The sequence below is a fragment of the Streptomyces sp. NBC_00344 genome, assembly GCF_036088315.1.
Taxonomy (GTDB): domain Bacteria; phylum Actinomycetota; class Actinomycetes; order Streptomycetales; family Streptomycetaceae; genus Streptomyces.
This window is the reverse complement of sequence record NZ_CP107996.1, coordinates 3,163,187-3,393,132: the sequence shown is the minus strand read 5'-3', so window position 1 is coordinate 3,393,132 and position 229,946 is coordinate 3,163,187. Positions and strand designations below refer to the sequence as shown.

The 229,946-nt window shown below is 70.0% G+C and carries 198 protein-coding genes, 1 tRNA gene and 2 pseudogenes (1 of these 201 cut by a window edge); 141 read left to right on the top strand and 60 right to left on the bottom strand.

The features are described from left to right. The 3 genes in view from pdhA to OHS16_RS15245 are tightly spaced (at most 14 nt apart) and all read left to right on the top strand, a layout consistent with a single transcriptional unit that may run on beyond the window. Positions 1-143 carry the final stretch of a pyruvate dehydrogenase (acetyl-transferring) E1 component subunit alpha gene (gene pdhA, locus OHS16_RS15255; protein ID WP_328537756.1) on the top strand. The gene continues 1,006 nt to the left of window position 1, outside the view, so the window shows 143 of its 1,149 coding nt (coding positions 1,007-1,149); its start codon lies off the left edge, out of view; the stop codon is at positions 141-143. Between the two features lie 2 nt (positions 144-145). Continuing rightward, positions 146-1,126, top strand: a complete 981-nt coding sequence (locus OHS16_RS15250) for an alpha-ketoacid dehydrogenase subunit beta (protein WP_328537755.1) — start codon at positions 146-148, stop codon at positions 1,124-1,126. A 14-nt stretch (positions 1,127-1,140) separates the two neighbouring features. Then, a complete protein-coding gene (locus OHS16_RS15245) occupies positions 1,141-2,547 on the top strand; it encodes a dihydrolipoamide acetyltransferase family protein (RefSeq protein ID WP_328537754.1) in 1,407 nt (468 codons plus the stop codon). Positions 2,548-2,662: 115 nt separating this feature from the next. Here OHS16_RS15245 and OHS16_RS15240 read toward each other — a convergent pair whose 3' ends face one another. Continuing rightward, complete coding sequence (locus OHS16_RS15240) at positions 2,663-3,610, bottom strand: ScbA/BarX family gamma-butyrolactone biosynthesis protein (protein WP_328537753.1); 948 nt, start codon at positions 3,608-3,610, stop codon at positions 2,663-2,665. 320 nt (positions 3,611-3,930) lie between these two features. Here OHS16_RS15240 and OHS16_RS15235 point away from each other — a divergent pair, with 320 nt between their 5' ends. The 3 genes from OHS16_RS15235 to OHS16_RS15225 all read left to right on the top strand — a co-directional run bounded on the left by OHS16_RS15235 (position 3,931) and on the right by OHS16_RS15225 (position 6,431). After that, positions 3,931-4,608 carry a ScbR family autoregulator-binding transcription factor gene (locus OHS16_RS15235; RefSeq protein ID WP_328537752.1) on the top strand — a complete coding sequence of 226 codons (678 nt, stop codon included), beginning with the start codon at positions 3,931-3,933 and terminating at the stop codon, positions 4,606-4,608. Positions 4,609-4,770: 162 nt separating this feature from the next. Further along, positions 4,771-5,499 (top strand): HAD family hydrolase, encoded by a 729-nt coding sequence (locus OHS16_RS15230; RefSeq protein ID WP_328537751.1) that lies wholly within the window; start codon positions 4,771-4,773, stop codon positions 5,497-5,499. 158 nt (positions 5,500-5,657) lie between these two features. Beyond that, on the top strand, positions 5,658-6,431 hold the full coding sequence (locus OHS16_RS15225; protein ID WP_328537750.1) for an SDR family NAD(P)-dependent oxidoreductase: 774 nt from the start codon (positions 5,658-5,660) through the stop codon (positions 6,429-6,431). A gap of 58 nt (positions 6,432-6,489) precedes the next feature. Here OHS16_RS15225 and OHS16_RS15220 read toward each other — a convergent pair whose 3' ends face one another. Further along, positions 6,490-7,671: an IS701 family transposase gene (locus OHS16_RS15220; protein WP_328537749.1), complete on the bottom strand. Its 1,182-nt coding sequence runs from the start codon at positions 7,669-7,671 to the stop codon at positions 6,490-6,492. 309 nt (positions 7,672-7,980) lie between these two features. On the opposite strand from OHS16_RS15220, the gene OHS16_RS15215 reads away from it, so the two are divergent. From OHS16_RS15215 to OHS16_RS15100, 24 genes are all read left to right on the top strand, one after another. Further along, the gene (locus tag OHS16_RS15215; RefSeq protein ID WP_328537748.1) at positions 7,981-8,574 is read left to right on the top strand and encodes a TetR/AcrR family transcriptional regulator; all 594 of its coding nucleotides are present in this window, start codon (positions 7,981-7,983) and stop codon (positions 8,572-8,574) included. A gap of 182 nt (positions 8,575-8,756) precedes the next feature. After that, complete coding sequence (locus tag OHS16_RS15210; RefSeq protein WP_328537747.1) at positions 8,757-9,452, top strand: response regulator transcription factor; 696 nt, start codon at positions 8,757-8,759, stop codon at positions 9,450-9,452. A 131-nt stretch (positions 9,453-9,583) separates the two neighbouring features. After that, a complete protein-coding gene (locus OHS16_RS15205) occupies positions 9,584-11,029 on the top strand; it encodes an FAD-dependent monooxygenase (RefSeq protein WP_328537746.1) in 1,446 nt (481 codons plus the stop codon). Between the two features lie 46 nt (positions 11,030-11,075). Further along, a complete protein-coding gene (locus OHS16_RS15200; protein WP_328537745.1) occupies positions 11,076-11,468 on the top strand; it encodes a PPOX class F420-dependent oxidoreductase in 393 nt (130 codons plus the stop codon). A 433-nt stretch (positions 11,469-11,901) separates the two neighbouring features. Then, positions 11,902-13,107 (top strand): serine hydrolase domain-containing protein, encoded by a 1,206-nt coding sequence (locus OHS16_RS15195; protein WP_328537744.1) that lies wholly within the window; start codon positions 11,902-11,904, stop codon positions 13,105-13,107. A gap of 34 nt (positions 13,108-13,141) precedes the next feature. Next, a complete protein-coding gene (locus OHS16_RS15190; protein ID WP_328537743.1) occupies positions 13,142-13,618 on the top strand; it encodes an acyl-CoA thioesterase in 477 nt (158 codons plus the stop codon). Positions 13,619-13,702: 84 nt separating this feature from the next. Beyond that, positions 13,703-15,130 (top strand): MFS transporter, encoded by a 1,428-nt coding sequence (locus tag OHS16_RS15185; protein ID WP_328537742.1) that lies wholly within the window; start codon positions 13,703-13,705, stop codon positions 15,128-15,130. A 63-nt stretch (positions 15,131-15,193) separates the two neighbouring features. Continuing rightward, positions 15,194-16,231, top strand: a complete 1,038-nt coding sequence (locus OHS16_RS15180; RefSeq protein WP_328537741.1) for a hypothetical protein — start codon at positions 15,194-15,196, stop codon at positions 16,229-16,231. A 79-nt stretch (positions 16,232-16,310) separates the two neighbouring features. Then, entirely contained in the window at positions 16,311-16,589 is a 279-nt protein-coding gene (locus tag OHS16_RS15175; RefSeq protein ID WP_328537740.1) for an acyl carrier protein, read from the top strand. Next, a complete protein-coding gene (locus OHS16_RS15170) occupies positions 16,586-17,839 on the top strand; it encodes a beta-ketoacyl-[acyl-carrier-protein] synthase family protein (RefSeq protein ID WP_328537739.1) in 1,254 nt (417 codons plus the stop codon). Before OHS16_RS15175 ends, OHS16_RS15170 begins: the two co-directional genes overlap by 4 nt. After that, positions 17,836-18,933 carry a beta-ketoacyl synthase N-terminal-like domain-containing protein gene (locus OHS16_RS15165; RefSeq protein WP_328537738.1) on the top strand — a complete coding sequence of 366 codons (1,098 nt, stop codon included), beginning with the start codon at positions 17,836-17,838 and terminating at the stop codon, positions 18,931-18,933. The genes OHS16_RS15170 and OHS16_RS15165 overlap by 4 nt, the downstream gene beginning before the upstream one ends. Then, on the top strand, positions 18,930-19,898 hold the full coding sequence (locus tag OHS16_RS15160) for an AfsA-related hotdog domain-containing protein (RefSeq protein ID WP_328537737.1): 969 nt from the start codon (positions 18,930-18,932) through the stop codon (positions 19,896-19,898). Before OHS16_RS15165 ends, OHS16_RS15160 begins: the two co-directional genes overlap by 4 nt. Continuing rightward, on the top strand, positions 19,895-20,560 hold the full coding sequence (locus tag OHS16_RS15155) for an HAD-IA family hydrolase (RefSeq protein WP_328537736.1): 666 nt from the start codon (positions 19,895-19,897) through the stop codon (positions 20,558-20,560). The genes OHS16_RS15160 and OHS16_RS15155 overlap by 4 nt, the downstream gene beginning before the upstream one ends. After that, the gene (locus OHS16_RS15150; protein ID WP_328537735.1) at positions 20,557-21,267 is read left to right on the top strand and encodes an SDR family oxidoreductase; all 711 of its coding nucleotides are present in this window, start codon (positions 20,557-20,559) and stop codon (positions 21,265-21,267) included. Before OHS16_RS15155 ends, OHS16_RS15150 begins: the two co-directional genes overlap by 4 nt. A 150-nt stretch (positions 21,268-21,417) precedes the next feature. After that, a complete protein-coding gene (locus OHS16_RS15145) occupies positions 21,418-21,765 on the top strand; it encodes a 3-hydroxyacyl-ACP dehydratase FabZ family protein (RefSeq protein WP_328537734.1) in 348 nt (115 codons plus the stop codon). Further along, complete coding sequence (locus OHS16_RS15140) at positions 21,762-22,226, top strand: 3-hydroxyacyl-ACP dehydratase FabZ family protein (protein WP_328537733.1); 465 nt, start codon at positions 21,762-21,764, stop codon at positions 22,224-22,226. Before OHS16_RS15145 ends, OHS16_RS15140 begins: the two co-directional genes overlap by 4 nt. Positions 22,227-22,305: 79 nt before the next feature. Further along, positions 22,306-23,304, top strand: a complete 999-nt coding sequence (locus tag OHS16_RS15135; RefSeq protein ID WP_328537732.1) for an ACP S-malonyltransferase — start codon at positions 22,306-22,308, stop codon at positions 23,302-23,304. Between the two features lie 84 nt (positions 23,305-23,388). Then, entirely contained in the window at positions 23,389-24,933 is a 1,545-nt protein-coding gene (locus OHS16_RS15130) for an acyl-CoA carboxylase subunit beta (protein WP_328537731.1), read from the top strand. Positions 24,934-24,961: 28 nt separating this feature from the next. Beyond that, positions 24,962-25,207 carry an acyl-CoA carboxylase epsilon subunit gene (locus OHS16_RS15125; RefSeq protein WP_328537730.1) on the top strand — a complete coding sequence of 82 codons (246 nt, stop codon included), beginning with the start codon at positions 24,962-24,964 and terminating at the stop codon, positions 25,205-25,207. 123 nt (positions 25,208-25,330) lie between these two features. Then, complete coding sequence (locus OHS16_RS15120; protein ID WP_328537729.1) at positions 25,331-25,576, top strand: hypothetical protein; 246 nt, start codon at positions 25,331-25,333, stop codon at positions 25,574-25,576. 5 nt (positions 25,577-25,581) lie between these two features. After that, on the top strand, positions 25,582-26,400 hold the full coding sequence (locus OHS16_RS15115; RefSeq protein ID WP_328537728.1) for a 4'-phosphopantetheinyl transferase family protein: 819 nt from the start codon (positions 25,582-25,584) through the stop codon (positions 26,398-26,400). Positions 26,401-26,427: 27 nt separating this feature from the next. Next, positions 26,428-26,916, top strand: a complete 489-nt coding sequence (locus tag OHS16_RS15110) for an SRPBCC family protein (protein ID WP_328537727.1) — start codon at positions 26,428-26,430, stop codon at positions 26,914-26,916. 295 nt (positions 26,917-27,211) lie between these two features. Continuing rightward, positions 27,212-27,865, top strand: coding sequence for a GntR family transcriptional regulator (locus tag OHS16_RS15105; protein ID WP_328537726.1), 654 nt, complete (start codon positions 27,212-27,214; stop codon positions 27,863-27,865). Then, the gene (locus OHS16_RS15100; RefSeq protein ID WP_328537725.1) at positions 27,862-29,151 is read left to right on the top strand and encodes an MFS transporter; all 1,290 of its coding nucleotides are present in this window, start codon (positions 27,862-27,864) and stop codon (positions 29,149-29,151) included. Before OHS16_RS15105 ends, OHS16_RS15100 begins: the two co-directional genes overlap by 4 nt. 36 nt (positions 29,152-29,187) lie before the next feature. Here OHS16_RS15100 and OHS16_RS15095 read toward each other — a convergent pair whose 3' ends face one another. Further along, positions 29,188-30,012, bottom strand: a complete 825-nt coding sequence (locus OHS16_RS15095; RefSeq protein WP_328537724.1) for a maleylpyruvate isomerase family mycothiol-dependent enzyme — start codon at positions 30,010-30,012, stop codon at positions 29,188-29,190. Between the two features lie 174 nt (positions 30,013-30,186). Between OHS16_RS15095 and OHS16_RS15090 the strand changes: the two genes are divergently transcribed. Beyond that, positions 30,187-31,005: a carbon-nitrogen family hydrolase gene (locus OHS16_RS15090; RefSeq protein ID WP_328537723.1), complete on the top strand. Its 819-nt coding sequence runs from the start codon at positions 30,187-30,189 to the stop codon at positions 31,003-31,005. A 179-nt stretch (positions 31,006-31,184) separates the two neighbouring features. Here OHS16_RS15090 and OHS16_RS15085 read toward each other — a convergent pair whose 3' ends face one another. Continuing rightward, positions 31,185-31,688 carry an LURP-one-related/scramblase family protein gene (locus tag OHS16_RS15085; RefSeq protein WP_328537722.1) on the bottom strand — a complete coding sequence of 168 codons (504 nt, stop codon included), beginning with the start codon at positions 31,686-31,688 and terminating at the stop codon, positions 31,185-31,187. Positions 31,689-31,819: 131 nt separating this feature from the next. On the opposite strand from OHS16_RS15085, the gene OHS16_RS15080 reads away from it, so the two are divergent. Continuing rightward, positions 31,820-33,610 carry an NHL domain-containing thioredoxin family protein gene (locus OHS16_RS15080; protein WP_328537721.1) on the top strand — a complete coding sequence of 597 codons (1,791 nt, stop codon included), beginning with the start codon at positions 31,820-31,822 and terminating at the stop codon, positions 33,608-33,610. 186 nt (positions 33,611-33,796) lie between these two features. Here the strand turns inward: OHS16_RS15080 and OHS16_RS15075 are convergent, their stop codons facing one another. Together OHS16_RS15075 and OHS16_RS15070 are read right to left on the bottom strand one after the other, a co-directional pair. After that, positions 33,797-34,015, bottom strand: coding sequence for a DUF6458 family protein (locus OHS16_RS15075; protein WP_328537720.1), 219 nt, complete (start codon positions 34,013-34,015; stop codon positions 33,797-33,799). Positions 34,016-34,102: 87 nt separating this feature from the next. After that, on the bottom strand, positions 34,103-35,398 hold the full coding sequence (locus tag OHS16_RS15070) for a M18 family aminopeptidase (RefSeq protein WP_328537719.1): 1,296 nt from the start codon (positions 35,396-35,398) through the stop codon (positions 34,103-34,105). Positions 35,399-35,586: 188 nt separating this feature from the next. Between OHS16_RS15070 and OHS16_RS15065 the strand changes: the two genes are divergently transcribed. Then, a complete protein-coding gene (locus OHS16_RS15065; RefSeq protein WP_328537718.1) occupies positions 35,587-35,994 on the top strand; it encodes a DUF6083 domain-containing protein in 408 nt (135 codons plus the stop codon). Between the two features lie 131 nt (positions 35,995-36,125). On the opposite strand, the gene OHS16_RS15060 is transcribed toward OHS16_RS15065, so the two are convergent. Beyond that, entirely contained in the window at positions 36,126-37,952 is a 1,827-nt protein-coding gene (locus tag OHS16_RS15060) for an acyl-CoA dehydrogenase (protein WP_328540852.1), read from the bottom strand. A 152-nt stretch (positions 37,953-38,104) separates the two neighbouring features. Here OHS16_RS15060 and OHS16_RS15055 point away from each other — a divergent pair, with 152 nt between their 5' ends. The 3 genes from OHS16_RS15055 to OHS16_RS15045 all read left to right on the top strand — a co-directional run bounded on the left by OHS16_RS15055 (position 38,105) and on the right by OHS16_RS15045 (position 40,874). Then, positions 38,105-38,554: an SseB family protein gene (locus OHS16_RS15055; RefSeq protein ID WP_328537717.1), complete on the top strand. Its 450-nt coding sequence runs from the start codon at positions 38,105-38,107 to the stop codon at positions 38,552-38,554. Positions 38,555-38,685: 131 nt separating this feature from the next. Beyond that, complete coding sequence (locus OHS16_RS15050) at positions 38,686-39,642, top strand: pirin family protein (protein ID WP_328537716.1); 957 nt, start codon at positions 38,686-38,688, stop codon at positions 39,640-39,642. A 134-nt stretch (positions 39,643-39,776) separates the two neighbouring features. Then, positions 39,777-40,874, top strand: a complete 1,098-nt coding sequence (locus OHS16_RS15045) for an AI-2E family transporter (RefSeq protein WP_328537715.1) — start codon at positions 39,777-39,779, stop codon at positions 40,872-40,874. Here OHS16_RS15045 and OHS16_RS15040 read toward each other — a convergent pair. Further along, complete coding sequence (locus OHS16_RS15040) at positions 40,808-42,943, bottom strand: ATP-binding SpoIIE family protein phosphatase (RefSeq protein WP_328537714.1); 2,136 nt, start codon at positions 42,941-42,943, stop codon at positions 40,808-40,810. The two genes, OHS16_RS15045 and OHS16_RS15040, sit on opposite strands and share 67 nt — an antisense overlap. Before the next feature lie 115 nt (positions 42,944-43,058). On the opposite strand from OHS16_RS15040, the gene aspS reads away from it, so the two are divergent. Both aspS and OHS16_RS15030 read left to right on the top strand, forming a co-directional pair. Next, positions 43,059-44,822 carry an aspartate--tRNA ligase gene (gene aspS, locus OHS16_RS15035; RefSeq protein ID WP_328540851.1) on the top strand — a complete coding sequence of 588 codons (1,764 nt, stop codon included), beginning with the start codon at positions 43,059-43,061 and terminating at the stop codon, positions 44,820-44,822. Positions 44,823-45,282: 460 nt separating this feature from the next. Next, positions 45,283-46,077 carry a L,D-transpeptidase family protein gene (locus tag OHS16_RS15030; RefSeq protein ID WP_328537713.1) on the top strand — a complete coding sequence of 265 codons (795 nt, stop codon included), beginning with the start codon at positions 45,283-45,285 and terminating at the stop codon, positions 46,075-46,077. Between the two features lie 395 nt (positions 46,078-46,472). Here the strand turns inward: OHS16_RS15030 and metG are convergent, their stop codons facing one another. From metG to OHS16_RS15015, 3 genes are all read right to left on the bottom strand, one after another. Continuing rightward, positions 46,473-48,077, bottom strand: a complete 1,605-nt coding sequence (gene metG / locus OHS16_RS15025) for a methionine--tRNA ligase (protein WP_328537712.1) — start codon at positions 48,075-48,077, stop codon at positions 46,473-46,475. A gap of 110 nt (positions 48,078-48,187) precedes the next feature. Beyond that, positions 48,188-49,786 carry a VWA domain-containing protein gene (locus OHS16_RS15020; protein ID WP_328537711.1) on the bottom strand — a complete coding sequence of 533 codons (1,599 nt, stop codon included), beginning with the start codon at positions 49,784-49,786 and terminating at the stop codon, positions 48,188-48,190. A gap of 118 nt (positions 49,787-49,904) precedes the next feature. After that, positions 49,905-50,207 (bottom strand): barstar family protein, encoded by a 303-nt coding sequence (locus OHS16_RS15015; RefSeq protein ID WP_328537710.1) that lies wholly within the window; start codon positions 50,205-50,207, stop codon positions 49,905-49,907. A 130-nt stretch (positions 50,208-50,337) separates the two neighbouring features. Here OHS16_RS15015 and OHS16_RS15010 point away from each other — a divergent pair, with 130 nt between their 5' ends. Next, complete coding sequence (locus OHS16_RS15010) at positions 50,338-52,809, top strand: ABC transporter permease (RefSeq protein ID WP_328537709.1); 2,472 nt, start codon at positions 50,338-50,340, stop codon at positions 52,807-52,809. 16 nt (positions 52,810-52,825) lie between these two features. Here the strand turns inward: OHS16_RS15010 and OHS16_RS15005 are convergent, their stop codons facing one another. Further along, a complete protein-coding gene (locus OHS16_RS15005) occupies positions 52,826-53,722 on the bottom strand; it encodes a LysR family transcriptional regulator (protein WP_328537708.1) in 897 nt (298 codons plus the stop codon). A 163-nt stretch (positions 53,723-53,885) separates the two neighbouring features. Between OHS16_RS15005 and snpA the strand changes: the two genes are divergently transcribed. Further along, positions 53,886-54,542, top strand: a complete 657-nt coding sequence (gene snpA / locus OHS16_RS15000; protein WP_328537707.1) for a snapalysin — start codon at positions 53,886-53,888, stop codon at positions 54,540-54,542. A 120-nt stretch (positions 54,543-54,662) separates the two neighbouring features. Here snpA and OHS16_RS14995 read toward each other — a convergent pair whose 3' ends face one another. The 3 genes from OHS16_RS14995 to OHS16_RS14985 are packed head-to-tail and all read right to left on the bottom strand — an operon-like array spanning position 54,663 to position 58,212. Continuing rightward, a complete protein-coding gene (locus tag OHS16_RS14995; RefSeq protein ID WP_328537706.1) occupies positions 54,663-56,627 on the bottom strand; it encodes an FUSC family protein in 1,965 nt (654 codons plus the stop codon). A 35-nt stretch (positions 56,628-56,662) separates the two neighbouring features. Further along, entirely contained in the window at positions 56,663-57,718 is a 1,056-nt protein-coding gene (locus OHS16_RS14990) for an endonuclease/exonuclease/phosphatase family protein (protein ID WP_328537705.1), read from the bottom strand. Between the two features lie 50 nt (positions 57,719-57,768). Next, positions 57,769-58,212 (bottom strand): DUF7144 family membrane protein, encoded by a 444-nt coding sequence (locus OHS16_RS14985; protein ID WP_328537704.1) that lies wholly within the window; start codon positions 58,210-58,212, stop codon positions 57,769-57,771. A 148-nt stretch (positions 58,213-58,360) separates the two neighbouring features. Here OHS16_RS14985 and OHS16_RS14980 point away from each other — a divergent pair, with 148 nt between their 5' ends. Next, positions 58,361-58,747 carry a hypothetical protein gene (locus tag OHS16_RS14980; RefSeq protein WP_328537703.1) on the top strand — a complete coding sequence of 129 codons (387 nt, stop codon included), beginning with the start codon at positions 58,361-58,363 and terminating at the stop codon, positions 58,745-58,747. 105 nt (positions 58,748-58,852) lie between these two features. Beyond that, positions 58,853-59,965 carry a MerR family transcriptional regulator gene (locus OHS16_RS14975; RefSeq protein WP_328537702.1) on the top strand — a complete coding sequence of 371 codons (1,113 nt, stop codon included), beginning with the start codon at positions 58,853-58,855 and terminating at the stop codon, positions 59,963-59,965. Between the two features lie 25 nt (positions 59,966-59,990). Here OHS16_RS14975 and OHS16_RS14970 read toward each other — a convergent pair whose 3' ends face one another. Further along, positions 59,991-61,268: a hypothetical protein gene (locus OHS16_RS14970; protein ID WP_328537701.1), complete on the bottom strand. Its 1,278-nt coding sequence runs from the start codon at positions 61,266-61,268 to the stop codon at positions 59,991-59,993. 190 nt (positions 61,269-61,458) lie between these two features. On the opposite strand from OHS16_RS14970, the gene OHS16_RS14965 reads away from it, so the two are divergent. Further along, entirely contained in the window at positions 61,459-62,016 is a 558-nt protein-coding gene (locus OHS16_RS14965; protein WP_328537700.1) for a GNAT family N-acetyltransferase, read from the top strand. Positions 62,017-62,037: 21 nt separating this feature from the next. Here OHS16_RS14965 and OHS16_RS14960 read toward each other — a convergent pair whose 3' ends face one another. From OHS16_RS14960 to OHS16_RS14945, 4 genes are all read right to left on the bottom strand, one after another. Continuing rightward, the gene (locus OHS16_RS14960; RefSeq protein ID WP_328537699.1) at positions 62,038-63,126 is read right to left on the bottom strand and encodes a magnesium and cobalt transport protein CorA; all 1,089 of its coding nucleotides are present in this window, start codon (positions 63,124-63,126) and stop codon (positions 62,038-62,040) included. A 179-nt stretch (positions 63,127-63,305) separates the two neighbouring features. Beyond that, positions 63,306-64,082 (bottom strand): uracil-DNA glycosylase, encoded by a 777-nt coding sequence (locus OHS16_RS14955; protein WP_328537698.1) that lies wholly within the window; start codon positions 64,080-64,082, stop codon positions 63,306-63,308. Positions 64,083-64,357: 275 nt separating this feature from the next. Beyond that, positions 64,358-65,674 (bottom strand): aldehyde dehydrogenase family protein, encoded by a 1,317-nt coding sequence (locus tag OHS16_RS14950; protein WP_328537697.1) that lies wholly within the window; start codon positions 65,672-65,674, stop codon positions 64,358-64,360. 149 nt (positions 65,675-65,823) lie between these two features. After that, the gene (locus OHS16_RS14945) at positions 65,824-66,792 is read right to left on the bottom strand and encodes an NADP-dependent oxidoreductase (RefSeq protein ID WP_328537696.1); all 969 of its coding nucleotides are present in this window, start codon (positions 66,790-66,792) and stop codon (positions 65,824-65,826) included. A 142-nt stretch (positions 66,793-66,934) separates the two neighbouring features. Here OHS16_RS14945 and OHS16_RS14940 point away from each other — a divergent pair, with 142 nt between their 5' ends. Next, on the top strand, positions 66,935-67,306 hold the full coding sequence (locus OHS16_RS14940; RefSeq protein WP_328537695.1) for a winged helix-turn-helix transcriptional regulator: 372 nt from the start codon (positions 66,935-66,937) through the stop codon (positions 67,304-67,306). 103 nt (positions 67,307-67,409) lie between these two features. Beyond that, positions 67,410-68,363 carry a transaldolase family protein gene (locus OHS16_RS14935; RefSeq protein ID WP_328537694.1) on the top strand — a complete coding sequence of 318 codons (954 nt, stop codon included), beginning with the start codon at positions 67,410-67,412 and terminating at the stop codon, positions 68,361-68,363. A 128-nt stretch (positions 68,364-68,491) separates the two neighbouring features. Here the strand turns inward: OHS16_RS14935 and pabB are convergent, their stop codons facing one another. Next, entirely contained in the window at positions 68,492-70,588 is a 2,097-nt protein-coding gene (gene pabB / locus OHS16_RS14930) for an aminodeoxychorismate synthase component I (protein ID WP_328537693.1), read from the bottom strand. A gap of 3 nt (positions 70,589-70,591) precedes the next feature. Further along, positions 70,592-71,272 carry a 50S ribosomal protein L11 methyltransferase gene (locus OHS16_RS14925; RefSeq protein WP_328537692.1) on the bottom strand — a complete coding sequence of 227 codons (681 nt, stop codon included), beginning with the start codon at positions 71,270-71,272 and terminating at the stop codon, positions 70,592-70,594. Positions 71,273-71,715: 443 nt separating this feature from the next. Here OHS16_RS14925 and OHS16_RS14920 point away from each other — a divergent pair, with 443 nt between their 5' ends. From OHS16_RS14920 to OHS16_RS14780, 29 genes are all read left to right on the top strand, one after another. Continuing rightward, entirely contained in the window at positions 71,716-73,524 is a 1,809-nt protein-coding gene (locus OHS16_RS14920) for a helix-turn-helix domain-containing protein (RefSeq protein ID WP_328537691.1), read from the top strand. 539 nt (positions 73,525-74,063) lie between these two features. Then, positions 74,064-75,407, top strand: coding sequence for an NDP-sugar synthase (locus OHS16_RS14915; protein ID WP_328537690.1), 1,344 nt, complete (start codon positions 74,064-74,066; stop codon positions 75,405-75,407). A gap of 8 nt (positions 75,408-75,415) precedes the next feature. After that, positions 75,416-76,132: an SDR family oxidoreductase gene (locus OHS16_RS14910; RefSeq protein ID WP_328537689.1), complete on the top strand. Its 717-nt coding sequence runs from the start codon at positions 75,416-75,418 to the stop codon at positions 76,130-76,132. A gap of 306 nt (positions 76,133-76,438) precedes the next feature. Next, on the top strand, positions 76,439-77,677 hold the full coding sequence (locus OHS16_RS14905) for an IS701 family transposase (protein WP_443042621.1): 1,239 nt from the start codon (positions 76,439-76,441) through the stop codon (positions 77,675-77,677). Continuing rightward, complete coding sequence (locus OHS16_RS14900) at positions 77,674-79,155, top strand: maltokinase N-terminal cap-like domain-containing protein (RefSeq protein ID WP_328537687.1); 1,482 nt, start codon at positions 77,674-77,676, stop codon at positions 79,153-79,155. The genes OHS16_RS14905 and OHS16_RS14900 overlap by 4 nt, the downstream gene beginning before the upstream one ends. 86 nt (positions 79,156-79,241) lie before the next feature. Continuing rightward, complete coding sequence (locus OHS16_RS14895) at positions 79,242-80,474, top strand: IS701 family transposase (protein ID WP_328537686.1); 1,233 nt, start codon at positions 79,242-79,244, stop codon at positions 80,472-80,474. A 142-nt stretch (positions 80,475-80,616) separates the two neighbouring features. Continuing rightward, complete coding sequence (locus OHS16_RS14890; protein ID WP_328537685.1) at positions 80,617-81,033, top strand: nuclear transport factor 2 family protein; 417 nt, start codon at positions 80,617-80,619, stop codon at positions 81,031-81,033. Further along, complete coding sequence (locus tag OHS16_RS14885; protein WP_328537684.1) at positions 81,033-82,610, top strand: GMC family oxidoreductase; 1,578 nt, start codon at positions 81,033-81,035, stop codon at positions 82,608-82,610. The genes OHS16_RS14890 and OHS16_RS14885 overlap by 1 nt, the downstream gene beginning before the upstream one ends. A gap of 52 nt (positions 82,611-82,662) precedes the next feature. Beyond that, the gene (locus OHS16_RS14880; RefSeq protein WP_328537683.1) at positions 82,663-83,472 is read left to right on the top strand and encodes an ester cyclase; all 810 of its coding nucleotides are present in this window, start codon (positions 82,663-82,665) and stop codon (positions 83,470-83,472) included. A gap of 34 nt (positions 83,473-83,506) precedes the next feature. After that, positions 83,507-83,878 (top strand): nuclear transport factor 2 family protein, encoded by a 372-nt coding sequence (locus OHS16_RS14875; protein WP_328537682.1) that lies wholly within the window; start codon positions 83,507-83,509, stop codon positions 83,876-83,878. 4 nt (positions 83,879-83,882) lie between these two features. After that, entirely contained in the window at positions 83,883-84,341 is a 459-nt protein-coding gene (locus OHS16_RS14870) for a VOC family protein (RefSeq protein ID WP_328537681.1), read from the top strand. Positions 84,342-84,429: 88 nt separating this feature from the next. After that, positions 84,430-85,254: an SDR family NAD(P)-dependent oxidoreductase gene (locus tag OHS16_RS14865; RefSeq protein WP_328537680.1), complete on the top strand. Its 825-nt coding sequence runs from the start codon at positions 84,430-84,432 to the stop codon at positions 85,252-85,254. Next, a complete protein-coding gene (locus OHS16_RS14860; protein WP_328537679.1) occupies positions 85,235-86,443 on the top strand; it encodes a low temperature requirement protein A in 1,209 nt (402 codons plus the stop codon). The genes OHS16_RS14865 and OHS16_RS14860 overlap by 20 nt, the downstream gene beginning before the upstream one ends. Before the next feature lie 253 nt (positions 86,444-86,696). Then, on the top strand, positions 86,697-88,160 hold the full coding sequence (locus tag OHS16_RS14855) for an aldehyde dehydrogenase family protein (protein ID WP_328537678.1): 1,464 nt from the start codon (positions 86,697-86,699) through the stop codon (positions 88,158-88,160). A gap of 7 nt (positions 88,161-88,167) precedes the next feature. Continuing rightward, positions 88,168-89,553, top strand: coding sequence for an MFS transporter (locus OHS16_RS14850; protein WP_328537677.1), 1,386 nt, complete (start codon positions 88,168-88,170; stop codon positions 89,551-89,553). Positions 89,554-89,781: 228 nt separating this feature from the next. Continuing rightward, positions 89,782-90,618: a type 1 glutamine amidotransferase domain-containing protein gene (locus tag OHS16_RS14845; protein WP_328537676.1), complete on the top strand. Its 837-nt coding sequence runs from the start codon at positions 89,782-89,784 to the stop codon at positions 90,616-90,618. Between the two features lie 49 nt (positions 90,619-90,667). Then, positions 90,668-92,314 (top strand): thiamine pyrophosphate-binding protein, encoded by a 1,647-nt coding sequence (locus OHS16_RS14840; protein WP_328537675.1) that lies wholly within the window; start codon positions 90,668-90,670, stop codon positions 92,312-92,314. Further along, positions 92,307-92,906, top strand: a complete 600-nt coding sequence (locus tag OHS16_RS14835; RefSeq protein ID WP_328537674.1) for a DJ-1/PfpI family protein — start codon at positions 92,307-92,309, stop codon at positions 92,904-92,906. The genes OHS16_RS14840 and OHS16_RS14835 overlap by 8 nt, the downstream gene beginning before the upstream one ends. Positions 92,907-92,911: 5 nt before the next feature. After that, a complete protein-coding gene (locus tag OHS16_RS14830) occupies positions 92,912-94,750 on the top strand; it encodes an AGE family epimerase/isomerase (RefSeq protein ID WP_328537673.1) in 1,839 nt (612 codons plus the stop codon). Continuing rightward, positions 94,747-95,088 carry an STAS domain-containing protein gene (locus tag OHS16_RS14825; RefSeq protein WP_328537672.1) on the top strand — a complete coding sequence of 114 codons (342 nt, stop codon included), beginning with the start codon at positions 94,747-94,749 and terminating at the stop codon, positions 95,086-95,088. The genes OHS16_RS14830 and OHS16_RS14825 overlap by 4 nt, the downstream gene beginning before the upstream one ends. Then, positions 95,085-97,253: a glycogen debranching protein GlgX gene (glgX, locus tag OHS16_RS14820; protein WP_328537671.1), complete on the top strand. Its 2,169-nt coding sequence runs from the start codon at positions 95,085-95,087 to the stop codon at positions 97,251-97,253. Before OHS16_RS14825 ends, glgX begins: the two co-directional genes overlap by 4 nt. An 83-nt stretch (positions 97,254-97,336) precedes the next feature. Next, positions 97,337-97,648, top strand: coding sequence for an anti-sigma factor antagonist (locus OHS16_RS14815; protein ID WP_328537670.1), 312 nt, complete (start codon positions 97,337-97,339; stop codon positions 97,646-97,648). Between the two features lie 14 nt (positions 97,649-97,662). Then, positions 97,663-98,178 (top strand): ATP-binding protein, encoded by a 516-nt coding sequence (locus OHS16_RS14810; RefSeq protein ID WP_328537669.1) that lies wholly within the window; start codon positions 97,663-97,665, stop codon positions 98,176-98,178. A gap of 11 nt (positions 98,179-98,189) precedes the next feature. Next, entirely contained in the window at positions 98,190-99,443 is a 1,254-nt protein-coding gene (locus OHS16_RS14805) for a PP2C family protein-serine/threonine phosphatase (RefSeq protein WP_328537668.1), read from the top strand. Positions 99,444-99,497: 54 nt separating this feature from the next. After that, the gene (locus OHS16_RS14800; protein ID WP_328537667.1) at positions 99,498-100,265 is read left to right on the top strand and encodes a MinD/ParA family ATP-binding protein; all 768 of its coding nucleotides are present in this window, start codon (positions 99,498-99,500) and stop codon (positions 100,263-100,265) included. A gap of 77 nt (positions 100,266-100,342) precedes the next feature. Beyond that, positions 100,343-102,382 (top strand): alpha-1,4-glucan--maltose-1-phosphate maltosyltransferase, encoded by a 2,040-nt coding sequence (locus OHS16_RS14795; RefSeq protein WP_328537666.1) that lies wholly within the window; start codon positions 100,343-100,345, stop codon positions 102,380-102,382. Between the two features lie 2 nt (positions 102,383-102,384). Next, positions 102,385-104,589, top strand: coding sequence for a 1,4-alpha-glucan branching protein GlgB (gene glgB, locus OHS16_RS14790; RefSeq protein WP_443042619.1), 2,205 nt, complete (start codon positions 102,385-102,387; stop codon positions 104,587-104,589). A 24-nt stretch (positions 104,590-104,613) separates the two neighbouring features. Next, positions 104,614-105,099 (top strand): cation:proton antiporter regulatory subunit, encoded by a 486-nt coding sequence (locus OHS16_RS14785; protein WP_328537665.1) that lies wholly within the window; start codon positions 104,614-104,616, stop codon positions 105,097-105,099. A 4-nt stretch (positions 105,100-105,103) separates the two neighbouring features. Continuing rightward, positions 105,104-106,333, top strand: coding sequence for a cation:proton antiporter (locus tag OHS16_RS14780; RefSeq protein ID WP_328537664.1), 1,230 nt, complete (start codon positions 105,104-105,106; stop codon positions 106,331-106,333). 203 nt (positions 106,334-106,536) lie between these two features. On the opposite strand, the gene OHS16_RS14775 is transcribed toward OHS16_RS14780, so the two are convergent. Both OHS16_RS14775 and OHS16_RS14770 read right to left on the bottom strand, forming a co-directional pair. Then, positions 106,537-107,238 carry an SDR family NAD(P)-dependent oxidoreductase gene (locus OHS16_RS14775; protein ID WP_328537663.1) on the bottom strand — a complete coding sequence of 234 codons (702 nt, stop codon included), beginning with the start codon at positions 107,236-107,238 and terminating at the stop codon, positions 106,537-106,539. Between the two features lie 157 nt (positions 107,239-107,395). Then, positions 107,396-108,538 (bottom strand): low temperature requirement protein A, encoded by a 1,143-nt coding sequence (locus OHS16_RS14770; protein ID WP_328537662.1) that lies wholly within the window; start codon positions 108,536-108,538, stop codon positions 107,396-107,398. Between the two features lie 390 nt (positions 108,539-108,928). Between OHS16_RS14770 and glgA the strand changes: the two genes are divergently transcribed. Together glgA and OHS16_RS14760 are read left to right on the top strand one after the other, a co-directional pair. After that, positions 108,929-110,158 carry a glycogen synthase gene (gene glgA / locus OHS16_RS14765; protein ID WP_328537661.1) on the top strand — a complete coding sequence of 410 codons (1,230 nt, stop codon included), beginning with the start codon at positions 108,929-108,931 and terminating at the stop codon, positions 110,156-110,158. A gap of 8 nt (positions 110,159-110,166) precedes the next feature. After that, positions 110,167-110,955, top strand: coding sequence for an aminotransferase class IV family protein (locus OHS16_RS14760; protein ID WP_328540849.1), 789 nt, complete (start codon positions 110,167-110,169; stop codon positions 110,953-110,955). Positions 110,956-111,085: 130 nt separating this feature from the next. Here OHS16_RS14760 and OHS16_RS14755 read toward each other — a convergent pair whose 3' ends face one another. Then, positions 111,086-113,347, bottom strand: coding sequence for an alpha-galactosidase (locus tag OHS16_RS14755; RefSeq protein ID WP_328537660.1), 2,262 nt, complete (start codon positions 113,345-113,347; stop codon positions 111,086-111,088). Between the two features lie 280 nt (positions 113,348-113,627). Here OHS16_RS14755 and OHS16_RS14750 point away from each other — a divergent pair, with 280 nt between their 5' ends. Next, the gene (locus tag OHS16_RS14750) at positions 113,628-114,341 is read left to right on the top strand and encodes a spermidine synthase (RefSeq protein ID WP_328537659.1); all 714 of its coding nucleotides are present in this window, start codon (positions 113,628-113,630) and stop codon (positions 114,339-114,341) included. A gap of 87 nt (positions 114,342-114,428) precedes the next feature. Here OHS16_RS14750 and OHS16_RS14745 read toward each other — a convergent pair whose 3' ends face one another. The 7 genes and pseudogenes from OHS16_RS14745 to kdpF all read right to left on the bottom strand — a co-directional run bounded on the left by OHS16_RS14745 (position 114,429) and on the right by kdpF (position 122,273). Next, the gene (locus OHS16_RS14745; protein WP_328537658.1) at positions 114,429-115,526 is read right to left on the bottom strand and encodes a polyprenyl synthetase family protein; all 1,098 of its coding nucleotides are present in this window, start codon (positions 115,524-115,526) and stop codon (positions 114,429-114,431) included. Next, positions 115,523-116,653: a tetratricopeptide repeat protein gene (locus tag OHS16_RS14740; protein WP_443042618.1), complete on the bottom strand. Its 1,131-nt coding sequence runs from the start codon at positions 116,651-116,653 to the stop codon at positions 115,523-115,525. The genes OHS16_RS14745 and OHS16_RS14740 overlap by 4 nt, the downstream gene beginning before the upstream one ends. A gap of 409 nt (positions 116,654-117,062) precedes the next feature. Next, positions 117,063-117,481, bottom strand: a pseudogene (locus tag OHS16_RS14735) (sensor histidine kinase); the annotation flags it as partial. A 192-nt stretch (positions 117,482-117,673) separates the two neighbouring features. Then, positions 117,674-118,375: a potassium-transporting ATPase subunit C gene (locus tag OHS16_RS14730; RefSeq protein ID WP_328537656.1), complete on the bottom strand. Its 702-nt coding sequence runs from the start codon at positions 118,373-118,375 to the stop codon at positions 117,674-117,676. 6 nt (positions 118,376-118,381) lie between these two features. Beyond that, positions 118,382-120,481, bottom strand: coding sequence for a potassium-transporting ATPase subunit KdpB (kdpB, locus tag OHS16_RS14725; RefSeq protein ID WP_328537655.1), 2,100 nt, complete (start codon positions 120,479-120,481; stop codon positions 118,382-118,384). A 29-nt stretch (positions 120,482-120,510) separates the two neighbouring features. Continuing rightward, positions 120,511-122,175 carry a potassium-transporting ATPase subunit KdpA gene (kdpA, locus tag OHS16_RS14720; RefSeq protein ID WP_328537654.1) on the bottom strand — a complete coding sequence of 555 codons (1,665 nt, stop codon included), beginning with the start codon at positions 122,173-122,175 and terminating at the stop codon, positions 120,511-120,513. 8 nt (positions 122,176-122,183) lie between these two features. Beyond that, complete coding sequence (kdpF, locus tag OHS16_RS14715) at positions 122,184-122,273, bottom strand: K(+)-transporting ATPase subunit F (protein WP_328537653.1); 90 nt, start codon at positions 122,271-122,273, stop codon at positions 122,184-122,186. A gap of 596 nt (positions 122,274-122,869) precedes the next feature. Between kdpF and OHS16_RS14710 the strand changes: the two are divergent. Continuing rightward, positions 122,870-124,332: pseudogene (locus OHS16_RS14710) on the top strand (hypothetical protein). Between the two features lie 28 nt (positions 124,333-124,360). Here the strand turns inward: OHS16_RS14710 and lysA are convergent. Next, a complete protein-coding gene (lysA, locus tag OHS16_RS14705) occupies positions 124,361-125,701 on the bottom strand; it encodes a diaminopimelate decarboxylase (protein ID WP_328537652.1) in 1,341 nt (446 codons plus the stop codon). Then, a complete protein-coding gene (locus OHS16_RS14700; RefSeq protein ID WP_328537651.1) occupies positions 125,695-126,069 on the bottom strand; it encodes an SAV_915 family protein in 375 nt (124 codons plus the stop codon). The genes lysA and OHS16_RS14700 overlap by 7 nt, the downstream gene beginning before the upstream one ends. 293 nt (positions 126,070-126,362) lie before the next feature. On the opposite strand from OHS16_RS14700, the gene OHS16_RS14695 reads away from it, so the two are divergent. Both OHS16_RS14695 and OHS16_RS14690 read left to right on the top strand, forming a co-directional pair. After that, positions 126,363-126,899, top strand: a complete 537-nt coding sequence (locus tag OHS16_RS14695) for a universal stress protein (protein ID WP_328537650.1) — start codon at positions 126,363-126,365, stop codon at positions 126,897-126,899. Then, positions 126,899-127,402, top strand: a complete 504-nt coding sequence (locus OHS16_RS14690; RefSeq protein ID WP_328537649.1) for a hypothetical protein — start codon at positions 126,899-126,901, stop codon at positions 127,400-127,402. The genes OHS16_RS14695 and OHS16_RS14690 overlap by 1 nt, the downstream gene beginning before the upstream one ends. A 232-nt stretch (positions 127,403-127,634) precedes the next feature. Here the strand turns inward: OHS16_RS14690 and OHS16_RS14685 are convergent. Further along, positions 127,635-127,708, bottom strand: a tRNA-Gly gene (locus OHS16_RS14685). 671 nt (positions 127,709-128,379) lie between these two features. Between OHS16_RS14685 and dcd the strand changes: the two genes are divergently transcribed. Together dcd and OHS16_RS14675 are read left to right on the top strand one after the other, a co-directional pair. After that, the gene (gene dcd / locus OHS16_RS14680; protein ID WP_328537648.1) at positions 128,380-128,955 is read left to right on the top strand and encodes a dCTP deaminase; all 576 of its coding nucleotides are present in this window, start codon (positions 128,380-128,382) and stop codon (positions 128,953-128,955) included. A 7-nt stretch (positions 128,956-128,962) separates the two neighbouring features. Beyond that, positions 128,963-129,460, top strand: coding sequence for a phosphoribosyltransferase (locus OHS16_RS14675; RefSeq protein WP_328537647.1), 498 nt, complete (start codon positions 128,963-128,965; stop codon positions 129,458-129,460). A gap of 194 nt (positions 129,461-129,654) precedes the next feature. Here the strand turns inward: OHS16_RS14675 and OHS16_RS14670 are convergent, their stop codons facing one another. Further along, positions 129,655-132,441, bottom strand: coding sequence for an AAA family ATPase (locus tag OHS16_RS14670; RefSeq protein WP_328537646.1), 2,787 nt, complete (start codon positions 132,439-132,441; stop codon positions 129,655-129,657). Positions 132,442-132,621: 180 nt separating this feature from the next. On the opposite strand from OHS16_RS14670, the gene OHS16_RS14665 reads away from it, so the two are divergent. From OHS16_RS14665 to OHS16_RS14655, 3 genes are all read left to right on the top strand, one after another. Next, positions 132,622-133,278: a helix-turn-helix transcriptional regulator gene (locus tag OHS16_RS14665; RefSeq protein WP_328537645.1), complete on the top strand. Its 657-nt coding sequence runs from the start codon at positions 132,622-132,624 to the stop codon at positions 133,276-133,278. 182 nt (positions 133,279-133,460) lie between these two features. Continuing rightward, positions 133,461-134,195, top strand: a complete 735-nt coding sequence (locus OHS16_RS14660; protein WP_328540848.1) for a DUF4255 domain-containing protein — start codon at positions 133,461-133,463, stop codon at positions 134,193-134,195. After that, complete coding sequence (locus tag OHS16_RS14655; protein WP_328537644.1) at positions 134,192-136,324, top strand: ATP-binding protein; 2,133 nt, start codon at positions 134,192-134,194, stop codon at positions 136,322-136,324. Before OHS16_RS14660 ends, OHS16_RS14655 begins: the two co-directional genes overlap by 4 nt. Before the next feature lie 402 nt (positions 136,325-136,726). Here OHS16_RS14655 and OHS16_RS14650 read toward each other — a convergent pair whose 3' ends face one another. Beyond that, entirely contained in the window at positions 136,727-138,136 is a 1,410-nt protein-coding gene (locus OHS16_RS14650) for an RICIN domain-containing protein (RefSeq protein ID WP_328537643.1), read from the bottom strand. Between the two features lie 340 nt (positions 138,137-138,476). On the opposite strand from OHS16_RS14650, the gene OHS16_RS14645 reads away from it, so the two are divergent. The 13 genes from OHS16_RS14645 (at position 138,477) to OHS16_RS14585 (ending at position 154,323) form a co-directional block, all read left to right on the top strand. Beyond that, entirely contained in the window at positions 138,477-140,609 is a 2,133-nt protein-coding gene (locus OHS16_RS14645) for an eCIS core domain-containing protein (RefSeq protein WP_328537642.1), read from the top strand. Between the two features lie 142 nt (positions 140,610-140,751). Continuing rightward, positions 140,752-142,344, top strand: a complete 1,593-nt coding sequence (locus OHS16_RS14640) for a phage tail sheath family protein (protein ID WP_328537641.1) — start codon at positions 140,752-140,754, stop codon at positions 142,342-142,344. 78 nt (positions 142,345-142,422) lie between these two features. Beyond that, positions 142,423-142,866, top strand: coding sequence for a phage tail protein (locus tag OHS16_RS14635; protein ID WP_328537640.1), 444 nt, complete (start codon positions 142,423-142,425; stop codon positions 142,864-142,866). Continuing rightward, entirely contained in the window at positions 142,866-143,330 is a 465-nt protein-coding gene (locus tag OHS16_RS14630; protein ID WP_328537639.1) for a hypothetical protein, read from the top strand. The genes OHS16_RS14635 and OHS16_RS14630 overlap by 1 nt, the downstream gene beginning before the upstream one ends. Next, complete coding sequence (locus OHS16_RS14625; protein WP_328537638.1) at positions 143,327-143,485, top strand: DUF6760 family protein; 159 nt, start codon at positions 143,327-143,329, stop codon at positions 143,483-143,485. Before OHS16_RS14630 ends, OHS16_RS14625 begins: the two co-directional genes overlap by 4 nt. Positions 143,486-146,111: 2,626 nt before the next feature. After that, entirely contained in the window at positions 146,112-146,855 is a 744-nt protein-coding gene (locus tag OHS16_RS14620; protein WP_328537637.1) for a hypothetical protein, read from the top strand. Positions 146,856-146,942: 87 nt separating this feature from the next. Further along, the gene (locus OHS16_RS14615) at positions 146,943-147,380 is read left to right on the top strand and encodes a phage tail protein (protein WP_328537636.1); all 438 of its coding nucleotides are present in this window, start codon (positions 146,943-146,945) and stop codon (positions 147,378-147,380) included. Continuing rightward, on the top strand, positions 147,381-148,130 hold the full coding sequence (locus tag OHS16_RS14610; RefSeq protein WP_328537635.1) for a CIS tube protein: 750 nt from the start codon (positions 147,381-147,383) through the stop codon (positions 148,128-148,130). It begins immediately after the preceding gene. Further along, complete coding sequence (locus OHS16_RS14605) at positions 148,130-150,037, top strand: VgrG-related protein (RefSeq protein WP_328537634.1); 1,908 nt, start codon at positions 148,130-148,132, stop codon at positions 150,035-150,037. The genes OHS16_RS14610 and OHS16_RS14605 overlap by 1 nt, the downstream gene beginning before the upstream one ends. Next, a complete protein-coding gene (locus OHS16_RS14600) occupies positions 150,037-150,474 on the top strand; it encodes a GPW/gp25 family protein (RefSeq protein WP_328537633.1) in 438 nt (145 codons plus the stop codon). The genes OHS16_RS14605 and OHS16_RS14600 overlap by 1 nt, the downstream gene beginning before the upstream one ends. After that, positions 150,474-152,432 carry a putative baseplate assembly protein gene (locus OHS16_RS14595; RefSeq protein WP_328537632.1) on the top strand — a complete coding sequence of 653 codons (1,959 nt, stop codon included), beginning with the start codon at positions 150,474-150,476 and terminating at the stop codon, positions 152,430-152,432. Before OHS16_RS14600 ends, OHS16_RS14595 begins: the two co-directional genes overlap by 1 nt. Beyond that, a complete protein-coding gene (locus tag OHS16_RS14590) occupies positions 152,429-153,004 on the top strand; it encodes a phage tail protein (RefSeq protein ID WP_328537631.1) in 576 nt (191 codons plus the stop codon). The genes OHS16_RS14595 and OHS16_RS14590 overlap by 4 nt, the downstream gene beginning before the upstream one ends. Next, a complete protein-coding gene (locus OHS16_RS14585; protein WP_328537630.1) occupies positions 153,001-154,323 on the top strand; it encodes an NADase-type glycan-binding domain-containing protein in 1,323 nt (440 codons plus the stop codon). The genes OHS16_RS14590 and OHS16_RS14585 overlap by 4 nt, the downstream gene beginning before the upstream one ends. A 111-nt stretch (positions 154,324-154,434) precedes the next feature. On the opposite strand, the gene OHS16_RS14580 is transcribed toward OHS16_RS14585, so the two are convergent. From OHS16_RS14580 to OHS16_RS14555, 6 genes are all read right to left on the bottom strand, one after another. Then, positions 154,435-155,343, bottom strand: coding sequence for a Yip1 family protein (locus tag OHS16_RS14580; RefSeq protein ID WP_328537629.1), 909 nt, complete (start codon positions 155,341-155,343; stop codon positions 154,435-154,437). 320 nt (positions 155,344-155,663) lie between these two features. After that, on the bottom strand, positions 155,664-156,509 hold the full coding sequence (locus tag OHS16_RS14575) for a serine hydrolase domain-containing protein (protein WP_328537628.1): 846 nt from the start codon (positions 156,507-156,509) through the stop codon (positions 155,664-155,666). Positions 156,510-156,746: 237 nt separating this feature from the next. Beyond that, entirely contained in the window at positions 156,747-158,192 is a 1,446-nt protein-coding gene (locus tag OHS16_RS14570) for an FG-GAP and VCBS repeat-containing protein (RefSeq protein ID WP_328537627.1), read from the bottom strand. Between the two features lie 70 nt (positions 158,193-158,262). Then, positions 158,263-158,637, bottom strand: coding sequence for a hypothetical protein (locus OHS16_RS14565; protein WP_328537626.1), 375 nt, complete (start codon positions 158,635-158,637; stop codon positions 158,263-158,265). A gap of 304 nt (positions 158,638-158,941) precedes the next feature. Then, positions 158,942-161,215 carry a (Fe-S)-binding protein gene (locus OHS16_RS14560; RefSeq protein ID WP_328537625.1) on the bottom strand — a complete coding sequence of 758 codons (2,274 nt, stop codon included), beginning with the start codon at positions 161,213-161,215 and terminating at the stop codon, positions 158,942-158,944. A gap of 253 nt (positions 161,216-161,468) precedes the next feature. Continuing rightward, positions 161,469-161,768, bottom strand: coding sequence for a hypothetical protein (locus OHS16_RS14555; protein ID WP_328537624.1), 300 nt, complete (start codon positions 161,766-161,768; stop codon positions 161,469-161,471). A 625-nt stretch (positions 161,769-162,393) separates the two neighbouring features. Here OHS16_RS14555 and OHS16_RS14550 point away from each other — a divergent pair. The 9 genes from OHS16_RS14550 (at position 162,394) to OHS16_RS14510 (ending at position 173,057) form a co-directional block, all read left to right on the top strand. Continuing rightward, complete coding sequence (locus OHS16_RS14550) at positions 162,394-163,344, top strand: DUF3344 domain-containing protein (protein WP_328537623.1); 951 nt, start codon at positions 162,394-162,396, stop codon at positions 163,342-163,344. Between the two features lie 61 nt (positions 163,345-163,405). Continuing rightward, positions 163,406-164,584 carry a glycosyltransferase gene (locus OHS16_RS14545; RefSeq protein ID WP_328537622.1) on the top strand — a complete coding sequence of 393 codons (1,179 nt, stop codon included), beginning with the start codon at positions 163,406-163,408 and terminating at the stop codon, positions 164,582-164,584. After that, a complete protein-coding gene (locus tag OHS16_RS14540) occupies positions 164,581-166,062 on the top strand; it encodes an exopolysaccharide biosynthesis polyprenyl glycosylphosphotransferase (protein ID WP_328537621.1) in 1,482 nt (493 codons plus the stop codon). Before OHS16_RS14545 ends, OHS16_RS14540 begins: the two co-directional genes overlap by 4 nt. Next, positions 166,059-167,444, top strand: coding sequence for an O-antigen ligase family protein (locus OHS16_RS14535; RefSeq protein ID WP_443042764.1), 1,386 nt, complete (start codon positions 166,059-166,061; stop codon positions 167,442-167,444). The genes OHS16_RS14540 and OHS16_RS14535 overlap by 4 nt, the downstream gene beginning before the upstream one ends. Continuing rightward, entirely contained in the window at positions 167,441-169,165 is a 1,725-nt protein-coding gene (gene murJ, locus OHS16_RS14530) for a murein biosynthesis integral membrane protein MurJ (RefSeq protein ID WP_328537620.1), read from the top strand. The genes OHS16_RS14535 and murJ overlap by 4 nt, the downstream gene beginning before the upstream one ends. Then, positions 169,155-169,928: a polysaccharide deacetylase family protein gene (locus tag OHS16_RS14525; protein WP_443042617.1), complete on the top strand. Its 774-nt coding sequence runs from the start codon at positions 169,155-169,157 to the stop codon at positions 169,926-169,928. The genes murJ and OHS16_RS14525 overlap by 11 nt, the downstream gene beginning before the upstream one ends. Continuing rightward, positions 169,925-171,187, top strand: coding sequence for a glycosyltransferase (locus OHS16_RS14520; protein WP_328537619.1), 1,263 nt, complete (start codon positions 169,925-169,927; stop codon positions 171,185-171,187). The genes OHS16_RS14525 and OHS16_RS14520 overlap by 4 nt, the downstream gene beginning before the upstream one ends. Positions 171,188-171,195: 8 nt before the next feature. Then, entirely contained in the window at positions 171,196-171,897 is a 702-nt protein-coding gene (locus OHS16_RS14515; RefSeq protein WP_328537618.1) for a lipopolysaccharide biosynthesis protein, read from the top strand. After that, the gene (locus tag OHS16_RS14510; RefSeq protein ID WP_328537617.1) at positions 171,897-173,057 is read left to right on the top strand and encodes a GNAT family N-acetyltransferase; all 1,161 of its coding nucleotides are present in this window, start codon (positions 171,897-171,899) and stop codon (positions 173,055-173,057) included. Before OHS16_RS14515 ends, OHS16_RS14510 begins: the two co-directional genes overlap by 1 nt. A gap of 71 nt (positions 173,058-173,128) precedes the next feature. Here the strand turns inward: OHS16_RS14510 and OHS16_RS14505 are convergent, their stop codons facing one another. Beyond that, complete coding sequence (locus tag OHS16_RS14505; protein ID WP_443042616.1) at positions 173,129-174,427, bottom strand: glycoside hydrolase family 26 protein; 1,299 nt, start codon at positions 174,425-174,427, stop codon at positions 173,129-173,131. Between the two features lie 151 nt (positions 174,428-174,578). Between OHS16_RS14505 and OHS16_RS14500 the strand changes: the two genes are divergently transcribed. The 4 genes from OHS16_RS14500 to OHS16_RS14485 all read left to right on the top strand — a co-directional run bounded on the left by OHS16_RS14500 (position 174,579) and on the right by OHS16_RS14485 (position 179,131). Continuing rightward, the gene (locus OHS16_RS14500) at positions 174,579-175,898 is read left to right on the top strand and encodes a carboxylate--amine ligase (protein ID WP_328537616.1); all 1,320 of its coding nucleotides are present in this window, start codon (positions 174,579-174,581) and stop codon (positions 175,896-175,898) included. 20 nt (positions 175,899-175,918) lie between these two features. Then, a complete protein-coding gene (locus OHS16_RS14495) occupies positions 175,919-177,175 on the top strand; it encodes an NAD(P)-binding domain-containing protein (protein WP_328537615.1) in 1,257 nt (418 codons plus the stop codon). Positions 177,176-177,237: 62 nt separating this feature from the next. Beyond that, the gene (locus OHS16_RS14490) at positions 177,238-177,810 is read left to right on the top strand and encodes a DUF4352 domain-containing protein (RefSeq protein WP_328537614.1); all 573 of its coding nucleotides are present in this window, start codon (positions 177,238-177,240) and stop codon (positions 177,808-177,810) included. A gap of 151 nt (positions 177,811-177,961) precedes the next feature. Next, positions 177,962-179,131, top strand: a complete 1,170-nt coding sequence (locus OHS16_RS14485) for an LCP family protein (RefSeq protein WP_328537613.1) — start codon at positions 177,962-177,964, stop codon at positions 179,129-179,131. 22 nt (positions 179,132-179,153) lie between these two features. Here OHS16_RS14485 and OHS16_RS14480 read toward each other — a convergent pair whose 3' ends face one another. Further along, complete coding sequence (locus tag OHS16_RS14480; RefSeq protein ID WP_328537612.1) at positions 179,154-180,443, bottom strand: cytochrome P450; 1,290 nt, start codon at positions 180,441-180,443, stop codon at positions 179,154-179,156. A gap of 356 nt (positions 180,444-180,799) precedes the next feature. Between OHS16_RS14480 and OHS16_RS14475 the strand changes: the two genes are divergently transcribed. After that, positions 180,800-181,207: a tyrosinase cofactor gene (locus OHS16_RS14475; RefSeq protein WP_328537611.1), complete on the top strand. Its 408-nt coding sequence runs from the start codon at positions 180,800-180,802 to the stop codon at positions 181,205-181,207. Positions 181,208-181,226: 19 nt separating this feature from the next. Further along, on the top strand, positions 181,227-182,087 hold the full coding sequence (locus OHS16_RS14470; RefSeq protein WP_328537610.1) for a tyrosinase family protein: 861 nt from the start codon (positions 181,227-181,229) through the stop codon (positions 182,085-182,087). A gap of 150 nt (positions 182,088-182,237) precedes the next feature. Here the strand turns inward: OHS16_RS14470 and OHS16_RS14465 are convergent, their stop codons facing one another. Continuing rightward, positions 182,238-182,576 carry a chaplin gene (locus OHS16_RS14465; protein WP_328537609.1) on the bottom strand — a complete coding sequence of 113 codons (339 nt, stop codon included), beginning with the start codon at positions 182,574-182,576 and terminating at the stop codon, positions 182,238-182,240. A gap of 109 nt (positions 182,577-182,685) precedes the next feature. Further along, a complete protein-coding gene (locus OHS16_RS14460; RefSeq protein ID WP_328537608.1) occupies positions 182,686-184,416 on the bottom strand; it encodes a hypothetical protein in 1,731 nt (576 codons plus the stop codon). Positions 184,417-184,682: 266 nt separating this feature from the next. Here OHS16_RS14460 and dnaK point away from each other — a divergent pair, with 266 nt between their 5' ends. From dnaK to OHS16_RS14440, 4 genes are read left to right on the top strand one after another with little or no spacing between them, the layout of a single operon-like run. Then, positions 184,683-186,551: a molecular chaperone DnaK gene (dnaK, locus tag OHS16_RS14455; RefSeq protein ID WP_328537607.1), complete on the top strand. Its 1,869-nt coding sequence runs from the start codon at positions 184,683-184,685 to the stop codon at positions 186,549-186,551. Next, the gene (gene grpE, locus OHS16_RS14450; RefSeq protein WP_328537606.1) at positions 186,548-187,216 is read left to right on the top strand and encodes a nucleotide exchange factor GrpE; all 669 of its coding nucleotides are present in this window, start codon (positions 186,548-186,550) and stop codon (positions 187,214-187,216) included. Before dnaK ends, grpE begins: the two co-directional genes overlap by 4 nt. Before the next feature lie 21 nt (positions 187,217-187,237). Beyond that, positions 187,238-188,419 (top strand): molecular chaperone DnaJ, encoded by a 1,182-nt coding sequence (dnaJ, locus tag OHS16_RS14445; RefSeq protein WP_328537605.1) that lies wholly within the window; start codon positions 187,238-187,240, stop codon positions 188,417-188,419. Position 188,420: 1 nt separating this feature from the next. Further along, entirely contained in the window at positions 188,421-188,879 is a 459-nt protein-coding gene (locus OHS16_RS14440) for a heat shock protein transcriptional repressor HspR (RefSeq protein WP_328537604.1), read from the top strand. A gap of 88 nt (positions 188,880-188,967) precedes the next feature. Here the strand turns inward: OHS16_RS14440 and OHS16_RS14435 are convergent, their stop codons facing one another. Together OHS16_RS14435 and OHS16_RS14430 are read right to left on the bottom strand one after the other, a co-directional pair. Further along, positions 188,968-190,032: a helix-turn-helix transcriptional regulator gene (locus OHS16_RS14435; protein ID WP_328537603.1), complete on the bottom strand. Its 1,065-nt coding sequence runs from the start codon at positions 190,030-190,032 to the stop codon at positions 188,968-188,970. Positions 190,033-190,208: 176 nt separating this feature from the next. Next, positions 190,209-191,192 (bottom strand): helix-turn-helix transcriptional regulator, encoded by a 984-nt coding sequence (locus OHS16_RS14430; protein ID WP_328537602.1) that lies wholly within the window; start codon positions 191,190-191,192, stop codon positions 190,209-190,211. A gap of 354 nt (positions 191,193-191,546) precedes the next feature. On the opposite strand from OHS16_RS14430, the gene OHS16_RS14425 reads away from it, so the two are divergent. Continuing rightward, a complete protein-coding gene (locus OHS16_RS14425; RefSeq protein WP_328537601.1) occupies positions 191,547-191,867 on the top strand; it encodes a (2Fe-2S)-binding protein in 321 nt (106 codons plus the stop codon). A 163-nt stretch (positions 191,868-192,030) separates the two neighbouring features. Here the strand turns inward: OHS16_RS14425 and OHS16_RS14420 are convergent, their stop codons facing one another. Further along, complete coding sequence (locus OHS16_RS14420; RefSeq protein ID WP_328537600.1) at positions 192,031-192,435, bottom strand: pyridoxamine 5'-phosphate oxidase family protein; 405 nt, start codon at positions 192,433-192,435, stop codon at positions 192,031-192,033. A 116-nt stretch (positions 192,436-192,551) separates the two neighbouring features. Here OHS16_RS14420 and clpB point away from each other — a divergent pair, with 116 nt between their 5' ends. Both clpB and OHS16_RS14410 read left to right on the top strand, forming a co-directional pair. Next, on the top strand, positions 192,552-195,146 hold the full coding sequence (clpB, locus tag OHS16_RS14415) for an ATP-dependent chaperone ClpB (RefSeq protein ID WP_328537599.1): 2,595 nt from the start codon (positions 192,552-192,554) through the stop codon (positions 195,144-195,146). 99 nt (positions 195,147-195,245) lie between these two features. After that, on the top strand, positions 195,246-195,779 hold the full coding sequence (locus tag OHS16_RS14410; protein ID WP_328537598.1) for a YbjN domain-containing protein: 534 nt from the start codon (positions 195,246-195,248) through the stop codon (positions 195,777-195,779). 414 nt (positions 195,780-196,193) lie between these two features. On the opposite strand, the gene OHS16_RS14405 is transcribed toward OHS16_RS14410, so the two are convergent. Beyond that, a complete protein-coding gene (locus tag OHS16_RS14405) occupies positions 196,194-197,405 on the bottom strand; it encodes a pyridoxal phosphate-dependent aminotransferase (protein WP_328537597.1) in 1,212 nt (403 codons plus the stop codon). A 143-nt stretch (positions 197,406-197,548) separates the two neighbouring features. Here OHS16_RS14405 and OHS16_RS14400 point away from each other — a divergent pair, with 143 nt between their 5' ends. The 15 genes from OHS16_RS14400 (at position 197,549) to OHS16_RS14330 (ending at position 212,556) form a co-directional block, all read left to right on the top strand. Further along, on the top strand, positions 197,549-197,851 hold the full coding sequence (locus tag OHS16_RS14400; protein ID WP_328537596.1) for a hypothetical protein: 303 nt from the start codon (positions 197,549-197,551) through the stop codon (positions 197,849-197,851). 316 nt (positions 197,852-198,167) lie between these two features. Continuing rightward, complete coding sequence (locus tag OHS16_RS14395; RefSeq protein WP_328537595.1) at positions 198,168-198,704, top strand: DUF2617 family protein; 537 nt, start codon at positions 198,168-198,170, stop codon at positions 198,702-198,704. Positions 198,705-198,740: 36 nt separating this feature from the next. Then, positions 198,741-200,273, top strand: a complete 1,533-nt coding sequence (locus tag OHS16_RS14390) for a polyamine aminopropyltransferase (protein WP_328537594.1) — start codon at positions 198,741-198,743, stop codon at positions 200,271-200,273. 91 nt (positions 200,274-200,364) lie between these two features. Continuing rightward, positions 200,365-201,162, top strand: a complete 798-nt coding sequence (locus OHS16_RS14385) for an SRPBCC family protein (protein ID WP_328537593.1) — start codon at positions 200,365-200,367, stop codon at positions 201,160-201,162. Between the two features lie 135 nt (positions 201,163-201,297). Beyond that, on the top strand, positions 201,298-202,089 hold the full coding sequence (locus OHS16_RS14380) for an aldose epimerase family protein (RefSeq protein ID WP_328537592.1): 792 nt from the start codon (positions 201,298-201,300) through the stop codon (positions 202,087-202,089). Positions 202,090-202,113: 24 nt separating this feature from the next. Next, entirely contained in the window at positions 202,114-202,656 is a 543-nt protein-coding gene (gene pyrE, locus OHS16_RS14375; protein ID WP_328537591.1) for an orotate phosphoribosyltransferase, read from the top strand. Between the two features lie 198 nt (positions 202,657-202,854). Next, positions 202,855-203,877: a class II fructose-bisphosphate aldolase gene (gene fbaA / locus OHS16_RS14370; protein WP_328537590.1), complete on the top strand. Its 1,023-nt coding sequence runs from the start codon at positions 202,855-202,857 to the stop codon at positions 203,875-203,877. 137 nt (positions 203,878-204,014) lie between these two features. Next, the gene (locus OHS16_RS14365) at positions 204,015-205,175 is read left to right on the top strand and encodes a MalY/PatB family protein (protein WP_328537589.1); all 1,161 of its coding nucleotides are present in this window, start codon (positions 204,015-204,017) and stop codon (positions 205,173-205,175) included. A gap of 92 nt (positions 205,176-205,267) precedes the next feature. After that, positions 205,268-206,824, top strand: coding sequence for an MFS transporter (locus tag OHS16_RS14360; RefSeq protein WP_328537588.1), 1,557 nt, complete (start codon positions 205,268-205,270; stop codon positions 206,822-206,824). Between the two features lie 82 nt (positions 206,825-206,906). After that, on the top strand, positions 206,907-207,320 hold the full coding sequence (locus tag OHS16_RS14355) for a DUF3151 domain-containing protein (RefSeq protein ID WP_328537587.1): 414 nt from the start codon (positions 206,907-206,909) through the stop codon (positions 207,318-207,320). Between the two features lie 192 nt (positions 207,321-207,512). Next, positions 207,513-208,358, top strand: coding sequence for a tryptophan 2,3-dioxygenase family protein (locus OHS16_RS14350; protein ID WP_328537586.1), 846 nt, complete (start codon positions 207,513-207,515; stop codon positions 208,356-208,358). Beyond that, on the top strand, positions 208,351-209,574 hold the full coding sequence (kynU, locus tag OHS16_RS14345; protein ID WP_443042615.1) for a kynureninase: 1,224 nt from the start codon (positions 208,351-208,353) through the stop codon (positions 209,572-209,574). Before OHS16_RS14350 ends, kynU begins: the two co-directional genes overlap by 8 nt. 55 nt (positions 209,575-209,629) lie before the next feature. Then, positions 209,630-210,460, top strand: a complete 831-nt coding sequence (locus OHS16_RS14340; RefSeq protein ID WP_328537585.1) for an alpha/beta hydrolase family protein — start codon at positions 209,630-209,632, stop codon at positions 210,458-210,460. Between the two features lie 105 nt (positions 210,461-210,565). Continuing rightward, entirely contained in the window at positions 210,566-211,867 is a 1,302-nt protein-coding gene (locus OHS16_RS14335) for a sensor histidine kinase (protein ID WP_328537584.1), read from the top strand. After that, positions 211,864-212,556, top strand: a complete 693-nt coding sequence (locus tag OHS16_RS14330; RefSeq protein WP_328537583.1) for a response regulator transcription factor — start codon at positions 211,864-211,866, stop codon at positions 212,554-212,556. Before OHS16_RS14335 ends, OHS16_RS14330 begins: the two co-directional genes overlap by 4 nt. Positions 212,557-212,621: 65 nt before the next feature. Here the strand turns inward: OHS16_RS14330 and OHS16_RS14325 are convergent, their stop codons facing one another. Both OHS16_RS14325 and OHS16_RS14320 read right to left on the bottom strand, forming a co-directional pair. Then, entirely contained in the window at positions 212,622-214,235 is a 1,614-nt protein-coding gene (locus tag OHS16_RS14325; RefSeq protein WP_328537582.1) for an ABC transporter permease, read from the bottom strand. Beyond that, positions 214,232-215,149 (bottom strand): ABC transporter ATP-binding protein, encoded by a 918-nt coding sequence (locus OHS16_RS14320; RefSeq protein ID WP_328537581.1) that lies wholly within the window; start codon positions 215,147-215,149, stop codon positions 214,232-214,234. Before OHS16_RS14320 ends, OHS16_RS14325 begins: the two co-directional genes overlap by 4 nt. Before the next feature lie 93 nt (positions 215,150-215,242). Here OHS16_RS14320 and OHS16_RS14315 point away from each other — a divergent pair, with 93 nt between their 5' ends. Continuing rightward, the gene (locus OHS16_RS14315; RefSeq protein ID WP_328537580.1) at positions 215,243-215,761 is read left to right on the top strand and encodes a GbsR/MarR family transcriptional regulator; all 519 of its coding nucleotides are present in this window, start codon (positions 215,243-215,245) and stop codon (positions 215,759-215,761) included. Between the two features lie 39 nt (positions 215,762-215,800). Here OHS16_RS14315 and OHS16_RS14310 read toward each other — a convergent pair whose 3' ends face one another. Continuing rightward, on the bottom strand, positions 215,801-216,655 hold the full coding sequence (locus OHS16_RS14310; RefSeq protein ID WP_328537579.1) for a diacylglycerol kinase: 855 nt from the start codon (positions 216,653-216,655) through the stop codon (positions 215,801-215,803). Positions 216,656-216,820: 165 nt separating this feature from the next. On the opposite strand from OHS16_RS14310, the gene OHS16_RS14305 reads away from it, so the two are divergent. Then, positions 216,821-218,104 carry an adenylosuccinate synthase gene (locus tag OHS16_RS14305; protein WP_328537578.1) on the top strand — a complete coding sequence of 428 codons (1,284 nt, stop codon included), beginning with the start codon at positions 216,821-216,823 and terminating at the stop codon, positions 218,102-218,104. A gap of 120 nt (positions 218,105-218,224) precedes the next feature. Here the strand turns inward: OHS16_RS14305 and OHS16_RS14300 are convergent, their stop codons facing one another. From OHS16_RS14300 to OHS16_RS14280, 5 genes are all read right to left on the bottom strand, one after another. Next, positions 218,225-219,394, bottom strand: coding sequence for a methyltransferase (locus OHS16_RS14300; RefSeq protein ID WP_328537577.1), 1,170 nt, complete (start codon positions 219,392-219,394; stop codon positions 218,225-218,227). A 55-nt stretch (positions 219,395-219,449) separates the two neighbouring features. Further along, positions 219,450-219,875: an SRPBCC family protein gene (locus tag OHS16_RS14295; RefSeq protein ID WP_328537576.1), complete on the bottom strand. Its 426-nt coding sequence runs from the start codon at positions 219,873-219,875 to the stop codon at positions 219,450-219,452. Positions 219,876-219,945: 70 nt separating this feature from the next. After that, positions 219,946-221,673 (bottom strand): serine/threonine-protein kinase, encoded by a 1,728-nt coding sequence (locus OHS16_RS14290; protein ID WP_328537575.1) that lies wholly within the window; start codon positions 221,671-221,673, stop codon positions 219,946-219,948. A gap of 91 nt (positions 221,674-221,764) precedes the next feature. Beyond that, the gene (locus OHS16_RS14285) at positions 221,765-222,235 is read right to left on the bottom strand and encodes a MarR family winged helix-turn-helix transcriptional regulator (protein WP_328537574.1); all 471 of its coding nucleotides are present in this window, start codon (positions 222,233-222,235) and stop codon (positions 221,765-221,767) included. After that, positions 222,232-222,825, bottom strand: a complete 594-nt coding sequence (locus OHS16_RS14280; RefSeq protein WP_328537573.1) for a DJ-1/PfpI family protein — start codon at positions 222,823-222,825, stop codon at positions 222,232-222,234. The genes OHS16_RS14285 and OHS16_RS14280 overlap by 4 nt, the downstream gene beginning before the upstream one ends. A 166-nt stretch (positions 222,826-222,991) precedes the next feature. On the opposite strand from OHS16_RS14280, the gene OHS16_RS14275 reads away from it, so the two are divergent. The 4 genes from OHS16_RS14275 (at position 222,992) to OHS16_RS14260 (ending at position 228,564) form a co-directional block, all read left to right on the top strand. Then, the gene (locus tag OHS16_RS14275; RefSeq protein WP_328537572.1) at positions 222,992-224,359 is read left to right on the top strand and encodes an aspartate aminotransferase family protein; all 1,368 of its coding nucleotides are present in this window, start codon (positions 222,992-222,994) and stop codon (positions 224,357-224,359) included. A 311-nt stretch (positions 224,360-224,670) separates the two neighbouring features. Next, positions 224,671-225,360: a GntR family transcriptional regulator gene (locus OHS16_RS14270; protein WP_328537571.1), complete on the top strand. Its 690-nt coding sequence runs from the start codon at positions 224,671-224,673 to the stop codon at positions 225,358-225,360. Positions 225,361-225,380: 20 nt separating this feature from the next. Next, entirely contained in the window at positions 225,381-227,810 is a 2,430-nt protein-coding gene (locus OHS16_RS14265) for a dolichyl-phosphate beta-glucosyltransferase (RefSeq protein ID WP_328537570.1), read from the top strand. A gap of 103 nt (positions 227,811-227,913) precedes the next feature. Further along, entirely contained in the window at positions 227,914-228,564 is a 651-nt protein-coding gene (locus OHS16_RS14260; RefSeq protein ID WP_328537569.1) for a hypothetical protein, read from the top strand. Positions 228,565-228,978: 414 nt separating this feature from the next. On the opposite strand, the gene OHS16_RS14255 is transcribed toward OHS16_RS14260, so the two are convergent. Further along, positions 228,979-229,692, bottom strand: a complete 714-nt coding sequence (locus OHS16_RS14255; RefSeq protein ID WP_328540843.1) for an SLATT domain-containing protein — start codon at positions 229,690-229,692, stop codon at positions 228,979-228,981. Positions 229,693-229,946 lie beyond the last annotated feature (254 nt).

Below are 229,946 nucleotides of genomic sequence, written 5' to 3'. Positions count from 1 at the left end.
TGCGTGAGGCCGTACGGGCCATGCCGGACCCGGACTCGATGGCCATGTTCGAGAACACCCACGCCGACGGCCATGCCCTGGTCGACGAGGAGCGCGCGCAGTTCGCCGCCTACCAGGCGTCCTTCGCAGAGGAGGACAACTGATCATGGCTGCTACCAGCATGAGCATCGCCAAGGCGCTCAACGAGTCGCTGCGCAAGGCGCTCGACACCGACCCCAAGGTCCTGATCATGGGCGAGGACGTCGGCAAGCTCGGCGGCGTCTTCCGCATCACGGACGGTCTGCACAAGGACTTCGGCGAGGGACGTGTCATCGACACCCCGCTCGCCGAGTCCGGCATCGTCGGCACAGCCATCGGTCTGGCCCTGCGCGGTTACCGGCCGGTCGTCGAGATCCAGTTCGACGGCTTCGTCTTCCCCGCCTACGACCAGATCGTCACCCAGCTCGCGAAGATGCACGCCCGCGCGCTCGGCAAGATCAAGCTTCCGGTCGTCGTGCGCATTCCGTACGGCGGCGGCATCGGCGCGGTCGAGCACCACAGCGAGTCCCCCGAGGCCCTTTTCGCGCATGTCGCGGGACTGAAGGTGGTCTCGCCCTCCAACGCGTCGGACGCGTACTGGATGATGCAGCAGGCCATCCAGAGCGACGACCCGATCATCTTCTTCGAGCCGAAGCGGCGTTACTGGGACAAGGGTGAGGTCGACGTCGACGCGATCCCGCACCCGCTGCACAAGGCCAGGATCGCCCGTGCGGGGTCGGATCTGACGCTTGCCGCGTACGGTCCGATGGTGAAGGTCTGCCTGGAGGCGGCGGCCGCGGCGGCCGAGGAGGGCAAGTCCGTCGAGGTCGTCGATCTGCGCTCGATGTCGCCGATCGACTTCGACACCGTGCAGACCTCGGTCGAGAAGACCGGACGGCTGGTCGTGGTGCACGAGGCCCCGGTGTTCCTCGGCACGGGCTCGGAGATCGCCGCCCGGATCACCGAGCGGAGCTTCTACCGCCTGGAAGCACCGGTACTGAGGGTCGGCGGGTTCCACGCGCCGTACCCGCCGGCCCGCCTGGAGGACGAGTACCTGCCGGGCCTTGACCGGGTGCTCGACGCCGTCGACCGCTCGCTTGCGTACTGAGGAGCGCCGTGACCATGACTGATACAGCCACCCGCTTCCGAGAGTTCAAGATGCCCGACGTGGGCGAGGGACTCACCGAGGCGGAGATCCTCAAGTGGTACGTCGCCCCCGGCGACACCGTGACCGACGGCCAGGTGGTGTGCGAGGTCGAGACGGCCAAGGCCGCCGTCGAGCTGCCCATCCCGTTCGACGGGGTGGTGCACGAGCTGCGCTTCCCCGAAGGCACCACGGTCGATGTCGGCCAGGTGATCATCGCGGTTGACGTGGCACCGGGGTCCGGGCCCGCCGAGGCCGTGGCGGAGCCCGCGCCCGCCGTTCCGCAGCAGGCCGAGCAGGAGGCCCGCCCGGCTGCCCGCCAGCCGGTGCTCGTGGGATACGGGGTTGCCGAGTCCTCGACCAAGCGCCGCCCCCGCAAGAGCGCGCCCGCCGAACCGCCGGCCGCCCCCGAGGCGCCCCGTGCCGTGCCGCCGGCCGAAGCGCCCCGGGAGCAGCTGAACGGGCACACCACGGCGCGTCCGCTCGCCAAGCCCCCGGTCCGCAAGCTCGCCAAGGACCTGGGGATCGATCTGGCGACGGTCACGCCGTCAGGCCCGGACGGGATCATCACCCGCGAGGACGTGCACGCGGCGTCGGCACCCGACGCGCCGGAGCCAGTGCCGGCCCCGGAACCGGCCGCCGCGGTCACCGAGGTCACCGCGGTCAGCGGCGATGCCAGGGAGACCCGTATCCCGGTCAAGGGCGTACGGAAGGCCACCGCCCAGGCGATGGTCGGCAGCGCCTTCACGGCGCCGCATGTCACCGAGTTCGTCACGCTCGACGTCACCCGCACCATGAAGCTGGTCGCCGAGCTCAAGGAGTCCCCGGAGAAGTACGGCCTTGTCGGGGTGCGGGTGAACCCGCTGCTGCTGATCGCCAAGGCGCTGCTTGTCGCGATCAAGCGCAACCCGCAGGTCAACGCGGCCTGGGACGAGGCGAACCAGGAGATCGTGCAGAAGCACTACGTCAACCTGGGCATCGCCGCGGCCACCCCGCGCGGGCTGCTCGTCCCGAACATCAAGGACGCGCACACGATGGCGCTGCCCGAGCTGGGCGGGGCACTGGGCGAACTGGTCACCACGGCCCGGGAGGGCAAGACCTCACCCGCGGCGATGCAGGGCGGCACGGTGACCATCACCAATGTCGGCGTCTTCGGCGTCGACACCGGGACGCCGATCCTCAACCCGGGTGAGTCCGCGATCCTGGCGGTCGGTGCGATCAAGCTCCAGCCGTGGGTCCACAAGGGCAAGGTCAAGCCCCGTCAGGTGACCACGCTCGCGCTGTCCTTCGACCACCGGCTGGTCGACGGCGAGCTGGGTTCCAAGGTGCTCGCGGACGTCGCGGCGATCCTGGAGCAGCCGAAGCGCCTGATCACCTGGGCGTAGCCGGGCGCAGTGGCCTGCAGCCCAACGGCCCCCGGACGCGGTGTGCGTCCGGGGGCCGCGCCATGTCCGTACCCCCGCGGCAGCGAAAAGGCTCGGCGAAAACTCGGCGAAGGGCTCAGTGGGTGGGCGGCCGGTGTTCCAGCGTGGCGACGCTGGAGTAGATGCAGGTGCCGTTCTGCAGTGCAGAGATGAGCACGCGCATGCGTCCGGCCGAGTCGCTGGGGAGCGGGTCGGCGTGGATCCAGCAGGGGGCGTCGAATTCGGCATAGCGGGAGAAGACGGCATCCATGGCCATGACGATCACCGGCCGGGGATGGGCGAGCGCGTGCGCAGCCTGGCGTGTCGCCTCCAGCAGCAGCATCCCCGGGACGTGGTCGAGGGGATGGTCGAACAGGACCGGGTGGGCGAGGTCGACCCTCAACTGCATGCGGTTGGGGCTGTCCGTGGGGGAGAGGACGACATCCTCGAACCGCTCGCGGCCCACTTCGTGCGGGTTCATCGGCGAAGCCAGCGGGATCGCCCGCGCGGCGGCCACGGACACATCCGCGTACTGCCTGCGCAGCCGCTGGTAGACCGCCGGGGGCTGGTTGACGAAACTGGTCCGGGCGGTTCCCAGCCGGATGCCCTGTCGCATGAGATCCACTTGCATGTTCATCGAGGCCAGCCGGCTGCCGCGGCGAACCACATCGGCGCAGGAGACGCGCATCCCCACCGGGGCCGGGTCCTTGGTCGCGATCATGGCTGCGGGGTTGATGGTGTAGCGGAAGTGGGTCCATGCCTGGCGGTGCCCCATGGGCACGTCGAAGGCGGTGTGGCACAGCAACGGAACGGTCTGGCGGACCGATTCGGCCACGAGGAGCGGATCGTGCAGGCCGTGGGAGGGGCTGTAGAAGCTGTGCTGGTGCGGCCAGCGGGCGCCCACGCTGTAGACGTCACTGCCGTTCGGACGCCAGGCGGTGAGGAGGACTTCGGATCCCACTACCTTGTGTACGTACTCGCGCGGAACCTTGGTGGAGGTGCCGCGCGACGGTATCTGGGCAGGGCTGGGCGCTGTGATGGACATGAAAGTTCCCCCTGGAACATCTGTTGAGATGCAGCGGTAAAGGCTGCACCGGTAAACATAAAGAGTGTTCTTTTTTTAGGGTCAACGAGAAGCAAAGGCCGTGTCATGCCTTGACCATGGGTCGAGTGGGAGTGGAGAGCGGCGCCGATCCCCCGGCAAGCGGACTCGCGCATACCTCTTGTGCGGTAAGTCTTCGGTGGACCGGTGAGGCGTTGGCGCCGTTCGGTGCCGGCCGACCACTGGACCTTGGTGGAGGGTGTGGCGGTTCCGGGCCCGTCCAGATAACATAGAGATCGTTCTATTTTTTAGGAGAAGGTGCGATGGCAAAGCCGAAGCAGGAGCGAGCCGTCCAGACCCGCGAGGTGATCCTGCACGCGGCGGCGGAGGTCTTCGACGAGTACGGCTTCTCCGGCGCGAGCATCACGAAGATCCTCAAGCGGGCCGGAGCGACCGCCGGGGCCATGTACTTCCACTTCGAGTCCAAGGAGGGCCTGGCCCGGGCGGTGATGAACGCCCAGCCGGAGACCATCGTTCCCTGGCTGGACTCGACCGGCCTGCAACGGCTGGTGGACATCACGCTGACCTGGGCCCACCAGCTCCAGGTCGACCCGATGCTGCGGGCGGGTGTGCGACTCACCGGTGAACAGGGGACGTTCGGCAGTCAGGACGCCACCCCTTACAAGGCGTGGGTCGAGATCATGAAGGAATGCCTGCAGACCGCCGACGAGAAGGGCGAACTACTGCCGGGGGTGGAGCCCCAGGCGGTCGCCGGTTTCGTCGTGGATGCCTGCACCGGCATGCAGATGGTCGCCGAGGCGGTGAGCGGCCGCCGCGACCTTTCGGAGCGTGCCGTGCGCATGTGGCGGCTGCTGCTGCCGGGAATCGCCGTACCGTCCGTCGTAGCCCACACCGCCCTCGATCCGCAACGGGTGAAGGTGACCGTCGCGGACAGGGGCACGGTCACGGACACCGACGCCTCAGGCGCCGCACCCTCCTGAGCCCGGCATGCGGCGCCGGAACCGGGCGCGCGCCCCCGACCAGTCCGCCACCTCAACTGCCGGGACCCAAGGACCAGTTGAGGCGGCTGCGGGCCGCCGCCTGTACCGTGACCGCCGAAACGACAGCGCACCGGAACCGGTGGGCCAGAACCGTATGACGACATGACACTTCACGGGGGCAACACCATGGAGCTCGATCACCTCAGACTCGCCGCGGTCAACATCGACGGCGTCATGCTCAACGACACTTTCAGCCCGGTCATCCACCACTTCATCACCAGCCGGGGCGGCACGTACACGGCCGAGAGCGAGCGAGGCATCTTCTCGCAGCCGCAGCGCATCGCCTTCCAGCGCCTTGCCGCCGCCGTCGGCTCCCGAGCCACTGTCGCGGAGATGCGCGAGGCGTACTTCCAGGAGCGCGCGGAGTACCTGGAGACCCACCCCGTCGCTCTCACCGACGGAGCGGTCGAGCTGCTCCAGCGTCTGCGTGCGCTTGGCCTGCGGACCGTCTGCTACGGGGGTCTGGAGAAGGCCCACTTCGACAGCTTCCTGGGCGAGCACGCGGCGTTGTTCGACGGCCCCGGCTACGTCTGCACCAACGACTTCCGTCCGGGCATCCACGAGATCACCACCGAGGTCTTCGGTCTGCGGTACGACCAGGCCCTGTTCATCGACGATGTGGCGCGGGTGGCCGAGACCGCCAGGACGCTCGGCGTGCCCTTCATCGGCCACCCCAGCTCGTTCCAGCACAGCTTCCAGGAGCAGCTGATGCGGGAGGCAGGAACCCGCCACCTGGTGCGTTCGTTGCCGGCCATCGACGACGAGCTGCTGCGTGCGATCGATGCGGAGGCCGCAACCGGCGCCGTGTGGAGTGACCCGGCCGCTGTGTGACGGCCCTGCCCCGATCGGCTGTGCGGCTGTCCGCCGCACAGCGGTGGCGGCGAACCCTCTGACAACGCGGCCTGCTGCGCCCTTCGCGCGGTGGGGAACCGCATTCCTTACGACGTCATGCCCGCGGGCAGGGACGTACGGCTGAAATGAGATGGGCAATGAGCAGCGAGCAGGGCATGTTGGCCGGCAAGGTCGCGATGATCACGGGTGCTTCCAGCGGGATCGGCGCAGCCGCGGCCCGGCTGTTCGCACAGGAGGGGGCAGCCGTGGTGCTGATGGCGCGGCGGGAGGACCGGATCCGGGCACTCGTCGAGGAGATACGCGCCGACGGCGGCCGGGCGATGGCCGTAGCGGGAGACGTGGCACTGTCGGACGACGTCGAGCGTGTCGTCGAAGCCGGCGTCGATACCTTCGGCCATCTGGACGCTGCGTTCAACAACGCGGGCTGGGCCTCGTCCGGGACCGCACTGCACGAGATCAGTGACGAGGTCTTCGACCGCACGATGGATACCAACGTGAGGGGCGTGTGGAACTGCCTCCGCCACCAGGTCCCCGTGATGCTGAAGTCCGGCCGGGGTGGATCGGTCGTGAACACCTCCAGTGTCGCCGGGCTGCAGGCCACCGGTGCCTCGGCCGCCTATGTGGCCGCCAAGCATGCGGTGATCGGTCTGACGAAGGCGGCCGCTGCGGACTACGGCCTGCGGGGCATCCGCGCCAACGCCCTCGTCGTGGGGAGCACCCTCACCGAGATGATGCAGACCATCCTGGAGGAGACACCGGCGCTGGAGGAGAGTTTCGTCGCCCGCTCCGTCCAGAAGCGGATGGCCGCTCCACTGGAAGTGGCGCAGGCCGCGGCGTGGTTGTGCAGCGACCGCTCCTCCTATGTCACCGGAACGTCGATGGCGGTGGACGGCGGCGTGACCGGCGCCTGACGCATCCCGCATCCCGCATCCCGGTCCGGGACATCCGGTCCGGTCACCGCACGCGGACTCAGGCGGACCGCGTGCCGGCCATGGCCTCCGTGATGCGCTGCTCCTCGTGGGCGAGCCGGCTGTAGGCGCAGGCGGCGGAGACCAGCGTCATGTGATGGTGCCAGCCCGGAAACGAACGGCCCTCGAAGTTGAGCAGGCCGATGTCCCGCAGGCTTCGCAGGGTCTCGTCGGCGAGGGCGGGCAGTGCGGTGAGACCGAGCAGTTCGTCGGGGCGGCGGCGCAGCGCGTTGCTGATCCACAGCCGTGCGGGGCGTCCCGCTTCCGTCGCCCCGGTGAACAGGCGCAGGGCGGGCCGGGCCGACCTGCCGCTCGGGGAAGGACCCGCGAGCCGGACCAGCCCTGAGCGCATGTCGACCAGGCGCGGGAGAGCCCCGGATGCGTTCACGGTGGTGTGCACAGCGAGACTCCGGTCGAGGCCGCGGAAGTGCCGGGCGCTCACCGCGAGTGGCTCCGTGCGGTGTTGACGGCCGTCCTGGGCGCAGGGCAGCAGGGGAAGCGAGTCGGGCACCTCGAAGACGAACTCCTGCTGCCGCCTGCCCAGCTCATGGATGAGCGTGGAGAGTTGCGGGTAGTCGCGCGCGTCCGCCACGAGAGGCGGAACCGCGCTGGAGGTGCGTGCGGCCAGGGCGTCGGCCATCTCAAGGATGTGGGACCCCAGCGGGCGGTGGCCGACGGAGTCGGGAATGCGGGCGCGCCGGCGCAGGTGGAGGTCGCCGGACCACTGCTCGGGCAGGTGCAGACGCCAGTCGACGGGGACGGCCGACCGTTCGGTGGCGAGGAAGAGCCCCACTCCTGCCTGGCAGTTGACGGTGCGTCCGCTCTCCGGGAGGAAGCGGCGGTGTACGCCCACGGAGTGCTGCCCCCGCTTGGGCTGTACCGACAGGCCCACCGTCCAGGCCTTCACCTTTGCCCGCTGCTCGGTCCAGCGGGCCAGCTCGGCCAGGACCGGGTCCCACTCCCAGGGGCTGGCGTTGATGAACTGCTGGAGTGACTGGGCGGCGGATTCTGGCAGGGCGAGGCGGCGTACCGATTTCCTGCCCGGTGCGCTGAGCAGGCCCTGCAGATAGGTGAGCGCCCACCGGCGCTGGTCGGCCCGCGGCAGGTGCCTGAAGAGGTCATCGGCGAACGAGGAGATCTGTTCGGGGCTCCGAGATGCCTGAAGTGTTCCGTGTGCGGACATGGTGGTTCCCTCCTGGGCTCGCCCCCGGTGGCGCACTCACCCTTGAATAATACAGAACGATCGCTTTATTTATATCCCCCGTGGCTCCGACTGCAGACTTCAGGCCATCAGGGGTGGAGTCGGTGCATCTTCGGCAAGTCGGCGTTGTGGCGCGTCCGGTCACCGGTTCACGCTTGCGGTCTCACTGACCGGGCCGGTCGGAGGGTCGACCGGGCTGCGTGGCTGACTGCGCCGACCCGACGCCGCGCTGCCGCCAGGGCGGTTGCTGTCACCCTCCGGCCGCCGGCGCTTATTCCGAGGAGGGCAACGGTGAAACAGGAGAGAGCGGCACGTACGCGCAGAGTGCTCGTCCGGGCCGCTGCTGAAGAACTCGACCGCAACGGCTACGAGGGAACCTCGCTCGTTCGGATCTGCAGGACCGCCGAGGTGTCCATGGGGGCTCTGACCTTCCACTTCTCCACCAAGAGCCAGGTGGCCGACGAGGTGCAGGCGCAGGGGCGCGCCGCCACCTGTGGGCTGGTCGCCCAGGTGGTCGCGGCCCAGGGCCCGGCGCTGCGCTCGGTGATGGAACTGACGGTCGGGCTTGCCGGGTTGCTGGACCGGGACGTCACGGTGCGCTCGGCCGCGAGGCTCTCGCGGGAGCGTCCCGGAGAGGCTGCCGACTGGGGTTCGGCCTGGCTGCCCGTGGTGCGGGAACTGCTGGAGCGGGCCGGCAGGGACGGAGAGCTTCAACCGGCCACACGGCCCCGCACCCTGGAGGCTCTCGTCGCCTATCTGATGGCAGGCGCTGAGGCGCACATTCGCGCCTGCGCCGACGGAACGGAGTCCGCGCTTCCCGACGCGGGAGCCCAGCTGGAGCAGATCTGGCAGCTGTTCCAGCAGGGCGCCGTGCCTGCCCGCTGAGCTTCCCGTTGGATCGCCGAGGTGACGGGTAGCCCCCCGGGCACTTCGCAACAGGCTCTCTCTGCCCTAGAAAACAAAGCGAACATTCTGTATTGTCTTCCGCAGGCGCAGGACCCGTAGCACTTCAGCCTGGTGCTGCACCCTGCACGCCGGAGACCGTCAGAGCTCCAGGGGGGGGACCTATGCACTATCCGGCCGCGGCGCAGTTTCTGCGCACCGCGATTCCCGACGTCATCCGCTCGTACCAGGCCGCGCTGCGCGCAGTCCACAGTCCGCTGGCCATGCGCAAGGAGGCGTGGCCGACGTGCCGCGACCAGGCGCGGGCGATCGTGGAGGACTGCATCACGGCGCTGGCGGGAGAGCAGCCGTCGGATCCGGTGGAAGCCCGGAGGTGCTCGCGTCTCGTGGGTGCCGACCACGCTCTGCAGGGAATCGCGGTGGCGGAGTCGGTCCGCGCGGTGGAAATCCTGTGGAACGCGATGCAGCCCATCCTCCGTACCGCGGTGCAGTACGAGGCGTCGGCCCGGCGGACCTCCGCGCTGCTGGAGATCAGCACCGTCTTCCGCTCCAGTACCGGAAACCGTCTCTACGCCGGGGTCCGCGGCTACGCCGACGCGGTCAACCGGGCCTCCCGCATGCCCATGAGCAACAAGGCCGGTGGGAGTGCGGCGCCTGTTCGGACGGCGGTCAGTACGGACTTGTCCGGGCGGGAGCGTGAGGTTCTCGAAAGAGTCGCAAGGGCGCTGACCAACGGTCAGATAGCCCGCGAACTCGGGATCGAGACGGCAACCGTGAAGCGCCACCTGAACAACATCTACGGGAAGTTGCAGGCGGGCTCCCGCATCGACGCCGTCAACAAGGCGTTCGGGCGGGTCTGAACCGGGTTGATCCGGACAGGGGCGGCCGCCACCGCGTGGCGGGAGGCGAACGGCCGGCCTCGGCCGATCTCCTGCGAGGTCGGCTCCAGAAGCTCAATGACCTTGTCTCAAAACTTAGTTGGGGGTGTGCCATGGCGGACGTAGTGGTGGTGGGCGGCGGCCCGGTCGGACTGTTGCTGGCGTGTGAGCTGCGACTGGCCGGGGCGGACGCGCTGGTGCTGGACAAGATGACCGAGCGGGCGCCGTACTCGAAGGCGCTCGGCATGCACGCGCGGACCCTGGAGGTGCTGGACCAGCGCGGGATCGCCGACCGGTTCCTGGCCGGCCGCAAGCGGGCACCCACCACGCACTTCGCCGGGCTGCGGCCCCTGGAACTGGCCGCGTTCGACACCCGCCACCCGTACATGGTGCTCATTCCGCAGGCGGAATCCGAGCGGTTGCTCAGCGAGCGTGCCGTCGAGCTGGGGGTGGAGATCCGGTACGGCACCGAGGTCACCGGCCTCGCGCAGGACGCCGACGGGGTGGATGTCGAGGTGTCGGGCGGCCCGCCGCTGCGGGCGAAGTACGTGGTGGGCTGCGACGGAAGCCGGAGTACGGTGCGCCGGCTGCTCGGCGTGGACTTCCCCGGCACACCGGCCACGCTCACCGCGATGATCGCCGACGTGACGCTGGCCGACCCGCCGTCCCGGCCGCAGCTGCTGGGCAGGTACCCCGGCGGGCAGGCCGGCGTGCTCGAGTTCGAGCCGGGTCTGTACCGGGCGATGACCATCGAGTTCGACAAGGTGCTCGACCGGGACGTGCCGGTGACCTTCGACGAGTTCACGACCACCTTCCGGCGGATCGCCGGAAACGACCACGGCATGGTCGAGTCGGGCCGGGTCTCCCGGTTCGGCGACGCCGCCCGGCAGGCGGCGCGCTACCGGGTGGGCCGGGCGTTCCTGGCCGGCGACGCCGCGCACATCCACAACCCGTCCGGTGGGCAGGGGCTGAACCTCGGCATGCAGGACGCGGTCAACCTCGGCTGGAAACTGGCCGCGGCGGTGCGTGGGCAAGGGTCGGCCGAGTTGCTGGACAGCTACCACGCCGAGCGTCATCCGGTCGGCAAGCGCGTGCTGGACAACACGCATGCGCAGGTCGCCCTGAGCCGCCCCGGCCATGCGGTGGACGCCCTGCGCGAGCTGGTCGCCGAGCTGATCCCCGACGCCACGGTGAATCGCTACCTCACCGGCATGGTCAGCTCGCTGGACGTCCGCTACCCCATCGCCGGCGCGCACCCGCTGACCGGAGCGCGCGTGCCGGACGTGGACATCAAGACGTCCGACGGTGATCTGACGCTGTATCAACTAATGCACTCCGCACGGGGCTTGCTGATCGATCTGTCCGATGACACCGCGCTGCGCGGCGTCGCGGAGGGCTGGGCCGACAGGGTTGACATCGTGTCGGCGCACCCATCGGACCAGCGCCTGGACGGGGTGGACGCGGTGCTCGTACGCCCCGACGGTCATGTGGCCTGGGCGTCCCCTACCGATGTGGACCTGCCCGGCGCGCTGACCGCTTGGTTCGGCCCGGCGCGCTGACTGCCTCCGCCCGACACCCGTACCGACCATCACCACAGGAGCACCCATGTCACTCATTCCCGACAGCCATATCGACCTGCTGGACCGCCCCCTGTTCGGGCACCTGGCCACCATCAGGCCCGACGGCACACCGCACGTGAACCCGGTCTGGTACGAGTGGGACGGCGAGCTGCTGTGGTTCACCACCTCCACCGACCGGTTCAAGTACCGCAACGTGACCAAGAACCCGCAGGTCTCCGTGTCCGTCAACGACCCGGACCAGCCCTACAGGTACCTCGAAGTGCGCGGTGTCGTGGACCGGGTGGAGTCCGACCCCTCGGCGGCCGGCTTCTTCCGGCTCGCCGACCGTTACGGGCTGCACCTGGACGCCCCCGTGGACGAGGAGGACCCCAGCCGCGTCATGTTCGGCGTCAAGCCGCACCACACGACCTACCAGTGACCCGCCCCGTACCACCGGACGATGCCGGAAACTGCGGTTCGCCCGGTAATCGAGGTGCGCAAAACCGCGCCGCAGCCGGATAGCGCATGGATTTACCGAGTAAGCAGTGCAATCCACTGAACGCAGAAAACAGTCGCTGCATCCTAGGGTGCAGTTCCGGCCCATGAGACCGAAAACCTGCTGGGAACGCCATAACCTTCAGGTGTGGTCGAGAGATTGGCTGAGTTCATCGGCCCGAGTCGCAGTGCAGCGACCTCTCTCCAGCCATCTCTGCTTGATCGGTAGTGGCCCCGCAGTCGGAACACTCAAGACGCACGCATTCCCGGCGGTATCGCAGTATCACCGGTCGCGGGATTCCCTGGATTGCGGCAAGGCCTGAAATTCGCCCGGATTCACTGGTCTCCAGGGCACACAGCGGAAGGAAAAAATCAGTATGGAGCTCAGGACGGATCGTCTGTCGGGTCTGGGGGACTACTTCGGCCGTTTGACGGACGAAGGAAGGATCCCCGGATGGTCCTGCATGGTTTCCCAGTACGGAGAGACCACGTACGAGTCCGCAGGCGGCATGGCGAACATCGCCGCAGGTATCCCGATGCAGGCGGACAGCATCTTCCGCACGTGGTCGCTGAGCAAGCCGATGACGTCGGTCGCCTTCATGACCCTCGTCGAGAAGGGCCTGGTCGGGCTGAACGACCCGGTGGCGGACTATCTGCCCGCCTTCGAGAACCTCCGCGTCTACCGTGCCGGCCTGCCCGCGGCCCCCATCACCGAGGGGCTCGTGGAGCCCATGCGGATCTGGCACCTGCTGACCCACACCTCGGGCCTCGGCTACGGCGCGCACCAGTCGCACGCGGTGGACACGCTCTATGTGAACGAGGGTTACACCGTGGAGGCGCCTCCCGGCGCCGACCTCGCCGAAGCCGTCGAGAAGTGGGCGTCCTTCCCGCTGCGCTTCCAGCCGGGCACCGCCTGGAACTACGGCGTGAGCACCGATGTACTCGGCCGGGTCATCGAGGTGATCTCCGGCAAGCGCCTCGATGTCTACATGAAGGAGTCGCTGTTCGAGCCGCTGGGCCTGCACGACACCGACTTCCGGGTGGACGCCAGTAAGAAGGACCGTTACGCGGAGATCTACAGCCCGACCGCCGACGGCATCGAGCACAACGCGCCGGCGAGCGTCTACAACACCGACGATCCGGTCTTCATGTCCGGCGGCGGCGGTATCTACACCACCGTCGCGGACTACATGGAGTTCCTCGGCATGCTGGCGAACAACGGCAGGATCCGGGGCACGTCCGACTACGTCCTGTCGCCCCTGACCGTCGAGTCGGTCCGCAGCAACCACCTGCCGGGGAACGTCCCGCTCGGCGCCGGTTTCGGCACCTGGCCCGTTCCCGCCGTCAACGAGCTGATGCCGGCCGCCGGCTTCGGGCTGGGCTTCATGACCGTGGTGTCGCCGCAGGAGAGCCACATGCTGACCCGCGAGGGCGAGTACTTCTGGCTCTCGATGAGCAGTTCCAACTTCTTCGTCGACCCCGCGTCGGGCGTTGCCGCGCTCATTTCTCCGCAGCTCTACCCGTCGCGCACCCTTCCGATCACGAACCGCCTTCGGCAATTCGTGTACCAGGCCTATTGCTGAGCGCGGAACAGCCGCGCTGAGACGAGGTTGATCGATGAGTATCCACTCCCCTGTGACGCTCGAAGCCCTGGAGATCCCGAGACAGGATCCCGGACGTGCCGAGCGCCATGAAGGCCCGTCATCCGTCGCAGTCTCACTCAGGTGGGGTGACGTCGATTCGTACGGGCACGTCAACAACTGCGAAATCGTGCGGATCATCGAGGAGGCCCGCATGAGATGGCTGATGCCGAGTGGCGCATTCGACGGGGAAACGGCAGTGGTCGCGTCCCACGAGATCGGTTACCTGAGACCTCTTCAGTACTCGCTCGAACCGGTTGATGTCGAGGTGTGGACGTCGAATGTCAGGCGTTCCAGCTTCGAGTTCAACTTCCGAGTTCTCGACAGCGAGAAGAAGGTGAGCGTCAAAGCGGTGAGCAGGATGGTGATGTTCGACCTGGAGAAGCAGGAGTGCTACGCCATCGGCCCCTCGCTGCGAAAGCACCTCGGCGATGCCTCCAGGGAACGCCTCTAGCCCCGCCCTTCGGTGACCCGCCCGCGCCATTCGGTTCGCGAATTCCGGCTCCATCCGACGAGAAAAAAGATTGAGGAATAGTCCATGGCGACTGTGGACGTAAAGTCTCCACCGCGCGAAATCCAATCCACGATGGGCCCGCTCGGGCTGGCCACGGTGCTGATCGCGGCCGCACTGACCATGATTGACGCGTCCATCGTCAATGTGGCGCTGCCGTCGATCCAGAAGACCCTCCACACCGGTACCTCGGTGTCGCAGTTCATTGTCAGCGGCTACGTCATCGCGTATGCGATCTTCCTGGTCCTGGGCGGCAAGCTCGGCGACCGTTACGGCCGTCGGCGCATGCTGCAGATCGGCATCGTGTCCTTCACCATCGCTTCCCTGGCCTGCGGGCTGGCTCCCAGCATCGGATTCCTCATCGGAGCCCGTGTGGTGCAGGGCGTGGCGGCGGCGATCCTGCTACCGCAGGGACTCTCCACCATCCAGACATCGCTGGCCGAAGGCGCCAAGACCCGCGCCGTCGGACTGTACGGAGCCATCGGCGGGCTCTCGGCCGCGGCCGGTCAGCTGATCGGTGGCGTACTCGTCTGGGCGGACATCGCCGGACTCGACTGGCGGCCGATCTTCCTGGTCAACGTCCCGCTCGGGATTCTGGCCATGATCGGGACGCAGGCGCAGGTACCCAACACCAAGGCTGCCGGCGGCCAGACGATGGACATCGTCGGCACCGTGCTGCTGGGCGGCGGCATCCTTTCGCTGCTGATCCCGCTCAGCCTCGGGCGGCGGGAGGGCTGGCCACTGTGGTGCTGGGCGCTGATCCTGCTCTCCGTCGTCGCCGGTGTGGTGCTGTGGCGCTACGAGCGCGGGATGGAGGGGCGCGGACGCACCCCGCTGATTCCGCCCTCGCTGGTCCGTATCCGTCCGGTCAACCGCGGTCTGCTGATTCTCGGCAGCGGATTCCTGGTCTTCAGTGGATTCTCCTTCGCCGCCCCGCTGGCGCTGCAGAACGGCAACGGCATGAGCGCGGTGGAATCGGGCCTCTCCATGGCACCGCTGGCGGTGGGAGCGTTCCTGGGCTCGATGCGGGCGCCGAAGCTGATGGGCCGGATCGGAGTGCGGACCGTGCAGGTCGGCACAGGTGTCCAGATGGTCGGACTGATCCTGCTGATCGCAGGCGTCAGGCTGTGGTGGCCGGACGTGCGGTTCTACGAGCTGATCGTGCCGATGTTCCTGATCGGCGCCGGAAACGGCCTCTTCATTCCCCCGGTCTTCCGCGCGATTCTCTCCTCGCTCCCCCCGGACCAGGCCGGAGCGGGCAGCGGGATTCTGTCCACCACGCAGCAGACCGCGATCGCCGCAGGCACCGCGGTGCTGGGGGCGGTATTCATCTCCGTCAGCGCCGGCAGCGGCATGAATCTGGGATTCGTGATCGTCACCGCTGTCTATCTGGTGGTGGGCGCACTGATCTGCCTCCTCGGCGGTGCGGCCCTGAGCCAGAAGACCAGCGACTGAACTCATCCACGCACGGCCATCGCAAGCCCGTCCTCCGTATCCCGGAAAGCAGGGAAGGCAGACATGTTCATAGGAGATCTGTTCCTCAACGGCAATGCAGTGTCCTACCCGGCCCGGCGGGTTCCGGTGGACGAGGCTCTGTCGGAAGGGCTCATCAGCGACTACGACGAGACCCTCGGGAACCCGAGCGTGCCGGTCTTCGAAGAGGAGGCTCCGGCCGCGTTCATGGCCGTCGACGCACTGCGTTCGGCACTGAAGTCCGGCGGCACCGACCCCGCCGACATCGGCTTCCTCGTGCACTGCGGCTGGTGGCACCAGGGCTTCGACATCTGGAGCGCGGCACATTACGTGGCGCACCAGAACGACGCGCTGAGTGCCGTCCCGATGAATCTGTCCCAGGGCTGCAACGCGCCCATGGCGGCACTTGAGCTCATCACCAGGTCGATGCGTGCCGACGCGTCGATCAAGGTGTCCGCGGTCACGACGGCCGACGCGATGCGGCTTCCGCAGGTGGACCGCTGGAATCTGAACTACGGCTGCGTGCACGGCGATGCCGGAACCGCCCTGCTCGTCTCCCGTGAGCCGGCCGAGCGGAATTCCTTCCGCATCCTGTCGATCGCCAGTAAGGCCGCCCCGGAGCTCGAAGAGATGAACAGGGCCGGGTTCGAACCGACTCCCGGCCCCGCTCTGCGAGAAGGCGGCACAGTAGATCTCAAGGCGGCCAAGAAGGCGTATCTCACGGAATACGGCATGGGCGGATTCATCGAGAGGTCCAGCGCGTCGCTGATCGGATGCGTCACCCAGGCCCTCGAAGAAGCCGGCCTCGACGGCAGTGAGGACCGCATCCGCGCCGTATCGGTACCACGGTTGAGCGGCAAGATCTTCGAAACCGTGTACCGCGCGCAACTGTCCCCCTTCTTCGGCAACGGAAAGCTGAAGTGGTGGGGAGACCGGACGGCCCATCTCGGCGTCGCCGATGTGGGCGCGAACATCGAGGACATGTACCACGACCCGGCGCTGGAACCCGGCGACATCTGCATCGTCGTGAATGCCGGTGGTGGCTATACGTGGTCGTGCCTCGTACTGGAGTCGGTGTCCTGAAAAACGGTCACCTCTCCGAAACGGCTCCACTCCTTTTCTCACCGATCTCGCCAATTCACTTTACGAAACGGGTAGAAACATGCTGACCGAAATCTCCGACACGGTCGTCCGCGACACCACACTCGACATCATCGTCGACGAGCTCGAACTCGACATCGAGCCGGCCGAGGTCGACGTGCACGCCGACCTGATCGACATCTACGGTGCCGACTCCCTCGGGCTGATCCAGGTGCTGGCGCGGGTGAACAAGGAAATCTCGATCCGAGTGCCCCGCGAGCTGGCCGTCGACCTGCGCACCGTCGACCTGCTGGTGCAGCAGATCATCCGCATACGTGACGCCAAGGGCGGCGACCAGTGACGCCCGCCCGCCGGGTCGTCGTGACCGGCCTAGGAAGCGTGAGCAGTATCGGGACCGGAGTCGACGACTTCATCTCGGGCATCAAGGCCGGCAAGAGCGGCATATCGGAGATCCAGTCCTTCGACAGCGGGGACTTTCCCGCCCATCTGGCGGGCGAGGTACAGGACTTCGACCCCGCGTCGATCGTTCGCGTCATCGACGTCGACGACTGGGGGCGCACGGCCCACTTCGCAGCGGCCGCGGCCCGCCTGGCGGTGCAGGACGCCGGAATCGAGTTCGACGACGACACCCGTGCGACGACGGGTGCGATCATCGGTACCACCAACGGCGAGGCCCCCTCGGTCGACACGCTGACGCACCAATGGCTCGACGGCGGTCCCCGTACGATCTCGGCCGACCTGGTCCGCAAGGTCCCTGCAGGCAACATCGCCGCGGCCGTGTCGGTGGAACTGGGCCTGCACGGGGAGACGGTGGTCATCCCGACCGCCTGCTCCGCCGCCAACTACGCCATCGGCAGCGCCGCCGACAAGATCATCGCCGGTGAGTCCGACGTGATGGTGGCGGGCGGCGCCGACAGCGTCAACCGTTTCACCCACGCGGGGTTCCTCAGCCTCGGCGCGGTGGCCGACGACGTTGCCCGGCCGTTCGACCGGGACCGCAGCGGCATCGTCACCGCCGAAGGCGGCGCGGTACTGGTCCTGGAAGAGCTCGAACACGCCCAGCGGCGCGGCGCGCACATCTACGCGGAGCTGCTCGGCTACGGGCTCAGCTGCGATGCCCACCACATCGTGCACCCGGACGCGGAGAGCATCGCCGCGTGCATCCGCAAGGCCCACGCGAACAGTGGCATCGACGCCGCTGACGTGGACTATGTCTGCGCCCACGGCACGGGCACCCCGACCAACGACATCACGGAAGTCACCGCCACCCGGCTGGTGTTCGGCGACGCACACCCGCCGATGAGCTCCATCAAGTCGATGCTCGGGCACACGATGGGCGCGGCCAGCGGGTTCGGCGCGATCGCCTGCTGCAAGGCGATCGAGGAGTCCTTCCTGCCGCCGACCATCAACTTGCGCACCGTCGACCCGGCATTCGGCGACGACATCGACTTCGTCGGCTCGGGCACACCGGCCACCGAGATCCGCGTCGCCCAGAACCACGGCTTCGCGTTCGGCGGCAACAACGCCATCACCATTTTCGGAGCGTATTTCGACCGCGAGCCGGTCGGCGCAGGGGGGAACCGACCGTGACCTCGACCCAGCAACTGCAGATCTCTGATGTGTCGGTGCTGTCCGCGGCCGGCATCGGCCTGGACGCCCTGCGCGCCCGGCTGCTCGACCCCGGCATCGGCACCGGGGCGGGCATTGAACCACCCGCCGCCGACGCCGAGTACTACGAGGGTCTCCCCGGCCGGGTGGCCGGCGTGCCCGACTTCAAGATCACCGACTTCGTTCCCAGGAAGGGTACGAAGAACCTCGACAGGACCACCGCACTCGGGCTGGCGGCCAGCACGCTGCTCAAGCGCGACCTGAGCGAGCGGGCTGCCATCACCGACGCGTCCTGGGAGTCGACCGGGATCGCGATGGGGACCGTCGTCGGCAGCCTCCGCAGCAGCGTGGACCTGGACATCGACATCATCCGGGGCAGGGGGATCGACCTGGTCAACCCGGCGGCCTTCCCCAACACCACGATGAACTGCTGCGCCAGCCAGATCGCGATCTGGCACCAGTTCCGCGGGCCGAACTCCACCCTGGCCAACGGCAGCGTCAGCGCACTGTCCGCGCTGCGCTACGCCGCACGGCTCATCCGCTGCGGTCACGCGCAGCGGATGCTCGTCGGCGGCGTCGAGGAACTGTCGCCCCACACAGCGTGGGGGACCCGGCTGAAGAAGGACGTGGACGAGTCCGTCGTCATCGGCGAGGGCGCGGCCATGGTCGCACTGGAGCCCTCGGGACCGGACGCACCGCAGGCGCTGGCCACCGTGACGGCCTGCGAGGTGATGTTCGCGCCGGACCGCACCCAGGCCGGGTACACCGCCGCGCTGCGCCGCGCGGTCACCCGAGCGCAGGAGGCCGGTGCGGCCGCGGGAGTCGACGTACGGCTGGTCCTGCCCGGTGCCGTCGGAACGGTGCAGGAGCAGAGCGAAGCGGCAGCCCTGGAGCAGATCGACGGCGAACGCGTGGACGTGCGCACGGCGGTCGGCGAGTGCGGCGGCGCCCTGGGCGCCATGCAGATCGCCGCCGCGGTGGCGCTGGGGCGGCCCGGCACCGGAGTACTGATCACCGGCATCGACGACTCGGGAGCCGTGGCCGCGGCACTCCTCACCATCGGGGGGCACGCATGACCACGGCCGTGACCATGACGAACACACGGGTACGGCGGGACCTGGTCCACCGCGCCAACGAGGCGGAGATCCTCGTGTCGCCGCCCTGGCGCGCGGCAGAGGGCGAGTACGGCAGTACGACCGTCACCACCGGCATCAGCCCGTACTACCTCGACCACGTCGGGACACGGCGGCTGGACGTACTGCTGCTCATCGAAGCCGGCCGGCAGGCCGCGCTGAGCGCGGCGCACGAGTTCGAGGGCCTCTCGAGCGACATCGCGTTCTTCTTCAACTCGATCGATGTGGCGATCACCGATCCGGCGGCCCTGGCGAGCGGCGAAGGCGAGTTGACGATCGAGACGGCCTTCGACGAGCTCAGGCTCCGCAGGGACGGCACACCGAAGCAGGTCAGGTACACCCAGCGCGGCACGGACACCTCGGGCCGGATGGTGCTGCGTACGTCGATGGCGGTGCAGGGCGTACCCAAGGGCAGCTACGAGGAGCTGCGGGCCTACCAGCGCGAGGGCTCGACCGCGCCGACGACCGCGGGACTGCGCTCCGGACTGCGCTCCGGGCCCGCCCGGCGGGCGGACCTGATCCCGGCGGGGGACGTGGCCAGAACCCAGGCCACCAACGTGGTGCTCGCCGACCTGCGGACGGAGGCGAGTGGCGTCACCGCGGCGCTGGCCCCCGACTTCGCGAATCCGGGCCTCTTCGACCACGACTACGACCACTACCCGGCGATGGTGCTCATCGAGGCCGGCCGGCAGCTGGCGCTGGCCAGTGCACAGCGGGTCACGGATCAGGTGGTGACAGGGGTGCGAGCGACCTTCGGCCACTTCGCCGAACTCGACCGGGAGACCAGGATCGTGGCGCGCCACGGCGAGCGGTGGACCGACATGGAATGCGTGCAGGACGGTGTCGCCGTGACCCGGATGTCCTTCCAGCTCGCGCCGGCCGGCCCGCACGGCGGGGACGCACCATGAGGCACGCGATCTGGACCGACTTCCGAGGTGTGCTGACCCCGCCGCTGCGGGAGGGGCTGCGTGCCTACTGCGAGGGCAAGGAGTTCACACCCGGGCAGCTCGGACAGTGTCTGCGCGCGATCGCCGACCGGTACGGCTGCCCCGACGGCATGGCCGTCCTGGATTCCGGGGTGCTCGACGAGCGGCAGTGGGCGGCGGAGATCGAGCAGGAGCTGTCTGCCCGGTTCGGGGTCGATGCCGACCTGTCCCGGCTCGGCTCCGAGTGGTGGGGCGATCGCAGGATCGACGCCGAGTGGCTCGCGGCCCTGCAGAGCTGGCGGGAGGAGGGCGCCTTCGTGGGGCTGATCTCCAACCTCCCCGCGGACTGGAAGGACCACTTCGCGTCCTTCTCGTCCTGGGCGGAGATGTTCGACGAGGTCCTGCTCTCCTGCGACCTCGGCACCCGCAAACCCGACGTCGAGATGTTCCGCCTGGCCGAGTCACGCTCCGGCCTGCCCCCTGAGTCCAACGTCCTCGTCGACGACCTGGACGACAACATCGCCGGCGCACGGCGCGCCGGCTGGTTCGCAGTGGTCGGCGGGGGCGATTCCACGCGCGCCGCAATCCAGCAGATCGATTCGATCGTGCGCGCAGGCGCACCACACCAAGGAGAAGAGCGATGACAGGTCGATCGGTGTTCGTCACCGGAGCCAGCCGGGGTATCGGCGCGGCGATCGCAAGCGAGTTGACCAACCGGGGCTATCGCGTGGTGGGCACCGCCCGCACCACGAAGCCGGACGTCGATGGAGTCTCCTTCGTCCAGTGCGACGTCCGCGACCCGGAGTCGGTGAGCACGGCCGTCGACCAGGCGCGGGACATCGTCGGCGAGATCGACATCGTCGTCAACTGCGCCGGAATCATGAATGACGGGCCACTGCTCACGCAGACCCACAACGGCATCCAGGACGTGCTCGACACCAACCTCAGCGGCTCCATCAACGTGGTCCGCGAGACCGTGTCGGACATGATGGCGAACAAGTGGGGACGCCTGGTGTTCGTCTCCTCGATCGTGGCCCTCTGGGGTTCGCCCGGCCAGGTCAACTACGCGGCCTCCAAGAGCGGTCTGATCGGAGTGGCCCGCTCGCTGTCGTGGGAGCTCGGGCGCGCCGGCATCACCTCCAATGTGGTGCTGCCCGGCCTCATCGAGACAGACATGATCGCCGACCTCTCCAAGCGCAGGCGCGACGAGATCCTCACCCAGACCGCGCTGCGCCGCACCGGCCGGCCGGAGGAAGTGGCCGCACTGGTCGCCTTCCTGGTCTCCGACGAGGCCGGATTCATCACGGGTTCGTCGATTCCCATCGGTGGCGGCGTCGGCATGGGCGTGTGAGCCATGGCTCACACGCACTATCGAGACGCCGCGCCTCACCGAGATCCCGCGCCTCACCGAGAGGCTGATGCCGCTGAGGCGCCGGACTCTTCGACGGGCAGGGCGGCGGTCACCCTTCGCGACCGCGCCCGCCGGCTGCCCCTGGTGGCCGTGGACAGCGTGGAATCCGTCGACGGGGGCTTCATCGGCCGCAAGAAGGTCGTCACCGACGACCCCTATCTGGCCGGGCACTTCCCCTCCCTGACGGTGTACCCCGGGGTGTTCCTGATCGAGAGTCTGCAGCAGATGCTCGAACTGCACACCGACGGAGCCCTCGGCGGCATCGAACTGGTGGAGATCAGCTCGGTCCGGTTCAGCCGGCCCGCGCTCGCCGACGACGAGCTGCTCTTCGAGACGGCGGTCAGCGGCGACCGCACCCGCCTTCTCACCAAGACGACCTGCAGCATCGGCGGGCAGCGCTGCGCCCGCATCACCGCGACGTGGAGGTGCCGGCCATGACCACGACGTCCTATGCCGACCCTCGTGACCTGTTGCCCTACGGCTACCCCGCGCTGCAGGTCGACAGGATCATCCGGCACACCCCGGGCACGCTGGAGGCGGTGAAGGCCGTGAGCAATCACGAGCTGGACAGCCACCTGGGGGACTCCCGGCCGGGCCGGCTGCCCGCCACGCTCATGCTGGAGTCCTTTCTGCAGGCGTGCGGACTGCTCATCGTGCACGAGTCCGCGGGCGACGATCAACAGTTGCTGATCTTCGGATCGGCGCGCGGGGTACGGGTGAGGGGCGCCGTGTCCGCCGGCGAACTGCTGTTGCACTCGGTCGAGTTGGTCGACAGGGACGACGAGACTGCCACGTTCACCGGCGTGGCGCGGGCCGGGGACGGCCGTGTCGTCCTGGAAGTCGAACGCGCCATCACGCTGCTGCGCCCCGCCGGCTCGCTCACCGGCCACCAGGGCTGAACGTCCAGGCCCGCATGCCGAGGCCGCATGTCCGAGGCCGCATGTCCGAGGCCGCATGTCCAAGAAGGAGGAACAGCTCGTGTACCACTATGTCGTGACCGCCCCGGGGCAGGGAGTCCAGCGGCCCGGGATGCTCGATCCATGGCTGGAAGGCGTCCCCGGCGCACCGGAACTGGTGGCCGACTGGTCGCAGGCTGCCGGCTTCGACCTGGTCGAAGCCGGCCGTGACCAGGCACTGCTGGCGGACACCGCCTTCGCGCAGCCGCTGATCGTCGCCGTGTCCGTACTCGCCCACCGCCTGCTGCGCAGCAGGCTCCCGCTGGCCGCAGGCGACCTGCTGTTCGCCGGGCACTCGGTCGGGGAGCTGGCCGCCGCGGCCGGCGCCGGCTACCTCAGCCCGCAAGCGGCGGTCAGCCTCGCCCGGGTGCGGGGGTCGGCGATGTCCGCGGCGTGCGCGGTGGCGGACACCGGCATGGCGGCGGTGATGCCGACCAGGCGCGACGGTGCGTCCGACGAGGACATCACAGCGGGGATCACCGCAGCCGGGTTGACCGTGGCCAACCGGAATGGAAGCCACCAGTTCGTCGCGGCGGGTCCTGCGGAGCGCATCGAGGCCCTCGCCGCCACGCCACCGCCCGGAACGCGGGTCGCCCCGTTGTCCGTCGCGGGTGCCTTCCACACCGAGGCCATGGCGCCGGCGGTGGAAGCGTTCGCCCACGCCGCCGGGCAGGCCCCCATCGAGGAGCCGAGGTCCGCGATGGTGGGCAACGAGGAAGGCGCGCTCGTGGGCGGCCCGGCCGACCTGCGGCGCCGGCTGATCACTCAGATCACCTCGCCGGTCCGGTGGGACCAGTGCGTGGAGACCACCGCCCGCCTGGCCCCGGGCGCCCTGCACATCGAGCTGGCACCGGCGGGGCCGCTCACCCGGCTGCTGCAGCGTGCCCAGCCGGATGCCCGCGCCGTCGCGATCAGCACCCCGCAGGACATCGACCGCGTCATCGCCGCGGTGGAGTCCGCCCGCGAGCCCGCACCGAAGAGCCGGCCCGCACCGAAGAGTCAGCCGGCGGTCGTCCGATGACGGCGGCCGCCCCCGCGAGCCCCGGCCGGTCACAGCCGTCCGGGAGCGCGGCACCCACGCCCAACACGATCCGGGGAGGACTGGATGCGTAACAGTGTCGAGGAACTGGCGGTCCTCAAACGCGAGATCGCCGAAGGGCCGGACGCGGCCGCCACCCAGCGGCAGCGCGACCGGGGCAAGCTGACCGTGCGCGAGCGCATCGACCAGCTGCTCGACCCGGGCACGTTCCAGGAGATCGAGCCGCTGCGCCGGCACCGTGCGCAGGGCTTCGGCCTCGAGGCGAAGAAGCCGTACACCGACGGTGTCGTCACGGGCTGGGGAACGGTCGAGGGCCGCACCGTCTTCGTCTACGCGCACGACTTCCGGATCTTCGGCGGCGCCCTGGGCGAGGCGCACGCCGCGAAGATCCACAAGATCATGGACATGGCCATCGCGGCCGGCGCCCCGCTGGTCTCGCTGAACGACGGCGCGGGCGCCCGGATCCAGGAGGGTGTCACCGCCCTCGCCGGGTACGGCGGCATCTTCACCCGGAACACCAAGGCCTCCGGCGTCATCCCGCAGATCTCGGTCATGCTCGGCCCCTGCGCAGGCGGCGCCGCGTACTCTCCCGCCCTCACCGACTTCGTCTTCATGGTCCGCGAGACGTCCCAGATGTTCATCACGGGACCGGACGTGGTGCGTGCGGTGACCGGAGAGGAGATCAGCCAGAACGGCCTGGGCGGAGCCGACGTCCACGCCGAGGTCTCCGGGGTCTCCCACTTCTCCTTCGAGGACGAGCAGACCTGCCTGGAGGAAGTCCGCTACCTGCTCTCCCTCCTCCCGCAGAACAACCGCGAGACGCCCCCGGCCGAGGCGACCGACGACCCGGCCGACCGGCGCTGCGAGGAACTCCTCGATCTCGTCCCCGCCGACGGCAACCGCCCTTACGACATGCGCGCGGTGATCAAGTCGCTCGTCGACGACGGCGAGTTCCTGGAGGTCCACGAGCGCTGGGCCACCAATGTCATCGTCGCCCTGGCCCGTATGGGCGGCCAAGTCGTGGGCATCGTCGCCAACCAGCCGCAGTCCCTCGCCGGGGTCCTGGACATCGCGGCCTCCGAGAAGGCCGCCCGCTTCGTCCAGATGTGCGACGCCTTCAACATCCCGCTGGTGACCCTGCTCGACGTCCCCGGCTTCCTGCCCGGCGTCGACCAGGAGCACGGCGGCATCATCCGGCACGGCGCCAAGTTGCTGTACGCGTACTGCAACGCCACCGTCCCCCGCATCCAGCTGATCCTGCGGAAGGCCTACGGCGGCGCGTACATCGTCATGGACTCCCGCTCCGTGGGCGCCGACCTGTCGTATGCCTGGCCCACGAACGAGATCGCGGTGATGGGCGCCGAGGGCGCGGCCAACGTCATCTTCCGTCGCCAGATCGCCGCGTCCGACGATCCCGATGCCATGCGGGCACGGATGGTCAAGGAGTACAAGGCCGAACTGATGCACCCCTACTACGCGGCCGAACGCGGTCTGATCGACGACGTCATCGACCCCGCAGCGACCCGCCAGGTGCTTATCCGCTCCCTGGACATGCTGCGCACCAAGCACGCCGATCTGCCGGAGCGCAAGCACGGCAACCCGCCCCAGTGAACCCGCCCGAGCAGAAGGAGCCGACCCCGTGACCACCGTCATCGACCCTGCCGCCGCGTCCCCGCTGATCCGCATCGAACGAGGCGGCGGCCTCCCCGACGACGAACTCGCCGCGCTGACCCTGGTGCTGCTCACCCGGGCCGGCGCCCAGGAATCCGGCGTCGTCGATGGCCGGCCTCCCGGCCGGGACATCACCCGGTGGGACCGCCCCGATCGCCACGCCCGCTACCGCGTTGCCGGCAGCTGGCGCAGGACCCCGCAGACAAGAGGCTGACCGTAAGGGAGAGGGACATGTACGGAAAGCACGGCTCCGAACCGATACCGAAGGGGGTGCAGGCGCCCCCGGACAGGCCCTGGCCGCCGCGCGCGCTGCTGGCGGGAGAGGAGGAGGGGAGCGATGAGCCGCATATTCACCGAGGCATCGACTGATCCCGCATCGACTGTTCCCGCATCGACTGATCCCGCGGCGGCTGCCGGGATGCTGAAACGACTGCTCGGCCACGCGCTGCCGGGCGGTGTGGAGGCGGCGGCGTGGTGGTTGACGCTGGCCGCCGAGGCGCCGGTACCGGACGTCGTGTGCGCCGGCCGCACCGCTGACACGGCGGTCGGCGCCGTCACCGCTGTCAGCCCTGCCGGGGGATGACAGCGGTGAGCATCATCCAGCAGGAGACCGGCCGGGGTCCCGAGCTCAGGAACCGGGGGCTGATGGCGTCCCTGCTTCCCCCGCAGGTGGTGGTCAGGGAGTCGTTCGGCCGGTGGGAGGGGGACTGGCGCAGTGCCTTGTTTCCGGCGGAGGTCCAGATCATGGAGACAGCCGGGGACAAACGCCGGCGGGAGTTCGCAGGCGTACGGGTGTGTGCCAGAAGCGCCCTGCTGTCCCTGGACATGCCCCCCGTGCCGCTGCTGCCGGGCCCGCGAGGAGAACCGGGGTGGCCGGCTGGGATCGTCGGGGCGATGACGCACTGCACGGACTACCGGGCGGCGGCCGTCGCCCGGCGTGCGGAGGGTGTCGCCTCGGTGGGCATCGACGCCGAGCCCTGTGCGCAGCTGCCGGAAGTGGCCATGGCGATGGTGGCAACCGCCCGCGAGGCCGACCATCTGGAGACTCTCGCCTGCCGGTGGCCGCAGGTGCCCTGGGGGCGCCTGCTGTTCTCCGCGAAGGAGTCGGTCTTCAAGGCGTGGTATCCGCTGGCCCGCTGCCCGCTGGACTTCCTGGAGACCGAGGTGGAGCTGTGGATGGACAGCGGCGTCCATGCCGGCACCTTCACGGCCGCCGTGCTGCGGCCGGGGCCGTTCGCGACGGTGACCGGACGGTGGCGCATCACCCGGGAAGTCATCCTGACCGCGACCACGGTGGGAGCGGTCCCGGCCACCGGCGTACGCACCGGACACACCGCATCCGGACCCACCAGCACACCCGCCCCCACCCCAACTACGCTGCTGAGCAGCCCTGTTATGAAAGGTTGAGCGATGCGTCTTGCCGATGGTCCCCACGTGGAGTGTGAGATCGAGATCGCCGTGGCGCCGGAGCGCGTGTGGGACCTGGTCTCGGACATCGCCACCTCCGCCCGGCACAGCCCTGAACTGCAGGAAGTGGAGTGGCTCGACGGAGCCGACGGCCCGGTTGTCGGCGCGTGCTTCGCGGGCCGCAACCGCAACGGCGGGCTGGGAGAGTGGCGCACCGTCAGCCGGATCGCGCAGCTCGAGGAGCATCGCACCTTCCAGTGGGAGGTCGTCCACTACAACGACCGTCGCCACGGCGCCCCGCTGGCCGTATGGACGTACTCACTGCAGCCGCTCCCGGACGGAACCGGCACCCGCCTGCAGCACGGCATGCGACTCGGCACCTCCCAGGGGCCGCTGCAGGAGTTCATCGCGCAGCACCCCGACAGAGAGGAACAGATCGTCGACGGCCGCCTCGCACTGCTGCGTACCGGCATCGAGACGACGCTGGCCGGCGTCAAGGCGGACGCGGAGGCATAGAGCCTGCTGAAAAAGGTTCCGGTACGCGGTGTGTGTCCGGGGGCCGCGCTCTGTCCGTACGGCTGCGGATGCCACGTCGGGTCCGGCCCGGCGCCTGCCCACGGTCAGGATCTGTGCGTTCCAACGGTCCCGCCGTCCAGTGGCTGGAGCGGATCACCATGGGACGCAGTACTCCAGCATCCCTTTGCGGAGCCGGCTCTCGGCCTGCTCCCGGGCCCTGGCGTGGTTTCTCCACTCGCGTCCCGCCATGCGGACGCCTCTCCCGACGCATCCCTGTTGTATCTATGCTGTGTGCATGCCCGTCGCCCCAGTGAAACAGCCCCCCGCGGCCGAACGTGTCTACGCACACGTCAAGCAGGCCGTGCTCGAACGGCACTACGAGGGCGGCACGCTCCTCACCGAGGGCGAGCTCGCCGACGCCGTGGGCGTCTCGCGCACCCCGGTGCGGGAGGCGCTGCTCAAGCTGGAGGTCGAGGGGCTCATCAAGCTGTATCCGAAGAAGGGCGCCCTGGTCCTCGCCGTCTCCGCGCAGGAGATCCACGACGTGGTCGAGACCAGGCTGCTCGTCGAGGAGTTCGCCGCCCGCAAGGCCGTCCCCGCGAGCCCCCAGCTCATCGGACGTCTCGGCGAGCTGCTCGCCCGGCAGCAGGTGCAGGTGGAGTCCGGTGATCTCGCGGGGGCCGCTGTGACCGACCGCTGCTTCCACGCCGAGATCGTCCGCAACGCCGGGAACGACATCCTCTCCCGCCTCTACGACCAGTTGCGCGACCGCCAGCTGCGGATGGGCGTTGCCGTGCTGCAGGCCCACCCCGACCGCACCGCCACGACCCTCGCCGAGCACCGCGAGATCCTTGACGCGCTGCGGGACGGGAATCCGGAAGCCGCCGTCACCGTCGTCCGCCGGCATGTCTCCCGGGTGCGGAACCTGGCCCGCGGAGAGGTCCGATGAGCGCGGTCCTGCCCGGTGATCCGCCCGGCGGCCGGCGGGCCGTCACGGTGTGGGGGATCGGTGTCGCCGTCTACTTCGTGGCGATCGTCTTCCGCACCAGCCTGGGGGTGGCGGGCCTGGACGCCGTCGACCGCTTCCATGTCAACGCGTCGGCACTGTCCACCTTCTCGATACTCCAGCTGCTGGTCTACGCCGGGATGCAGATACCCGTCGGACTGCTCGTCGACCGCCTCGGCACCAAGAGGGTGCTGACCATCGGCGTGGTGCTGTTCACCGCCGGACAGCTCGGCTTCGCCCTGTCCCCGACGTACGGCACGGCACTCGCGTCGCGTGCCCTGCTCGGCTGCGGGGACGCCATGACCTTCATCAGTGTGCTGCGTCTCGGCACCCGCTGGTTCCCGGTGCGGCGCGGACCGATGATCGCCCAGCTTGCCGGACTGGTCGGAATGGCGGGCAACCTGGTCTCCACCGTGGTCATCTCCCGCACACTGCACGGCCTCGGCTGGACCACCACCTTCGCCGGCAGCTCGCTGGCCGGCGTCCTGGTCCTGGTGGTGATGCTGCTCTTCCTGAAGGACCACCCGGAGGGCCACGAGCCGCCGCCGGCCCGGCACGCCGGCGCCGCCTACGTGCGCCGGCAGATCGCCGCGTCCTGGCGCGAGCCCGGCACCCGGCTCGGGATGTGGGTGCACTTCACCACGCAGTTCCCCGCGATGTTCTTCCTGCTGCTGTGGGGGATGCCGTTCCTGGTCGAGGCCGAGGGTCTCAGCCGCGCGACGGCGGGCGAACTGCTCACCCTGATCGTGGTTTCCAACATGGTGGTCGGCCTGGTGTACGGGCAGATCATCGCAAGGCACCAGGGGGCCAGGGCGCCCATCGCGCTCTCCACGGTGGGGGCCACCGCCCTGCTCTGGGCCTGCACCATCGGCTGCCCGGGCCACGCCCCGATGTGGCTGCTGCTGACCCTGTGCGCCGTGCTCGGAGCCTGCGGTCCCGCCTCGATGATCGGGTTCGACTTCGCCCGCCCCGCCAACCCGCCGGAGCGGCAGGGCACCGCATCCGGCATCGTCAACATGGGCGGCTTCACCGCCTCTATGACGACGCTGCTGGCGGTCGGCATCCTGCTGGACGCCACCGGCGACAACTACCGCATCGCCTTCTCGTCCGTCTTCGTGCTGCAGGCGCTGGGCGTCGCCCAGATCCTCCGGCTGCGCCGCCGCACCGCACGCCGGGAGTCGGAGCGGCTGGTGACCAGCCGGGTGGAGGCGGTGCACGTCCCCGCCTGACGGCGAACGGAGCCTGCCGAGTCGCCGCGGGCGAACCTACGGGGTCACGGCGAACGACCGGAGGATCGCAGCGGCCAGCTCCTGGTCGCCGTCGGACTTGATCTGGTCCGCCACCGAGGCGAGCCTGACCCGGCCGCAGGCCAGCCGGAAGTACGTCTCCCAGTCCATCGTGATCGTCACCGCGGGCCCCAGCGACGGCGCGCCGTCGACCGTGCCGTGTCCGTCCGCGTCCACCCGGACCGTCCGCATGAACTCGACAGCCCCGGTGACGTCGACGACCACCGCCGAACTGGCCGGAGCGCCCGCGTCCTTGGCGACCACCTTCGGCAGACCGTGCAGCAGGATGTCGCGTGCCACGTGGGCACCCGGCGAATCCAGGTTGCCCGGCTTGCCGAGTGTGGTGCGCAGATCCTGCTCGTGCACCCATACGTCGAAGGCCCGCATCCGGAGCGCCAGTTCCAGGGTCTGCTCGGCGCCGAGCGGCGCGCGCACCATGGTCTCGGGGTCACGCGTCTCGTTGCGCAGCTGCCGTGAGCGCCGGATGATCGTGTACTCCAGGTCCGCGGTCATCTCCGGCGCGGTGTGGTGGCGCCGTACGTCGACCTGCATCTCCATGTACCGCTGGTACTCGGTCTTCACATGGAAGAGGTCCCGTGGCAGCGTGTGGATGGGCCTGGGGTCGCCCAGCTGCTCGCTCTCCATGCCGATGATGTGAGAAATGATGTCGCGCACCGACCAGTTGGGGCAGGGGGTCGCACGGTTCCATTCGCCCTCGACGAGCGGCTTCACCAACTCGGATATGGCTTCTACGGAGTGGGTCCAGGCGTCGGCATAGGTCTGAAGGCTTGGATGGACAGTCACGGGACCCCTCGGAGCGGTTTTCTGCGGTACGCGGACTAGTGTCTGAGGCGCTGCCGGGGGTCTGGGGGAGTCCCCCGGAAAGGCACAGTACGCTGCCCGGTGGCACCTCGGCAGTGCTTTCGTGTGACGATCGTAGGCCCGCGTTGACGGCTCGAATGCCAGGACGGTGGTAGTGTGCGCGCCTCTCTCATCCAGATCGCCGTAAACCCGTCGGAAACGCCTGATTCGCGCAGGTTGCGGGTCGCCGCGATGGTGCGGGAACAGGCCGGCGCGGACCTGGTCGTGCTCCCCGAACTGTGGCCGGTCGGCGCGTTCGCGTACGAGTCCTTCGCGGACGAGGCGGAGCCGCTGGAGGGGCCGACGTACCGGGCGATGTCCGAAGCGGCGCGCGACGCGGGGGTATGGCTGCACGCCGGCTCGATCGTGGAAAGGGCCGCGCCGGGCGGCGGTTCCGCCCCGGACGGGACCCCGCTCTACAACACGTCACTTGTCTTCTCCCCCGACGGCGGAGCCGCTGCCGTCTACCGCAAGATCCACCGCTTCGGCTTCGACAAGGGCGAGGCGGTGCTGATGGCCGCGGGGGACGAGCTGGTGACGGTCGGCCTGCCGGATACCACGCTCGGCCTCGCGACCTGTTACGACCTGCGCTTCCCCGAACTCTTCCGGGCACTGACCGACGCGGGCGCCCAGGTCCTGGTCGTCCCGGCGGGCTGGCCGGAACGCCGTCGCTCGCACTGGACGCTGCTCGCGCAGGCCCGTGCGGTGGAGAACCAGGCCTATGTCCTGGCCTGCGGGTCCGCCGGTGCGCAAGCCGGTGTCCAGCAGGCCGGGCACAGCATCGTGGTCGACCCCTGGGGCGAGGTGCTGGCCGAAGCGGGTCCCGACGAGGAGGTCCTGACGGTGGATCTGGATCCGTCCCTGGTGGCCAGGACGCGCGACCAGTTCCCCGCGCTCAAGGACCGCCGTCTCGGCCTGGCCCCGCCCCGGAGCTGACGTCTGCCCTCCGTGCCGGGCTCCCTGACGGCTCTGCCGCTGCCTGACGGTGAACGGGTTTCCGCGGTGCGCCCCGCCCTTCCCCGGACGGGCTCTTCCGCAGACGCCCGCAGGCCGCGGTGACGGCGCTGCGGGGCCGGGAAGGCGGCTGGGGGCCGGCTCAGGCCGCCGCGCCCGTGCTACTCGTCGTGCTCGCCCTCTTTGTCCTTCTCGAGCATATGGATCACGGACACCGCGACCGCGATGAGCAGAGCCGGATCCGAGTCGTCCCGCACCACGTTCACCGCATACGCGTCGCGCACGCTGAACCACTTCTTCGAGATGTCGGCCAGCAGCTCGTTCTCGTACTCGATCGCGAACTCGCGGTCCAGGATGTTCCCGCTGACGTCCAGCTCGGTGCCGTCGGCCATCTTCACCCGGTAGTGATGGTGCAGCAGCGTGAGCCGCTTCTTCCTGATGGTCGCCAGCGGGTCCCCGTCACGCTCCAGGGTCATCGTGTCCCGGACGGAGATCAGCTTTTCCTTGATCGTGATCAGCACCCGGCCCCGGAGATCCTTGAGCTCCATGGTGTCGCGGATCCGGAGGACCTTGCCGTCGACGAGATACGCCTTGTCGCCGTTCTCGTCCTCGATCCAGTAGTCGTCGCCGATGTCGAAGATGCGGTCGCGCACGAGGAATTTCATGGGGGTGACGTTACCGCCGGGCGCTGTGCCCCAGCAGGCTCCGGCGTCCCGCCCCGGGGCGCCCCGGGCGGCTCACCCTGAGCGGTGCCCGTGCCGCAGGTCACAGCGGCCGGGGGTGGCATCCTTGAGGGATGAACGCCGAGACCCCCGTCCCCCGCCGTGCCCGTGTCCGTGCTCCCGAGCTGACCGGCAGTGGAGGCTGGCTGAACACCGGAGGCAAGGAGCTGACCCTCGCCGACCTGCGAGGTAAGTGCGTTGTTGTCGATTTCTGGACCTTCTGCTGCATCAACTGCCTGCACGTGCTCGACGAGCTGCGCGAGCTGGAGCAGAAGCACAGCGACACCGTCGTGATCATCGGCGTGCACTCCCCCAAGTTCGTGCACGAGGCCGAGCACGAGGCCGTCGTCGACGCCGTCGAGCGGTACCGGGTGCACCACCCCGTGCTCGACGATCCGGACCTGTCCACCTGGAAGCAGTACGCGGTCCGGGCCTGGCCCACACTCGTCGTGATCGATCCCGAGGGCTACGTGGTCGCGCAGCACGCCGGTGAGGGGCACGCGCACGCCATCGAGAAGCTGGTCGGAGAGCTGGAGACCGAGCACGCGGCCAAGGGCACGCTGCGGCGCGGCGACGCACCGTATGTCGCGCCCGAGCCGGTGGCCACCGATCTGCGGTTTCCCGGCAAGGTGATCACGCTGGCCGGCGGAAACCTGCTCGTCTCGGACACCACACGGCATCAGCTGGTCGAGCTGGCGCCGGACGGCGAGACCGTCGTGCGCCGGATCGGTGGGGAGGGCGTGTTCAGCGAGCCACAGGGGATGGCGCTGCTACCGGACGGGAAGGTCGCGGTCGCCGACACGGTGCATCACGCCATCCGGACGTACGACCCGCTCAGCGGTGAGATCGCGCTCGTCGCGGGGACCGGCACACAGTGGTGGCAGGGCTCCCCGACCAGCGGGCCCGCCCTCGAGGTCGATCTGTCGTCACCGTGGGACCTGGCGTGGTTCGCGGGCCGGCTGTGGATCGCCATGGCAGGTGTCCACCAGCTGTGGACGTACGACCCGGAGACCGGCACCGTCGAGGTCGCCGCAGGGACCACCAACGAGGGCCTGGTGGACGGGCCCGCCGCGGAGGCCTGGTTCGCCCAGCCGTCAGGGCTCTCGGCCGCCGGGGACCGGCTGTGGATCGCCGACTCGGAGACGTCCGCGCTGCGCTGGATCGATCCGCAGGCTGCCGTGCACACCGCGGTCGGCACCGGGCTCTTCGACTTCGGCCACCGCGACGGCGACGCGGGACAGGCGCTTTTCCAGCACCCGTTGGGAGTCACCGCGCTGCCCGACGGTTCGGTCGCGGTGGCCGACACCTACAACCACGCGCTGCGCCGCTACGACCCGGCCACCGGTGAAGTGACCACCCTGGCGACGGACTTGCGTGAGCCGAGCGATGCGGTGCTGGTCGGGGAGGACATCGTGGTCGTGGAGTCGGCGCGGCACCGGCTGACCCGCCTGCGGCTGCCCGACGAGGCCGTGCGGGTGGAGAGCGTGGCGCACCGCACGCAGCGGGCCGCCACCGACGTCGCCCCGGGGAAGCTGCGGATCGATGTGGTCTTCCAGGCGCCGGCAGGCCAGAAGCTGGACACCCGGTACGGGCCTTCCACCCGGCTGCTGGTCTCCTCGACCCCGCCCGAGCTGCTGCTGGGCGGGGACGGAGCCGGTACGGATCTCTTCCGGGAGGTGGACATCGACCCGGCGGTCACCGAGGGAGTGCTCCATGTGTCGGCGATGGCCGCGTCGTGCGACGACGACCCGGCCAATGAGTACCCCGCCTGCCATGTGCACCAGCAGGACTGGGGCGTCCCGGTCCGGGTGACCGCGGACGGGGCGGCCCGGCTGCCGCTGGTGCTCGCCGGGATGGACGGCTGACCGTCCCGCGCACGGGGGCGCAGGGAGCGGCCGGCCGAGCAGGTCGGTCGCGCTCGGGCGTGAACGGCCGGCCGTGAGGCTCCTGCCGTGGATGCTCCGTGCGGTCCCCCTTGGTTTCGAGGCCCTTTCACGAGCACCGCGGTCCCGGCCTCCGAGCGGGGCCGGACGGCGTTCACCGTGCTCGGGTCAGCCCAGGTGGTGGTCGTCCTCGACGACGGTGGTGGATGTCGGCATGGTCGGCCGACGACGGCGCAGCACGCTCGTGTAGACGGCGATGCCGATGATGCCGACCAGCATCATGATCACGCCGACCAGGTCGAGGTTGACGCTGTCCATGTGCCAGTCGGTTGCGAAGGTGAGGATGGCCCCCACCACGAGAAGGATGATGCAGCCGCCAAGGCCCATCAGTAATCGCCTCCGGCGTTGATTCGGGTGTTCCGGTCCGTAGAGGCGCGTACCCCGGCCCGGAACAGCCAATCAGGAGGCTGGAGTTCAGCCTTCCAGAAAGGCGGTCAGGGCGTTGGCCAGGAGATAGGGGTCGTCGGCGCCGCAGAGCTCGCGTGCGCTGTGCATCGAGAGGATCGCCACGCCGATGTCCACGGTCCGGATTCCGTGCCGGGCGGCGGTGATCGGGCCGATGGTGGTGCCGCAGGGCATGGCGTTGTTGGAGACGAAGTTCTGCATGGGGACGCCGGCCTTCTCGCAGGCGGCGGCGAAGACGGCACGGCCGCTGCCGTCGGTGGCGTACCGCATGTTGACGTTGACCTTCAGGATGGGTCCGCCGTTGGCGCGGGGGTGGTGGGTCGGATCGTGGCGCTCGCTGTAGTTGGGGTGCACGGCGTGCCCGGTGTCGGACGAGAGACAGATCGTGCCGGCGAAGGCTCTGGCCTTGTCCTCGTAGGTGCCGCCGCGGGCGAAGACCGAGCGTTCCAGCACCGTGCCGAGCAGCGGCCCGTCGGCTCCGGTGTCGGACTGGGAGCCGTTCTCCTCGTGGTCGAAAGCGGCCATCACCGGGATGTACGGGAGGTCGTCCCCCGAGCCGGTGACCGCGGCGAGCGCGGCGGCCGCGGCGTGCACCGAGAGCAGGTTGTCCATCCGGGGACCCGCGAGGAGTTCCTGGTCGCGGCCCAGATAGGAGGGCGCCTCGATGGCATGGACCATCAGGTCCCAGCCCGTCACGTCGTCGGCACCGACACCGGCTTCCCCGGCGGTGAAGCGGATCAGGTCGCCCTCCTGGACATCGCCCAGACCCCAGATCGGCTGCATGTGGCGCTGCTTGTCGAGCTTGAGCCCGTCGGTGTGCACGGAGCGGTCGAGGTGGATGGCCAACTGCGGGACCCGCAGCAGCGCCCGGTCGACATTGACCAGCCGGTGGCTGCCGTCCCGCAGGGTGAGCCGTCCGGCGAGGCCGAGGTCGCGGTCCAGCCAGGTGTTGAGCAGTGTCCCGCCGTAGACCTCGACGGCCACCTGGCGCCAGCCGTCGCGGCCGGTGTCCGGCAGCGGCTTCACCCGGAGGTTGGGCGAGTCGGTGTGCGCGCCGACGATACGGAACGGGGTGTGCGGCTGCGCATCCTCAGGTACGTACCAGGCGATGATCGCGCCTCCGCGCAGCACGTACTTCCCGCCCGTGGAGGAGTCCCAGGCGTCGGTCTCCGCGACCTGCCTGAAGCCTGCCTTCTCCAGGCGCTCGGCGGCGTTCGCCACGGCGTGGTACGGCGAGGGGCTGGCCGCGAGGAAGGTCATCAGGTCGTCGGTGTGGCCGCGGTCGAAGCGGGCGGATGAGCTCATGGCTGCCACCCTAACGACCGCAGTGGCGGCCCCGCCCTCCGGAATGGGGGGCGCCCCGCGGGGTGGCGGGAACGCTGCGGTGGAGGACCCCCGCGGGCTGCTTCGCCGCTCCGGCCGGGCCGGTGCGCGAGAGCCCGGAGCAGCCGGTATTCCTGCGGGATGTCAGTGCCGGGTGCGACGATCCGTGCATGGTCGATCACGCATCCGGTACGAGGGAGCCCGTGCTGCTCGGGGAGATCGTCGGGCAGGTGCTCGAAGCGGCGACATCCCGGCGCGCACAGTGCACTTCGCGGCCTGAGCAGGATGCGCCGCGGGGGGCCGCACGGTGCCGTGACTGCGGCGCGCAAGCGCTGTGGTGCCGGACGGAACGCGGCCGGTGGATGCTGATGGAGCCGGGGGAGCTCAGGACCGGGGCCGTCCCGCCGGGCAGCCGCTACCGCGTCGCAGGGGACGGCACCGCGGTCGGTCTGCGCTCGGCCGTGCCCGACGGCACCTGCCGGATCAGTCACTTCGACGTCTGCGGGGCGAAACCGGCCCCCGTCGGTTCACCGGCGCTGACCCGTGTGTGGCGCCGCAACCATGAGCCGCTCCACTGACCGGCCGTGCGGATGTCCGGCCGGTGCGCGCCGTGTCACGGACAGCACAACGGCGGCGCGGCCCCGAAGAGTTGGGGCCGCGCCGCCGTGATGAACAGGCCGGCCGAGCGGAGTTGGCCGGAACGGGTCGGCTAGAACGCCGCCTCGTCCAGCTCCATCAGCGAGTTGTCGACCGTCTCGGCCAGCGCACGCTGGACGCTCACGTCCGGCAGGATGTTCGCGGCGAAGAACTTCGCGGCCGCGATCTTGCCCTGGTAGAAGGACTTGTCCTTCGCGGAGGCGTTCGGCAGCTTCTCGGCGGCCACCGCTGCGCTCTTGAGCAGCAGGTAGGACACCACGACATCGCCGGAGGACAGCAGCAGGCGGGTGGTGTTGAGACCCACCTTGTAGATGTTCTTGACGTCCTCGCCGGTCGCGGTGAGGTCGGTGATCATCGTGCCGACGATCGCCTCGAGGTCCACAGCGGCCTTGGCCAGCTGCTCACGGGCCGCGTCCAGCTCCTCGCCGCCCGGGTCGGACGCGAGGAACTTCTTGATCTCCTCGGAGAGGGTGTTCAGCGCCGCGCCCTGGTCGCGGACGATCTTCCGGAAGAAGAAGTCCTGGCCCTGGATCGCGGTGGTGCCCTCGTAGAGGGTGTCGATCTTGGCGTCCCGGATGTACTGCTCGACCGGGTACTCCTGGAGGTAGCCGGAGCCGCCGAAGGTCTGCAGCGACTGGGCGAGCTGCTCGTAGGACCGCTCCGAGCCGTAGCCCTTCACGATCGGCAGCAGCAGGTCGTTGAGGCCGTGCAGCGCCTTGGCGTCCTCGCCCGCCGCTTCCTTCTCCTGAATGGCGTCCTGGACGGAGGCGGTGTAGAGCACCAGGGTGCGCATGCCCTCCGCGTACGCCTTCTGGGTCATCAGCGAGCGGCGCACATCGGGGTGGTGCGTGATGGTGACCTTCGGCGCGGACTTGTCCATGAACTGCGCGAGGTCGGGGCCCTGGACGCGCTCCTTGGCGTACTCCAGCGCGTTCAGGTAACCGGTCGAGAGGGCGGCGATGGCCTTGGTGCCGACCATCATCCGGGCGAACTCGATGATGCGGAACATCTGGCGGATGCCCTCGTGCTTGTCACCGATCAGCCAGCCCTTGGCGGGGTGCTGGTCGCCGAAGGTCATCTCGCAGGTGTTGGAGGCCTTCAGGCCCATCTTGTGCTCGACGTTCGTGGCGTACACGCCGTTGCGGTCGCCCAGCTCGCCGGTGGTCCAGTCGAACTCGAACTTCGGGACCATGAAGAGCGACAGGCCCTTGGTGCCGGGGCCGGCTCCCTCGGGGCGCGCCAGGACGTAGTGAATGATGTTCTCGGACATGTCGTGCTCGCCCGAGGTGATGAAGCGCTTCACGCCCTCGATGTGCCAGGAGCCGTCGTCCTGCTGTACGGCCCTGGTCCGGCCTGCGCCCACGTCCGAGCCGGCGTCCGGCTCGGTGAGGACCATCGTCGAACCCCACTGCTTCTCGACCGCTATCTCCGCGATCTTCTTCTGCTCCTCGGTGCCCTCCTCGAAGAGGATCCCGGCGAAGGCCGGGCCGGAGGAGTACATCCAGACGGCGGGGTTGGCGCCGAGCAGCAGCTCCGCGTACGCCCAGATCAGGGAGCGCGGCGAGGTGGTGCCGCCGATCTCCTCGGGCAGGCCGAGGCGCCAGTACTCGGAGTCCATGAAGGCCTGGTAGGACTTCTTGAAGGTGTCCGGCACGGGTGCGGTGTTGGTCTCCGGGTCGAAGACCGGCGGGTTGCGGTCGGCGTCGGCATAGGACTCCGCCAGTTCGTTCTCCGCGAGGCGGGCGACCTCGTCGAGGATGCTCTTCGCGGTCTCGACGTCCATCTCGGCGAACGGCCCTGTGCCGTACAGCTTGTCGCGGCCGAGGACCTCGAAGAGGTTGAACTCGATGTCGCGGAGATTCGACTTGTAGTGCCCCATGGCGACGGCCCTCTCGTAACGCGTACCTGTAACGAATACCAGCAAGTAGCTACGATGATGCTACCCGTCAGTAATAAGATGCAAGCCCTATGGGGCAAGTGTGACGAGACCGGCGCTGCGGCACTGCCCTTTTACTCAGTACCCTTGCGCGCATGTACGGCTACGACCAGAACCAGGGCGCCCAGCAGCAGTACGCCGCCCCGCAGTCCGGCTACGGCGGTCAGCCGCTGTACCCGGAGCCGTCGCCGCCCTCGCTCGCCGACGGCGTGCGGGCCTTCACCACCGGGTCGATGGCCGCCGAGGACTTCCAGCAGGTCTTCGCCACGTCGAAGGTCTACTGCCCCCGCGGCGACAACCCCGGGTTCCTGGCGCTGCACAACACCCAGCAGCCCGTCATCCCGATGTTCACCTCGCTGAAGGAACTGCGTAAGTACGCGGGCAAGGAGTCCAAGTACTTTGTGATCACCGGGGCCGAGGTGATCGATCTGCTGCCCACCGGGTACGGCTTCGTCCTCGACATGGAGGGCGAGCACCGGATGGTCTTCGACGCGAAGGCCGTGGAGCAGATGGTCGACTTCGCCATGCGCCGTATGTACGGATGAGAGCCGCCCCTCTTGTGGGCGGCTGACCAGGCCGTTCTCCCTGAGCTCCACCCCGCGGGAATCAGTACGGCTTGCTAGATGTTCACCATTCAACTACTTTATGGACGAGCATCCCTGCTAGGAGGGCCGCCATGCCTGCCGTGACCGTCGAGAATCCGCTGACCCTGAAGCGCGTCGCCGCGCCCGAGGGTGCTGTACCGCGCCCGGTGCTGGCGGTGTCCACCGCGCCCGGGGGCTTCGAGGGCGAGGGCTTCCCGGTGCGCCGTGCCTTCGCCGGCATCAACTACCAGTACCTCGACCCGTTCATCATGATGGATCAGATGGGCGAGGTGGACTACCAGCCCGGGGAGCCGAAAGGGACACCCTGGCATCCGCACCGGGGCTTCGAGACCGTCACGTACATCATCGACGGCATCTTCGACCACCAGGACTCCAACGGCGGTGGGGGCACCATCACCAACGGCGACACCCAGTGGATGACGGCCGGTTCCGGCCTGCTCCACATCGAGGCGCCGCCGGAGTCGCTGGTCATGAGCGGCGGGCTCTTCCACGGCCTCCAGCTGTGGGTGAACCTCCCGGCGAAGGACAAGATGATGCCTCCGCGCTACCAGGACATCCGTGGTGGCCAGGTCCAGCTGCTCACCTCCCCCGACGGTGGCGCACTGCTGCGGGTCATCGCCGGTGAGCTGGACGGCCACGAGGGCCCCGGCGTCACCCACACCCCGATCACGATGGTGCACGCGACGGTGCGGCCGGGGGCCGAGGTCACCCTGCCCTGGCGTGAGGACTTCAACGGTCTGGCGTATGTGCTCGCGGGCCGCGGTACGGTCGGCGCCGACCGCCGCCCGGTCCACCTCGGCCAGACCGCCGTCTTCGGCACCGGCTCCTCGCTGACCGTCCGTGCGGACGAGAACCAGGACTCGCACACGCCGGACCTGGAGGTCGTGCTGCTGGGCGGCCGGCCCATCCGGGAGCCGATGGCGCACTACGGACCGTTCGTGATGAACAGTGAGGCGGAGCTCAAGCAGGCGTTCGACGACTTCCAGCGGGGACGGCTGGGCACGGTCCCGGCGGTCCACGGGATGTAGCGTCCGGGGCCGGTCGTCGTGGCCGGTGCGGGTGGGATTCCCCCGGGTTTCCCCGCCCGCACCGGCTGACGCTACGTCACCCGCCCGGCCCCGATGAGCGCGCTGCGCTCCTGGCCGCGTGGTCCGCTGGGGACGTGCAGCCGGACAAGCCCCTCCTCCCCGAGCCGGTCAGACGGCTGGCCGCCTGGTGCGTGGTGGTCCTGCTCGTCACGGGGGTGGCCTCCATCGCGGTCTGGCTGTGCGTGACGTTCAAGTCCGCCGTCACACCGGTGCTGCTGGCCCTGCTGGGGACCGCGCTGCTGGGGCCGGTGCACCGCCGGCTGGTGCGGATGAGGCTGAACCCGTCGCTCGCGGCGGGTCTCACCTGCGCCCTGATGGTCGCGGTGGTCGGCGGCGCCGGATACATCGTGGTCACCGCGCTGCTCGACACCGGTGACGAGATCGTCGCCTCGCTCAAGGAAGCGGGACAGTGGGTCGCCGACCATTTCGGAGTGGCCACCGGAGACGGCATCACCAATATCGCCGGCAACGCCAAGAACCTGCTCGGAAAGTTCGGGGCCAGCGCGGCGGGTGGTGTGCTCGCCGGACTGAGCGTGATCGGGACGCTCATCGCGACCGGTGTACTGGCGCTGCTGCTGACGTTCTTCTTCCTCCGCGACGCGGAGCGGGCGCGGGGTATCGCGTACGCCATCGCCCCGCGAGCCGCGGTACCCGCCGTCGAGGCGATGGCCGGACGCGCCTTCGAGGCGGTCGAGGGCTTTATGCGCGGCACCACCGTCATCGCTCTCATCGACGCCCTGTGCATCACCGTCGGCCTGCTGATCCTGCGGGTGCCGGGAGCCCTGGGGCTGGGCGCGCTGGTGTTCGTCGGGGCCTACATTCCCTATCTCGGGGCGTTCATCTCGGGGGCTGTGGCCGTGCTGGTCGCGCTCGCCGACCGGGGCTTCGTCATCGCGCTCTGGGCGCTGGGCATCGTGCTGGCCGTCCAGGTGCTGGAGGGGCACGTGCTCCAGCCGGTGATCCAGAGCCGTACGGTCCAGATGCATCCGGCGATGGTGATGATCTCGCTGACCGCGGGTGCCGGTATCGCGGGGCTGCTGGGGATGCTGCTCGCCGTACCGGTGGCCGCGGCCGCGTTCGGGGTGATCGGCGAACTGCGCAAACGCTACGGGACGGACACCCCGGAGGGCCCTGGCGCGCCGACCGGGGCCACGCCCGCCCCCGATTCGTAGAGCTCGAACCAGATCGCCTTTCCCGCGCCCCGCGGATCCACCCCCCAGCGATCCGCGAGCAGTTCCGTCAGCATCAGTCCGCGCCCCGATGACGCCATCTCACCCGGCCGCCGCTTGTGCGGGAGTTCGTCGCTGGAATCAGCCACCTCCCCCCGCAGCCGGCGGCCACCGGGCTCACCGGTGACCTCCGCTGTCAGCATCGCGTCGCCGTCCGTATGGACCAGGACGTTGGTCATCATCTCGGAGACCATCAGCACCGCGGAGTCGACCTGTTCGGGGTCGGTCCAGTCGTGCAGCAGTTCCCTCAGCTGACGCCGCGACGCCGAGATCCGCTCCGGCTGGGACTGAGCCACGGTCAGGGTGATGCGCCGCGGCACGCCCCTGCGCACCGGCTCGCCCGCGCGGTGCATGAGCAGCACCGCGATGTCGTCCTCGCGGCGGTCGGAGAGCGGCCCGGTGTGCCGGCGCCCGGGCGGCGCGTGGACGGCCTGCACCAGTGCGTCGGCGAGTGTCTCCAGACTGTCGTCGGCGTGCTGTTCCAAGGTCGTCCGGATCCGTGACCAGCCTGTTTCGAGGTCGTGGCCACCGGTCTCGATCAGCCCGTCGGTGCAGATCAGCAGGGTCTCGCCGGGCTGCAGCACCAGCCGGTTCGTCGGGTAGTCGCTGTCCGGCTCGACGCCGAGAGGCAGCCCGCCGTCCACGGCCCTCACCAGGACCGTGCGGTCGACCGTTCTGATGGCCGGGTCGGGATGACCGGCCCGGGCGATGTCGAGGGTGCCGGTCGCCGGGTCGACCTCGGCATAGAGGCAGGTGGCGAAGCGGAGCCCGGCATCGTCGCCCTCCTCGTCATGGGTGTCCGTGATGCCGTAGAGGAAGCGCGAGGCGCGGGAGAGCACCGCGTCCGGCGGATGTCCCTCCGAGGCATAGGCGCGCAGCGCGATCCGCAGCTGGCCCATCAGCCCCGCGGCCCGTACGTCGTGGCCCTGCACATCACCGATGACCAGGGCGACCCGGCCGGTGCCGCCGGGCAGCGGGATCATGTCGTACCAGTCGCCGCCGACCTGCAGTCCGCCGCCGGTGGGTACGTACCGTGCGGCGACCTTCATCCCCGGGATGCCGGGACCCAGGGCCGGCATCATCGAACGCTGCAGCCCCAGCGACAGCTCGCGTTCGTTGTCGGCGGCCCCGGCGCGGGCGAGGGCCTGCGCCAGCATCCTGGCGACCGTCGTCAGCACCGAGCGCTCCTCCGGCGAGAAGCGCACCGGATAGGCGAAGGCGGCCATCCAGGCACCGATCGTCACACCCGCGTCGACGAGCGGTACGAAGGCCCAGGACTGCCGGTTGAAGAGTTTCACCTCCGGCCGGACAGCGGGGTAGCGCGACCGGTAGGAGCCGGGGGTCGGCAGATAGACGGCCCGGCCGGTCCTGGCCACCTCCGCTGCCGGATAGTCCGCGGCCGTACTCATCGGGAAGTCTCCCAGCGGCCCGTCCATACCGGGCGTCTGACCGCGGTGCCCGATCAGTGTCAGCCAGTCGCCCGTGATGCCGAACACCGCGAGGCCGTCCGGTTCGAACCCCGGCATGGAAAGCGAGGCGGCGACCCGCAGCACCTCCTCGGTGGATGCGGCCTCGGCCAGCGCGCGCCCCGCGTCCAGCAGGAACGCTTCCCGGGATCGGCGCCAGTCGCCGGTGACCGGGGTGGTGGCCGCGGCCCCCGGCGGGGGTTCCGCGACCTCCTGCAGGGTGCCGATCAGCACGTAGTCGTCCCCGTTGGCGGTGGGCTTGGAACGGCTGCGTACGGTGCGCAGCACCTGGCCCGTCCCGTCCACGATGCGCAGTCTGGCCTCGGCCAGGGTGCCCTCGGAGACCGCCAGGGTCACGATCCCGTTGACCTCGTTCCAGTCGGAGGGGTGAAACCGGGAGCGCGCGGCGGCCTCCGTGAGGGTGACGGCCTCGGGCGGCAGCCCCAGGAGCCGGGCAGCCTCGGCGTCGACGCTGGCCATCCCGGTCGCGGTGTCCCAGCGCCACAGTCCCGTGGCGAGGGCTGCCAGCACGTCCTCGGTGCGCATTGACCCACTTTAGGAAGGTTGGGCGGGCAACCGCCACCGAGGGGCCAGGTGCCCGGCGGTACCCTGGTTCCCGCTACACCCTTTCCCGCCTGTCTCGCGAAGAACTGGATGAATGATGCATCGGTACAGGTCCCACACGTGCGGTGAGCTCCGCGCCTCCGACGTCGGCTCCGACGTGCGGCTGAGCGGCTGGCTGCACAATCGCCGAGACCTGGGCGGCATTCTCTTCATCGATCTTCGTGACCACTACGGCATCACGCAGCTCGTGGCCCGCCCCGGCACCCCGGCGAACGAAGAGCTCTCCAAGGTCACCAAGGAGACCGTCGTCCGGATCGACGGCCAGGTCTCGGCACGCGGTGCCGAGAACGTCAACGCCGAGCTGCCGACCGGTGAGGTCGAGATCGAGGTCTCGGCGGTCGAGGTGCTGGGCGCCGCCGCCCCGCTCCCCTTCACCATCAACGCCGAGGACGGCGTCAACGAGGAGCGGCGCCTGGAGTACCGCTTCCTCGACCTGCGCCGTGAGCGGATGCACCGCAACATCATGCTGCGCACCGCGGTCATCTCCGCGATGCGGCACAAGATGACCGAGCTGGGCTTCAACGAGATGGCGACGCCGATCCTCACCGCGACCTCCCCCGAGGGCGCCCGTGACTTCGTGGTCCCCTCCCGTCTGCACCCCGGCAAGTTCTACGCTCTGCCGCAGGCCCCGCAGCAGTTCAAGCAGCTGCTGATGATCTCCGGGTTCGACCGCTATTTCCAGATCGCGCCCTGCTTCCGCGACGAGGACGCCCGGGCGGACCGTTCGCCGGGCGAGTTCTACCAGCTCGACGTCGAGATGAGCTTCGTCGAGCAGGAGGACGTCTTCCGGCCGATCGAGAAGCTGATGACCGAGCTCTTCGAGCAGTTCGGCAACGGCCGTCACGTCACATCGCCGTTCCCGCGCATCCCGTTCCGCGAGTCGATGCTGAAGTACGGCAACGACAAGCCCGATCTGCGCGCCAAACTGGAACTCGCCGATGTCTCGGACGTCTTCGCGGACTCCGGCTTCAAGGCCTTCGCCGGCAAGCACGTCCGTGCCCTGCCGGTCCCGGACACCGCGGGCCAGTCCCGTAAGTTCTTCGACGGCCTCGGCGCCTACGCCGTCGAGCAGGGCGCCAAGGGCCTGGCCTGGGTGCGGGTCGGTGACGACGGCGCGCTCGCGGGCCCGATCGCGAAGTTCCTCACCGACGCGGACATCGCCGCGCTCACCGAGCGCCTCGAACTCAAGCCCGGCCACGCGGTCTTCTTCGGCGCGGGTGAGTACGACGAGGTCTCCCGGATCATGTCCGCGGTGCGCGTCGAGGCGGCCAGGCGGGCCGGCCACTTCGAGGAGGGCGTCTTCCGGTTCTGCTGGATCGTCGACTTCCCGATGTACGAGAAGGACGAGGAGACCGGGAGGATCGACTTCTCGCACAACCCCTTCTCGATGCCCCAGGGCGGCCTGCGGGACCTGGAGGACAAGGACCCGCTGGACATCCTGGCCTTCCAGTACGACATCGTCTGCAACGGCATCGAGCTGTCGTCGGGAGCCATCCGCAACCACGAGCCCGAGCTGATGCTCAAGGCCTTCGAGATCGCCGGCTACGACCGCGAGACCGTCGAGCACGAGTTCGCCGGAATGCTGCGCGCCTTCCGCCTCGGCGCTCCGCCGCACGGTGGCATCGCCCCTGGTGTCGACCGCATCGTGATGCTGCTCGCCGACGAGCCGAACATCCGCGAGACCATCGCGTTCCCGCTCAACGGCAACGCCCAGGACCTGATGATGGGCGCGCCCACGGTGCTGGACGAGACCCGGCTGCGCGAGCTCAACATCCAGCTGCGCAAGCCGGTCGAGAAGTAAGCGGCAGGCACAGCCCGCAGCGACCACGACGGGGCCCGGAGCACCGGGCCCCGTCCGCGTTGTCCGGCCGCCCGCGTACGGGGTACGCGGCAACCTGTGAGCCGCTTCGCTCCTCTTTCGTGTCGCGGGCAGGCAGATCGGCTGCCCGGCGCGTTGGACAGGCGTGGACGACCGGACAGGACGGCGGGGATGAACATGCACGAGGGCGGCGGCGGTGGCGTAACCGCGCCAGGTGCCGGGGACCGCGCACACCTGCTGGTGACGCGGGCGCAGGCACGGCGCCGTACCGCACACGGACTGCCGGCTCCCCTCACATGACCGACGACGTCCGGCAGATCCGTACCAGGGGCCGTTTCCCCGCCGCCCACGACGCGACGCGGTCACCTGACGTTACGAGTAGTGACGTACCGGTGACCCCAGGTGACGTGAAGTGACTCGAAGTACAAGGAAAGGCCCGTACATGTCTCTGTCTCCGGCGGTAGCCCACCGCAGACGTCCGCTCGCGGCTGCCGCGCTGTTGTCCGCAGGGCTGCTGGTGACCGGGTGTGCGGATACGTCCGCGCCTGCGCCCGCCCCGGCGGCGGGCGCGGCCCGCGACGGCGGCAGCCACGCCGGAAAGTCCGCCCCGCAGCCGTTCGCGGCCCGGGCGGAGCGGGCGGTGCCCGACGGGATTCCCGGGCTGGGGCCCAGGACCCGGAAGCTGATTCCGGAGAGTGCACGGCAGGCCGTCGTCGTCACGGGTGAGGGGCATGACGCCAACCGGGCCGGCGTCGTCCTCTACACCCGCGGTGCCGAGGCGGGCTGGCAGCCCGCCGGTGCCTCCTGGCCCGCGCACAACGCCCTGCACGGCTGGAGCGACAACCATCAGGTGGGCGACCTCCGCTCGCCGGAGGGCGTCTTCGGCCTGACCGACGCCGGCGGCCGCAAGGCGGACCCCGGCACCCGGCTTCCTTACGACAGGGGTTCTGCCTTCGTGGCACCGGGCACCGGCTTCGACGGCGAGCCGCTGGCCGGCGCTTTCGACTATGTGGTGGCGATCAACTACAACCGCAGGCCCGGCACCAGCCCGCTCGACTGGACCCGGCCCCTGGGGGCGGGCCGGGGCGGCGGCGTCTGGTTCCACGTCGACCACGGCGGCCCGACACACGGCTGCGTCTCGCTGCCGGAACAGCGGATGAAGGAGCTGCTGCGCTGGCTGGACCCGGCGAAGAATCCGGTGGTGGTCATGGGGGACCCGTCCTGGCTCGGCCGGTGAATCCGGAAGGGTGACACGTGGTTGATCTGACGGGCGGCTGACCGGACAGGCGGCTGATCTCACTGGTGGTTACCCGACAGGCGGTTGTCCGGACAGGCAGCTGGGCGGAAAGACAGCTGATGTCACAGGTGCTTATCCGACGATGGCCACGTGTACAGCCTGGTGATCCCATGGGTGGTTACCCGACTGGTGGTTTGATCTCACCGGTGGTTACCGGACTGGCGGTTGATCTCACCGGCGGTTACCCGACGGGCGGTTGATCTCACAGATGGTTACCCAATAGCGGGTTGACCGGACAGATGGTTACCCGACAGGCCGCTGACCCGAAAGTCTCATGGTCGGACGGAGAGAGCCCGGGGCCGATCGGCCCCGGGCTCCGTCCGTGCGGACGAGACCTAAGCGGTCTTCTCCTCCAGCCGCGGGAAGAGCACCGCGCCCTTCGTCACCGTCGCACCGGCCGGGAGCTGCCCCCAGCGGCCGGCTTCCTGGACGCGCTGCGCACCGAGCGCGCCGAGGCCCGCTTCGGCGCCCAGGGACTCCCACAGGCTCTGCGAGGTCACCGGCATCACGGCGTTCAGCAGCACCGCGACACCGCGCAGCGACTCGGCGGCCGTGTAGAGGATCGTCGCGAGACGGGCCCTGCCTTCGGGCGACTCGTCCTTGGCGACCTTCCACGGCTCCTGCTCCGTGATGTAGCCGTTGACCTGCTTCACGAAGTCGAAGATCGCCAGGATGCCGGCCTGGAAGTCCAGCTCCTCGCCGATCAGCCGGTCGGCCTCGGTGACCGCGGTGGCGAGACCGACCCGGACCGCCTGCTCGGCGGCGCCGGAGGCCTCGGCCGATGGCAGCGTGCCGCCGTAGTACTTGCCCACCATGGCCGCCACCCGGGAGGCGAGGTTGCCGTAGTCGTTGGCGAGCTCGGAGGTGTAGCGGGCGGAGAAGTCCTCCCAGGAGAACGAGCCGTCACTGCCGAAGGCGATCGCCCGCAGGAAGTACCAGCGGTAGGCGTCGACGCCGAAGTGCGAGGTCAGATCCTGCGGCTTGATGCCGGTCAGGTTCGACTTGGACATCTTCTCGCCGCCGACCATCAGCCAGCCGTTGGTCGCGACCCGACCCGGCACCGGCAGCCCCTGCGCCATCAGCATGGCCGGCCAGATGACCGCGTGGAAGCGGAGGATGTCCTTGCCGATCAGATGCACGTCGGCGGGGAAGGTCTGCTCGAACTTCTCCGGGTTCTCGTTGTAGCCGACGGCCGTGGCGTAGTTGAGGAGCGCATCCACCCAGACGTAGATGACGTGCTTCTCGTCCCACGGGACCGGGACGCCCCAGTCGAAGGTCGAGCGCGAGATGGACAGGTCCTGCAGACCCTGCCTGACGAAGTTCACGACCTCGTTGCGGGCCGACTCGGGCGAGATGAAGCCGGGGTTGGCCTCGTAGAACTCGAGCAGCTTCGGGCCGTACTCGCTGAGCTTGAAGAAGTAGTTCTCCTCCTTGAGGAGCTCCACCGGCCGCTTGTGGATCGGGCACAGCTTGGTGCCTTCGGCGTCCTCGATGAGGTCACCGGGGAGTTTGTACTCCTCACAGGCGACGCAGTACGGGCCCTCGTATCCGCCCTTGTAGATCTCGTCCTTGTCGTACAGGTCCTGCACGAACTCCTGCACACGGTCCGTGTGCCGCTTCTCCGTGGTCCGGATGAAGTCGTCGTTCGCGATGTCGAGGTGCTCCCAGAGGGGCTTCCAGGACTCCTCGACGAGCTTGTCGCACCACTCCTGCGGTGTGACGTTGTTCGCCTCGGCCGTGCGCATGATCTTCTGACCGTGCTCGTCCGTGCCGGTGAGGTACCACACCTTCTCGCCGCGCTGACGGTGCCAGCGCGAGAGCACGTCCCCTGCAACGGTCGTGTAGGCGTGGCCCAGGTGAGGAGCGTCGTTGACGTAGTAAATGGGGGTCGAGACGTAGTACGCCTTCGTCCCCTGCTTCTCGGATCCAGTGGCCGCCATGGTCGAAATCCTAACGGCCCGCGGAAGATCCCTTCACATCGGCGAACCCCGGAGCCCCCGTCCCGCGGGACGGGGGCTCCGGGGTTCGCCGGGCGTACAGCGGGCTCGGCTCAGCCCTTACGGGCGGCCAGCCAGCCCGGGAAGGCGGCGAGCAGCTGCTCGTACACCTCGGAGTCGGCGAGCTCGCGGGGTGCGGGTCCCGCGTGGAAGAAGGCGGCGTGCGGGACGTCCAGCTTCCGCAGGAAGTCGAACGCCTTGGAGTCGTGCTCCCCGAAGGCGACGAACTGCCAGAAGAGCGGCTTGTCCGCGACGTCGGTGATCGCCTGCTTGGCGGCCAGTTTGGCATCGGGGGCGCCGTCCGTCTGGAAGATCACCAGCGCGGGGGCGGCCGGGTCGGCCGACTTCGCGTGCAGCGCCACGACCTCCTCGACGGCCCGGTGGTAACTGGTGCGGCCCAGCCGCCCCATACCGGCGTGCAGTTCGTCGACCCGTCCCTCGTACGTGTCGAGGTTCAGCTCGCCGGTGCCGTCGATGTCGGTCGAGAAGAAGACGACCCGGACGACCGCCTGCTCGTCGAGATGCGCGGCCAGGGCGAGGGTCTGCTCGCCGAGGGCCTGCGCGCTGCCGTCCTTGTAGTAGGGCCGCATGGAGCCCGACCGGTCGAGCACCAGATAGACCGAAGCGCGCGCTGCGCCGAGCCCGGCCTTCGCCAGCTCGGCGCCGGCGGCCTGGTGCGGGGCGACCAGCTGCGGGGCGCGTGCCTTGAGGTCCGCGGGGGCGGCGGCGGGCGCATCCTTGCCGGCCGGCCCGGCATCGGCCGCGACGGCTCCGGCCTTCGTCCCGGCAGGCTCGGCCTCGGTCTTCGCCTTCGCCTCGGTCTTCGGCTTGGCCTTGGCCTTCGCGGCGGTGGCCTTCGTGGCACTGGTCTTCGGCTTGGCGGTGGCGGCCTTGCGCTTGGCGGCCGGCTTGGCCTCGGCGGCCGGTTCGGCCGCGGGCTTCGTCTCCGCCGCGGGCTTCGTTACGGCAGCGGCCGGTTCCACCTCGTCGACAGGGGCGGGCTTGGCCTCGGTGGCCGGCTTCGCGGCTTCGGCCTCCACCGTCCCGTCCTTGCCCGGCTTCGCCTCGGCGGCTGCCGGCTCGGGTGCCACAGCCTTGTCGGCGGGGGCCTCGACCGCTGCGGCGACGGGCTCCGGTTCGGCGGGAACCGCTTCCGCCTCGGAGACCGCCGCATCCGTGGCCGCGGGGGCCGCCTCCTGTTCCGTCTCCGGGGCGACGGACTCCTCCGGAGTCCTGGCCGCCTCCTTCTCGGCGCCGGCGGCCTTCCCAACGCCCTTCTCCGGTACGGCGACCGCGTTGCGGGATGCCGCCGAAGCCTGCGCCGGAACCGTCGGCTCGGCCGGTCCCCGCTTGGGGGTGGGGTTGTCGAAAGCGGCGGCCACCAGGTCCGATGCCACCCCGGTGCCGGACTTGCCGGACTTCTTGGCGGACGCCTTCTTGTCGGCCTGGGCCGGCACGGATGCCGTTCCCGCCGATGCTGATCCCGACGACGACGACGCCGATCCGGACGACGACGCCGGCGCGGACTCCGCCGGCTTCTCGGACGGCGACGTGCGCTCGCCCTGAGCCGGCACGGACGGGGTCGCCGACGGCTCCGCGTACTCCGCGCGGTCGCGTCCAAACACCTTGCGCAGCAAGCTCCGAATGCCCATGGGCGAGACCTTTCGCATGAGTCGAGTGCGAGATATGTCCGCGCCGACGGGAGTTGATCCCTGGCCAGGGCGGACACGTAAGGTTAGCGACCGCGCTGGGCGATCTTTGGGAGGGTCGTCACGACGCCGGTTCAGCTGCCAGATCCAGTCGGGCGTGACTCGCCTCGGCGAACATCACCGAGAGCCGCGCGCCGTCCGGATCACCGGGTGTGAACAGCCCCGCCGCCGTCGCCCGCACGACCAGCAGTTCGTGCGCGTCCACGGTATCCGAGACCCCGCGCCCCTCGATCGTGTCCCACCACGCGTCCAGATTCCGCCCGAACCAGTCGGGCAGCCCGCACGGCCCGGACACCGCGTCCCAGAAGTCATCGAGCGTGACCAGTGGCAACGTACGCAAGTCCACGACAAGTTCGGAGCTCATGGCTGCGGATGGTACGCGGTGCCTGCGTGACAGCCGTGACGCCGGGACAGCCGTTGCGGGGGAAAACCCCACCCCAAGTGTCCGGGCGGTCCCATGGGCGGACGGGCTCACCCTCCGTAGCGTCGGAGACATGTGGACTCTGGCTCTGCGCACCCTGCGCTTCCGCAAGGGCGGCTTCGTCGCCACCTTCGTCGCGCTCTTCTTCGGCACGGCGATCGTGCTGGCCTGCGGCGGGATGCTGGAGACCGGTATCCGCAACAACGTCCCGCCCGAACGGCTGGCGGGCGCCACGGCCGTGGTCATGGGCGATCGCGGCTACGAACTGCACCCCGGGGACCCGGAGGACAGCGAGAAGGCGGTCTCGGCCGAACAGGTCCCGCTGAACGGCGCGCTGGCCGCGAGGCTGCGCGGGACGCCCGGGGTGACCAGGGTCGTCGAGGACGTCACCGTCCCATCGACGTTGCTGGTGGGCGGTGGGATCCGGGCCGGCGGCCACACCTGGACCTCCGCCTCACTCGGCCCCGGAACCCTGCGCAGTGGCCGGCCGCCGGCCGGTCCTGGCCAGGTGGTGCTGGATGCCGGCACAGCCGGAGCAGCGGACGCCGGTGTGGGGGACACCGTCCGGATCGCCGCACACGGCGGCACCGCGCCGTACCGGATCAGCGGCATCACCGAGCCGGGGGGCCGCGCCGAGCTGTTCTTCAGTGACCGCGAAGCGGTGCGGCTCGCCGGCGGCCCGCGGAAACTCGCTGCCCTCGCGGTGATCGCCGAACCCGGCACCGACCTGAGGCCCGCCGTCGCCGGGGCCGGGGCCCGGATTCTCACCGGCGACGACCGCGGCTTCGCCGAGCACCCGGAAGTGCTGGCGGGCAAGAGCGATCTGATCTCGCTGTCCGCGGTCTTCGGCGGGATGGCCGTGCTGGTCGCGCTGTTCGTCACCGCGTCCACCATGGCGCTCTCCGCCTCCCAGCGGCAGCGTGAGACGGCCCTGCTGCGCGCCGTCGGAGCGACGCCCCGCCAGCTGCGCCGGATGCTGGTGGCGGAGACCCTGATGATCGCCGTCCCGGCCGCGCTGCTCGCCTGGATCCCGGGGCGGCTGCTCGGCCGTGAGCTCTTCGGCAGGCTGGCATCAGCGGGGATCACGTCGGACGCCGTTGAGTTCACCCAGGGATGGATCCCGATGGCCGCGGCGGGCGGGGCCGTGCTGATCACGGCGGTCGGCGGGGGGCTGGTCGCCGGCCGTCGCGCGGTGCGGAGCCGGCCCACCGAGGCGCTGGCCGAAGCGGCGGTCCAGCAGCGCTGGTTCAGCTGGATCCGGCTGGTCTTCGCGGTCCTCTTCCTGTCCGGCACGGCCGCGCTCTCGATCGTCACCTGGACGGTCATGGACGGCCCGGCCGCGGCCAGTACGGCCGGACCGACCGTGCTCTGCGCCGCAATCGGACTGGCACTGATCGCACCCGGCCTCACCAAGGTGTGTGCCGTCGTGCTCGACCGGCCGGTCCGGCTGCTCACCGGGGCGGGCGGCTATCTGGCGATGCTCAACTCCCGTGCGCGCACGGTCGCGATGGCGGCAGCGGTCACACCGATCCTGCTGGCCAGCGGGGTCGCCACCGGCAATCTCTACCTCCAGACCACCCAGTCCGATGTCAACAACAGGGCGTTCACCGAGAACCTGCACGCGGACGCGGTGCTGGCCTCGGTGTCAGGCACCGTCGCGCCGTCCACCGCGGAGCGGGCGGCGAAGCTTCCCGGGGTGGCGGCGGCCAGTGCGTACGTCACCAGTACCGGTTTCATCGAGAAGCCCGCAGGGGGCGGAGCCGAGACGGGGGACGACGGGCTGCCCCTCCAGGGGGTCGGACCGGACGCCGCCGCACTGACCGGCGTGGACACATCGGGCCTGCGGGGCAAGGCCGTGGTGCTCCCGCGCGGGGCCGGCCACCGTACGGGGGAGACCATCACCCTGAGGCTGGGCGACAACAGTGCGGTGCGGCTCCGGGTGGTGGGGACGTATGCGGGCGGAGCGGCACTCCTGCCGGTGGGGCTGCTCGCCCCCCATACGACCGGCGGCCTGCCCACCGAGGTACTGGTGAAGGCCGGGCCCGGCGGGGATGTCAGGACCGCGCTGCGCGGACTGGCCGGCCCGGCGGACGGGCTGCGGGTGGAGGGACGTGCCGAACTCGTCGCGGACCACGTCGAGGACACGGCGACCCAGGCGTGGATCAACTACCTGATGGTCTCCATGATCGTCGCGTACACGGCCATCGCCGTGGTGAACAGCCTGGTGATGGCGGCGCGTGCACGGCGCAGGGAGTTCGGCCTGCAGCGGCTCACGGGCGCCACCACGGGCCAGATCCTGCGCATGGTCACGATCGAGTCCCTGCTGGTGGCGGTGATCGGCCTGCTCCTCGGCACCGTGGCAGCGGCCACGACCCTGGTGCCCTTCGCCCATGTGGCAACGGGTTCGGTGCTGCCGTCAGGGCCGCTCTCGATCTACGGGGCGGTGGCCGGCGGGGCGGTGGTCCTGGCCCTGGGATCGAGTCTGGTGCCGGCCTGGGCGGCGCTGCGGGTGCGGCCCGCGGTGGCGGTGGGCGCGGCGCCGTAAACGGGCGCGCCCGCGGTCACTTCCCCAGCTCCTCGTATGCGCCCGCCAGTTCCTCGTACGCCACATCCAGATCCGGCTCGCATACGCCGGCCCGCCCGGCCAGGAACAGGCGGACTCCTATCGGGTCCCCCGCCAGCGGTCTTATCACCGTGTCGGGGCGGGGCCGGCTGGTCGGCTGGCAGACCGTGACGACCTCGCCGGACGCGACCAGGGAGAAGGCGGTGAGGTAGTCGCCGTGCAGCACCCTCGGGTTGAGCCCGGCGGCCTGCAGCATGCGGCGCATACCGTCCCATTCGCCGTCCACCGTGGGGTCGACCATCCACTGGTCGTCGGCGAGATCGGCGAGCTTCACCACCGGGTTGGCGGCCGCCGGATGGTCGGCGGCGAGCGTCACCGACTGCGCTTCGCGCTCGACGAGGACGCGTACCGCGAGACCTTCGGGTACCCGAAGCGGGCACCCGTCGACCTCATGGACGAAGGCGACGTCCAGTTGCCCCGAAGCCACCAGACGCAGCAGCGCGTTGGCGGAGACGTCCATATGGAGCGAGGTCTCGGTGCCGGGCAGCCGGGACCGCAGCCTGCGCAGCCAGCCGGGCAGCGCGCGGCTGGCCGTGGAGCCGATACGCAGCCGTGGCCCGGCGGCGCGGGCGGCAGCGGCCTTGGCGTCGGTCACCAGTTCCCGCATCTCGGTGATCAGCGGCCGTGCCCGGCTGAGTACGGTCCGTCCGAGCGGGGTGGGGCGGCAGCCGGTGCGCTCCCGGATGAACAGCTGCCCGCCGAGGGAGTTCTCGATCCGGCGGAGCTGGGTGGTGAGCGAGGGCTGGCTCATGCCCAGCTCACGGGCCGCCCGGTGCAGGCTGCCGCTGTCGGCGATGGCGCACAGAGCGCGGAGGTGCCTCACCTCGAGGTCCATGTACCAGAGAGTAAGGCGGTCCCGCCAGCCGCACCAGACCATCAAAACACCACTGATAGCCCGAAGTTATCGCCAATTGCCATCATCCCCCGGGGCCCTCCGCACAGCACACTCTGCGGTACCACCCGTTCACCCCCACACCGGACGAGTAGGAGCCCCCCACATGAAGCACCGTAATACAGCTGTATCCGCGGTACTGGGCCTCGGCATCGCCGCGGCACTCGGCACCGCGGGCCCCGTGCAGGCCGTCACCCCCACGGCGCCTCACGCCCAGCAGTCCGTCTCGCACTATGCCGGCTCGAAGCAGGAGTCGGACAACAAGGCCTTCTTCGACGCCGTCCTGAAGTCGGTGGCGAAGAAGCGGGCTGCGCACCCCGATGCGGCATCCGTGACCGTCGTCTACGACGCCTCAGCCGCGCCGAGTTACCAGAGCCAGATAGCGGCCAGCGCGCAGATATGGAACGCGGCCGAATCCAACGTCACCCTCCAGGAGGGCTCAGGCGCCGACTTCACCTACCGCGAGGGCGACGATCCGCAGGGATCGTACGCATCGACCGACGGCCACGGCAGAGGCTATGTGTTCCTCGACCACGCGCAGACCCAGGAGTACGACTCGATCCGGGTCACCGCGCACGAGACGGGGCATGTTCTCGGCCTTCCGGACACCTACGACGGGCCGTGCAGCGAGCTGATGTCCGGTGGCGGACCCGGCCCGTCCTGCACCAACCGGCAGCCGGACGCGCAGGAGCGCGCCCAGGTCGACGCCCTGTGGGCGAACGGCCTCGCCAAGGCCCTGGCCAAGGTGAACAAGAGCTCCTGACGCCGGGTCCGCTCGGCGAGAGGGTCCACTGACGCCTCCTTCCCCGGCGTCACGCCCCACCCCCCACCCCCCGCACCCGGCGTCACTGACCACGCCGGGTGCGGGTGACCTGCTCCGGGTTCACGGATGCGGCGAAGTGATTCCCCGCGCCGCGACGACCTCCTGGCGCAGCGGGGCGAGTACGCCGCTCTCGTCGCCCGCGAGCACCGTCCGCACCTCCACCAGCGTGGCGCTGGAGCGCAGCCCCTGCGCCAGCTCCGTCAACTGCTGTGACACATCGAGGACTTCCTCCCTCGCCGGCGGTGGCGCCCCGTGATTGACGCGGACCCGCGCCGCCGTGGTGGCGTCGACGATCCGCTCGATCGCGACCACCACGGGCCACCAGGCGGCGGCCCGTCTGCCGGTCGGCGGCGGTTCGGTCAGGGCCCGCTGGAATTCCGACCGCATGGTGGACAGATCCCGGTAGAGCCGGCGCCGCAGTCTGATCCGGTCGGCCTGGTCGCCGCCGGTACCGTCGCCTCCGAAGGCGCACTCCAGGTAGCGCACGGTGTCCTCCACGGCGTCCGCGAGACCGTCGCCGATCCGGGTGTGCCAGCTCTCCGGCCAGAGCAGGTAGCCGACCACCAGCGCGATGCCGCAGCCGATGAGGCTGTCGACCAGCCGCGGCATGATCAGCTGGAAGCCCAGATGGTTCAGCTGGTCGGAGATCAGCAGGATCACCGGGGTGATGGCCGCGGTCTGGAAGGCGTACCCCTTGGCGGAGAAGGCCGGGACGAGCGCCCCGAGCACCACTATCACCGGCACGTCCCACCAGCCGCGCGGCACCATCCCCAGGGCCAGGGCCGCGGTGAGCACCCCGCCGGCCGTGCCGAGGGCGCGCAGCACCGCTCGGGAGAAGACCGAACCGAAGTCCGGCTTCATCACGAAGGTGACGGTGAGCGCCACCCAGTACGAGCGCTCCACCTCGATCACCGAGACCAGCGTCTGGGCGAGGCCGATGCACAGGGCGAGCCGCAGTCCGTAGCGCCAGGCGGTGGCGGTGAGCGCGACGCTGCGGGCGGCCCGGCGGGTCCGTACCCCCAGGGCCGCCGGGCGGCCGAGCCGGTCGTCGGCGATGTGCCGGTCGGGTTCGGGGTGCGCGACGACGGCCGCCGCATACCGCAGTGCGGCGTTCATGGCGCGGTCGGCGGGTCCGTACGGCTCCGGGAGCACGAGATCGGGGGCGGCCCCCGGGCGGCCCGCCGCGATCACATCCGCCATGTCCCTTACGGCGGCGGCGATTTCCGGACGGCGGGAGGCCCGGCCGTGCAGATGGGTGGCCGCGGCCGCCTCCACCAGCGGGATCACCGCGTTGAGCTGGGCGAGCAGCCGGACCAGCGGGGTGCTCCGGCCGTGATCGCGAGCCCGCTGGGCGAGGATCAGATCGTAGGCGGTGTTCAGCGACTCGGTGACGCCCTGGCGTCTGCCGTCGTATGTGGAGGTGCCTGCGGCCGCCAGCAGTTCGGCCACCGCGCGATAGCTCGTGGCGACCGCGCTCCGCTCGGGGGCGCCGGCCCGCAGCGGCCAGCCCAGCAGGGCGAGCACCAGGACCAGGAGCCCCCCTACCGAGAGCAGCAACGGGGCCTTCCACCAGGGGCCCGGCAGCGGAAGACCCGCACCGACCACCGATTCCAGGAGCAGCAGCAGCCCCGAGACGGAGGCCACGGCGCCGATGGTGGAGATCATCCCGGAGACCAGCGCGACCAGGGTCAGCGCCCCGACCGCGAACCAGCCCTCGCCGTAGACCAGTGTGCCGAGCATGATGCCGATCGCGCCGAAGCACTGAGGTACGGCGATGTTGAGGATCCGCAGCCGGTAGGCGTCGGCGGTGTCACTGATGACCCCGGTCAGGGCGCCCATCGACACGAGCGCCCCGTACGCCGGCCGGCCGGTGGCGAGTCCGGCCGCGATCGGAGCGGCCATCGCGACACCCGCGCGGACCACGGCGGCCCAGGGGACCGGCGCAGCCTGCGGCCGCAGCCCCCTGATCAGCCACTCCGGAGGTGACAGCCGTGGCTGCTGCCGTTTCGGGCCGGTCTCAGCCATACCGGCGGTGATCCATGTCAGTCATGGACCATAAATTACGTGCCTGCGTGCATCCCGAGTCGCACCACGAGTCCCCGGTGGTCGGAACCGCGCAGCGGGAAGAAGCGGGCCGAGGCCACCGTGAAGCCGCCGGAGACCAGCACGTGGTCGATCTGGGGGCCGGCCGGCCAGGCTCCGGCCGGCCAGGATGGGGTGCGGTAGTGCCCCGCGAGGCGGGCGCTGTCGTGCAGATGGCCGTCCTCGAGGATGCGGCGGAACGCGGCGTGGTCCTGGGAGGCGTTGAAGTCCCCGGCCAGAATGGTCGGGGCGCGGCCGGCGGCGGCGAAGGACCGCACCCGCCCGAGTTCGCGCTTCCAGAGCCCCACCTGACGGGGCAGCGGAGGCATCGGATGCGCCAGCTGCACGCGGACCGGCACTCCGTGGATCCGTGCGGTGGCGCCGGGCATCGCCATGGTGCCCGCCACGGCGGGCGCGGACCTCAGCGGGAACACGCTGAGGATCGCTGATCCCTTCGAGCCGGCCTTCCTGACGACAACGCGGTACGGGTACACGCTCCGCGGCAGCCCGGTCCTGAGCGCGTCGGCGCAGACGAAGGAGCACTCCTCGACATACACCAGGTCGGGTTTCTCCCGCCGGACCGCGGCGAACAGACCCGGGGTCGCCCTTCCGAACTGCAGATTGGCGGTCATCACCTTCACCGTCGCGATGACCGGCCCATCGCCGCCGCCCGGGCCAGGTCCGTAGGGCCGCAGCCACCAGCCCAGCGCGCCGAGCAGCAGAAGCGCCCAGACCAGACCGGTCCGCCAGCGGGCGAGCCCGGCCAGCAGCAGCGCGACGCCGGCCGGGACGAGCAGCCACGGCAGGAAGGCGAGCACCTGGGGCACGGGGGTGACAGCGTCGACCCCGGCCGCCCGGCAGCCGACGACGCCGCTGGTGGCGAGAAGCACGAGGGCCGCGAGCCAGGCCCCGGACTGCCGCAGCCGCGAACGCCGGCCGGGCCGTCCGGCGCGGTCCGCCGGGCTGTCCACGGTGTTCAGGGGGCAGCCTCCGACGGTCGCACCGGGGCGGGACGTGGCGCCCGGACTCTCCATCGAGGACGCCCTCACGGGCCCGCGGGTTGCGGCCTGCGCACCGTCCTGATTCAGAGTGCCGGGTTCGCGGTGTGGTGCCGGTCCGTTGCCAGCGCCCAGATCACGAAGAGGCCGATCGCGATCGAGACCACGCCCCAGATCGGCTGGTACGGCAGGAACATGAATTGCAGCAGCACGCTCAGCGACGCCAGCACGATGCCGGTGATCCGGGCCCACACGGCGCCGGAGAGGATGCCGTAGCCGGTGACGGCGATGAGGATGCCGAGGGCCAGGTGGATCCAGCCCCAGGTGGTGAGGGAGAAGGCGTAGGTGTAGTCGCCGATCCGGGTGTAGACGTCGTCCCTGGCGATGGCGACGATCCCCTGGAGGATGCCCATCACGCCCTCGACCACCAGCAGCACGCCGGCGAACACGGTGCCGCCCGAGGCCCAGCCCGAGGTGTTCCCGGCGCCGGGGCCTGTGGCATGGGGCTGCTGCGCTGTGTGATGGCTCATGGCGGGCCTTCTTCCGTGGTGGGTTGCGCTCCTTGCAGCATGAGTCCGAAACGGGCGGACATGAGCGAGTTATTGGGCCGTTCGAGTTGCTTCCGGGCTTCCGCGGGTGTGCGCTGGTGGAAGGGGCGAGCGGAAGGAGCTCTCTGCGATGGCCACACATGCGGCAGTCCCGGCACCCAGGCGTCAGCACCTCTCGACGGCGGCCTGGGCGCTGCCCGTCGGTCTCGGCGTCGCCTACGGCTTCTATGCCGCCTACATCCAGAGCTCGGGCCACGGTCTCTCCACCGCGCAGCTCGTGGTCAGCCTGGTCTCGGGCATCGCCCTGGCCGCGCTGGCCTTCGGGCTCGGCCGGATCCAGCACCGCATGTCGCGTGAGCTGCGCTCGGCCGCCTACGGCGTGCTGTTCGGCGGAGCGATGGGCTTTCTGTACTCGATGACCGGGGAGAGCGTCCTGCTGTCCTCGTTCATCGGCGCCGGGCTGGGTGCCGGCATGCTGATCACTGTCTTCTACCTCCTCTACACGCACGAGGCGTGACCGGGCGGCGACCGAGGACCGGGACGGTAGGTGTTGACCTTCTCCCCGGGGGAAGCCCCAGCATCGGTGGGGCCGGGCCGACCGCCCGGTGGAGGAGGGGAAACCATGGCTCTGCTGACCATCGGCGCGTTCGCCCGGCTCTCGCGGCTCTCCGCGAAGGCACTGCGGCGTTACGACGATCTCGGTCTGCTGCCCCCGGCGCGGGTCGACCCGCTGAACGGCTACCGCTACTACGACGAGGCGCAGCTCGGACGCGCCCGGCTGGTTGCCTGGCTGCGGCGTATCGGGATGCCGCCGTCCGGCATCCGCGAGGTGTGCGAGTCACCGGTGCCCGCTGACCGTGTGCGGGCGTACTGGGCACGCGTGGAGGCCGAGACATCGGCCAGGCGAGATCTGGCGGCCTTCCTCATCGACCAGTTGTCCCGGAAGGACGCCATGACACACCACACTGACAACGGCTCCGCGCTGCCCGCAGGCCGGACCCTCAAGATCCGCTACGCCGCGCTGTCCGACGCCGGGCTGGTCCGCGCGGCCAATCAGGACGCCGCACACGCGGGCGCCAGGCTGCTGGCCGTCGCCGATGGCTACGGCGACGCCGGCGCCGCGGCCAGCAGCGCGGCCATCGACGCCCTCAGGGTGCTGGAAGCGGACGGGGCCAGGGTCATCAGGGCCGGCGATCTGCTGAACGCCCTGGGCGACGCGGCCGACCGGGTGCACCGGGCCGCCGGCGGGGGCGAGTCCGGCGGGGACGGCCCTGACCAGGAGTCCGGTACGACACTCACCGCGATGCTCTGGACCGGTTCGCAGCTGGCACTCGTGCACATCGGCGACAGCCGGGCGTATCTGCTGCGCGGAGGTGAGCTCTTCCGCATCACCCACGACCACACGATGGTCCGGTCGATGGTGGACGAGGGGAGGCTGAGCGAGGCGGAGGCGGCCAGCCATCCGCAGCGTGCGCTGCTGCTCAGGGCACTGGGGAGGGGCGAGCCGGACATCGGGCTCCGGGAGGCGCGGTCCGGCGACCGGTATCTGCTCTGTTCGGACGGGCTGTCATCGGTGGTGCCCGACGACGAGCTGCGGCGGACCCTGCTGGCGACGGCGGCCGATCCCGAAGGCGCCGTACGGGAGCTGCTGGCCCTCGTCCAGGCCGCCGGGGCACCGGACAACGTGGCCTGTGCGGTGGGGGACGTGGTCGAGAGCCGCGGGCCGGCCGGCTGATGGCGCAGCCCGCCCTCGTGGAGCCTCATCCCGCCGCCGTTCCGTCCGGGCGATCACGTGCCGGGGCAGCTCCGGTCCGAGGGTCCGCGCCGTCGTCCGCGAGCAGTTCGATCACCGCCATGACGGCCGGCGCGCACAGCGCGATGCCCACCACCACCGCTGCGGTGGGCCGGTCCCACACCAGATAGACGGCGAGCGCGCAGGCCACCACCGCCCAGTTCAGGGCGGTCCTGGCCCGGCTGAACCAGCGCCCCACCGGTCCGGTGCGCATGCCTGCCGCGTTGCGTACGGCGCCGATACCGCCCGTCCACATGGCCCTGGCCCGGACCGGCCACCGGCCGGGGCCGCTCAGCCAGGCGCTGAGCGCCACCACGGCCCCGAGCGCGACCACCATCCGGACCGTCGTGCGCAGGAAGCCGACCAGGGCGTCGAAGACCGCGACGGCGGCCGGCTGCGGGACGATCTCCGGCAGCCGGTCGAGATAGAGACTCCGGAAGACCGCGATTCCGGCACCGAGCAGTAGCGCACCGGCAGCGACGGCCAGTGCCGCGGTGATCAGGGCGCGCCGTCTGCGGACGGCGATGAGCACCCCGGACACGGCGAGCAGCACCGTCACCACCGGCAGCCAGACCCCGGCGAGTCCCAGCAGCCGGAAGGCCGTCCTGGCCCGGCCGACGGCATCGGACTCCAGAACGGTGAACCGGGTGTGCACCTCCGGGATCCTCGACGCGATGGACAGACCGGTGTCGTCGAGCCGTTCCTTGGCGGACTTCACGACGGGCGCCAGATCGACGGTGACCTTGTTGCCCTTTCCACTGGTCAGGGCGTGTACCACCGAGGCGTGCGCGGTCCGGTTGAGCTGGATCCAGACAGTGCTGAAGGCCGGGCTCGAGACCAGGCTTCCCACCGCGCGCTGTACGAGGTTCCTGAGCCCCGAGTTGATCGGACCGTTCAGCGGGCCGAGGGCCTCGCGCAGGCCCGCCCTGTCGTCGGGCGCCACCGATTCGACCAGCGCGTCCACGCTGACGTACCGCATCACCGCATCGGTGACCCGGTCGGTGACGGCGTGCTGGACGGCCGGGTCGGAGGCCAGCGGCGCCACCGCGTCGACATAGCGGCCGGTGTCGCCGATCTCGTCGTGCGCCCAGACGGCGACGGCCGCGACGGGGGTGAGAAGCGCGGCGATGACGATCAGCAGGGCGGCGAAGAACGAGCGCACCCGGTGGCGCGGGGCCGGCCTTCCCTCCAGTGCGGCAACCCTGGCGCGCAGCCCGTCGATCTCCTCCTGTGCCTCGTCGCTCACCACTCCAGGGGAAGTCACCGGAGGGAGGCCCGCACCCCGGACGGCGCCATTCGGCCAATTCCGGCGTCGCCCGCCGGGCTCTGCGGCCCGCCCTGTCACCACGGAACGTCCGCGGTGAGGCTGGATCTTGCAGTTTCCGTTTCCTTGGTCGCGAACCGCTGAGACGATGTACCGGAACGGGGAGGAACCCATGACTGAGGTCTTCATGCGCCGCCTGACCAGATGGCAGGCCGAACAGCAGCGGGAGGCCATCGCGGACACCTATGTCGAGGCGTACCGGGGGCCCCGCGGGGAGGAGTTCCATGACCGGCAGCACTTCCTGGAGCGCTTCGCCGAGGACATGCAGCGGCCCGGCTTCGACATGATGGTGGCCGACGGTGCTTCGCTGGCAGGGTGTGCCTACGGCTACGAACTGGGGCGCGAAGGCGGACTCTGGCGGGGATTTCGCGGCGGACTCCCGGAGGACGTCGAGGAGTTGACGGCGGCCGGGCATGTCTTCGTGCTGGCCGAGCTGATGGTGATGCCGGAGTACCGCCGCCGCCGGATCGCCACCGGGCTCGTCGACCAGTTGCTGATCCGCTCACGGGCCAGGCTGGCCGCCACTCTGGTGGCGCCGGCGAACGCGACGGCCGGAAGTGTGCTGCGGGACTGGGGCTGGGCGCGTTTCGGTGAGGTGCAGCAGGAGCCGCACGGTCCGCTGTTCGACGCCTGGAGCCGCGGCATCCAGCACGCGGGAAGCGCGGGGTAGCGGCCGGGGCCTGTCACGGCGTCACAGCCAGCCGTTGCGGCGGAATCCCCGGTACAGCAGCAGACACGCCGTCGCGATCACCAGGACGGTCAGTTCATAGCCGTACTGCCAGTGCGTCTCCGGCATGTGGTCGAAGTTCATGCCGTAGACCCCGCACACCATGGTCGGTACGGCGACGATCGACGCCCACGCGGTGATCCTGCGCATGTCCTCGTTCTGCGCGACGGTCACCTGTGCCAGATGTGCCTGGAGTATGGAGTCGAGCAGCGCGTCGTACGAGGCGATCTGCTCGGTCACCCTGGCGAGCCGGCCCGCCACATCCCGGAAGTACGCCTGGATGGTGTGGTCGGCCCGCGAAACCGGGCGGGAGGTCAGTTTCTCCAGTGGACGGGCCAGCGGGGCCACGGCCCGCTTGAATTCCAGCAGCTCACGCTTGAGCTGGTAGATCCGGCCGGCGTCGCCGCTGCCCGCCTGCGGGGAGAAGACCGCCGTCTCCACGTCGTCGATGTCCTCCTGCACGGCGTCCGCGACCGCGGAGTACTCCTCGACCACGTGGTCGGCTATCGCGTGCAGCACTGCCGCCGGGCCCTTGGCCAGCTGCTCCGGTGCGGCCTCCAGATCCTCGCGCAGCGGGCCGAGCGAGCCGTACCTGCCGCGCCGGACCGTGAGGACGAATTCGGGTCCGGTGAAGACGAGCAGCTCACCGGTGTCGACCACCTCGCTGGTGGTGGTGAGCGCCTCGTGCTCGACGTAGCCGACGGTCTTGAACACGGCGAAGAGCGTGTCGTCATAGGTGTCGATCTTGGGCCGTGGGTGCGGACGCAGCGCGTCCTCCACGGAGAGCGGGTGCAGCCCGAACAGCGTGCCCAGTTCGTGGAGCTCCGCCGGGTCCGGATCGTGCAGCCCGATCCAGACGAAGCCCGTGCCCGCAGCGCGGACTCTTTTCAGCGCGTCGGCGGCCGGGCAGTCGCCGGGCTGGCGTATGCCGTCCTGGTAGACCACACAGTTGACCACCGCGCTGCCGAGCGGTGAGCGGACGGGGTGACTGAGATCGACCGGGCGGCGGTAGGTCCGCCGTACGGCTCGGCGGATGGTGTGCAGCATCGGCATGGCGGGGCGCTCCTCCTTCGGCGGGCCGCTGGTCAGTGTGCCATCGCACGGGTGCGGGCCGGCGGGGGAGTGCCTGCGGCACCGAGGCGGGCGGGCCTGCGGCATGCGGCGGCCCGGGTGTGCCGGGCGCCGGCGATGCCACGTGGCCCGGTGACGTACCGCAGCTCGTTGACGTCCGCCTACAGGCCGGCCGCCGCTGCGGCGTCCCGGAACACCTCTTCGAGCATGGGGAGGGTGAGCCGTCCGGTGTTCACATTGCGCTGGCTGGGATGGAAGCAGCCGAAGAGCCGCAGCTCCGCGAGATCTCCGCCGCCGGCCAGCACCACCTGGGCGCCATGGCCGAACTTCGGCCGGGGGCGGGGAACCTCCCAGCCGGCGTCGCGCAGCACCGGAAGCAGCGCCTGCCAGCCGAAGGCGCCCAGCACGACCACCGCACGCAACCGGGGACCGAGCAGGGCCAGCTCCGCCGCGAGCCAGGGCCGGCAGGTGTCGCGTTCCCCAGGGGTCGGTTTGTTCTGCGGCGGGGCGCAGCGCACCGGAGCCGCCATCCGTACGCCCCGCAGGGTGAGCCCGTCGTCCGCGCCGGTGGCCGTCGGCTGGGAGGCGAGGCCGACCGCGTGCAGCCCCCTGACCAGGAAGTCGCCCGAGGGGTCGCCGGTGAACATCCGGCCGGTCCTGTTGCCGCCGTGCGCGGCGGGCGCGATTCCCACGACGGCCAGCGCCGCGTCCGCGGGACCGAATCCGGGGACCGGCCGCCCCCAGTAGTCCCAGTCCCGGAAGGCGGCCCGCTTCTCCGCCGCCACCTGCTCCCGCCAGTTCACCAGGCGGGGGCACGCGCGGCACCGGATCACCTCGGCGTCCAGGGCTTCGAGGCCGGCGCAGCGGGGTGCGCGGTGCGCGGGGAACAGCGGGTCGTCGGGGGACGGTGGTGGATCCGTCGCGGCAGAGGTGGCCATGTCTGCACGCTAAGGGCTGCCCCGTCACCCGTCGTGGATCAGCGCGCGGCGCCGGGGCTGCGTCGCATGGCGCAGAACCGGCCAGATGCGCTCAGCGCCGTCGTCGGATGCCTCGGCACTCTGGGCGCGGACACCACCGGACCCGAGGAGTCGGGGCCATCCTCCTGGCTCAGCGCAGTCTCGGTGGCGCAGCGGCCCCGGGCGGACGCGGCTGACACCCGGGGCGGGACCCGCCCCCGCGCATCCGGCCGGGGCGGGACCCGCCGAGCGGCGCGTCAGCCGAGCGGCTTGTCCAGGACGGCCTTGCGGTGGCTGAACGTCTCCAGCGAATAGCGGCCGTGATAGCGGCCCATGCCGCTCTCGCCGACTCCGCCGAACGGCAGGTCGGACACGGTGAGATGGGCCACCGGCAGACCGAAGCCCAGGCCGCCCGACGACGTCTCCGACGAGAGCCGGTCACGGGTGGTCCCGGACTCGGTGAACGCGTACAGCGCCAGCGGCTTGTCCCGGTCGTTGATGAACGCGATGGCTGCGTCGAGGTTCTCGATCTCGACGATCGGCAGGATCGGGCCGAAGATCTCCTCACCCATCACCGGCGAATCAGGTGCCACCCCGGCCAGCACGGTCGGAGCGATGTACCGGCCGGCACGGTCGTGCTCGCCGCCGACGACGATCCGGCCCGAGTCGAGCAGCCCGGTCAGACGGTCGAAGTGGCGTTCATTGACGATCCGGCCGTAGTCGGGGGAGGCGGCCGGATCGCTGCCGTACGTCTCGCGTACCGCCTGCGCCAGCGCGGGTTCGAGTTCACGCGCCGTCGCCGGGTCGGTCAGGACGTAGTCCGGGGCGACACAGGTCTGGCCCGCGTTGAGGAACTTGGTGGAGACCAGCCGGGTGGCCACCGCGGCCAGGTCGGTGCCACCCTCGACGTACGCGGGCGACTTGCCGCCCAGTTCCAGGGCCACCGGTGTGAGGTGTTCGGCGGCGGCGCGCATCACGATGCGGCCGACGGTGCCGTTGCCCGTGTAGAAGATGTGGTCGAAGTGCTGCTCGAGCAGCGCGGTGGTCTCCGGTACGGCCCCCTCCACCACAGCCACCGCATCGCGGTCGACGAACCGCGGCAGCAGCTCGGAGATCACCCGTGAGGTGGCCGGAGCCAGCTCACTCGGCTTGGCCACCACACAGTTGCCTGCCGCGAGCGCTCCGGCCACCGGGGCGAGCAGCAGCTGCGCCGGGTAGTTCCACGGCGCGATGACGAGGACGACACCGAGCGGGTCCTGGACCGTCCAGGCCGTCGCCGAGCCCAGATGCCCGGGGACGTCGACGGGCTGCGGGCGCAGCCACTCCGTCAGCCGCTCCAGGGTGTGATCGATCTCGCGCACGGTGAAGTCGATCTCGGTACGGAACGCCTCACGCTCGCTCTTGCCCAGGTCGGCGCGGAGCGCGGCGGCCAGGTCCTGGCCGTGTTCGGTCAGCATGGCGCGCAGCCCCCGCAGCTGCTCGGTGCGCCAGGCCGTGGGCTTGGTGCGCCCGGTACGGAAAGTGGTGCGCAGCCTGCTGACGACTTCGGCCGGGGTTTCGACGATGGACTGCACCAGGACTCCTCGATGGGTGGGGGCGGAACTTCATGAGCCTTATAGATGTATTTACCAACAACAAGGTCCGGTCAGTTCTTCCCGCGCCTGTGCGATGCCCACAGCCCGTCGGCGCCGGGCTTACGGGCGCCGGGCGTTCGCGCCGGGCCTCAGGTGGTGACGCTCAGCACCAGTTTGCCGCGGGTGCGGCCGGCCTCGCCGCGGGTGTGGGCCTGGGCCGCCTGTTCCAGTGCGAAGACCTCTTCGACATCCACCCGCACCTCGCCCGCTTCGATGAGCCGGGCGATACGGGTCAGCGCGTGGCCGTCGGGCTCCACCAGGAAGGCGCTCGCCCGCAGCCCCCGGGAGCCGGCCGCCGTCAGGAGTTCCGGTGAGACACCGGACGGGACAGCCACCAGCAGCCCGCCGGGGCGCAGTACGTTCAGCGAGCGGGTACTGGTGCGGTCCAGGCCGTCGCCCACCAGGTCGACGACCACGTCGATGTCCTTGACCTCGTCCTCGAAGCGGACGGCGGTGTAGTCGATGAGCTCGTCGGCGCCGAGCCCGGTGAGCCAGTCGTGCCGCCCGCCGCTCGCCGTGCCGATGACATGGGCGCCCAGGTGCCTGGCGAACTGGACGGCGAAGTGCCCGACACCGCCGGCGGCCGCGTGGATCAGTACCCGCTGTCCCGGCCGGACCCCGGCGGTGTCCACCAGAACCTGCCAGGCGGTGAGGGCTGCCAGCGGCGCCGCTGCCGCTTCGGCGTGGCCGATGCCCGCGGGCTTGCGGGCGAACTGCCTGGCCGGGGCGGTGACGTACTCGGCGTAGCCGCCCGCCGCCCGGGGGAACCACGGCATTCCGTAGACCTCGTCGCCGGGCTTGAGAGTGGTCACCCCGAAGCCGGTCTCCTCCACCACGCCGGACACGTCCCAGCCCAGGGTGAAGGGCGGCTCGCCCAGTACTCCGGCCATGCCCGAGCCCGCCCGGGTCTTCCAGTCGACCGGATTGACGCCGGCGGCGTGCACCCGCACCAGCACCTCGGTGGGCAGTGGCTCGGGGCGCGGCACCTCCTCCACGCGAAGGACGTCGGAACCGCCGAAACCGTGCTGCACCACCGCGCGCATCGAGGATGCGGACATGAGTCATCTCCCTGGGATCAGATGCTCCGGAAGGCCGCTCCGTGGCCTTCCGCCGAGCTGTGGCGACGGTAGACCCAGGGTGGTGGTTACCATCAAGGGCGATTACTTCCCATCGGGAAGCTTCCAGGTGAGAGGCAATTTCATGACCATTCCATGCGCCACTGGCCAGCATGTCCACCACGATGTCTACGCGGCGCAGTGCCCCTGCCGCGCCATGCTGGACCTGCTGGCGAACAAGTGGTCTGCGCTGGCCATCGGCGCCATGGAGGACGGTCCGCAGCGCTTCGGCGAGCTGCAGCGGGCACTGCAGGGCGTCAGCCCCAAGGTCCTCACCCAGACCCTGCGCAGGCTGGAGGGGGCAGGGCTCGTCGACCGGACGGTCTATCCCGCGGTCCCGCTGCATGTCGAGTACGAGCTCACCGGCCTGGGCCGCGGCGCCGCGGTCCCGCTGAGTCTGCTGCGCGACTGGGTCGAGGAGAACCTCGACGGCACGGTGGCCGCGGACGTCGTCTGACGCTCGCGCTGATCCGTGTGGAGCGCCCTGCTCGTAATGGACTTGACATAGTCGCTGAACGAACGTTAACGAATGCGGCCCATCCCACTTATCCTTGAACATTATGATCAGTCAGGCGGCTGCCGCGGTGCTCAAACAGCTGGTCAACGAGGGCGTATCGCCCTGGTTGTCCGAATGGGCCTGTACGGACAACGATTGGGACGCGGCCCGGTGTCTGGCCGAACGGCAGGGATTCCTGGGGCACTTCGCCCCCGCGGGGGTCCCCCATCCGGCCCTGCGGGCAGCCTGTGACTCCCTCAGCCCGGCGTTCGAGGAGAGTGGCGGACGGCACGGTCAGGTCTCGGCGAGTCTCAGCCCGGCGAGCGCGCACGACGCGTTCGCGTTCGTCGTCGAGGCCGCAGCCCTCCAGCGGGCCGTGCAACGCCCGAACATGCTGGTCCGGATACCCGCGACGCAGGCCGGACTTGCCGCCGTTTCCGCCTGTGTCGCACGGGGCATCGGCGTGGATGCCACCTTGATCTTCTCCGTCGGGCACTACGGCCGGGTGCTGAGCGCCTATATGGACGGCCTGGACCTGGCCCTCGCCAACGGGCTGCCGCTGGAGCGGATCACGCTCCTCGCTTCCTTCCCGATCGGCCTGATCGACGAAGAGGTGAACTCCCGCCTGGAGAGCGTCCCGGCCGACGTGGCGGACCAGCTCCGCGACACCGCGGGCGTGGCCGTCGCCCAGCTGATCTACCGTGCACGCGAGGAGCGCCTCAACAGCACCTGGTGGCGGGTGTTGCGCAGCGCGGGTGCCGCCGCGCCCCGGCTGGCCTGGATCGGCGCCGGACCCGGACACGTCGGCGCCCTCGTGGGTTCGAACTCGGTGCTCTCGCTGGCCGTCGACATCCTGGAGAACGTCGTGACGGACAACGTGTTGCACGGTGACACCCTGCTGAACGCCCATGCGCAGGGCCGGAGCACGCTGGAACTGCTCGGGAGCCATGGCATCGACATGGACGTAGTGGCCGAAGCGCTGGGGAAGCGGACCTGCCCCGTGGAGCAGCCGCTCTGACAACGGCAGTTGTGCGGGCCTGTGGCCGTACGGTGATCCGGGCCGGCCGGCGCCCGGACGCGCCGGTTCGGGCGTACGGCACCTCGGGTCTCCGGACCGGCACCGCCGTTCCGGAGACCCGCCGTGCTTCACACCGCGGTCGTCGCCTCTTCCCGGCCGGGGAAACGCCCCCCGGCCAGTGCCAGCAACGGCGCCGACTTGACCGCTGTCTCCTCGAACTCCGCGGCGGGTTCGGACAGGGCGGTGATCGCGCCCCCCACCCCGTAGCGCAGCCGGTCCGGGGTGATCACCGCGGTGCGGATCACCATGCTGAGGTCGGCCGCGCCGGACAGTGAGAGATAGCCGATGCCTCCCGAGTAGACGCCCCGCGGGCCCGCTTCGAGGCGGTCGATGATCTGCATGGTGCGGATCTTGGGAGCGCCGGTCATCGAGCCACCGGGAAACGACGAGCGGATGCAGTCGACGGCGCTGCGGCCGGACCGCAGCTTCGCCCTGACCACACTGACGAGCTGATGGACCGTGGCGTAACTCTCGACGATGAAGAGCGGGTCGGCGACGACACTGCCCGTCTCGGCGCAGCGCCCGAGATCGTTGCGGACCACGTCGACGATCATGAGGTTCTCGGCGTGGTCCTTCTCGTCCGAGAGAAGGTCCGCCACCAGGGCGGCGTCCTGCTGCGGGGTGTCCCCCCTCGGCCGGGTCCCCTTGATCGGCTTGGATTCGGCCTCACCGTCGGCCGAAATCCGGACAAAGCGCTCGGGAGAGGTGCTGAGAACCGAGAGGCTGCCGAACTGGAGCAGCGCGGCGAACGGAGCCGGACTGGTGCGCCGCAGCAGCCGGTAGCCCTCCCACGGATCGATACGGGCGTTCACCTCGGCCATGTTGGTGAGGCAGACCTCGTAGGTCTCGCCGGCCGCGATCTCGTCCTGGCAGGTGGCGATCAGCTTCAGATAGTCATCACGTTCATGGCGCAGCCGGATGCCGGCGACGGGGGCGACCCGGTCGGCGGGCGGCTCGCAGCTCACGCCGGCGAGTGCCGCCAGCCGCCCGGCGGCGGCGGTGAGCCATTCGCGGGCCTCGCGCTCCGTCCCGCGCCCGGCGCCCGGCTCCGCGAGTGCGAGCAGGTAGCTGGTACCCGTCGCATGGTCGAGGACCAGGGCGCGGTCGGCGAACACCATGGTGGCGTCCGGATCCTCCGACCGGTGACGCAGGTCCCCACCGCACTCGGCCTTCAGCTCGTATCCGAGATAGCCCACCCAGCCGAGTGTGAAGCCGAAGGGCAGCTCGGGGATCTCGGTGCGGGTCCCGCGCAGGTCACGGTCGAGCCAGTCCAGGAACTCCCCGGCGACGACCTGAGTCGAGTCGTGCGACTCCACGGTCACCGTGCTGCTCCAGACGTCGGCCTTGACCACCCGGGCGAGCGGGCCCGACGCGGCACCCATCATCGAGAATCTGCCCGGGCCGTCGTCGGGGCGGCTGCTGTCGAGCCAGAAGGCATGCTCGCTTCCGCGGAAGAGCCGGTCGTACGCCACCTCCTCGTCCCACCGGGTGGGGAGCCGCTCGACCAGGACGCGCAGATCGCGTACGGGTTCCGGTGCTGCCGGCACCGGAACCGGTGGCTCGAGCGGCCGGGCGGTGCGGGCAGGGCGGTGCTCGCGAGTCAGCTCGGCGAAGTTGGCGAGCAGCTCCCGGCCGTACTGGGTGCAGATCGACTCGGGGTGGAACTGGACGCCCCACATGGGGCGTTCCCGGTGCCGGAGCCCCATCAGGATGCCATCGGGTGTCCAGGCGGTGGGTTCCAGCTCCGCCGGTAGCCCGGTCACCGCGAGGGAGTGGTAGCGCACCACCTCGAGCGGGGAGGGCAATCCGGCGAAGAGTCCCTCGCCTCCGTGCAGTAGCGGGGAGATGCGCCCGTGCCTGGGCTCAGGGGCACGCGAGACCGTGCCGCCGTGCTGCAGCCCGATGCCCTGGTGTCCCAGGCAGATGCCGAGCAGCGGAAGTTCGGTCCGCTCGATGATCTCGCGGCAGATCCCGAAGTCCTCGGCCCGGCCAGGAGTTCCGGGCCCCGGGGAGATGACCACGTTGTCGAAATCCTGCAGCCGGACGGCCGGCCAGTGCGGGTCGTCATGCGTGATGACCACGGGCTCCTGGCGGTTCACCTGGGCGAGCAGGTGAAACAGGTTGGACGTGAACGAATCATAGTTGTCGACGAGCAGTGTGCGCACGGTTCACTCCGCCCCGACGGCGGCGGGCGTTATCTCGAGCAGGAGGTGCTCGACCACGTCGTCGCCGTATTCGCCCTCATGAACCTCCATGCTCCGTATGGTGCGCAGTTCCCGGCCGTACTCCTCGGCGATCCGGTGCAGTTCGGGCAGGTCACCCCGGCTGCTGAAGTGCAGAAGTGCCGATCCGCCCTCCGCCACACGGCGGGGCGCCTCGGCGATATAGGCACGGTGCGCCCGGTAGCCGATGTCCACGTAGGCGGCCTCGTGGAGTGTCTTGTACTCGTAACCCTCGGGCCCACGCACGTAGTTGGAGCTCCAGAAGACGGTGTCGAAGCGTTCGCCCGCGTCGATGCCGGAGAACATGTCGCCGTGCACGGTCCGCACCCGTCCACGCATCCCGTGCCGGCCGGCGTTCACCGCCGCGTTCTCCACCGCCCACGGGTTGATGTCCGACGCGACCACCCGCTCGCAGCCCGACAGCGCGGCCATCACCGCGATGACCCCGGCGCCGCACCCGATTTCCAGGAATGAGTCCCTCCGGTAACGCCCTTGTTTCTCGCCGAGGTCCAGGAATTCGAGGGCGACGTTGGTCGACGGTGAGTACACCGGCGCGAACACCTCTGCCAGCAGGTCCCACTCGCGTCCACATGCCGAGAAGACTCGCGGACGGTCTGCCCGTGTCATCGAAAGGATGCTTCGTTGCAGCGAGCGTTCATAGCTTTGGACCTGCGACATCTTGTAGCCCCCTGGTGTGTGACGCGGTCACCATCGGTGAACCGGCAAACACACCATTGCTTGCGCGACCGCAGCAAGGAAGGTTGCCAGGCAACAACTTGAGCAGCACCTACGGTGCTCCGATCACAGGGCACCGGGCTTGACCAGCGCTTTCCGCCTCGGGGTCCTGTTGACTGGTTATCACGGGCGGCCTAACGTCCCTCAGGGCAGGATGGTGGGGGCCGGACTGATCACGTTTCGTTCAAGGGGAGACGAGCAACATGCCGTTGGGGGACTCCGCATCGGGGGACGAGCAATTCCACTTTCTCGAACTGCTGGCGAGAGAGGCTTCCCTGGATGAATTCGAAGACTGTGTTCACCGGGCGCGCCGGTCCGGAGCCTCTCAGGAGGAATTGGAACGACTGAACAGGGCCAAAGAGCTTGCCATTAAGGTCCATGGACTGTTCGGCCGTCGGAAACAGCGGGAAGCAGGTCTTTCCGCTCTGGTCGACACGGCACGCGAGCTCACGCTGCCCTATGAACTGGATACGCTACTCAAGGTCATCACCCGACGTGCCCGCCGACTGCTCAACCTCGACATGTCCTGGGTGAGCTTCCGCGATCCCGCGGACGGGTCCCTGTATGTGCGGGCCGCCGACGGTCATGCTTCTTCGATCACGGTCGGGCTCCGTATCCCGGAATCCGGCGGTCTCGGCAATGAGGCCACCGACGTTTCCGCACCCCTCTGGTCCCCCGACTATCTCTCCGACAACCGATTTCCGCATGCCGGCCTCACCGACGAGGTCACCAGGGCCGAGGGGCTGCGTGCGGTCATGGTGATTCCCCTGCAGGACGGGAAGACCTCGGTGGGCGTGCTGTACATCTCCGGGCGCAATGTCCGGCATTTCACGCCGGAGGAAGTCACACTGATGACCTCCCTGGGAGACCTGGCCACCATCGCCATCGAGAAGGCGCGGCTGCTCGACCAGGTCAGAGCCGAGGTCTCCGAGCTGGAACTGAGCGCCGCCCGGGCGATGGGTTCCTCGTCCGATGCCGAGCATCTGCGTGACGTCCACACCCGGCTGATCGACCTGGTGCTGGAAGGCAGGGGCCTGCGCGCGCTGGCGGCCACGGCGGCCGAGGAACTCGGCGGTGCGCTGTTGATCAGGGACCCGGTGGAGAAGGAGATCATCTCCGTCGGGCAGATGCCGCCCTGCGATGAGGCGGAACTTCTGACGGCCTCGCTGGATGCTCACGCCCGAGGGGAATCCGTCCGGACATCCGTCGGCGTGTGGGTGCATCCGATCACCGCGGCGAAGGAGATCCTCGGAACCGTTCTGCTGCACACCGGCTCCGCGCCGAGTGAGTACCAGGTAGGTCTGCTGCGGCCGGTGGCGCAGGCGGTCGCAGCACTTCTGGTGATGCAGCGCAGTACGGCCGCGGCCGAGGGGCAGGTGCGGGACGAGCTCTTCAACGATCTGCTCAATGCCACCCGGCCGAACCCGCAGATCGAGGAGCGGGCCCATCGACTCGGGATGGATCTGGACGAGCCGCACGTCATCGTGATCGCCCGCCCCGAGGGCGGTATCCAGGGCAGAGCGGTGGTGTGGGCTTCCTCGTACGCCAACCGGCTCTCCGGTCTGAAGCGGGTGGACAGCGGCTGCATCGTCCTGCTGATTCCCGGCGACGACGCGGATTCGGCTGCGGAGGCCGTCGCCAAGGAACTGACCTCGGTGCTCGGCCAGCCGGTCACCGCGGGCGCCGCCGGGCCTGCCTCGTCCCTCGCGTCCGTACTGCTCACCTATCAGGAGGCCGAGCGCTGCCTGGACGCGCTGACCGTGCTCGGCGGCACCGGCACATCGGCTTCGCCCCAAAGACTCGGGTTTCTCGGCCTGCTGCTCTCGGACAACCGTGATGTCGCGGGCTTCGTACGGTCCACCATCGGGCCCGTGCTGGACTACGACACCCAGCAGAGCACCGATCTGCTCCGTACCCTGCAGGCCTATTTCGCCGCGGGCAACAGCCCGACCAGGGCAGCCGAGGAGCTGCACGTGCACCCGAACACCGTGTCGCGGCGACTGGAACGCATCACCGAACTGCTCGGTTCCCAATGGCAGGAACCGGCGCGGGCGCTGGAGATCCAGCTTTCGCTGCGCCTTCAGCTCGCCCGGCACACTCTGGGCCTCCAGCGGAACGCGGGGCGTAAGAGGGCGCGGAACTAGGCGTGTTCCAGAAGTCCCGGATCAGAGGCACTCCGAGGCCGGCGGGCAGCTCCTCGCCGGCCCTGGCCAGGGGCTTCCTTCCCGTCGGGCTCGGCCCGATCCAGGTCCCCACGGCTCAGCCCGGGGCTCCGGCGCTGTAGGACACGCTCCCGGGTGGCGTCACCGGCGCACCCCCGCAACCGGTCGCAGCACCGGGCGGGTCGGGGGTCCAGGGGCTGCTGAGCGCCCCGCCCATCGGGTCTACGTGGTGGCGGGCCCACCTTGTCCTGCCGAAAAGCGCAGGCCGAAGGGTGCAAGCCACCCATGCATGGTGGCCGGACCACCATGTGCCCGCCGAACGATGGGCTTGCGTCACCTCCTCGTGTGGCATGTGCACGGGTCACTGTTGTTCTGTCTCAGGCAGAGGACGCGGAGGGGACATGAGTGGCGTCGCGCAACAGTGGAGTGACGTGCTCGGCGAGATTCGCACCCCCCAGAGATGAGTGCGCCGATCCACTGGCGCTCTTTCCGCCAGCGGAATCGACTCGAAGGGGGGCGTGATGGGCGTACGCCGAAAAGAGACGGTCGGCATCCTTCTCGCGGGAGGCCGGGGGGAGCGTGCCAAACCGATCACGTTGAAATCAGCGGACTACATCCGCAGTAAGGCACTCATTCCCTTTGTGGGGCGACGCCTGGTCGAATGGGTTGTCGACGCCTGCAGGGAACAGGGCATCCGCCGGTTCTATGTGGTCGCCCAGGGGCTCGAGAACCGTAACCAGATCAAGCTGTTGCTCGGGCACGGTGAACGCTACGGCGTGGAAATCAGGTATTCGCGCTCTCGCTTCGACCGTTACAACGTCGGCTCGGCCGGTGCCACGCTGCACAACATGGAGCAGTGGGACCTGAAGGGCCGGGCTCTGGTGCTCCCGGTCGACTCACTCTTCGACTTCGACCTCCGGGAGATGGAGCGCACCCACGCGGAGCGGGACGCCCTGGTGACGGTGGCCGGAGTTGCCAGGACGCCTGAGGCGATCGCCGCCAAGTACGGCGTCATGCAGACCGATTCGCGCGGCATGGTCAAGGGATTCGTGGAGAAGCCGGGCCTGTCCCGTATCCGCGAGCTGTTCCCCCGGTCGGCGGCCGATCCGAGGGCCACTCTGCCCACGAACGCCGGGATGTACCTCGTGGACTGCGATCAGTTGCGGCTCCTCGCCCGGGACCCCGCGCTGTTCAGACAGTCCCATCAGCAACTCGACTGGGGCGGCGATCTGCTGCCCTGGCTGGTGCGCAGGGGCCTACCGGTGGCCGGCCATACGATCGGCCGCCTCGGAGATCTCGGAAGTGTGCCGGACTATCTGGACACCCTGCAGCAGGTGCTGGACGGCAGCTATGAGCAGATGAACCGGCTGATGGATGCCCCCGACGAAGCGCCGCATCGCCGGTGGATCCATGAGAGCAGTCTGCGGACCAAGGACGACGTCGCGGGAACCACCCTCGCCCAGAAGATCGAGGACGGCTCCGTGGTGATCGGGCCCGGGGTCCGGATAGGCCGCGAGGTGGAGATCGGACCCGGTGTGCGTCTGGAGCACACGGACATCGGTGACGGCGCCGATGTCCGTGAGTGCGCCACGCTGACCAGGGTGGCCTGTGGGGAATCCGCGGTCATCGGGCCTTTCGCGGACATCTCTGATTCCTATATAGGGCCCATGGCGGAGATCGCATCGGACAGATACCGGCCGTTGCGCCTCGATGAATTCTCGGCCATAGGAGACGGGGCGGCGCTGTGGCCCGGTTCCCGTTTCTCCGGGGTGACCGTTTATCCGAAGCTGCGGTTACCGCAGCTCACCGGGATCCCTTCCGAGACCGAACTCAGAAGTGCTGACGACATTCTGCGATGGGTGTGATGGTGAGCATGCCGAAGAATCCAATACGCGGACCGGTCGCGGTCATCGGTGGTGCGGGCCGCGTCGGTGGTCTGGTCACCCAGCGGCTGGTGGAAGAGGGCATCGGGGTCAGAGTGGTGAGCCGGGACCCGGGCCGCACCCCGCACGCGCATCTTCCCGGGGTCGAGGTGCACAGCGCCGATGTCCGTTACACGGCCACCCTTCCCGGCGCGCTGAGAGGCTGCGGTGGTGTCATCTACGCGGTGGAGCCGGGCACCGCGGACTCCGGTCCCGACTGCCCGGAAACGACGATGTACGACGGAGTGCGCAATGTTCTCACCGCAGCCATGGGACGCGGCGAACGCCCGCACTTCGTACTGATCAGCCAGATCTTCGTGACACGGCGCGAGCATCCGATGAACGCTTACGGAAGGCTGCTGGACTGGCGTTTCCGGGGCGAGGAAGCGGTACGCGACTCACGGCTGCCCTACACCGTCGTACGGCCCAGCTGGCTCACCGATGACGGTGTGACAGGTGATCACGTCCGGCTCGAGCAGGACGACCGCGGCGATGGATGGGTGTCCAGGGCGACGGTCGCCGAGGCATGCGTCCAGGCACTGCGCAGCCCGGGAGCGGTCAACAGGACGTTCGAGCTCTACAACGAACCGGGCACAGCGCCCGCCGACTGGCCCAGGCTCTTCCACCGGCTCATACCCGACCGGGTGCTCGAGCAGCCCCGGGTCTAGGCCGTGTCCGAGAAGTAGCGGCGTCGCCCACGGGGCAACCGGGACTTCTCACACACGGCCCGGTCCGGGAGCGCCGGGCCGGAGGACCGGGACCGCGCGTCCCTCCTCCTTTCCGAGACTCCCGCCGGTTCACCATCCCCCGTTGTCCGGCGGGACACCGGGACCGGGGCCGGCACCGAGAGCGGTACTGCCGCAGATCTCGGTCCGCCCCGGTGCTCGGGTCGTTCGACATGCGCCGAATCGGTTGACGGCTGCCCGCTCGCGGTCGGAAGAAAACAGTTCAGAATTCCAGGGAGAGGCTGGGTAATGGCCGTCGTACGCGATCAGGATCGGCCTGATGGAATGCCGACCGAGTTCGTCACCGAATTCATCGCAGATGCGCTTGCTTCTGTTCCGCGAAGCGATCAGCGCCGGTGGGGCGACTTGTATGTGAAAGGTCTGCTCTCAGCGGCCGGCCGGAAGACCATGCGGGCTCTCGCCCAGCAGGTCGGAGGCGGCAACGAGCAGAATCTGCATCAGTTCATCAGCAAGTCACCCTGGAACGCGGTGCCGGTAAGGCAGCAGCTGGCGAGAAGCTTCCAGCAACGGGCCGAGCCGCGCGCCTGGGTGGTTCATCCGCTGGTCATCACCAAGGTGGGAAGGCACTCCGTCGGGGTGGGCCGCCAGTTCGTGCCTCAGCTCGGCAGGGTGGTCAACTGCCAGCAGGGTATGGGTGTCTGGCTGGCGTCGGATCAACTCAGCTGCCCGGTGGACTGGCAGCTGTCCCTCCCGGAGCGCTGGACGGACGAGCCCGACGTACGCAGAAGGGCCGCGATCCCGGAGCATGTCGGACCCTGCGCCCCTGAGCAGTGCGCGCTGGCTGCTGTCACCAGGATGGCGTCCGGGTGGGGCCTGCGGCAGAAGCCGGTGGTGATGGATCTGCGGGCGACCGACCCCCGTCGGATCTGTGCCGAGCTGATCGAGCGCCGCATCCCCTTCGTGGTCAGAATCAGCTCATCGGCTTCGTTCGAGATCGTGGATCCGAGTCCGCTGTGGCGGCTCCGGGAGGTCGGATCGGACCGTTCCGAACCGCGGAGCGTCCTGGTGTCAGCGCTGCGCCGGCATGTACTGCCGGTCGAGTGGTTCGATCACTCGACGGGGACGATGCGGGCCACCGCGGTCGGCTCGACCCGGGTCCGGCTGCAAGGACAGAGCCGGCCGGCATACCGCCAGTCACTCGTGCTGCTGGGCTCGGGGACGGACCCGGGCGACCCTCAGCAGGGCGAACTCTGGCTCTCCAACCTTCCTCAGGCACAGGCCGGAACCCTCTACAGGACCGCCATGCTGAGCCGTCGCGTCGAGCGGGACCAGAACGAGGTGAGCGACCGGCTGGGCCTCCGGGACTTCGAGGGACGCTCATTCCGGGGCTGGCACCACCACATGACCCTCGTCTCACTGGCGCACGCCATCACCGCGCTCCGCACGGATCCGCACCCGGTCGTGCCGCCCGTCCCGCATTCGCTGTCCGTCACCGGCTCGCGATCCCTGGAGGCTCCGGCAGCATGATGACGTCATCGGACACCACTGCCGCGACAGCGGCCGCAGGCCCCGTCCTGACCGATCGGATCGCCGGAGATCTGCGCAGGCTGCTCCCCGGGTGGCTGGGCGGGCAGCGATGGTTTGCCGGGAAGGGCCACGGCGCCCCCGAGCTGGACCTCGGCCCGGTCACCGTGCTGTCGCCGGGCGACCCGGCGCTGCTGCAGACCGTGGTCCGCACAGGCGACGGCGAGAGGTACCACCTGCTGCTCGGCATGCGGGAGTTGATGCCGGCCGGTCTCGAAGCCGCCGTGCTGGGGCGTGGCGGTGACGGCGGCGCGGGCACACCGATCTACTACGAGGCCACCCAGGACGCCGAGCTGATGGCCCGGCTTCTCGACCGCTTCGCCGCCGGGCACACCGGCGGACCGGTGGAGTTCCACCGGACACGCGGGGCGGACATCCCCCGGGGGATGTCCGCGAAACCGAGTACGGCCGAACAGAGCAACACATCCGTCATGTTCGCCGACCGGATGATGCTCAAGATCGTGCGCCGCCCGGTCGTCGGCACCCACCCCGAACTCGAACTGCTCACCGTCCTGGGACAGGCCCCCGCCGTGCCGGGAGCGGCTCCACTCGCCTGGATGGAGACCGCACCGGACGTCAGGGACGGGCCGATGACGCTCGCCATACTGCAGGAGTTCGTCCCGTCCCGCGGGGACGGCTGGGCCCTCGCGGTCGAAGAGGCCACCGATTGCCTCACGGGGGACTGCGAGACGGTCACCCCGCTGGGCGGCTTCACCGCGGAGGCACACCGGCTGGGGCGCGCCACCGCCGAGGTTCATCTGGCACTGGCGGACCGGCTGCCGACCCGGTCGCTCACCGCCGCCGAGGCCGACGCGCTGGTCGGTTCGGTGACGGCCCGGCTGGAAGCGGCACTGGACGAGGTGCCCGCTCTGCAGCCTTACGCCGGTCAACTGCGCGCCCTGCACCGGGACCTCGGCGAGTCGGTCGGGCGCGGCAATCCGCTGCTCACCCAGCGGATACACGGTGATCTCCACCTCGGTCAGGCCCTGCGCGCCGAGAGCGGCTGGGTCCTCATCGACTTCGAGGGTGAGCCAGGGAAGCCGCCCGAGGTCCGCCGCGGTCTGCAGCCCGCGCTGCGCGACGTGGCCGCGATGCTGCGCTCCTTCGACTACGCGGCCCATCACGCCCTGGCCGAGGTGCTCGGAACGCCGCCCACCGGTCAATTGCCGGGAACCCCGCGGGAAGGCGGACTGCAGCGCAGAGCCTCGGCCTGGGCCGTGCACAACCGGCGGGCCTTCAGCGCCGGATATGCGGCCGCCGGCGGCCTCGACCCGAGGAACCGCCCCCTGCTGCTCCGCGCCTTCGAGGCCGACAAGGCCGTCTACGAGGCGGTCTACGAGGCCCGCAACCGTCCCGAGTGGCTGCCCATACCCATGGCCGCGGTGCGCCGACTCGCCCGGAGCAGACGGCCCGTGCTCTGAGCCGACGGCGCCCCACCGGCCCGCCCGGCAACGGTCGCGGCCGGCCGAAGCCACTTCCCCGAACAGCCGCTCAGCAGAGGACCCCAATGTCTTCCATCAGCTACCTTTCCAAGGCCCGCAGGGAAACGGCCACGCCGGACCCGAACGGGCTGTCCACCTACTGCCGGGGCCTGTTCTCCGTGCTCCCGCGTTCGGACCAGCGCCGCTGGGGCGAGGTATATCTGCGCGGTCTGCTGGACGCCCCCGGCCGCAAGACCCCCACCTGCATTTCGGAGCATGTGCTCGGCAGGCCCGCGGTGCAGCAGCTTCAGCAGTTCATCGGGCAGAGCCCGTGGGAGTGCGGACCTGTGCGCCGCTATGTCGCGGGCCGTTTCAGCGAGCTGCGGATGCCGGAGGCCTGGAGCGTCGACGAGGCTGTCATCGCGAAGAACGGCGATCGCTCGGTGGGTGTCGCCCGGCAGTTCGCGCCGAGCCGGCAGCGGACGGTCAACTGCCAGGTCGCGGTGGCGGTCTCACTCGTCGGGGGCGGTGTGAGCCTGCCGGTGAGCTGGCGGCTGATGCTTCCTCAGCGCTGGGACAGCGACGAGCGGCTGCGCAGGCAGGCGCACGTCCCCGAGCAGGAGCGCTCCCGGCCACGCTGGCAGTACGTGCTGGAAGCGCTGGACGAGATGCTGGATGAGTGGGAGCTCGATCCCGCTCCGGTCCTCGCGGACTGGCGGCACGACACCGATCCCGAACCGCTGCTGCTGGGACTCGAGGCCCGCGGGCTCGGCTACCTGATCGATGTGTCGGACCGGCTCGGTGTCACCCTGCCCGGCCGCCGGCACGGAACGCTGGGTGAACTGGCCCGGTACGCGGCACGGGGAGGCGAGCGCACACCGCTGGCCTGGCAGGACGCCGCCACGGGCCGGATGCGGCGTTCGCAGTTCCTCACCGTGCCCGTGCACCTTGGCGCAGGCCCGGGCTCTCCCGGCCCGTCCGCGGAGCGCTTCCGGTCCCAGCAGCGGCATCTCGTCGTGGACTGGCCTTTCGGCAGGCCGGCACCACGCTCGTACCACCTGACGAATCTGTCGCCGCGCAGGCTCGGAGAGACCGCTTCGCTCATCCGGCTGCGCGGGCTCTCCCGCGACAGCCTCGGCGGAATGCAGGAGTTGTACGGCCTCGGCGACTTCGAAGGACGGTCGTTCCGGGGCTGGCACCACCACGCCACGCTCGTGACGGCGGCGTTCGGATTCCGCACCCTGCGGGCCCTGCGCACGCTGCCCGCAGACATCGAGGACGTGGAGGAGGCAATGGACGTGATGTACGGCGGGGCGTAGGGCCGGCGGCAGTTGCCGTAGTCCCGTGGCGGACTTCCGGCAGTGTGCCTCCCCCTCCGGGGTGCACTGCGCGGTGGCGCCCGCAACTGGCTTCATCGAACAAGGCAAGCGCTGATCCATCGAGGCAGAGCAGGAGAGAATCATGGCTGGTGACCGACCCCTGGGTGAGAAGGAACTCGCCGACTTCGTACAGGAATGGTTCGACCGGATGAGCCGGCATGATCCGGTCGGGGAGATGCTGCCGTTCGTAGCTGATTCCGATCTGGAAATGGCTTTCCCCGAACGCACTCTGCGCAGCCATGACGACTTCCGCGACTGGTACGCCGTGGTCGGTGAGGCGTTCGCGGACCAGACCCATGTCGTCGAGAAGGCCGTGGGCCGTGCCGAGGGAGACGGCGTGGCGGTGGACGTCACGGTGGTGTGGACGGCCAAGAGCGTGGCGGACGGCACGGTGTCGTCCTTCCGCGTCCAGCAGAAGTGGCGGCTCGCGTACCCGTCGGACACCGGACGGCCCGTGATCGTCAGCTATCTGGTCGGCGACCTCACCCCCATCGTGTGATGGCGGCCGACCGATCAGTCGACTACGTCGTCGTCGGGGCGGGCTCGGCCGGCAGCGCGGTGGCGGCGCGGCTCAGCGAGGACGGCGAGCGGAGCGTACTGCTGCTGGAGGCCGGAGGCTGGGATGAGCGCCCGGAGATCCATCGCACCGACTCCGGTGCGGTCCTCGCCCTTCTGACGTCGTCATGGAGCCCCCTGATCGACTGGGGGTACGCCACCGAGCCCGAGAGCGGCCTCGGCGGACGCAGCGTGCCCATCGCCCGCGGAAAGGTCGCCGGCGGTTGCAGCTCGGTCAACGCGCTGATGTGGGTCCGCGGCAGCCGGCACGACTACGACGGCTGGCGGGACCGCGGGAACCCCGGATGGGGATACGACGACGTACTGCCGTATTTCCGCCGGAGCGAGGACTACCAGGGCGCCGGCAGCGGCGGACTGCGTGGCAAAGCGGGCCCGGTGTCCGTCAGGGACCATGATTCCCCCACCCCGCTGGCGGAGGCGTTCGTCGCCGCGACGCGTGAACTCGGCTACGGGGCTGACGACGCCGCGGCCGACGGGACGGACTACAACGGAGCGAGTCAGAGCGGGTACGGATTCCTCTACCAGACCACCCGCACGGCCGACGGCGAGCGCTGCAGCACCGCCACCGGCTACCTCCACCCCGCCCGTGGACGCGGCAACCTCACTGTCGAGGTGGGCGCGCAGGCCACCCGCATCCTGCTGGAGGGCAAGCGCGCCGCAGGGGTCGAATTCGTGGTCGACGGCCGGCTGCAGCGGGTTCGTGCCCGGGGCGAGGTCATCGTGTGCGCGGGCGCCTTCGAGACGCCCAAGCTGCTCATGCTCTCGGGTATCGGGCCCGCCGCGCAGCTGCGTGCGCACGGGATCGGCTGTGTGCAGGACCTGCCCGGCGTGGGCGAGAACCTCCAGGACCATCTCTTCGCTCCGGTGAGCTACCAGTCCCGTCAGGAGTTGCCCGCGGAGGCGCTGCTGTCCGAGGCGGGTCTGTTCACCCACACAGGCGACGCTGATCCCGCGGGTGCGCCGGACCTCCAATTCACCTTCGGCCCCATCACGTTCCTCTCCCCCGACGCGACCGATGAGGAGCGCCGCGGACCCGGCTTCACCTTCGCGCCGATCGCCCTTCTGCCGGGCAGCCGCGGCCAGGTCAGGCTGCGCGACGCCGACCCCGCGTCGACCGCGGTCGTACGCGCCGACTACCTCGCCGACCCGGCGGACATGAACGTGCTGGTCGAGGGGGTCGAGCTGGCCAGGGAGCTCGCCCGCACCCGGGCGCTGGCCCCCTTCCGCGGCGCCGAACTCGGCCTCGGGGACGGCGTCACCAGCAGGGAGGCCCTGCGCGCCTATGTCGCGGCCCGCGCCACGACGCTCTGGCATCCGGTCGGCACCTGCCGGATGGGCCAGGACCCGGACGCGGTCACCGACCACGAGCTGCGGGTGCACGGCATCGAAGGCCTGCGCGTCGCCGACGCCTCGGTGATGCCGGACATCGTTGCCGGTAACACCAACGCACCCAGCGTCATGATCGGCGAAAAGGCCGCCGATCTCATCAGCCATTCCTGATCACCCGCACCACCACCTGCACGTTCCCGTCACGCATCTGAGGAGGGGCATCATGCCCGCATCTGCCGTCCAGCCAGGAGTCGAGCTCTACAAGCGTTTCCTCACGGCGTTCAACGACGCCGACTACGAGACCGTCTCCGCGGTCATCGGCCAGGACTTCCAGGACCACCACCCCGGTTTCGAGATAGAGGGGCTGGAGGCCTACCTGGACGCCCTGCGTGGCGCCCACAAGTCCCTGGAGGTCCACGCGGAACTGGACGAGGCCCTCGTCTCGGGCGACAAGGTCATCACCCGGGTCACCCTCACCGGAACCCACCAGGGACCGGCTCTCGACCTGCCCGCCACCGGTCGCGAGGTGCGCTGGAGCACCACCGAGATCTGGCGGGTCGAGGACGGCGAGCTGGTCGAGCGCTGGGCACAGGACGACCTCCTGGGCCTGCGGGCGCAGCTCTCGTCCGACGCCGAGAACGTCGCTGTCGTGCAGCGGGTCAGTGACGCGGTGAACGAGCGGCGCTACGACGATCTGGACGAGCTCTTCGGCCCCACCTTCCGCGACAACAACCCCGCCTGGAGCGTGGAGAGTCTCACCGAGCTCAAGGAGATCATCCGGGCCGCGCACGAGGGTCTCGACTTCACCGTCCACCTGGACGCGCTGTACGCGGCTGCTCCGGACCGGGTGATCATGCACATCACCTTCCGCGGCCGGCACATCGCACCGTTCTTCGGCCAGGAGCCCACGGGCAAGGAGGTGCAGTGGACCAGCCTCGAGGTCTACCGCCTGGAGAACGCCAAGGTCGTGGAGCGCTGGGTGCAGGCCGACACCACCGGCCTGATGCGCCAGCTCGACGTCCCGCTGCCCTGACCCGCCCCCACCGATACCCGTACAAGGAGTGCCCATGGACACCAAGGACCTCGTGCACCGCTACTACGAACTGGCCAACGCCGGTTACTGGGACGACTGGTGCGATCTCTTCGCCGCCGATCAGGTCATGGATGAGCAGCTCGCCGGCCATGTGGAGGGGCGGGAGACGCTGCGCGCGATGATGAAGGGCTTCCCCGAGATGTACGTCTCCTTCGCGAACCGGCCGCAGCACTTCGTCATCGACGGTGAGCAGGCCGCTGTGATCTCGCACATCTCCGGTCGCACCAAGGGCGGGGACAGCATCGAGGCGCAGGTGTGCAACTACTTCAGGGTCACCGACGGGAAGATCGTCTACTTCGCGAACTTCCACGACAGTGTGCCCTTCGCCCCTGTGACCGGAGGCTGAGACCATGACGGAGACGACAGCCGGGACCCGAGCGCCCGTGCGCTGGGCGCATGTCGGCCTCAACTGCCGCGACCAGAAGGAGACCGAGGACTTCTACACCAGATGGTTCGGCTTCGAGCGGGCCCGTGTGGTGGAGGCCGAGGGCGACCGGGTGATATTCCTGCGCAGCGGGGACGCCTATCTGGAACTCTTCGCCACTGAGGCGGACGCGCTCGTCCCGCCGGAAAAGGACGGCCCGCCCAACCCGGGCACCGCGCGGCACCTGGCCTTCCAGGTCGACGACGTGGACGTCTTCCTCGGGCGCGCCGAAGGTCAGCTGCCCGTGACTCTGGGACCGCTTTCCTTCGACGAGTTCATCCCGGGCTGGCGGACCGTCTGGGTGTCCGATCCGGACGGTGTCGTGATCGAGGTCAGCCAGGGTTACACCGATCAGAGTCCCCAGGAACTCGGGCAGTACAGCTAGCAGCCACCGCGCTCCGACCCCCAGGCCGCCGGTCCCCGCTCGCGGGCCCGGCGTTCTGCGTTGCGGCGCCACCTCAGGAGGAACCCGCATGACACCGATCACTGAGCAGAACGTCCTCATCACCGGCGCGACCGACGGGCTCGGACGCGCCCTGGCGCATGAACTCGCCGCACAGGGCGCTACGTTGATTCTTCATGGCCGCAGTGCCGCGAAGGGCGAGGAGCTCATCGAGGAGCTGCGATCGGCCACCGGCAACGACCGGCTCAGCTACGAACTCGCCGACTTCTCCTCGCTCGAGGAGATCCGGGGACTCGCCGACCGGATCGTCGCGACCTACCCGCGGCTGGACGTGCTGGTCAACAACGCGGGGCTGGGTGTCGAGCTGGAGCGCCAGGTGAGCAAGGACGGTCATGAACTCACCTTCCAGGTCGACTACCTGGCGCCGTACATCCTCAGCTGCCGGCTCGCCGGTCTGCTGGCCGAGTCCGCTCCGGCCCGCATCGTCAACGTCACATCGGCGGGCCAGGCTCCGCTGGACTTCGACGATGTGATGCTCGAACGCGACTGGGACGGAGGCCAGGCGTACTGCCAGGCCAAGCTCGCCGAGATCATGCTGACGATCGACCTCGCCGAACAACTGGAGGGCACCGGGGTCACGGTGAACGCCCTGCATCCCTCGTCGTACATGCCGACCAAGATCGTGGTGCACCTGTTCTCCCCTCAGAGCACGGTGGCCGAGGGGGTCGAGCACACCCTTCGCCTGGTCACCGGCACGGAGCTGAGCGACGTCACCGGCGCGTACTTCAACCGTTCGACGCGGGCCAGGGCCCATGCCCAGGCGTACGACCCGGCCGCCAGGGCGCGGCTGCGGGAGATCAGTGAAGATCTGACCGGTGTCGTCTTCTCCGGCTGAGCGGACAGCCGTCGAGGCCGGCGCGGACGAGGCGGCGGGGGCCAGGGACAATGAAAGAGCCCGGCGGGCCTCCTGGTTCGAGCTGTTCTGCGACCTGGTGTTCGTCGCCGCCGTCCAGCAGGTCACCCACCGGCTGGAGGCGGTGCCCGACGCCGGCTCGGTACTGGGGGTGGTCGCGCTGTTCATCCCGGTGTGGTGGACCTGGGTGCTGTACACGGACCGGGCGAACCGGCTGGACCGGGACGACGCGCTCAACCGGCTGCTGACGATCGCCGGTATGGCGGGTGTCTGCGGTATGGCGGTGTTCGTCGGGCAGGTCGGGCACGGGACGGCGGGGGACGCCGGATTCGTGCTGTCCTATCTGGCCGCCCGCTGGATGGTCACGGTGCTGCACGGATGGGCGGGGCGCGGTGACGCCCGGTTCAGGGCTCTGGCCCGGTCCTTCGCGGCGGGTGCGACGGTGTCGTCGCTGCTTTGGCTGGGCGGCCTGCTGGTACGGGAGGGGCCGGAGCGGTGGGCGCTGTGGGCCGCGGGGATGGCGGTGGAGCTGGCGCTTCCGTTCCTGGTGGGCAGGACGACCGAAGCGCTGTCGAGTGACGCCGATCATCTGGCCGAGCGCTTCGGACTGTTCACCATCATCGTGCTGGGTGAGGCCGTCATGGGGTTCGTCGGCGGGCTGACCCACACACGGACCGAACCGACGGGAACCCTCGCGGGGCTGCTGGCCTTCGCGCTGTGCGCGTGCCTGTGGTGGGCCTACTTCAGCGTCAGCAGCAGCAGCCCGGGCAGCCATGCGCGGCTGGCGTCACATCCCTGGCTGAGGCACGCGTTCGTGTACGGGCATCTGCCGATGCAGGGCGGCCTCGCCGTGGTCGGGGGAACTCTCGGAGCAGTGGTCTCGGAACACGTGGCGCATCTGTCGCTGTCGGCAGCCGCATGTCTGGCGGGCGGCATCGCGGTGTTCCATGCGGTGGGCGCCCTGGTGCGGGCGGCGTTCACCGGGCTGAGCGAGGCGGTCGTACTCATCCGTCTGACGCTCACCGCGGCGGTGCTCGCGGTGATCCCCTTCGCGCCGGGTCTGCCCGTGACGGTGGTGCTCGCGGTGCTGGTCGTGATCCTCGCGATCGCGGTGCTCGCGGAGCAGCCCGGCCACCGGCGACGGATGGCGACACTCGAGGGCGGCGACTGAGCGCCACGGGGATCACGGCTGTCCGGAACGGCGAACCGGCGGACCGCGCCGGGCGGGGGATGGCCCGGCGGGCATCCCCCGCCCGGCGCCCGGACCCGCCTGAGCGGGCCGGATCCGCCCGTACTCGCGGAGGTCCGGGTACCGACCTGACGCAGTGTCCCGCCCGCGCCCTTCCCACCCTCCGGCACGGTGTGCCACTGCCTACATTCCGATGGCGTGCCGATCCCCGGCATTCTTCGAGAGGAGTGGACTGATGACGAACCAGCCCGCCCGGGCCGTCGGTGACGGTCAGTTGTTCATCGACGGGAAGTTCGGCCCGTCCGATTCCGGCAAGACCGTCGAAGACATAAACCCGGCGACCGAGCTCCCCATCTGCCAGGTGGCCTGGGGCGGGGAGAGCGACCTCGACCGCGCGGTGCAGTCGGCCAGGCGGGCGTTCGACGTCGGGCCCTGGCCGACGATGCCCGGCAAGGAGCGTGCCGGGGTGCTGTACCGGATCGCCGACGGCATCGAGGCCGCGGCCGAGGACCTGGCACTGCGCGAGACGCTGGATGTCGGCAAGCCGATCACCTTCACCCGCGGGTTCGACGTGCGCGCCGCAGCCGAGATCTTCCGGTACTACGCGGGCATGGTCGAGCAGCTGGAGGGGGCGGCGCGGCCGGCCGGAGCGCGCTCACTGCAGTACACCCGGCGTGAGCCCCTCGGCGTGGTCGGCGCCATCACGCCCTTCAACTTCCCGCTCAACCTGGCGGTCAACAAGATCGCTCCGGCGCTCGCGGCCGGCAACACCGTCGTCCACAAGCCGGCCGAGCAGACTCCGCTGACCGCGCTGAAGCTGGCCGAGATCATGGCCGAGGCGGGTCTGCCCGAAGGCGTGCACAACGTGGTCACCGGCGACGGCGCCACCGTCGGTGCCGCGTTCTCCGTGCACCCGGGGATCGACAAGATCTCCTTCACCGGCTCGACGGCGACCGGCAAGCGCCTGATCGCGGCCGCGGCCGGAACACTGAAGCGGGTCACCGTCGAACTGGGCGGCAAGGGCGCCAACCTCATATTCGACGACGCGGACCTCGAAGCCGCCGTGCAGTCGGCCTTCCAGGCCGCCTTCTTCAACACCGGTCAGTTCTGCATGAGCGGCTCCCGGCTTCTCGTGCACCGCTCCGTGCACGACGAGGTGGTGGACCGGCTGGCGGCGGTGGCCGAGTCGGTCCCGATCGGTGACCCGCTGGACGAGGCCACGGTGCTGGGCCCGTTGGCCCACCGGGCCCAGCTGGACAAGGTGATCGAGTACGTCGGTATCGGTCTGGCGGAGGGTGCGGAACTGCGCTCCGGCGGATCCACCGGTCACGAGGGCCCCGGCTTCTACCACCAGCCCACCATCTTCACCGGTGTGACACCGGAGATGCGCGTCGCCCAGGAGGAGATCTTCGGTCCGATCCTGACGGTGCTGCCCTTCGACACCGACGAGGAGGCGGTCGAGATCGCCAACGGAACCCCGTACGGCCTGGCCTCGGGCCTGCACACGCAGAACATCCGCCGCGCTCACAACGTGGCCGCTCAACTGCAGTCGGGAATCGTGTGGGTCAACACCTGGGCGCAGTTCGAGAACAGCACCTCCTTCGGTGGTTACAAGTCCTCCGGGTACGGGCGTGAGCTGGGGCCCGAGGGCATCGAGGAGTACCTGCAGTACAAGACGGTCTACATCAACGTCGATTGAGAACACCATGCCGAATCAGACTCGTCCCAACGCTCTGTCCGCCGGACTCGTACTCGGGTCCTTCCTCGCCCCCAGCGCCCTCGGAATGTCCGCGACCCCCATCGCTCTGCCCGCACTCGGGCAGAGCCTCTCGGTGGCCTCGGGTGCCACCGCATGGGTGCTGGCCGCCTACACCCTGACCCTGTCCGTCTCCTCCGCACTCGCCGGCCGCCTCGCGGACATCCGCGGACTGCGGGTACCGATCATCGGAGGCATGATCCTGCTGATCGCCGGCACCGTAATGGTGGCAGCTGTGCCGTGGTACCCGGCGGTCATTGCCGGCCGGCTGCTGCAGGGCTGCGGCGCGGGTGTCGCGGCCGTGCTGTCCTTCGGCGTCGCCAACCGCCTCTTCCCGGATGCCCAGGACCGCGGACGCGCGGTGGGCACGATGGGCGCCCTGGTGGGCATTGTCTCCGGTGGCGGTGCGCTGCTCGGCGGTGCGCTGACCGACCTGGTGGGCTGGCAGGCGGCGCTCGCGCTGCCCGGTCTGTCCGCGGTGGCCGCCGTCTGGGTGCTGCGGATGGCACCCGCCCAAGAGCCGCGCGAAGAGCGGCTGGACGCCCGCGGCGCGGTGCTCTGCCTGGCACTCGCCGGGGCTCTCGCTCTGCTGCTCCAGGCGCCGTCGACCCATGTGGGCTGGGCCGTCGTGGTCGCGCTCGGCGCCGTGGTCCTCATCCTGGCCGCTGCCGCGGTCCGGCACGTCCGTCGGGTGCCCGAAGGCTTCGTGCCCCGGCTCGTGGTGGGCAACGCCCGCTTCGTACTCGCCGCCGCGGCGGGGTTCACGCTCTTCGCGGGATACCTCATCATCCAGTTCGCGGCTCCTCGGCTCATCCTGGCCGATCACGATCTGAGCGTGACCCAGATCGGACTCATCCTGCTGCCGACCGGGCTGTGCAGTGCTGTTCTCTCGCGCATGGCGGGTGGTCTTGCCCACCGGGTGGGGGCACTGCGGCTGGTGGCGGCCCTGGCGGTGCTGAGTGCGGCGGGCCTGCTGCTGGCAGCGCTCGCAGGGCGGTCGCCCGTCGTGCTCGTGGTGGCTGTCGCAGCCTGCGTATCGGGCTTCAGCGCGGGCCAGGTGGCGTTGATGGCGTCGGTTCCCCATCTGGTCGGCAGCTCGATGCATGGTGTGGCGGTCGGTGTGTTCCAGCTCGTCTTCATCACCGGCGGATCGCTCGGCTCGGCGGCGGTCGGTGGTATGGCCGGCGCGATGAGCCTTTCCACGGCGGTCGCGCTGCTCGCGGTCGTACCGGTGCTCGGCGCGGTTGCGGCGGTGGTCGCACTGCGGCTGTTGCGGCAGCAGCAGGAGTCGCCGGCGGGTAGTACGGGCGCGAAGGCATCGATTCCGGCCGTGTAAGCGGTAGATGGACACGGAAAGACGTGGGGCGAACGGTTTCCGTTCGCCCCGCTTTCCGTTGTGCAGCCACTCGCCGCGGAAATGCCGCGACACAGGAAGCCCTTATGTCAGGAAGTCGGGGAGGAGTTCATTGTCCGCGCTGATTACTGCTGCTGATAATGAACGGGTTCGACGGGATCGCAGCGTACGAATCGCGGGCGTCCCTGACCGCATACTGAAGGAGCAGGCATGGCCAGAAGGAATGCCAAGAAGATCCTCGTGATCCTGTCGGAATACGGCTACTGGGGCGAAGAGCTGATCGGCCCCCTGCATCATTTCGACCAGCGCGGTTACGACGTGGAATTTGCCACTCCGAATGGAAAGCAGCCGCACGCGCTGCCGCCCTCCATGGACCCCGGCTACGTGGACCCCCCGCTGGGCCGCTCCGTGACCTCCGATGCGGTGGCGAAGCTGACCCGGGAGACCGAGGAGTCGGACCGACTCGCCGACCCGATCGACATCTCCCGCTGGCTCCCGGAGCGCCCGTACACCGCGGACGACAACTACCTGCGCAAGCTCGAGGCGTACCACCACGCCGTCGATGTGGTGGCCCAGGAGCTCGATGAGTACGACGCGCTGCTGATCGTCGGCGGCAGCGGCCCGGTGGTGGACATCGCGAACAACGAGCGGGTGCACCAGATCATTCTGGCCTTCGTACGGGCCGACAAGCCGGTCGCCGCCGAATGCTACGGAGTGGCGCCGCTGGCTTTCGCCCGCGAATGGGAGGACCGCAGATCGATCATCTGGGGAAAGCACGTCACCGGTCATTGCAAGGAGTACGACTACAAGGACGGAACCGGGTTCCTGGGTACCGATTTCGTGATCGGCCCCCCGCCGTATCCGCTCGAGTACATCCTGCGTGACGCCACCGGCCCTGACGGCCGCTACCACGGCAACTTCGGCAAGGAAACCTCGGTGATCGTGGACTACCCGTTCATCACCGGACGTTCCACTCCGGATTCCTACCTCACCGGGGAAAAGGTGGTCGAGGTCCTTGAGGAGGGCCTTCGCCGCTTCGGCTGGTAGGCCGCAGCAGTCTCCGTAAGAGGGTCCAAAGGATCGAGAGAAGGAAGACATGGCCAGGCAGGGCAATGCGGCGATAATCGAGCAGTTTCTCGCTGACGGAATTCCCTATATGTTCGGTAATCCGGGGACGGTCGAGCAGGGGTTCCTGGATGCGCTGGAGGACTATGACGATCTTCAGTACATCCTGACTCTTCAGGAGACAGTCGCCGCAGGCATCGCGGACGGTTACGCCCGTGCCACCGGCCGTCCGGCTCTTCTGCAGCTGCACAGCGGGGTCGGCCTCGGCAACGCCATCGGCATGCTCTACCAGGCCAAGCGCGGTCACTCGCCGCTCGTGGTGATCGCCGGCGAGTCCGGTGTGAAGTACGAGGCGATGGACGCCCAGATGGCCGCCGATCTGGTCGCCATGGCCGAGCCGGTGACCAAGTACGCGACCCGGGTCACCGATCCGAACTCGGTGCTGAGGGTGCTTCGCCGGGCCATGAAGATGGCGATGACGCCGCCTTGTGGCCCGGTCTTCGTCTCCCTTCCCCTCGATGTGCTCGACGCGCCGAACGACGAGCCCGTCATCCCGAGCACCTTTCTGCGTACCCGGACCGCGCCGGTCCGCCCGCTCGTGCATCAGGCGGCCGAGCTGCTGGCCGGCGCGGAGAGGCCGATCGTCCTGGTGGGTGACGGCGTCTCGGCGTCGGGAGCGCAGGACGAACTCGTGCGGGTCGCCGAGCAACTCGGCGCGGATATCTGGGGAGCCGACTTCTCCGAGGTCAACCTGGATGCCACCCATCCGCTCTACCGGGGGCAGCTCGGGCATATGTTCGGCGAGGTCAGTGCGGCGGCCGTGAAGGACGCGGACGCCGTCCTGATCGTCGGCACCTATGTGTTCCCCGAGGTGTTCCCCGTACTGTCCGATCCGTTCAAGGACGGCGCCAGGATCGTCCACATCGACCTGGACGGCTACGAGATCGCCAAGAACCATCCGGTGACCCTCGGCCTGGTGGCCGATCCCAAGGCGACCCTCGAGGTGCTCGCCGACGAGCTCGACGGGCGGCTGTCCGAAGAGGACCGGGTGAACGCCTTCGAGCGACTGGTCGCCCGGCGCGGGGAGCAGCCGGGACAGCCCGCCGACGACGGCTCGCTGCTCGGGCACTTCCTGCGCGAACTTGCCGCCCACGTGCCGGACGACGTGATGGTCTTCGACGAGGCACTGACATCGGCGGGACCGCTCAACGCCCACCTGCCCGGCCGGCTGCCGGGGCACTGGTTCTCCACCCGCGGCGGATCGCTCGGCGTCGGTATTCCCGGCGCCATCGGCATCAAGCTCGCCCACCCGGACAAGACGGTGATCGGCTTCACCGGCGACGGCGGCTCGATGTACACCTTCCAGGCGCTCTACACCGCGGTGCGGCACAACATCGGCGCCAAGTTCGTCATCTGCAACAACCGCAGCTACAAGCTGCTCGACCTCAACATCGAGCAGTACTGGCGGGAGCGTGGCGTCCCCGAGCACGCGCACCCCTCACCGTTCGACCTGTCCGATCCGGACCTCGGCTTCTCCGACATCGCCCGTGGATTCGGCGTCGACGCGCTGCGTGTCGACGAGCCCGGTCAGGTGGCGGAGGCGGTCAAGCGGATGCTCGCCGACGACAAGCCGTTCCTCATCGACCTGCGGATCACCGAAGGAGGGGACCGTGGCTGACGTACCCGCACGGGACGGAGTGCTCACCGGGAAGAAGATCGCGATCTTCGCGGAGAGCGACTTCTACGAGCCGGAGATCGCCTACTACCAGCGCCGGTTCGCCGAGGAGGGAGCGCGTGTCGACTTCATCACCCGCCTCTGGGGGAACCGGTCGATCACCTTCAGCGGCCATGAGTACCGGGCACCCCTCACCGTGAACCGCAGTCTCGAGGACGTGAACGACCGCCGGCTGCGTGAGTACAGCGCGCTGCTGGTCCCCTCCGGGATGGTCGCCGACCGGCTGCGCTACACCGAGGACATCGAGCAGCTGGCACCCGCCACCGACCTGCTGCGCAGAGCCTTCGCCCGATCGGGTGTGGTCAAGGGGATCATCTGCCACGGGATGTGGCTCGCCTCCTCGATCCCGTACGTCGTCCAGGGACGCAAGGTCGTCTGCCACAACAACCTGATCGGCGACGTGCGCAACATGGGCGCCAGCTACGTCGACCAGGACGTCGTCGTCGACGGTGACCTGGTCACCGCCAGGACGGGCGACCACTGCCATCTGTTCGCCAGGACCATCATCGACGAGCTCGTGCTCCGAGGGGCGTGACAAGCATGTCCGACACTCTGAACTTCACGTTCTCCGACACCATTGCGGGCCATGTCACCGGCTTCGACCGCGCCGCCCGCGTCTTCTCCGTGGTCACTGCCGACGGCCGCGACTTCGACATCGCTCTGGACGGCGGCGCCGTCGCGGAGCTGCTGCACAACCTGGGCGAGCCGTACCAGGACGCGTCGGGCCATGTGGACGAGCTGCTCGAGGAGGGCACTTTCGTCCTGGCCTACGGCATCTTCTATCCGCACGCCGGAGGCACCCGCTTCGAGGCCAAGCGGCTGATCTTCGTGGGCCGGCGGGTCGACGACTACCGGTTCGAAGAGGCGGGCTGGTGGGTCAAGCAGATCGAGGAGATCGCCGCCTTCTACCGCAAGGCCCAGTTCGGCGACGGGCCGATCGACTTCGCCGGTTACCGGACGAACATCAGGCTGGGCGGCGAGAAGACCTCGAGCCATGTGCAGGAGACCGACACCATCTCGCGACTTGTCTACGGCATGGCTTCGGCGTTCCTGCTGACCGGTGATGACGAGTATCTGGAGATCGCCGAGCGGGGTACGGAGTACCTGCGTGAGCACATGCGGTTCGTCGACACCGACGAGAACGTCGTGTACTGGTATCACGGCCTCAGCATCGACGGTGACACCGAGAAGAAGCTCTTCACGTCGGAGTTCGACGACGACTACGACGCGCTGCCGGCCTACGAGCAGATCTACGCGCTCGCCGGTCCGGTCCAGACCTACCGGATCACCGGTGACCCGCGGATCAGGAGTGACGCCGACGCCACCATCCGGCTCTTCGACCGCTTCTACCTCGACCCCGAGGACGGCGGGTACTTCTCGCACATCGACCCCATCCTGCTCAGCCCGGACCATGACTCCCTCGGCCCCAACCGGTCGCGCAAGAACTGGAACTCGGTCGGTGACCACGCCCCCGCATACCTGATCAACCTGTACCTGGCGACCGGCGAGAAGAAGTACGCCGACATGCTGGAGTACACCTTCGACACCATCGTCGACCACTTCCCCGACACCAAGACCAGCCCCTTCGTGCAGGAACGTTTCCACAAGGACTGGTCCCACGACGCCGAACACGGCTGGCAGCAGAATCGCGCGGTGATCGGCCACAACCTGAAGATCGCCTGGAATCTGATGCGGATGCACTCGCTGCGTCCCAAGGACGGCTATCTGCAGACCGCGGCCTCCATCGGCGAGACCATGCCCGAGGTCGGCGGAGACCGTCAGCGAGCCGGCTGGTACGACGTGGTCGAGCGGCTGAAGGTGGACGGCGAGGAGAGGTTCCGCTTCGCCTGGCACGACCGCAAGGCCTGGTGGCAGCAGGAGCAGGCGATCCTTGCCTATCTGATCCTGCACGGCACCACCGGGCGCGAGGAGTTCCGCTCCGAGGCCCGCGACGCCCAGTCCTTCTACAACGCCTTCTTCCTCGACCACGACGAGGGAGCCGTCTACTTCAACACCCTGGCGAGCGGGCTGCCGTACCTGCTGGGTGTGGAGCGGCTCAAGGGCAGCCACTCGATGAGCATGTACCACTCGGCCGAGCTCTGCTATCTGGCGGCGGTCTACAACAACCTGCTGATCAACGGCAAGCCGATGGACTTCTACTTCAAGCCGGATCCGGCGATCGTCGACGACCGCATCCTGCGGGTTGCTCCCGACCTGCTGCCGCCCGGATCGGTGCGCATCGAGGCCGTGGAGATCGAGGGCGAACCGCACCTCGACTTCGACGCCGATTCCCTCACCGTACGGCTCCCTGAGACCTCGGGCCGCGTGAAGGTCAAGGTCCGCATCGCCCCCAACAGCAGGACGGAGATAACAGAATGACTGTCAAGGTCAACCCGCGCTCCGAGGGTGACGTCACGGTGATCGTCCTCGACGGAGAGATCAACAGCACCACTTCCGGCGGTCTGCAGGCCCAACTGCTGCCGTTCATACAGCAGGGCGCAGAGGTACTGATCGACCTCACCGGGGTTTCCTACGTGTCCAGCGCCGGACTGCGCACGCTGCTGATACTGCACCGTCGCGCCCAGCAGCTCGACGCGACGATCATCCTGGTCGGTCTGTCGGACGAGGTCAGATTCGTCATGAGCGCCACCGGCTTTCTGGACTTCTTCCGGATCGGTGACGACGTGGACTCCGAACTCGAACGCGCCGGCCGATGAGTGCCGGGGGCGCCCAGGAGGCCCTGGAGGTGAGGGAGAGGGTCGACGCGTACCCCACGCACCGGATCGGTGCCTACCCGGTGCGGGCGGGCCGGCCGTTCCCGTACGGGGCCGTGCCGGTACCCGGCGGAGTCAACTTCTCCGTCTACTCCGACCGCGCCACTTCGATGAGCCTGGTGCTCTTCGACCGCGGCGCCGAGGAGCCGGCCGCGGAGCTGGAGTTCCCCGCCGAGTTCCGGATCGGCAGCGTGTACGCGATGACGGTCTTCGGGCTCGACCTGGAGAACCTGGAGTACGGCTTCCGGGCCGGCGGCCCCTTCGACCCCGCGTCAGGGGACCGCTTCGATGACAGCAAGGTGCTGAGCGACCCCTACGCACGGTTGATCTCCGGCCGGGACGTCTGGGGTGCGGAGCCGGACTGGGACAACATCTACCCCTACCGCGCGCAGGCGGTGAACGACGACTTCGACTGGGGCGACGACACTCCTCTGCGTACCGCGACAGAAGACCTCGTCATCTACGAGACCCATGTGCGTGGCTTCACCCGCCACCCCTCGTCCGGCGTGCAGGCGCCCGGCACGTACGCAGGACTGCGGGAGAAGATCCCGTACCTCAAGGAGCTGGGGATCAACTGCGTCGAGCTGCTTCCGGTCTTCGAGTTCGACGAACTGGACAATCCGCGGAGCGACCCGGTCACCGGTGAGAGGCTGCACAACTACTGGGGCTACAACACCGTTTCCTTCTTCGCGCCCAAGGCCGGCTACGCCGCCACCGGACGGTTCGGAATGCAGGCGGACGAATTCAAGTCCCTGGTCAGGGAACTGCACAGGGCGGGCATCGAGGTCATACTCGATGTGGTCTTCAACCACACCGCGGAAGGCAACGAGCAGGGACCGACGATCTCGTTCCGCGGGCTCGACAACGCGACGTACTACATGCTCACGCCGCAGGGCGAGTACTACAACTTCAGCGGCACCGGGAACACGGTCAACTGCAACCATCCAGTGGTCCGCGACTTCGTGCTCGGCTGTCTGCGCTATTGGGTCGCCGAATATCATATCGACGGATTCCGCTTCGATCTGGCTGCCATCCTGGACCGCGCCCCGGACGGCACGCCCCTGCCCAACCCGCCGCTGCTCGAGCAGCTCGCCCACGACCCGATCCTGCGCCACACCAAGCTGATCGCCGAGGCCTGGGACGCGGCCGGCCTCTACCAGGTGGGGCACTTCCCCAACTACGGCCGCTGGTCGGAGTGGAACGGCAAATTCCGTGATTCCGTACGGAAGTTCGTCAAGGGCGAGCCCGGACTCGTCGGTGAACTGGCCACCCGGATGGCCGGCTCACCCGACCTCTACCAGGGGCGGACGACGTCGGCGTCGGTCAACTTCGTCACCGCACACGACGGCTTCACCCTGAACGACCTGGTCTCGTACAACGACAAGCACAACGAGGCCAACGGCGAGGGCAACAACGACGGAGGGAACGACAACCACAGCTGGAACTGCGGTGAGGAGGGCCCCAGCGCCTCTCCGCACGTCAGGGATCTCAGACAGCGCCAGATGAAGAACCTGCTGGCCATCCTGCTGATAAGCCAGGGCGTGCCGATGATCCTCGCCGGCGACGAGGTCGGCCGCACCCAGCTCGGCAACAACAACACCTACTGCCAGGACAACGAGTTCTCCTGGTTCGACTGGGGACTCGTAGAGGCGAACGCGGAGCTGCTGGAGTTCACCCGTGGTCTGATCGCCTTCCGGCACGCCCATCCCGTACTGCGCGGAACCGAGCACCCCAGCGGGACGGACTCGGCCGGCAGCGGGTTCCCCGATGTCAGCTGGCACGGAGTGGAGGCCTGGCGCCCCGACTGGGCAGATCACGGCCGGGTGCTCGCGATGATGCGCTGCGGATGGCACGCCAAGGGCGGGGCGGTCCGTGACGACTCCATCTACGTCGCGGTCAACGCCCACTGGGAAGCGCACGACCTGGAGCTCCCCCGGCTGTCCGACGGCGAGGTCTGGCACCTGTTCGCCGACACCGGCGCTCCGACGCCGCACGGCATGCACACCGTCGGCGGCGAGCCGGCGCTGGAACACCCCGGCCGCTACCACCTGGGACCGCATTCCGTGGTGGTCCTGGTCGGCCGCTCCACCCGCCCGTCGGAGCGCTGAACAGACCGACGCCGAACGGACCGAGGCGCTGAGCGCGCCGGAGCGCCGAGCCAACCCACGTACGAGCAGAAGGAGAGTCCATCGTGTCTTTCGATGTCAGGTTGAGGGTCAACGACCGCGTCGCCACCATCGAGCTCAAGGGTGAACTGGACGCCTCCACCGCGGCGCTGTTCCACCAGACCGTCGACAAGGCCTCCAAGGCCGGGTCGATCGAGCTCGTGATCAAGGCCGAAGAGCTGACCTATATGGCCAGTGCCGGTCTGCGCTCCCTGGTCTTCGCCCGCCAGAAGATGGGTGACGAGGTGCGCATCGCCATCGTCGGTGCTTCGGAGCCGGTCGCCCGCACCATCAGGATGGCCGGGTTCGACCACAGCATCGATCTGATCGACGCCTGAGGAGGTGATGAGAGATGGCATTCGACTTCGGTGCCGTATCCGCCGCGTCGGCTTCCCCCGCGGCACGCCGTGAACGGCCCTCACGCTGTGTCCGTCTTGTCCCCGATCCCCCGCCCGACACGCTGCGCATCCCCGCCACGATCGAGTCCCTCGACGAGGTGGCCGCGTTCGTTCTCGAGCTGGGGGCCGAGGCCGGCCTTCCCGAAACCGCTCTGTACCGGCTCAGGCTGGCCGCGGACGAGCTGGCGACCAACATCGTCATGCACGGGTACCAGGACAGGACCGGGGAGATCTCGGTAGCGGGAGGCATAGAGGAAGACAGGGTGTGGGTGCGCTTCGAGGATGACGCCGAGGCGTTCGACCCCCGTCAGGGGATGCGGCCGCCGGCGCTCGATGTGCCGCTCGAGGAGCGGGAGATCGGCGGGCTCGGGGTCTATCTCGCCTTCACGGCAGTCGACTCCTTCGACTACGAACTGGTGTCCGGCCGGAACGTCAGCACGCTGGTGATGAACCTGCCGGCGACGGGATAGATGAGGGTGACATGGTGCGCAACGTGCTCGTTCTGGATGAACACCGCAATGCACCCCTCGAACTGCTGAGGGCCCTGGAGAGCCTGGGAGCCGAAGTCCGGATCAACACCCCTGGCGATGTGCTGGCGACACCGCGCGGAGAACTTCCCGGGACCGACGTCCTCCTGACGTACGCCGGGCTCTCCCCGCACACGGTCAAGTCGGTGGCACGCAGGCTGAACGACGAGGGCAGATGGCCGACCGTGGTGGCGTACGCCGAGTACGACCTGCATCTGCTCGGCAACCACATACACGCCGGTTCGGACTACCTTGTGCCGCCCTTCTACCCCGACCTGGTGCGTGCCCGTCTGCGGGACTGCCATGAGCACGCGGCGTTCAGCCGGACCATGGAGGACGTGGCGGCGCACGCCGAGCTGATCAGTTACGAGCGAGAGCTGGAGATAGGGCGGGAGATCCAGATGGGTTTCCTGCCGGACTCGCTGCCCAGTCCCGACGACTGGGAGATCAACGTCCGATTCCGTCCGGCCAGGGACGTCGCCGGAGACTTCTACGATGTGTTCGAGCTGGTCAACCGGCGCAGGATCGCCCTCGTCGTGGCCGATGTCTGTGACAAGGGAGTGGGCGCTGCCCTCTTCATGGCCCTGATCCGCAGCCTGTTGCGGCACACGGCCGAGCAGAGCGGACTGCAGAGCCTGATCGCCGCCGACCTGCTGGCGGACGAGCTGACGGTCCGGGAGGAACAGAGCAGGGCGATCCCGGTGGTGGGGGCGACCCCGCTGCTGAACGCGGTGGTGGGCACCAACAACTACCTGACGAGGAACCACATCAGGCAGGGCTATTTCGCCACCATGTTCTTCGCCGTGCTGGACCCGGCGACCGGCAACCTCGTCTACATCAACGGTGGTCACAATCCGCCGGTGGTGGTGAGCGCGGACGGCGGTGAGCCGGTACTGCTCGAGCCCACCGGGCCCGCGGTCGGGGTCATTCCCGATGTCACCTTCTCGCTCGGCTATGCGCAGATCAGCCCCGGGGACACCCTCTTCATCTACACGGACGGGGTGACCGAGGCACGCTCGGTGTCGGGAGAGTTCCTCGGCGACGAGCAGATGATCAAACACCTGACCAACGGGCCCATCCGCGGCGGGGAACTGCTCGATCACATGGACGGCGCTCTCAGCGAGTTCGTCGGTCCGGCCGAGCAGTCCGACGACATCACCATGATGGCCGTCCACTGGCTGGCTCCGGATTCCGGCCGCACCGGCTGACGACCTGTTCTGCTGTCCGCCGGCGGCCCCCCTACCGAATCACCGGGTGGAAACATGTCCCAGATCATCACCCTGCACTCCTACCGAGGAGGTACGGGGAAGTCGAGTACCGCCGCCAACATCGCGCTGCTGCTGGCATCGGCCGGCCGCAGGGTCGCGCTGGTGGACACGGACATCCAGACGCCGGCACTGGACGTGATGTTCGCCGACACGATGCCTGCCGCGCACCGCTCGTTGACCGACTACCTGATCGGTCGGTGCGAGATCGAGGACGCGGCCTACCCTGCCGATGCCAAAGCCGGGCACGAGGGGTTCTTCCTGGTCCCGGCCAGGAGCCGGGCCGCCGGTATCAACGAAATCATGGGGCGCGGTTACGACGTCGGTCTGCTGCGGGAGGGCTTCGACCGGCTGATCGACTCGCTCGCGCTGGATGTGCTGCTGCTGGACACCCATGCCGGGTTCAACAACGAGACCGTGACCGCGATGGCCAGCTCGGACGCCCTGCTCGTGGTGACGCGGGCGGACCGCCTGGACCTGGCCGGCGCCCGGGAGAGCATGGCGCTGGCCAACCGGCTCGGCTGCGGTCGGCTGAGTGTGGCCGTGAACATGGTGCCGGACGGCATGGTGCACGAGCGTCTGCGTGACAACGTCGAGTCGGTCTACGGCACCCGGCTCACCGCGATCCTGCCCTACGCCTCCGAGCTGGCCTCCCTCGCGGGGGAGCGCCACTTCAGCACGGCCTACCCACAGCATCCGCTGGTGGCGGGGTATCGCCGGATCATCTCGGACGTGAGCAACGGGACCTCGGGATACCGGCATTGACGTCCGGCCGTTTCCATCTCAGCCCCTCTTCCGATGTTCCTTCCCGCGACCGCACCCCGGTGCCAGGAGGCAAGAACATGCAAGGCAACCCCACCACCAGGCGGTTCGCCCCGACCACCGGACGTATACCGATCGAGGATGTACGCCCGCGGGTGGACGGCGGCCGGCGCCCTGCCCGAGCAGTACCGGGTGAGGTCTTCGAGGTGTCGGCGACGGTCTTCAGGGAGGGGCACGACGCGGTCGCCGCGAACGTGGTGCTGACCGACCCGGACGGCGTGCCGGGCGGATGGCACCCGATGCGGCTCGTCGCCCCCGGTACGGACCGCTACGCGGCGCGGGTGTCAGCCGGCCGGGAGGGGGAGTGGACGTTCCGGGTCGAGGCATGGGCCGACCCGGTGGCGACCTGGCGGCACGCCGCCGAGATCAAGATCCCCGCCCGGGCCGATGTGGAGCTGGTCCTCACCGAGGGCGCGGCCCTGCTCGAACGGGCCCTGGCCTCCTTCACCGGCGACGCCGACGACCCGGCGGCCAGAGCGGCCCTGACCGCCGCCCGCGACCGGTTGCTGGACGGGACACGGGGTCCCGACGAGCGGCTCGCCGAGGCCGTCGCCCCCGCGGTGACCGCGCTGCTCGCCCGCCGGCCGCTGCGTGAACTGGTGACGTCTTCCGCCCAGCTGCCGCTGAGAGTGGACCGTGAGCGTGCCCTCTACGGCGCCTGGTACGAGTTCTTCCCACGCTCCGAGGGGGCGGTCCCGGCGACGGTGGACGCCGAGGGTGTGGTGGAGCCGCCGCACTCCGGCACGCTGCGCACAGCGGCCGAACGGCTGGACGCGGTCGCCGACATGGGATTCGACGTGATCTACCTTCCCCCGGTGCACCCGATCGGTACGACCCACCGCAAGGGCGCCAACAACGCCCTGACGGCGGGGCCGCACGACCCCGGTTCCCCCTGGGCGATCGGCTCGGCCGACGGTGGTCACGACGCGATCCATCCCGACCTGGGCACCCTCGATGACTTCGACCATTTCGTGGGCCGGGCCACCGGCCTCGGGATGGAGGTCGCTCTCGACTTCGCGCTGCAGTGCTCCCCCGACCACCCGTGGGTCACGGAGCACCCGGAGTGGTTCAGGCACCGCATCGACGGCTCGATCGCCTACGCGGAGAATCCTCCCAAGAAATACCAGGACATCCTCCCGATCGACTTCGACACCGATCCGGACGGGCTGCACAGGGAGTGCCTGCGGGTCCTGCGGCACTGGATGGCGCACGGCGTCCGGATCTTCCGCGTCGACAACCCGCACACCAAGCCGGTGCCGTTCTGGGAGATGCTGATCGAGGAGATCCACGAAACCGACCCGGATGTGCTGTTCCTCGCCGAGGCCTTCACCCGCCCGGCCATGATGCACTCCCTCGCGAAGATCGGCTTCCACCAGTCGTACACCTACTTCACCTGGCGCAACTCCAAGGACGAGGTGGAGTCCTATCTCTCCGAACTGGCCGGACTCGACGGCGAGGAGAGCGCCGCCTGTCTGCGCCCCAACCTCTTCGTGAACACCCCGGACATCCTCAACGCCTATCTGCAGTACGGCGGCAGGCCCGCGTTCGGTATCCGCGCCGTGCTGGCGGCGACGGCGTCCCCCGCCTGGGGTGTCTACGCCGGCTTCGAGCTGTGCGAGAACGTGGCCGCGGGCCCGGCGAGCGAGGAGTACCTGGACTCGGAGAAGTACCAGCTGCGGCCCAGGGACTGGAAGGCCGAGGAGACGGCAGGCCGGTCGCTCGCCCCGCTGCTGCGCACCCTCAACGAGGTGCGCCGGGACCACCCGGCCCTGCACCAGCTTCGCAATCTCCGCTTCCACCGCACGGACAACGACGCGGTCGTCTGTTTCTCGAAACGGCACGACGACGACTGGGTGCTCGTGGTGCTCAGCCTCGACCCGCACAGCGTGCGGGAGGCGACCGTCTCCCTCGACCTCACCGCGCTCGGCCTGGACAGGACCGATTCCCTCGACGCCCACGACGTGCTCTCCGGCGCGACCTACCAGTGGGGGCGGGAGAACTACGTGCGTCTCGATCCGCAGTGTCAGGTGGCCCACGTCATCACGAACAGGAAGCCGTAGCCATGACCATGGCACCGCACTCCCACCGCCCCGGGCCGATGCCGGCGAGCCTGCCCCCCACGGACCTGAAGCGCCTCACCACCGGTGAGGTCAGCGATCCGCATGCGCTGCTCGGCCCCCACCCGGGCCAGGACAGCGTGCTGGTACGTGTACTGCGGCCACTGGCCGACGCCGTACGGATCACCACCGCGTCCGGTGACGTGCTGACGGAGCTGACGCACGAGAGCGATGGCATCTTCACCGGGCTGCTGCCGGGCACGGATGTGCCCGACTACCGGGTGGCCGCCCGGTACGGGGACACCGTCCACACTTACGACGATCCGTACCGCTTCCTGCCGGCGCTGGGCGAACTCGATCTGCATCTGCTGGTCGAGGGGCGTCACGAGCAGCTCTGGAAGGTGCTCGGCGCCAACGTCCGCGAGCTGGACGCCGGCTGGGGGCCGGTGCGGGGCACCGCGTTCGCGGTGTGGGCACCGAACGCCCGCGCGGTGCGGCTGGTGGGGAGCTTCAATCACTGGGACGGCGCCGCCCACCCGATGCGCTCGCTCGGCGGCAGCGGCGTCTGGGAGCTCTTCGTCCCCGGCATCGCCGACGGTGCTCACTACAAGTACGAGATCCTCACCCGGGACGGCCGCTGGATCCAGAAGGCGGACCCGGTGGCCGCCTCGGCCGAGGCGGCGCCCGGCACCGCCTCGCGCGTCTTCAGCTCGGCGTACACCTGGGGCGACGGCGACTGGATGGCCGGACGGGGACGGCGCCCCGTCGAGGAGCAGCCGATGAGCATCTACGAGATGCACATCGGGTCGTGGCGTCCCGGTCTCGGTTACCGCGAGCTCGCTGATGAACTACCCGGATATCTGCGGGCGCTCGGCTTCACCCATGTGCAGTTCCTGCCGATCGCCGAGCACCCGTTCGGCGGATCCTGGGGGTACCAGGTCTCCTCCTACTACGCCCCGATGGCGAAGCTCGGCAGCCCCGACGACTTCCGCTTCCTGGTCGACGCCCTGCACCGGGCGGGCATCGGCGTCATCGTCGACTGGGTACCCGCCCACTTCCCGCGCGACGACTGGGCACTCGCCGGATTCGACGGCTCCGCGCTGTACGAGCATCCCGACCCCCGCCGCGGCGAGCACCCCGACTGGGGGACGCTGGTCTTCGACTTCGGCCGCAACGAGGTACGCAACTTCCTGGTGGCCAACGCCGTCTACTGGTGCGAGGAGTTCCATGTCGACGGGCTCCGGGTCGACGCCGTTGCCTCCATGCTCTACCTCGACTACTCGCGCAACGAGGGCGAGTGGCTGCCCAACGAGTACGGCGGCCGGGAGAACCTCGAAGCGGTGGAACTGCTCCAGGAGATGAACGCCACCGTCTACCGGCGCTGTCCCGGCGTGATGACGATAGCCGAGGAGTCCACCGCCTGGGACGGGGTCACCCGGCGTACCGACCACGGCGGTCTGGGCTTCGGACTGAAGTGGAATCTGGGCTGGATGCACGACTCCCTGTCGTACATGGCGCAGGACCCGGTCCACCGCCGCCATCACCACCACTCCATGACCTTCCCCATGGTCTACGCCTACGCCGAGAGCTATCTGCTGCCGATCAGCCACGACGAGGTGGTGCACGGAAAGGGTTCGCTGCTCACCAAGATGCCCGGCGACCGGTGGCAGCAGTTCGCCAACCTGCGTGCCTATCTCGCCTTCATGTGGGCCTTCCCCGGTAAACAACTGGTCTTCATGGGCCAGGAGTTCGCCCAGGACACCGAGTGGTCGCACGACGCGGGTCCCGACTGGTCGATGCTGCGGCACGCCTCGCACTCCGCGGTGCGCGACCTCGTCAGGGACCTGAACCTGCACTATCTCGAGATCCCCGCCCTGTGGGCCCGGGACACCAACCCCGACGGCTTCCGGTGGATCGACGCCGACGCGGCAGACGACAACGTGTACTCCTTCGTCCGGTACGACGCGGCGGGCGCCCCGCTGGTCTGCGTCTTCAACTTCCAGCCCACCCCGCGGCACGACTTCCGGGTCGGGCTGCCCGCCGCAGGCGACTGGACCGAGGTGCTCAACACCGACGCCGCGGCGTACGGCGGCAGCGGCACGGTCAATCCGTCGCGGATCCAGGCCCAGCCGGTGTCCTGGCAGGGGTTCGAGTCCAGTGCGGCCCTCGTGCTGCCGCCGCTCGGTGCCGTCTGGCTCCGACCGCAATGACGTCCATGCGTAAGGGAGACGAACGTGACCGCTCCACGGATGAGGACCACCCCGCTGCCCGGCATCGGGGTGCAGTACGAGATCACGACCCGGCGGCACGACACCCTGTCGGTCATCGCGCACCGTGACGGCACCCGCACCTTCAACGTGCACCACGACGACGACCCCGACTCGTGCGGGCTCTCCATGAGGCTGACGGCGGCCGAAGCCATGTCGCTGACCGATGCGCTGCTGCCGGACCACAACAACCCGAATCTGCTGCACACCAGCGACTACGGGCTGATCGCCGAGCGGGTCTCGGTGACCGGTGGTTCGTACTGGAACGGCCGGGTGCTCGGCGACACCAGGATGCGGACCGCCACCGGTGCCTCCATCGTGGCGGTGATGCGCCGGGCCCATGCGATCCCCTCGCCGGGCCCGGATTTCCGGCTGCGTGGCGGTGACGCGGTCATCGTCGTGGGCACGCGTGAGGGCGTCGACGCGGCCCACGGCATCCTCGAGCGGAAGTGATCCGGTGGACTCCGCAGTCTTTCTGATCGAGTTCGGCGCCGTCGTGCTGGCCCTGGGACTGCTCGGCAGGGTCGCCGTACGGATGAGGTTCTCGGCCATCCCGCTCTATCTGCTGGCCGGACTCCTCTTCGGACACGGCGGGATCGTGCCGCTGGCCGGCAGCGAGGACTTCATCGAGGTCGGCGCCGAGATTGGTGTCGTGCTGCTGTTGCTGATGCTCGGCCTGGAGTACACCGCAGGGGACCTGGTCGGCCATCTCAAGACGCACGCCCCGGCAGGCGGCGTCGACTTCGTGCTCAACGCACTTCCCGGCGCCGCCGCTGCCCTGCTGCTGGGCTGGGGCCCGGTGGCCGCGGTGGTACTCGCCGGGGTCACCTGGGTGTCCTCGTCGGGCGTGATCGCCAAGGTGCTGGGTGACCTGGGACGTCTGGGCAATCGGGAGACCCCCGCGATCCTCAGCGTGCTGGTGCTCGAGGACCTCGCGATGGCGCTGTACCTGCCCATTCTCACGGCGCTGCTCGCGGGCACCGGCTGGGCGGTCGGCGGGCTCACCCTGGCGATCGCGCTGACCGCGGTGGGCACCGTCCTGCTCATCGCGGTCCGGTACGGCCGGGTGATCTCCAGGTTCATCTCCAGCGACGATCCGGAGAAGCTGCTGCTCGTGGTGCTCGGGCTCACCCTGCTGGTGGCGGGCTTCGCGCAGAAGGTGCAGGTCTCCGCGGCGGTGGGCGCGTTCCTTGTGGGCATCGCCCTCTCGGGGGAGGTCGCGGAGCACACCCATCATCTGCTCATGCCGCTGCGGGACCTGTTCGCCGCGGTGTTCTTCGTCTTCTTCGGACTGAACACGGACCCGGAGACGATCCCGCCGGTTCTGCTGCCGGCGCTGGCGCTCGCCGTACTCACCGCGATGACGAAGATCGCCACGGGCTACTGGGCGGCGCGGCGGACCGGCATCGGTACCCGTGGGCGGTGGCGGGCCGGCGGCGCGCTGGTGGCCAGGGGTGAGTTCTCCATCGTGATCGCCGGGCTGGCGACCGCGTCGGGGATCGAACCGGCGCTCGGACCGCTGGCGACCGCGTACGTGCTGCTTCTCGTGGTGCTCGGTCCGGTCACGGCCCGCTTCACCGAACCCGTGGCGCAGCGGGTCATCGAGTGGCGGAAGCAGCGGGCGGCGGAGCCGGTCGTCATCGACGAACTGCTGGCGCACGAGGCGGTGCAGGCGGCACAGGACTGACGGCGTCCGCACCGGGGGGGAGGGGCCCACGACAGGGTGTCGTGGGCCCCTCCCCCCCGGTGCCCGTCCCCGTCCGCGGCGCCGCGGACGGAGCGCTCCGGGTACAGCCGGGCCGGGACCCGCCAGCTGCCCCAGCCACTGGAACGTGTGGGACATGAAGCCGCTCGGGCGGGCGGGCCGGCGGCCGGCGGTGCGTGCCGGGCTCACCAGTCGATCCTTCGCCGGTTGCGGAAGAAGCCGCCGGTCGGTCCCGAGTCGGGGAGCGTGGCGAGCCAGGTGACCGTGTCGGCGCCCTTCTGGACGCTGGTCGGCGCCCCGGCTCCGCCCATGTCGGTCCGCACCCAGCCGGGGCAGACCGCGTTGACCTTCACCGATGGGGAAGCGGCCGACGAGACGACCAGGGTGAGGGCGTTGAGCGCCGCCTTGGTGATGCCGTACGCCGCGGGTGACGGGATGTTGTCCGTGAGGGCGCCGAGCCCCGACGACAGATTCACCACCCGTCCGTAGCCGCGGCGGCCCATCGCAGGCACGAAGGCCTGGCAGGTCCGGAAGGCACCCATCAGATTGATGTCGATCGCGTGGCTCATGGTGTCCTCGTCGAGCGAGAAGAACGCGTCGGTCGGGTACACGCCCGCGTTGTTGACGAGTACGTCGATGTCGACACCGGCGTCGGCCAGCCGGCCGGCGCAGTCCTGGACGCTCTTGGAGCTTGTGATGTCCAGTTCCTCGAAGCGGATCCGGCTTCCCGAGCCCCGGAGTTTCTGTGCCGCTGCCCGGCCGCGCGCCGGATCGCGCGCGGCGAGCACGACGTCGAGTCCGGCTCCGGCCAGCTGACGGCAGGTCTCGAGGCCGATGCCCCTGTTCCCGCCGGTGACGAGTGCGGTGAAGGTCTGCTGCTGGCTCATGGAAACCGTCCTGTATCGGGGGCCGACCCGGGCGGGTCAGACCTTGTAACGCTTCTTGTCGTCATCGGCGAAGCCGAGATATTCGCGCAGCGGCCAGACCGTCTCGGAGTCCGGGTGTTCGCGAATGTCTCCTTCGGCAGCTGTGACGGGCCGGTGTTCAACGGCAGGTGTGCTCCGTACGCCTGGTCCATCGGTGCTCGATGAGCAGGGCGCCGATGATCAGCAGGCCGAGGACCGCCACTTCGCCGACGGCGGCCGCACAGTGGCCGACCGGAATGGCGGCGGTGGCCATGACGGCGGCCACGAGATGAAATCGCCGGGGACCAATCCTGAGAATTCCGTGGAACCACGCGAGGCCCGCGAGATAGAACGTCACACCCCCGGCGAGGGCCAGTGACGGCGCCGTGGCGAGCTCGTCGTAGGGGTGCGCGATCGTCTTCTTGATGGCCGCCGCGATCAGGATCAGCCCGAACAGCATGGGGACATGGGCGTAGAAGAAGGCGGCCAGCGCCATCCGGGAGCGGCGGACCGCGTCCTGGCGCTCCAATGCCCGCTCGGCTCGCCTGGCCTTCTCCGATTCGTCGAAGTACGCCCACCACAGACAGGCGGGGATAACGAAGATCAGGATGGCGGTGATCACCACGGAGAAGCCCGCCTGACCACCCTCGGTTCCGACGCCGAGCGCGAGGAAGGATTCCCCCAGCGCGATGATCATGAGGAGCCCGTGCCGCTCCACGAAGTGTCCCGGTTTCAGCTCGAAGCCGGAGAAGCCGGTGATGAAAGGCGCGATCACCTCCAGCAGCAGCGCCGCCGACCAGCACACATACGTCATCGGCGCATCGAGGGAGCCGGCCTGGATGATCAGCAGCGCCCCCAGCGTGTGGAACGGCGCGATGTGCATCATGTTCCGGGCCGCGCTGGGGCCGCTGAAGGCGAACAGGGCGGCGTGCACCGTGACGATCATCAGATACCCGATGCCGAACGCGACCCCGTCCCCGCTGAACGCGTGCGGCGTGGCGAGTCCGACGATCAGGAAGGACGCCATGCCGAGCAGCAGCAGCAGACGGTGGCGCTTCTTGTGCGGCGGGAGATGGTTGGTCAGCCAGGCGTATCCGCCGTACATCCACCACAGCATCCAGAAGATGAGCAGGACCTGCAGCAGTCCTCGGAGGGTCATGTCGTGACTGAGCACCTGGGCGAGCTGGGTGAAGTTGAAGACGAACGCGAGGTCGAAGAACAACTCAAGTGTGGTGACTCGCGTTTCACTCCGGCTCTGCGACGAGGATTCATCCGTGCGCATGATGGGCGGAGCCTGTGACATCACTTTTTCCGAACTCTCGAGGCGTCGTGCGGTGGCATTCGGGGACAACCGCGCGAAGGAAATGGCAAGGGTGACCGAGCACCGGACTCAATACCGCGTCGGCGAAGTTACCGCCCCGGGCGTACCCCGGGTCAAAGAGCCGGGCACGACTTCGTGATGTCGGGCCACCGGCCGGAAACCATGGGACAGCAGGGTGCCCCGGTCCGCTGGTGCACGACGCACAGATTCACCCTGAATCGATAGCGTGCAGAGGTGAATGCGCGCAGCGCGCAGCCAGTCAGCGTTCGGGGGCGTGTTTCCGCGGGAGGACGAGAGCGCCCCGGCAAGGCCGAGTCAGCTTCGGAAGCTCCTAGACCTCAGGAAGTGTCCATGAACGCACAGTCAGATCAGGGAAGCCATCCGATACGGGTCCGACTCCTCACGAGGGAGTTTCCGCCCGAGATCTACGGAGGGGCCGGAGTCCATGTCGCGGAACTGTCCAGGGAACTGCGCAAGCTCACCGATCTACGGGTGAACTGCTTCGGCGGACCACGGCAGGACAGCGCGGTGACGGCCCACGCCGAGCCGGACCTCGGCGACGACGCCAATCCCGCGCTGCGCACCCTGGGCGTGAATGTGGAGATGGCCGCCGCCTGCGCCGACGCCGATGTCGTGCACAGCCATACCTGGTACGCCAACGCGGCAGGACGGCTGGCCCAGGTGCTCCACGGCGTTCCCCACATCGTGACCATGCACAGCCTGGAGCCGCTGCGGCCCTGGAAGGCCGAGCAACTGGGCGGTGGCTACGCACTGTCGTCGCTGGTGGAGCGCACCGCCATCGAATCCGCCGATGCCGTGATCGCGGTCTCCCACGCGATGCGTGACGACATCCTGTCCGTCTACCCGCAGGTCGGCCCCGGGCGGGTCCATGTGGTGCACAACGGGATAGACACCGGTGTCCAGCGGCCGGACCACGGAACACAGGCCCTGGAGCGGTACGGAATCGACCCCGGTCGGCCGATCGTGCTCTTCGTCGGCCGGGTGACCCGGCAGAAGGGCCTGAAGCATCTGCTGGAGGCCGCTTTCGCCCTGGCGGACGACGCGCAGCTGGTGCTGTGCTGCGGGCAGCCCGACACCCCGGAGATCGCCGAGGAGACCGCCGGACTGGTCGAGGAGCTGAGCCGGGCACGCAGCGGAGTGGTCCGTATCGACGGCATGCTGGACCAGGTGTCGCTCCGTCAGCTGCTCACCCACGCCGCTGTGTTCGTCTGTCCTTCGCTGTACGAACCGATGGGCATCGTCAATCTGGAGGCGATGGCCTGCGGTACCGCGGTGGTGGCGACCGCGACCGGCGGGATCCCCGAAGTGGTCGCGGACGGCGTCACCGGGTTGCTGGTTCCGATCGAGCAGGAACAGGACGGCAGCGGTACCCCGCTGGACCCCAAGCGTTTTGCGTCCGACCTCGCTGCGGCCGTCAACCGGCTGCTGGCCGATCCGGATCTGGCCCGCACCATGGGCGCCGCGGGCCGGGTCCGCGCCACCGATCGGTTCGGCTGGGAGCAGGCCGCCCGGCGGGTGTTCACGATCTACCAGAACGCCATCCGGTCGCTGCCACAGTGACGCCTGTGATGGAACTCAACGGACAACCCGCCGATCCCGCCGCCCTGCGGGCACTCGCCCTCACCAACTACGGGCACTTCACCACGATGCGGGTCGATGACGGGCGGGTACGCGGTCTTGCCCTCCACCTGGAACGGCTCGACCGCGACTGCCGCGCCGTTTTCGGCACCGTGCTGGACACCACAAGGGTCAGGGAGCTCGTCAGGCGTGCCGTCACCGGCCCCTCCTCCCACGGGTCGGGCACCTTCCTGGTCCGGGTGAGCGTCTTCGACCCGGACCTCGACATCGTCCGCCCGTCCGCACCGGCCACCCCGCACGTCCTCATCACCACCCGCCCGGCGGGCCCGCTTCCACCGGCCCCGCTGCGGGTGAAGTCGGTCCCCCATGTGCGGGACCTGCCGGCTGTGAAGCACTTCGGTCTCTTCGGTGCGCTGCACGCCCGGCGTGCGGCGCAGCTGGACGGCTTCGACGACGCGCTCTTCCACGGCCCGGACGACAGGGTGTCCGAGGGCGGCACCTGGAACGTCGGTTTCGTCGACGGCGACGGCCGGGTCGTCTGGCCGTCCGGCGATGTGCTGCCCGGGGTCACCATGGCCCTCCTCAAGCAGCACCACCCGCACACCACGAGGCCGGTCACCGTCGAGGAGGCCCGCGGAATGCAGGCGGTCTTCGCCACCAGTACCGGGATCGGCGTACGTGCGGTCTCGGCCGTCGACACTCGTGTGCTCTCCACCGGCCACCCGGTGGCGGCCGCACTGCGCAGCACCTATCTGGCCCTGCCGGGCGAAGTGGTGTAGGAGACCCGCCGGCGTCCCGTGTCGTCCGGGTCACCGTCACAGGTGGTTTCGGGGCCGGGCCGCCGTACTGTGTGCAGCCGCCCGTCCGCCGCCGGCTTCGCAGCAGGGCGAAGCCGGCGGCCGGTGCCCGTCAGGCGTCAGGGTTTCCGGCCCCGGGGCGGGTTGCCGGTGCCGGGCGGGAGCCGTCGAGCCCCTGGGCGGGAGTGCCGTCGAGGGCGGAGACCTCGATCAGCAGTGCCTGGGCCGGCTCCAGGGTCGGCATCGGCAGGCCCGCACCGACGAGCACCGCCCCCGGGAGGGTCACCCAGCCGTCGAGTGCCGCGGTGAACCAGGCAGGTCCTGACGTCTGGTGCAGCGCGGGCAGCCCGGCATCCGTACGGATCCGGACCCGGTAGCGGCCCCGCGCGTCGAGGCCGGGCAGCCGTACCCGTCCGGACTGGGCGGCGGTGGATGTCGCAAGCCGCACCCAGCAGTAGAGCGCGGTGCTCGCGTCGCCGGCCACCACCCCGTGCAGCAGGGTCGTTTCGTCGGCGAGATCGGCGCGCACCACCCGCCCGCCGTGCAGCAGCGGACGTACCTCCTTGTACAGCGCGGCCCACCGCCTCAGCCCCGCGAGTTCCTGCGGGGTGCGTGCGGTCAGATCGTCCTCGATGCCCGCGTGCCCGAACAGTGCGGTCGCATACCGGAAGGACTCGTCGGTGACCCGCCCCGACGTGTGGCTGTGCGGTCCGCCCACATGGGTGCCGACGAGTTCGGGCGGCAGCAGTTGCCCGGTCCAGCGCTGGATGGCCTGGCGCTCCAGGGGATCGTTGCAGTCGGACGCCCACACCCGGTCGGTCCGGGCGAGGATGCCGAGGTCGACGCGGGCGCCGCCGCTGGCACAGCTCTCGATCTCCAGGCCCGGGTGGCGGGCCTTCAGTGCGTCGATCAGCCGGTACACCGCGCTGACCTGCGTGTGCACCCCCGGCCGGTCGTGGCCGCCGGCGCCCCTGCTGACCGCCTCGTGCAGTTCCCGGTTGTGGTCCCACTTGAGGTAGTCGACGGAGTACCGGGTGACGATCTCGTCCAGGGATGTCAGCAGGTACGTCCAGGCGTCCTGGTGGGCGAGGTTGACGACGTACTGGTTGCGCCAGCTCGGGCCCAGCCCCGGGGACGGTGCGAGCAGCCATTCGGGGTGTTCCCTGGCCAGCCGCGAGTCCGGATTGGCCATCTCCGGCTCCACCCACAGACCGAACTGCATCCCGTGCCCGTGCACCCGGTCGGCGAGCGGTGTCAGCCCGTCCGGCCACACCTTCGCGTCCACCGTCCAGTCGCCGAGCCCCGCGGTGTCGTCGCGCCGGCCGGTGAACCAGCCGTCGTCCAGGACCAGCCGTTCCACTCCGGTCTCCGCTGCCAGATCGGCGAGCCGCAGCAGCCGCTCGATGCGGTGATCGAAGTACACCGCTTCCCAGGTGTTCAGCGTCAGCGGCCTTGGCGACGCGGGGTGCGACGGGCGCGCCCTGAGCAGGGTGTGGAAGCGGTCGGCCAGTCCGTCGAGACCCGCGTCCGACCACACGAAGTGGCAGACCGGCGACGTGTAGCTGTCGCCGGGTGCGAGCCGTACCTCACCCGGCGCCAGGAGTTCCCCGCCGCCCAGGACCGCCCCGTGCACCCCTGCGCCCTCGGGCAGTTGCTCGGCGAGGTAGCGCTGGTTGCCGCTCCAGGCGACGTGGAAGCCCCACACCTCACCGGTACGGAATCCGAATCCCGGTACGCCCACGGTGAGCAGATACGGCGAGTCGGCCCCCGGCCGGCCGCGGCGTACCTCCCGGACATGGCTGCCGAAGCGCAGTCCGCCGCGTTGTGGAGAGAGCTCCCGGCACCACTTTCCAGTGAAGTCGAGGATCTCGCCCGCCCGGTGCGGCAGCGGAATCAGGGTGGTCACGCCGGCCAGATCATAGGGCGCCGGGTCCTGGCCGGGGCCGGTGTCCGGCCTGCTGATCTCCGTGGAGACACCCAGCACGCCGGAGGGATCGAGCCGGTAGGTGAGCACGACGCCGAGGTCTCCGACATCGTCGGTGAGCCGCAGGACCAGTTCTCCGGGTTCCTGCCGCACCCCGGTCAGCCGGACCCGCGGTGTGGTCGCGGCGCCGTCCCGGTGGCCCTGCTGGGCGGGCGTGCCGGACCAGCCGTCGGCCTCCGTCGGCCAGACGGTGAACTGCCTCGGGATGTCGAGTGCGCTGTTCAGCACTGCGCCGTCGGCCGTCAGGATCAGCGCTTCGGTGTCCTCGTCGGTCAGTTCACCGAGGTCCTCACCCCAGTGCAGAATCCGGGGCAGCGGGCCGGTGAGCTCCACCACGAAGCTCACTCCGGCCGCGCGCAGATGCGCGGTCCGCGCGGTGGTGCGGTTCATGCGGGGTCCCTCCCAGGGTGGTGCCGTTGAACTCGCGATCGTGCCACGGGTGGTGCCGTCCCGGCAGGTGTCGGCGGGGACGGATGCGGCGGGTGGTTGCCGCGGGTGGGTTGCTGCGGCCGGTTGCGGAACCCTCACGTACTGAGCGGCCGGTCCGGGAACCGGCCGGACAGAGCGGCGGTCTTGTCGCGATGGCGTCGTCGCGGCGGCGTAGGGTGCGGGGAACCGGACTCGCGGAACACCGACGACGCACCGGCACCGGTCGTGGACAGGGCAGTGGATGAGCGCACGTTTCGAGGAAATCGACTGGCGGCCGACGCCCTTGGGCGACATCAGTCTGCGCCGTCGCCGGGACCCGGCGACGGGCGACGATGTGTACGAGGTGAAGCTGGGCGACGAGTTCCTCATGTCCAGCCTCTTCACCGCGGGAGAGATCGCCCTCACCGAGCTCGGCCTCGGCGAACTGTCGGGTGACGGACTCGATGTCGCCGTGGGCGGTCTGGGACTCGGCTACACCGCCAAGGCCGCACTGGACGACCCGCGGGTCAACTCCCTGATCGTGGTCGACGCGCTCGGCGAGGTGATCGACTGGCACCGACGCGGGCTCGTGCCCCTGGGCGCCGGGCTCGCGTCGGATCCCCGCTGCCGTCTGGTGCACGGTGACTTCTTCGCGATGACCGCGGACGCCGTCGGTCTGGATCCCGAGGCGCCCGGCCGTCGTTTCGATGCGGTGCTGCTGGACGTCGACCATTCCCCCCGCCATGTGCTGCATCCGAGCCACGCGGCTCTCTACACGGCCGCGGGCCTGCGAGCACTGGCCGAACGCCTCAAGCCGGAAGGGGTGTTCGCGCTGTGGTCCAACGATCCGCCCGACGACGCGTTCAGCGCCGTTCTCGCCGGGGTCTTCTCCGGAGTACGGGCGCAGGTGGTCGACTTCGTCAACCCGCTGCAGGGAGGAACCTCGGCCAACACGGTGTATGTCGTGCGGCGGTGAACCGGCACCGGGTGCCGGGCTCGCACCGGCCCCTCCCGCCCCGCTGTGGAGCGGGAACGGGCGGGGGCCGGCCGGGGAGGCTCGCGTTCACACTCTGCGGTGCAGCAGGAACGCCAGCAGCATCTCGATCTCGTACGCCGCGCGCGGGGCGAGCGGGACACCGCTGAGACAGGCGCGGGCCGCATCGAGATGACGGCCGGCCTCTTCGAGGGTGGCGACGCGTCCGCCGGCCGCCTCGATGAGCGTGGCGGCGCGGCGGACGGCAGTGTCCTCCAGCGGGAACGGGGAATTCAGCAGCTCGGCGAGTTCGCGGGCGGTGGGGCCGTGGCCGGCGAGAGCGGCGATGACCGGATAGGTCTTCTTCTGCTGCCGCAGATCGCTGTGCACGGGTTTGCCGGTCACCGCCGGATCACCCCAGATGCCGAGCAGGTCGTCAACGGCCTGGAAGGCCACCCCGAGGTGGCGCCCGGCCTGCTCCAGAGCGGCCACCGTTCCGGCAGGCGCACCGCCGAGGAGGCCGCCGAGCGCGGCGGCGCAGCCGAGGAGAGTACCGGTCTTGAGCTCCGCCATCGCCCGGTACTCGGCCGGGCGTACCGCGCCGGGCCCCGTCCAGGGCCTGGCCGCGAAGAGCAGGTCCTCCGCCTGGCCGTGCACGAGACCGCTCAGCGTCCCGGAAAGGCACCGCACCGCCGCCGCGGTGTGCGCCCCGGGCGCCTCGGCGATGGTCTGCACCGCCAGCGCGAACAGCGCGTCGCCCGCGAGCACGGCGGGCCCGGTGCCGTAGGCCTTCCAGACCGTCTCCCGCTGCCGCCGGGTCCCGTCGCCGTCCATGATGTCGTCGTGCAGCAGGGAGAAGGTGTGGATCAACTCGACGGCCACCGCCCCGGCGACCGCGCTCTCACCGGGCGCACCGGCGGCCTCCGCACACAGCACGGCAAGTGCCTGGCGTACGCCCTTGCCCTCGGAGGCGCCGGAATCCGGTGTCCCGCCCACACCGCACCAGCCGAGCGAGAACGCCGCCATCTCACCGGTCCATGGGTGGAGCCGGTCGATGGCGGCGGCCAGCGAGGGACGTACCAGTGCGCGGCACCGGGCGAGTACGCCGGGCGCGGTGGCGGCCGCGGCCTGTTCGTGCGCGATGTCCAGGGGCGCGGTGAGCACCGGTGCGGTGATGGGGGAGGTCATCGCGGCGCCCCCGCACCGCAGACGCGGGGTGCCTCCGGCCGTCCTGGTTCCTCGGGCAGGGGGCCCACCCCCAGTTCGGCCGTCGCCTTGTCCACCATGTCCCGGGCATGCCGCAGACCTATCCGGTCCAGGATGTGCCGCAGTTCCGCCAGTTCGGCGCGGGTCTCCGCCGGGTTCCGTCCGAGCCGCGCGAGTGACTTGGCGAGCCCCAGCCGGGACAGCGCGGTTCCCCTCGGCTCGTTCATCTCCCGGAACTCCGCCAGCGCCTGCGCGTAGGTGTCGCGGGCCTGCGGATACGACCCGGCCCGGTAGTACACATTGCCGCGCATCTTGTGGTTGTAGGCGAGGGCGCTCGACAACTTCATCTCGCGGCAGACCGATTCGGCCTCGGAGAGCAGCGCAAGCGCCCGCTCCGCGTCGCCGTCGCGCACGGACACCACATCGGCTATCCCGCGCAGTGCCCAGGCCCGCCCCCGCCAGTCGTCGGCGCTGCCCGCGGTCTCGGCCGCCTCCTCGAACAGCTCGAGCGCCCTGTCGTACGACCCGGTGTTCCGGTGCATCTGCGCTATGCCCTCGAGCGCCCACACCGTGTGCCGTGCCTCGCCGCGCTTGCGCGCCTCGGCGAGCAGCTGCTCGTGCAGTTCGCCAACGGCCTTGTAGTCGCCCTGTATTCGTCCGGTCTCGGCAAGTCCCGCGAGCGAGTATCCGCGTACCACCACGTCGCCACCGCGCTCTCCCCACTCGGCCGCGAGACCGAGCAGCCGGTAGGCCAGTGGCAGTGCGCCCCGCTGCCGGGCGAGGGTGCCGCCGCTCCACAGCGCCCAGGCCATCGCCCCGACGTCCGCCGCCGCCCGCGCCGCGCGGTAGCTGGCCTTCCACGCGGCGTCGGCCTCCGCCACCCGCCCCAGCCGCCGGTACGCCTCCGCGAGAGCGAGGCCGCAGCGCGCCATCTCACCCTGGTCCCCGGCGGCTTCGGACGCCCGGAGCTCCTCGATACCTCTGGCCAGCACATCGGTCAGCGACGAGTTCACCGAAAGCGAGCCGAGGGCGCCCTGGTACTCAGGCGCGAACGCCTTGCCCCGAGCCCCTGTTTCCCGCACCGATTCCTGCTCTACCGCCTGTGTCACCTGTGCCACCTGCCCCACTGTTGCGCCTGTCGTACGGACCGTCTTCGCTCCTGCTGTCCCCGATCAAGACGGTATGAGGACGGAGGGGTTCCACGAATCCGCCTCCGTGCTCGTCATGGGTCATACCTGGGTGCCACGGGGGAGGCCCGGGATAGTCAGTGGGATGTACGGCCCGGTAGCCCTTGTGCCGGAGCGGCGGTGCTGTGCGGGAGGCGACAGGGACACGGTGCGGGTGCTTCTCAGTCCCGTCGTTTCCCGGTCGGGTGCCGGACGCGCTCGAATCGTTCGCCGCGAACGCTGCCGCCAGCTGCTGGGCAGGCGGTCAGCGTGAACCGCGCCGGACCTCTCATCCATGGAAGCCGGCGGAGTCGATTCCTGAAGGCGGCCATGCGACCCGACGTTGATGCCTCTAGGAGGTGGCGGTCGGCGGATGGCCGGCGTGGGGTGGCCGGCGGCCGAACGCGGCCGGGAGGCTGAGCACCATGGTGAGTCCGCCGCCTGGGGTGTCCTCGGCGTCGAGAGTGCCACCGATCGCCTCGGCGAAGCCCGCGCCACCGCCAGGCCCAGACCCACCCCCGCCCCGCGCGGCGTGTCCCCGTACCGCTGGAACGGCTCGAAAATACGGTCCTTGGCCTCGTCGGGCACCCCCGGGCCGCGGTCGACCACCCGGACCTCCACGCGGTCGGCGATGGCGCTGGCGGCCACCAGGACCGCCTCGCCGGGCGGACTGTACTTGAACGCGTTCTCGACCCGGTTGGCCACGGACCGCTCCAGCAGCCCGGGGTCGACGGCGACCATCGGCAGGGTCTCCGGGATGTCCAGCTCCACTCGCGTGAGCCCCAGGACGAGGCGCGGACAAGCTGAGGGTCGACCTCCACCACCAGTAACCGGGGTCATCGGTGCGCGCCTCCCCTCATGCCGTGGAGGCCCGGTCCTGTGGAACCGGTACAGCGACAGCGGGAGTTGACGAAACCGGGTGTCGCTCCGGCCGCCAACTCCCGCGTGGTGCACGTAAGACCATCAGCTGTCCGCCACGAGTTCCCTGAGCGCGATGTTGAGTTCGAGGACGTTCACGCGGGGCTCGCCGATGAAGCCGATGGTGCGGCCGTCGCTGTGCTCGTCGACGAGCTTCTGCACCTGGGCGGCGGGCAGGCCGTTCTTCTCCGCGACGCGGTGCACCTGGATGCCGGCGTACTCCGGGGAGATGTCCGGGTCCAGGCCGGAGCCCGAGGAGGTGACCGCGTCGGCGGGCACGTCCTGGACGGTGTAACCGTTCACCGAGTTGTCCTTGACGACCGCGGCCTTGGCGGCGACCACCCAGGCACAGAGGGTGTCTTCCCCGGCGTGCTTCGGGCAGCGGCCGTTCACCGCGCCGTTGTCGCCCGAGCGGTTCGTGGCGCCGGACAGGATCAGCTTGTACTGGGTGTTGACACTGTTGGTGCCGAGGCCGTTGGACGGGCGTGGCTGGAACCACTTGAGGTCGGGCTCCGGCGTCTCCTGGCCCTTCTTCAGCGGCAGGTTGTAGGACTGACCGATCAGCGAGGACCCGACGACCTTGCCGTTGGACTTGATCTCCGAACCGTTCGCCTTGTCGTGGAACAGCCCCTGGGCGACACCGGTGACGGCGAGCGGGTAGAGGATGCCCGTCACCACGGTGAGCAGGAGGAGGGCGCGCAGGCCCGCCCACAGCAACCGGGCGGTGTTCGTAACCGAGTTGTTCATAGCCGATCAGCCAATTCCGGGGATGAGGGAGATGATCAGGTCGATGATCTTGATGCCGATGAACGGGGCGACGAGCCCGCCCAGGCCGTAGATCCCCAGGTTGCGGCGGAGCAACTTGTCCGCGCTCACCGGCCGGTACCGCACACCCCGCAGGGCGAGCGGAACCAGCGCGATGATGATCAGCGCATTGAAGATGACCGCGGACAGGATCGCGGAGTCCGGCGAGGACAGATGCATGATGTTCAGCCTGTCCAGGCCCGGGTAGACCGCCGCGAACAGCGCCGGGATGATCGCGAAGTACTTCGCGACGTCGTTGGCGATCGAGAAGGTCGTCAACGCGCCCCGGGTGATCAGCAGCTGCTTGCCGATCTCCACGATCTCGATGAGCTTCGTCGGGTTCGAGTCGAGGTCGACCATGTTGCCGGCCTCCTTGGCGGCCGACGTACCCGTGTTCATCGCGACACCCACATCGGCCTGTGCGAGCGCGGGGGCGTCGTTCGTGCCGTCGCCCGTCATCGCGACGAGCTTGCCGCCCGCCTGCTCACGCCTGATGAGCGCCATCTTGTCCTCGGGAGTCGCCTCCGCGAGGAAGTCGTCGACGCCGGCCTCATCCGCGATCGCCCTTGCCGTCAGCGGGTTGTCACCCGTGATCATGACAGTCTTGATGCCCATGCGGCGCAGCTCGTCGAAGCGTTCGCGCATGCCCTCCTTGACGACGTCCTTGAGGTGGATGACGCCCAGGACGCGGGTGCTCTCCGCGTCTTCGACGGCCACGAGGAGCGGCGTGCCGCCCGCCTCGGAGATCCGGTCGGCAAGTGTCCCGGCATCCTCGGACACCTCGCCGCCCTGTTCCTGGACCCAGGCGATGACCGAACCGGCCGCGCCCTTGCGGACCTTTCGTCCGTCGACGTCCACACCCGACATGCGGGTCTGGGCGGTGAAGGCGATCCACTCGGCGCCCTTCAGCTCACCCTGACGCCGCTCGCGCAGCCCGTACTTCTCCTTCGCCAGTACGACGATGGAGCGGCCCTCGGGCGTCTCGTCGGCCAGCGAAGAGAGCTGGGCGGCGTCGGCGACCTCGGCCTCGGTGGTGCCGGTCACCGGTACGAACTCGGAGGCCTGGCGGTTTCCGAGCGTGATGGTGCCGGTCTTGTCGAGCAGCAGCGTCGACACATCGCCGGCTGCCTCAACTGCCCTGCCGGACATGGCCAGGACGTTGCGCTGGACGAGGCGGTCCATGCCCGCGATACCGATCGCGGAGAGCAGCGCACCGATCGTCGTCGGAATCAGGCAGACGAGCAGCGCGATCAGCACGACCATCGTCAGATGCGTACCCGCGTAGTCCGCGAACGGCGGAAGCGTCGCCACCGCGAGCAGGAAGACGATCGTCAGCGAGGCCAGCAGGATGTTCAGCGCGATCTCGTTGGGCGTCTTCTGCCGGGCCGCGCCTTCGACCAGCGCGATCATGCGGTCGATGAAGGTCTCGCCCGGCTTCGTCGTGATCTTGATGACGATGCGGTCGGAAAGGACCTTGGTACCGCCGGTTACCGCAGACCGGTCGCCGCCGGACTCGCGGATGACCGGGGCCGACTCACCCGTGATGGCCGACTCGTCGACCGAGGCCACACCCTCGACGACGTCACCGTCGCCGGGGATGATGTCGCCCGCCTCGCAGACGACCAGGTCGCCCACGCGCAGCTCGGTGCCGGGCACCTGCTCCTCGCGGCCATCCACCAGACGCCGGGCCACCGTGTCGGTCTTGGCCTTGCGGAGCGTGTCCGCCTGCGCCTTGCCGCGGCCCTCGGCCACCGCCTCCGCCAGGTTGGCGAAGATCACGGTCAGCCACAGCCAGGCGCTGATCGCCCAGCCGAACCAGTCGCCGGGGTCCTTGAAGGAGAAGATCGTCGTCAGGACCGAGCCGACGAGGACCACGAACATCACGGGGGACTTGACCATCACCCGCGGGTCGAGCTTGCGGAAGGCGTCCGGCAGCGACCTGAGCAGCTGCCTGGGGTCGAAAAGACCCGCCCCGACGCGTCCTTCGCCGGGCTTGTGACTGGTCGGAACATCGCTGTGCGGCGCCGACGTCGGAGTGGCTGTGGACATTGAGTCCTCTTGGTTCCCTGTACGAGTGGTCATGACGCCAGCCCCTCGGCCAGCGGCCCCAGCGCAAGGGCCGGGAAGTAGGTCAGGCCGGTGATGATCAGGATCGCGCCCACCAGCAGGCCGGTGAACAGCGGCTTATCGGTTCGCAGCGTCCCCGCGGTCTCCGGGACCGGCTTCTGCTCGGCGAGCGACCCGGCCAGCGCCAGCACGAACACCATCGGCAGGAAGCGGCCGAGCAGCATCGCGATACCGATGGTGCTGTTGAACCACTGCGTGTCCGCGTTCAGACCGGCGAAGGCCGAGCCGTTGTTGTTGGCGCCCGAGGTGTACGCGTAGAGGATCTCGGAGAAGCCGTGCGACCCGCTGTTGGTCATCGAGTTGCCCGGAGTGGGCAGAGCCATCGCCGCGGCGGTGAAGACGAGCACCAGCGCCGGGGTGATGAGGATGTAGCAGGCCGCGAACTTGATCTGGCGGGTGCCGATCTTTTTGCCCAGGTATTCGGGTGTACGGCCGACCATCAGACCGGCGATGAACACCGCGATGATCGCCATGATCAGGATGCCGTAGAGGCCGGACCCAGTACCACCCGGCGCGATCTCGCCGAGCTGCATGCTCAGCATGGTGATGCCGCCGCCGAAACCGGTGAACGAGGAGTGGAAGGAGTCCACAGCACCCGTCGAGGTCAACGTCGTGGACACCGCGAAGATCGACGAGGCGCCGACACCGAAGCGGGTCTCCTTGCCCTCCATCGCACCACCGGCAATGTCGAACGCCGGGCCGTGGTGGGCGAACTCGGTCCACCACATCAGAGCGATGAAGCCGACCCAGATCGTGGCCACGGTCGCCAGGATCGCGTAGCCCTGCTTCAGGCTTCCGACCATGCGGCCGAAGGTGCGGGTGAGCGAGAACGGGATGACCAGCAGCAGGAAGATCTCGAAGAGGTTCGACAACGGCGTGGGGTTCTCGAAGGGGTGGGCGGAGTTGGCGTTGAAGTAGCCACCGCCGTTCGTACCCACCTCCTTGATGGCCTCTTGCGAGGCGACCGCGCCGCCGTTCCATTGCTGCGAGCCGCCCATGAACTGGCCCACCTCGTGGATGCCGGCGAAGTTCTGGATGGCGCCACAGGCAACCAGGACGATCGCGGCGACGACGGAGAGCGGCAGCAGGATGCGGATGGTGCCGCGCACCAGGTCCGCCCAGAAGTTGCCCAGCTCCCCGGTGCGCGAGCGTGCGAAGCCCCGTACCAGCGCCACCGCGACCGCGATTCCTACCGCCGCAGAGACGAAGTTCTGCACCGCCAGCCCGCCGGTCTGTACGACGTGGCCCATGGCCTGCTCGCCGTAGTAGGACTGCCAGTTGGTGTTCGTCACGAAGGAAGCGGCGGTGTTGAACGCCTGGTCCGGGTCGATCGAGGAGAATCCGAGCGAGCCGGGCAGGTGGCCCTGGACGCGCTGCAGGACGTATAGGAAGAGCACGCTGACCGCGGAGAAGGCGAGGACGCCGCGCAGGTAAGCGGGCCAGCGCATCTCCGTGTTCGGGTTGGCGCCGATGCCCCTGTAGATCCACTTCTCGACGCGCAGATGCTTGTCGGAGGAATAGACCCGGGCCATGTAGTCGCCGAGGGGACGGTAGGCGAGTGCCAGTGCCGCTATGAGCGCGAGCAACTGGAGCACGCCGGCGAGGACGGGGCTCATATCAGTGCTCAGAACCTCTCCGGGAAGACCAGGGCGACTACGAGATAGCCCAGCAGGGCGACGGCCACGATCAGGCCGACAATGTTGTCGGCGTTCACAGCTTCGTCACCCCCTTGGCGACGAGGGCCACCAGCGCGAACACCGCGATCGTGGTGACGACGAAGGCCAGGTCGGCCATCGTGAGCTCCTATATGAGGTTCGGATTGAACGGATGATTAGAGGAAAGCGCCTTTCTGGCCGGATTCGACCACTGTTGATGGCTCCCTTACGGCAATCCGTCCGTCTTTGATGGAACCCTTACGGCCCACTCATCCATGTGCGCGAGCCGATCCCCCACCCGCCCGAACCCGTCCGCCGCCGCATCGGCGCGTGCGGGCCGTCGGGGCGAATGAAGGGCTGGGGCCCGGCGTGGGTATTCCGCCGAGAGCGCTGCTCACCGGCTCACCGCGCTCCAGGGTGTTGACGAGTCCCGCGGCAGCATGCCCAGCCGGACCTGTTCACGCGCCCCGGCCGTGTACGTGCCTGGGCTGCCGGCTCCCGACGCAACGCGAGACGTTCACTACGCCAACGGGCTGCGCAGCGTTAAGAAGCCATCAGAATTCTCACGAACGCGGGCATAGGTGATCAGGATGCGTACGCTGGCTCGGCTGTCGTATCGATGGCCTGATCCATGCCATACGACGGGAGCACCACGATGGCCACCCCCGCCCGCACCCATCGCCTGCGCGCATGGCTGCTGGAAGGTTTGACCGACCGGCCGGTCAAACAAACCGGCTCCCAGGCTCCGGCTTCTCCCGAGGGGCAGCGTTGGTGGCGGGTGATGTGCCTGACCGGTCTGGACTACTTCTCCACCCTGGGCTATCAGCCAGGGATTGCCGCCCTCGCTGCGGGGCTGTTGTCTCCCCTCGCGACCATCGTGCTGGTGGTGCTGACCTTGTTCGGGGCGCTGCCCTGGTGGCGTCCTATCTGGCACTGAACGTCGTCGTTGTCGCGACGGGGCTGTGGCAGGTGATTACCCACCCGCACGTCGTCACACAGTGGTCCACCGCGCTGACCACCGAACACGGAAATCCACTGATGAGCGTCTTCCTCATCACCAGTAGCTTCATCACCACGCTGCTGATCCCGGAGAAGGCGTTCAAGCCGGGCGGCGAGGCCAACGGACGCGCGCTGGCCTATCTCGCGCACGAGTACCTCGGCTCGTCCTTCGGCACGGTCTATGACACCTCGACGATCCTCATCCTGTGGTTCGCGGGCGCATCGGCCATGGCCGGCCTGCTCAACCTGATGCCGCGATATCTCCCCCGCTACGGCATGGCCCCGCACTGGGCGCGCGGGGTGCGCCCCATGGTCATCGTCTTCACCCTGGTCGCCTTCCTGGTGACGTGGATCTTCAACGCGAGCGTCGACGCTCAGGGTGGTGCGTACGCAACCGGCGTGCTCGTCCTGATCACTTCCGCCGCCGTTGCCGTCACCATCGCCGCCCGCCGGGCCGGCCAGCGCGGCTGGACCATCGCTTTCGGCGTGATCGCCGCTGTGTTCGTCTACACGAGTGCTGTGAACGTCGTCGAGCGCCCCGACGGTGTGAAGATCGGCGCCTGCTTCATTGCGGGGATCATGGGGCTCTCGCTGCTCTCTCGTCTGGCCCGCGTCTTCGAGTTGCGCGTCACCGACGTAGAGCTCGACGACACGGCCCAGCGGTTCATCCGCGACACCGCCAATCGCACGATCCGGTTCATCGCCAACGAGCCGGACAGCCGCGATGCCACCGAGTACTGCGAGAAGATCGAACAGATCCGGGACGACAACGACATCCCGCCCGGTGACGACCTCCTCTTCGTCGAGGTCACCGTCCTCGACCCGTCGGAATTCGAATCCGGACTGCGCGTGCGGGGCGAAGTGCTGCACGGCCGCTACCGCATCCTCACGCTCGAGAGTTCGACCGTGGCCAACGCACTGGCCGCGCTGCTGCTCCATGTGCGCGACATGACCGGCCGGCAGCCGCACATCTACTTCGAATGGACCGAAGGCAACCCGATGGCCAATTTCCTGCGATTCTTCCTCTTCGGCCAGGGTGAGGTCGCCCCCGTCACCCGCGAGGTACTGCGCGAGGCCGAACCCGACCGCTCGCGTCGCCCGCACGTACATGCCGCCTGACCAGTGGAGCTCGTGGCGTCAGAACTGCTCACAGACCGACATCGCGGGCGCGGTAATCGTCCAGCGTTTCCCGGCGTATGAGCAACCTGGCCCGGCCGTCGTGCACGGCCACCAGCGGTGGACGCCCCACGAGGTTGTAGCCGGAGGCCATCGACAGCTGGTAAGCCCCGGCGACCGGTACGGCGAGCAGGTCACCGGGCCGGATGTCGCCCGGCAGGTCGACGTCGGCCGCGAGGATATCGCCTGCCTCGCAGTGCCGGCCGACGACCGTGGCCGTGCAGGTCTCGGCGGTGGAGTGGCGCCCGATCAGCCGGGGCGCGTAGCGGACGCCGTACAGTGCGGGTCTGGGATTGTCGCTCATGCCACCGTCCACCGCGATGAACGTCCGCTCACCGGTGCGTTTCACTGAGAGCACACGGTAGAGCGCAACCCCCGCGGGCCCGGCCACGGCGCGGCCGGGCTCGATGATGAGACGTGGAACGGGCAGTCGTGCGGCCGCGCAGCCCTCGCTCAACTCGGCGCGCATCCTGCGGGCGAGTGCGGTGATGTCCAACGCGGCCTCTCCGGGCCGGTAGGCGATGCCGTGACCGCCACCCATATCCAGCTCGGACAGGACGACACCGTGTGTGTCCCGCACCCGGGCCATCAGCCCCACCATGCGTCGCACGGCCACGATGTACGGCTTGGCGTTGGTGACCTGCGACCCGATGTGGCAGTGCAGGCCGGTGAGTTCGAGCTGCGGCTGCCCGAGAACGCCGGCGATCGCGTGGTGGGCCTGTCCGTCGGTGAGGGAGAGGCCGAACTTCTGGTCCTCCGTTCCGGTGCGGATCTTCGAATGCCCGCCTGCGGAAACTGCTGGCACCACACGGATCATGACCTTCTGGCTGCCCTCCTGCCCCACGGCGGCGGCCAGCCGGGCGATCTCGGGCGGATTGTCGATGACGATCCGCCCTACTCCCAGCCGCAGTGCGGCCTCGAGGTCGTGAGGTGACTTGGCGTTGCCGTGCAGCACCATCCGATCGGCCGGAAACCCGGCCGTCACGGCGAGTTCGAGCTCTCCGGCCGAGCAGACGTCCAGCCCGAGCCCTTCCGCCGCTATCCAGCGCACCATCGCGCGAGAGAGGAAGGCCTTCGCCGCGTAGAGGATGTCGGCGTCAGGAAAGGCGGCCCGGTACGTCCGGCAGCGCTCGCGCACCTCGCCCTCGTCCAGGACGTATGCCGGTGTGCCGAAGCTCTCGGCGATATCGGTCAGGTCGACCCCGCCGACGGCGAGAGCACCGTGTGGGAGCCGCGTCGTTGAGCCGGGCCATATCGACAGATCGTCGCCGGCCGCAGGCACGGGGGAGAGAGCGAGGGTGGTTGTCACCATGTCAACTTCCCCTCACGCGGCGTGGGCCGGGATGTCGGCCGTCGGAGCTTCGCGACGGCGCTGTCGGGGGTGGCGGCCCGGACTGCCGGAGCGGTGAGCATCGGATCGAGCGTCATCCGTGTCACGCCGAGCGCTGCGGCCATCGCACGCAGTGCGGGCTCGGAGAGCACGATCCATGCCTGGCCCTTGCCCAACGTCGTGGTGAGCAGCGCCGGCCTGGTGAAGGCAACGGTGGTGCGAACGCCCAGCGGGGTGCGGAAGAGACGGATCGCGACGCGTGCGGGTCCCGGCCTGACCGGGACGTACAACGGCCCGGCCGGGACCTGTTCTTCGGGCTCAGGGTCGTCGTCGTAATGGTGCAGACACATGGGAACCTCCCGAAGGAACCACGAGGAGCGAGTGACGTCCCGGGTGCGGCGAGGCAGACCGGGCTATGACACCGAAGCTATGCCCGGTCAGTGCACCCGCCGACGTCTCATGATGTCCCCCTGACGCCGGCCGGCCGAGTCATGACGGTTCACTGACGGCCGGTCCGTCGCGGCATCAGGAACACGTCATGGTTCGCAGCTGCGGTGTCAGAAGGACGTCAGCAGAGTGCGTCATCCGCCGGAACGGCGATTCCATGGGATGGCCACACAGGCCAGCCAGAAAGGGAGCGCCGATGTGCGAGCCAGCGAACGAATCCCCCCGCCGTGTCGTGGTCGGCGTGAACGGCAGCCCGTGCAGTCTCGCGGCACTGCACCGGGCAGCCGAAGAAGCCCGGATGCGGGAGGCCGAGCTCTGGGCCGTGCTCGCGTGGAAGCCCGCCAACAGCCGCCTCACCGGCCGTACTTCCCCGTTGCCGTCTCCGTACACGGACTGCAGTTCCGCGGCCGTGGAACTGCTGCGTGACACCCTCGGCAAGGCATTCGGCGCCGTGCAACCTGGTGTCACCTTGGCCGGCCTGGCCGTCTGCGCTACAGCGGGCGCCGCACTCGTGGACGTCGCCTGTCACCCGCACGACCTTCTCGTGGTGGGCACCGGGAAGGGCGGCCCGGTGCGGCGCGCGCTCAGACCCTCAGTCGCCCGCTACTGCCTGTCGCACGCGCACTGCCCTGTGCTGACTGTGCCCCCTTCACCGCTCGAAGCCGAGCTCACCGCTGCACACCGCCGCAATGTCTGGCGGATCCGGCTGGATACACGAGAACTGGCGGAGTGATGGCGCGGTACGCAGCAGACGCACGAAGGGCGACTGACGCCCGTTCGGCAATCGTCATCTCCGCTCTCTTCCCTCTGTTGCTGTTCGCCGTCGACGCGGTGGCCGGCACCGCGGCGGGCTACCGAACACTGTTGTGGGCCGCTCTCGGCGTCATTCTGTTCGCCGTCCTGTGGCCCACTCACGTCACCGCCACACCAGGATTCCTCGTCTCCCGTGGACTCGTCCACCGACACCACGTCCACACGGACCAGCTCATCTCGGTCTCCTGGCTCAACGGGGTCGCGCAGCGCCTGATCCTTCGGGACACCCACGGCAACCGCCTCGAACTCGACCCTCGCGTCCTCGTCGCCAACCCACCCCTGTGGCAAATCCTGGACACGGGTGCCCGCACGAGCATCGCCCGCGGCACCCTGACCACTGGCCGGCTGCCGCTGCAGCAACTGTCGCTCCGCATCGATCGGGAACTGGCCCGAGGAGTCTTCACTGTGTCTGGCCTGCGCTGAGGTCACGCGGTGGGTTTGGCTTGACCGCCACCCCGGTCACTTGCGCTGGCTCCACGGGTGAAGGGGTGAACGGGTGAAGGGCCGCTGTTGGCCTGGACAAGAGAGTCCAGGCGGAGCGGGCAAAGCTGGTCGGCAAGCCGGCGATCAGGCATCGGGCACGGAACGGGCACGGGGCGCTTGAACTGGTCCAGACAACAAAGAAGCCCCCGGCCACTGGCCTGGGGCTTTCTCATGGAGCGAGTGACGGGAATCGAACCCGCGCTCTGAGCTTGGGAAGCTCATGTTCTACCATTAAACTACACTCGCGCAGCGGTCTTCGAAAAGGAACCGCATCAGCGCTCACTCTACCTCATGCCAGGCCCCCGGCGTCTTCGCCGCGGGGCCTTCGTGCTGTCCAGGGGGTGGGGGCCGGGGTGAGGATCGGGGTGCCGGGTGCGGAAGTTGGGGCGTAGCGTGGAGGGCCGGAGTGCCGGTTGCGACCATGTCCTGTACATCCCCTAATGTGGTGCTTTCTCTCGTCCACGCTTGATGGGGAAGGGACTTGATGGACCCGATGGAACGCACCGTTGTCCGCTGTGCCGAAGGGCATGTGTTCAGTACCGCTTCGTTCCCGATGCAGCAGCTCGGGAGCGACCGGATCGGCCCCGGCAGGCTCCTCCGGTGTCCGCGATGTGCCCGGTTGCGGCAAGCCGTCCCGGTGGGGATGGAGCGGGGTTAGGCCGTGTGTGAGGAGTCCCGGCTGCCCCGCGTGCGCCCGGCCCCCACGCTCGCTGCGTTGTCGGAGTCGCCCGAGTACGTTCCGTGCGCGGGCGACCCTCCGCCGTGCGATGGCACGCACCGGACGCCGCGGGGCCTGGCTCGGGCGGACGCCGCCACTTCGCACACACGGCCCAGTGGCGTGGCGGCGGGAGCTGTCGCTGTCGTGGGATGCGGCCACCGGTTGGGGTGGGCCCGCGCGCTCCCCGTATCCTCGGGGCGTGCTTCTCTCAGACAAGGACATCCGGGCCGAGATTGACGCCGGACGCGTGCGTATCGATCCGTACGACGAATACATGGTGCAGCCATCCAGTATCGATGTGCGGCTCGACCGCTACTTCCGGGTGTTCGAGAACCACCGGTATCCGCACATCGACCCCGCAGTCGAGCAGGCGGACCTGACCCGCAAGGTCGAGCCGGCCGGTGACGAGGCGTTCATCCTGCACCCCGGGGAGTTCGTTCTCGCCTCGACGTACGAGGTCATCTCGCTTCCGGATGATCTGGCGTCGCGGCTGGAGGGCAAGTCCAGTCTCGGGCGGCTCGGTCTGGTGACGCACTCGACCGCCGGCTTCATCGACCCCGGGTTCTCGGGGCACGTCACGCTCGAACTGTCGAATGTCGCCACCCTGCCGATAAAGCTCTGGCCGGGGATGAAGATCGGGCAGCTGTGCATGTTCCGGCTCTCCTCGCCGGCCGAGCACCCCTACGGCAGTGAACGGTACGGCTCCCGCTATCAGGGGCAGCGGGGGCCCACGGCTTCCCGGTCCTTCCTCAATTTCCACCGGACCCAGGTGTGATGCGGGCATGAGCGACGAGCGCGAGAACCTGACGTACGAGGTGTTCGGGACCGCGGTCCGCGAACTGGCGCAGACCATCGCCGACGACGGGTACGAGCCGGACATCGTGCTCAGCATCGCGCGCGGCGGGGTGTTTGTGGCCGGTGGGCTCGCCTACGCCCTGGACTGCAAGAACATCCACCTGGTGAACGTCGAGTTCTATACCGGGGTCGGGACCACCCTGGAGATGCCGGTCATGCTGGCCCCGGTGCCCAACGCCATCGATTTCTCGGACAAGAAGGTGCTCATCACCGATGATGTCGCCGACACCGGGAAGACCCTGAAGCTGGTTCACGACTTCTGCGTCGGAGCGGTCGCCGAGGTGCGCAGCGCGGTGATCTACGAGAAGCCGCAGTCGCTGGTGAAGTGTGAGTACGTGTGGAAGCGCACCGATGAGTGGATCAACTTCCCGTGGAGTGTTGAACCACCGGTGGTCCGTCATGAGGGACAGGTGCTCGACGCCTGACGGCTGCGGGTTTGCGGGCGCCTGAGTCCCCGGGGCCAGGACACCGATGTCCGCGGACCCCGGGACGGCCCCCGGTCCGCAGCTCCCATGGGAGGTCCCAGGCCGCCCCGGTCCGCAGCTCCCATGGCGGGTCCCAGGCCGCCCCCGGTCCGTAGATCCCATGGCCCCGATGCCTGCCGGCCGGGCTGCTGGTCCTACTCTCCCTCGCCGTGGCGTCCGCTGTCCGCGCCCAGTGCGGCGGGCAGGTCGGTGCGGCGCTGGATGTTGAGTTTGCGGTAGGCGCTGGTGAGATGGGTCTCGACGGTGCGCCGGGCCAGGTGGAGCAGTTCGGCGATCTGGGCGTTGGTGCTGCCCGCGGCGGCCAGGGCGGCGATCCGGGCCTCGCTCCCGGTCAGCGCCGAGGCGCCGGTGTGGCCGGTCTCGCGGGGGCGGGCGCCGCTGTCGCGCAGCGCCCGGTCGGCTTCGGAGCGAAGGCGCACGGCTCCCAGGTGCTCCGCCGTCGCTGCGGCCTCCCGGAGTGTCGCGCGGGCGCTGCGTCCGGCGGCGGTCAGCTGGCGCCCGTGGGCCAGCAGGGCGGGTATGAGTTCGGTCTCCAGTGCCGCGTCGCGCAGTATCTGGACGGCCTGCGCTGTGAGGTCGATGCCGTGCCGCCCCCCGGTGGCCTCGCCGAGGGTCCGCAGTGCGCGGCCGAGCACCCGGGGGGTGTTCCATACGGTGGCGAGCCGGTACTCCTCCTGGGCGAGGGCCAGTGCGGCGTGCGGCCGGCCGAGGGCCAGCTGGCAGTCAGCGGCCGCGGACCGCCAGGGTGTGACGACGGGGCTCAGGACCTCGCGGGCTGTCTGGCGGCGGCCGCATTCCTGGAAGTCGTCGAGCGCGGCGGCCGGATCTCCCGATGCGGCGCGCAGGATGCCCCGGGCGTAGAGGAATCGATTTGCCTCCCAGTCGGCGTGGGCGTTCCGCAGGGAGACCTTCGCAGCCAGCCGGTGGGCGTCACCTGCGCGGCCCACTTCGACGAGGGAGATCAGGGCATGGGCGTGGAAGTTGCTGGGGCCCGTGTGGTCGGGCTGGTCCGCGGGGAGGCCCTGGGCGTCGAGGCAGGTGAGGACCTGGGCATGGCGGCCGCGGGCGGCGACGGTGTCGGCCCGGGTGTTGACCAGCGCCCGCTGAACCAGGGGGAAATGCGATATCCGCTGCTGGGCCAGGCCCCGCTGGACCAGGCGGTCGGCCTCGTCCAGCTTGTCGGCCCACTGGGCCACGGCGGCGGACGTGAGGAGCAGATAGGGGAGCAGAGCGGGGTCCTCGGGCATCGCGAGCAGGCCCCGGATCCGCCGCATCGCGTGCTCGGCCGACACCCGGCCGGCGGTCGCCTCGTAGCGGATCAGCAGTGATTCCTCGGCGGGGCCGAGAAGTTCGGGGGAGTTCTCGGTGGTGAGCCGCAGCCGGGTGTAGGCGAGGTGTCTGATCTCCCGGTCGTGGTCGGAGAGCAGCAGGGCGGCGGCCCGCACGCTCCGGGTCAGTACGGGATGGTCGGACAGCCCGTCGTCCAGGTCGAGGAGCATGGCGAACGCGGCCCGGGCCTCGCCCCGGTGTGCCAGGGCGGTGCCCAGCATCACCGCGGCCTTCACCTTGTTCCTGGGCAGGTCCTGGAGCCGGAGTGCCTCGGTGAGGCGGGGGATGCCGGCCGCCCGTACGGTACTGAACTCCATGGTGGCGAGCTCGGTGAGCACGGCGGCGCGGTGCTCGCGGGTCAGCGGTTCGTCGAGTGCGCGGCGCAGGAAGTCGGCCGCCTCGGCCGGCCGGTTGTCCAGGGATGCGGTCCTCGCGGCGTCCGCGAGGGCGTCCGCAGCCCACTGCGCTCCGACCGCGGGGGCCCGCAGCAGATGACCGGCCACTGTCTCGACGCGGATTCCGCGGTGGTGGCGCAGTTCGGCGGCGGCGCGGTGCACGGCCTGCCGCTGCGGCAGGGGCCAGCCGTCGAGGACGGCTTCGCGCAGCAGCGGATGGGCGAAGCGGGGTGGCCCCTGACGGCGTTCGCGGCGCAGCAGCCCGAGCCGGACCATGGCGGTGATCCAGCCGGCCGCCCGGGCGGGGTCGGTTCCGGTGACGTCGCCCAGCAGGTCTTCTACGCGGTCGCCCTCGCCTTCGGACAGGCCTTCCAGTTCGGCGAGTGCACGGGCGACACCGGTGGTGCCGGGGCCCGCGCACTCCAGCCACCAGGTGACGGCGCCCACGTAGGCGCCCGGGTACAGCTCCGCGCAGCTGTCCGGCAGGCCGGTGGTTCCGGGGCCTTCCGGGAAGACGGCGCGCAGGTCGTCCAGCAGGGCGCGAAGCAGCAGTGGATTGCCCGCACTTGCCCGTACGCAGTCGTCGACCCATTGCTGCGGGGCGTCGGCGCCCGCGGATTCACGGACCATTTCCGCGGCGCCCTGCCGGCTCAGTGGGGCAAGCGCGTGCACCGTGACGAGGGAGGGCGACAGGGTGTGGGCGAGACCGGGCGAGGGTGTCCGGATGTCGTACTGGCCGCGCTCGGTCGCCACCAGGAGTACCGCTAATCGGTCCACCCGGCGGGCGGCGTAGGTGAGCCATCGCCTGGAGTCACGGTCGGCCAGATGGACGTCGTCCACGGCGATCAGCAGGGGCGAGTCCTCGGCGTAGGAGAGCAGCCGTTCCCACAACTGCGGAGGGTGGTTGCGGTGTGACGGGCTCTGCGGGGTGCTGTCCAGCGGCCCGAAAGCGGACGGGAGGTTCAGCAGTTGAAGTACGGCCGCGAAGGGTGTGCCGGTGTCGTCGGCCGCGCAGCGGGCGCGCAGGACCCGCATGCCCTGCTCGGCGCCGCGCTCGGCTGCCGCATCGAGAAGCGCGGTGCGTCCGGTGCCGGTGGCGCCTCTGAGTATGACCAGACCGCCGGCTCCGGCTCGGGCCCCGGTGATCTCCGTGGACAGCAGGTCCAGCGCTGCCTGGCGCTCGCGGAGAGCTGTCATCGGATCCTCCGGGGTGCATGGTCGGAGCGTGGGGCGGCCGGGTGGCCCGCCCTTCGGGGCTCTCGTGGTGCCCTCGTGGTCATCTCGTGGTGGTCCACGATTGCGGCGGCCATGGCACCCACAGGATTCTGGAGGCACTTGTAGCCGAACGTGTGTTTTACAGAAACGTAGGGAATCGGTTTGCGCACGTCTTTCGAGACGACAGAACCCCGTGTCCGGATCCCGGTTGCCATCCACGCATCGGATCCGCTGTCTCTGGCCGGGGCCACCACGCAGCTCCGCCAGCAGCCGGCGATCGAGCTGGTCGACGAGGCGAACGGCCCGCCCGGCACGGTCGCGGTCCTGCTGGCGGACTCGCTGGACGAGCCCACACTGTCCCGGTTGCGGAGACTTGTGCGGGTCGACGGCACCCGGGCGGTGCTGGTGGCAGGGCTGATCCGCGAGGCCGAACTGCTCCAGGTGATCGAAAGCGGGGTCGGAGCCATCGTCTGGCGGCACGAGGCCACCGGCCACCGGCTTCTGCAAGCGGTCATCGCTGCCTCCCGGGGCGACGGCGACCTGCCGTCGGACCTGCTGGGACGGCTGATATCCCAGGTCGGCACCCTGCAGCGGAACGCGGTCGGGAGCACGCCCGGCGCCCCGGCTTCGGGCCTGTCGCCCCGTGAACTCGATGTGCTGCACCTCGTGGCCGAGGGCATGGACACCGGGGAGATCGCCAGGAAACTGTCCTACTCCGAACGCACCGTGAAGAATGTGATGCACGGTCTGACAACCCGTTTGCAGCTCCGCAACCGGGCTCACGCCGTCGCGTATGCCTTCAGGGAAGGCTACATCTGATCTTCCGGGCCCTTGTGGTGGCCCCTGGGGGCAGCGCTTACTGCCCCTGAACTGCGGGGGAGTTGCCCCTGAGTCGTCCCGCAGTGGCTGCGGGACGAGGTCCCTCGCGAGGCAGGATGGCGGTGCGGAACCGTGACACCGGCGCCCGCCCGTTCACACCGGCAACTGCGAAGGGCACGACAGTGATCCATGAGGTGGACGAGGTCCTCAGGGGGCTGCTGTCCGGAGGGGCCCTGGCGGGGACCGGGGTCGACATCGCCTTCGACGCACCGACCCGTGACTGGGCGGCGCGGCGCAACGCGCCGACGATCGACGCCTACCTGTACGACATCCGGGAGGACGTCAAACGGCGGGAGCGGGGCGCCGTCTCGGTCAAGGACGAGCGGGGCGTGGTACTGAAGAGGCGTCAGCCACCGCGCTGGTTCCGGCTTTCGTACCTCGTCACAGCCTGGACCAAACAGCCGCAGGATGAGCACCGGATGCTCTCCGCCGTGCTGGCCACCCTGCTGCCCCGCGAGGTGCTGCCGCCCGAGGAGCTCACCGGAGCGCTGGCCGAGCTCGGACTCACCGTGCCCATGACGGTGGCGGGTCTGCAGACGGACGCGCGGTCCTTCGCCGAGATCTGGTCCGCGCTGGGCGGTGAACTCAAGCCGTCCCTCGATCTCGTGGTCACCGCGCCGTTTCCGGCGTTTCCCGAGTACGAGGCGGGGCCGCCGGTCACCGAGGGGGCCGGGGTACGGGTGCGCGGCACGGACGGCACGCTCGACGACTCTCCGCAACGGCTGCACCAGGAACGGCATTTCACCGGCGGCGGGAGGCGGCGCACGCCAGGTGCGCGCGCCGGGGTCGCGCCGTCCGCCGCCGGCCGCGGGGACGCAGCCGACGGGCCGCGGAACACGGGAGCGCAGTCCGAATGACCTCAGCAGACCTCAACCCCGCTGATCCGGGAGCCACTCCGGCAGGGGTGCTGCTCGGCAGGCTGGGGCAGCTGCGTGACCGGGTCACAGATCTTGTGGCGCGGCGCAGCGCCACCGACCCGACCGCAGCTGATCCGCTGCGCGGTCTCTATCTGTCCGATGAGGCGGTGCGGCAACTGCTCCGCCCCCATGCGGGCGGTGGCGCAGATGTCCGGCCCGGCGAGGCCGGCGTTCCCGGCATCGTCGCGGATGCGGGTCCCGCCGGGCCACCGGACGGGGACCGGCTGCGCGGGCTGTCCGGCCGCCTGGGCCTCACTCCGCTCGACACCGCGATCCTGCTGCTGGCGCTCGCTCCCGATCTCGACCGTGCCTTCGAGCCGCTGTACGGCTACCTCAACGACGATGTCAGCCGCCGCCGGACGACGATCGGTCTGGCCGTCGAGCTGTGCGGTCTGCCCTCGCACGACCCGTCGGCCCGGGCCCGTTTCCATCCGTCGGCTCCGCTGCTCGCCCTGGGCCTGGTCCGTGTCGAGGAGCCGGAACGCCCCTTCCTCAGCCGTGTGCTGAGCGTCCCCGACCGGGTCGCGGCGTATCTGCTGGGGGACGACACCCCGGACGCCGCTCTCACCGGGCACGCCAGGCTGCTTCCGGCCCGTCCGGTGCCGGCCGACGCCGCACCGCCGGATGCGCTGGTGGGGAGGCTTGCCGCGCTGCTGGCCGACGGCTCGCCGACGGTGTATCTGCGCGCGGACCGGGAGGGGGACGCCCTGGTGTGCGCCACCGCCGCGCTGAGCACGGCGGGTCTGGAGGCGCTGCACTTCACGCCGGGGAACGGGACGCAGGGGGGTGTGGCGGCGGCGGGCCCGGCGCCCGGGGGCGAGGACCGGGGCGGGGACGGCGGCGCGTGGCCGCTGCTGCCCGTACTGCTTCGGGAGGCGCGGCTGCGGGGCTGCGCGATCGTCGTGGCGCCGGTACCCGGGAAACCGGGACCGCTGCTGCGGGCGCTGGCGGGCGGTGACGTGCCGGTGCTGCTGGCGGGGGCACGGCCGTACGATCCGCACTGGTGCGACAGCGACCCGCTGGTCATCGACGCCCCCCGGCAGCGGGCCGGCGATCTCGGTGCCTGGACCGACGCTCTGGGACTGCCGGAGGGAGCCGGCTCCCTCGGCTTCGATCTGGCGCAGGTCGTCGCGCCCTACCGGCTGGACGGTGACCGTATCCGCCGCACCGCACGGGCCGGGCTGCAACTCGCCGCCTTCGACGGCGCCGAGTTGTCCGCCGCGCATCTGCGGCTGGCCGCCAGGCAGCAGTCCGCGTCGGGCCTCGAGCAGCATGCCCGCCGGATCAGGCCCGACGTCGGCTGGGCTGACCTGGTGCTGCCCGAGCGCCCGTTGGCGCAGCTGCACGAGCTTGCGCTGCGGGCCCGGCACCGCGACCGGGTGCTCGGCGACTGGCGGCTGAGCGCGGGCGGCGGGCGGGGGCGGGGCGCACTCGCGCTGTTCGCGGGCGATTCGGGTACCGGCAAGACGCTGTCCGCCGAGGTGGTCGCGGCCGAACTCGGGCTTGATCTGTACGTGGTGCAGCTCTCGTCGGTCGTCGACAAATACGTGGGCGAGACCGAGAAGAACCTGGAACGGATCTTCACCGAGGCCGACCGCACCGACGCGGTGCTGCTCTTCGACGAGGCCGACGCCGTTTTCGGCAAGCGCTCGGAGGTGACCAGTTCCAACGACCGCTACGCCAACCTGGAGAGCGCCTATCTTCTGCAGCGGCTGGAGTCCTTCGACGGCATCGTGCTGCTCACCACCAATCTGCGGGCCAATATCGACGAGGCGTTCACCCGGCGACTGGACCTGATCGTCGACTTTCCCTTTCCCGACGCCGATCAGCGGCTGGCCCTGTGGCAGCACAGCCTGGCCCATGTGCCGTGCGCCGATGACATCGACCCGGGCCGGTGCGCCAAGGAGTTCGAGCTGGCCGGCGGTTCGATCCGAAGCGCCGTGGTCACCGCCGCCTATGCGGCAGCCGGGCGCGGGTCCCCGGTCGCCACGGCGGACCTGCTGAAGGGCGCCCGGCGCGAATACCGCAAGGCCGGGCGCCTGGTGCTGGACGACAGCGGCGGCTGGTGAAGAGTGATGCCACGGTCGCCTTTCCATGACGCCGACGGTGTGGGCGGCGGTGAGCCTGCACGGATCGTTCGCGCGGATGGCGGCGAGCCGGAGCTGCGCGAACTGCACGAAGAGGTTCGGCCCGTCACCCGCCCTGAGCGGCAGCGGTCCATGGGCAGGGGCCTTCTTGCCGGCCGGGCCCGACGACGATCCTCCGCCACTGCCCGCACCGCTGTCCGTCCCGCCACTTCCGGCCGTGGAGGCCGGCTTCGGCGCCGCGGACGGCTCGATGGAGGTCCAGATGCTCACATGCCGACGCTGAGGGCTGTCCGGTAGCCGGCGCACCGGCCCGGGGTCAGCAGGCCGCCGGGCACTCCGGCTGCCCGTGGAGGCGTCCCGAACTGCCCCGGCGGCACAGCGGGGTTACGGAGTGGTCGGCTTGACGATGATCCACTCCTGGTCGTCGGTGTTGCTGCACTCATAGATGGTGAGCGGGGTGGCGTCCTTGCCGTCGCTGTATCCGGAGACATCCAGGCAGAGGTGGTTGCTGGCGTAGTTGCGGATCCAGTAGTGACCGTCCGACTGCTTGTCCAGCCACCAGAGCTGGTTGTCGGCCTGGGTGCCGTCGCAGCCCGACTCCCTGAGATGGGTCGTGGCCGGCTGGCCGCCCCGCTCCGGGAGATCCATGCAGAAGTCGTCCTTGACGTTGCGTATCTGGAAGAGGCTGTTGTCGTTCGGGCCGCCCTTGGCGTAGCGGACCTCGAAGTTCCAGAGCTGGTTGTCGTTTGCCGTGCCGTCGCAGGTCCACTCGGTCACATCGCCGCCCACCGTGCCCTTGTCGAAGCCGGGGAGGTTGGCACATTTGCCGGTGGTGGTGTTCTTGATGAGCACCCTGCTGGCACTGGCCGGATCCGGCTTCTTCCGCGTCTTCGGCTTGCCGCCGCCCGAACCGCCTCCGCTGTCACCGGGCTTGGGCGAGGGGACGGGAAGCGCGGCGGCCGATGAGCTCGGCGACGGCTGGGGCAGCGGCGCGCTCGGTGTCGGGGTGGGGAGCTTCTTGCCGGACTCGGCGAGCTGTTCCGTCGCCAGGCTGTGCACCTGCGGTTTGTAGGCGAACCAGGCGATCACGAACATCACCGTGAGAGCCAGGGCCACGGCGAGGAACGTGGCGAGCCAGCGTGGCAGGAAGCCTTTTTGTACGTAGGTGCCGTCGATGGTGAGGGGTGGGGTGCCGGAGCGCTGGACGGCGAGGCGGTAGGGGCGGTTTTCCTTTCGCCCGAACCAGGTGATGTTGCGGGGGCGCAGGGTGGTGTTGACGAAGGCTGCGCGGCCGGGCTCGATCTGGACGTTGGCGGGGTGGATCTCGTAGGAGAGCTGGTCGCCGTTTTCGCTGCCATTGACGGAGGCGGTGAGCCTGGTGTTGCCGATGTTGTCGATGGCGAGTTTGGGGCGTCCGCGGAAGCGGCCTTTGACGGTGTGGGGGACGAGTTCGGCGCGTACCTCGGTGAACGGCGTGATGGTGAGGTTGCCTTCGGGGACGGTGGTTGCCCCGGGGTGTTCGGTGGGGGTGATCTGGATGCCGTAGGGGTTGGGGCCGGCGGTCGCGTCCGGGGTGCGTGGTGGTGCGAAGGTGAGCTCGACCGTGCCCGTCGTGCCGGGATACAGCCGTATCGTCGCGGGTTCCACGGTGATGTACGGGGCGATGTCACCGACCGGTACGCACCGGTACTCGTCGACGATGTCCCCGGTGTTGCGAAGCCTCAGCCGCACGGTGGTCGTGCTGCCGGGATCCACGGTGGTGGACGCGGGCTCGATGGAGGTCCAGATGCTCACATGCCGACGCTAGACGAGGGGCTGTGGTCCGGTCGCCAGGCTGCGGGGCAGGGCCGTTGCCCGAACAGGCCGAGTCCGACGGGCGGATCCGGCGGATGGCGCGCGGCGAGCGTCGGCCTTCGCCGGTATCCGCCGGTCGTGCGGGCCCGGGTACGGCCGGCCGCCGGGGCGGGAGCCGTGGCGATGCCACGGGCCGGACGGCCGCCGCACAGCCCGCCCGGAGGCCCGGCCCGGCCGGCCGGTAGCGGTGCCCGGTGGTCTGCCCCCGTTGCCCTTTCGCGGCTTCCGCGGAACTGGTTGATTCCAGCGGTTACGGGATCGACCGGTCCAGGGAGAGCGCATGCGAGCACATCGGCCTGAAGACGGAACCGCGCGGGTCGCCCCGGGCGGCCCCGAAGCGAGGAAGGCAGCGGCGTTCCTGCTGGCCGGACACGCCGGGCGGGCGGCTGCCGGGCGCCCGGCAGCCGGGGACGTCGCGGCGCTGCAACGTGCCCTGGGCAACGCCGCTGTCAGCCGGATCCTCGGCGACGAGCGGGTGGACGGCGCTGCCGTCCAGCGTTCCGCCGTTGCCGGTGTCCTCCGGGCCCCCGGCCGGGCCCTGGACGGTGCGGTGAGAGCGGACATGGAGGCGCGGTTCGGCGAGGACTTCTCCGATGTCCGGCTGCACACCGGCACCGAGGCGCGACGCTCCGCCGCCGAGGTGGGAGCGCGTGCCTACACGTCGGGCAACCATGTGGTGGTCGGGGACGGCGGTGCCGACCGGCACACCCTGGCCCATGAGCTGACCCATGTGATCCAGCAGCGCAGGGGGCCGGTCGCCGGCACCGACAACGGTTCGGGTCTGTCGGTGTCGGATCCGTCGGACCGCTTCGAACGCGAGGCCGAGGCGACCGCCCATCAGGTTCTGAGCCACCCGGCCGGGGCAGAGCCGGTGATGGCGGGGCAGCACACGGCGGAGAGCCGGCCGCAGGCGGCGCCGGTCCAGCGTGCCGTCGTGCTGGCGGGCACGGTGTACTCCAACCAGCACGCGGGTGCGCACGAGAAGGACTCCGGGCCGCTGTGGAAGGAGATCGAGACCTTCGTCAGGAACGAGCCCCCGGAGCGCCAGAAGGAATTCCAGGAACACCAGCTGGCGATGAAGCAGCAGCTGGACAAGTGGGTGAACGACGCGGGGGCGGGTGAGAAGGACGCCACGAACAAGCACCACCCCGTGTACGGGCGCAAGGCCCGCAACCACAGCTACCCCGGGGTCGCGCAGCTCTACGCCGGGGTGCTGGGCTGGGTGCGGCAGAAGCCCGGACGCCACCGCGAGAAGGAGCTCGCCGAGCAGGTGAAGGGCAACGACGAGGTCGAGGTCAATCTCGACATCGTGCTGGCCAAGGTGCACACATGGATCACCGGTCTCGGCGGATCGCCCGGCAGCCCGGGCCACCCGGGCCTCAAGCCCGGCATGTACGACCAGATCATCAAGGAACTCGGCACCGGCCTGGTGAACGGCCGGCAGTACGGCACCTACCGCACCCACTTCGACAAGGTCGGTGCCACGAACCCCGCAGCCAGGACGGGGATCGGCTCGGACCTGCTCGCGGTGCTGGCGCACCCTGAGAAGTACGACATCCGCGACAAGATCGTGACCATGCACGATGCGATGGAGTACTTCCTGGCCGCCCGGCACGGCGCGGCCACCGCGGGCAGCGGCCTGCTCCCGCCGCCGCATCCCGACCAGATCACCGGTACGTCGGAGATCGGCTCCGACGGTCACCGTGCGAAGGCGGTGCACAGCAAGGGAATGCACGTCGACCGTGGGGTCGGCTTCATCACCCGCGACGAGGGCGACCCCACCACGACGCTGGCCCGGCAGCACAACGTGCCCGTATGGGTGGGCCAGTCGGAGACCACGGCCCGGATGATGAACCAGGGCGCGTACGCCGGTGCATCGGGCCGTCAGCTGTCCGCCGCCGCCTGGGCGTTGTTCGCCTTCTGGCGCCTCGACTACGACCACACCGTCAAGTGGGGTTACCACACCCTGCATGAGGTGCTCGACATCGCGAGCAACTTCGGCGTCCCGTACAACATGCTGGACCGGGAGGAGGGACTGCGCGGCTTCAGTCCCGGCAGCACGCTCAGCGGTATCGAGGCGTGGGCGGGCCATCTGCGCCAGGAGCACCCCAAGCTGGCGCGCGCGGTGCACGACCACGACAGCCGGTCCGCCGCGCCGGCGCCTCAGCTCAGCGGTGTTCTCGCCGATCTGGGCTCGCGTGTCGCGGGGCTCTCCACGGCGGCGGCCCAGTACCGGAAGGCGGAAACGGCCGGACAACGGCAGGAGCAGCAGGCGGCGTTGCGCCAGTACGCGCTGCTCTGCGACGACGCCATCCGGGTGTACCAGCACATCCACCAGGTGCTGGCGGCGGCGCCGCCGCCCCCGCAGATGGCGGCGGCCCCGGCTGCCGCGGGGGCGCACGGTAACCCCTGAGCCGACCGGGACCTGGTGGGCGCGGGCATGCCCTTCGGGGCAGCCGTCATGCCCCCGGAAAGGTACGGGGGGCCGTTACGCGGACGGGCATGTCGAGGAAGGCTGAGTCAGGTCCTGTCCTGTACCCCGAGGAGAGCTGAGTATGCCGTCTTACCTGTCACCAGGCGTGTACGTGGAGGAGGTGGCCAGCGGCTCGCGTCCGATCGAGGGAGTGGGCACATCGGTGGCCGCCTTCGTCGGTCTCGCGCCCGTCGGCCCGCTCAACGAGCCGACGCTGGTGACCAACTGGACGCAGTACGTGGCTTCGTTCGGGGAGTTCACCGACGGCTACTACCTCGCGCACTCGGTCTACGGCTTCTTCAACAACGGCGGTTCCGCCGCCTACGTGGTGCGCGTCGGCGGGGTGCCCGGTGGGGTTTCGGACGACGCGGGCCAGGGCCCGGCGGCCGTCACCGCGGGTACCGGAGCCCCTGCGGCGCTGCCGCCCGGTGAGCCGAAGCAGCTCGGTACCTTCGAGGTGTCGGCGATCGCGCCCGGCGAGAGCGGCGCGATCAGCGTCGAGGTCGCGGACGCCGAAGGCCCCGCCGACCGCTTCAAGCTGGTCGTCAAGGACGGCGAGAAGGTGGCCGAGGCCTTCGACGTGTCGGCGAAGAAGGGCAGTCGCAACTATGTGGTCACGCAGGTCAAGGAACGCTCGAAGCTGATCGTTCTCCAGGAGGCCGCGGCGGCCGCGCAGCTCGCCAGGCCGGAGAACCAGTCGGTGGCGCTCGCGGCGCCGCCCGCGCAGGCGGCGGCGCCCCTTCCGGTGGAGACGCCGGGCGAGCAGGTGCGGATCGGTGACTACCTGGGCGACTCCGCCGACCGGACCGGCTTCGGCGGTCTCGAAGCGGTGGACGAGATCTCGATGGTCGCGGTCCCCGACCTGATGGCCGCCTACCAGCGCGGTGCCATCGACCTGGAGTCCGTCAAGGCGGTCCAGCTCGGTCTGATCGCGCACTGCGAGCTGATGGGCGACCGGATGGCGGTCATCGACCCGCCGCCCGGCCTCAACGCCCGCCAGATCCGGGTATGGCGACAGGAGACGGCCGGCTACGACTCCAAGTACGCGGCCCTGTACTACCCGTGGATCAAGGTGTTCGACCCGGCGGGCGGCCAGACCAGGCTGGTGCCCCCCAGCGGTCACGTCTCCGGGGTGTGGGCCCGCAACGACTTCGAGCGCGGTGTGCACAAGGCCCCTGCCAACGAGGTCGTGCGCGGCGCGGTGGACCTGGAGATGCAGATCACCCGCGGTGAGCAGGATCTGCTCAACCCGATCGGCATCAACTGCATCCGCTCCTTCCCCGGCCGCGGGATCCGGATCTGGGGTGCGCGCACCCTCTCCTCCGACCCGGCCTGGCGCTACCTCAACGTGCGCCGGTACTTCAACTACCTCGAGGAGTCGATCCTCACCGGTACCCAGTGGGTCGTCTTCGAACCGAACGACCAGGCGCTGTGGGCCCGGATCAGGCGCAACATCTCCGCCTTCATGGTGACCGAGTGGCGCAACGGCGCCCTCTTCGGCAGCACGCCGGAGGACGCCTACTACGTGAAGTGCGACGCCGAGACCAACCCGCCCGAGTCCGTCGACCTCGGCCGTGTCATCTGTGAGATCGGTGTCTCCCCGGTCAAGCCCGCCGAGTTCGTGATCTTCCGGCTGGCCCAGTTCTCCAGCGGCGGCGGCGAGCTGGAGGAGTAGCAGTGCTCCGGTACCGGCCGGTCCGGCCGGTACCGCTCGCGAGTTTGACGGCCAGCCCCAGCAGAAGGAACAGAGCTCATGAGTCTCCAGCCCGGCGATTCCCTCACTTCACATAATTTCGGCCTGCAGATCGACGGCGTCATGGTCGAGTACCTCCAGGAGGTCAACGGCCTGGACATGACGCAGGACGTCATCGAATTCCAGCAGGTCTCCGCCAACGGCCAGCCCGTCACCAAGAAACTGCCCGGCGTGAAGAAGGCCGGCGAGGCCACCGTCGTACGCGGTATGACCCAGTCGACGGCCTTCAACGACTGGATCAACGCCTCGGTGCGCGGAGACATGGGATCGGCCCGCAAGAACGCCAGCATCCTGGTGATGGATTACCAGAACAACCCGGTGAAGCGCTACCACCTGCGCAACGCCTGGTGCAGCAAGGTGTCGGCCAGCACGGTGAAGGCCGGCGAGGCATCCGCGCTGACCGAGAGCGTCACCATCACCTACGAAGAAATGATCATGGAGTAATGCGCAGGGGAACGGCTGTTCAGTCTGCCGGTACGGCCGCCGCCGGACTTCCGGAGGCGTCGGTGCCGGCCGAACCCGCGCCGGTGAGGCAGCAGTTGCGCACCGAGTTCGCCTTCGAGCTGCCGCGCGGATATGTCGACGACTCCGGGACGGTGCACCGCGAAGGCGTGATGCGGCTGGCCACCGCACGCGACGAGCTGATCCCGCTCAGGGACGTACGTGTGCAGGAGAACCCGGCCTATCTGTCGGTGGTGCTGCTGGGCCGGGTCATCACCCGGCTGGGCAGCGTGCCGCACATGCACGACGGGGTGGTGGAGAACATGTTCGCCTCCGACCTCGCCTTTCTGCAGGACTTCTACCGTCAGGTCAACGCCGAGGGCCACACCAGGGCCGGAGTGACCTGTCCGCACTGCGAGCAGCCGTTCGAGGTCGAACTCGGCGGGAGCCGCCTGGGGGAATCGTGACGTACGCGACCGAACGAGTCCACGAGGAGATCGCGTACATCGCCTATCACTTCCACTGGAGCCTGGAGGACATCCTGGACCTCGAACACCGCGACCGGCGCCGGTACGCCGAGCAGATCGCCACGCTCGTGACGCGTGCCTCGGCGGAGCGGTAGGGGGCGGGGCACGGCCATGGGAATCCTCGATCGACTGCGGGGACGTACCGGTCCGGCCGCCGCCGCGCCCGCCGCCGAGCCGGCACCCGTTGCGCCCGGCGCAGCCGGTGCTCCGGACAGCGGCTGGCGCGGCCTGCCGCTGATCCAGCGTGCCGCCGCTGGCGCTTCGGCACATGCCGTTGCGACGGCCGACTTCGGGTCCCGGCTGGCGACCTGGCAGAACCCCTCCTTCGCCGGGTCGCTCTCGCATGCCGTGCTCGACGGAGCTCCGGCCGGTGTGCTCCGGGACGCCCTGACGCCGGCTGTCACTCACCCGTCGGCCGGACTCGGGCTGCCCGGGCTCTCGCTCCCGGTCGCTGTGGCCGATGACGGTACGGGCAGCGCCGGCCAGGAGCCGCCGGCTGCCTTCTCGGTCCAGCGTGTCGTCGAGGCCGCCCGCCCGGCCGGCCCCCGGGTCGCGCCGGTACGCCGCGAGCCGAACCGGCCGGCCGCTCTGACCAGGGCGCCTGCTCCGCCCGCCACGCAGCGACGGGTCCTGCCGGCCGCGGCCCGCCCGGCACCGGCGGGTGAGCCTCCCGCCCGGGAGGCAGAACCGGCCGGTCCTGCGGCCCGATCGTCACATGGCCCCTCCGCCGGTACCGGCGCAGGGGCCGCGGGTGCGACCCGTCCCGTGGCCGAGCAGCCGGCTCCCGAGGGGACGGGCCCCGGCCCGCTCCCGGTGCAGCGCTCATCCACCGCGCCGGGAGCGCCGTCGGACCGCGGTGTCGCACCCGCGGGCCGGACGGTGCCCGCACCGGAGCCTGGCCCCGCGCCACCGCTCTCCGCGAACCGTTCCACGAACCGCGCGGAGCAGCGGAGTTCGGGTGGCGCCGCCTCTGCCGCCGCGAACACGGCGGTCCGTCCTGCGGGCCGGGCCGGCGCATCCCCGGTTCCGCCACGGGCCCGGACAGCGGATCCGGCCGTGCGGGCCGAGCCGGGCGGTTCTGCGGGGCCGGAGCTCCCGATGGCTTCGCCGCGGGCTGCCCTGCCGCCGCGCCAGGCCGGTCCGGTGACCGCAGCACTCCCTGCGGGTCCTGCGGGCCGGGCCGCCGCGGGTGCCCGGAGCAGTGCGGTCCAGCGATCCGCGGCGCCGGAAGCCACGCCGCCAGGCGGTGCGAGCACGGGCGTCCCGGCCCGGCGTGCGCCGGACCGCGGCGGTGCGTCCGGCAGGAACGCGACATCCGACGGCACGGCGCCCGGTCGCGTAGACCGAGGCAGCGATGGACGGACCGCATCCCAGGGCGCGCCCGCGAGCGGCGCTCAGCAGCGGAGTGCGGCCCAGCCGGCCACCGGTGCCGCTCACGTGCAGCGGCTGGCGGCGCCCGGAGGACCCCGCAGGGCAGCCGGACTCGGCGCGCCGGTGCGTGGCGGAGCGGCCGGCCCCGGCCCTCGCACCGGATCCGCCGCCGGATCGGAATCGCGCCCGGCCGCCGGGCCCGCCGTGCCTTCAACCACCCCTGTTTCCCGCCCGGTTGTGGGGGACCCTGGGCCGGCTGCCGCTCCGGCCTCCGGTCCGGGCCCGGAGCGTGCCGTGACGGCCGGGCCCGCGGGAAGCGGCGGTGCGACCCCGCCCCCGGCCGCAGTCCCCGGTGGCACACCCGTGTCCGGACCTGCGGCCGCGCCCGTGCGGAAGGCCGCGCCCGGGCAGGGCGGGGCCGCCCCCACCATGCCCGTACAGACAAGCCGTGCAGCCCCGGCGGCAGCACCCCTGCGGCGGCCCCTTCTGGGAGCCCCGCTGGCTGGGCCGCCGCCGGGTGCGCGACCCCTCGACGGGACACCGGCGGCCGTGCGGCGCGCGGCCGCCGCAGCCGTCCCGGCCCCCGTGAACCCCCGGCCCGCCGCCGCGGGTTCGCCAGGGACGGGCGGGCCCGCCGAAAGCCCGGCCCGACCTGCGGCCGGTGACCTGCGGTCGTCGGCCGACGGCGCGGCGACGCCGTCCCGCACCACCGCGGGTGCGGGTTCGGGCACCGGCGCCGCCCCTGGCCCCGCCGTGCAACGCGCTCCCGCGCCCACCGGGCCGCTTCCGGGAGGACCGGCGGCCGCGTCGTCTCCCGCCCCGCCCGCGAACCGGCCGGGAAGCGCTCGCCCACCGGCCGGCCCCCGCTCCGAACGGGCGCCCTCAGCGAGCCCGTTGTCCTCCGCGCGCGCGGTGACGGCGCCGGCCGCAGCCGTCCCCGTGCAGCGGCGGGAGGTCCCGGACGCCGCGGCGCTTCGCCCGGCCGCATCCGGTGCCCCGGGTGTCCCTGCCGCCTCCCGTGCAACGGCAGCCCACGCAGCACCACCACCCACCGGGCCCGTCCGTCCGGCGACCATCAACACCGCCGTGGACGCCTCAGGTTCGACGGCGGGCGCACCGGTAACCGCACCCGTCACGTCCGGTGTCCCGGTCGTCCAACGGCGCTCGGCACCCGCTACCGGGCGACCGGGGCCGGACTCGGCGCCGGCGTCCGGCCGAGGGAGGCCACCGGCACCCGCACCGGCGCAGTCGTCGGCGCATTCACCTGTGCGACCGGGACCCGCCGGTCCGGTGACGGTGCGTACACCGGTCCCGGGCACCTCCCTCCTCCCTCCTCGCACCCCGGGCGCCATGTCCGCACCCGCGCCCGTGCCGCCGCCGGTTCAGCTGATGTCGGCCCGGGCGCCCGCCGTCCAGAACACCGCATCCGCCACAGCCCCCCGGGGCGGCGCCGACGCTTCCCCGGTCTCTTCGCAGGGCGGCGGCCCGGTCAGACGCGGGGTCGACGACCGGCGGTTCAGCGGTGTCGCCGAAGCCTTCCCCGCGCTGCCCGTGCAGCGGGCCGCAACCCCTCCCGTGCCGGACGGCGCACCGCCCGGCAACGCGGCGCCGGTCAGGCCCCTGAGCGGTACGGCACGGCAGGATGCTCCGGTGGTGACACCTCGCGCCGCCGCGGCTGCGCCGCCAGTGGCGCTGCCGGTGCAGCGGGCGCCGGGCACTCCGTCGTCGCATGCGCCGGCACCGCCCAGGCTGCTGAAGCCGGCCACGCCCGCCGCACCGGTGGTGTCGCCCGTCACCGTCCCGGCAGGCGGCACGGGAAGCGGTGGGAACTCCGGCGCGCCGCCCCCGTACACCGAGCGCGCCGAGAGCCCGCCCCCGTACAGCAGGCGACCGCCACCGCGGAACTCCAACGGCGGTACTCGGCACGTCCGTTCGCAGGACGGCCCGGGCGCCGGTTTCGATGCCAGGAAGCTCTCCGACGGGCAGGTGGACGAACTGACCCATCGGCTGATCGGTCCGCTGACCCGGCTGTTGCGGACGGAACTGCGGATGGACCGCGAACGGATCGGCAGACTGCGCGATCCCCGCCGCTGATCCCCGCCCCGACCGTCCGACGACGACCGACCGGCGCACCACCGAAGCACCACCCGCACAGCACCACAGGAAGGAAAGCCGCACCCGATGCCCCAGGACCTGGATCCCGGCTCCACCATCTTCTTCAACCTGTCCATCGACGGTGAGAGCCTGGGCACGTTCAACGGCTGCGAAGGGCTCTCCTCGCAGGTGGAGATCGAGCAGCACCAGGAGGGCGGCAACAACGGCTTCGTGTGGCAGCTGCCGTCACGGGTCACCTTCTCCAACATCACGCTGACCCGTCCGCTCACACCGGACACCGCGAAGGTCGCCGCCTGGATCTCCTCCATCACCACCGGCGTCACCCGCCCCACCGCGCAGATCGCGGCGCTCCGTGCCGACGGTTCGCTGGTCGCCCGCTGGGGGCTGATCGACGTGCTGCCGGTGAGCTGGCGCGGCCCTTCCCTGGACCCGTCGAGCCCGGCGGTCGCCACCGAGACCCTGGAGATCACCCACCACGGCTTCACGGACGCGGGGGCGGCGTAGATGGCGATCAAGGGTGGCGGCAAGGGCGGCAGGGGCGGCGGCAGGGGCGCGGGCAAGAGCCTGGTGCGTGCCACGCTCGCCATTCACCAGCCGCCGGTGGGATACAGCACCACGCCGGGCGGGCTGATCCGCACGTTCGACTTCGACTTCAATCCCTCCCAGCTGGCGCTGAGCCGCCGCGCGCAGTGGAAGACCACCCCCACGGCCGCGGTGCGCGACGGCGCGGTCCCGGAGTTCATGGGCCCCGAGCCCAGGGAGATGACGGTCGAGATCTTCCTGGACCGTTCCGACGATCCGGACAGCAACGATGTGCGCAAGAACGTCGAGTCGCTCTTCTCCTGCTGCGAGGTGACGGCGGCGAGCATCGCCGCGAAGCAGCCGTCCACACCCTGGGTGGTCTTCCAGTGGGGCGCGTTCTCCACCGCGCGCTTCACCGCCTATGTGAGCTCGGTCGACGCCACCTACAGCCTGTTCGGCACCACCGGGATACCGATCCGCGCCACCTGCCAGGTGCATCTGCACGAGATCCCGAGCAAGACGGCCGGACAGAACCCCACGTCCGGCGCGCTCACCGCCCGCAGGGTGCACCGCGTCGTGGCCGGTGACTCGCTGCAGTTCCTGGCCTGGCGCGAGTACGGGGACGCCACCGTGTGGCGCGCGATCGCCGAGGCCAACAGCATCGACGACCCGGCGCAGCTGAGCCCGGGCACCGAACTCATGCTTCCCGCCGCTGAAGAGGTCGGCCACTGATGACCCAGATCGGCTACTCCAACGTTCTCCATGTCACCATCGCCGGCAAACCGCTGACGCCGACCCTGGCCACCCTGCTGGTCGCGGGATGGGTCGACTTCGGTGCCGGGGTGCCGGGCGCGTTCCAGCTCACCTTCCGCGACCCGAAGAAGAAGGTGCTCGGCGAATCGGGCGCCAAGATCGGCGCGGACGTGGTCCTGGCACCGGTCGCCGACGGCAAGGGCGCCCAGTCCCCGCTGATCACCGGCGAGGTCACCGGTCTGGAGAGCGACTACGACGGCACCGGCACCTACACCGTCGTACGGGGCTACGACCTCGGGCACCGGATGCTGCGGCAGCGCCGGGTCGTCGCGTACACCAACGTCACCGCGGCGGACATCGCGAGGAAGCTGGCGGCCAAGGACAAGGTTCCGGTCGGCACCATCGACCGGACCAGGAACATCTACGACTTCATCTCGCAGGCGAACGTCACCGACTGGGACTTCCTCGGTCGGCTGGCGGACGAGAACGAGATGGTGATGTCCCTGGACTCCAAGGGCCGGTTCCGGTTCGTCAAGGCCGACCCGGCATCCGGCGCGCCCCCGGTGAGCACACCGAGCGAGAAGAGCGCGTTCGTCCTGGAGGCGGGCGTCGACATCCTGCGCTGCCGTGCCGCCGTCACCTCGGCCGACCAGGTGAGCAGGGTCGATGTGCGCGGCTGGGACGTGACGAAGAAGCGCGACCTGAAGGAGGGTTCGCCGGCCGCCGGCAACCCGGGCATCACGATCGGGACCACCCCTGCCACGGCGGTCGGCGCCTTCGGCAGCGCGGTGCTCGTGGAGACCGACATCCCGTACGACACCGCGCCCCAGGCGAAGAAGGCAGCAGCGGCGCTCGCCGACGACGTGACCGCCGCGTTCGCCGAGCTGGAGGTGACCGTACGCGGAAACCCCCAGCTGCGGCCCGGTGTCCCGGTCGCCCTCGCGGACGTGGGTGAGCCCTTCGAGGGCAAGTACACGGTGACGGCGGCCCGCCACACCTTCGGCGACGGCCGGCACTACGAGACGTTCCTCACGGTCAGCGGACGCCAGTGGCGGTCCCTGTACGGCCTGGCATCGGGCGGGTCCGGCACTTCGCCCCGGCTGCCGGGTGTGGCGAACGCACTGGTCACCGACGTCAAGGATCCGAAGCGGCAGGGCCGGGTCAAGCTGCGTTTCCCGTGGCTCGACGACGACTACGTCAGTGACTGGACCCGGACCGTGCAGTACGGCGGCGTGGGCGGTGGCGGGGTGATCGCCCCCGATGTGATGGACGAGGTGCTGGTCGGATTCGACCGGGGCGCCCTGGACCACCCGTTCGTGATCGGGGGCCTCTACAACGGCAAGGACCTGCCGGGCAAGGTCGACGTCCCGCTCTACGACCCCACCAACGGCAGGACCGTACGGCGCACACTCGCCGACCGCAGCGGCGACCGTATCGACCTGCTCGACCAGCGCACCGGCAAGCGGGGTGTGCGGCTCAGCTCGGGCGACAACCGGCTGACCGTCGAACTCGACCGGGCCAGGACGGAGATCACCGTCGACAGCAAGGGCAGCGTCACCATCCACGGCGCGCGGTCGGTGTCCGTGGAGGCGGACCGCGACCTGACCCTCAAGGCCGGCCGGAGGCTGTCCATCAGGAGCGGCGGGATCCTGGACATCCAGGCGAAGTCGATCAACGCCAAGACGCTCGGCGGCCCGTTCAACATCAACGCGGCGGGTCTGCTCGCCATCGAGGCGGAGGGCGCCATGAGCCTCAACGCGATCGGTCTCGCCAGCATTTCCAGCGAGGGCACTCTCCAGCTCAGCGCCATCGCGGAGATGGGCATCAAGGCGGTCAAGGTGGATCTCCTCGGTCTGGTCACCGCCAACGGAATGCCGGTGGTCTGATGGCAGAGCAATTCGTGGGCACCGGCTGGGCGTTCCCGCTGCGCATCGGCCCCACCGGCGGTATCGCCATGGTCAGCGGGGAGCGCGAGATCGAGGAGGCGATCCGGCTCGTCCTGGCCACCGCCCCAGGCGAACGTCCCATGCGGCCCGACTTCGGCTGCGCCATCCACGACATGGTCTTCGCCCCCGTCAACGAGGCGACGGCCGGCCGCATCCAGCACGAGGTGTACGCCAGCCTCGACCGCTGGGAGCCGCGGATCGAGGTGGAGGACGTGGAGGTGACCGCGGGGGACCAGCAGGGCGTGCTCTTCATCGATGTCCGCTACTCGGTCCGGGGCACCAACAACCCGCGCAGCCTGGTCTTCCCGTTCTATGTCATCCCCTCCCACGACGAGCCGTCCTCGGACTCCGGGCCGGCCACCGAAAGCGACCGCTGATGGCTCTGCCCTCCCCCAATCTCGACGACCGCCGTTTTCAGCAGTTCGTCGACGACGCCAAGCGCTACATCCAGCAGCGCGCCCCCGAGTGGACGGACCACAACGTGTCCGACCCCGGGGTCACTCTCGTCGAGACGGTCGCGCACATGGCCGACCAGATCGTGTACCGGCTGAACCGGGTTCCCGAGAAGAACCATCTCGCCTTCCTCGACCTGATCGGCATCACGCTCTTCCCGCCGTCCGCCGCGCGCACCGATGTCACCTTCTGGCTGTCCGCACCGCTGGACGACGCCGTGCAACTGCCCGCGGGCACGGAGGTCTCCACCGTCCGCACCGAGGCGGAGGAAGCGGTGGTCTTCGCCACCGAACGCGATCTCAGCGTGGTGTCCTGCGAGTTGGCGCATCTCGTCGTCCAGCGCAACGGCGAGGCAGCGGTCGACCGGACGTCGGACGTCGGCGAGGGCAAGGATCTGCTCTGCTTCGCCGAGTCGCCGCAGCCCGGTGACTGCATGCTGCTGGGGCTGACCGCGGCGGTCCCGCACTGCGTGGTGGTGCTGACGCTCGACAGCCAGGTCGACGGTGTCGGTGTGGACCCCCGGCAGCCGCCGCTGGTCTGGGAGGCATGGACCGAGGACGGCTGGCGCCCCTGCGAGGTGGAACGGGACGGCACCGGCGGGCTCAACCGGCCGGGCGAGGTCGTGCTGCACGTTCCCGGCGGTCACGCCCGCTCGCGCAACGTACGCCGGGAGGCCGGCTGGCTGCGCTGCCGGGTCACCGGACCGGAGGCCGGTCAGCCCTTCTACACCACATCCCCCACCGTCCGCTCCGCGGAGGCGTTCACCATCGGCGGCACCACCGGCGTCGTCCACGCCGAGACGGTGCGTGACGAGGCACTGGGGGAGTCCACCGGCCTGCCGGGCCAGCGGTTGCGGCTCGCCAACGCCCCGGTGGTGGGCGATCTGCCGCCCCTGCATCTCCAGATCGCCGAGCGCGACGCCTGGACCGACTGGGAGGTCGTCCCGCACTTCGCCGCATCGGGGCCGCTGGACCGCCATCTCACCCTGGACGCGGCCACCGGCGAGATCGCCTTCGGTCCCGCGGTACGCGAACCTGACGGCGCCCTGCGCCAGTACGGCGCTGTCCCGCCCAAGGGAGCCGTCATCCGGGCCCGCAGATACCGCACCGGCGGTGGACGCAGCGGCAATGTCGCCCGGGGCGCCGTGCAGGTGCTGCGCAACTCGGTTCCGTACGTCTCCGAAGTCGTCAACCGGGAGGCCGCCAGGGGTGGTGTGGACGGCGAGAGCGTCGCCGAGGCCAAGGCGCGCGCACCCATCACCCTGCGCGCCCAGGACCGCGCGGTGACCCTGCGCGACTATGAGGAACTGGCCCGCCGCGCTGCCCCGGAGACCGCCCGGATCACCTGCATCGAGGGCGAGGCCGACCAGCACGGCGCCCATGCGGTACGGGTTCTGGTGGTCCCGCAGGCGGTGTCCGACCCCGGGGGATGGCTGCGCTTCGAGCAACTCGTCCCCGGCGACGCGCTGCTGGAGCGGATCACCCGGTACCTCGACGACCGCCGGCTGCTCGGCACCCGGCTGGCCGTGGGCCCGCCCTACTACCAGGGCGTCACGGTCGTGGCGACGCTGCACGCATTCCGGGGCACCGACACCGACACGGTCAGAAGGCAGGCCCACGAGGCTCTGTACCGGCATCTCGACCCGCTGACCGGGGGCGCGCACGGCAAGGGCTGGCCGTTCGGGCGGCCGGTGCAGTCCGGCGAGGTCTTCGCGGTCCTCCAGCGGGTGCCCGGTGTTGAACTGGTCGACGAGGTGCTGCTGCACCCGGCGGACCCACTGACCGGCAAGAGGGGTGATCCCACTGAGCGGATCGACCTCGAACCACCGGCCCTGGTCTTCTCCTTCGACCACCGGGTCCGGGTCATCGGAGACGGCTCATGAGGGGCTCCGTGGACGGCCTCGGCTCCTCGGCCCCGCTGGGCATGATGCTTCCGGCGGTCTTCGCCGACGACGATCTGGCCCAGCGTTTCGTCGCCGGGCTCGACGAGGTCCTCGCGCCGATCCACAACGTGCTGGACTGCCTGGACGCCTACTTCACCCCGTCGCTCGCACCGGTCGACTTCACCCGCTGGCTCGGCGACTGGGTCGGCGCGGAGACCGGTGTCGCGGACCGACCCGGCCGCAAGGACAGTGAGGCCGTACTCCGTACCGCGGTGGCCGCCGCTTCTTATCTGCACCGGATCCGGGGCACCCGGCGCGGTCTCGCGGAGGCGATCCGGCTCGCCTTCGGCGCATGGCCGGAGATCACCGAGAGCGGTGCGGCCGACTGGAACGCGAAGCCGCTCGGCCCGGTCCCGGGTGAGCGCCGTCCGCGTCTGCACGTAGCCCTCGCCCTGCCCGACCCCGGCCCCACCGACCAGCACCGGCTGGAGAGCCTGGTGGCGGCCGCCCGTCCCGCCCACATGCCCTACACGGTCCAGGTGACCGCAGCCGAAAGGACCCCCGGCAGATGACCACCCAGACCCCCGGCGCCGAACCGGGCCGGAAAGCGGCGCAGGCTCCGGCCTGCGCCGAGTGCGGCACACTCGCCACGCCCGGCCACTCCTTCTGCGACGGCTGCGGTGCGGTGCTCCGCTGGAGCCCCGGAAACGCCGAGGTCCGGGCAGCCGGCGCGGGCGCCGCGCCGGCTGCGCCCGCGGAGGCCACCGCACCTGCCGCAGCGGCCGCACCTGCCGCGCCCGCGGAGCCTGCCGAACCCGCCGACCGCGGCGCTCAGCACCACGCATCGCCGCCGGTCGCCGCTTCCCAGGGGCCCGGGGCGCCCGGAGGGCCTGAAGGCTCCGGACCCGGGCCCACGCCTGCCCCCGGCGCGGCGGCCCCGGACGGAGGCGGGGAGGAGGACACCGAACCGCTCGCCGCTCTCACCGACCGGGACCGTGAACAGGACCGGGCCAGGGCACTGCTCGTCCCGGTCGCCGACCCCGAGCAGCGGGTACCGGAGGCGCACTCGGTTGCTCCGGTCCTGCCCGGCCGGCCGGCCGCTGCCCGCCCCCTCGTCTCGGCTCCGGGGCAGGAACCGGATGACGGCGGCGGCGCACTCTGCCCCTGGTGCGGCACAGGCAACCGGCCTGACCGGCACTTCTGCCGCCGTTGCGCCATGACGATGGCGGGCCGCCCGGAGGACCCCGCGCGTCGTCCCTGGTGGCGCCGGCTCGGCTTCGGCAACCGCGAGGTGCCGTGGGCCGGCGACCGCCCCCGGCTGCGGCGCGGTCTGGGCCGCGTCCTGACCTGGGTGGCGGGCGCTGCCGCGCTCACCCTTCTCGTCGTCGCCGCGTTCCAGGTGGGACCGGCCGGTCACGCGGTCCGCGATCACTTCGCGAAGCGCGCTCCCGTGGCCCCCGACTCCGTGCGGGCGTCCGCCTCCTTCTCGGGCCACGGCCCGTCGAAGGCCTTCGACAAGATCAATAACACCTGGTGGGGCCCCGGTGTCTCGCAGAGCGGCGACGGGGAGTGGATCGAGGCGCGTTTCCAGCAGCCCACCCGGCTGCTCGACGTCCTCATCACCCCGGGGATCTCCACCCAGCCCAGCGATCTCTCGAAGGCCGCGCTGCCGCATCGCATCGAAGCCAGGATCACGGCGGCCGACGGGCACACCAGCACCCGGTTCCTCACCCTCGACCAGAGCAGCGGCGCCCAGCGCCGTTCCTTCCGGGTCGGCTCCGTCACAGCGGTGCGTTTCATCCTCCGCTCCGCGTACGGCATTTCGACGAAGAAGCAGGTGTCCATCGCCGAGATCGAGCTCTTCGGCCGTTCCACGTCCGGGAACTCCTGACAGCGGGCCCATCGCACGGCGGAGGGGCCGCGGCCCATGGCATGCGCCATGCGGCTGCGGCCCCTCCGTCAGGTCAGGTGTACGGCGGTCAGGTCAGGTGTACGGCGCCTGTTACAGCGTGCCGAGCTTCAGCAGTGAGAGCAGCGCGATCAGCTGGATCGCCGAAGCCGCGAGCGCCTTCGGCCACGGCAGGTCGTGCGACTTGCTCACCATCGAGGTGAACAGCGCGCCCGCGGCCAGCCAGGTCAGCCAGCCGAGGATCTGGACGAAGCCGTTCTCGCCGCCCAGGAAGAACGCGAACACCAGCCGGGGCACGTCCGTAATGGACATGATCAGCATGGAGAGGCCCACGGTCGGCTGCCAGGCGCCGTCCCCGCCGAGCTGCCGGGCCAGGGTGTGGGTGACCGCACCGAGGATCAGGCCGGCGATGACGAAGGCGACACCGGTCGTCAGGACGTAGGGGATGGCGGTGGCCATCGTCGCGTTGACGGTGTCCTCGCGGGCCTGGTCGAAGCCGAAGAGCGCGAGCATTCCGTAGATCAGCGTGACGATCAGCGCCGGACCCCAGACCGCGTGGTCGCGCATCTGCCAGAAGGTCGGCCCCGGGCGGAGCACGATGCCGCGCAGCAGCTCCTTCCAGTGCAGCCGCGGTCCGGCCGGCGGCGTACCGGTCTGGCCCGCACGGTAGGTGTTGCCCGCGCCGTACGGATCCTCGCCGACGCTGAAGGCCTGGGTGTGCCCCGGATTGTTCGCGGTGCCGGCGTAGGGGTCCGGGCCCGTCTGCCGGCCGTAGGCACCCTGCTGCCCGGGCCGGCCCTGCTGGTACGGGTCGTCGAAATACTCCGGCTCGCCGTAAGGCTGCTGCGCCTGCGGCGGCCACTGGTGCTGCTGCGCACGCCGCTGCTGCCCAGCGCCGCCGCCGTGCTGCGGAGGCGGAGCCTGCCTGCCGTACGGCTGCTGCTGAGGTTGTTGTTGCGACGTGCGGTTTTCCCGGCCGCGTCCGATCCTGAATCCAGCCACGCTTTCGAACGTACCCGGTCCGCGGGGGTGAGGTGCCGGGCCTGCGGCAACAGGCCCGGCTTTGCTGCCGAGCTGTGACATCCCCTAGGGGAACGAGTCCGGTGGTCTCGGGGGGCGTGGGTGATCAAGGATTGTCCGATCTCGGTGCCGGTGGTCCGGTGTGGATCCGGATCGCGCTCGTGAACAGAGATCACGCGGCAGGTGCCCGCTTGCCGTAGCCGTACTGCCGGGGCACTCGCCGGAACATGCCGCCGTCGTCGCACCCCCCGATGGGCTCGCGCAGGGCTCACTCGTGTCCGACGGTCAGCGCCTCAGGGGACTCAAGAGCAGCGGGGCGGTCGGGTTCCGTTCTCCTTCAGGAGTTCGATGGCGAGGCTGTCCGTGGCCTCTGCCCGGCCGGAAAGGCGGTGGACCAGGACCCAGGTGCCGTCCGGCATCGCGCCGGCGAAGACAGAGGCGTCGCGTGTGGCACCGTTGTGCCACAGAAGGGAGCCGGCCCTCTGCCAGGACGGTGCGGGCTCGCCCAGAGTCCGGTCCACGAGCAGTGCGGTCACCAGGCGGGCGGCTTCGCGGGGGGTTGCCCACAGCCCTCCGGCGGGCAGGATGGCGCCGCCCATGGTCCAGGGGCGGCGTGGCAGTCCGAACAGCCCGCGCGCGCTCAGCCGCCTGTCCGGCGGTGGGTCCGCGGTCACGTCGCTGACGTTCAGCGGTGCGAGAACGTATTGCTTCAGCAGCTCCTCGTAAGGTTTTCCGGCCGCGGATGACAGCGCGGCGCCGAGTATGGCGTAGCCGAGGTTGGAGTACTCCTCCGTTCGGCCCGGGGCGCTGCCGGTGAGGGAATCGAGCCGCTGTACGACGGTGTCCAGAGCGTGGGTGCCGAACGATGCGTAGGGGTCGAACCGGCGAAGACGCGGCGGAAGCCGAGGGAGCCCTGAGGTGTGTTCCGCGAGGTGTCGCAGCGTGATGCCGGTCCGGGCCGGAGCACGGAGGAACTGCTCGATGGGGTCATCGAGTTGAAGCACCCCGGCTGAGGCGAGCCGGACCAGCACGGTCCCGGTGAGTGCTTTGGACAGTGAGCCGATCTGGACGAACTGGTCCAGGTCATGGCCGTGTTCGGCCCGGGGGGCGTCGAAGCTGCTGAGGACGCAGGTGGGCACCGGGGGCATTGAGGGCTTTCGGTTGGGGGAACGGGGGTCGCGCAGGCACCGCACCAGGACCCTTGCCGGAGTCCTCACCCGCACCGGCCGGCGGCTCCTCGCACTCGCCGCCCGCATCCGGCACAACGACCGGACCACCGTTACCAGGGTCGCACGATCCCTGATCGCCTGAGACCGGTGAGTACATCGGGCTCATTCATCCAGGGGAACCGGGGGGGGCCGTCCACAGGACGGCCCCCCCGCGCGTCAGCCGGTGAGGCCGGAGCCGAGCATCGGGGTCCCGGCGGCCGAGACCTTGGTGGCGGTGAGGCCGTAGCCCGCGCCGGTGGGCACCAGCTTGGTGCCGTCGGAGTTGAACGTGACGACGTAGCCGTCGCTGCTGTTCTCCCAGGGGGAGCTGACCGTGAGGTCGGCCTTGCCGTCGTTGTTGGTGTCGGAGAGGAAGACGTCGCCGCCGAAGCCGTCGCCCTTCTCGTTGTCCCCGGGGACGCCCGGGGTGTCCTGGGCGAGAGCCTGCGCGCCGGTGGTGGCGAAGCCGTCGGTGGAGCCGTAGAGGACGGTGACCATGCCGGCGCCGTCAACGCCGTTCAGGTCCTCGCCGGGGGCGCCGACGGCGAGGTCGTCCAGGCCGTCGCCGTTGATGTCGCCGAGGGAGAGTTCGTAGCCGAAGACGTCGTCCGTCTCACCCGCGCCCGGGACGCCGGGCGAGTCCTGGTTGATGGAGTCCTGTCCGCCGTCGGGGCCGTTCGCCGTCCCGTAGACGACCGTGACGACACCGCCCTTGTGCGAACCGGGAACCTCGGCGTCCCACTGGGCGCCGATGACGATGTCGCCGTATCCGTCGCCGTTGACGTCACCGATGTCGGAGATGACGCCCGCCGGGAGCTTCTGCGCACCGTCCGCCGTCACCCCTGACGCGCTGCCCGGCAGGTAGTAGTTGGAGTTCCACCCGTCCGCGCTGTCGGTCTCGAAGCCGTCGACCAGGAGGTCGGTGCGGCCGTCGTGGTTGACGTCGCCCGCGGTCAGGTTGAAGAAGTCCGAGCCGGACACCTTCTGCACCGGTGCGGTGACCGAGTAGTGGCCGCCGGTGCCGCCGGCCCTGGTGAAGCCGCCGCGGTAGACGTCCACGACGTTCTGGTCCGACGCGATGGCGAGGTCGGCCCGGCCGTCGCCGTTGTAGTCGCCCGATGCCAGCAGGTTGCCGAAGTGGTCGTGGCTCGAGGCCGAGGGGTCCTTGACGGTGTTGCCGCCCGAGAGGCCGCCACTCGCGCCCCAGAGGATGGTGACCGAGCCGCCGTCGATGTCGGAACCGACGTCCTCGCCGCTCGAACCCACGGCGAGGTCCGCATAGCCGTCGCCGTCGAAGTCCCCGGCGATGCTCATCCCGCCGAAGTAGTCGTTCTTCTCGGCGTCACCGGGGACGCCTGCGCTGTTCTGGCTGACTGTCTGGATCTTCGAGGCGCCTGCCCCCGACTTCGAGCCGTAGAGGATCGAGACGGAGCCCGCGCCGGCCTTGCCGTTCACGGTGGCGAGCGGAGCGACGACCGCGATGTCGCGGTACCCGTCCCCGTTGAAGTCGCCCTGGGCGCCCGAAGGCGCGGCGGACGCGGTGCTCGCGGTGACGATCAGCAGGCCGCCGGTGAGCGCGGCGGCCGCGGCGGTGGCGAGGGCGGTTCTGAGCTGTCTGTGCACGGAGAGTTCTCCTCTGGTCGGCAGGGGCCGATGGGGTGCGGGGGGTGGCTCGTGTGGAGGGCGGCCGGCGTCAGCCGGTGAGCCGGTCGCCGAAGTCGCCGCAGGAGGTGGGCCGGCCGGGCGAGCCGGGGCCGAAGCCGATCGACCCGGTGGCCGGGAAACCGGCGCCGGGAGCACCGCGCAGATAGGTGGCGATGACCGTGCGGCGGGAGGGATCCAGCCTCTTGGCGGCGCCGTGCACGACGATGACGCCACCTGTGTCCTGCTTGCCGCCGGCCGAGGACATCCGCGTGGCGCTCGCGAGGTCGCGGCACCCGTCCCGGTTGAAGTCGCCCTGCCGCCCGGAGGGTGCGGCGGATGCGCCGTCCGCTCCTGCGGCCAGCGGGCTGCCGGTGAGGTCAGCGGTGGCCGCTGCTGCGAGGGCGGTACGGAGACGGTGCTGCATGCGGGTCTTCTCCTGCGCCGTGCGGTGCCGGGGCACCCGCGGTGGACGGGGGCGCGGAACGCTGTGCCGGGTCTGCGGCAATGGCCGCTGGAGGCACAGGTGTTCGGCAGAGAAGAGACTTCCGGTGGGGCCGGATGGTTGTACGGGATGCGAAGGGAAAGCGGGGCAGGTGTGATCGCGTGGTGAACGAGCGCCTGGAGGGAAACGCGAGAGGGGCCAGATCGCTACGAAGGCGATCCGGCCCCTCTCGTTCGTGCGGGGACTTCGTGCAAGGACTGCCGTGCAAGGGCGCCCCTGCGGGGGACTACTGAGCGGGCTCGGGCTCCGGCTCCGGCGCGTCCTCGGCGGCAGCCTCACCGGCCGGGTCGACCGGGACCTTCACCGAGTCGAGCAGCAGCTGCGCGACATCCACGACCTGGAGCGATTCCTTCGCCTTGCCGTCGTTCTTCTTGCCGTTGACCGAGTCGGTCAGCATCACCAGGCAGAACGGGCAGGCAGTGGAGACGATGTCCGGGTTGAGGGAGAGGGCTTCGTCGACCCGCTCGTTGTTGATGCGCTTGCCGATCCGCTCCTCCATCCACATCCGGGCACCGCCGGCGCCGCAGCAGAAGCCGCGCTCCTTGTGGCGGTGCATCTCCTCGCTCCGCAGACCGGGCACCTTCGCGATGATCTCGCGCGGCGGCGTGTAGACCTTGTTGTGGCGGCCCAGGTAGCAGGGGTCGTGGTACGTGATCAGACCCTCGACCGGGGTGACGGGGATCAGCTTGCCCTCGTCGACCAGGTGCTGGAGCAGCTGGGTGTGGTGGATGACCTCGTACTCGCCGCCGAGCTGCGGGTACTCGTTCGCGATGGTGTTGAAGCAGTGCGGGCAGGTCGCGACGATCTTCTTCGACGCCTTCGGCTTCCTGGTGGCCGCGTCCTCGTCGTCCTCGCCGTACGCCATGTTCAGCATCGCCACGTTCTCCTGGCCGAGCTGCTGGAACAGCGGCTCGTTGCCCAGGCGGCGGGCGGAGTCACCGGTGCACTTCTCGTCGCCGCCCATGATCGCGAACTTGACACCCGCGATGTGCAGCAGCTCGGCGAAAGCCTTGGTGGTCTTCTTCGCCCGGTCCTCGAGGGCGCCGGCGCAGCCGACCCAGTAGAGGTAGTCGACCTCGGTGAGGTCATCGACGTCCTGGCCGACGATCGGGACCTCGAAGTCGACCTCCTTGGTCCACTCGACGCGCTGCTTCTTGGCGAGCCCCCAGGGGTTGCCCTTCTTCTCCAGGTTCTTGAGCATCGTGCCCGCCTCGGACGGGAACGCGGACTCGATCATCACCTGGTAGCGGCGCATGTCGACGATGTGGTCGATGTGCTCGATGTCGACCGGGCACTGCTCGACGCAGGCGCCGCAGGTGGTGCAGGACCACAGGACGTCCGGGTCGATGACCCCGTTCTCCTCGAGGGTGCCGATCAGCGGCCGCTCGGCCTCGGCCAGCGCCGCGGCGGGCACGTCCTTGAGCTGTTCCTCGGTCGCCTGCTCCTCGCCCTCCATGTTCTTGCCGCCGCCGGCCAGCAGATACGGGGCCTTGGCGTGCGCGTGGTCGCGCAGCGACATGATCAGGAGCTTCGGGGAGAGCGGCTTGCCGGTGTTCCACGCGGGGCACTGCGACTGGCAGCGGCCGCATTCCGTGCAGGTGGAGAAGTCCAGCAGGCCCTTCCAGGAGAACTGCTCGACCTGGGACACACCGAAGATGTCGTCCTCGCCCGGGTCCTCGAAGTCGATCTCCTTACCGCCCGATGTCATCGGCTGCAGGGCACCCAGGGCGACCGAGCCGTCCTGTTCGCGCTTGAACCAGATGTTCGGGAAGGCGAGGAAGCGGTGCCAGGCGACACCCATGTCGGTCTTGAGGCCGACCGTGATCATCCAGACGAACGACGTCCCGATCTTGATCATGGCGGTCAGGTAGACCAGGTTCTGCAGCGTGGAGACGCTGATGCCCTTGAACGCGGCGACCAGCGGGTACGACGCGAAGTAGGCGGCCTCGTAGCCGTGCACGCCTGCCAGCGCACCCTCGAGCCCGCGCAGCGTGTAGATCGCCAGGCCGATGATGAGGATGACGGCCTCGACGAAGTACGCCTGGCCGAAGTTGGAACCGGCGAAGCGGGACTTACGGCCGGCGCGGGTGGGCAGCGAGAGCTGCCGGATCACGATCAGCGTGAGGATGCCGAGCGTGGTCATCACACCGATGAACTCGACGAACATCTCGTACGGCAGCCAGTTGCCGATGACCGGCAGCGTCCAGTCGGCCTTGAAGAGCTGGCCCATGGCGTTCACGAGGGTCAGTACGAGGGAGAAGAAACCGACGGCCACGAACCAGTGCGCGAAGCCGACGATGCCCCACTGACTCATCCGGGTGTGGCCGAGGAACTCCTTGACCACCGTGACGGTGCGCTTGACCGGTTCGTCCGTGCGGGTGCCCGCGGGGACGTCCTGGCCGAGCCGCACATAGCGGTAGATCTGCGCGATGGCTCGGGCGAACAGCGCGATACCGACCACGGCGAGTACCAGCGACACAATGATCGCGGCGAGTTGCATGGGGGCTCCTCGGGCCTGCGAGGTGGGGATTCCACAATTACTAAGCAGTAACTTAATTCAGTCCGTGCTGAGAGTACCCACTTATCCGGCCGCGATGTACCGGGCGAGGCGGTGATCTGTGTCGCTCAGGTAGCCCTCAGCGGATCAACACCGCCCTCCCGGCCGGTCATCGCAAAAGGGTACATAGTCGTCAAATATGACGGAAATGGCGGTACCCGCCGGTGCGGGTACCGCCATTTCAGGGCAGGGGGACTCAGCCCTGGCCGAGCTGCACACCGCCGAGCATGGGGGTGGCGTGGGCCGCGCTGGAGAGGACCTTCTGGGGGGCGTCGTTCTTGGCCTTCACCAGGCTGCCCGCCGCACCGGTGACCGTGGACACCGGTGACTTCGAGCCACCCTGCAGCGTCTGCGCCGTACTGGCCAGGCCGCCGGAGAGCACCGTGGACGGCACGGCCGCGCTCTCCGCGGCGAACGCGGGGGCGGCGGAGGCCGCACCGGCACCCATCGCCATCACGGAACCGGCAACGACCGCAGCAACCTTCGAGTACTTCATTTCGCGTACCTTTCTCCGGCGGCGCTGTTCACAGCTGCGACTCTCGCGCCACGGCACCATCAAGGAGATGCTGATGCGCCGCCGTCGCCTTGCCTAACGACTTCTCCGCGCAACGGAAACCCCGGCCCGGCGCGTTTCTTGAGCCCGTTCGCCGAACCCGTTCACCGAGCCTGCTCACTGAGCCCTTGCACCGGGTCGCCGGTCCCGCGTACAGGACGTCCGTCACGGCCGCCGGAAGGCCCGGACGAGAGGGCGGCGGGCGCCGTCGCGACGGGCCGGCAGCCGAGCGATACACGCCATCACCCGTTCGGATCTTTCTTGGCCTCTTTTGGTGACCCGAGGCCGGTGTGGCGGAGAAATCCGTCGGTTTACTGGCAACGTCCGAACGGCGGTACGTGCGAGTCCTGCGTGATTTCCAACTGGATTTCTGACAAAGTGCACTACTGCTTGGTCGCTTTTATTGAAACGGGAGAGCCAGTCAATGAGAGAATCGACGGGTCCCGCTGTGCGGTATGCCGTGGGCGTACTGTCATGTGTAGCCCTTTCGGGCACGCTTCTTTCCGCGCCCGCAGTATCCGTTCCGCAGGAAGCGGCCCGGGTCCCTTTCGCTCAGCGCTATCACTCGGTGCAGCACGGCGGAATCGCCACTGCGGCCAACTCCGCGATCAGCTGCCGGCCCGCGGCCTCCGCCGGGACCTCCTCGTGTGCGCAGGTCCAGCACGGAGCGGGCGGCGTCAACAGCGACTTCGACATGCTGTACAGCGACGTCGACAAGGACCGCAACACCTACAACTCCACCCGCGCCCGGCTGACGCTGCCGGCCGGCTCCCGGGTCAGTTACGCGCGGCTCTACTGGGGCGGCAATCTGCGGGTCGGCGAGCAGAAGCCGCCCAAGGACGACGGACGGGTACTCATCGCCGAGCAGGGCGGTGATTACAAGGCGGTACTCGCCGACACCGCGGGAGCCCATCGCACCGCCGACGGCAGCGACGCCTTTCAGGCATCGGCCGACGTGACCCCCCTGGTCCGCAACAGCGGTGCCGGTATCTACACAGTGGCGCAGATCAATGTCGCCAGGGGGAAGTCCGCGGTCGGCGCCTGGGGCGGCTGGACACTGGTCGTCGCCTACGAGAACGAGCAGCAGCCGCTGCGCCATCTGGTGCTCTGGGACGGTTTCGAGGCGCTCGGAGCGGATCTGCCGAGGCGGTCGGTGACCCTGTCAGGGCTGGGTATCCCCGCCGGAGCCGCCGGCCGGGTGGGTGTCGTCGCCTACGACGGTGACCGCGACGTCACGGGCGACAGCCTGAGCGTCACAGCGGGCAGCCGCATGGTTTTCCCGCTGAGTAATTCGGCCAACCCGGTGAACAACGTGATGAATTCAACGATCACGGAGTTCGGCAGCGTTCTGACCGATCGGCAACCTGCTTATGTGAATACGCTCGGTTATGACTCGGACGTATTCGACCTGAAGCGGGCTCTCTCCCATGGCGGGGACAGCCTGGGCTTTCATTTCTCCGCCGAAAACCGCGGGTATTTTCTCGGGGCACTCTTCGTGCAGGCGGATTCTCAGCGCTGAGCCTCAACTTTCCGCGCTCCTCGGAGCCCGCTCGGCGGGCCAGGCACAAAGAGAGCCGCACGTGCAGTCAAAAATCAGAACCGCGAACCGCCGGCTGACGGTTTTCCATCTCCTCCAGCCGGTGGAGGGCGGAGTCGCCCGCGTGGTCACCGACCTGGTGCGGGCGCAGGTGCGCGAGGGGATCAGAGCCGTGGTGGCCTGTCCGCCGGGCACCGCGCTGTCCCGTGAGCTGGCCGGCGTGGGCGCAGAGGTCCACGGCTGGCGAGCCGGCCGTGCGCCGGGCCCCGGCCTGGCGGCCGAGACGGTTTCGGCCGCCCGGCTCATCAGTGCGAGCAGCCCCGACGTGGTGCACGCGCACAGCGCCAAGGCCGGCCTGGCGGCGAGGCTCGCCTTACGCGGGCGCGTCCCCACCGTGTTCCAGCCGCACGCCTGGTCCTTCGACGCGGTCGGTGGCGCGACCGCCCTGGCCGCACTGGCCTGGGAGCGGTATGCCGCCCGGTGGGCCGAGCGCATCCTCTGCGTCAGCGAAGCCGAGCGCAGAGCAGGGGAGAAGGCCGGAATCGCGGCCCGCTGGACGGTGATCCGCAACGGTGTGGACCTCAGTGAGTTCCGGGGCGACGCCGCGGGCCCCGAAGCGGTACGCCGGACTCTTCCGCTGCTGTCCGGCACCCCGGGCCCCGGGCCGGTCGTGGTCTGTGTGGGCCGCCTCTGCCGGCAGAAGGGGCAGGACGTACTGCTGCGAGCCTGGCCGGAGATCACCCGGGTGGCGCCCGAGGCCCGTCTGGTGCTGGTCGGTGACGGTCCCGACCGGGAACGGCTCAGCAGGATCGCGCCGTCCGGTGTGCTCTTCGCCGGTGCGGTCGACACCACCAGCAGCTGGCTCCGGGCGGCCGATGTGGTGGTACTGCCCTCCCGCTGGGAAGGCATGGCGCTGGCCCCGCTGGAAGCCATGGCCTGCGGGCGGCCCGTCGTCCTGGCCGATGTCAGCGGCGCGCGGGAGAGCCTGCCGCCGGGCCATCACCGGTACGGGCTGGTACCGCCGGACGATCCGCGGGCCCTGGCCGGCGCTGTGGCACGGCTGCTGACGGACCGGCGGCTGCGGGATTCGCTGGGCCGCCAGGCCGGAGCTCACGCCCGGGCGAACTTCGATGTGCGGCACACCGCCACCGCCGTCTCCGAGCTGTACGGGCGCCTCCTCGGCCTGTCCGAACCGATGATGAGGGAGCGCATCAGCCGATGACGATGGACAGCGCCCAAGCTCCCCACACCGGCCGGGACGCCGGCCGGGCAACGGCCGTACAGTCCCTGGCACCGGCGATCCATCCTCCACGGCGGTCGGACGCCGGGCACACCCTCACCGGGCGGGCGCTCACACGGCGCGGCCGTTCAGGAGCCCCGCTGATCGCCGCGGATGTGCTCGCGATGCTGCTCACCATCGCGGTGGTGCCAGGACTGCGCCTCCCGGCCGTGCTGATCGTGCCGCTGGCCGCGCTGCTGCTGGCCCTGCACACCCGCCGGGGCCTGCATGTACGCCGGCTCTCGCCTTCGGCGCTGTTCGAACTGCCCGCGCTGACATGCCACGCGCTGATCGTGTGGTGCACCGCCGACACGGCACTCGCGTCCTTCGGGGACCGGCAGGCGCCGGACTGGCAGGTGCTGGCCGCCGCGGTGACCGCGCAGACCGTCATCGGCTGCGCCGGCCGGGCCCTCGTCCACCGGGGCGGAAGGTGGCTCGCCGCTCGCCGCACCCGCTCCACGCTGATCATCGGTGATGGCGCCGCCGCCCAGCAGGTCGGCGCCGCGCTGTACGCGCACCCCGGCTACGGGATGCGCCCCGTGGGCATCGTCGGGACCGGCCCGGCCGCCCCGGACGATGCCGATGACCAGGAACCGCCGGTTCTGCCGGTACTGGCCACCCATGAGGACATCGGCCGGGCCGTCATCCAGACCTCGGTGCGCCACGCCCTCTTCCTCGGGCCCGGCACCGGCCCCGAGGACACCGGGCTGCTGCAACTGCTGGCCGAGCACGGCGTACGGATGTGGCTGGTCGGCCCGGCGGGCCACGAGGTGGCGGGCGCCCCCGTCGATCACCTCTGGGGTTTCGCCGTCCGGCCGTTGGGCGCGGCTCCCGCACACCGGGCACAGCACTGGGGCAAGCGCGGGCTCGACATCTCGCTGGCGCTGCCGGCCCTGCTGGTGGCCGCGCCGGTGATGGCGCTGTGCGCACTGGCCGTGCGGGTCTGCGACGGACCAGGTGTCGTCTTCCGCCAGGAGCGTGTCGGCGTCGGGGGACGCCCCTTCACCCTGCTGAAGTTCCGCACGCTGCGCCCGGCGGACGAACACGAGTCGGCGACCCGCTGGAGCGTCGCCCAGGATCACCGGATGGGCCGGATCGGCACACTGCTGCGCCGGACTTCGCTGGACGAGCTGCCCCAGCTGTGGAACGTGGTGCGGGGCGACATGAGCCTGGTCGGGCCGCGGCCCGAGCGCCCCTACTTCGTGGCGAAGTTCTCCGGTGCGCATCCCGGCTACCGGGCGAGACATCGCATGCCGGTCGGTATCACCGGCCTCGCCCAGGTCAACGGATTGCGCGGGGACACCTCCATCGAGGACCGTGCCCGATTCGACAACCTCTACATCGACACCTGGTCGCTCTGGCAGGACGTCTGCATCCTGGCCCGCACGGCGACCTCTCTCCTCCGGCTGGGGGGAAGCTGACCGTGGCCCTCCTGACCGGCCCCGCCCGGTACAGCCCCGCTCCCGACCGGCCGGCACATACCGGGACGCCCCCACGCCGCGGCCTGTCCCACTGGTGGCCGCTCGCACCGGCGGTGGCGCCCGTGCTGCTCCTGGCCGACCCGGTCGCGTACGGGAACGGGTCGAGCACCTCCACCAACATCTCCGCCGCCGACGTGGCGTCGGTGCTCCTGGTGGTGTTCTGCGCGGTGCGCCTGCTCCGCCGCAGGACCCGGCCGCTGACCCCGGCGGCAGCCGTGGTGCTCGGCGTCCCGGCGGTGGGCATCGCGGTCGCCACCGTCACGGCGGGTGACCCGGCCGCGGCGCTGCCGGGCTTCGTACGCTACGTCCAGATCTTCGTTCTGGTCCCGGCCGCGGTGGTCCTGCTGCTCAGGGACGCCCGGGACTTCCGGGTGCTCGCCGGTTCCTTCGTGGTGCTCGCCGTGATCCAGGGGGCCTTCGGCGTCGTCCAGTACGCCACCCGCACCGGCGCCTCCTACATGGGCTCCGACATCCGGGCGGTCGGCACCTTCGGACCCACCGACGTCATGGGCATGGCCACGGTCGTCGCGTACGGCCTGGTGATCACCACCGGCGTCGCCCTGCGCCCGGCCGGCGCTGCCGCACGCCGGCTGCGTCCCGCCGCGATCGCCCTGGCCCTGGCTCTGGTCGTCCCGCTGGCACTCTCCTTCAGCCGGGGGTCCTGGATCGCCACCCTGCTCGCCGGTCTGGTGATCGTGCTGTTCGCCGGTCTCCGTACGGCGAGCCGCGTGCTGTGCACCCTGGTCGCCGTCGCGGTGGTGCTGATCGGCGGGTTCGGGATCGGGACCGAGCTCATCCAGGCACGGGTCAGCAGCATCACCCGGGTCACCGACGCCCCCGACCAGTCGGTCACCGACCGGTACACCATGTGGGCCGCCGCGGTGAGCATGTGGCGCGCGGAGCCGGCGACCGGCGTGGGCCTCAAGGGCTTCCCCGCTCACCGCGACGGGGACTCGTCGCTCGGACTCTCGTCGGGCAGTGACACCGAGGGCGCGGGCCGGGCCTTTCAGCGGCAGCCGCTGCTCTCCCCGCACAACATGTATCTGCTGGTCCTCAGCGAGCAGGGCCTGACCGGAATCACCGCACTGGCCGGCAGCTGGGCCGCGCTGCTCGTGGGGTCGGTGCGCAGGCTGTTCGCCGCACGCCGGTCCCGGCACTCCGCCGAGGACTGCGGGCTGATGGCGGCCGGACTGATGATCTGGCAGACCGTCGACTTCCTGTACGCCGACATCGGCGGCCCTTCGACCGCGCTGACCGGCATTGTGTTCGGGCTCGTCGCCTGGTGGGCGCTGACCGGGCCGAAGACGTTGAGCAGCGTATGAACGAGACGACCACGGACACCGAGCAGCCCGCCGGGACCACTGCGGCCGCCGGACCGCAGGGTGCCCCCGCTCTCTTGCCGCCCACGGCGCCGCCGGTCCCGGCCCCCGAGCCGCCGCGGCTGGGGAAGGTACTGGCCAGGGCGGCCGCGGTCACGGCCGCCCTCACGGTGGCCGGATCGGCACTGGGCCTGTTCAGGGACCAGACCGTCGCGCATCTCTTCGGCGCGGGCACCGACAGCGACGCGTTCCTGATCGCCTGGACCGTGCCGGAGATGGCGTCCACGCTGCTGATCGAGGACGCGATGGCGCTGGTGCTGGTCCCGGCGTTCAGCCACGCACTCGCCCGGCGCTCGGCAGGCGACTCACCCGACCCGGTGCGCAGCCTGGTCCTCGCCACACTTCCCCGCCTGCTCGCGCTGCTCACCTGCACGACCGGGGTGCTGATGCTGGGCGCGCCGGTGGTGGTGGAGATCCTGGCGCCCGGCATCGCCGACCCCCGGCTCGCCGTCGGCTGCACCCGGTTGACCGCGGTCACCGTCCTCTGCTTCGGCCTCACCGGCTATTTCAGTGCGGCGCTGCGGGCCCATCGCAGCTACCTGCCGCCGGCCTCCATCTATCTGGCGTACAACCTGGGCATCGTCACGACGATGCTGGTGCTGCACTCGCTGTGGGGCGTTCGCGCTGCCGCGGCCGGCGTGGCGATCGGCAGCGTGCTGATGGTGCTGGTCCAACTTCCCTTCTTCATCAAGCACGTGGGCGGGGTCCGGTCGCGGGGCGCCGCTCACCTGCCGGCCGGGGATGCGCCGCCGGGTGTGCGGGGGAAGCACCGCCGGACCCCGCTGCGGTCCGCTCCGCGTCCCGCCCTGCTCGGCTTCGGGGTGCTCGCCCCGGTGGTGCTCTTCACCGTCTGCCGCCAGTCCCAGGTGCTGATCGAGCGGTTTCTCGCGGCTCCGCTGCCCGCCGGAGCCATCTCGCATCTGAACTACGCGCAGAAGGTCGCTCAGATGCCGATGGTGCTCTCGCTGATGATCTGCACGGTGACGTTCCCGGTCGTCGCGCAGGCGATGGCGGACGGGGACGAGAGCCAGGCCCGCCGCCGGGTCGAACGGGATCTGGCGCTGGCCGGGGTGGTGGTGCTGCTCGGTACGGCGCTGGTCGTCGCCTATGCGCAGCAGATCGTCGAAGTCCTCTTCCAGCGAGGCGCGTTCAGCGCCGATGACACCGCGACCACCGCATCCGTGATGCGGGTCTACGCACTCGGTCTGCTCGGGCACTGCCTGGTCGGGTCGCTGGGCAGGCCCTTCTTCTCCGCGTCGCGGCCCACCTGGTACCCGGCGGCGGCGATGGCCGCCGGGCTGCTCGTCACCGCGGCCGCCGGTGCGCTCGCCGTCGGCCCCTGGGGGGTGTACGGCATCGCCGCGGCCAACGCGGTGGGCATCACCTTCACGGCGGCCCTGCTGCTCCGCGGTCTCGGCACCCGGGTGGTCTCCATCGGCGTACGCCGGGTCGCCGTCACCCTCGGCCGGCTGGTCCTCGCCGCGGCCGCGGCCTGCGCCGCGGGCCGTTTCGCCGCCCCGATGGTCCCGGGCGCCCTGCTGAGCCTTGTTCTCGGGTGCCTGCTGGTGCCCGGAGTCTTCGCCCTGTCGGCGCTGGCTCTGCGCGCCCCTGAAGTCGCCGGTCTGCTCGACCTCTTCAAGCAAAGGTTCCGTCATGTCAGCTGACACGGCGTCGTGCGACGCCAGCCCACTCGCACCTGGGCCCCGCGGCCGGGGCACCCACCCCTGGATCCTGATGTACCACTCGGTGGGCGACCCGTCGGACGATCCCTACGGCATCACGGTCGCCCCCGAGCGGCTTGACCGTCAGCTGCGCTGGCTGAACCACAGGGGGCTCACCGGTGTCGGTGTCGGCCCGCTGCTGCGCGCCCGTGCGGCGGGGCGTGCCCACGGGCTGGTCGGACTGACCTTCGACGACGGTTACGCCGACTTCACCGAGCTCGCCCTGCCCCTGCTGAAGCGCCACGAGTGCACCGCGACGCTGTTCGTGCTGCCCGGCAGGCTCGGCGGCGAGAACGCCTGGGACCCGCTCGGTCCGCGTAAACCGCTGCTCACCGAGGCCGGTATCAGGGCGGCCGCTGCCGCGGGCATGGAGATCGGCTCGCACGGCCAGTACCACCAGGACCTGACGGCGACGAGCGACGACGTGCTGCGCGAGGAGACCCGGGGGAGCCGTGCGCTGCTCCGCGAGATGACCGGGATCGCACCGCAGGGCTTCTGCTATCCGTACGGCACGGTCGACCGGCGGACCGTCGACGCGGTACGGAACGCCGGATACACCTACGGCTGCGCCATCGACCCCGGCCCGCTCGGCAGCACACACGCGCTGCCCCGCGCCCACGTCAGTCAGGCGGACCGCGCACTGCGGCTGGGGACCAAACGCCTTCTGCACGGCTGCCGGCAGCTGACCCGGGGCGGCAACCGGTGAAGGTCCTCCAGGTCATCACGGGTCTCGGGGTCGGCGGCGCGGAGCAGCAACTGCGGCTGCTGATGCGCCGGATGCCCGTCGCCTGCGATGTGGTCACCCTCACCAACCCGGGGCCGGTGGCACACGGGCTACGGGCCGACGGGGTGTCCGTCACCCATCTGGAGATGAACGGCAACCGCGACCTCACCGTGCTGCCCAGGCTGGCCCGGCTGATCCGCCGGGGAGGGTACGACCTGGTGCACACGCATCTCTACCGGGCCTGTGTGTACGGGAGGATCGCGGCCAGGATGGCCGGAGTCCGTACCACGGTCGCCACCGAACACTCCCTCGGCGACCGGTACATCGAGGGCCGTCCGCTCACCCGGGGCACCCGTGCGCTGTATCTGCGGACCGAGCGACTGGGCACCGCGACGGTGGCCGTATCGGCGACGGTCGCCGACCGGCTGCGCGCCTGGGGTGTCCCGGCGCAGCGCATCCATGTCGTACCGAACGGCATCGACGCGGACAGCTTCCGCTACGACCCCGCGGCGCGGCGCGCGGCCAGGGCGCGGATCGGCGTCCCGGAAGACACCTTCGTGGTGGGCGGGGTAGGCAGGCTGGTACCCGGCAAGCAGTTCGATCTGCTGGTGCGGGCGGTGGCCGCCGTCCCCGGGGCGTGGCTGCTGCTGGCCGGGGACGGGCCCGAGCGTGCGGCGCTGAGCCGTCTGGCGGGGCGGCTCGGAGCGGGCGACCGGGTCCGTCTGCTCGGTGAGTGCGACGCGTTGCCCGGCGGCGCGCTCAGTGTGCCCGCCGTACTGAGTGCCATGGACGTCTTTGTCTCCGCCTCCGCCGAGGAGTCCTTCGGCCTCGCCGTGGTGGAGGCACTCGCCTCAGGTCTGCCGGTGCTGCATGTCGCCTGTCCCGCCATCGACGACCTCCCCGCGGCGTCCGCGCCCGGCGCCCTGCGCGTCGAAGGGCGGGCCGACGCGCTGCGTGAGGCGCTGTCGGCCCGGCGGGCGGCGGGGCAGGTCCGCCTGCCGCCGCCGCCCGTCGTCGGCCACTACGACATCGCTCGCAGCGCGAGCGGCCTCCTCGACGTCTATGCCCGGGTGTCCGCCCGAACCCTCCCGGCCGGACCCGCGGCCGCGACGCCCCAGAGCCCGGCGCCTCCGGGTGCCGGCCCCTTGAACTCCGTACCCCGCACGTCCCCGCCGGGGAGTTCCCTGCCCGCGAATCCGGTGCCCGTGGACTCGTCGTCCGTAAACCCAACGAAGAAGTGAGCGACACCATGTCCGACTCGCCCAGCGAAGAGCACTCCACCGACCGGCGCTCACGGCCGCGCCGGAGAAGGTTCAGCTGGTGGCCGCTGCCCGTGCTGGCTCTGACCGGTGCGGCGGCGGGGGCCGCCTACGGTGTGCTCGCGCCGCCGCAGTACGCCGCCACCACCTATGTCGTCGCGGTGCCCGCGAAGGGCTCCGACCCGGCGACCGCGCTGGGTTTCGCCCAGGCGTACGGCCGCATCGCCACCAGTACCGCCACCCTTGTCCACGCCGGGAGCGCCGCCGGTGTCCCGGCGAGGACGCTGGGCCGGCATGTGCGGACGGAGACATCACCCGACTCACCCATGATCGGTATCACCGGGACCGCGACCAGGGCGCGCACGTCCGCCGAGATCGCCAACGCGGTCGCCGACGCGATCACCCTCACCGGAAACGAGGCGGCTGCCAACACCACGGTGCGCCTTGTGCTGTTCTCGCGGGCCGTCGCCCCGTCGTCGCGCATCTCCCCATCACCCCCCATCAGCCTCGCCGTCGGCGGCTGCGCGGGTGGCCTGATCGGCGCCCTGGCGCTTCTGGTGCGGCCCCGCCGCGACCAGCAGGTCAGCGGTCCTTCCGTGCCGGCTCCCGCCCAGGCCGCCGATTCGGCCGGGACGGCCGACACCGCGGCCAAGGCGGTCGATACGGCGGTCAAGGTGAAGGAACACGTCTGATGGCCGGGGCCACCGGGACCCGGCGGGGCTTCGCCGTGACGCTCTGCCGGGACGACGGCCAGTTCGCCGACCTGGAGAAGGAGTGGACGGCTCTGCTCCGCGACTGCGCCACGGCCACTCCGTTCCAGAGCCACTCCTGGCTGCACTCATGGTGGCTCTCCTACGGCTCGCCGGGCCGGCTGCGGCTGGTGCTGGTGCGGTACGACGGGCAACTGGTCGGCGCCGCACCGCTGATGCTCGTCCACCGGCCGCTGCCGCTGCTGGTACCGCTGGGCGGCGGTATCTCCGACTTCTCCGACATCCTGGTGGCCTCGTCCCATCGGGTGACCACGCTCAACGCGCTCTCCGCTGGGCTGCGGCTGGCCGCCCGGCATGCGGTGATCGATCTGCGGGAGGTACGCCCAGGAGCGGCCGCGGAGGAGCTGTTCGATATCTGGCCGGGGGTACGGCGAAGACTCGACGACTCGGTCTGTCTCGAGCTCCCCGCCGAGCCGATCGACGAGCTGATGAAGCGGCTGGCCTCGTCCAGGGCCCAGCGGGTGCGGGCCAAGCTGCGCAAACTCGACGCGCTGAAGATCGAGGAACACGCCGTCGCCGAGCACGAGGTCCCCTCGGCGATCGGGGAGCTGCTGCGCCTGCATGAACTGCAGTGGCGTGGCCGCGGGGTCACCCCCGAACACCTCAGGCCCCGGTTCGCCGAGCATCTGACCCGCGCCACCCAGCGCATGGTCAGGGACGGTGACGCGGCACTGACCGAGTACCGGCTGAACGGCGCTGTGGTCGCGTCCAATGTGACGCTGCAGTCGTCGCAGCTCACCGGCGGCTATCTGTACGGGGCCGACCCGGAACTGCGCAGCAGGAAGGTCGATGTCGCCACGATGCTGCTGCGGCGCGATGCCCGGCACGCCGCCGAGTCGGGCCGCAGCGTGATCAGCCTGCTGCGCGGGACCGAGCCGTACAAGAGTCACTGGCGCCCGGCGACCGTCGTCAATCAGCGGCTGCTGCTCGCGCCCCTCGCGCTCGCACCGCTGCTGAACCTGCACGCGGCGCAGCTGGCCACCCGCGACAGGGGTGCCGCGGCGCTCCGCGCGCTGCTGCCCGCGGTACAGCAGTGGCGTGCGAAGCTGAACGACTGGCAGGCGGGCGGCGGTCCGCGGTGATCACCAACCCGTCACCGCGGACCGCCGCCCGCCCGGCCGGCTTCCCCGAGCGCCCTGGGCCGCCGCACGCGTCAGCCGTCCGACTCCTCCGACTGCCCGTGGCGGAGCCTGACCGGGACATGGGTGCAGATCCTCTCCGGCTTCTGCCAGTGGCCGAGCCACTCGCCCAGATCAAGGGGAACGCACCACTGGTACGAGTCGGACGGCTCGGGCTCGGGGCCGGTCGGCTCCGTGCCGGGGTCGGTGCCGGTCGAGGGCGGCGGCTCGGGCGGCCGGGACGACGGCGTCCCGCCGGTCTCCTGGGCGATCCTCCTCCGGTAGATCTCCGAGGCACCGGGGTTGTCACCGCACTGCCACACCCCGTGCGGGCAGTAGTCGGTGATGGTCTGGTAGAGCGGCCTGTGCTGGTCGAACCAGGCGAGCATGCGGCTCATGTAGTCGGTGTCGTCGCCGTTCCTGAAGAGACCCCATTCGGGGTAGGAGATCTGCTTGTTGTGCGCGGCGGCGAAGTCGACCTGCGCCTGAAGGCCGTACGGGCCCTTCACCTGCTCGTCGAACGTGGTGCCGGGGGGCTGGTCGTAGGAATCCATGCCGACGATGTCGACGGTGCTGTCGCCCGGGTAGCACCGGGTCCAGGGGATGGCGTCCTCTCCGCGGTTGGGTGTGAAGTCGAACTTGAAGCTCTGCCCGGGGACGGAGCGCATCGCCGCGACGATGCGATTCCAGTAGGTCTTCCACGCCTCGGGATCGGGGCCGCAGCGGTGGGTGTACGTGGTGCCGTTCATCTCCCACCCGAGCACGATCACCGTGTCCGGGACACCGAGCCGCACCAGCCGCCTGGCGAGATTGCGGTAGTGCTCGTCGAAATCGCCCCGGGCGCCCTGCGCGAGGAGCCCGCGGACCTCTTCGTCGGACACCCGGTCCTCGTTGTGCTCCTGCATGGGCACGTTGAGTACGAACATCCGGTCGGCCTCGGCGCGCCGCCACCGGGACCAGCTGCGCAGAAAGCCGACCCGGCCCTCGATACCGGACCAGGTGTCACCCGGCAGGTAGGTGTGGCCGACCCGCAGTTTCGCGCCGCCCAGCCAGCGCGAGAGATCGGTCATCCGCTGCACGCCGATCGTGCCGGAGTCCAGGAAGGCGCCCACCGCGGGCTGCGCGGCGGCCGCCGCTGCCTGGCCGGCGGCCGCCCCCGCGGCCGGCGCTCCGGGCACGGGCACCTGTGCGGCCGGCGACTGCGCCGAGGGAATGCCCGCGGCAGGGGAAGGGACCGGCGTGGCCGGATAGGCGATGCCCGCACCGGCCACGATGAGGCCTGCGGACACGGCACCCATGGTGGCGCCTGTCAGCCGGCGACGTCGATGAGGCATTGGCTCCTCTTTCTGAAGGCGACTGAATCGGCTAGGTCATCAGCCATTAGCCAAACAGTCCTATTAATGGGCCGCCCGGGCACGCTGCGGTAGGCCATTCGCGATTCCGTGACCCCCAGTCAGCTCCAAACAGGTGAAAGACGTGACGTGAATGCCCCCGATCGACGCCGGGACGCCGGCCCTGCTTCTCCGACTCGACCGGAACCCCCTGCACCACGGCACCCTCGGCGCCGTCAGATCCCTGGGCCGCGCCGGGGTCGAGGTCCATGCCGTCGTCGAATCCGCCGACAGCCCGGTCACCAGGTCCCGGTATCTGCACCGGTCACACATCCGGCCGGAGGGCCGCATCACACCGGACCTCTTCCACCGGACGCTGCTTCAGATCTCCGAGCAGATCGGACAGCGCGCCGTACTGATCCCGATGGATGACATCAGCGCCATCCATGTCGCGGCCATCGCCCCGCGTCTCGCGGGGCGCTATCTGCTGCCCGAACAGCCCACCGACCTGCCGGAGCGGGTGGCGGACAAGGCGGAACTCGCCGGTCTCTGCGGGCGGCTCGGCATCCCGCACCCGCCCACGGTGATCCCGGGAAGCGCCGCGGAGGCCGAGGCCGCGCCCTGGAAGCTGGGGCTGCCCATGGTGGCCAAGTGGAGCAGGCCCTGGCTGCTCCCCGGTGGTTCCGGACTGCGCAGCACCACCCTGGTGCGCACGGCGTCCGAGGCGGTGCGGCTGTACGAGCGGCGTGAGGAGGCGGGCAGCAGACTGCTGCTGCAGCGCTGCCTGCCGTACGGACCGGACAACGACTGGTTCTTCCATGGTTACTTCGCCGATCAGGACCGCTGTCTGATGGGCGGCACCGGGCGCAAGGTGCTCTCCTGGCCTGCCAGGACCGGGCTTACCGCGGTGGGCCGTTGGGAGCCGAATCCGCAGGTGCAGCAGGCTGCCCTGCGGCTGGCGGCCCATGTCGGCTACCGCGGCATCCTCGACCTCGACTTCCGCCGGGACCTGGCCACCGGCAGCTTCCACCTGCTGGACTTCAATCCGCGCCCCGGGGCGCAGTTCCGTCTCTTCACCGACCGGCAGGGCCTCGATGTCGTGAGGGCACAGCACCTGCATCTGACGGACCGTCCGGTTCCGCAGCCCTCCGGTGGCCCCGGACGGGTGTTCGTCGCGGAGAACTACGCCCTGCTCTCGGTACTGGCGTCCGGAGGCCGCCCCTGGCCCTTCGGGAAGCCCGGAGGCGGCCGGCGCGGCCCCGTCGAGCACGCGTGGTTCGCAAGGGACGACATCGCTCCCTTCCTCACCATGGCAGCGGTGTGGTGCGGCAAGGGGCTGCGCCGGGGGACCGGCCGGCTGAGCGGGCCCGGCGAACTGTCCGCGGCCGTCCCCGCCGCATCCGGCCCCTCCCCGGGCCCCCCGACCGACGATCCGTCCGCCCACCCCTTCGACAGAGCCCCGATGTCCAGATGAGAAAGAGCGAGGACCGAACCATGTACGACCTGGCAGTGATCGGTGCAGGGCCCTACGGGCTGTCCATCGCCTCGCATGCCGCGGCGGCCGGGATGAGGACCCGGGTGCTCGGCAGGCCGATGGCATCGTGGCGCGACCACATGCCGCAGGGCATGTTCCTCAAATCGGAACCCTGGTCCTCCAATCTCTCCGACCCCTCGGGACGCCACACCCTCGACACCTACTGCGCCGCCCGCGAGCTGCGGCCCAGCCACGGCAACCCGCTGGCCATCGGCACCTTCACCGAGTACGGGATGTGGTTCGCCGCGCAGGCGGCCCCTCCGGTCGACGAGCTCACCGTCACCCGGGTCGCCCCCGACCCCGCGGGGTTCTCCATCGAGACGGCGGAGGGCGAGCGGTTCCGCGCCCGTACGGTGGCCCTCGCGGTCGGCGTGATGCCCTTCATCAACCTGCCGGTGGCGCTGAAGGGGCTGCCCGCGGAGCTCTGCTCGCACAGCAGCGGTCACCAGGATCTGAGCCGCTTCAGCGGCAAGGACGTCACGGTGGTCGGCGCGGGGCAGGCCGCCCTGGAGACCGCGGTGCTGCTCGCCGAGCACGGCGCGCGGCCCCGGCTGGTCGCCCGCGCCGGCCGGCTCAACTGGAACACCCCGCCGCAGCCGCTGCGCCGGGGACTGCTGCGTTCGGTCCGCGAGCCGCACAGCGGTCTGGGCACCGGATGGACCAACTGGGTGTGGTCCGAGGCCGCGCAGCTGGTGAGGCACCTGCCGGGCAGCACCCGCGCCCGCATCGCCGCCACCGCCCTCGGCCCCGCAGGCGCCTGGTGGCTTCGTGAACGCTTCGAGCGGCAGGTGCCGGTGGACCTGGCGCACGATCTGCTGAGCGCCACCGACCTGGGGGGCCGGGTGCGGATGACCCTTACCGCGGGCGGCGCCGCGGACCCGGTCCGGACGGTCGACACGGACCATGTCATCGCGGCCACCGGCTTCCGCCCCGACCTCGGCAGGCTGGAGATGCTCGACGCCCGTCTGCGGTACTCGCTCAGCACCGTCGGCCCCAGCCGGTCCCCTGAGCTCAACGCGGGATTCGAGTCGTCGTATCCGGGACTGTTCTTCGCGGGACTGCTCGCCGCTCCTTCGTTCGGCCCTTCCATGCGCTTTGTCTACGGGGCCACTTTCACGGCGGGCCGACTGGTTCGCGGGGTACGCCGGCGACTGTCGTCCACCGCGACCATGGCGACGGCTCCGGCCGACGCGGTGGAGCCGGCCACGGTGCGATAACGCAATCGGACCAGCAGGGAAAACACATCAGATGATCGAAAGGTCGGGACCATGGAGGACAAGTGCACCGACTGAAATGGGTCGTGCTTCCGGTAATGCTGCTCGCCCTGACGTCCTGTCAGGGTGTCCATGACGATCAAGGGAAGGCGCGGCGGGCCACGTCACCCGTGGTGAACGAGAAGGGCAGGCCTGGGCCCGGAGCCGAAAGCGCCCCGTCGGGCCGGGACATGCGGCTCGGCGGCACGGCCGATCTGTACGGCGACGGATCCGGCCGGCGCGTGAGGGTCACCGCGGACGCGGTCGTCGACCCGGCGATCACGGTGCCGGCCGCGCGGCGTCCGGCAGCCGGTCTGCGCCGGCTGGGCATCGAGGTCAAGGCCGTGAATCTCGGCGGTGCCGCGTACACGGCCACCGCGGGGTCCGTCTGGCTGATCGACAGCACGGGCGTCCGGCGTCTGCCGGTCCGCAGCGGTGTACTGACGACCGGTGCGCCCTTCGTGCTGCGGACACTGGCGGCCGGGGATTCGGCGGAGGGGTGGCTGGTGTTCGAGCTCCCCTCATCGGCTCAACCGGTGTCACTGCACTACAGCGCGGCGGCGAATGCCGGAGGCCGTACGGCGGTCTGGCAGATCTGACCCGCATTCCCGTACGGCGGAGAAGAGCCGGGGACATGTGAGCCGGGAGGAGTACGGGAACGGAAGGATCGCCGAGTCGGTACCGGGACCGATGGGCATAAAAGAATACGGTTCTCCCGCTGACCGCCAGTCTTCGGGAGGTGCACGGCAGATGACTGAATTCTTCAACCCACCGAGTTCACCGAAAGCACCGGCGTCACCGAGGCCGGCCGGATCACCGGCGCAGGCCGGCCGGATGCGGCGGCTTCCCCGGGGGGCCCTGGCGACCACCGCGCTCACCGCGGTGGTCGCCCTCGGGGTGTTCGAGGCCGGTCACCGGATGTCCGTTCCCGGCACGGGCCACGGCGGCGGTGCGGCGAGCAGGAGCCAGGCCGTGATGGGTGCGGGCGGCTCCCCCGCGGGTGCCGGGATGAATGTGCTGCTCGTCGGCCTCGACACCCGGGACACCATCACCCCTCAGCAGAAGGCCCGGTATCACCTGGGGGGAAGAGCCTGCGGCTGCACGGACACCATGATGCTGGTCCATGTCGCGCAGAACCGACGCCGCGTCAGCGTGGTGAGCCTGCCACGCGATTCCCTCGCCACCATTCCCGCGTACACCGACACGAAGGGCAGGACGCACAAGAGCCGCGCGGCGAAGCTCAACGCGGCCTACGCGGAGGGCGGTGCCCCGCTCACCATGCGGACGGTGCAGAAGATGACCGGCGTCCGCATCGACCGGTTCCTGCCCGTGGACTTCGCACGGTTCATGAAGACCGTCGACGGACTGGGCGGTCTCGACGTCTGCACCGACCGCCCGCTCAAGGACACGGCCACCGCCCTGGTCCTGCCGGCCGGGACCAGCCATCTGGGCGGCGGGGAGTCGCTGCAGTACGCGCGTTCACGCCATGTGGACACTCTCGCGGACTTCGGGCGCATCCAGCGGCAGCAGAAGTACATCGTCTCGTTCGTCAAGCAGATCTCCGGCGACGGAACGCTGCGCAGCCCGGCCCGGATGGCGGTGCTGGCCGCGGCGCTGCTGCCCGCGGTCCCGGCCGAGCGCGCCTTCACGGTCAAGGACACGCTGACACTGGCCGGGGAGCTGCGGAACATCGGCCTCGACTCGCTCGAATTCGCCACCGTCCCGGTCAAGGGTTACGTCCCGCTCAAGGGCGTCGGCACGACCATCGCCTGGGACCCGGCGAAGTCCGCCGAGGTCTTCCGGGCGGTGCGAAGCGACCGGTCCCTGCTGACCGTCGTGGCGACGCCCGCGGAGCACCGGACCAGCGGGGGCCGCAACGGGTTCCTGCCCGTCAAGGGCTCCCGGCTCGCCTGCCCCTGAGCGCCCCGCCGTCAGCGCGGGGTCATGAGACCGGCGGCTCGAAGGCGAACGGCAGCGCGCGCACCCGGTTGTCGAAGTTCGAATGCGCCAGATCGGGCGGTCCCACCGCACGCAGGGCCCGTGGACGGCTCAGCAGTTCACGGAAGAGCGCTTTGATCTCCTGGCGGGCGAGATGCGCACCGAGGCAGAAGTGCGGGCCCCCGCCCCCGTATCCCAGGTGCGGGTTGGGGTTGCGCGTGATGTCGAAGACGTCCGGGTCGGTGAAGACCGACTCGTCACGATTGGCGGACGCGTAGTAGAGGACCACCTTGTCCCCGGGGAGGAAGCGGCGTCCGCCCAGTGAGTGCTCCGTCAGCACGGTCCTGCGGAACTGGATGATCGGCGTCGAGTGGCGTACCACCTCGTCGACGGCGCCGTCCGCGTACCGGTCGAAGTCCGCTTCGAGCAGGGCGCGTTGATCCGGGTTGTCGGTCAGCAGGGTCAGCGCGTGGGTGATGGCGTTGCGGGTGGTCTCCACCCCCGCGACCATCAGCAGCGAGAAGAACGCGCCGAGCTGGCGGACGTCGAGTGCCTGGCCGTCGACGTCCGCGCGTACCAGCGCGGAGATGAGGTCGTCGGTGGGCCGGCTGCGGCGTTCGCGGGCCAGCGACGCCATCATCATCTGCATCCGTGCCAGTGCCCGCAGCCCCCTGCCGGGTACCCGCAGCCGGGCACGGAGCGGGCGGTCGACACCCACGTTCTCCGAGGCGTGGTCGACCCGGCCGGCGATCTCGGGACGGTAGTGCTCGGGGATGCCCATCAGGTTGCAGATGACCTCGAACGGCATCCGGGAGGCGACCGACGCCACGAACTCACCGGGCCGCTGCTCGATCATGTCGTCCACGACGCATGAGGCGACCCGGCGGATGTCCTCCTCCGCTGCGGCCAGCAGCCGTGGTGTGAAGGCCCTGGAGACCACCCGGCGCAGCTGGGTGTGGTGCGGCGCGTCCATGTTGACCATGGAATCGCCGAACAGGAAGCGGACCCAGCCGGCCGGCTCCGGAGTGGTCACCCCGGGCGCGCTGACGAACACTTGTGACAGCCGGCTCGCCTGGACCACGTCCGCGTGCCTGACCAGTGCGTAGAAGCCCCGTTCCGGGCGGCGCCAGGTGGCCGCGCGCTCGACGAAGTACCCGGGGCGCTCCAGTGCCCGGAGGGCGGCGAACGCCTCCAGCCGTGCGGAGTGCGGGAGCTGCCAGAACGACGGATCGGCCGGGTTCGCACCCGGCGGCTGGACCGTGTGCTGCACGGCGGACTGCGCCGGGACACCCATAGGCCGACCAACTCCCCTGTATCCGGTAGCTCCGGCGGTCATCGTGGCCCATTCGCCGGGGCCCGGTCGTCGCGCCCGCACGGCCGGGACGAAGTTCCCACCCGGGGGTGAGCGCATTGGCCCGTACGGTCCAAGGGCCGGGCGCCACCCGCTGACAGCGCGTCCGGGGCGGGTGCTGCATCCGTGTGTCCCCGGGGGAACGCACGGGACCGGAGCCGGCCGGCCGCTCCGCTGCGTGGCTCTTGTCTGAAGAACTGTTTCGTTGTGCCGTCGTTGTCTCCGTCGAGGCGCGGTCGGTCGTGCACCACGTGCGACGGGAAGTGCCGCGCAGCGGGCCGAATCGGAGGGAGCCGGGCATGAAAGCGTCCACACAGAACTGGAGCAGAGCGCGGTGGCGGGGGTGCGTGCCCCGTCGTGAGGTGCTGAGGGCGCTCTTCGCGGTGGGGGTCGTGGGTGGCACGGCGGGAGCGCTCGTGCCCGTGGTGACGGCGGACGAAGGCGGCGTGCAGGCCCCGGCCCGGAGGCTGCGGAACACCTTCGACGAGATGTACCGGGGCCGGCGCATCCACGGCGGTGCCACCGCCGGGTACACCGAGATCATGGTCGACGGCAGGCCGCTGCACATGATGCGGCGGGCCGACGGCAGTTACCTCAGCATGGTGGATCACTACCGGTCGTATCCGACGCCGCTCGCCGCCGCGCGCGGCGCGGTCGACGAACTGGGCGGCGCCCAGCTCTCGCCGGCATCCATGCGACAGCTCTGACGGGGGAGATCGCTCAGCTGTGTACACCCGCAAGAATCAGAAGCATCTCACCGCGGCCGAGCGGCGGCGGTTCGTCGGCGCGGTCATCGAACTCAAGCGTTCGGGACGGTACGACGCATTCGTCCGGATGCATGGCGAGTACTACGTTCCGGACGGCTCACGAGGGCCCCGGGTCGCCCATATGGCACCCACCTTCTTCCCCTGGCACCGCCGTTTCGTCCTGGAGTTCGAGCGCGCCCTGCAGGCCGTCGCACCCGGGGTCACGGTTCCGTACTGGGACTGGACGGTGGACAACACCCCGGCTGCCTCGCTCTGGTCCGACGACTTCCTCGGCGGGAACGGCCGCCGGGAGGATCAGCAGGTGATGACCGGTCCCTTCGCGTACCGCGGCGGGCACTGGGACATCAGCGTCGGAGTGACGGACGAGCCGTTCCTCACCCGCAATTTCGGCCGCCCGGCCGACCCGGTCGCACTGCCCACCGGGGCCGATCTGGACCTCGCGCTGAAGCAGCCGGTGTACGACGCGTCCCCGTGGGACTCCACGGTGTCCGGGGGGTTCCGTAACGTCTTCGAGGGCTGGTCGGTGGGCGGCGGTCCCCGATGGCGCAACCACAACCTGGTGCACCGCTGGGTGGGAGGGCTGATGAACTCCGCCACGTCCCCCAACGACCCGGTCTTCTGGTTGCACCATTCCTTCGTCGACCTGGTCTGGGACCGCTGGCAGAAGGCCCATCCGCGGGCCGGCTTCGAGCCGAGGAGGAAGCTGCCGGCCGGGGACCGGCAGAGCGGCCGGGTGTACAGCCTCGACGAGCCGATGCCGCCGTGGAACGTCAGGCCTTCGGCGCTGATGAGCCATCAGGGGATCTACCGTTACGAGTAAGGGCCGTCCGTGATCCCGGGCGGCCGACCCGGCGGGGATCACGGGGCAGCCCTCGGGCCGTACACACACCTGCGGCCACCCCCGGAAGGGGATGGCCGCAGGGATACGGGACGGTGATCCCGCTGTTCCGAGCCGTGCCCGGTGGGGTGCTCAGCTGCCGTAGGCGCCGTTGCGGCTGTCGTCGTGGCTCTTCTTGTGCCCGCCGTTGCGGCTGTCGTCGTTGCCGTCGTGGCGCTTGTGGCCGTGGTCGTCGGCGTTGATGCAGGTGTTGCCGGCGGCCGGGTTCAGCAGGCCGATGACGTTCACGGTGTTGCCGCAGACGTTGACCGGGATGTGGATCGGGACCTGGACGACGTTGCCCGACGCCACACCGGGGGAACCGATGGCGGCACCCTGGGCACCGGAGTCGGCCATGGCAAGACCGGCGGAGCCGGCCAGCACGGCACCGGTGCCCGCGAGTACGGCGGCGGCCTTCGCGATACGCGACATTACGTTCTCCTTGGAGCTTTGGAACTGTGGAACATCGGGGTCAGCCGCAGCGAACGCGGCCTCGATGCCCCTTCAACGCCGCAGTGCGTCCGTGGGTAACGGATAACGATCAAAATCGCGGGTGTGCAGCACGTTCGGACGCCTTCTCGTCCTCGGGGTACACGTCGATGCGGTCGACTCCGAAGGCGTGCCCGGCGGCCGGACCGGCGCCGTCCGTCCGGGTGACGGTCAGGGTGTGCAGCCCTTCGGTGAAGTCACGGGTGCCGAGATGCACCGGCCGGGTCGTGGTCTCGTGGGTGCGGCCGTCGAAGCGCCCCGCCGGCCTGCCGTCGATGGCGAAGACCACCCCGCCGTACTCGGGCCGACGGGTCATCACCGCGTTCAGCGAATACGGGCCGTCCAGCGGGACGGCGAAGGTGAACTCGGCGTGGTCGCCGGGGCGGAGGGCGCGGACCAGCCGCTGGTGGCCGCCGGACCACATCGGGCCACAGCAGTTGCGCTGCACGCTGCTGCGTCCCGTCGACGCGCTGGTGACCAGTTCGGCCTCGTAACTCCCGGTCAGCGGGAACACCTTGATGAGGTCGACCCCGATCCGGTAGCGCGGTGACGGAGCCCGGCGGCCGGCGGCAGCGAAGGTCATGGTGTGCCGGCCACCGGTCAGATATCTGATGCCGAGGTCGGCGGCCCGGGTGGCGGCGGTCTTCCGGTAGGCGTCGAACGGAGTGCCCGCCGCCTCGCCGTCCACGGCGAACGACACCCTTCCGTACTGCGGTCCCGTGGACTGCTCGGTGCCCAGGGCGTACCAGCCGTCGGCGGGCGCGTCGAAGCCGAGCGCGAAGTGGTCTCCGGGCCTGCGGCCGGTGAACGCCACCTGCGCGCCGCCCGACCACAGCGCTCCCGGCTCCCGGGCGAGCGGCAGGGTGGCGGAGCGGCCGGCGGGCAGCAGATGTTCGGCCTCGTGCTGGAGCAGCGGGGTGAGTTCCAGGTAGTCCAGGCCCGCGTAGCGCCCCGACGCGGCGGGATTCCTGCCCTCGACGGTCAGCGTGAGCCAGTGGATGCCCCGGGTCAGGCCGAGTTCGCCGAGTGACACCGGGCGGGTGGAGACGGTGGGCGCGTAGCCGTCCTGGACGGTCCCGGTCCTTCTGCTGTCGATGGCGTACGAGACCGTGCCGTAGTCGGGTCCGCGGGTCTGTTTGAGCACGACGGCGTAGTCGGCCGCCGTGGTGACATCGAACGGCAGGGTGTAGGTGTCGCCGGTCCTCGTGGCCCTGAACCAGGCCTGGCTGCCTCCGGAGAACCGGTTGCCGCCGCAGCAGTTGGTCTGCCGGACGGCTGTGGTCTGCGCGGTCCCGGTGGGCAGCAGCGCCTCGGCCTCGACCCGCCGCACCTGGTAGTCGGCGCTGCCGGGGTTGCGGTTGATGAAGGAGAAGGTGCCGGTGACGGTGGTGGAGCTGTGCCCGGATGCGTCGTCGGCGCGGACCGTCACGGGCTGCCGGCCGATGTCGTCGAGGGTGGCGGGCACCGACACGGTCAGCGAACCGTCGGCCGCCGCGCCGGCCCGGTACGCCGGTGATCCGTTGCCGATGCGGTAGGTGTACGAGGCGACAGCGGTGCCGCCGCCGGGCGTGAACGTCAGCTGGTGCAGCGTGTCGTCGAGACTGATCTCCGGAGGCTTCGGCGCCGGGGCCTGCCGCCGCCCGTCCGCTCCCGCTCCGGGTGCCGCCGCGGTGACCAGGGCGACGACGACGGCGAGGGCGCCGGCGGCGCCGGCGGCCAGGACGGACCGCCCGGAAGGGGGTCTTACGGAGCGGGGTCTTCCGGCGCGGGGGGCGAACAGCATGGGACGACCGTCCTTTGACACAGTGGGCAGACGCGGGGGCGCAGCCGGGCACAGCGGTACGGGTGGTGACGGTCCGCAGTAAAACGTAAATATGTGAAACTATCGGGCATTGCGGCCACTCCGCTGCCCCGTGTTGCCCGTCCCGTGCGAGGCTGCGCATAAGACCTGGATAAAAGTTGAGTCGCCTCGACTCAGGTCATTTGACTGGACGAAATCCTTCATGCACTCTTGAGCCAGTTCCACTCAAGTCAGCTGGAGGAATCACCATGGCACGTGCGGTCGGCATCGACCTGGGCACGACTAACTCCGTCGTCAGCGTTCTCGAAGGCGGCGAGCCCACCGTCATCACCAACGCCGAAGGCGCCAGGACCACGCCGTCCGTCGTCGCCTTCGCCAAGAACGGCGAGGTGCTCGTCGGCGAGGTCGCGAAGCGCCAGGCAGTAACCAACGTCGACAGGACCATCCGGTCGGTCAAGCGCCACATGGGCACCGACTGGAAGATCGACCTGGACGGCAAGAACTTCAACCCGCAGCAGATGAGCGCCTTCATCCTGCAGAAGCTGAAGCGGGACGCCGAGTCCTACCTGGGCGAGAAGGTCACCGACGCGGTGATCACCGTCCCGGCGTACTTCAACGACTCCGAGCGTCAGGCGACGAAGGAGGCCGGCGAGATCGCGGGCCTGAACGTCCTGCGTATCGTCAACGAGCCCACCGCCGCCGCCCTGGCGTACGGCCTCGACAAGGACGACCAGACCATCCTGGTCTTCGACCTCGGTGGCGGCACCTTCGACGTGTCGCTGCTCGAGATCGGTGACGGCGTCGTCGAGGTGAAGGCCACCAACGGTGACAACCACCTCGGTGGTGACGACTGGGACCAGCGTGTCGTCGACTACCTGGTGAAGCAGTTCGCCAACGGCCACGGCGTGGACCTGGCCAAGGACAAGATGGCTCTCCAGCGTCTCCGCGAGGCCGCGGAGAAGGCGAAGATCGAGCTGTCGTCCTCGACCGAGACCACGATCAACCTGCCGTACATCACGGCGTCGGCCGAGGGTCCGCTGCACCTGGACGAGAAGCTCACCCGAGCCCAGTTCCAGCAGCTCACCGCCGATCTGCTCGAGCGCTGCAAGAACCCGTTCCACAACGTCATCAAGGACGCGGGCATCCAGCTCTCCGAGATCGACCACGTCGTTCTCGTCGGTGGCTCGACCCGTATGCCGGCCGTCGCCGAGCTCGTCAAGGAGCTCACCGGTGGCCAGGACGCCAACAAGGGTGTGAACCCGGACGAGGTCGTCGCCATCGGCGCCTCGCTCCAGGCCGGTGTCCTCAAGGGCGAGGTCAAGGACGTCCTGCTGCTCGACGTCACCCCGCTGTCCCTCGGTATCGAAACCAAGGGCGGCATCATGACGAAGCTCATCGAGCGCAACACGACCATCCCGACCAAGCGCTCCGAGATCTTCACGACGGCCGAGGACAACCAGCCGTCCGTGCAGATCCAGGTCTACCAGGGTGAGCGCGAGATCGCGGCGTACAACAAGAAGCTCGGAATGTTCGAGCTGACCGGCCTGCCGCCGGCCCCGCGCGGTGTCCCGCAGATCGAGGTCGCATTCGACATCGACGCGAACGGCATCATGCACGTCGCTGCCAAGGACCTCGGCACCGGCAAGGAGCAGAAGATGACCGTCACCGGTGGCTCCTCGCTGCCGAAGGACGAGGTCAACCGGATGCGCGAAGAGGCCGAGCAGTACGCGGACGAGGACCACAAGCGCCGCGAGGCCGCCGAGTCCCGCAACCAGGGCGAGCAGCTCGTCTACCAGACCGAGAAGTTCCTCAAGGACAACGAGGACAAGGTCCCGGGCGACGTCAAGACCGAGGTCGAGGAGGCCCTCACCGAGCTGAAGGAAAAGCTCAAGGGTGAGGACACCGCCGAGATCCGCACGGCGACCGAGAAGGTTGCCGCCGTCTCCCAGAAGCTCGGCCAGGCGATGTACGCCAACGCCGAGGGTGCTGCCGCCGCGGGCGGTGCCCCGGGTGCCGAGGGTGACCAGGCTCAGTCCGCCGACGCCGGCGACGATGTCGTCGACGCCGAGATCGTGGACGACGAGAAGGACGCCGGCCGTCAGGGAGGCGCCGCATGACGGAGGAGACTCCGGGTTTCGAGGAGAAGCCCGACGTCCCCTCCGGCGCGACCTCCGACGACGCCGCGCCGCAGGCCGCCGGGTCCGGCTCCGACAAGGAGCCGGGCCCGGCGGCCCCGGCAGGGGACGCACAGCAGAGCGATCAGGACACGGCGCTCATTGCCCAGCTGGACCAGGTACGCACGGCTCTCTCCGAGCGCACCGCGGACCTCCAGCGCCTGCAGGCCGAGTACCAGAACTACCGCCGCCGGGTGGAGCGGGACCGGGTTCAGGTCAAGGAGGTCGCCGTGGCGACTCTCCTGTCCGAACTCCTCCCGACCCTCGACGACATCGGCCGGGCCCGTGAACACGGCGAGCTGGTCGGCGGCTTCAAGTCGGTGGCCGAATCGCTGGAGACGGTCGCAGCGAAGATGGGGCTTCAGCAGTTCGGCAAGGAGGGCGAGCCCTTCGACCCGACGATCCATGAAGCGCTGATGCACTCGTATGCGCCGGACATCACCGAAGACACGTGCGTGGCGATTCTGCAGCCCGGGTACCGGTTCGGCGAGCGCACCATCCGCCCCGCGCGGGTGGCGGTGGCCGAACCCCAGCCCGGTGCCCAGGCCGCCAAGGCGGACGAGGCCTCGGACGAGGACGACGGTGGCCCGGACGAGGGTCAGCAGTAGCCGGAAGGAGGGACGTCGGGGATGAGCACCAAGGACTTCGTCGAGAAGGACTACTACAAGGTTCTCGGCGTCCCGAAGGACGCCACAGAAGCCGAGATCAAGAAGGCGTACCGGAAACTCGCCCGCGAGTTCCATCCGGACGCCAACAAGAGCGACGCCAAGGCCGAGGGGCGCTTCAAGGAGGTCTCCGAGGCGAATGACGTCCTCGGGGACCCGAAGAAGCGCAAGGAGTACGACGAAGCGCGTGCTCTCTTCGGCAACGGCGGCTTCCGGCCGGGCCCGGGTGCCGGCGGCGGCTCCTTCAACTTCGACCTGGGCGACCTCTTCGGGGGCGCCCAGGGCGGACAGCAGGGTGGCGCCGGCGGCTTCGGCGGCGGACTCGGGGACGTGTTCGGCGGTCTGTTCAACCGGGGCGGCCCCGGTACCACCCGCACCCAGCCACGCCGTGGCCAGGACATCGAGTCCGAGGTGACGCTCAGCTTCACCGAGGCGGTCGACGGGGCCACGGTCCCGCTGCGGATGTCCAGCCAGGCACCCTGCAAGGCGTGTTCGGGAACCGGCGACAAGAACGGCACCCCCAGGGTGTGCCCGACCTGTGTCGGGACCGGCCAGGTCTCGCGCGGCAGCGGTGGCGGCTTCTCGCTCACCGACCCCTGTGTGGACTGCAAGGGCCGTGGGCTCATCGCCCAGGACCCCTGTGACGTCTGCAAGGGATCGGGGCGTGCCAAGTCGTCCCGGACCATGCAGGTCCGGATCCCGGCCGGGGTGGCCGACAACCAGCGGATCCGCCTCCGCGGCAAGGGCACCCCCGGCGAACAGGGCGGCCCTGCGGGAGACCTGTACGTCGTCGTCCACGTGGACGCCCACCCGGTTTTCGGCCGCAAGGGCGACAACCTCACCATCGCGGTGCCCGTCACCTTCGCGGAGGCGGCACTCGGCGGCGAGGTGAAGGTCCCGACGCTCGGGGGACCCCCGGTCACCTTGAAACTGCCCGCGGGCACGCCCAACGGCCGTACGATGCGCGCGCGCGGCAAGGGCGCCGTACGCAAGGACGGCAGCCGCGGGGACCTGCTCGTCACCGTCGAGGTGACGGTGCCGCAGGACCTCAGCGACACGGCACGTGAGTCGCTGGAGACCTATCGTGAGGCGACCGCGGGTGAGGACCCGCGGGCGGAGCTGTTCAAGGCCGCGAAGGGAGCATGAGATGAACGGCCGGCGACACCGCGACAATCCCATGGGCTACGAACTCACCGACGAGACACCCGTGTACGTCATCTCGGTGGCCGCTCAGCTCTCGGGTCTGCACCCGCAGACCCTGCGGCAGTACGACCGGCTTGGCCTGGTCTGCCCGGGCCGCACCGCCGGCCGTGGCCGGCGGTATTCGGCCCAGGACATCCAACTGCTCCGTACGGTGCAGCAGTTGTCCCAGGACGAGGGCATCAACCTCGCCGGCATCAAGCGCATCATCGAGCTGGAACACCAGGTCGCCGCGCTCCAGGCCCGGGTCGCCGAGCTCTCGGCGGCGGTGGACGGAGCCGCGGTGGCGATGCAGCAGCGCGAGGCTCAGGTCCATGCCTCGTACCGCCGCGACCTGGTCCCGTACGAGGATGTCCGGCAGACCAGCGCGCTCGTCGTGTGGCGGCCCAAGCGGTCGTCCGACTGAGCGGCAGCGAGCGGGCTGAGTGAGGGCCGCCACCCGGCCGGGTGGCGGCCCTCAGCCATGCCGCGACGGACCGCGGCCGTCCGGCACATCAGTCCTTGCGCTCCGGGGAGATGTGCGCTCCCGGAGTCACCGCCGGGGAACCGGTGTCGGCATCGTCCCGGGCGAGTGTGAGCGGCTCCGTCCGGTGGGCTTCCGGGCTCTTGAGCATCCCGGACTGCGCGATCCGTACGCCCAACTGCACCCGGTTCGTGGTGCCGAGCACCGCTGAGAGATGTGCGATGTGCGTACGGCAGGTGCGCACGCTGATCCCGAGCCGTCTGGCCACGGCTTCGTCGGCGTGCCCCTCACCGAGCAGCCGGGCAATGGCGTACTGCCGCTCGGACACCCCTGCGGCCGGCACGGGGGGAGCCGACTCCTTCATGGGCCGGCCCTGCCGCCAGAACCGGTCGAAGACCGTCACGAGGTATCCGACCAGCGCGGGGTGCCGTAACTCCAGGGCGATGGTGCGGTCGGGACTCGCCGGGATGAACGCCACGGTGTGATCGAAGATGACCAGGCGCTCGGGGATGTCGTCCAGGGTCCGGATCTCGATGGAGTCGCCCATCTGGCGGAGATAGTTGAGAAGTCCGGGGCTGTGGAGCGACGCCCGCTGATAGAGGGTGCGGGTGTGGGCTCCCCGCTCGGACAGCAACTGGCCCCGCCTGAGAGCGTCCTGCAGTTCGCTCTCGCGGCGCGGCCCGGGTTGTATGCACCGCACCTCCGTGCGGCAGTCGTTGTTGGCACGGTTGATCGCGGTGTTGATGCGCGGGAAACCCTCGAGCACCACGACGCCGGGTGTGCTGCCGCTAATGGCCGGTGTCCCTGGTGCCGTGAATCGCTCCAGGGTCTCCGCGATCCGCACTTCCCGTGAACGGCGTGTGTGGATCTCGGCCTCGATGTCCCTGAGTATCGCGTGCAGAGCGAGTGTGGGCGGTGTGGGGAGCAGCTGGTCCAGGCTGTCGGGGTCCGGGTGAAGAAGTCCCAGGTCGATGAGGCAGGGCGCCGCACCGGCTGCCCGGCGGCTGACACCTCCCTGCTTCAGCGCCTCCGCGTATATCCGGCTGCCGGTCTTGCACAGCTCTTCCACATCGTGGGTGTGCTGCGTCTCTGCCATCTGTGCCTCCTCCCCGGATACTGGCTCGCCCGTCGCGGGCGTGCCCCCTCATCAAGTTGCAGGGCCGCAACCTGAGGGTGTTCGTACGGCCCGGGACGGACCACAATCAATGTCCGTGAAACGGTGGCATGGCGGTGCGGAAGCACCACGAGGATCTCTTCGGGCGGGGAAACGGCTCAGTTGCGCTGTTCCAGGATGCCGGACTGCGAGATCAGATAGCCGAGCTGCGCCCGGCTGTTGCTGCCGAGCGCAGCGGACAGTTTGGCGACATGGGCGCGGCAGGTCCGCACGTTCATTCCCAGACGCCGGGCGATCGCCTCGTCGACATGGCCCTCGATCAGCAGCTGGGCGATGGAGCGCTGAACGCCGGACACCCCGTCCGGTGTGGGGTTGTACGGGATCTCGTCGAGCAGCGGAGTGGCGCGGCGCCAGAGCTGCTCGAAGACCTTGATGAGGTACTCGACCAGTCCGGGGTGGCGGAGTTCCAGAGCCACTCTGCGGTCGTCCCGCGCAGGGATGAAGGCGACCGTGCGGTCGAAGATGATCAGACGCTCGATCAGCTCTTCGAGGGTACGGATCTCGGCCTTTCCCCCTGAGATCCGGTCCGCGTATGCGAGAGTTCCCCGGCTGTGTCTGACGGTGTGCTGGTAGAGCGTCCGGATGCTCAGACCGCGGTCGATCAGCGGCCTGTCCCGCTCCAGGGCCTGGCTGAGGGCGTGCTCGCTCCGGCCGCCCCCGGGCTGGACGGTCAGCATCTCGGTCCGGCACTCTGCCGTGGCGAGGTTCAGCGCCGCGTTGATCCGGTCGAAGCCCTCCAGCACGGTGATCGCGTGCGTACTCGCGGGCGCTTGGGCGCTGATGGCCAGGAACGGCTCAAAAGAGTCGGCCAGTTGAACGGAGAGGCGTCTGCGGTCCTGGATCTCACGCTCGATGGGGTGCAGTTGCTGGGCAAGTGCGACGGCAGGCGGAACTGGGCGAAGCCGGTTCCCGTCGTCGGGATCGGGGTGGAGAAGACCCAGTTCCACCAGGCACGGGGCGGATTCCACCTCGACGCGAGTGACGTGGCCGGTGCGCAATGCGCTGGCGTAAAGCCGTGCCCCGTCGTCGCACAAGTCCGTTACGGCGTGAGGGTGTGTCGGTTGTGTGACGTTATTCGGCAAATCTCCACCCCCCAGGGTCCTGAACGTGCAAGAACATGATGCATCGTCCGTGTAGCGCTGACGTGCCGGAATGAGACATCGTCTTGTGATGCGGGGGAGAAGACACCATCAAGTGAGGACGAAGCTGACTATGTACAAGATATTGCTTCGCTCGGCGCTTGCCACTGCTTTCTCCGTGGCTCTGGCTTTCGGTGCTGTGGGCGGGGCGAAGCTCGCCGGGGACCCGCACGTTCGTGCGATCGGTGCGGACAGTGGCTGGGACCTGGTCCATGCGGACAGTGGCCGGGACAGCGTTCAGGCAGCATCTCCGCCCACGGACAGCGGCTGGGACAGTGCCCCGGCCTCGGTGCCGGCATGACCGTCCCCCCCGACGACAGAGTCTTCCAGCGCGAGATGGCCGTCGCCTACCGCTCCGGGTGGCATTTCATCGACCTCGTCACGGCGATTCCGCACCGTGGTGACTCGTTGATGGTCACCCTGTTCGGTGAGCCGATCGTCGTCGTACGCGAAGAGGATGAAGACGTTCGCGCGTACCGGTGTCTTCGCAGGCCCCGGGGTGCCCCGCAGCCCGTCCGCTGTGCCATCCGTTACGGCATGGTCTTCGTCAACCTGGACCGGCGCGATCACGAACTGATCGAGGCCGACCCGAATACAGCCATCCCCCGCAGTGCCTGACGCGATTCCCCCGTCGTAAAAGATCGCTCAGGCGCTTCCCCCACACAACGGCGCCACCGTGACCTGAACACGGTGGCGCCGTTGTGCTGTTCCGGCGCCGGAACCCTGATGGGGAAACCCCGTGGGTGCCCGGTGAGGATCCCCGGCGCGAGGATGCCGGGGATCAGCCGCGGCCGAGCGCCCGGTCGACGGAGATCTCGATCAGCACCCGGTCCGGGTTGAAGGCGGGGGTGCGCTCGTAGCGCTCCGCGTAGCGGCGCACCGCGTCGGCGATGAGCTCCGGCTCCCTGCGGACCACCGCACGCCCCTCCAGCGTCGCCCAGCGGCGTGTGGCCACCTGGCAGACAGCGACCCGGGCCCCTTCCGGGCCGCCGGCCAGGATGTTGGCGACCTTCCTGGACGCCTTGTTGGTGATGATCCGGGCGATCCCGGCCGCCGGCTCCCAGGTCACCCCGACGGGCACCACATGGGGGCTGCCGTCGGCGCGGAGGGTGGTCAGGGTGCAGAGGTGGTACTCACGCCAGAAGCTCAGGTAGGTCGCATCGGGGTTTCGTGGGTCAATGGCCATGTGCGCGAACCTACCGGTGAAGCTGCCATTCTTAGGTTGAGTGGAATAGACTCAACTTTGTGTACGCTGACTGAGTCATTGCTGTCACACTGCCCTGCAAGGAGGAGAGCGCACACGTGGACGCCGAGCTGACCAACAAGAGCCGGGACGCGATCAACGCGGCGAACAGCCGGGCCGTATCCGACCAGAACCCCGATCTGACGACCGCACATCTGCTCCTGGCGCTGCTGGAGGGGCAGGACAACGAGAACATCGTCGATCTGCTGACGGCTGTCGACGCCGATCAGGCAGCTGTGCGGTCCGGCGCCGAGCGGTTGCTGGGAGCACTGCCCCGCGTCACCGGGTCCACCGTGGCACCGCCCCAGCCGAACCGTGAGGTGCTCGCGGTCATCGCCGACGCCTCGCAGCGCGCCAAGGAGCTGGGCGACGAGTTCATCTCCACCGAGCATCTGCTGATCGGGATCGCGGCCAAGGGCGGCCAGGCCGGTGAGCTGTTGACGGAGCAGGGTGCCGGAGCGAAGAAGCTGCTGGCAGCGTTCGAGACGAGCAGGGGAGGGCGACGGGTGACCACACCCGACCCCGAGGGTCAGTACAAGGCGCTGGAGAAGTTCGGTACCGACTTCACCGCCGCCGCACGCGAGGGCAAGCTCGACCCGGTCATCGGGCGGGACCAGGAGATCCGCCGGGTGGTGCAGGTGCTGTCCCGGCGCACCAAGAACAACCCGGTGCTCATCGGCGAGCCGGGCGTCGGCAAGACCGCGGTGGTGGAGGGGCTGGCCCAGCGGATCGTCAAGGGCGATGTGCCGGAGAGCCTCAAGAACAAGCGGCTGGTCTCGCTGGACCTCAGCGCCATGGTGGCCGGTGCCAAGTACCGCGGTGAGTTCGAGGAGCGGCTGAAGACCGTGCTCTCCGAGATCAAGGAGAGCGACGGCCAGGTCATCACCTTCATCGACGAGCTGCACACCGTCGTCGGCGCGGGAGCGGGCGGCGACTCCGCGATGGACGCGGGCAACATGCTCAAGCCGATGCTCGCCCGCGGTGAGCTGCGGATGGTCGGCGCGACCACCCTCGACGAATACCGCGAGCGGATCGAGAAGGACCCCGCCCTGGAGCGGCGTTTCCAGCAGGTGCTGGTGGCCGAGCCGTCGGTCGAGGACACCATCGCCATCCTGCGTGGCCTCAAGGGGCGGTACGAGGCGCACCACAAGGTGCAGATCGCGGACTCGGCGCTGGTGGCGGCCGCGACCCTCTCCGACCGCTACATCACCTCGCGCTTCCTTCCGGACAAGGCGATCGACCTGGTCGACGAGGCCGCTTCCCGGCTGCGGATGGAGATCGACTCCTCTCCGCTGGAGATCGACGAGCTGCAGCGCTCGGTGGACCGGCTCCGGATGGAGGAACTGGCCCTCAAGAACGAGTCCGATGCCGCGAGCAAGCAGCGTCTGGACAAGCTGCGCCGCGACCTCGCCGACCGTGAGGAGGAGCTGCGCGGGCTCACCGCCCGCTGGGAGAAGGAGAAGCAGGGCCTCAACCGCGTCGGTGAGCTGAAGGAGCGGCTGGACGGGCTCCACGGTCAGGCCGAGCGCGCCCAGCGCGACGGCGACTTCGACACCGCGTCCAAGCTGCTCTACGGGGAGATCCCGGGTCTGGAGCAGGAACTGGAGGAGGCCGCCGAGGCCGAACAGGAAGCCGCGAAGGACACCATGGTCAAGGAGGAGGTCGGCTCCGACGACATCGCCGATGTGGTCGGCTCCTGGACCGGGATTCCCGCCGGCCGCCTGCTGGAGGGCGAGACGCAGAAGCTGCTGCGTATGGAGGAGGAGCTCGGCAAGCGGCTGATCGGCCAGACCGAAGCCGTGCAGGCCGTCTCGCACGCCGTACGCCGTACCCGCGCCGGCATCGCCGACCCGGACCGGCCGACCGGGTCCTTCCTCTTCCTCGGCCCGACGGGTGTCGGCAAGACCGAGCTCGCCAAGGCGCTGGCCGACTTCCTCTTCGACGACGAGCGCGCCATGGTCCGTATCGACATGAGCGAGTACGGCGAGAAGCACTCGGTGTCCCGCCTGGTCGGCGCGCCTCCCGGCTACGTCGGTTACGAGGAGGGCGGCCAGCTCACCGAGGCGGTGCGCAGGCGCCCGTACAGCGTGGTGCTGCTCGACGAGGTCGAGAAGGCCCACCCCGAGGTCTTCGACGTCCTGCTCCAGGTGCTGGACGACGGGCGGCTCACCGACGGCCAGGGGCGGACGGTGGACTTCCGCAACACCATCCTGATCCTGACGTCGAACCTCGGCAGCCAGTACCTCGTCGACCCGCTGACCAAGCCCGAGGAGAAGAAACGGCAGGTGCTGGACGTCGTACGGGCGTCGTTCAAGCCCGAGTTCCTCAACCGGCTGGACGATCTCGTGGTGTTCTCCGCGCTGTCCCAGGAGGAGCTGGCCCATATCGCCGGGCTCCAGATCGACCGCCTGGCGGCGCGGCTCGCCGAGCGCAGGCTGACCCTGGACGTCACACCGGCGGCGCTGGCCTGGCTGGCCGAGGAGGGCAACGACCCGGCCTACGGAGCCCGGCCGCTCCGCCGTCTGATCCAGACCGCGATCGGCGACCGGCTGGCGAAGGAGATCCTCGCCGGAGAGGTCACCGACGGTGACACCGTGCGGGTGGACCGCGTCGACGACCGGCTGATCGTGGGCCGTGCGGACCAGTCGGAGTAAGCCGGCAGCGGATAGTCACCGATAGTGCCGGGCGGGACTTGCCATGCCCCGCCCGGCATGGGGGAGGATGGAAGGACTCGTACGAAGGGCAATTCAAAGATGACCATCGACCCGTCCTCCATTCCGAACTTCGGGGGCCAGCCCGATCCGCAGGGCGCAGGACCGGCGGGCCCCGTCGTCCCCGACCAGGATCTGGTCAAGCAGCTTCTGGACCAGATGGAGCTGAAGTACGTCACCGACGACGAGGGCGACCTCGCCGCGCCGTGGGAGGAATTCCGCACGTACTTCATGTTCCGTGGCGAGGACGACCAGCAGGTCTTCTCGGTCCGGACGTTCTACGACCGCCCGCACAAGATCGAGGAGAAGCTCCAGCTCCTCGAGCTGATCGACGACTGGAACCGCCGCACGCTGTGGCCCAAGGTCTACAGCCACACCCACGACGACGGCAGCGTCCGTCTCATCGGCGAGGCCCAGATGCTCATCGGCACCGGTGTCGCTCTGGAGCACTTCGTCTCGTCCACCGTCAGCTGGGTCCGTGCCTCGATCGAGTTCGACAAGTGGCTCGTCGACCAGCTCGGTCTTGAGCAGGACCTGGAGTCGGGCTCCGGCGACGAGCCCGGCGACGAGGCCTGAGCGCCTCCGCCTCCTGAACAAGGGGCCCGGCTCCGGCCGTGATCGCAGTGATCACGGCCGGAGCCGGGCCTTCGGCATGCGCGGGGCGGTGCTCCCGGGCCCGCAGCGGCAGTGCTGACCACAGCCATACACGCAGAGCGCAGCGAGGAGAACCTGACCGCCGCGTTCCGACTGTTCCTTGCCCTGTTGCCCTGATGCCCTGATGAAGCAGGACGGTGGTGCCAGGTCGCTTCTGCTCGCGCTGCCTGAGGTGTTCCCGTGGGTGCGCCACCCGGACGACGAGGAAGTCCGGGAATTCACCGTCGAGCTCCTGGACGCCAAGTCCGACGCCGCTGAGCTGGGCGCCAGGGAGACCGTGCACCGAGCGGTCGTCTCGTGGCGGGCAGCCGCCCGCACCAGTCGTCCGACGCGCGCTCAGGCAGCGAGCCGCTTGAGGCGGGCTACAGCCTCATCCAGAACATCGGTTCGCTTGCAGAAGGCGAAGCGGACGAAGGGTGCTCCCTCCTCGCGGTGGTCGTAGAAGACCGCGTTCGGGATGGCGACCACGCCGGCCCGTTCCGGCAGGGCCCGGCAGAAGGCGAAGCCGTCCGTTTCCCCGAGTGGGCGGATGTCGGTGGTGATGAAGTACGTACCCGAGGGGTTGAAGACCTCGAAGCCCGCCGCCTTCAGCCCCGCCGACAGCAGGTCCCTCTTGGCCAGCATGTCGGCACGGAGGGATGCGAAGTACGCGTCCGGCAGCGCCAGGGCCTGGGCGACGGCGTACTGGAAGGGCCCGGCCGACACGTACGTCAGGAACTGCTTGGCCGACCGCACGGCCGTCACCAGCTCCGGCGTCGACGTCAGCCAGCCCACTTTCCAGCCGGTGAACGAGAACGTCTTTCCCGCGCTGCCGATCGACACCGTCCGCTCACGCATCCCGGGGAGGGAGGCGAGCGGGATGTGCTCGCCGTCGAAGACCAGGTGTTCGTACACCTCGTCGGTGACCACCAGCAGATCGCGCTCCACCGCGAGCTCCGCGACAGCGGCCAGTTCCGCACGGGAGAGCACGGTGCCGGTCGGGTTGTGCGGGGTGTTGAGCAGGATCAGCCTGGTCCGGTCGGTGACCGCGTCCCGCAGTTCGTCCAGGTCCAGATGGAACGAGCCTTCCCGTGGCCGCAGGGTGACCGGCACCCGGGTCCCGCCCGCCATCGCGATGCAGGCCGCGTAGGAGTCGTAGTACGGCTCCAGCGCGATCACCTCATCGCCCGGTTCGACCAGCGCCAGCAGCGATGCGGCGATGGCCTCGGTGGCGCCCGCCGTGACCAGGACCTCGGTGTCGGGGTCGTAGCCGAGTCCGTACCACCGCCGCTGGTGGTCGGTGACCGCCGAACGCAGCTCGGGGACGCCGGGGCCCGGCGGGTACTGGTTCCCCCGTCCGTCGCGCAGCGCACGGACCGCGGCCTCCCTGACCTCGTCCGGGCCGTCGGTATCGGGGAAGCCCTGGCCCAGGTTGATCGCTCCGGTCCGCAGGGCCAGCGCGGACATCTCGGCGAAGATCGTCGTTGTGAACTCGGCCAGTCGGCGGTTGAGCAGCGGTCGCCGGGCTGCGTGTCCGGTCGAGTTTCCGGTGGAGGTCATGGCCGCCATCCTGCGCCGAACCTCTGGACTTCCTCAACTCCTGCTTGGGCGGCTGCGGGCGAGGGGATCCCCCAGTCACGCACGAAGTCCGGTGACCGGGCGAGGGACCAACGGGGGACCCCGCAGCGGCGGACGAAAGGCAGGTGGGAGCCATGGGGCTGTTCATCTTCGCAGCGGTGGGCGTGCTGTTCCTGGTGGTGCTGCTCGCGGCCAGGGCAGGCAAGGGCGGCAAGGGCCGGCGTTACGGCAGCAGCTCGGCCGGCGGGGCGGCAGGCAGCAGCTGGTGGGCGGGCGACAGCGGAGGCTCGGGCGGGCACCACTCCGGCGGGCACCACTCGGGCGGGCATTCGGGCGGTCACTCCTCCTGCGGAGGCGGTCACTCATCCTGCGGAGGCGGTTCCTCCTGTGGCGGTGGATCATCCTGCGGCGGGGGAGGCTGTGGCGGCTCCAGCTGACACGGAACCGACGGAAGCGGCTGACACGGGGCAGCTGATTCCATTCCCTGAGGCACCCGGCGGACCAACGTCCGCCGGGTGCCTTCCTCTTGAGAAGTTGAACGTATGAACAGCGAGGCCCCCGAGGGGATGGAAACCCCGTCAAGTTGGGTAAAAATGAGGTGACCGTCACGTACTTCGTGATTCCCTCCGTGTTGAGAAGAAGCAGTCCTCGGACCCGAGACCTGACCGTGGCCCATGCCGGCGTCTCTTCCCCGACACCTGCTCCGGGGGTATCCCCGTCCATCTGCCGATTGTGTGTTTGCGGAGCCCACCCATGCTCACGACCCTCAGTACTGCCTACACCGACACCCGCGCCGCCGATCTGGCCTGGACGCTGGGCCGCGAGCCGCTGCCCGCCCTCGCGGTCCTCGATCTCGAACTGGGCGGGGCCAAACTTCAGATGAGGCTCCTCGGCGCCTCCCACCAGGTGATTCTGGAGGAGGAGGGCGGTTCCTGTTCCGAAACGGTCGCCTGTATTCCGGGGAGCAGCACCCCTTTACCCCTGGGCGTCGCCGAGCGGGTCGGTGACTGGGGGTACGAGTTCGCGGCGTGCGTCGAGACGCTCTCCGCGTGCTCCTTCGCGGGGCGCGCCCAGGAACTGCTCGCCCTGGTCGCCGACCACCCGAACAGCCTTGCCGGTACGTTCCCCGGCTCGCCACACGCCTTCACCGCGATGCTGGCGCAGCGCCGTGAGGGCCAGGTCCACTGGCGCACCTGGCATGCCTATCCGCAGGAGGGACAGCTGGTGGTGACCCGCACCCGAGTAGGTGTGCGTAATCCTGTTGGAGCCTCATTGCACCCGTGTGGGTGACAAGTTGTGAGCTTTTCGTGACGTAGCGTTCCCGGCATGGTCCACCTGTCCACGTGCCGCGACAGCCCGCGGGCGCGGCTGTCCGTACGTCCGGGGACCGGCAGGGTCTTCGTTCTCGCCACGGTCTTCGTCTGCGCAGCCTGCGGGCTGGTGTACGAGCTCGAACTGGTCGCGCTCGCGTCGTACCTGATCGGCGACTCGGTCACCCAGGCCTCCGTAGTGCTGTCCGTGATGGTCTTCGCGATGGGCATCGGTTCGCTGCTCGCCAAGAGGCTGCGGCTCCGCGCAGCGGTGGGTTTCGGGCTCATCGAGGCCGCGCTGGCGCTGGTCGGCGGGTGCTCGGCGCTCGTGCTCTATGCGGCGTTCGCCTGGGGCGGCGGTTCGCGATACGCGCTGGTCGGCTTCTCGCTGATGATCGGGGTGCTGATCGGGGCCGAGATCCCGCTGCTGATGACGCTGATCCAGCGGGTGTCGCGGCAGGACCCGGGAGGCGCGGTCGCCGATCTGTTCGCCGCGGACTACGTGGGCGCCCTGGCCGGCGGACTCGCCTTCCCGTTCTTCCTGCTCCCGCTGCTCGGCCAGCTGACGGGGGCGCTGCTCACCGGGACGGTCAACGCGGTGGCGGGCGGCGCGCTGGTGCTCTGGCTGTTCCGGGAGGATCTGACCCGGCGTGGGCGGTGGTGGCTGATCGCCGTCAACGTGCTGGTGCTCGCGGTCCTGGCGACCGCGACCGCCCTGGCCGGAGACTTCGAGCTGGCGGCGAGGCGTGCGGTGTACGGACCGCATGTGCGGGTCACCGTGCGGACGGGTGTCCAGGAGATCGTCCTCACCCGGTCGCCGCGGGGCACCGTGGATCTCTTTCTGAACGGGCGGCTGCGGGTCGACGGGCGGGACGAACGCCGCTACCACAAGGCGCTGGTCGCTCCGGCGATGAGCGGACCGCACCGCCGGGTGCTGATCCTGGGGGGCGGCGACGGACTCGCCGCGGCAGAGGCCATGAAGCACCGGGGTGTGGCATCGGTGACCGTGGTCGAGCTCGACCCGGGTGTCGAACGGCTTGCCCGTACGGACCCCGGGCTCTCCGCTCTGAACGGACACGCCTACCGGGATCCCCGGCTGCATGTGATCACTGCGGATGCCTTCACCTGGCTGCGGTCGCCGCGGCAGCGATACGACGTGATCATCTCGGATCTGCCGGACCCCGGGATCACACCCAGCACCAAGTTCTACTCGGAGGAGTTCTACGGCCTGGCGGCGCGGGTGCTTGCTCCCGGCGGGCGGCTGGCCGTGCACGCGGGCCCGGTGGAGACGCGGCCGGACAGTTTCTGGACGGTGGAGGAGACCATCCGGACGGCCGGACTGAGGACTCTCCCCTACCGGGCCGCCGGCCCAGCGGCCCGCCCCGGCCCTACGCGGGCGACGCCCGGTGACTGGGGCTTCGTCCTCGCCTCTCGTGCCCGGCCGCTGTTGAGCCCGGACGGCGGGGGCGGGGGCTCCTGGGCGGAGGTGCGGGGGCGGCCGGCCGGCATTGCGCCGTCCACTCTGGTGCACCCGCGCTACCCGGGCTGACGGAGCCCGGGGGCCGCCGGCAGCCACCGGGCGGGGCCCCCGGCTGCCGAAAGGCTGACGTGTCGGCCGTGTCTGAGTAGGCTCGATGTCCATGGAGCATGAGGTGTTCGTTCCGGTTCCGGCAGAGTCCGTCCGGCAGGTCCTGGCGGACCCCGCGAGGGTGGCCCGCTGTGTGCCCGGACTCCAACAGGCGGCGGATGCGGCCGAGGGCGCGCCGGCGGGCCGTCTCAAGGTCAGGATCGGCAGCCATACGATCACCTATCGCGGAACCCTGCGTATCGCCGCACAGGACGAGGGCTTCGCCATCGAGGGCGAGGGCACGGAGGTGCGCGGCACCGGTTCGGTGAAACTCTCCCTTGTGTTGCGTCTGACGGAATCCGCCACCGGCAGCGCCCTGACCTTCACCGGTACCGCCGGCGGGGACGGCCGGCTCTCGGAGCTGCCGGCGGAGGCCGCCCTGGCGGCGGCGCACCGGCTGCTGGACCGGTTCGGCGGGCTGGTGGAGAACGAGGCAGGGTCCGCGGGCGCGGACACCACGGCGGCCGGGGAGACGACGGACGCCGAGGGCGACGGTGCGGATGACGGTTCGCCGCCGCTGTCGGATGCGGACGTGCCGCCGTCCTCGCTCGACCCGGTGGCCGAGGCCGAGTTCATCGCAGCGGTGGACCCGCCCGCCGAGCCGCCGGTCGAGGCGGCCCATGCCCGCCGCACGATGATCGGCCGCAGCGCCGAGGAGGTCGACCACGCGCCACCGCGCGGCCGCTATGCCCCGGTGCCGGCTCCGTCTTCGACCACTGCGGGCGTGGCGCTGCGCTGGGCGGCCCCCGCGGCGGCCCTCGCCCTGGCGTCGGCGGTGGTGGTGGGCCGCGCGCTCCGACGCCGTCGGTAGCGCGCGGTGTCTCGGAGCCCGGGACACGCTCCGCCGTGCGATACACCGCAGCCGATGCGATGCGATGCGATGCACCGCATTCGACGCCGTGCGTTCATCCGCCGGTGATCGCGGGACAGCCCGTAGGGTCGTTGTGTGAGTAGCGAAGAGGTCCGGCTGTCCGCCGGCGACGTCGAGTTGACCGTAAATCCCGAGAACGGCTGCCGTGTCAGCAGCCTTCGCATCGGCGGAACCGAACTCCTGCGCCAGGGCGCGAAGTTCGGGTGCTTCCCCATGGTGCCCTGGTGCGGCCGTACCGGATACGGCGAATTCAGGAACGGCGGCGATCTGCACGCGCTGCCGGTCAATTCCCCACCGCACGCCATTCATGGAACGGGCCGCACCACTGCCTGGAAGACCCTCCGCAGCACCGCGGACCAGGCGGTGTTCACCTATGAGCTGACCGATCCCTGGCCGTACAGCGGCCGTGTCACCCAGACCTTCGAACTCACCGAGAACAGTCTGGTTCTCGCCTTCGGCGTGGAGACAAGTCGCGATTCGTTCCCGGCGCAGGCCGGCTGGCACCCCTGGTTCCGTCGCAACCTCGGCACCGGCGACGACGTACGGATCGACTTCCAGCCGTCCTGGCAGGAGGAGCGCGGTGAGGACCATCTGCCCACCGGCCGGCGTATCGAGCCTCTGCCCGGTCCGTGGGACGACTGCTTCGGAATGCCGGACGGCGTGGATGTCACCCTCACCTGGCCGGGTCAGCTGGAGCTGAAGGTGCAGAGCCGCGACGAGTGGGTGGTGGTCTACGACGAGCAGCAGGAGGCCGTCTGCGTCGAGCCCCAGTCCGGTCCGCCCAACGGGCTGAACACCCTTCCCCGTCTGGTGACCCTCATCGATCCCCTGGAGATCGCGGCCACCTGGACCTGGCGCCGCCTCTGAGCCGTCGCCCTTAAGCTCGGGGATATGACTGACGTACGCGCTGATCTGCTGCAGCACATCAAGGACAAGGCCGTGGTTCACGGCAAGGTGACTCTCTCATCGGGCAGGGAGGCCGACTGGTACATCGACCTGCGGCGGATCACCCTGGACGGTGCGGCGGCGCCGCTGGTCGGTCAGGTGATGCTGGATCTCACCGCGGATCTGGACTTCGACGCGGTCGGCGGTCTGACCCTCGGCGCTGACCCCATCGCCGACGCGATGCTGCATGCCGCCGCGGCCCGCGGCGAAAGGCTGGACGCCTTCGTGGTGCGCAAGGCCGCCAAGACGCACGGGATGCAGCGCCGCATCGAGGGCCCGGACATCAAGGGCCGCCGCGTCCTGGTCGTGGAGGACACCACCACGACGGGCGGCTCCCCGATGACCGCCGTCGAGGCAGTGCGGGAGGCCGGCGCGGAGGTCGTCGCGGTCGCCACCATCGTCGACCGCAACACCGGCGCGGATGAGGTCATCGCGAAGGCCGGGGTGCCCTACATCTTTGCCTACACCCAGGACGATCTGGATCTTTGAGCTTCGAAAGGTCTCGCTGACCTGCATTGATGTCGCGGGGGGTGCGGTTTCACGTGAAACCGCACCCCCTTCGCGCTTGTCAAGCCCCCACGCCCGGTGGAGCCGCGCCAGGAGTCTGGAAAGATAGGCCGCGACGATGACGTCGCCCCCAGGTCAGGGAACCCGCAACGCAAACCGCACATCCCAAGGAGCGGACAGATGCCCATCGCAACCCCCGAGGTCTACAACGAGATGCTCGACCGGGCGAAGGCAGGCACGTTCGCCTACCCGGCGATCAACGTGACCTCGACCCAGACCTTGCACGCGGCACTGCGCGGCTTCGCCGAGGCCGAGAGCGACGGCATCATCCAGATCTCCACCGGTGGTGCGGAGTTCCTGGGCGGTCAGTACGCGAAGGACATGGTCACCGGCTCGGTCGCGCTGGCCGAGTTCGCGCACATCGTCGCCGAGAAGTACCCGGTCACGGTCGCGCTGCACACCGACCACTGCCCGAAGGACAAGCTGGACGGCTATGTGCGTCCGCTTCTCGAGGTCTCCCGCAAGCGTGTCGAGGCCGGCCGCAACCCGCTCTTCCAGTCCCACATGTGGGACGGCTCCGCCGAGACCCTCGCGGACAACCTGTCCATCGGCCAGGAACTGCTCGCGCTGGCCGCTGCCGCGAAGATCATTCTTGAGGTCGAGATCACTCCGACCGGCGGCGAGGAGGACGGCGTCAGCCACGAGATCAATGACTCGCTGTACACCACCGTCGACGACGCGCTGCGTACCGCCGAGGCCCTCGGCCTGGGCGAGAAGGGCCGCTACCTGCTGGCTGCCTCCTTCGGCAATGTGCACGGCGTCTACAAGCCGGGCAACGTCGTGCTCCGCCCCGAGCTCCTGAAGGACCTCCAGGAGGGCGTCGCGGCCAAGTACGGCAAGGCCTCCCCGTTCGACTTCGTCTTCCACGGCGGCTCCGGTTCCTCCGAGCAGGAGATCGCCACCGCGCTGGAGAACGGCGTCGTGAAGATGAACCTCGACACCGACACCCAGTACGCCTTCACCCGTCCGGTCGTGGACCACGTGTTCCGCAACTACGACGGCGTGCTGAAGGTTGACGGTGAGGTCGGCTCGAAGAAGACCTATGACCCCCGCACCTGGGGCAAGGCCGCCGAGGCGGGCATGGCCAAGCGTGTGACCGAGGCCTGCGCGAACCTGCGCTCCACCGGCACCCGCCTGAAGTAAGCACGTCCCCGCGCCGGGCCCGGCACCCCGACCAGGGGTTGCCGGGCCCGGCGTCATGCCGGGCCGGGGAAACACAGGCTGGGGACTCCGGGGCAGTCGCAGGCCGGGGCCCAGCCGGGGAAGCACAGGGAGCGCATATGGCGTACGACTTCGACACCCCCGTCGACCGCCACGGCACGTGGAGCGTCCAGTGGGACGGGATCGCGGACCGGTTCGGCGTGGACGGGCTGCTGCCCTTCACCATCTCCGACATGGATTTCCGTTCCGCACCCGAAGTGCTCGCCGCACTTCAGGAACGGCTCGCCCACGGGGTTCTCGGCTACACCGACTGGCGACTGGGCGACTTCCGGGACGCGGTCCGCCACTGGTACGCGACCCGCTTCGACACCGAGATCGACACCGGGCGGATGGTCTACGGCCCTTCCGTCCTCAGCCAGCTCTCGCAGCTGCTCCAGATGTGGACGGACGAGGGCGACGGGGTGGTCACCCACACGCCCACCTATGACGGTTTCACCAAGGCGGTGACCGGCCTCGGCAGAGATCTGCGAGGCTGCCCGCCCGACGACCTCATGGAACTCGAGCGCCAGCTCGCCCGCCGTGACAGCAAGGTGCTGTTGCTCTGCTCCCCGCACAACCCCACCGGCCGGGTCTGGACCCACGACGAGCTGAGCCGGTTCGCCGCGCTGGCCGAGCGGTACGGAACCGCGGTCATCAGCGACGAGATCCACGCCGACTTCGTCCACGAGGGACACCGCCATCTCCCCTGGACCCGTTACGGGGCCGGCCGTTGGGCGCTCATCACCTCCGGCTCCAAGGCCTTCAACTTCCCGGCGCTGACCGGCTCCTACGGCATCATCGGCGATCCGGACGACCGGGCCGGCTACCTCCGCCGGATGGAAACCGGAGAGGGTCTGGCCTCGCCGGCCGTGCTCTCCCTGACCGCCCATATCGCGGCCTACCGGCACGGCGCCGACTGGCTGGACGAGGTGCGCGCCTACACCGCGGGAAACCTGTCGATGGTCGCGGACCGGCTGAACACCGCCTTCCCGGAGCTGGCATGGGCGCCGCCGCAGGCCGGCTATCTGGCATGGATCGATCTCCGTCCACTGGCTGTGGACGACGCTGCGCTGCAGCGCGAGCTCATCGAGGTGGAGAAAGTGGCGATCATGCCGGGGGCGGTCTACGGGGCGCCGGGGTTCGTGCGGCTGAATGTGGGGTGTGCGCGCTCCAAGGCGGAGGCAGGGGTGGAGGCGCTGCAGCGAGCCGTACGGTCGGCTCGGATGCCGCTGGGCGGGTAACGGATGAGGACTGCCCCACCCGGGTGTCCGGCCCGCACAGCCGGGTGGCCGCAGGGATGGCAGTCCGCCACCGGAACGGGGATGCTGCTGACATGGCCGAATCGCCACCGGACGACGCATCCGCAACCGGATCCACCCCCCACCCCCAGAGCACGAAGGATGCCGCACAGGGCGCATCCCAGGGCGTCCTCCGGGTGGCCTCCCGCCAAGGGCGCTGGGTCCTGCTCACCACCATCCTCGGATCGAGCATGGCGCTGCTCGACTCCACCGTGGTGAATGTGGCCCTCCCGCGGATCGGCGACGACTTCGACACCGATCTGGCAGTCCTCCAGTGGACACTCACCGCGTACATGCTCAGCCTGGCCGGGCTGATCCTCCTCGGCGGCGCGCTCGGCGACCGCTTCGGGCGGCGCAGAGTCTTTGTCATCGGAACGATCTGGTTCGCCGCGGCCTCGATGCTCTGCGGGCTCGCACCGAACGCGGGGGTGCTGATCGCCGCCCGCGCGCTCCAGGGTGTCGGCGGTGCCCTGCTGACGCCGGGCTCGCTGGCGCTGATCCAGGGGTCCTTCCACACCGACGACCGGGCCCGTGCGGTCGGTCTCTGGTCGGGTTTCGGCGGTGTGGGCGCGGCTGTCGGACCGTTTCTCGGCGGCTGGCTGGTCGACGGACCCGGCTGGCGCTGGGTGTTCCTGATCAACGTGCCGCTGGCCGCCCTCTGTGTACCGGTGGCGCTCAGGCACGTGCCCGAGACCAGGGACCCCGCGGCCCACGGCCGATTCGACGTGCTGGGCGCCGCTCTCGGGGCTGCGGCGCTCGCCCTCGTCACCTATGCGCTGATCGCAGCCCCCGGCCACAGCGCGTCCCCCGTGGTGTTCGGAGCAGCCGCCGCGGGGCTGGTCCTGGCCGCCGTCTTCGTCCACACCGAGCGCACACGGCCTGATCCGATGCTGCCGCCGTCGCTCTTCGCCTCGCGGCTGTTCACCACGGTCAACCTGGTCACGCTCTGTGTGTACGCGGCGTTCGGTGGTTTCTTCTTCTTCACCGCCCTCCAGCTCCAGGTCGTGGTGGGCTACTCGGCGCTCGGCGCGGGAACCGCGCTGCTGCCGACCACTGTGCTGATGCTGTTGTTCTCCGCGAAGTCCGGCGAACTGGGGCAGCGCATCGGACCGCGCATCCCGCTCACCGCGGGCCCGCTGTTCTGCGCCGCCGCGATGCTGCTGATGCTGCGCGTCGGCCCGCACGCCTCGTATGTGCGTGATGTGCTGCCCGCTCTGCTCGTCATGGGAACCGGCATGGTCACCTTGGTGGCGCCGCTGACCGCCACGGTGCTGGCATCGGTGGATGTCAGCCGAGCGGGCCTCGCCAGCGGAATCAACAACGCCGCCGCCCGGGCCGCCGGGCTGATCGCGGTGGCCGGGCTGCCGCTGCTGGCCGGGGTCGGCCCCGAGGCGTACCGATCGGTGACGGAGTTCGACTCGGCGTTCCGGCGGGCGATGCCGTTGTGCGCGGCTGTTCTCGTGCTGGGTGCGCTGATCGCGTTCTTCGCCGTGCGCGCACCCCGGGCCGAGCGGTGCCACGCCGAGTGCAAGGTGCACTGCGGGGTAGGGGCACCCCCGCTGGAGACTGGGGCGCAGACCAGCACCGACTGAATACGGGGCGCCGGGCAGCGCGGAAAGACGGAATCGGCGCCCGCGCGAGCCGGGTGGCGCCGAGCGAGGCAGACTGGCACCCATGTCCATTCACGAGAATCTGCTCGGCGGCCCTCCTCCGACCCATCTCCCCGACGACCCCGAGCCCCGCGAGCTGCTGGCCGGCGGCGCCGCACCCGCGGATGTCGCCGCGAAGTACCCGACCTCCTCCCTCGCCTGGGCGCAGCTCGCCGATGACGCCTTCGAGCACGGGCGGGTCGTCGAGTCGTACGCCTACGCCCGTACCGGCTACCACCGCGGCCTCGACTCGCTGCGCCGGGCCGGCTGGAAGGGTCACGGCCCGGTGCCGTGGGAGCACGAGCCGAACCGCGGTTTCCTCCGTGCCCTGCACGCGCTGGCGCGCGCCGCGCAGTCGATCGGGGAGGACGCGGAGTACGAGCGCTGCTCGGCGTTCCTCCGCGACTCGTCGCCGGCCGCGGCGGACACGCTGAGCTGAGCGTGCACGGCGGCACGAAGGCATGACGGCACAGCCGGAACGAGCGGGGGCGGGACACGCAGAGATGCGGGTCCGGCCCCTGTTTGTCTTGCCGACGGGTGTGAGAGGCACCGATGATGAAGGTGGGGACCGGGGCCCACCTGTCGACGGAAGGGGCGGACCGCTACCTGGAGCTCGACCGAGGAGACAGTGATGTCGACCCCTTCGCACGACCCCGCGCCCGCGTCGGAACCCGGCCCGAATCTCGATTTCGCGGGTACCACGCCGTACGAGGACTACGTACAGGCGGATGTCCTGACCCACCTCCAGCATCTGCGCTCGGACGATCCGGGAGAGATGGTCTTCCTGGTGACGACCCAGGTGATGGAGCTGTGGTTCACGGTGATCGTGCACGAGTGGGAAACCGCGTCCCGGGCCCTGCGCGGGGACGATCTGCCGGTCGCCCTCGCGGCCCTGAAGCGTTCCTCTCACGAACTGCGGGCGCTCAATGAGTCCTGGCGCCCACTGGCCCAGCTGACCCCCGGCCAGTTCAACGCCTACCGGGGTGCGCTCGGTGAGGGCTCCGGGTTCCAGTCCGCCATGTACCGCCGGCTGGAATTCCTGCTCGGCGACAAGTCGGCATCGATGCTGGTGCCGCACCGGGGCGCGCCGCGGGTCCACGCCGAGCTGGAGAAGGCCTTGCAGGAGCCGAGCCTCTACGATGAGGTACTGCGGTTCCTCGCCCGGCACGGTCAGCCGGTTCCGGCCTCCGTGCTGGACCGTGACCTGGCGCTGAAGTACGAGCCGTCCGATGAGGTCGAGGCGGTCTGGACGGCGGTCTACACGGGGGAGCAGGACAGCGAACTGGTCCTGCTGGGCGAGGCGCTGACCGATGTCGGCGAGCTGGTCTGGCGGTGGCGCAACGACCATCTGGTGGCCACCCGCAGGGCGATGGGCTCGAAGACGGGCACCGGCGGTTCGGCCGGGGTGGCCTGGCTGGAGAAACGCGCAACGAAGAACGTCTTCCCCGAGCTCTGGACGGCCCGCAGCCATGTCTGAACCGACCACACCCGAGATCACCGTGACCGGGACGGCCGGGCCCGGTCCTGCCGTGTCCGCTCTGGCCGCGAAGGCCGCTGAGCTCGACGCCGCAGACGAACTCGCGGCGTGCCGCGACCTGTTCGCCATCGACGACACCGTCTACCTCGATGGGAACTCCCTCGGCGCCCTGCCGCGCCATGTCCCGGCCCGGATGCAGGAGGTCATCACCCGCGAATGGGGTGCGCTGCGGATCCGCTCCTGGGAGGAGTCCGGCTGGTGGACCGCTCCGGAACGGGTCGGGGACAGAATCGCGCCGCTGGTGGGAGCCGCCCCCGGCACCGTCGTGGTCGGCGACTCGACAAGCGTCAACGTCTTCAAGGCCCTTGTGGCCGCGGTCCGGACGGCCGGACCGGACCGTGACGAGGTCCTGGTGGACGCCACGACCTTCCCCACGGACGGCTACATCGCCGATTCGGCGGCCCGGATGACCGGGCGGCGGCTGGTGCCCTACACCCCCGGAGACCCGATCGGCCCGCGTGCCGCGGCGGTGCTGATCAATCATGTCGACTACCGGACGGGCCGCCTGCACGATCTGCCCGCGCTGACCGCGCAGGCGCACATGGCGGGCGCCATGACCGTCTGGGACCTCTGCCACAGCGCGGGCGCCCTTCCGGTCGGGCTCGCGGAGCACGGAGTGGACTTCGCGGTCGGCTGCACCTACAAGTATCTGAACGGCGGCCCGGGTTCACCCGCCTTCCTCTATGTGCGCCCCGGCCTCCAGCCGTCCTTCGACTCCCCGCTGCCCGGCTGGAACTCGCATGCCGACCCGTTCGGTATGACACCCGAGTACACCCCGGCCACAGGGGCGCCGCGCGGCCGGATCGGCACCCCGGACATCCTGTCGATGCTGGCTCTGGAGTCGGCGCTCGACGTGTGGGACGGCGTATCGATCAAGGCCGTCCGCGCGAAATCACTCGTCCTGACGGACTTCTTCCTGGAATGTGTGCGACACCTGCCGGTGGAGCAGGTGACTCCGCAATCCCATGCCGAGCGCGGCAGCCAGGTCTCACTGCGATGCGAGAACGCCGGTGCGGTCATGAAGGAGTTGATCTCCCGGGGAGTGGTGGGGGACTTCAGGCAGCCGGATGTGCTGCGCTTCGGATTCACCCCGCTCTACGTCGGTTTCGGCGATGCGCTGCGCGCTGCCCGCGTTCTGGGGGAGGTACTGGGCTGATAGCGTCCCCGCTGGTCAGGGCAATTCGGCTGGTGTGACGAGAGGTTGGAGCAGTATGTCGGACGACGCAGAGGCCGATGCGGTCTTCGCGCATCCCGCTGTCGAGCCCGATGCCACCGCGGCATACGGAGCTCACCCCGACCAGATCGTGGACTTCTACGCCCCGCGCGGCGGCGAGGGGACGGCCACCACCGTCCCCCTCGTCGTCGTACTGCACGGCGGAGCCTGGCGGGAGAAGATCGACCGGCAGCACATCACTCCGTTCGTGGACTTCCTGGCCCGCCGCGGCTTCGCCGTGGCCAACGTCGAGTACCGCAGGGGCGGCACCGAGCCGGGCAGCGCGGGCCGCTTCCCTGACACCCTCGACGACGTCGCCGCCGCTCTGGACCTGCTGCCCGAACTCGTGGCGGACCGTCTTCCGGGGGCGGACCTCCGCCGCACCGTCCTCACCGGTCACTCGGCCGGTGGTCATCTCGCCCTGTGGGCGGCCGCCCGGCAGGTCCTTCCGCCGGACGCGCCGTGGCACCGCTCCACCCCGCCGTTCCGCGGGGTCGTGGCGCTCGCACCGATCGCGCACTTCGCGGTCGCCCGCGAACTGGGTGCGTGCGGGGGAGCGGTCGACGAGTTCCTCGGCGGTACGGGGAACGAGGCGTGGACGGACCCCGCCGCACTGCTGCCCACCGGTATCGCGGCCACGGTGGTCCAGGGCCGCACCGACACGACGGTACCGTCCCGGGTCGCCGAGGCGTACGCGGACGCGACGGCCAAGGAGGGAGAGCCCGCCGGTCTGACGCTGCTCGACGGTGTCGGGCACTTCGCGCTGATCGATCCGGCGGCCGACGCCTGTGCGGTGGTTGCCGCGGAGATCGAGCAGCTGGCCTGGTAGTCCCAGGTCAGGGCCATTGCGTGCCCGGTAGTACCTGAGAGGGACCCGGCAGGATCCGCTTCAGTACGGACGACCACGGGGATCCGGGCGCCTACCGTGCTGTATGTGACCGAGACCAAGACTCGCAGCCCCGAGTACCGACTGGCGCAGGGCGCCCTGTCGGGACTTCGCCAGGATCTCTTCCTGGACGCCTTCGCCTACCGGCCGCTGGCTCCGATGCATACCGACGGGCCGGTCACCCGGCGGCTGTCCGGCCGGATACGGACGTACGCCGGGTGGATCCCGCACGCCGCGGTGCTCGGTGCGGCCCTGCTCACGCTGTTGCTGACGTTCGCGGCGGCGGGCATGGAGAGCGGCCCGCTGTATGCCGTGGCGGCCTTGCTGCCGGCGGCGGCCGTGGCGATGACCCTGATCAGGCCGGTCGGCGCCTGGTGGGTGTCGATGGCGATCACGCCGGTGAGCGCTGTGATCGGTGGGGTGTCCGACGGCTGGCCCTGGCCGCCCGGCGCGTTCCTGGCCCATCTCACGGTGGTGACGGTGGTCGCGGCCAGGACCCGGCCCCGTACCGCGGCCTGGATGTGGGTGGGTACGGCGGTGTACGGGGTCTTCGCCGACGCGCTTGTCGGCTCCAGTGGTTCCGACACCCTGCCGATGCTGTTCTTCATGGCAGTCGCCCTGCTGATCACCACGACCGTGCACATCCGCCACGAGGCGCAGCGCGAGGTCAAGGTCCAGCGGAACGTCACCGCCGTCGAGCGTGACAAGCGCACCCTGCTCGAGGAGCGCACGACCATCGCCCGTGAGCTGCATGACGTCGTGGCCCACCACATGTCGGTGGTCGCCATCCAGGCGGAGGCGGCGCCGTACCGAGTGACCGACCCGCCGCCGGAACTGACCAGATCCTTCGAGGTGATCAGGGAGAACGCGGTCGCCGCGCTCACCGAGCTGCGCCGGGTCCTCGGTGTCGTACGGGCCGAGGACTACGAGGCCCCCGACGCCCCGCAGCCCACCCTCGCCGAACTCGACGGGCTGCTCGCCAACGTGCGCAGCGCCGGCCTGACCGTCGACAGGACGGTGACCGGCGCGGTGCGTGAGCTGCCGCAGGGGGTCGAGCTTTCGGCGTACCGCATCGTGCAGGAGGCCCTGAGCAACGCACTGCGGCACGCGCCGGGCGCCGAAGCCCGGGTGGAGGTCAGCTATGTGCTCGGCGGGCTGGGCCTGCGCGTGGTCAACGGACCTCCCCGCGGCCTGGTCAAGCCCTCGCCGGGGGCCGGCCACGGCCTGACCGGGATGCGGGAACGGGTGACCATGCTGAACGGCGAGATGACCGCCGAGCCCACCGACGACGGCGGCTTCGAGGTCGCGGCCTTCCTCCCGGTGCAGCGCTCAGCCGAGGAGTCCGCATGACCGCGCAGCCCGAAGGGCCCGCCGCGGCCGGCACCATCAGGGTGCTGGTCGTCGATGACCAGATGATGGTCCGGGAGGGTTTCTCCGTCCTGCTCAACGCGATGCCCGGCATCGAGGTGATCGGCGAGGCCGTCGACGGCCGGCAGGCGGTGGCTCAGGTCGCCGCCCTGCGCCCGGACGTCGTCCTGATGGACATCCGGATGCCCCAGCTCAACGGCATCGAGGCGACCCGCGAGATCGTGGCGGCGGACTCGGCGGCCAAGGTGCTGGTCCTGACCACCTTCGACCTCGACGAGTACGTCTACGAGGCGCTGCGTGCGGGGGCCTCCGGTTTCCTCCTCAAGGACGCCTCGGCGCGCCAGCTGGCCGACGGCGTACGCGTGGTGGCATCCGGCGAAGCGCTGCTGGCGCCCACCGTCACCAAGCGGCTGATCTCCGAGTTCTCCCGGCTGTCGGACACCCCCCGGCAGCCCTCGCTCGCCCAGGTCGGCGACCTCACGGAGCGCGAGACCGAGGTGCTCGTACAGATCGCGCAGGGCCTGTCGAACGCCGAGATCGCGTCCCGGCTGGTCGTCGCCGAGTCCACGATCAAGACCCATGTGAGCCGGATCCTGGTGAAGCTCGGCCTGCGGGACAGGACCCAGGCGGCGGTTTTCGCCTATGAGACGGGGCTGGTCAGGCCGGGGTGATCACCCGCAGGCGGGCGGCCCGTCCGCCGGGACAGGTCCCCGTCCACCTCCGAGCGGCCGTGCCCTCAGCTGCTCATGTCCCGTCGCCGCAGCCCCGTGAGTCCCCCGGCCACCATCGCCGCCGCGATCAGCAGCAGCACCGCCACCGGTGTCCAGACCATCTCGCCGCCGGGCAGCTTCGGCAGATGTCCGTACGGCGAGAGATCCAGCACCGGCTGCGGCACGTTCAGCGCCGGGCCGAACCACCCCAGCGCCAGCACCAGACCGGCCACCCCCCACGCCGCGACGGCTGCCTTCGGCACCGCCCCGTACAGCAGAACCGCGAGCCCGCCGATCGTCCAGACCGCGGGAACCTGGACCAGTGCCGCGCCGATGACCGCAGCCGGGCGGTGTCCGTAGCCCACCGCGAGACCGGCACCGCCCGCCAGCATCACCGCCGCCGACCCGGCGAACGCGATGACCAGATGGCCCGCGGCCCAGCGCAGCCGGCCGACCGCGTTGGCCAGCACCGGTTCGGCGCGCTGCGACGTCTCCTCGGCGTGCAGACACAGCACCGATGCGACGATGTGCAGCGCCGCGACCACCCCGAGCACCCCGGTCATCGCGGCCAGGAACGCGTCGGTGAGCCCGGACTGGCCGCCCATCCGCTCGAAGATCTCCCTGGCGTCCTCGTTGTCGCCGACCAGGTCACCCGCGCTGCCGGCGATCCCGCCGAGGACGACGCCGGCTGTCAGGAACCCGGCGGTCCATCCGATGACGCTGCCCCGCTGGAGCCGCCAGGCGAGGGCGCCCGCCGTACCGATCCTGCCCCGCACCGGGCCCGGCCGGGCCGGCAGGAAGCTCATGCCCACGTCACGGCGGCCGGTGAGGGCGAAGGCGAGCACTGCCTGGACCGCGACGGCCGCTGCCAGGATCAGCAGCACCCACCAGCGCTCCGCCGCGTACGCCCGGATGTTCTCGGCCCAGCCGATCGGTGACAGCCAGGTCAGTACGGACGAACCCGGGTCGGACGAGGCGTCCCCGGCGGCCTTCAGCACGAACGCCGCCCCGATCACCGACGCGGTGATCCCCTTCGCGGCGCGGGCGCTCTCGGTGAGCTGCGCGGCGATGGCCGCCGTACAGGCGAAGAGCATTCCTGCCCCTGCCACCACGAGCCCCGCCGCCACCGAGCCGTCCGCGGGTTCACCGGAACCGACGAGACCGGCGGCGGTCACCGAGGCCAGTGCGGCGTTGGCGGTCAGGGCGGCCAGCAGCGCTGCGGTGAGTGGCGCCAGCCTCCCCACCATCGCCGACGAGAGCAGTTCCTGACGGCCTGTCTCTTCTTCCTCCCTGGTGTGCCGCACGACGATGGTCAGGCTCATCGCGGCGGCCAGTGCCGCGCCGATCGCGGTCATGCGCCAGGCGGTGAGCCCGCCCACCGAGTCGCTGAAGACCGGCCCGTACAGCGCCCGCAGCGAGCTGTTGCCGCTCATCGAGCGGGCGAGTCCGGCCCGTTCGGCGGCGGTGTCGTAGAGCGAGGCGAAGGACGTGGCGACCGAGGAGAAGGAGCCGCCGAGCAGCAGCGCCCACACCGGGATCATGATCCGGTCGCGGCGCAGCGCGAGGCGCAGCAGTACTCCGGTACCGGCGAACCGGCGCGATCCGCCGGACGCCCGCAGGGGTACGGCGACGGCGGTCATCGCGCCACCGCTTCGGTGTCCGACGCGGGGCCCGCCACCGCGTAATGCCGCAGGAAGAGCTCTTCCAGCGTCGGTGGCGTACTGGTCAGCGACCGCACCCCGGACGCGCTGAGCGACTTGAGCACCGCGTCCAGCTCCCCTGTCTCGACCTGGAGTCTGACCCGTCGGCCCCGCACATCGAGGTCGTGGACCCCGGGAAGCCGGGCGAGGCCGCCAGGGGGGCCTGCCAGTTCGGCCGTGACGCTGGTTCTCGTCAGATGCCGCAGTTCGCCGAGCGATCCGCTCTCCACGGTCCGCCCCCTGCGGATGATGCTGACCCGGTCGCAGAGCGTCTCGATCTCGCTCAGGATGTGGCTGGACAGCAGGACGGTCCGCCCCCGGTCGCGCTCCTCCTCCACGCACTGCTGGAAGACCTCCTCCATCAGGGGGTCGAGCCCGGAGGTCGGCTCGTCCAGGATCAGCAGATCCACATCGGACGCGAACGCGGCGACCAGGGCGACCTTCTGACGGTTGCCCTTGGAGTACGTACGGCCCTTCTTCGCCGGGTCCAGCTCGAACCGTTCGACGAGTGCGGCCCGCCGTGCCGGGTCGAGGCCGCCGCGCAGCCTCCCGTACAGGTCGATGACCTCGCCGCCGCTGAGATTCCGCCACAGGGTGACATCGCCGGGTACGTAGGCGATGCGCCGGTGCAGCTCCACCGCGTCGCCCCACGGGTCGAGCCCGAGCACGTGCGCCGCGCCCGAGTCGGCGCGCAGCAGGCCGAGGAGTACCCGGATGGTCGTGGACTTCCCTGACCCGTTGGGCCCGAGGAATCCGTGTACCTCGCCGGCCTCGACGGTGAGATCGAGACCGTCCAGCGCCTGTGTCCGCCCGAAGGACTTGTGCAGCCCGGAGACGGTGATTGCCGTGGTCATGTTTCTGAAGCTACAGTGATTTCACAAAGTTGTGAAGTTAAGGAAGCATATAAACTCAGAGTGGCGGTACGAGCTCGGGGAGACGATCAGGCAATGACGACGGACGACGCGCAGCCGCGGGAAACGGCCGGCAGGGACGAGGCGGTGGACCGGTTCGTCGAGCGGTTCGCCGCGCAGCTCGCCGAAGCCGGTATGCAGCGGATGCCGGCCCGGATCTTCGCGGCGCTGCTCGCATCCGACTCCGGCGCGATGACCTCAGCGGAGCTCGGCGAACAGCTCACGGTCAGCCCTGCCGCCATCTCCGGCGCCGTCCGCTACCTCGCCCAGGTCAGCATGGTCACCCGCGAGCGCGAACCCGGCTCGCGCCGGGACCGCTTCCGGCTGCACAGCGATCAGTGGTACGAGACGCTGACCAGCCGCGACATGGTGCTCAAACGGTGGGAGAGCTCGCTGCGTGACGGCGTGGCCGACCTCGGCGCCCATACTCCTGCGGGACGCCGGATGGAAGAGACGCTGGCCTTCTTCGAGTTCCTCGAAGGTGAACTGGCGGAGCTCATGGAGCGCTGGCGGGTGCAGCGCGAGGAGCGGTTCGGGCAGCGCCCGGTCCGCTGACCGGGCGTTCCCGGAGATCCCCGGCGGCGCTTCCCGGCCTCACCCCACCGGCAGCGTGAGCCCCCACGCCCCCGCGCGCACCCGCCAGGTGCGGGTTCGCACCGGTCCGTTCACCACGCCGTCCCGCCGGTACCTGAAATCCGCCCCGGAAACGGTCACGGCCAGGGCCTCGGCGGTCATCTCGCGACCCGAGGACGTCACGACGGTGACCGTCGCCTTGCCGCCGCCGCCCCGCGACGACACCAGGACGTCCGAGAGCAGTTCGTCGAGGTCGGTGAGCAGGATGCCGTCCGCCTCCACCCGCAGCCGGTGCAGCTGGGCGGGTGCGGCGGGCGGCGCCGGGTGGACCAGGGTCCTCACCAGGGAGCGGCAGGCGGTCCAGACCGACGGAGGGGGGAGGCGGGCCGCGCCCACCGATCCCGGGCCCCGCTTCGGGACCGGACCCGCGGGGATGCGCAGATCGCCCAGGACGACGGCGTCGCTGTCGTCGACCAGCAGGTCCAGCCACCGCACCGTCCCGTCGAGCACCGACCTGGCCGCGGCCACCGCCCCGGCCGGGACCCCGAACGAGCGCGCCACCTCCAGGGCGGGCGCTGGGCCGACCGGGACCAGGGACAGAGCGCCGCGGGAAAGATTCCGCTCCCGGTGGAGCAGGGTCACCGCGCGCAGCAGCGCCCGGTCGTCCCCGACCACCACCAGCCGCCGGTGGCCCCGCCGGGCGAGCGCACGCGCGAACTCATCGGAATTCTCCGGCAGACAGATTTTCGCGTGTGCGCCTGCACACAGCACATCCTTCGCGATCCGTACGGATTCACCGTCCGCACGGCGGGCGACCGGGTCGATGACCACCAGCAGCTGATGCTCGGTGCGCGCTGCGGGATCTGGAGCCGACACCTCGGTCCTTCCTCGGGTAGCATCTTTGTGCAAGAGCCCCTTGCGCTATTGCGCCAGGGGCTTCGTCTATTCCGGGGCAGCCGGTTCGACGGTTCGGGTATCGGCGTACGACAGACGTACGCCCCCTGACCTTGGACATGCCCCGCCCGGAAGGGGTGTACGCCTGTGCCCGCACTTGTGCTGCTCGGTGCTCAGTGGGGTGACGAGGGCAAGGGAAAGGCCACCGACCTCCTCGGTGGATCCGTGGATTACGTGGTGCGCTACCAGGGCGGCAACAATGCCGGCCACACCGTCGTCGTAGGCGACCAGAAGTATGCGCTCCACCTCCTCCCTTCCGGAATCCTCACACCGGAGTGCACTCCGGTGATCGGAAACGGAGTCGTCGTCGACCCAGCGGTCCTGCTCTCCGAGCTGAGCGGACTCAATGAGCGCGGCGTCGACACGTCCAAGCTCCTGATCAGTGGCAACGCCCACCTGATCACGCCGTATCACACCACCGTCGACAAGGTGACGGAACGGTTCCTCGGCAAGCGGAAGATCGGCACCACGGGCCGGGGCATCGGTCCCGCCTACGCCGACAAGATCAACCGGGTCGGCATCCGGGTCCAGGACCTGTACGACGAGTCGATCCTGGTGCAGAAGGTCGAGGCCGCGCTCGACGGCAAGAACCAGATGCTCGCCAAGCTCTACAACCGGCGCGCCATAGAGGCCGGGCAGATCGTCGAGGAGCTCCTCGGCTACGGCGAGCAGATCAAGCCGTACGTCGCGGACACCGCGCTGATCCTGAACAACGCGCTCGACGAGGGCAAGGTCGTGCTGATGGAGGGCGGTCAGGGCACACTCCTCGACGTCGACCACGGCACGTACCCCTTCGTCACCTCGTCCAACCCGACCTCCGGCGGCGCCTGCACCGGCACCGGCGTCGGGCCGACAAAGATCACCCGGGTCATCGGCATCCTCAAGGCCTACACCACGCGGGTGGGCGCGGGGCCGTTCCCGACCGAACTCTTCGACGAGGACGGCGACAAGCTGCGCTCGATCGGCCACGAGTACGGCGTCACCACCGGCCGGGACCGCCGCTGCGGCTGGTTCGACGCGGTCATCGCACGGTATGCGACCCGGGTCAACGGGCTCACCGACTTCTTCCTCACCAAGCTCGACATCCTGACGGGCTGGGAGCAGATCCCGGTGTGTGTCGCGTACGAGATCGACGGCAAGCGGGTCGACGAACTCCCGTTCAGCCAGACCGACTTCCACCACGCGAAGCCGGTGTACGAGTACCTCCCCGGCTGGACCGAGGACATCACCAAGGCGAAGACCTTCGCCGACCTGCCGAAGAACGCGCAGGCCTATGTGAAGGCGCTGGAGGAGATGTCCGGCGCGCCGATCTCGGCGATCGGCGTCGGCCCCGGCCGCACCGAGACGATCGAGATCAACTCGTTCGTGTAGGTCGTGTCCTGGAGGCCGCGGGCCCCGGGACGTCTCACCCACGGCCGGGGCCCCCGCGGCAGCAGCACGCACCCTCGGCACGGCAGCGCCCCGGCGGACCCGTCCGCCGGGGCGCTGCCGTTATCGCTTGACCGCCCGCAGGATCACGAACTTCGGATCGCTGGTCACCACCTGCGAGTTGCCGAAGATCCGCCGCAGCGTCACGTGGTAGCTCAGGTGCCGGTTCCCGACCACCCACAGCTCGCCGCCCTGGCGCAGCGCATCGCGCGCACCGGAGAACATCCGCCTCGACGTCTGGTCGCTGGTCGCCTGGTGGGTGTGGAACGGCGGGTTGTTCAGTACGAGGTCCACCGACCCCGGCGCCACCCCGGCGAACGTGTCGCCCACCAGGAACTCGGCTTTCGCGCCGGGCCCGGTGTTCCCGCGGAACGTCGCCTCGGCAGAGGCCACCGCCTGGAACGACTCGTCGGTGAAGACCACTTCGGCCTCCGGGTTCGCCAGTGCGGCGGCCGTCCCCACCACGCCGTTGCCGCAGCCAAGGTCCACCACGCGCTCGGGGCCCTCACGCCGGGGCAGCCGGGGCAGGAAGAAGCGGGTGCCGATGTCGAGTCGCTCGGCGCAGAAGATCCCCGCGTGGTTGACCACGGTCCTTCCCGACGCGACACCGATCGCGGGCGGCAGTTCGTAACTGCGCGGCCAGGGGCTCGGCGTGGCCTCGATCGCCGGATCCGGGGTGCAGAAGATCAGCCGGGCCTTCTTCACCGCGAGGGAGGTCTTGGTCGGTCCCAGAATGCGTTCGAAGAGGTTCAGGGTGGAGGTGTGGATCTCCTTCACCATGCCGGTGCCCACAACCAGTGTTCCCGCGTGCACCGCGGGGGCGATCCGGTGCAGCTGGTCCTCCAGCAGCGCCAGGCTCTTCGGCACCCGCACGATCAGCACGTCGGCCCGCTCCGGCGGGGTGTCACGGGTGGACAGCAGCCGCACCGTGTCCGTGGGGACGTTGTTGCGTGCGAGGTTGGCGCGGGTGGCTTCCTGCCCGAGGAAGGAGTCGGTGATCTGCACGATGTCCGGGCCGCCCGCATCGCCCGCCCGGGCCCCGGCGAGTGCGGTGGTCAGAGCGCCCCAGCGGTCCCCGATCACCACGACGTTCCCGTCGACCGCGGACCCGCTCCCGGCGAGGTGCTGCAGCAGGTATTCGTCGGCGGCGTCCCAGGCCCGCAGCTGGTCACGGGGGTCATCGGGGAAGCGGGTGAGAGCGAGCGGGCCTGAGGACGTCGGCAAATGGTTCATTGGGGTTCAGGCTAACCGGACGCCGCCGGGGGCGTGCGCCGGCGACCGACCGCGGCTACCGGGCGGCTTCCAGCTCGGCCAGCTTCTGGAACTCGCCCAGGTCGTAGTTGGCGAGCGCGGAGTCCAGATTGGTCAGGGCCCCCAGGTGTTCCAGGAAGCCCTGGGGGTCGTACTCGATCTGCAGCGCCACCCGGCTCGACGTGTCGTCGAGCCGGTGGAACGTGACGACACCCGCATGGTGCACACCTTCCGTGGTCTTCCAGGCGATCCGTTCCTGCGGCACGACCTCGGTCAGTTCGGCGACGAAGTTCTTGTCGGCCCCGGGCAGGTCGAGCTGCCAGGCGAAGCGGCGGTCGTCGATGGGCGCGACGAGCCGGACGTGGCTGAGGAAGGCGGGCCAGCGGCTGACGTCGCTCCACAGGGCCCAGGTCACTGCCACGGGGGCCTTGATGTCCACGGTCTCGACCAGCGATGACGACATGCGTTCCTCCTTGGTGAGCAGGTGCTTGCCTGACCGGCTACCCAGGGGCCGTCCCCTCACGCAGCCCCTGTCATCCGGCCTTCGTGTACGTCAGTGCGTCGCCGCTGGAGGTGTTGACCCGGCGCAGCCTGCCGTCCGGGAGGAGGATCAGCTCGGTGGCGCCGCCCGCGTTGCAGGACGACATCGGCTCGCCCGCGGTGACCGTCGAGGGACCGATCTCCAGCGGAGCGCCCGCGCTCCCGGTGCCGGCCAGCTCCGCCTCGAAGACGCAGTGGTAGTCGCCGCCGTCGGCGGTGAGGGAGAGGACGGTGTCGCCCACCTCGCCCCTGCGGATGACGAGCCGGCGCGGATCGGTGCCCGACGCGGTGGTGGCCGAGCCGTTCCAGGTGCCGATGAACGCGTCGGGAACGGCGCCCCGGCCGGACGTCCCGCCGGCGGCGGTGCCGGTCGGCGCATCGGCCGAAGCGCCCGCACCTCCCGGCGACCGTGAGGCGCCGCCGCCGGCGGGTTGCCCGGGGTCCGTGGTGGAGGTGGCCGAGGTGTCCTTGGAGTCGGTGCCGCCCATGACGGCGTACACCCCGCCGCCCGCGCCGACCGCCACGATCAGGGCCACCAGTACCAGCGCGAAGGTCGAACACCCGCTGCGCCGTGCCGGTTCGGGAGCGGGCTGCGGGGGGTAGCCGTACCCGGGCTGCGGATGGCCGTACGCCGGGGGAGCGGCGGGGCCGTACGCCGGGGTGCCGGCCGTGCCGGGCAGCGGTGTGGGCGGAGGGGTGTGCGTGGCCCGTGGGGCAGCGATCGCTGTGGGCGCCGCATGGATGGGGCGGGCCGGCACCGGCTCGGGCGCCCCGCCGTCCGTGACGGCCTCCGCTCCGGTTTCCGGCTCGGGCTGTCCTCCCGGGTCCTCCGTGTCCAGCAGCCGCACCGCGTGCCGGCCGAGCTGGGCGACCAGCGGGCCCGGCAGCCAGGGCTCGCCCGCCGCCGGCTGGTCCGTGCGCTCCAGGATCTCGGCCGGCGTGGGACGGGCCGCCGGGTCCTTCCGCAGGCACTCCCCGACCAGTTCCTGGAGGCTCTCCGGCAGGCCGGTGAGGTCGGGCGGTTCCTGCGCGATCCGGAACATCAGCGCGTGCACGCCGCTCCCGGAAGTGACGAACGGCAGTTTCCCGGTGGCTGCGTACGCCAGCACGGAACCGAGGCAGAAGACGTCGCAGGCAGCACCGACCCGGTCGCCGCGTACCTGCTCGGGGGCCATGAAACCGGGGGAGCCGACCAGCGCGCCCGTCCTGGTCAGGCCGCCGTCCGTCATGGTCTCCAGAGCGCGGGCGATCCCGAAGTCGATCACCCGGGGCCCGTCGATGGTGACCAGGACGTTCGAGGGCTTGAGGTCGCGGTGGATCAGCCCGGCGGCGTGGATGTCCACGAGGGCGTGCGCGAGGCCCGAGCCGAGTACGCGCACCGAACGCTCGGCCAGCGGTCCGTGCTCCCCGGAGATGACCGAGTGAAGACTGGGACCCGCGACGTATCCGGTGGCGACCCAGGGGACCGGTGCCTCGGTGTCGGCGTCGAGCACCGGGGCCGTCCAGGCCCCTCCCACCTGCCGGGCGGCCTGTACCTCCAGACGGAACCGGTCGCGGAACTCCTCGATCTCGGCGAGTTCCTGGCGGACCAGCTTGACCGCGACCGTGCGGCCGCGGTCCGAGCGCGCCAGATAGACCTGACCCATCCCGCCCGCACCGAGCCGCGCCAGCAGCCGGTACGCACCGATGGTCTGTGGATCGCCCGGACGGAGCTTCTCCATGGTTGTGCCGACCTCCCCCGTGCGGGCGGAACCCCGCACGCCCCACGCAAGGAGGATAGTGCGCGGGCCGGACCGGAGGATCCGGGTCCGCCTACCGTTCCGTAACGGATTCCAGCGAGGCCAGCGCAGCCGACAGCCGCTCGAGCACCCGCGCCGTCCCGGCGAATTCCGCCGCCCCGAGTTCGTCGGAGAGCCGCGTGGCGACGTCCGCGTGAGCCGGCCCGATCCGCCGTATCGCGGCTCGGCCGTCGTCCGTCGGGCGGAGCAGTTTGGCCCGGCGGTGCGCCGGGTTCGGCGCGTACTCCGCGAGCCCCTGGTCCACCAGCAGATCGGCGATCCGCTGAACGCTCTGCCGGGTGATGCCCATCGCGCGGGCGATCCCGGCGACCGGCAGCGGCTCGGGCAGTACGGCGCCGAGCACCTGCCAGCGGGCCGCCGTGAGGCCGGCCGGCCCGGCGAGCTCGTCGGAGACCGTGAGGAACTGTCCGTTCAGCCGGAAGACCGCGAGGGCGGTGCGGCTGAGGGCGTCCTGGGCCTGCCGGGTGTCGTCCTCGCCGCTCACGCGGACAGCACCTGGTAGGCCGACGCGTCCGAGTCGTGGAAGAGCCGGTACCAGGCGTCCAGCTTCTCCGGTCCGTACACGCCGAGCCGGCCGAGGATCTCCCGGCCGAAGGCGACCGGCTCGGTGGGTCCCGCCGTGATCAGGTCGCCGTCGGTGACCGCGTCCGCCTCGACGTACCGGTCGCTTCCCCCGTAGCCGGTGGCCGCGAGGTACGGGAGTGCGGCGCTGGTGTGCGCCCGGTCGTCGAGGAGCCCCTCGCGGGCGAGTCCCGCTGTCGCCCCGCAGATCGCGGCGACCGGCACCCCCGCGTCCAGGAAGGCGCGTGCCTTGCGGGCGAAGGGGGCGAGCTCGTCCCCCGCGTCCCACAGATCGGCTCCGGGCAGGATCAGCAGCGCGCTGTCCTCGGGGAGCAGGTCGTCGAGCACCAGGTCGGGGCGGATGCTGAGCCCGCCGATGGTGGTGACGGGCTCGGGGCCCGCCGCGACGGTCCGGACGGCAAAGCCGTTGCGGACGAGATAGGCGGTGCTGTGACCGGTCTCCCAGTCGGCGAGGCTGGGATAGACGGCCAGATGCGCGGTCCTGCGGTTCATGGCGTTCTCCTCCACCGACGGGACTTCAATGACAGCATTCTGTCGTAATGGCAGCATGCTGTCAATGCCGGGCCGCGGTGGGGGCGACATCCTGCCGACCTATCCCGCCGAGTCCATACACCCTGGCCATGTCCGCCCCCATCTGCGGTTCCTTACGCTGGAACGTATGACCCCTCAGATTTCGCAGCCCGATCCGCAGGCAGGCGCGGCCGTGAAAGCCGCCGACCGCGCGCATGTTTTCCACTCCTGGTCCGCCCAGGATCTGATCGACCCGCTCGCCGTCGCCGGTGCCGAGGGTTCGTACTTCTGGGACTACGAGGGCAACAGATACCTCGACTTCACCAGTGGTCTGGTCTTCACCAACATCGGCTACCAGCACCCGAAGGTCGTCGCCGCGATCCAGGAGCAGGCGGCCCGGATGACGACCTTCGCGCCCGCCTTCGCCGTCGAGTCGCGCTCCGAGGCCGCACGCCTCATCGCCGAGCGCACCCCCGGCGACCTCGACAAGATCTTCTTCACCAACGGCGGCGCGGAGGCGGTCGAGAACGCCGTCCGGATGGCCCGCCTGCACACCGGCCGGGCAAAGGTCCTGAGCGCGTACCGCTCGTACCACGGCGCGACGTCCGCCGCGATCAACCTCACCGGTGACCCGCGCCGCTGGCCCTCCGACACGGCGTCCGCGGGCGTCGTCCACTTCTGGGCGCCGTTCCTCTACCGGTCACCGTTCCACTCCAGCACCGAGGCCGAGGAGTGCGCCCGCGCGCTCCAGCACCTCGAGGACACCATCGCCTTCGAGGGCCCGCAGTCGATCGCCGCGATCATCCTCGAGACCATCCCCGGCACGGCCGGCATCATGATCCCGCCGCCCGGCTATCTGGCGGGCGTCCGCGAGATCTGCGACCGCTACGGCATCGTGTTCGTCCTCGACGAGGTGATGGCCGGCTTCGGCCGCACCGGCACCTGGTTCGCCGCCGACCTCTTCGACGTCACACCTGATCTCCTGACCTTCGCCAAGGGCGTCAACTCCGGCTACGTCCCGCTGGGCGGCGTGGCGATCTCGGCCGAGATCGCGGAGACCTTCGCCCACCGTCCCTATCCGGGTGGGCTCACCTACTCCGGTCATCCGCTGGCCTGCGCGGCCGCCGTCGCGACGATCCGGGCGATGGAGGACGAGGACATCGTCGGCGGGGCGGCCCGGCTCGGCGCGGAGGTCTTCGGCCCCGGACTCGCGGAGATCGCCGAGCGGCACCCATCGGTGGGGGAGGTGCGCGGCGTCGGCGCGTTCTGGGCGCTGGAACTCGTACGCGATCCCCGGACACGGGAACCGCTGGTGCCGTACAACGCGGCGGGCGCGGATGCCGCACCGATGGCGGCGTTCGGCGCCGCCGCGAAGAAGCGCGGACTGTGGCCTTTCATCAACATGAACCGGACCCATGTGGTCCCGCCGTGCAATGTGTCGGAGACCGAGGCGAAGGAGGGGCTGGCGGCGCTGGACGCGGCGCTGTCGGTGGCGGACGAGTACGTGGTCGAGTAGCGGCTGCCGTCGGCGCGACGTCCTCCCCCGGCGTCGGCGCCGCTTCCCGCCGCGTCCCTTCCCGCCCCGTTCCCCGAACGGGGCGGGAAGAGGGCGCATCACGTCTTCCACCGGGCAACGACCACCGCACTGTCCAGCCCGGCCGAGTGGACGGTGTGCGATGCCCCGCCGCTCGGCGCGGCCCTTCGTGAAGTTCGTGAAGTGTTCCGGCCGGCAGGCACCTTGGCGCTGACAGCGGTTCACGCCCGCTCCGGAAAGTGCCCCCTTCACCCGTCGTAGGGTGTGCGGAGTTGTCGGACGAGGGGAAAACAATGCCCGCGAGCGGAGCGGTCACCCGCAGCACCCTGCGGCAGCAGATCGCCGATGCACTGCGTGACGAAGTGCTTGCGGGGCGTCTCCAGCCGGGCGAGGAATTCACCGTCAAGCAGATTGCCGAGGGGTACGGGGTCTCGGCGACCCCGGTCCGTGAGGCACTGGTGGACCTCTCCGCGCAGGGCCTGCTCGACTCCGACCAGCACAAGGGCTTCCGGGTCCACCAGTTCTCGGTCGACGACTACTGCGGCATGGTCGAGGCGCGTTCACTGGTCGTCGACGGCATCTTCCGGAATCTGACCCTGAAGGGGGTGCACGGAGAGCCGCTGCAGTCCGTGCGCCGCAGGGCCGAGGAAGCCGGAGCTGCGGCCAGGTCCGGGAATCTGGACATCCTCATCGGCTACGACCTGAGGTTCTGGCGCGAACTCGCGGCGCTCACCGGCAATCGCTACATCGCGGACTTCCTGCACCGGTTGCGGGTGCAGTGCTGGGTGTTCGCCGTGCCGTACCTGCGCGGGCACACCGGACTGCCGGACCGGCTGTGGCAGGGGCACGAGGAACTGGCCGCCGCGGTGACCCGCGCCGACGCCGACGCCGCGCACCGGGCGATCGAGGCCTACAACGAGCACGACCGCGCCTGGGCGGAACAGCTGAGAGACCGCGAACCGCCGCACCGGGCCGGCGAGTGACCGCCGTGCACACTTCAACCGTGACCACCGTGGAACTGTCCGTCGTCGTCCCCGCGTACAACGAGGAGGGGCGGCTGAGCCCCACGCTCGACGCGATCCGTGCCCATCTCAGCAGCGGCCACCGGAGCTGGGAACTGATCGTCGTGGACGACGGTTCCTCCGACGGCACGGCCGGCATAGCCGCCGACGCCGCCGCTGCGGACTCCCGGGTCCGGCTCGTCAGCAGCCCGGGAAACCGGGGCAAGGGACATGCGCTGAGGCTCGGGGTCGCCGCGTCCCGCGGTGCGCGGGTGCTGGTCACCGACGCCGACCTGGCCACCCCCATCGAAGAACTCGACCGGCTCACCACCGAGCTCGAGACGGGGTACGAAGCAGCGGTCGGATCGCGCGCCCATCCCGAATCGCACGTCGAGGTGCACCAGGGGCGGCTGCGCGAGTGGATGGGGCGGATGGGCAACCGGCTCATACAGGCCGTCGCCGTCCCCGGTATCCGTGACACCCAGTGCGGCTTCAAACTGCTGGACGGGGAGAAGGCCCGGGAGGCGTTCGCCGACGCCCGGATCGACGGGTGGGCGATCGACGTCGAGATCCTGCAGTACTTCCGCAAGCAGGGATGGCCGGTCGCCGAGGTCCCGGTGCGCTGGTCGCACCAGGAGGGCTCCAAGGTCGGGCCTCTCGACTACCTGCGGGTGCTCTGCGAACTGGTCCGGCTGAAGGCCCGTGCGATACGCGGGGTGGACCTCGCGGTCTGCGCCCTCTTCCTGCTGGCGTCCGTGCTGCTCTACAAGAACCTCTGGGCGGACCTGGGACACAACTATCTCGCCGACTCGCTCCAGGACCAGAACCAGTGGGAGTGGTTCTTCGCGGTCACCGCGGACAATGTCGCGCATCTGCACAACCCGCTCTTCACCACCGCGCAGAACTATCCCGCCGGTGTGAACCTGATGGGCAACACCCCGATGCTGGGGCTCTCCGTACCGCTGACCCCGGTGACCCTGGCGTTCGGTCCGACCGTGACCTGGGCACTGGTGCTGACCGGCGGACTGACCGCCACGGCTGTTGCCTGGTACTGGCTGATCGCCAAGCGGCTGGTGCGCAACCGCTGGGCCGCCGCCACGGGCGCCGCGCTGGCCGCCTTCGCACCACCGATGATCTCGCACGGCAACGCGCACCCCAACTTCCTGGTGCTCTTCATGATCCCGGTGATCATCGACAGGACGCTGCGGCTGTGCGGGCCGGGGAAGGAGCCGGGAGCCCGGAAGGGCGTCGTGAAGGACGGCATCCTGCTCGGCGTCTTCGCGAGCTATCAGATCTTCCTCGGTGAGGAGCCCTTCCTCCTCGCGGCCATCGGGATGCTGCTCTTCGCAGTGTCCTACGCGCTGGTGCGCAGGGACGTGGCGAAGGCCGCGGCGCTCCCGCTGGCCAAGGGTCTGGGCGTTGCCGCGCTGACCGCGCTGCCCCTGGTCGCCTACCCGCTGGCCTGGCAGTTCTTCGGCGCGCAGAGCTACCACAGCGTGCTGCACGGCAACAACGCGGGCAACAGCCCGCGCGCACTGCTCGAGTTCTCCGGCCGCGCCCTGTTCGGCAGCGACGCCAGGGCGGACAAGCTGGCGCTGAACCGGACCGAGGAGAACGCCTTCTACGGCTGGCCGCTGGTGGCACTGGCCTTCGCGGTCACCGTACGGCTGTGGCGGCACGCGCTGGTCAAGGCGCTGGCCTTCACCGCGGTTGCGGCGGCCGTGCTCTCACTCGGCCAGAAGATCCGTATCCCGTACACGGACGTGGTGTTCCCGGGGCCCTGGCGGCTGCTGGCGCACAAGCCGCTCTTCGATTCGGTGATCGAGGGCCGGGTCGCGATGATCTGCGCGCCCGCCCTCGGCATGCTGATCGCGCTGGCGGCCGACCGGCTGGTCCGTACCCGGGTCCGTGCGTACCGGGCGGTCGGGTCGCTCGCCGTGGCCGCCGCTCTCGTTCCGGTCGTCCCGACCCCGTACCCCGTCCATGCCCGCCCCGGCGTCCCGGCCTTCATCGCTGACGGCATGTGGAAGAAGTACGTCGGCCCGGGTGAGTCGGTGGTCCCCGTCCCGCTGCCCGATCCGGGCAGCGCCGAAGCCCTGCACTGGCAGTCGGCCACCGGGCTGCACTTCCCGGTCCCCGGCGGTTACTTCAACGGGCCGTGGGGCCCGGACCGTATCGGGATCTACGGAGCGTCGCCCCGCTACACATCGAACCTCTTCCACGACGTCCGCTACGGCTCCAGGATCCCCGACATCGGTGCCAAGTGGCAGGCGCAGGCGCGGTACGACCTGGCGTACTGGAAGGCGGGTGTGGTCGTCATCCCGCCGGAGGACAACGACGCGGCGCTCTACGTCACCGTTCAGAAGCTGCTGGGGAAGCCCGGGAAGCGGGTCGGCGGGGTATGGATCTGGCCGGTGGGCAAAGGCCGTTGAACAAGGCGCTCGACCGGGGGTCTTCGCGCAGCGTGCACGGCGGACTACGCTGTCCCGACGAGCCCGCTCGGGGAGCGACCCCCGAACCCCGCTAGGAGCACCGTTGGCCTGTGACCTGTGGCTGGTCCCCCTCGTCGATGTGCTGTGCCACAGCCCCGACAACCCCTTCGCGGAAGAAATAGCCGTCTACGACAAGGCCCTCGGCGACGCCGGCCTGCCGTCCGTTCCCGTCTTCGCCTATATGCCGGGCCTCGCGGGAGATGTGGCTCCCGTCGCCGGGTTCGACTACGACGCGCTGCATTTCCTGCGCCGCGCCTACCTCCTCAAGATCTGCGGACTGGAGATCGCCCCGGTCGATGAGCTCGGCGGCGACTACGAACAGCTGCTGGAGATGTTCGAGTCCACGGCCCAGCAGTCCCACCTCGTCTGGCACTACGACCACGCCGGTGCCTATGTCCCCGTCGATTTCACCGCCCCCCTCTCCAACGACGAGCTCCTCGCGGGCGGCGGCCCGCTGGGTTCCACCCAGGGCCTGCTCCGCGAGCTGGAGTTCGTGGCCCCGTCGATCGGTATCAATCCGTCCAACCCCCCGGCTGCGCCCGCGCCTCCGGAGCGTCCCACCTCGCTGGAGGAGCCTGCGGGGGCGGTGCCGCTGGACGACGGCCCGTTCGGCAGGGAGCGGCACGTGTGGCTGGGGCTGCACGCGGCCGCCACCCGGAGTCTCGGCCAAGGCTCCATGATTATTTTCAGCTGAGGCCGCCGGCTCTGGGACCGGCAGCATGTGCTGCCGGTCCCAGGACCGCTCCGGGCTGCCCGGGAGGCGTCGACGAAGAGCCGCGCGAGGAACGCCGGGCGTCTGCCCGGCACATCAGGTGCCGGCCGCTGCTCCGCGGGTGCCGGCCGCTGCTGAGGCGTACGTGGCGATGCCGTGGGCTTCCCGCGGGATGTCCGGCCGGGTCGCGCAGAGCGGGAAGGCGTCGTCCTGCGGCGTAGGTGCCGCCGGCGACAGCGTTCCACGCCCGTCCGGGTCGGCGTGCTCCGGTGGCCGACCAGTGCGGTGAGGATGACGGTGCCCTGCGGACCGTGCCGGGAGACGACGTCGGTGAGGGTCGCTCCGAGCCGGGCCCGGAAGGCGTGTTCGTCAGATGGCGTTCGCCCGGCGCACCCGCTACCGGGCCGGAGACTCCGGCGGCCGCTGCCGCGGCATGTTCGGCCGGGCCACCACGGCCGGTCCCACCCGGCCGGCCGTCGCACTCAGGTCGCCACGCGCCTCCTGCGGCCGCGCGACCCCGGGCATCCCGCCCACCCGGAACCCCACCATCCACTCCACCGTCTCGCCGCGCACCAGCTCCGTCAGATCTTCGGCGAACCTGCGGAGTACCCCCAGGCAGCGTTCGGTCGCCTCGCTCGCCGTTCCCTCCACCGGGCCGAGCACCTCGCGCACACTCTCCGAAGCCCAGTCGAACTGGAGCGCCTGAAGCCGCCGCTGTACGGCCTGCGCCGTGGCCATGTCCCGCATCCACCCCGCGGTCAGCCCGAACCAGCGGTCGCATGCGGCGCAGGCGGCCCCACCGAGCAGTGCCAGGTAGCCCCACCCGACGGCACCGTGCACCCCGGCCGCCAGATCGAGCAGTGGCAGTGCGGCCCCGACGAGCCCGCCGGCCGCCGTCCCGGCCCGTAGCGCCCGTGCCCCACGCCGCTTCCATCTGCGGTCCGCGAAATACCAGCGGACCGTCCGCAGCGCGCTTGCCTCGACCCAGCGGTACAGCTCGTCGAGACGTGCAGCGGGTTCCCCCCAGTCACCCAGCGGGAACGGCCGCCCGGTCAGATCGGCCCCCGGCCCCGGTCCCGGCAGAGCGGCGTCCTCCTCGGGCTGCGGCATCTCCTGCTGGACCACCAGTCCTCTCCCCTCAGTGACGTACGGTGCGCGCGTGTTTACTGCGGCGCCCGCCCTTCCTACCGCCGAATGGTGGGTACTGATGCCGTGGTTCCGGGGTTTCCGCACGTAAGTAGCCTGTGATCAGGTAATGGACCCCAGCCCTCTCACCCGAAAGAGTTGGTTCCCCCGGGTCTCCCGGGCGGAGCGCGGCGCGCCCTGCGACCACGTAGGCTCGTTTTACCGAAGAAGTACCGAAG

What these genes read in the sequence shown, in the direction of transcription:
- OHS16_RS15250 (WP_328537755.1), top strand. Translation starts at nt 146, where the DNA reads ATGGCTGCTACCAGCATGAGCATCGCCAAGGCGCTCAACGAGTCGCTG.
- OHS16_RS15245 (WP_328537754.1), top strand. Translation starts at nt 1,141, where the DNA reads ATGACTGATACAGCCACCCGCTTCCGAGAGTTCAAGATGCCCGACGTG.
- OHS16_RS15240 (WP_328537753.1), bottom strand. Translation starts at nt 3,610, where the DNA reads ATGTCCATCACAGCGCCCAGCCCTGCCCAGATACCGTCGCGCGGCACC.
- OHS16_RS15235 (WP_328537752.1), top strand. Translation starts at nt 3,931, where the DNA reads ATGGCAAAGCCGAAGCAGGAGCGAGCCGTCCAGACCCGCGAGGTGATC.
- OHS16_RS15230 (WP_328537751.1), top strand. Translation starts at nt 4,771, where the DNA reads ATGACACTTCACGGGGGCAACACCATGGAGCTCGATCACCTCAGACTC.
- OHS16_RS15225 (WP_328537750.1), top strand. Translation starts at nt 5,658, where the DNA reads ATGAGCAGCGAGCAGGGCATGTTGGCCGGCAAGGTCGCGATGATCACG.
- OHS16_RS15220 (WP_328537749.1), bottom strand. Translation starts at nt 7,671, where the DNA reads ATGTCCGCACACGGAACACTTCAGGCATCTCGGAGCCCCGAACAGATC.
- OHS16_RS15210 (WP_328537747.1), top strand. Translation starts at nt 8,757, where the DNA reads ATGCACTATCCGGCCGCGGCGCAGTTTCTGCGCACCGCGATTCCCGAC.
- OHS16_RS15205 (WP_328537746.1), top strand. Translation starts at nt 9,584, where the DNA reads ATGGCGGACGTAGTGGTGGTGGGCGGCGGCCCGGTCGGACTGTTGCTG.
- OHS16_RS15200 (WP_328537745.1), top strand. Translation starts at nt 11,076, where the DNA reads ATGTCACTCATTCCCGACAGCCATATCGACCTGCTGGACCGCCCCCTG.
- OHS16_RS15195 (WP_328537744.1), top strand. Translation starts at nt 11,902, where the DNA reads ATGGAGCTCAGGACGGATCGTCTGTCGGGTCTGGGGGACTACTTCGGC.
- OHS16_RS15190 (WP_328537743.1), top strand. Translation starts at nt 13,142, where the DNA reads ATGAGTATCCACTCCCCTGTGACGCTCGAAGCCCTGGAGATCCCGAGA.
- OHS16_RS15185 (WP_328537742.1), top strand. Translation starts at nt 13,703, where the DNA reads ATGGCGACTGTGGACGTAAAGTCTCCACCGCGCGAAATCCAATCCACG.
- OHS16_RS15180 (WP_328537741.1), top strand. Translation starts at nt 15,194, where the DNA reads ATGTTCATAGGAGATCTGTTCCTCAACGGCAATGCAGTGTCCTACCCG.
- OHS16_RS15175 (WP_328537740.1), top strand. Translation starts at nt 16,311, where the DNA reads ATGCTGACCGAAATCTCCGACACGGTCGTCCGCGACACCACACTCGAC.
- OHS16_RS15160 (WP_328537737.1), top strand. Translation starts at nt 18,930, where the DNA reads ATGACCACGGCCGTGACCATGACGAACACACGGGTACGGCGGGACCTG.
- OHS16_RS15155 (WP_328537736.1), top strand. Translation starts at nt 19,895, where the DNA reads ATGAGGCACGCGATCTGGACCGACTTCCGAGGTGTGCTGACCCCGCCG.
- OHS16_RS15150 (WP_328537735.1), top strand. Translation starts at nt 20,557, where the DNA reads ATGACAGGTCGATCGGTGTTCGTCACCGGAGCCAGCCGGGGTATCGGC.
- OHS16_RS15140 (WP_328537733.1), top strand. Translation starts at nt 21,762, where the DNA reads ATGACCACGACGTCCTATGCCGACCCTCGTGACCTGTTGCCCTACGGC.
- OHS16_RS15130 (WP_328537731.1), top strand. Translation starts at nt 23,389, where the DNA reads ATGCGTAACAGTGTCGAGGAACTGGCGGTCCTCAAACGCGAGATCGCC.
- OHS16_RS15120 (WP_328537729.1), top strand. Translation starts at nt 25,331, where the DNA reads ATGAGCCGCATATTCACCGAGGCATCGACTGATCCCGCATCGACTGTT.
- OHS16_RS15105 (WP_328537726.1), top strand. Translation starts at nt 27,212, where the DNA reads ATGCCCGTCGCCCCAGTGAAACAGCCCCCCGCGGCCGAACGTGTCTAC.
- OHS16_RS15100 (WP_328537725.1), top strand. Translation starts at nt 27,862, where the DNA reads ATGAGCGCGGTCCTGCCCGGTGATCCGCCCGGCGGCCGGCGGGCCGTC.
- OHS16_RS15085 (WP_328537722.1), bottom strand. Translation starts at nt 31,688, where the DNA reads ATGAAATTCCTCGTGCGCGACCGCATCTTCGACATCGGCGACGACTAC.
- OHS16_RS15080 (WP_328537721.1), top strand. Translation starts at nt 31,820, where the DNA reads ATGAACGCCGAGACCCCCGTCCCCCGCCGTGCCCGTGTCCGTGCTCCC.
- OHS16_RS15075 (WP_328537720.1), bottom strand. Translation starts at nt 34,015, where the DNA reads ATGGGCCTTGGCGGCTGCATCATCCTTCTCGTGGTGGGGGCCATCCTC.
- OHS16_RS15070 (WP_328537719.1), bottom strand. Translation starts at nt 35,398, where the DNA reads ATGAGCTCATCCGCCCGCTTCGACCGCGGCCACACCGACGACCTGATG.
- OHS16_RS15065 (WP_328537718.1), top strand. Translation starts at nt 35,587, where the DNA reads ATGGTCGATCACGCATCCGGTACGAGGGAGCCCGTGCTGCTCGGGGAG.
- OHS16_RS15060 (WP_328540852.1), bottom strand. Translation starts at nt 37,952, where the DNA reads ATGGGGCACTACAAGTCGAATCTCCGCGACATCGAGTTCAACCTCTTC.
- OHS16_RS15055 (WP_328537717.1), top strand. Translation starts at nt 38,105, where the DNA reads ATGTACGGCTACGACCAGAACCAGGGCGCCCAGCAGCAGTACGCCGCC.
- OHS16_RS15050 (WP_328537716.1), top strand. Translation starts at nt 38,686, where the DNA reads ATGCCTGCCGTGACCGTCGAGAATCCGCTGACCCTGAAGCGCGTCGCC.
- OHS16_RS15040 (WP_328537714.1), bottom strand. Translation starts at nt 42,943, where the DNA reads ATGCGCACCGAGGACGTGCTGGCAGCCCTCGCCACGGGACTGTGGCGC.
- aspS (WP_328540851.1), top strand. Translation starts at nt 43,059, where the DNA reads ATGCATCGGTACAGGTCCCACACGTGCGGTGAGCTCCGCGCCTCCGAC.
- OHS16_RS15030 (WP_328537713.1), top strand. Translation starts at nt 45,283, where the DNA reads ATGTCTCTGTCTCCGGCGGTAGCCCACCGCAGACGTCCGCTCGCGGCT.
- metG (WP_328537712.1), bottom strand. Translation starts at nt 48,077, where the DNA reads ATGGCGGCCACTGGATCCGAGAAGCAGGGGACGAAGGCGTACTACGTC.
- OHS16_RS15020 (WP_328537711.1), bottom strand. Translation starts at nt 49,786, where the DNA reads ATGGGCATTCGGAGCTTGCTGCGCAAGGTGTTTGGACGCGACCGCGCG.
- OHS16_RS15015 (WP_328537710.1), bottom strand. Translation starts at nt 50,207, where the DNA reads ATGAGCTCCGAACTTGTCGTGGACTTGCGTACGTTGCCACTGGTCACG.
- OHS16_RS15010 (WP_328537709.1), top strand. Translation starts at nt 50,338, where the DNA reads ATGTGGACTCTGGCTCTGCGCACCCTGCGCTTCCGCAAGGGCGGCTTC.
- OHS16_RS15005 (WP_328537708.1), bottom strand. Translation starts at nt 53,722, where the DNA reads ATGGACCTCGAGGTGAGGCACCTCCGCGCTCTGTGCGCCATCGCCGAC.
- snpA (WP_328537707.1), top strand. Translation starts at nt 53,886, where the DNA reads ATGAAGCACCGTAATACAGCTGTATCCGCGGTACTGGGCCTCGGCATC.
- OHS16_RS14995 (WP_328537706.1), bottom strand. Translation starts at nt 56,627, where the DNA reads ATGGCTGAGACCGGCCCGAAACGGCAGCAGCCACGGCTGTCACCTCCG.
- OHS16_RS14990 (WP_328537705.1), bottom strand. Translation starts at nt 57,718, where the DNA reads ATGGAGAGTCCGGGCGCCACGTCCCGCCCCGGTGCGACCGTCGGAGGC.
- OHS16_RS14985 (WP_328537704.1), bottom strand. Translation starts at nt 58,212, where the DNA reads ATGAGCCATCACACAGCGCAGCAGCCCCATGCCACAGGCCCCGGCGCC.
- OHS16_RS14980 (WP_328537703.1), top strand. Translation starts at nt 58,361, where the DNA reads ATGGCCACACATGCGGCAGTCCCGGCACCCAGGCGTCAGCACCTCTCG.
- OHS16_RS14975 (WP_328537702.1), top strand. Translation starts at nt 58,853, where the DNA reads ATGGCTCTGCTGACCATCGGCGCGTTCGCCCGGCTCTCGCGGCTCTCC.
- OHS16_RS14965 (WP_328537700.1), top strand. Translation starts at nt 61,459, where the DNA reads ATGACTGAGGTCTTCATGCGCCGCCTGACCAGATGGCAGGCCGAACAG.
- OHS16_RS14960 (WP_328537699.1), bottom strand. Translation starts at nt 63,126, where the DNA reads ATGCCGATGCTGCACACCATCCGCCGAGCCGTACGGCGGACCTACCGC.
- OHS16_RS14955 (WP_328537698.1), bottom strand. Translation starts at nt 64,082, where the DNA reads ATGGCCACCTCTGCCGCGACGGATCCACCACCGTCCCCCGACGACCCG.
- OHS16_RS14945 (WP_328537696.1), bottom strand. Translation starts at nt 66,792, where the DNA reads ATGTCCGCATCCTCGATGCGCGCGGTGGTGCAGCACGGTTTCGGCGGT.
- OHS16_RS14940 (WP_328537695.1), top strand. Translation starts at nt 66,935, where the DNA reads ATGACCATTCCATGCGCCACTGGCCAGCATGTCCACCACGATGTCTAC.
- OHS16_RS14935 (WP_328537694.1), top strand. Translation starts at nt 67,410, where the DNA reads ATGATCAGTCAGGCGGCTGCCGCGGTGCTCAAACAGCTGGTCAACGAG.
- OHS16_RS14925 (WP_328537692.1), bottom strand. Translation starts at nt 71,272, where the DNA reads ATGACACGGGCAGACCGTCCGCGAGTCTTCTCGGCATGTGGACGCGAG.
- OHS16_RS14915 (WP_328537690.1), top strand. Translation starts at nt 74,064, where the DNA reads ATGGGCGTACGCCGAAAAGAGACGGTCGGCATCCTTCTCGCGGGAGGC.
- OHS16_RS14910 (WP_328537689.1), top strand. Translation starts at nt 75,416, where the DNA reads ATGCCGAAGAATCCAATACGCGGACCGGTCGCGGTCATCGGTGGTGCG.
- OHS16_RS14905 (WP_443042621.1), top strand. Translation starts at nt 76,439, where the DNA reads ATGGCCGTCGTACGCGATCAGGATCGGCCTGATGGAATGCCGACCGAG.
- OHS16_RS14900 (WP_328537687.1), top strand. Translation starts at nt 77,674, where the DNA reads ATGATGACGTCATCGGACACCACTGCCGCGACAGCGGCCGCAGGCCCC.
- OHS16_RS14895 (WP_328537686.1), top strand. Translation starts at nt 79,242, where the DNA reads ATGTCTTCCATCAGCTACCTTTCCAAGGCCCGCAGGGAAACGGCCACG.
- OHS16_RS14890 (WP_328537685.1), top strand. Translation starts at nt 80,617, where the DNA reads ATGGCTGGTGACCGACCCCTGGGTGAGAAGGAACTCGCCGACTTCGTA.
- OHS16_RS14885 (WP_328537684.1), top strand. Translation starts at nt 81,033, where the DNA reads ATGGCGGCCGACCGATCAGTCGACTACGTCGTCGTCGGGGCGGGCTCG.
- OHS16_RS14880 (WP_328537683.1), top strand. Translation starts at nt 82,663, where the DNA reads ATGCCCGCATCTGCCGTCCAGCCAGGAGTCGAGCTCTACAAGCGTTTC.
- OHS16_RS14875 (WP_328537682.1), top strand. Translation starts at nt 83,507, where the DNA reads ATGGACACCAAGGACCTCGTGCACCGCTACTACGAACTGGCCAACGCC.
- OHS16_RS14870 (WP_328537681.1), top strand. Translation starts at nt 83,883, where the DNA reads ATGACGGAGACGACAGCCGGGACCCGAGCGCCCGTGCGCTGGGCGCAT.
- OHS16_RS14865 (WP_328537680.1), top strand. Translation starts at nt 84,430, where the DNA reads ATGACACCGATCACTGAGCAGAACGTCCTCATCACCGGCGCGACCGAC.
- OHS16_RS14855 (WP_328537678.1), top strand. Translation starts at nt 86,697, where the DNA reads ATGACGAACCAGCCCGCCCGGGCCGTCGGTGACGGTCAGTTGTTCATC.
- OHS16_RS14850 (WP_328537677.1), top strand. Translation starts at nt 88,168, where the DNA reads ATGCCGAATCAGACTCGTCCCAACGCTCTGTCCGCCGGACTCGTACTC.
- OHS16_RS14845 (WP_328537676.1), top strand. Translation starts at nt 89,782, where the DNA reads ATGGCCAGAAGGAATGCCAAGAAGATCCTCGTGATCCTGTCGGAATAC.
- OHS16_RS14840 (WP_328537675.1), top strand. Translation starts at nt 90,668, where the DNA reads ATGGCCAGGCAGGGCAATGCGGCGATAATCGAGCAGTTTCTCGCTGAC.
- OHS16_RS14830 (WP_328537673.1), top strand. Translation starts at nt 92,912, where the DNA reads ATGTCCGACACTCTGAACTTCACGTTCTCCGACACCATTGCGGGCCAT.
- OHS16_RS14825 (WP_328537672.1), top strand. Translation starts at nt 94,747, where the DNA reads ATGACTGTCAAGGTCAACCCGCGCTCCGAGGGTGACGTCACGGTGATC.
- glgX (WP_328537671.1), top strand. Translation starts at nt 95,085, where the DNA reads ATGAGTGCCGGGGGCGCCCAGGAGGCCCTGGAGGTGAGGGAGAGGGTC.
- OHS16_RS14810 (WP_328537669.1), top strand. Translation starts at nt 97,663, where the DNA reads ATGGCATTCGACTTCGGTGCCGTATCCGCCGCGTCGGCTTCCCCCGCG.
- OHS16_RS14805 (WP_328537668.1), top strand. Translation starts at nt 98,190, where the DNA reads ATGGTGCGCAACGTGCTCGTTCTGGATGAACACCGCAATGCACCCCTC.
- OHS16_RS14800 (WP_328537667.1), top strand. Translation starts at nt 99,498, where the DNA reads ATGTCCCAGATCATCACCCTGCACTCCTACCGAGGAGGTACGGGGAAG.
- OHS16_RS14795 (WP_328537666.1), top strand. Translation starts at nt 100,343, where the DNA reads ATGCAAGGCAACCCCACCACCAGGCGGTTCGCCCCGACCACCGGACGT.
- glgB (WP_443042619.1), top strand. Translation starts at nt 102,385, where the DNA reads ATGACCATGGCACCGCACTCCCACCGCCCCGGGCCGATGCCGGCGAGC.
- OHS16_RS14775 (WP_328537663.1), bottom strand. Translation starts at nt 107,238, where the DNA reads ATGAGCCAGCAGCAGACCTTCACCGCACTCGTCACCGGCGGGAACAGG.
- OHS16_RS14770 (WP_328537662.1), bottom strand. Translation starts at nt 108,538, where the DNA reads ATGCGCACGGATGAATCCTCGTCGCAGAGCCGGAGTGAAACGCGAGTC.
- glgA (WP_328537661.1), top strand. Translation starts at nt 108,929, where the DNA reads ATGAACGCACAGTCAGATCAGGGAAGCCATCCGATACGGGTCCGACTC.
- OHS16_RS14760 (WP_328540849.1), top strand. Translation starts at nt 110,167, where the DNA reads ATGGAACTCAACGGACAACCCGCCGATCCCGCCGCCCTGCGGGCACTC.
- OHS16_RS14755 (WP_328537660.1), bottom strand. Translation starts at nt 113,347, where the DNA reads ATGAACCGCACCACCGCGCGGACCGCGCATCTGCGCGCGGCCGGAGTG.
- OHS16_RS14750 (WP_328537659.1), top strand. Translation starts at nt 113,628, where the DNA reads ATGAGCGCACGTTTCGAGGAAATCGACTGGCGGCCGACGCCCTTGGGC.
- OHS16_RS14745 (WP_328537658.1), bottom strand. Translation starts at nt 115,526, where the DNA reads ATGACCTCCCCCATCACCGCACCGGTGCTCACCGCGCCCCTGGACATC.
- OHS16_RS14730 (WP_328537656.1), bottom strand. Translation starts at nt 118,375, where the DNA reads ATGAACAACTCGGTTACGAACACCGCCCGGTTGCTGTGGGCGGGCCTG.
- kdpB (WP_328537655.1), bottom strand. Translation starts at nt 120,481, where the DNA reads ATGTCCACAGCCACTCCGACGTCGGCGCCGCACAGCGATGTTCCGACC.
- kdpA (WP_328537654.1), bottom strand. Translation starts at nt 122,175, where the DNA reads ATGAGCCCCGTCCTCGCCGGCGTGCTCCAGTTGCTCGCGCTCATAGCG.
- lysA (WP_328537652.1), bottom strand. Translation starts at nt 125,701, where the DNA reads ATGGTGACAACCACCCTCGCTCTCTCCCCCGTGCCTGCGGCCGGCGAC.
- OHS16_RS14700 (WP_328537651.1), bottom strand. Translation starts at nt 126,069, where the DNA reads ATGTGTCTGCACCATTACGACGACGACCCTGAGCCCGAAGAACAGGTC.
- OHS16_RS14695 (WP_328537650.1), top strand. Translation starts at nt 126,363, where the DNA reads ATGTGCGAGCCAGCGAACGAATCCCCCCGCCGTGTCGTGGTCGGCGTG.
- OHS16_RS14690 (WP_328537649.1), top strand. Translation starts at nt 126,899, where the DNA reads ATGGCGCGGTACGCAGCAGACGCACGAAGGGCGACTGACGCCCGTTCG.
- OHS16_RS14675 (WP_328537647.1), top strand. Translation starts at nt 128,963, where the DNA reads ATGAGCGACGAGCGCGAGAACCTGACGTACGAGGTGTTCGGGACCGCG.
- OHS16_RS14670 (WP_328537646.1), bottom strand. Translation starts at nt 132,441, where the DNA reads ATGACAGCTCTCCGCGAGCGCCAGGCAGCGCTGGACCTGCTGTCCACG.
- OHS16_RS14655 (WP_328537644.1), top strand. Translation starts at nt 134,192, where the DNA reads ATGACCTCAGCAGACCTCAACCCCGCTGATCCGGGAGCCACTCCGGCA.
- OHS16_RS14645 (WP_328537642.1), top strand. Translation starts at nt 138,477, where the DNA reads ATGCGAGCACATCGGCCTGAAGACGGAACCGCGCGGGTCGCCCCGGGC.
- OHS16_RS14640 (WP_328537641.1), top strand. Translation starts at nt 140,752, where the DNA reads ATGCCGTCTTACCTGTCACCAGGCGTGTACGTGGAGGAGGTGGCCAGC.
- OHS16_RS14635 (WP_328537640.1), top strand. Translation starts at nt 142,423, where the DNA reads ATGAGTCTCCAGCCCGGCGATTCCCTCACTTCACATAATTTCGGCCTG.
- OHS16_RS14630 (WP_328537639.1), top strand. Translation starts at nt 142,866, where the DNA reads ATGCGCAGGGGAACGGCTGTTCAGTCTGCCGGTACGGCCGCCGCCGGA.
- OHS16_RS14620 (WP_328537637.1), top strand. Translation starts at nt 146,112, where the DNA reads ATGTCCGCACCCGCGCCCGTGCCGCCGCCGGTTCAGCTGATGTCGGCC.
- OHS16_RS14615 (WP_328537636.1), top strand. Translation starts at nt 146,943, where the DNA reads ATGCCCCAGGACCTGGATCCCGGCTCCACCATCTTCTTCAACCTGTCC.
- OHS16_RS14610 (WP_328537635.1), top strand. Translation starts at nt 147,381, where the DNA reads ATGGCGATCAAGGGTGGCGGCAAGGGCGGCAGGGGCGGCGGCAGGGGC.
- OHS16_RS14605 (WP_328537634.1), top strand. Translation starts at nt 148,130, where the DNA reads ATGACCCAGATCGGCTACTCCAACGTTCTCCATGTCACCATCGCCGGC.
- OHS16_RS14600 (WP_328537633.1), top strand. Translation starts at nt 150,037, where the DNA reads ATGGCAGAGCAATTCGTGGGCACCGGCTGGGCGTTCCCGCTGCGCATC.
- OHS16_RS14595 (WP_328537632.1), top strand. Translation starts at nt 150,474, where the DNA reads ATGGCTCTGCCCTCCCCCAATCTCGACGACCGCCGTTTTCAGCAGTTC.
- OHS16_RS14590 (WP_328537631.1), top strand. Translation starts at nt 152,429, where the DNA reads ATGAGGGGCTCCGTGGACGGCCTCGGCTCCTCGGCCCCGCTGGGCATG.
- OHS16_RS14585 (WP_328537630.1), top strand. Translation starts at nt 153,001, where the DNA reads ATGACCACCCAGACCCCCGGCGCCGAACCGGGCCGGAAAGCGGCGCAG.
- OHS16_RS14575 (WP_328537628.1), bottom strand. Translation starts at nt 156,509, where the DNA reads ATGCCCCCGGTGCCCACCTGCGTCCTCAGCAGCTTCGACGCCCCCCGG.
- OHS16_RS14565 (WP_328537626.1), bottom strand. Translation starts at nt 158,637, where the DNA reads ATGCAGCACCGTCTCCGTACCGCCCTCGCAGCAGCGGCCACCGCTGAC.
- OHS16_RS14560 (WP_328537625.1), bottom strand. Translation starts at nt 161,215, where the DNA reads ATGCAACTCGCCGCGATCATTGTGTCGCTGGTACTCGCCGTGGTCGGT.
- OHS16_RS14555 (WP_328537624.1), bottom strand. Translation starts at nt 161,768, where the DNA reads ATGAAGTACTCGAAGGTTGCTGCGGTCGTTGCCGGTTCCGTGATGGCG.
- OHS16_RS14540 (WP_328537621.1), top strand. Translation starts at nt 164,581, where the DNA reads ATGACGATGGACAGCGCCCAAGCTCCCCACACCGGCCGGGACGCCGGC.
- murJ (WP_328537620.1), top strand. Translation starts at nt 167,441, where the DNA reads ATGAACGAGACGACCACGGACACCGAGCAGCCCGCCGGGACCACTGCG.
- OHS16_RS14525 (WP_443042617.1), top strand. Translation starts at nt 169,155, where the DNA reads ATGTCAGCTGACACGGCGTCGTGCGACGCCAGCCCACTCGCACCTGGG.
- OHS16_RS14515 (WP_328537618.1), top strand. Translation starts at nt 171,196, where the DNA reads ATGTCCGACTCGCCCAGCGAAGAGCACTCCACCGACCGGCGCTCACGG.
- OHS16_RS14510 (WP_328537617.1), top strand. Translation starts at nt 171,897, where the DNA reads ATGGCCGGGGCCACCGGGACCCGGCGGGGCTTCGCCGTGACGCTCTGC.
- OHS16_RS14505 (WP_443042616.1), bottom strand. Translation starts at nt 174,427, where the DNA reads ATGCCTCATCGACGTCGCCGGCTGACAGGCGCCACCATGGGTGCCGTG.
- OHS16_RS14500 (WP_328537616.1), top strand. Translation starts at nt 174,579, where the DNA reads ATGCCCCCGATCGACGCCGGGACGCCGGCCCTGCTTCTCCGACTCGAC.
- OHS16_RS14495 (WP_328537615.1), top strand. Translation starts at nt 175,919, where the DNA reads ATGTACGACCTGGCAGTGATCGGTGCAGGGCCCTACGGGCTGTCCATC.
- OHS16_RS14485 (WP_328537613.1), top strand. Translation starts at nt 177,962, where the DNA reads ATGACTGAATTCTTCAACCCACCGAGTTCACCGAAAGCACCGGCGTCA.
- OHS16_RS14480 (WP_328537612.1), bottom strand. Translation starts at nt 180,443, where the DNA reads ATGGGTGTCCCGGCGCAGTCCGCCGTGCAGCACACGGTCCAGCCGCCG.
- OHS16_RS14475 (WP_328537611.1), top strand. Translation starts at nt 180,800, where the DNA reads ATGAAAGCGTCCACACAGAACTGGAGCAGAGCGCGGTGGCGGGGGTGC.
- OHS16_RS14465 (WP_328537609.1), bottom strand. Translation starts at nt 182,576, where the DNA reads ATGTCGCGTATCGCGAAGGCCGCCGCCGTACTCGCGGGCACCGGTGCC.
- OHS16_RS14460 (WP_328537608.1), bottom strand. Translation starts at nt 184,416, where the DNA reads ATGCTGTTCGCCCCCCGCGCCGGAAGACCCCGCTCCGTAAGACCCCCT.
- dnaK (WP_328537607.1), top strand. Translation starts at nt 184,683, where the DNA reads ATGGCACGTGCGGTCGGCATCGACCTGGGCACGACTAACTCCGTCGTC.
- grpE (WP_328537606.1), top strand. Translation starts at nt 186,548, where the DNA reads ATGACGGAGGAGACTCCGGGTTTCGAGGAGAAGCCCGACGTCCCCTCC.
- dnaJ (WP_328537605.1), top strand. Translation starts at nt 187,238, where the DNA reads ATGAGCACCAAGGACTTCGTCGAGAAGGACTACTACAAGGTTCTCGGC.
- OHS16_RS14440 (WP_328537604.1), top strand. Translation starts at nt 188,421, where the DNA reads ATGAACGGCCGGCGACACCGCGACAATCCCATGGGCTACGAACTCACC.
- OHS16_RS14435 (WP_328537603.1), bottom strand. Translation starts at nt 190,032, where the DNA reads ATGGCAGAGACGCAGCACACCCACGATGTGGAAGAGCTGTGCAAGACC.
- OHS16_RS14425 (WP_328537601.1), top strand. Translation starts at nt 191,547, where the DNA reads ATGACCGTCCCCCCCGACGACAGAGTCTTCCAGCGCGAGATGGCCGTC.
- OHS16_RS14420 (WP_328537600.1), bottom strand. Translation starts at nt 192,435, where the DNA reads ATGGCCATTGACCCACGAAACCCCGATGCGACCTACCTGAGCTTCTGG.
- OHS16_RS14410 (WP_328537598.1), top strand. Translation starts at nt 195,246, where the DNA reads ATGACCATCGACCCGTCCTCCATTCCGAACTTCGGGGGCCAGCCCGAT.
- OHS16_RS14405 (WP_328537597.1), bottom strand. Translation starts at nt 197,405, where the DNA reads ATGGCGGCCATGACCTCCACCGGAAACTCGACCGGACACGCAGCCCGG.
- OHS16_RS14400 (WP_328537596.1), top strand. Translation starts at nt 197,549, where the DNA reads ATGGGGCTGTTCATCTTCGCAGCGGTGGGCGTGCTGTTCCTGGTGGTG.
- OHS16_RS14395 (WP_328537595.1), top strand. Translation starts at nt 198,168, where the DNA reads ATGCTCACGACCCTCAGTACTGCCTACACCGACACCCGCGCCGCCGAT.
- OHS16_RS14390 (WP_328537594.1), top strand. Translation starts at nt 198,741, where the DNA reads ATGGTCCACCTGTCCACGTGCCGCGACAGCCCGCGGGCGCGGCTGTCC.
- OHS16_RS14385 (WP_328537593.1), top strand. Translation starts at nt 200,365, where the DNA reads ATGGAGCATGAGGTGTTCGTTCCGGTTCCGGCAGAGTCCGTCCGGCAG.
- pyrE (WP_328537591.1), top strand. Translation starts at nt 202,114, where the DNA reads ATGACTGACGTACGCGCTGATCTGCTGCAGCACATCAAGGACAAGGCC.
- fbaA (WP_328537590.1), top strand. Translation starts at nt 202,855, where the DNA reads ATGCCCATCGCAACCCCCGAGGTCTACAACGAGATGCTCGACCGGGCG.
- OHS16_RS14365 (WP_328537589.1), top strand. Translation starts at nt 204,015, where the DNA reads ATGGCGTACGACTTCGACACCCCCGTCGACCGCCACGGCACGTGGAGC.
- OHS16_RS14360 (WP_328537588.1), top strand. Translation starts at nt 205,268, where the DNA reads ATGGCCGAATCGCCACCGGACGACGCATCCGCAACCGGATCCACCCCC.
- OHS16_RS14355 (WP_328537587.1), top strand. Translation starts at nt 206,907, where the DNA reads ATGTCCATTCACGAGAATCTGCTCGGCGGCCCTCCTCCGACCCATCTC.
- OHS16_RS14350 (WP_328537586.1), top strand. Translation starts at nt 207,513, where the DNA reads ATGTCGACCCCTTCGCACGACCCCGCGCCCGCGTCGGAACCCGGCCCG.
- kynU (WP_443042615.1), top strand. Translation starts at nt 208,351, where the DNA reads ATGTCTGAACCGACCACACCCGAGATCACCGTGACCGGGACGGCCGGG.
- OHS16_RS14340 (WP_328537585.1), top strand. Translation starts at nt 209,630, where the DNA reads ATGTCGGACGACGCAGAGGCCGATGCGGTCTTCGCGCATCCCGCTGTC.
- OHS16_RS14330 (WP_328537583.1), top strand. Translation starts at nt 211,864, where the DNA reads ATGACCGCGCAGCCCGAAGGGCCCGCCGCGGCCGGCACCATCAGGGTG.
- OHS16_RS14325 (WP_328537582.1), bottom strand. Translation starts at nt 214,235, where the DNA reads ATGACCGCCGTCGCCGTACCCCTGCGGGCGTCCGGCGGATCGCGCCGG.
- OHS16_RS14320 (WP_328537581.1), bottom strand. Translation starts at nt 215,149, where the DNA reads ATGACCACGGCAATCACCGTCTCCGGGCTGCACAAGTCCTTCGGGCGG.
- OHS16_RS14315 (WP_328537580.1), top strand. Translation starts at nt 215,243, where the DNA reads ATGACGACGGACGACGCGCAGCCGCGGGAAACGGCCGGCAGGGACGAG.
- OHS16_RS14300 (WP_328537577.1), bottom strand. Translation starts at nt 219,394, where the DNA reads ATGAACCATTTGCCGACGTCCTCAGGCCCGCTCGCTCTCACCCGCTTC.
- OHS16_RS14295 (WP_328537576.1), bottom strand. Translation starts at nt 219,875, where the DNA reads ATGTCGTCATCGCTGGTCGAGACCGTGGACATCAAGGCCCCCGTGGCA.
- OHS16_RS14290 (WP_328537575.1), bottom strand. Translation starts at nt 221,673, where the DNA reads ATGGAGAAGCTCCGTCCGGGCGATCCACAGACCATCGGTGCGTACCGG.
- OHS16_RS14280 (WP_328537573.1), bottom strand. Translation starts at nt 222,825, where the DNA reads ATGAACCGCAGGACCGCGCATCTGGCCGTCTATCCCAGCCTCGCCGAC.
- OHS16_RS14275 (WP_328537572.1), top strand. Translation starts at nt 222,992, where the DNA reads ATGACCCCTCAGATTTCGCAGCCCGATCCGCAGGCAGGCGCGGCCGTG.
- OHS16_RS14270 (WP_328537571.1), top strand. Translation starts at nt 224,671, where the DNA reads ATGCCCGCGAGCGGAGCGGTCACCCGCAGCACCCTGCGGCAGCAGATC.
- OHS16_RS14255 (WP_328540843.1), bottom strand. Translation starts at nt 229,692, where the DNA reads ATGCCGCAGCCCGAGGAGGACGCCGCTCTGCCGGGACCGGGGCCGGGG.